Genomic DNA, 224,961 nt, shown 5'->3' on the forward strand with positions numbered 1-224,961 from the left:
CGCTGATCTCCCGGCTGTCGGGATCATTGAATCAGCGGTTTAGTCCCTCGGCAAGGGGAGTTTTTCAACAGAATACAGCCCAAAAACGGACACTCGCGGCGCTGATACCCGACCCACTGGCAGACCGACCGCGTTGCCAAGAATCTGACTCAAAGCGCATAAGCCGTCACGAAGGGTGGCGAATGTTTGGGAATTGTGCGCAGCCAGCAGCCTTTTTGCATTCGATGATGCCCCTTTGAGAAAGCTGCAAAGCGGACTGAATTGCTGCGTATTTGGGCGAGGAAGGATTGGGCGAAGCAAGCCTGGGCGTCGAGGAACGCCTTCCGACCCTATCAAACGAGGAGCGACGGCGCCTCCTCGGAAAATTACGAGACTTGGTGGCTGCCTAGTCCGGGTGGTTGGCAGAGATCCTGGACAATCCGAAGGCTTTACAAACTCCGGCCTGACTTTCAGCTTTCTGCGAGCAGACACCGCGTGGGCGGCTTGCACAATTTCCGCCTTCCCTTATTGGATCAATCATCCGCTGGCCCGCCATTTTCCTCCCAATCCTGCCGCCCGCCGGCTGTTCCGCGGCGAATACAAACCCACGCCCAAGCTTAGATCCGGTATCCTTAACTTTTGAGAATTGTGTTGCGAGCCGGCCGCCATCATCGTGCTCGCATCCCTTTGGATGGGATGCCCCCTAACAGTGGCCCCGCCTTTCATCGAGTGAGGTGGGGCCTGGGGCTAGAGGGACGGAGCGATGAAGCCTCACCTCCCCGACTCCGGTCAGCTTGCAATTGTGCTTCTTGTGCTCATTGCCATCGTGCCGGTGGGCTATTGGTTGCTTCAGATTGTGCGTGAGCTGATCGATCGCCTGTTGTGAGGCCGGCAGTGATGGGGACCGACAGCCGTTACACTGCGCTGACGGGGCCCAACCGGCTCAGGCTTCCCCGTCCCCAACCGAAGAGGTGGCCAACTTAGCAAACACAGGCGACACGACCCGCCGTTTGGACCCGGCGACTCGTGTCTGGGACCGGTTCTACCGAAAATCTGAGCCACGGGTAAGTTGACCGAAGTTAGGAATGCGACCGCGCACGGCAGGACCGTTAGTGGAAGGTGCCAAGTCGCTCGGCCCCCCGGGTCGCTTATCGCTCCTAACTCATTCATTCCTCGCAGGATTGGATAAACGCGCCAAAGTTACCCACAACCAACCAACTGCGAACTCCTTGTCCCGGATTGAGGCAATGAAGTTTTCGCCTAGACTTTGCGAAAGCCGAGCGTCCTTCGGGTTCGCGGGAGGGATGAACGGCTCGGCGGGCCCTGCAAGCGCAGAAGCAGGGCCAACAATTTCACCCGAAGGCCTGATCCCGCCCGCCTTACTTTTGAAGCCGATCAGGCCGGAGCAAATGCGCGCTTTGAGCGTTCTTGGTGTGTTCCCTTTGTAAGAGGAGAACCATCATGAAACAGACAACACGCGAGCGGATGCAGGAAACTGCAGGCCACCCGTTGATCTTGTCGAGCCGCGTCGTGGGGACTGCAGTATATAACCGGGAAGGTGATCGCATCGGTGAGGTTGACGACATCTCAATCGAGAAGGAGGGCGGACGAGCCATCTACGCCATCATGTCGTTCGGCGGGTTTCTCGGCATAGGCGAGAAGTTTCATCCGATCCCGTGGTCGCTTCTCGAATACGACGTCGAGCAGGACGGCTTTGTGGTGCCCCTGAAGAGGGCTACACTCGAGGGGGCGCCGCATTACGATGCGGCCGAGATACGCGAACTGGGTGGACCAAAGCACCGCACCTACGGCGACACGATCTTCGGCTATTACGGAAGCTATGGCGTGGCCCCCTACTGGTGATAAGCGGAGCCTCGGCTAGGGTTCGATCCGCCCTAGCCACGACGATAATGCTCTCCCCGATTCGGGTCGTCATGTATCGCTTAGACCGACTCGGGCACTGGCCTTCGGGCGAGCTCGCTTCGCTTGCGACGGAAAAATCTCCCCAATCGCAAGTTGACATTTGGGCTGACTTGTCAAAATTCTAGCTCTTCTTGGGTGGCTTTTTCCGCCGGGGGGCCGGTGATTTCTTGCATATTGCGCTGGACTGCGACGCTGGTGCTAGCTTTGTCGACAGTCAGTCTAACGGCTGCAATCCCCACCGTATCGCTGACGCCGGGCCAGAGCATCTCCTCGCTCCGCGCTGCGGTTCGTTATAAAACCGTCGCCCCTGAGACAGCGCCTGGCGTAAAGGCACTGACCGACGTGCAGCCAGTTCGGCATAGTTCGACACAATTTGGACAATCGGGCGACACGATTCTTGGCGTGCTGCGATTCAAGAACGCTGGCAAGCAGCCAGGCACTTGGATCTTATCAACCGGGCGTGGCACCGTGGACCAGTTCGAGCTCTACAGGGTGACCTCTGGCGGCATCGACCCGTTGCTCGATTACGCCAATACCGCCCAACTCGGCCGCACGCTCGACAGCTACCAGGCAATCGCGACCGAGGTAAACCTCGCGCCGGGACAGACGATTACCTACTTGTTCAAGTTCCAGGACCGTGCGTCGTCATGGATGCCGCTGTCGATCCAGTCCTATGCCGATTTCTTTCGCGAACGCCGGGCCAACATTGCGTTGATCGCCGGGGTGGTGATGGGAAGCATCATTCTGCTGCTGCTCAACGGACTTGTGTTCGCGGTCACCGGGCGGCGTGAGTTCTTGTGGCTCGGAGCGGCCGAGCTGGCGTTCGCCGCCAACACTTTCAACGCCGAAGGCTATTCAACCATCTTTTTCTTTTATCCCTGGCCCGAGGTGGCTGGGATGCTGGGCCAGATCCTGCGCACGCTCTTCGCGCTCCTGATGATGCAGTTCGGCCGCGCGATGCTTGACACCCGCCGAACATTGCCGCGGTTTGATCGGTTCCTGCGCGCGATGGTCTGGTTTGGGGGGGCGCTGCTTGCCGCCGCGCTGGCCATGCTAGTCATCGGAGGCATTCCGGTCATGGCCCTTCACGGCTTCGGTTGGCTTTACGTCGTCGCTGGAGCGCTGGTCATGCCGGTGATCGGCTGGTTCGGCATCCGCCGCAGCCGCATCTACTGGCCGCTGTTTATCGCCTGGTTCAGCATGGCGATCTACATTGCCTATTCGGCGGTCGCGATCTCGGGCCTGGTCCCACAGTTGACAGTCAACTGGCACTGGGTCGGTCCGATTGGGCTATTCGAGTGCATGATGGCCACTCTGACCCTCGTGCTGCACTTGCGCCAGCTCTATACCGACCGCGTCGCCGCCGAGCGCGATACCCGCGCCGCATTGCTGGAGAAACTCGCTTTGAGCGAGGAGACCGCCCGTCTGGCCGACGACCGCGCCCGCGCGCTCGCCGACGTGCACGCGCGCGATCGTCTGCTCGAAGGCTCGGCCCACGACACCCGCCATGTGCTTCACGCGCTCAACAGCGCGGTCCATTTCAGCAAAGCGGCAGGGGGGACGGGCTCGCCTCCATCCGATCTCATCACCCTGCTCGAGGCATCGGCTCATCACCTCGAGGATATCATCGCATCGAGTGTATCGATCGGCAATCGCGACGGTCGTTTCCTTGCGCTCGGCGTGAGCGATCCCGGGGCGACGATCGAGGGGCTGGCGGACATCTACGCCCCGATTGCCCAGCGCGACCGCATCGTGCTGACAGTCGAGAGCAGCTGCGCGGGCAAGGCGATTCTGGACGAGGCGCTCTTTGCCCGGCTGATCTCGAACCTTCTCAACAACGCGATCAAGTTTACCGAATCCGGAACGGTTGCGCTCGAATGCACTAATGATGACGGGCTCCTGAGGCTGACCCTGCGCGACAGCGGGCCGGGTATGTCTGCGCAGTTGGCGGCCTGGCTTAACGAGCACGCCGGCGACACCATCGCGCCAGACCTCGCGATGCGGGTTGGCACCGGATGGCGAGCGATCCGCGAAATTGTCGCGCTGATGCAGGGCAGCTACATGGTCGAGACTGATGCCTCGGGCACCGCGGTGACGGTCGTGCTGCCCAATCCGGCGTCCCACGGTGTCCACACGCTCTCGCTCGAGGAACTTGCCGGCGCAGAACCAGGCCTGCGACTGTGCGAGATTGGCGCGCTGCAGCGCGGGGCCGGCGCGGCCGATGGAAGGGTGACGGTGGTCATCGCCAACGACGCGCGGGCAGAAACGCGCGTGGCGAGCGCGGCGCAGTCGCAATTGCTGCTGGTCCGGCCGCTGTGCCGTGAAATGCTCCACCACCCCTACGTCAGGGGGCTGGCCAATATTCCTGCGGTACGCGCTTTTTCCACGACCTGACGGCTGTTGTCGGCGTCGAGCTTGCGGCGAATCTCGGCAAGGTGGAACGATACCGTCGGTGCGCTGATCGAGAGGCGATAGCCGATTTCCTTGTTGCTGCATCCGCTGGCCAACAACTGCAGGATCGCCTGTTGCCGTTCGGACAGCGTCACCGGCGGCACGGATGCGCGCGCCAGTAGCTCGGCCGCGCAGCGCGAGACGAACGTGTCGCCCTTGGATACCACGCGCAGTGCCTGATGCGCTTCCTCGATCGGATCGCCCTTGCACACAAGTCCGCGCGCGCCGAGTTCGACCGCACGGCAAAGCATCGAGGGCCGGGTCACCCCGGTCATCACCACCACGTCGCCAATCCCGCGCGCGACGATTTCACCGAGCGCCGAGAGGCCCTCGATGTCTGGTAACTCCAAGTCGAGCAGGATCAGCGGACGTTCGCTCCGCGCGGCGAAATCGATCCCCTCGCGCGCGGTGCAGAAGCACCCGGCGACGCAGAACTCGTCGCTGTGCGAGAGCAACAGGCGGATGCCCGAGTGTGCCAGCTCGTGATCGTCGATGACGATGATCGGCCGCATGCCCCGTACGCCAAGCCCCTTCCAAAGATCGGCCGATAGCCCCGAGGCCCCGCGGGCTCCACCTAAAGTTTGTTGGGGTATCGACCCTCGATCCACCGGCATACCCTGCAACCCGCGACCGAAGAGGCTGGCGGGATTCGGTCAGGGGTCGGTCGCAAATAGGGGGTTACTGATGCGAAAGACCGTTTTCGCGCGCGCTGTTTCGGGTGCGTGTCTCGCTGCAATGGCTACTCATGGTTGGGCCGCCACGCCCTCCCAGGAGCGCCATATCATCGCAATCCCGGCGATCCCCGGCGAGAGCTACCTGATCGATCTCGATTCGGCGCAGGGGTACGTCGCCGACCCCAAGACCGGCGCCAAACACGCCGCGCAATCGTTTTCTTTCGATCTCATGGAGAAGGAAAACGTCGTTTGCCGTTATACCACCGACATTGACCTGGTGCAGATGGGTGAGTTCGAGCAGGCCGACCGCGTCAACGGTCCGCGCCCCGGTTGGAAGCCGCTCAGCGGATGGGCCGGCAAGGGCGGGCCGAAAGTCCAGCCCTGCGGGTTTGGGTCTGGCGTGTCCAAGGCCGGCAAGTACGAACTGACCTTCTATGCGAAGAAATCCGATGTCGCCGGCAAGGTCCGGGTCTACTTCTACAACGCGCTCGAAGCGCCCGACGATGAGATGATCAAAGCGTTGGTCGCCAACGCCAAGCCGGTCAGGGCGACCGATCTGGCCGGCAAACCGGCGATGTCGCGCGGACGGCCGATTTTCGCTGCCGATTTGCCTCCGGGCGGGCGTGAATGGGTCGATGCCAAGCCGGAGGCGCTGCGCCCGTTTTACTCCGCCCTGCTGCGGGATGGTGAATACAACGCGGTCGGCAACTTCTCCAAGCTTGGCGTCGCTGCGATCGCCAGCGGCGAATACGACACCGCCAAGTGGGCGCTGGATCAGGCGCTTGACCGGATCGAGGCCATCTACGCCAACGACGCGGCTGCCAAGGCGGCGCGCAGCAAGTTCTCGCTGGAAAGCATAAAGGACTTCAAGGGCGATCCCTACGAACGGGCGATGGCCTACTACTACCGCGGTCTGTTGTTCCTGCGCGAGGGAGACTATGGCAACGCGCGCGCCAGCTTCGTGTCCGCCGAATACCAGGACACGGTGTCCGAGAGCGAGGAGTTCCAGTCGGACTTCGCGCTGATGAACTACCTCGCCGGGTGGTCGGCACAGTGTATGGGCAACACCGCGCTGGCCAGAGATTCATTCGCCGCCGCAGCCAACATCGACGCCAGGCTCGCCGCCCCCGCGCCCAAGGCAAAGACGCTCGTGATCGCCGAATCGGGGCAAGGCCCGGTCAAGCTGCGCCGCGGCAAGAGCGCCCAGCTTGTCACGCTGGCGCCGTCGATGGACTACGCGCCGACCACCGCGCCCGCGCCGACACTCGCCAACGCGTCGCTCACCCGCGCGGGAGACATGACCTTTCAAGCGACCACGCGAGGGGGGCGCGCGTTCGACGCGATCATGAATGGCAAGGTCGCCTACAAGGACACGATGAACACCATCAGCGATGTCGCCTCGGTCGCATCGGGCCTCCTGGCGGACAAGATACCAGGGCTTGGCATGTTGAGCATGTTCGGCGGCCTCGGGGCCGGAGCCCTCGCCGATGCGACCAAGACCCAGGCCGACGTGCGCTATTGGGACACGTTGCCCGACGCAGTCTTCGTAACCGCGGTGCCCGTCGCAGGGGGGGTGCCCACCTTCGGTTCAGGGGCTCCGGCCGCGACGATGACGCAAGTCGGCAAGCAGGCTTGCAATCTCACATGGGCGACCGACCGTTCGGCGGCGGCGGCCAAGGCCGGCATCCCCGGTACCCCCAAACTTGCCCCCGAATGGCGGGCCAAGAAGCCCGAGGCAGCCAAGCGCGACGCAGATTTCCGTGCAGCCCTGCTTGCAGGGACAATCTGACATGGACCCCTTCGATGGACGGAGACTTATCGTGCGCAACTCAAAAACCCGCGGGCTGATGCGCGGCGCAATGACCGCTTTGCTGGTCGCAGGACTCGCCGCTACCCCAGCCCATGCCCAGAAGCGGCGCAAGTCGGCCGATCTGGACGCGGGCATGGCGGGGCCTGTGCAGGGTGTGGGCATCGAAAGTCGCGATCTGCTGTCGATGGCCGATCAGATGGTCCGCGATATCTTGGCGCAACCGGTGATTGCCGCCCGCGCCACCGCACCGCGTGTAATCGTCGACAGCCGCTATTTCACCAATGAAAGTTCGCAGCGGATCAATGCCAATCTGATTACCGACCGCCTGCGCACCAGTCTCAACCGCGCGAGCGACGGGCGCCTGGTGTTCCTGGCACGGCAGAACGCGGCGATGATCGAGGAAGAGCGTGCGCTCAAGCGTGAGGGGGTCACCGACAGTGGCACCGCAGGCATGACCCAGGCGCAGTTTGGCGGCGACTTCCGGCTGACCGGCAACATCGCCTCGCAGGACGCGCGCAGTTCGCGAACTGGCACGATCCAGCGCTTCACGCAGATCACCTTCGAACTCGTTGATCTGGAGAGCGGGGCAATTGTCTGGTCGAACGGCTACGACATCTCGCGCGCTGCCACCGACGACGTCGTCTACCGCTAACAGGAGGGAAGTTCCATGAAGGCCATGACCCGCAAAATTGTTGTGCTCGCCGCTGCGCTCGGCCTCGCCGCCTGCGCCACGGTCGGCGGCACGATGGCGCTTGATCCCGAAGCGCAAGTGCCCGAAGCCGGGGAAGACGTAAGGTGAGCCGGTTGCTGCTTGGCGGCGCGTGTGGCTCCGTGGCCTGCCTCGCCGCCGCAACAGCATTGTCGCTCGCATTCCCCGCGAGCGACGCGGCAGCACGAGAGAACCGGGTGCTCAAGTGCAAGACCGGCAAGGCGCGCAAGGCGCCGCCATATGCCGGGGCAGCGTTGGTCGCGAACGTCGCGCGGGCGATGACACCGATCGATCTGAACGCGGTCCAGTTCACTGACAAGGCGCTCACCCGCGAGGTGTTGGTCGAAGCGCTGTTCGCGCGGCGGACCGAGACCGACACGGTCGAGGTCAGCGCGCGCTTCGTCAATTGCACTGGGCGACCCTTGGGCATCCGCGCCCGCTCCAGCTTTATGGACGACGTACAGTATCCGGTCGAGCCTGCCTCGGCATGGCAGCGCGTTATCATCCAGCCCTATGCTACTGGTGTGTACCGCGAGCGCTCGATGAAGCGCGACGAGGTCAAGTACTACCTGATCGAGATCGCGGGGGAATGACCATGCGCGTTGTCATCGCCAGGCTGGCCATCGCGGCCGGCGTGTTGAGCCTGACGGCACCCGCGGCGGCCCAGGCCGGTCCAGGATTCCGCTCCGGCACGCCACCGGTGCTCACGCCACCGCCACGCGCGGTCGATACGCGAGGATTTGACGAGGCACGGTCCGCCGCCGAATACCGTCGCGTGGGCTCACCGCGCATCGTGGTGTTCTGGAACCGCGAGCTGAGCGACCGGATCGCCAACGATTATGACGCCGTCATGCTTGAACGCGGCGAGGCGGCTTCGGGCGCGGCGTCAGCGGTATCGCGCAACGGGCGCTATGCCGAAGGCGCGCAAGTCTCTGCCTACGAGCGCGAAACGCGCATTGGCAAGCGCGAGGTGACGGACGATTCGCGCGGCAGCCTGCTGGACGAAGACGAGGAATGGAGCTTCCTCGAGGCGTTCCAGGGCCGCCTTCAATCGGCAGGAGTACGTCTGGTCGATCGCAACCTGGCGATGCGCTCGATCGCCGCGCAGCCCGGCGGACCGCTCGACAAGCAGAGCGCCGAGATGAGCGGTATTACGCGACTCGCCGATCTTATGCTGGCGATCGTCCAGACGCCCGCCGACGGTACTCCACTGGGCGTTCGCTTCAAGGTCACGGTTACGGACCTACGAACCGGTACCATTCTGGCCACTCTGGTCGATGACGGCGACAGCCGCGCGATTGTGCCGGGCCGTTTTGTCGCGGGTGCTACCGGCTTCGAACGCGAACACGCTGCGGGTGTCGACGCAGGTCGAGCTGGGTCAAATCTTGCAAGCACTCTACTCGCCCGGATGGCTGGAGCCTGGCTTTAGCACCACATGTTCGTGAGCCTCACGGGGCGTTACCTTGGGTCGTGTGCGTGTTTCCCATCTTCTTCGCGCGGGACATCGGCAAGGTCCGGGTTGCGGTCCCGAACATCGGCCTCGCTACCGCCGCTCACCTGGGGTTCTGGGCGAACATTTACGCCCTACCCGCGGACCTGTTACCGTGCGGCGCGGTAGGTGGCGTTATCGGGCGAGGGGGGGTAGGTTCGGGGGGCAGCAGGCAAAAGTCGCATTCAACCCCATGCACAGACCCAGAAAGCCTGTCGCGCCGCGAACGATCTTGCGGTATCCCCTCCGAAGCGAGGCCACGCGGCGAGAGCGCCCGGCGGACCGTCACGCGCCGTGCCAGTTGCTGCCAGTGACCGACGAGGTCGTCGCAGGATCACGCCAAGTCCTGGGGATCAGCGCATTGGGCACGGTCGACCCATCTTGGGCTGACGGCGCGCGGCGGATCGGGCCCCAGGGACGCGGAGCGACCGAACGCCAACCCCGATCCCGGCCGCTGAGGCCGCGCGTCTGCCCGCGGACAGGCGACCGCCAGCCATCGCGTCGATCGGCCGAGGAGCCGATCAGCCGGCCACCCGCGGCGAATGCCCGGCCGCGTGCCGGCGGCGCCATCGGTCGCTGGCGCAATCGAACCAACCGGCGCCGATCTATTCGCAGAGACCCGCGGCGCGCATCGCGATGCCTTTCAGCCCCTTGCACTTCGGCTTGGCCGCGGGCGCGGCCTCGGCACCGCGTGGCGCGCCTGCCTCCGCGTCGTCGAGACCTGGCATGCCGATCAGCAGCGCGGTGTTCGACCGAAACCGAACCCGCGCGATCCATTCGGGCCGCCAGGCGGCGTTCGTGTTTGCCGGCCGCGCGGGATAGGCAAAATCGGCCTGGGGCCCGTATGCGAACAACTGGGTCATCAGCATTTCGCCGCCGGCGGCCGTGACCTCGGCGGGGATCGTGCAACGCGTCTGCGCCGGGGGCATGACCGTCTTCGCCGCCACAAGCCTGGCGACCGCCGCCGGCGACAGCCACCCGGCGAGCGGCCCGCCGAACTGCTGGCTACCCGCCGAGCTCCACCACACCATGTCGCGATCGTCGCCGCCGCCGTTCTTCGCACCCATCGCCCAGGCATAGTATCCGGTCGCCCTGGGCAGCGCGTTCCAGTCGAGCCGCGTGGCACCCGTCGGCGTGCCGGCCGAGCGCGCCACGAGCGGCGGCATGAAGTCGTCGGCGAGCGTGAAGCTGATCTCGGGCGCATAAGTGCTGGTGACGCGATGCGGGCCGAGCAGCGAGGCGTTGGCCTTGACCGCCTTGCTGTCGCGCCCATTGGGCCATTCGCCATAGCTCGCGCTGTTCGAGACGAGGACCTCCCAGTCGTCGGGCAGGTTCATCGCTTGCGCGAACAAGCCGGGCGGCACCTGGCCGCTGGCGATTTTGGAAAAATCGATCACCACCGGCTGGCCCGCCGGGGCGCGTTCGCCGCAACCCCAGAACAGGAGCAGCCGGCCCCGGGGCACCTGTCCCTGGGGAAACGAGCCGGGGCTGACCCCGCCGCCCTGGCCTCGTTCGGGGCTGACCAATGGCACCGATACGCCGAGCTGCGCGGCCGGCGGCATGAAGTGGTCAGCCCTGGGCACGCCGGTTGCCGCGCGGCTCGATCCGAGGCGCAGGGTGAGCGCGTGCACCATCTGCCCGCTGCCGCCGCGCATCATGCGCATCGCCGCGCCGAGGCCGCCGCCGGCGCCCATTCCCGCGATGCCCGTGGTCGTGCCGGCGTCGACCGCGTAGCGAGCGACGGTGGGGGTGTCCCCCTTGGACAGGGCTGGCGCGGCGAGCATCGCGGCCGCGGTGGAGCAAACGATCGCTGCGCACGCGAGAAGTCGGTACCTCATGGGATGACTCCCGGACTGGGCGACCGCTTCGATCATAGCGGCAGATCTCGCCCGCGCGAAGGGGGGACCGAAGCGATTCGTGAGCCGGCCGGATCCGCGTCGCGCCCACGTTCGCGTCGGCGTGATGACCGCGAGGCCGCCCACGGTCGCGACGAACGGTCGGTGGCCTGCATTCGACGATTGCTCGCGCGGCGCCCGGTCGCGGACGTCTTCGCGTGCCGGCCTCTGCGGCCGTTGCCGATGTTGGCAACGCTCGGCAGGGGCGGGCACGGAGCCGCAGGGCGCAGCGTCCGCGGGCATTATCGCGGATGGGGAGGGGCGGAGTTCGCGTGCCAGCGGCACGAAAATTGAACCCGGGTGCAATCGGACCGCGCCCGGCCGGCATATCGGAGGCCCCGTGGAAATCAGGGGGTTCGCACGCGCGGTGGTCCAACGGTAGAATCGCGCCGTGGAGGAAAAGCGAAGAAGAAGGAAATTACCAATGAAACACCTTACAGAAACCACTGACAACCCGCCGGCAGAACACCGCGGCCGCCCGTTGCGCAGTTTCAAGGACGACCCGCTGCGCGGCGCCGCGGCGGTCGGATCGCGTTCGCCAGCCTTCGGGATGACGATGCTGCGGCAGGCACATGCTGCCCTGGCCCAAGTGCCGGGGACGTCCGCGGATCAGAGGTGGGCCCAGTTCGATGCGCTGTTCGATTTTCTCGAGAGCGTCGCACCGCGCGACGAGCGCGAGGGCATGCTCGCGGTCCAGATGTTCGCCACCCACAACGCGGTGATGGATTGCTACCGGCGGGCCGCGACGCCAGGGCAAACCTGCGACATGCTCGATCTCCACTACAAGTACGCCGTGAAGCTGGGGACGTTATCGCTGCAGCAGCACGCCGCGCTCGACAGGCACCGCGGCGGAGGCCAGCAGAAGATCACCGTCGAGCACGTGACGGTCGAGGCCGGCGGACAGGCGATCGTCGGCGATGTCAGCCTGGCAAAGGGCAACGGTGGTCCCGGCGGCGATGGTCAACGCGGCGACGCGGGCGCGGGCGCGTCGGAGCGCTCGCCGGCCCAGCAGGTCCGGGTGCGCCAGCGGACCCGAAACCGCCGATGATCACCGCGAACCTGGCGCGCTTCGCGGCATCATACTCGCACGCCAAGGCCGGGCTCGGTGACGCGCTCGGCCTCAGCGATGACCTGCTCCACGTCCACACGGGACTCGCGCTTTTCGTGGCCGCCGCACTGCTCACGCGCCGCCGGATGCGTTCGTGGTGGCCGCTCGGCGTCGTGGCGGTGTTCGCCGTGGCCAACGAGATCGTCGACTCGTTCGGGCCCGATCCCGCCGACGGGTTCTCGGCGCTCGACCTCGCCAACACCCTCGTCTGGCCGGCAGTGCTGTTCCTGCTCGCGCGGCGCGGCAAAGCGGGTTCCGCCAAGGTATGACACGCGCGCTGGATGACGACGAACGGGCGATCGACCCGCAACCCGACACCGGGCCGATGATGGCTGCGCCGCGGTGCGGGGCGCGAACCCGGAACGGTACGTCGTGCCGCGCCCCCGCGGTCGCGGGAAAGCGGCGCTGCCGGATGCACGGGGGCGCGATCGGATCGGGCGCGCCGAGGGGCAACCAGAACGCGCTCAGGAGCGGTCGCTACACCCGCGAGGCGATCGCGGCGCGCCGCGAGATGAACCGGCTGCTCCGCGAGGCGTACGCGACCCTGCGCGCGATCTCGGAATTTTAGGGGCGCCGCAGGCGGACGCCGGGCGAGGCGAGCGGGTCGCCGATGAACTCGATCCCGGCGGCCTCGAGCGCAGCCTGGACCTTGGCGAGCGTGCCTCCCCGGGACGGGGGAATACCCTGGGCGGTTTCAAATCGCTGGATCGTCCGCAAGGGCAGGCCCGCCCGGACCCCCAGCTCGGCCGCCGATATCCCGATCAAGGCGCGTGACGCGCGGATTTGCGCCGCGCTGATCAAGACTTGTCTAATGTCGTATTTTGCGTCATACAGATCGCCGTGTTTGGTCCTTCAGCAAGCCGGTGTCACCTCGACGCGATACTCGCTCGCTGTGACGGAGCATATTCTCCGACCACGCTGCGTGGCTACCGAAATGATCTCCTCGTGTTCATGAGGTGGTGCGCTCGGAGTGGCCGAAATTGGCTGCCCGCCTCGCCGGCGGCGGTCGCCCGCTTCATCGACGAGGAAGCGCGTTCGATATCGATCGCCACCATCAGGCGGCGGGTGTGCGCGATCCAGTTCGCGCACCGGATCTCGGACCTGCCCTCGCCGGTCCGCCACAGCGACGTATACCTTGCGCTGCGGCGGGCAACGCGCGCGAAGCGGCGTCGCCCGCGGCAGGCGCTCGGTCTTACCGCCGGGATGCTCGAGAGGATCGCGGCAGCCTGTCCCGACACGCTGTCGGGTGCGCGTGACGCAGCGCTGTTCAGCGTGGGATACGACACGCTGTGCCGCAGTGCCGAACTGGCCGCCATGCGTGTCGAGCATGTCTCTGCGGACCTCGGCAGTCTCGTGGTGCCGCGTTCGAAGTCCGATCCGTTCGGTGACGGGCGGGTGGCATACCTCTCGGCGGCGAGTGCTGCCCGCTTGCGGCGATGGCTCGACCTCGCGGGGATAGCGTGGGGCCCCCTGTTTCGCGGTCTCCACACCGGCGCGGTCTCGCCCACGGCGCTCGACACCTCTTCGATCCGCCGCCGGATCAAGGTCGTCGCACGGCGCGCAGGCCTGTCCGCCGAGCAGGTCCGTCATCTCTCGGGACACTCGATGCGGGTGGGGGCGGCGCAAGACATGCTGGTCGCTGGCGTCGACACGCTTGGCATCATGCAGGCGGGCGGTTGGCGCAGCCACGCGGTGCTCGCGCGATACGTCGAGAACGCCGTCGTGAGCGCGATGCATCACCGGCGCTGGTCAAGACTGCAATCGCAACGGGAGTGTTCGGGTTGCCACCGTCCAGGAATGGCCTGCGTGTAAGGAAGGCGACCGGTAAGCCATTGACAACGTGGGCGTCGCAATCGTTGCACGCGTCCCCGGTCGCACAAGGATGACCGGCGGTTCAACGTCAGCCGAGGGCTCAGATGAATATTGCGATGGCAAGCTCAGGCTATGTCGGGCTGGTTTCTGGTGCGTGCTTCGCCGACTTCGGTCACGAAGTCGTATGCATCGACAAGGACCAGTCGAAGATCGACCGGCTGCGCGGTGGCGTGATGCCGATCTACGAGCCTGGCCTCGCGCGGGGCGGTACGCGGACGTTCATTGCGTCGGGGTGGGGTGCGGCGCGATCCAGGGCAGGCACGCTCGGGACCTTGCGACCGCGTGCCGGGCGCTTGCTTGGCTTGTGAATTCGCGGCGCGGGGTCTACGATCGGAACCCGGCTCGTTGCATGGCGTGCAATCGGCTCCGCAATTGCGACATGCACGTGAACCGGGTGTTCGATCGCCCGAACGCAGGGCCACCAATGCGCGCTCAGGATCGGTGCTCGAATGGGGCCGGGAGCCGGCAACGGAGGACGCCAATGAGCAAGTGGACCGTTTTCTCGCTCGTAGGAGTGGGGTTGTCGTTCACCATCCTGCCGGGCGGTTTGCGCGCGCAGGACGCGGCGGAGACGGCGATCATCCTCGGAGGGACGGGTGCCGCGCAGGGCCGTGCACAGAAATCGCTGGGTTCGGCAATTTCGCGGAGCATGGGGAACGCGGCAAACGTATTGGCGACGCAGCGCCGTGCCCGGCAGGGTGCGCCGCACCGGGCGAGCCCGCGGCCGCGCCGGCACGCGGGTGCGAACTTCGCGATCGCGCTGCCGGGCGACGTCGATCCGCTCGCCGAGACCGACGCACCTCGGTACGATCTTGCCAACGGCGCCTCGATACGAGTGAGTGGGGGGTTGCGCCGCCCGCTCGCGCGCGCCGAGACCGAGTCGCCGCCGGACCCTCGGTAGCCGCCGGGAATACCGGGCGTCGTTCGTTGCACGAAACGGCCATGGCACGCTCCGCAAATCGGGCGACGGCGCTCCGCGGCTTTCGGAGGTATATCGATATCGAATGACAGATGAGCCCCTGCCCGAACACTGCTTCGTTCTGAGGGCCGAGGACATTCCCGCGCTCAACCACCTGAAGAGGGGATATCCGCGGCCGGTTTCCCTCGCGTGGATCAATCGCGGTACGGACCAAGACCTTCGCCCGACGACCGTCGAGATGCTGCTACGGACACTTTTTACAGGGTCTCATTCACCGAGCGTCTCGAGGTTGCACCAGACGTCGGGGTTGCGCGTGGTGTTCGAGAATTCCGAGGATCGCGCGCGATTCTCCGAGCTTTATGAAGACGCGCTGCGCGCGTTTCGGCAGAGGCAACGAAGCGAACTCACGGCGGTGTTCGACGGTCCGATTCCCGCTGAGGAGGCCTACAGGGAGCTGATGGAGGTGGGGGTGCGACAGGACGCGATCTCGCTCTTGTGGCGCGCCGGTCAATTCCTGGAATCGAACCATGGTCATCCTCCCGGGCATTCGCGGCTCAGCGTTGCAACCGCGAGCACGGCGGCGGGGCTGGCCGGGGCGATCTTCGGAATCGTGTTGTTGGCCGTTCCCGGGCTCGGCCTGGTGGCAGCGAGTGGTGCCATCGCTGCAAACGCGCTCGGCACCATGGGAGCGGTCGGCGGAGCGTTGGGGGCATCGGGCGGTGGGATCGCGCGGATGCTGACCGACCTCGATGTTGACGATCGCGAAATCCCCTATTTCGCGATGCGGATTGCGCACGGGAAGATCTTCCTGTCGGTTGACCCGGTGGAATGTGAGTGTTCGCTCGAACTGGTACGGGCCACCCTCGTTCGGCACGGCGGGCAGTTCGCGATTGCGGCGAGCGGATGACATGCCCGTATCGTGTTTCCTGGCGAGACAACCCCGGCAAATGATCTTGAGCCGGCATGACGGAACCGCCCAACCGACCGACATGAGGGCTTGACGCGAGCGAGGCGGTCCCGAACGCTGTCATTTTCGCGGTGCACAGGGGCCGTCGAATTCCTTTGGGGGCAAAAGTATGGACGACGATGCGATCGGCCGGGTGGCGGGAACCGATGGAACGAAGGCGGTCTGTTTCGTCGAAATTGATCGCCTGAGCCGCCGACGCTCGGCGGAGGCCACGCAATCCGGCAACGCGTCGATCGGTGCGTTCGTCCGCGTCTCGGTAGCCGGCGCCAGCGTGTTCTGCGTGCTCGTCGAACTGGCGCGCGATCCCGACAACGAAGGCCGCACCATCGCCGAACTCGAATATGTGGGAGAAGGCATTCATGATCGCGAGGGGCGGCTGACCCGCTTCCGGCGCGGCGTAACGTCCTTCCCCCAGCCAGGCGATCCCCTTCACTTCGCGACGGAAGGCGAACTGGCGATCATGTTTGCGCCGCCTGACGCTCCGCATATCCAGATCGGCACCGTCTACCCCACGCGGCAAGTGCGTGCGCCGGTGCTGTTCGACATGCTGATGGGCCGCCATTTCGCGGTGGTCGGATCGAGCGGCGCCGGCAAGTCGACCACGGTCACCCTCATGCTCGACCGGATCGTGTCGCAGGCGAACCACGGCCACGTCGTCATCTTCGATCCGCACGGAGAGTACGCCCACGCGTTCGGCGATGCCGCGCAGGTGTGGGACGTGTCTAACCTGCAACTGCCGTACTGGGCGCTCAACCTCGACGAACACTGCGACGCTTTCATCGCCAACACGGGGGAGGAGCGCACGGTCGATGCCAACATCATGGCCAAGGTCCTGCTGCGCGCGCGCCAGCGCAACATCCACGCCGAGATGCCGGGGCGGATCACCGCCGATACGCCGGTCTCCTACCAGTTCAAGGACCTGACCGATGCGCTCGAAGAAGAGGCGGGGCGGCTGGAAAAGCTCGCCGATGCGCATCGCTACACCCACTTGCGGCTGACAATCGAGCAGTTCTTTCACGATCGCCGGTTCAATTTCATCTTCAACGCCGATCTCGCCAGCGCTTCGCTGCAGGAACTGCTGGGCCAGATCCTGCGCATTCCCAACAATGGCAAGCCGATCTCGATCGTCGACCTGGCGGGCGTCCCGACCGAGATCGTCAACGTGGTGGTGGCGACGCTCGCCCGGCTGATCCTCGATTACGCAATCTGGGCCCCGCGCGAGAGCCGCGCGCCGATCCTGCTGGTCTGCGAGGAGGCGCACCGGTACCTGCCCCGCAAGAAGAGCGAGGCAACCCGCTCGGTCGAAAAGCAGCTTGAGCGGATCGCACGCGAGGGGCGCAAGTACGGAGTATGCCTCGGCATGGTGAGCCAGCGTCCGTCCGAACTGTCTGAAACCGCGCTGTCGCAGTGCGGCACCATCATGTCGCTGCGATTGAACAACCAGTCGGATCAGGCAGACCTCGTCGCCGCGTTGACCGAAGGCGCGCGCAGCATCGCGGGCACCGTCGGCGCGCTGCGCAACCGCGAATGCATCGTCAGCGGCGAAGGCGTGCCGATCCCCATGCGCGTGCTGATCGACGAACTGGAAGCGCACAAGCGCCCGGCCTCCGACGACGCCGTATTTTCCGAAAGCTGGTCGCATGACCACGCCGATGCAGCACTGCTGAAGGAAACGGTGCGCCGCTGGCGAACAGAGCGCTAGGAAAGCCGCCCTTCCGAAACGGGTCACAAATCGCGTGACAATCCGCGCCGTTCGCAGATCAGTGTGGTAAACGAATACTCGCCCCGTTCACTCCTCGTGCGGCCCTTCCTCGCGAGTCCGATGACGAAACGTCACGTTCACGCGCTCCGACAGGATCAGATACGGCAACCAGACGAAGGCACTTATCAGCACCTTCACGATATTGCCGTTGAGCAGTTCGCCAAGAGGCGCTGCGACGTAGGTCGGCACGCCCGGCATCGTGCCGATCCGCTGGGCAATGAGGAGCTGGATCAGGATGTCGAGCAGCCATGCGAAGCCGAGCGTTCGCGGGAACAGCGTGACGCTGTGGAGCGCGAAGGCAAAGGCGATCATGTAGAAAAACGACATCACGCCGACGTCTGCCGCCAGGAGAAGGAACAGCTCGCGGCCCCAGGCCGGGGCCTGCGTACTCAGCGCCGGCATCGCCAGCAGAAATTCGAAGCTGCGCAGCACGACGTTGAGCAGCAGGCCGATCAGGAGCGAGGCCATGAAGCCCGCGGGGCCGAACAGCGGATGGAGCCGGGCCTGGCCGATCCTGAGCCTGCGCCATCGGCCCCATTGCACCAGGCTTGTCCCGCGGGGCGCAGTTCGCCGCGTCGGCGGGAAGCTCGCTTCGGCAAGCGTGAACCCGGCGAGCGGCGCCAGCGCGATGGCTGCATAGGGACCGAGCAGTTCGAGCCAGCCCGCAACGCCGGGTTCGACGCGCGGCGAGGCCAGTATGCGGAAGGAGGCGGCAAGCAAGAATACCCCGGCCCAGGCGATCGCAAGCGACACGGTCATGTGCCGAAGCTTGCGAGGAATCACCTCGCTCCGCCGCGAAAGTCGCTTACGGTATGACGACAGCGCGCTCCGGACCGTAAAGTCAGCCAAGTACGTGATATCCTTCCGAACTCGGATTGTGGGTTGCCCAGCTGGCGCGAATCGCGCGAATCACGGCATCAACCCTAGTGAAGGAAACTGGTCCTAGGTGTCACCCGTTTACCACTTCCGTTAAGGGCCGAGAGAATTAACTTTCTGTAAATCCTTGTTAATCTCCTGCTAACGAAATATATTTGACGGTCGGACCGTGATAGGAGATTTTAGTAGCGGTTTCGAAGCGTTGATGGTCGAAGCGAGCAGGTAAGTCTCGGTTTCGATATCAGAAACATAACAGGGTCGCTTCGGTCATCATCACTGCGAGCTAGGCTAGCCGGAAATAGACGCCGGGGCCTCTGGACGACGACTTGCGGCGCGCACCATCCGGCGCGTCCGCAGTTAACGGGGAATATGACTATGAAGACCTTCATCAAGAACTTTATCGCTGACGAATCGGGCGCCTCTGCGGCCGAATACGCGCTGATCATCGCCATTGTCGGCGTCGGCGTCGGTGCCGCCGCGCTGGCGCTGGGTGCCAATGTCGAAGCCGCCATCGGCAATGCGGCCAACGAGGTGGACAAGTGTAACAACGCCGCTGGTCCCGCCCCTGGCCAATACACTGTGGCTGGCGCGAACAAGTGCTGAATAGACGGGGGCCGGCCTTCGGGACTGGCCCCCACCTTCCGAATTGTCTAGCTCTTCTTTCTGACAATTTGAAAGTGAAGTCTGACGGCCCGAGGGGGGGCGCAAGATGCAGGGACGAAATTTAGTCCTAGTTGGATTCGCGGTGGTGCTCGGCCTTATCGCAGTAGTCATCGCCAATGCCTATTTCACAGGTGTCGAGCAGAAGCAGGCTGCCGTAGCTGAGCAACAAAAGCTGGTTCGCATAGTCGTCGCCACCAAACCCCTCGAATACGGTGAACCGGTCACCGAGCAGACGGTCCGCCTGCAGAACTTCCCGGCCAACTCGGTCCCGCAAGGGGCCTTTACCTCGATTCCGGAGGTGCTGAAGGACAATCGCGTGGCCTTGCGCCCGATCGTCATCGGCGAACCCATTCTTCGCAGCAAGGTAAGCGGCACCGACGGCCGCGCCACGCTCGCCGCGCTGTTGCCCGACGGCTTTCGCGCCGTCTCGATTCCCGTCAATAACGTCAACGGCGTCGCCGGCTTCGTGCTGCCCGGCCTGATGGTCGACGTGCTGCTGCTGCGCCAGATCGAAGGCGACGGCGCTGACCAGCAGGACCAGCGCGCCGATGTCGTGCTCGAAGGCGCCCAGGTGCTCGCGGTCGACCAGCTCGCCGACGAGAAGACCGGTCAGCCCAAGGTCAGCCGCACCGTCACCCTCGCGGTAACGCCGCAGGATGCCTCGCGCCTCGCGGTCGCCAACCGGATGGGCACGCTCCAGCTCACGCTTCGCAAGATGGAGCCGATGTTCGCCGTCGACCGCGAAGGCGACCAGCCACGGCTCGCGCGCACCGTGACCAGCCGCAACCTTGGCCTGCCGCGCCTCGTCATCGGCGGCAAGAACCGCGGCGGAGGCGGAGGCGGCGGATACAGCCCGCCGCCCGCGCCCCAGCTTGCGAGCATCAACCCTCCTTCAATGGTGAATGCCGTTTCCGTTCCAATGGGCCCCGCGATGACCGTCGTGCGCGGCACCGAACCGACCAGCTACCAGGTCGGCACCCTGGGGAGCCGTTGATGAAAACCGCATCCAGGATCTTCGCGGCCTTCGTCCTCGCCACGAGCGCCATCGCGGTCGCCCCCGCGGCGGCGCAGGAATACGGCCTCCATGCCGGCACGATCGAAGTGCCGGTGAACAAGAGCCAGGTCGTCTCCGCCGACCGCGCGATAGCCCGCGCGATGATCGGCAATGCCGAGGTGGCGGACGTCGTGCCGATCTCGGAACGATCGATCTACGTGCTCGGCAAGGCATTCGGCACCACCAGCCTCACCCTTTACGACCGCGGCAACCGCGTGATCGCGGTGATGGACGTGGAAGTGGGCCCCGACGTGGAAGGGTTGCGCGCGCAGATGGCCGATCTCGTGCCCGGCCAGCCGATCGACGCGCGCATTTCCGCCGGCAAGCTGCTGCTGACCGGCATGGTCAACGATCCCGGAGCCGCCGGTCGTGCGGCGCAGCTGGCCAAGGCCTATGCGGGCGATAACGTAATCAACCTGATTACCGTGGGCGGCAGCCAGCAGGTGATGCTCGAGGTCAAATTTGCCGAGATCAATCGCACCATCGGTGAGCGACTGGGCATCGATCATGCCTTCGGCGGAAGTCGCTTCTCGGGCGTGATCGGCAGCGGCGCTGGCCTAGTGGGGGCCGGGCCTGCGACACTCGGCGCGATCGTCGATTCCTTCGGCATTTTCGGTACCTCGTACAACATCGGAACGCTGGGCATCGACAGCACCTTGAACGCACTCGAGAATAAGGGGCTCGCGAAACTGCTGGCCAATCCGACGCTCGTCGCGCTGTCCGGCGAGCGCGCTTCCTTCCTTGCCGGGGGAGAATTCCCGATCCCGGTTTCCCAGGGAACGGGGGGCGGCGCGACCGGAGGCGGCGGCAATGCGATTACGATCGAGTACAAGCCGTTCGGCGTCAGCCTCGGTTTCACGCCCACGGTGCTCGGTGACAAGGTCATCAGCCTGATCGTCGAGCCCGAGGTAAGCTCGATCGATCCGTCGGCCTCCGTCACGGTCAACGGGCTCACCGTTCCCGGCCTGCAAACCCGGCGCGCGAGCACCACCGTCGAGCTGCGCGACGGGGAAAGCTTCGCCATCGCCGGCCTGCTGCGGAATGATTTCCAGAGCACGGTCAAGCAGCTGCCCCTGCTGGGCAACATCCCGATCCTGGGCGCTCTTTTCCGCTCCACCAATTTCCAGAAGGGCGAGACCGAGCTGCTCATCGTGGTCACTCCGCGCCTCGTCGCGCCGATCCGGCCCGATCAGGTCCGGCTGCCGACGGACCGCATCGCCGACCCCCAGCCGATCGACGTGTTGACCACTGGAAACAGCTACAGGCCAGTGCCGCTGGCGCCTGTCGCGGGCGCGCTGCCAGCTGAAGCGGCCGCCGGTGCAGCGCCGACCAGCGCAGCACCTTCGCAGATTGCACTTCCCAACGCCGCGACCGCGGCGACCAAGGATGGAGACGGATATGACTATTGATGCCCGTCGCCTGGCGCTCGTCGCACTACTTCCCGCGCTCGCAGGCTGCGAGACGATCTACGAGCCGCAAGCCTCTCACTTCGGCGACGCGAACCGGATGACGATGGCCGCGCAGGTCGTCGATCCCGATCCGCAATATGATACGCTCAATCCGCCGACCAGCGGCGAACACGCGGGCCAGGCCGCCGAGCGCTATCGCACCGACAAGGTGAAGCGCCCCGCCGCGGTATCCAGCACCCAGATTAGCGGCGGCGGTGGCGGCGGCGGCGGTGGCGGCTCCTGATTGGCGATGATCCATGAAACGGCCACGCAATAGCTTCTGGCTTGATAGCGGCGGCGCAGTCGCCGTTACGTATGCGATTGCCGTGCTGCCTCTCATCGTGGTGGCTGGTGTAGCTTACGACTACAGCCGAATGGCTTCTCTCGACAGCGAACTGCAGAACGCGGCCGACCAAGCTGCACTTGCGGGGGTCACCCAGCTCGACCACGAACCCGATGCGTGTGCGCGAGCGTCGCAGGCAGCCGTTGGCCTGCTGCGGAACCTGACGCTGCTTTCGAACGACGGTAGCGGTAATCAGGTTACTGTCACCGGAGAAGAGGCCTGCGATGCAGTCGGTCGCATCCGGTTCTATCAGGACAAGCAAAAGACCACAGCGGCGGATTCGTACGAGAACGCGAACTACGTCGAAGTGCACGTCGACCCGCGAGAGGCGTTCTATGCCCTGACGCCGGTGATGGCGACATTCCGGGGGTCGGGCGACATGCACGCGGCCGCGTTCGCCGGCCTAAACGCTGCGATCTGCCGGGTGCCGCCCCTCATGATCTGCAATCCGGTCGAGCCAGCGAACAATGTAGACACGATGCTCGATTTTCCGGCCGAAGACCATCTTGGCGATGGCATCAAGCTCGTCGCGAACGATAGCTATACCCCCGGAGCGTTCGGCTTCCTTCAGACCGAATTCGGCACCGGCGCCAACGGACTGCTCGCCGCGCTCGGCTGGGATGTTCGGGGCGGCGATTGTGAATCTGTGACCGGGGTCGAAATCAAGAATGGGATGAACGCCAGCGTGCTGGATGGGCTAAACGCTCGTTTTGATGTGACAGGCAGCGGCCAGTATTGCCCTTCGATCAATGGTGTTGCGGGAAAGTGTTCCCCTTCGGTCAGTGTGCGCAAGGACCTGACGCGACAGCAGAACAACAGCAACTGGTCGGTGTACGAGGGCAATAGCGGCAATTTCGATATCGCGGCCTACAGACCCACGTCCGCCTCCCTTTACCCGAATACGAAGACGCCCCTCGTCATGGGGCTACCGCGGGATCTGTGCCACGCGTGGAGCAATGACGGGAATTGCTCCTTGTACAACGGCGGTCAGAATGCGCGCGTGGGCAATGGCGCGTGGGACATCGATGCATACTGGCGTTCGGCTTTCGGTTCGAACTATGGCGGGCAAGTTTCGGCAACGGATTACGGGCCTTTTCCGCCGGGACAATCCTATCCCACTCGGTATCAGGTCTATCGCTGGGAAGCCGACCAGATCGTCGCGGGCACGATGACTGGAAGCAGCATCGCCAAGTCCGTAGGGGGTAACAGCTACGCTTACGCGCAGCCACAGCCTGGCAGGTCGCTAGCACTCGCGAATTCACCGTACGGTCTCGTTCCCGGGGTCGATCTCGATCGCCGCCGGATCAGTGTGGCCGTGCTCAACTGCAACGCTCTCCAGGCGAAATACGGAAATAGCATCAACAACAAGGAACTGGAGGTCCCGACGTGGATCGATGTCTTCCTAGTCGAGCCATCCAAGAGTCGCAGGAAGTGCGCCAGTGGGAGTGGATGCAACACCGTATATACTGAGCCATTTGACGTGTATGTCGAACTGATCGACCGCACCGATATTGGCGGAGATAACGGCTCGGTCACCCAGACGGTACGGCGTGATGTGCCGTATTTGATTGAATGATGTGTGCGCTATCCTTCATCCGCGAACGCAGCGGTACCGCAGCAGCTGAGTTGGCGCTGTGCCTGCCCATGATGATGGCTCTCATTTTTGGCAGCATGGAGGGCGGGAACTACCTGCTTACCGAGCACAAGGTTATCAAGGGAGTGCGTGACGGTGCACGCTATGCGGGGCGCCTATCGTTTAGTAACTACGACTGCGCGTCCGGAACTGTTGTCGACAGCACCGCCAGAGACAATATCATCGCAGTTACCCGTACCGGCCAGATCGGCACGGGCGGAGCCGTACGCGTGAGCGGCTGGGACGCAAGCGAGGTTTCTGTCACGGTCAGCTGCGACGATACATACGCGAACGGTCTCTACCGGACATACGGTACCGCACCGCGCGTGCTGGTTTCGACGGTCGTCCCTTATCCTTCGCTGCTGGGACTACTCGGCTTCGATACTCGTGGAGCGGTCGTCCGCGCACAGGCGCAAGCTGCAGTTATGGGACTATGAAATTGCCTCGCGTCCTTGTTGGCTTGTTGCCGGACGAGCAAGGGGCATCCGCCGCCGAGTTTGCGCTCGTGCTACCCCCTTTTTTGCTCTTTCTTCTGGGGACGTTGGACGTTGGCCGCTTCATCTGGTTTGTGAACGAGAACGAAAAGGCGGCCCAGATCGGCGCTCGTTGGGCAGTTGCGACCGATTTTATTTGCGACGGTCTTGAAGGCTGGAGCTTTGCTGTCAACCAGAGCCCCCCGATCCTCCAAGGCGATCCGGTCCCGAAATCGGCTTTCCCGGGCGTGTCGTTTGCCGGTGGTAACGCCACGTCATGCACATGTGCTTCGGGCGACACCTGTTCGTTTCCGTTGACCGCGAATACGGCGGCCTATGGGCGGCTCGTTGCGCGCATGCAGCAGATCCAACCACGATTGGGTGCGCAAGATGTTTCAATCGAATACGCGTGGTCTGGTCTTGGTTATTCGGGCGATCCCAACGGGCCCGACGTGTCCCCGATCGTGACGGTGAAGATCGACAATCTCGGATTCCGGCCCCTGTTTTTGGCAGGCCTTATGAGCATTGGAATACCTGGCGCTTCGTACTCCCTCACGATGGAAGACGGGCAAGGAAGCTATTCGAACTAGGTATGACCATGCGCCCCCCGTTCCCCCACCTCGCGCTAGGCCTGGCTTTCGCAATTGCTGAACCTCGCCGCTCGCAATCGCTCGCTCGCGCACGCGGGCGGCTGCAGAACTTTTCAGTATTGAGATCAACATGACGAAGACTGCCAACCCTTTCCAGATGATCGAGAAGATGAACGCCAAGCTGTCCGGTCGATCACTGATCGTCGCATCAGGACGGTATCTCGACACGCTTCGCGAGAGCGACGAGCCTATCCGGTGGCAAGAGAGCACGACACTTCTGGCGCTTCCGGCCGACGGCGAACTATCGTCGGGCATGCTCTCGGACGTTCGGGTCTTGGTGCTAGAAGTCGATCCGGGGAGCGAAGGCTCGCTGCGGCGGCTCGCCACGGTACGTGCGCTCTTTCCCTCGGTTTCGATCATCGTCGCGCTGCTCAACGCCAATGTTTCGCTCGTCCGAACCTTGATCCGCCAAGGCGTTACCGATGTAGCGGAACTGCCGTTTGCCCCAGACAATCTGGCGGCCCAGATCCTCGACGCGCTCTCAAGTCAGCATGAGATCGCGGAGAACGGCAATCTGGCTTCCGTAACTGCAATCGTGCAGGCGCATGGCGGCAGCGGCGCAACGACGGTACTCACCCACCTCGCGCAAGCGATCGCGAACCGGACGCCGGGATCACACAGCGTCTGCCTAATGGATTTCGACCTGCAGGGGGGGGATGCCGCTTCGTATCTTGGCGTGTCCCCGAAAGTCGCGATGGATGCACTGATCGATGCCGGTTCGCGGCTCGACGCCGACCTATTCCGAAGCGCCGTTACCGAAACGCGCTATGGGTTCTCTCTGGTTGCCGCGCCGGAAGTCATCCGGCCAATCGATAAGCTCGACACCGACCACCTTCTTGCCAGTCTCCGGCTTGCTCGATCGATGTTCGAGTACGTGCTTGTGGATCTGCCCCCCGTTTGGAGCGATTGGTCGCTTTCGCTGCTACGCGAATCCGATCGTGTCATCCTGATTAGCGACCTTTCCATCGCGGCCTTGCGACAAACCAAGCGCAAGCTGGCGCTTTTCGACGAGATCGACATACCTCGTTCGCGAGTGGATATCGTCCTCAACCGTATGGAGCGGAAACTTTTCCGATCGGTCAGCGAGAGCGATGTCGCCGACACGCTGGGCCGGCCGATCACGAAAACGCTTTCGGAAGAAAAGGCACAGATCGGGGCATCTCAGGACGAAGGCCGGCTCGTGACTGAAAGCGGATCCAGGTCGCGCTTCGTATCGGACATCGACGCGCTAGCGAAGGACTTGTTGAGGGGGGGGGCGTAGGATGAGCACATGGTCCCTCAAGTCGGCGGTGTCCGTCACGGCCCCTGACCCTCGCGTCGAAACCGCCAGTGAGCTCGCGCCGATCGCGAGCGAGGACGAGCACCGACTGGGGCTGAAGGTCTCGATACACCGGGCCCTGCTCGAAAAGATCAATCTCGCTGCGTTGGACCAGCTACCACGTGCGCAGATCGAGTCGGAAATCCGGGAAATCGTGCAAGAACTGCTGCAGGAACGCAGCGAAGTTTTGAATGCGCAGGAGCGACAGGAACTGGTCGTCGAGGTCCTCGACGAACTGCTCGGATTGGGGCCGCTCGAACCCTTGCTCAAGGACGAGTCGATTACCGACATCCTCGTCAATGGCTACAAGACGGTCTTCGTTGAACGCCTCGGATTGCTCGAAAAGGTCGCCACTCGCTTTCAGGACGAGAAGCACCTCATCCGGATAATCCAGAAAATCGTCAGCGCGGTGGGCCGCCGGATCGACGAATCCTCGCCGTTCGTTGACGCACGCCTGGCGGACGGCTCGCGGGTCAACGCCATCATCGCGCCGCTTGCGATCGACGGATCGCTGCTCTCGATCCGCAAGTTCGCCAAGAAACGGATCGGAATCGAGAAGCTGATCGAATTCGGCAGCGTGCCCGACCAGATGGCGCAGGTGATGCGAGCGGCAGTTGGTTCGCGCAAGAACATCCTGATCTCGGGTGGTACCGGGTCGGGCAAGACCACGCTCCTCAACGCCATGTCTTCCTTTATCGATCACCGCGAGCGTATCGTCACGATCGAGGACTCGGCAGAACTGCAACTCCAGCAGGAGCACGTGGCGAGGCTCGAGACGCGTCCGGCGAACATCGAGGGGCGCGGCGAGGTTTCCCAGCGCGACCTCGTAAAGAACGCGCTTCGCATGCGGCCGGATCGGATAATCATTGGCGAGGTTCGCGCTGGCGAGGCCTTCGACATGCTCCAGGCGATGAACACCGGGCACGACGGGTCGATGACCACTGTGCACGCGAACACGCCTCGCGACGCCCTCTCGCGGATCGAGCAGATGATCGGCATGAGCGGGATCGAGATCTCGCCCGCATCGGCTCGCGCCCAGATCGCCTCGGCAATCGAGATCGTCGTCCAGGTTGCCCGCCTCGCGGATGGCAAACGCAAGGTCGTGAGCCTCGCCGAGGTCACCGGCATGGAGAGCAGCACGATCACCATGCAGGAGATCTTCCGCTTCAAGACCACGGGGCGGAGCGATTCCGGCGAGGTCATCGGGCACTTCGAAGCAACTGGCATTCGTCCGAAGCTTCTCGCCGACGCTGCGGCGGCGGGTATCGACCTGCCGGCCGAGCTGTTCCGGCCCGAGCTGAAGTTCGGCTGATATGCTCGACACGGCCCTCCGCCTCGGGATCCTTCTCGCGATCTTCGCGTCGGTCTTCGTTCTGTCACAGGTCGTGTTGGGGGCGGCATGGCGCAACCGGTCCCGGTTTGCTGCGGTTAATCGCCGGCTGGAATTGATCAAGAGCGGGTCGGATCGAGCCGCGATCGCTGCCCAGCTCCGCAAGAATGCGCCAAGCGAGTTCGCCCAGTATCCCTCGGTGATCGCCCGTCCCCTGCGCAGTCTCCAAAGCGCGCTGTTCGCCTCGGCCGTGAGCTTCACCCTCGGACAGATGCTGTTCTGGATGGGATTCGCATTTGTGCTGGTGAGCGTAGGGCTGCTCCTCCTGATGTCACTTTCGGGGATTGTAGTCACAGCGGGGGTGGTCATTCTCGCTGTCGCCCTCGCGGCGAGCATCTCGGCCGGGTTGCCGATTGTCATCATCAACATCTTCGCGCAGCGCCGGCGGAAGAAGATGGAGCAACAGTTTCCCGTTGCGCTCGATATTTTCGTGCGTGCGCTGCGGTCGGGGCACCCGGTCGCAGGCGCGATCAACCTGCTCACCAACGAAATGGAAGATCCCATCGGCAGCGAGTTCGGGATCGTCGGCGACGAGATCGCCTACGGCGCCGAGCTGACCGACTCGCTCGAGGCTATGGCCGACCGGTGGGACATGGAAGACATCCGCATGTTCGTGGTCTCGCTTGCCGTCCAGGCCGAGACGGGCGGCAATCTTGCAGAGATTCTCGAGAATCTGTCCGGCGTGATCCGGGCCCGGGCCAGCTTGTTCATGAAGGTGCGAGCGCTCAGCTCGGAGGGCCGGATGACTGGCTGGATTCTTACCGTCCTGCCCATCATCACATTCGTGAGCATGTTCGCGATCAACCCGCGTTTCTACACAGACGTCTCGCGGGATTCCATTTTCATCATCGGATTTCCCTCGCTGATCATCTGGTATTTCATCGGCGTTTTCTGGATCCGCAAACTCGTCGACATCAAGGTCTGACATGATCGAACTGGCCGCACAGAACAGCACCGTCCGCATCCTGATCCTGTTGATCATCTTCGGGATCGTCGCAGCGGGTTCGCTCTTTCTCCTTGCCGCGGCCAACAGGCGCGTCGCCGTCCGGGCCCAGCTCGAAAAGCTGGAAGCGATGGACCTGGTGATAGCGAACCAGGGACAGAGCCTGCGATCCCGCGATACGGCCAATGCCTGGGCGCGGATCGCCGAAATGGTCGAGAAGGCGGGGCTCAATCTCACCGATACGAAGAGCGAGCGCCTGACCAAGTTGCTGCGCCAGGCCGGTTACACCTCTTCCGCTGCGCCCCGCGTCTACACCCTCGTGCGGTTGGGCCTGATTTTTGTTCTTCCGCTCGCTTATGTCGCGTTGGCATTCTCGGGCGACGATCCGCCTTCGTTCCTGAAAGTCTACCTGGTCGGTTCGATCCTGGCGCTGGTCGGTCTCTATGTGCCCAACCTCTACGTACGCGCAAAGGCTGACCGGCGGCGCGAGGCGATCATCAACGGATTTCCCGACTGCCTCGACCTGCTGCTCGTGTGCGTAGAATCCGGCCTCGGCCTCGAGGCGGCGATGGATCGTGTTGGCCGCGAAATGGCGATATCGCACCCGCTCGTGGCGGAACTCCTCTCGATCACCACCCTGCAGCTTCGCGCGGGATCTTCGCGCGACGAGGCATTCCGGAAGATGGCCGATGCATCGGAGATCGACGAGATCCGATCGTTCTCGACGCTCATCATCCAGTCCGACAAGCTGGGAACGAGTATCGCGACGACGCTGCGGGTCTACGCTGCCGAGATGCGCGAACGGCGCCAGATGCGCGCCGAGGAAAAAGCCCACCGGCTGCCTGTCCTCATCTCGATCCCGCTCGTCGCGTGCATGCTTCCGACGATGATCGGGACGCTCATGCTGCCGGCGGCAGTGCTGATGGTTCGCAAGATTTTCCCTTTGATGACCGGAGGAGGCTAGAATGATCCAAGCCAACAAGCGGCAGGTGGCGGCGGTATCCGCAGCAGCGATGGCACTGGTGCTCGGGGGCTGCCAGGCACTCGGGATTGGGGGGCACGGTATCGCGCGTGCTGGCCTGGAGGCAGAAAGGTCGGCGATTGCCGACTTTGGTGCCGGACAGCTCGAGGAGGGCCGCAAGGCGCTGAAGGAAGGCCGGACCGCCGATGCGATCGATGCCTTCATGCTCGCAAAGTCGTTCGCGGAAGAGGCGCCGGCCGCCTACAACGGGCTTGCGGTTGCCTACAGCCGCCTGGGCCGCGAAGATCTCACCGAGCGTTTCTTCCGGGTTGCCATCGCGCTTGCGCCGGAAGACACGCGCTATCGTTCCAACCTGGCCTTGTTCTACGCGAACAACGGGATGCCGAGGAGTGCCGGGCCCTCACTCGCCTTTGAGCAGGCAAGACCACTCGTCGATGTAGCCACGCCCGATGTGCAGCTTGGAAATGCCCAGGTGCCTGTCGAGCCGGTCACCCGCTCGCTCGGAGCGGGTATTTCGGTACGATCGCCGGTTTCTCGCCTGCAGCGGGTCTCGTCGTCGGAAGTGACGATTGTCAGCGGCCAGGCAAGCGCCCGGACGGTAGCGGGAGCAAGCGGGCATCGGGCGGTCATCGAAGTCGGAAGAAGCGCGAGCCCTTCCGCTTCGCCCGCCGCCCGGGTTGCACTGGCCAGCGCGCGCGCGGTGGTAGCTCCGCAGAAGGATCGCGCCTACCCGATCCGTATTCGCCTGGAAGACTGATCGGGTGCTGTCCGGCGACTATCTTCCCGTGGCGGTTGCTCTGTTCGCTACGTTGATCGCGGTCGTCGTCACGGCCTCGTGGACCGACATCCGCGCTCGGCGGATACCGAATTGGCTTTGCGGCCTGAACGTGGTGCTGGGGCTGACGTTCGCCTGGATCGTCCATGGGGGGTGGTCTGCGGTCGGGATGGCCGCGCTCCATGTCGCCGTGGCCTTGCTGGTAACGATTGGCCTGTTTGCCCTGGGCGCTATCGGGGCCGGTGATGCGAAGTTCTACGCCTCGATGGCTGCCTGGCTGCCGATCAAGTACGGCCTCGTCCTGCTCGTTGCAGTGTCGCTGAGTGGCTTGGTGCTCCTGTTCCTTTTCCTGGCATTTCGCTCGTCTGGTCGCTCGCGGCGAGGTCCGCAAAGGGCCACCGATTTCGACAAGCTTCCTTATGGTATCGCGATCGGCGTGGGCGGCATTGCGGCGGTCATGTGGTCATGAGAAATATCGCGTCTGGCATCCAGTCGGCGGAGCCACGGCCCAGGCGCGGAAGGCAATTTCTCCTGGCTGCGTTCGCCCTGACAACTGCGTCCGCGGCATTGGCTGACGAAGTGCATCCCCAAGCCGCGGTCATCTCGATCGGATCTGGAGGCGGGGCCGCCTCGATCACGGTGAGCAAGGCAAGCGACGCGCTCGGTGCACCGATCGCCCTGCGCCGTCATGCAAAGGGGGTCGACGGCGCTGCTGATCTCGAGGGCACGAGGCTTCCCTCCGGCTTGCCGGTCAGCTCGCGTGCCGTGACTAGTCGGTTCGGGTTCCGGCAGCATCCCGTGCTTCGCGGCGTGAGGATGCATTCGGGAGTCGACCTCGCAGCGCCAATGGGATCGCCGGTCGTCTCGGCTGCCGATGGGGTGGTGGCCTTTGCAAGCTGGAACGGATCGTATGGTCTGCTGGTGAAGGTGGAGCACGGTGGAGGGTACGAATCCCGATTTGCGCACTTGTCCCGGATCCTCGTCTCACCCGGACAGAGGGTCTCTAGGGGTCAGCTCGTCGGATTGGTGGGCTCAACTGGCCGATCAACGGGTGCCCACCTGCATTACGAGGTTCGAAAAAACGGTCTCGCGATCGATCCGCTGAAGGGGCGCTGAGCCGAACATATCACGAGGACAAGAGTGAATTTCAACGTGCCTTGTCGTCGGGCAGCACGACGCAAGTGCTGGGCCAGGTGAGCAGGTAGGACAGAAACCGGCCCGGACGCACTCCAGATGTGAAAGACGTATGCACGACACCCCATCCTTCACTGACCATTACGGTGCGCTCCAGGTCGATTTTGAATGCGATGCCCGTCGCCTCGAGCTGGCCTATCACTATTTCGCGAAGCTTTATCATCCCGATAGCGGCGCAACTGCGAATATCGAGAAATTCAGCGAGGTCGTCAGCGCTTACAAGGTCCTCCGCGATCCGGTGGCGCGCGCAGAGTACGACGAGATCTACGTCGCTACGCTGGGTAGGCCACGACCTGCCGCTAACGCCGATCTTGGCCAGGGCCTGAACGGGTCAGTCGCGCTAAACGACGCCGAGACCCATGATCGGATCCTTTCGCAACTCTACAAGAGACGCCGGGAAAACGCGCTCAGCCCGGGGATCGTGGGCTGGCTTCTCGAGGAGAGCCTCGGCTGTACCGAGAGCCAATTCGAGTTCCACGCATGGTATCTCAAATCGAAGGGGCTGATGGAGATTACCGAGGACGGTACGTTCGCGATAACCGTCGAGGGCGTGGACTACGTGATCGCGCGCCTGCGAAAAGAGGAAGAGAAGAAGCTATTGGCGGCCCCAGCTGCTTATGAGGGCAACGGAGCCCGGGGAGAGGCGCGGGAGCAGGACTGAGACATCTGCCGCGTCTGCGGCTCGCGCTGCGGCTGTGCAAACGCGTGTTGCCATCGGATCGCTGGCTTCTTGACTGTGTGACGTCGCCGCCTTGCCTTGGATGAGCGGCTGCCGAGAAGGTGTCGATTTTCGATCCGGATGACGCGCGCCGTTCGATCATCGGCTCGCGCGGGTTAACCCTATCTCAACCGCGAACACCTAGGCCGAACTCATGACGAGTTCGCTGGCTTTCTTTTTGAACGGGTTCATAAAGGTCGGAGCGTTCGCACTCGTGATGAACGAAGTGCGCGGCCTTATCCTGGCTGGCCCGGTCATTTACGCTATTTACCAGTCGGGAGGCACCCTGACGGCCATCTGGCTGGGTGTTTCCTCGCTTGGTGGTATCGCCTTGTCGGTGATCGTGCCTGTCGTCGCAGCCGGCAAGCTGAAGAAATTGGTCAACACGCGCCTGGCGAGGAAACCGGGCTTGGCCTGATATGAGCGGATGACGGGGGACTCAGTCGACGTCCCTGATGCCGCCCGATCCGGAAGGCCCGGCTTTCCGGTGCTGAAAAGAACGCTCGAGCCGGATGCAATCGAAGATTTTCGCGCCCGCGAGGAACACCGACCCGGTGGCGGCGACAAACAGCATTTTCCCGCTCCAGCCAGGAAACTGGACCACGTAATGGACCCCGCGTTCACACGCTCCCAGCGCGAGGGCGTATATTATCAGGCAGGCCTCGACCCGTGTCTTTATGACGAATAGCCGGCCAATCTTTCTCAACATGGCCGAGTAGGGAAGCCGAGGACGTCGCGCCTGGTTCGCTCGAGCTGTACCGGTTCGGGGCGCGGTTCGCGCCTCATGCCGGCAGCAATCCCTGTTCGGGGGCGGTTGAGAGTTGCCAGGCAAACGTGGGAAGGGAGGCCCACCCGGAAGGGGTGCCGAGCCTGTTCGCTGGTGAGGACAAGAGCGCGTCGCATGCGGATCGTCTAGATTATCAGAATGGATCGTTCTCGGGCTTATTCAGAGAGGTCGCACAACGGGACAGGACCAGGGTGTTTCGTTTACGGAGGGGACATCCGTGCTTGACGTTGGCGTCGGGCCGGCCAGCCATCGGAGGGAGGGCTAGGAAAACAACTTGCTCGTGCTTCTGTCGAGAGCCGGCAGATCGCGGATCCCTGCGGTGTGTCGGTTGGAGCGCCATATTTCAGGGTGGCGTATCCATACAATCTCGTGTGGATCGGATGGGATAGTGGCACTCACCGCGAAGGAGCGAGCGACGCGTGTCCTTCGTGCGGCCCCGCCCCTTTCTCGTCAGCGGGGCCGCTTTTCTTCTGGGTCACCGAGCTGCGCAGCGCGGGGCCAGCCCCGTGCTTTCAGCGGTCTGGGAGGGCTCACAGATACGAGCGGCTGCCGGGCCTTACATGCTCCGGCTCCGCCCCTGGCCATTGGCGGTTCTCCGTGGGGAAACAGAAGCAAGCCGCTCCTCATGCCTCCCCGATGTGTTCGCCGCCGGTCCCGCCGGGGTACGGTCAGCGGGGAAGAGTGCCAAATCGACGGAAGGTCTCGTCCTCCGCCGCGCCGGAGCGAGCAATTGCGACACGAGAAGGCGCTTTCCGCCCAACGCCGCTTGCGGGTCCAGTGCCGCGAGCCTTGCTCCATTGGCAGTGCGCTTCCGCGATCTGCCATGCCTACTGCACTCGAGCATGCTAGCCGAATGACAGCGCGTCTCATCGGGTTGTTATGATCGAGGGTCACCAGTCAGGTATCGACGTCGGAAACACGATATCTTGTCGACCCCGACAACACGCCAGCACGTCCGGCAGTTGCCGTCAGGCGGAAGGAGAGGGGCCTTGCCAGCGTTTTTCTGGCGCAAGATTCAATGGCTTGTTCCACCCGACCTAGCCGTAGATATACGTGATACGGCGTTGACAGGCCTGTGCTTGGGCCATAACACAATGCCTGACTGCGGCCTCGGGGCGCAAAAATAATCCGCAGTCGAATCCAATTTCTGGGGGTCTCCATGGATTCTGCTCCATCGCGCTCGCGCGCGGGTACTGTCGGCGTGGTCGTCGCGGCCAGTTTCGTTTTCGCATCGCCATCGATCGCGCAGACGACTGGCCCGACGCGCGAAGAACTCGAGCTTCCGCAACCGACTGTTGCGCCGCTGCCTCCCAAGGTCAGGTACGACCGCGATGCGAGCTTCCGGCAGAATTGTCCGTTCGATAACAGCGCCCTGACGACCGACTTGCGTGAGGTCGTGTTCATGGATGTTGCGGGGAGGGGCGAACTCGCGTCCCCGCTGGCAAAGTCGCTGGCAAACGTGCCAGTGCCGCAGGGGACGCAGCCGCTGTCGGTCGTGTGTGATGTACGCGATGCCGCCAACGCGGCGTTACGTCGAGACGGTTGGATCGCGACAGTCCAGATTCCACAACAGGAGCTCAACGGGACGCTGCGACTCGATGTGGTCTCTGCGCGTATTTCCGAGCTCCGGATCACCGGCGAGCCCGGCCCTTATCGCGACCAGATCACGCGCCAACTCGTGCCGCTACAGGCGCTTGATCCGCTCAACGAACGCGATGCCGAGGCGATTTTGCTTCGAGCCAACGACATACCGGGCCTTAGCCTGCGCTTGACGCTCGCGCCGGGAGGTGGCGAGCCAGGCGAGGTCATTGGCAATGTGGCCGTGGTTTATCAGCCCTTTGCGGTGCTTCTCAACGCGCGAAACTACAACTCAAAGCGCATTGGGCGCGAGACGCTGTTTGGCCGTTTCGAATACTACGGGCTGACCGGGCTCGCAGACCAGACCTTCATCGGGGCGCAATCGACCCTCGATTTCGAGGAGCAGCAGATCGTCCAGGCTGGCCACGAGTTCGGGGTCGGTCGCAACAACATCCGCATCGGCGGCACGCTGACCTATGCCTGGTCGAAGCCCGACATTGCCAATCTCGACCTGTCGACCAAGACGCTGATCGCGAACCTCGAAACGCGTTATCCGATCCTTCGGACGGTCGACACCTTTGCCGACCTGGCGCTAGGCTTCGATTACGTCGACCAGAATTCCGACGTAGCCGGCTTTCCGCTTAGCAAGGACGCGCTCCGCACGCTGTACGTGCGCGGCGACCTGGTTGGCCAGAAGCGCCGCATCGACGGTTCGACGCTGTTGTCGTTCGATACCTACCTCGAGGCTCGGCGCGGACTGGACATCTTCGGCGCAACCGAATTCGGCGCCTCCGGTTTTGCCCAGACCGACGGCATTTCCGCATCGCGGCCATTCGGCGATTCGCAGGCGCTGGTGGTGAGAGGAGGCGCCGACATCTCGGCATCGCTCGGGAGTTTCTTTGGCGTCCGCGCGCGAGGCGAGGGCCAGTGGACCAATCATCCACTGCTCAACTACGACGAGTTCTCGATAGGCAACCTGACGATCGGACGGGGCTACGATCCCGGCGCCAACAGCGGTGACCGGGCGATTGGTGGCTCGCTCGAGGTGAGCATGAGCCCACCGGCGCTGGCCGACCTTCAGCCCCAGGTGTTCGGCTTCTATGACATCGTGAAGATCGAAAACCTCGACTTCGGAACGCCCGATCCGACCCGCACTCTTAAATCAGTGGGCGGGGGCTTGCGGTTGGTGCTGGGCAAAGGTCTGCGGGCCGAATTCACCTATGCCAAGCCGCTCGACAAGGCACTGTTCAACGATGCAGCGAGGCCGCCCGAGCGGCTGCTGTTCTCGATCACGACCAGGATTCCGGCCCTGTTCCAGTAGGTTTCTGTCCGGCCCATGTCGCAGGGGGCCAAGGAGATGACGACATGACTGCCAAGCACCGTTCACTCCGCTTGAGGATGCTCGCCACGACAGCCACGGTTGCGCTCCTCGCCCTTCCGGGCGCGGCGTACGCGCAACTCGTGTCATCGGGCGACCTGGTCACGGCCGAAGACAGTGCGGGCAATCCGAACCAGATCACGATCACCAACCCGGACGCCAGCACCGCGAACATCAGCGTGCTTGCACCCGTGGTGGTGGCCAACTGGAACCAGTTCAATGTTCCGACGGGAACTACGCTGAATGTGGCGAACGCGTCGGCGGCGGCACAGGCTTCGCTGCTTAACCGCGTCATCGGCGGCGGTTTTTCCGACATCGGCGGGACCATCAACGCCGCGGGCGTGAACTTCTGGCTCGTCAACCAGAACGGTATCCTGTTCGGCGACACGGCTACGGTCAACGCCTCGAGCTTCTACGCCTCGACGCTCGATCTCAGCGACGCGGATTTCTTCGACTTCTACGAAGGCACCGACAACGCCGGCAACGGGGCCGGGACGATCAGCTTCGTGACCAATCCGTTTGCCACGACCTTCATCTCTGCCTTCTCGGGCATGGGCACGGCTCCGACGTTCGTGACCAACGGGACCCTGATGTTCGTTTCCCCGGCGCTCAACCTCACTGCCGGGACCTACGACGCGGGATCGGGCACGGCGAACTTCGTCGCCGCCACCGCGATCGACGTCACGTTCAATGCCGGAAGCCCGGTGGCGTTCACCATTCCCGCGGGCACCACGGTCGCCAGCCAGGAGGTGTCTGGCAACATTACGGGCGATTCGGCGCGTTTCGTCTTCCAGACCGCCGCCGGCGTCATGAACGCGTTGCTGACGGTCAATGCCAACGTTGCTACCAGCGCGGTTCCCACGGGCACCGGGATCTTTCTCTACACCGGTGGCGCTAGCCAGGCATCGGTCACCGTCGGCGGAGCCTGGTCATCAAGCGGCGGGGTTGATGCGGACGTCAATGGCGACCTGACCTTCAGCCAGGATTTGAGCGGTAGCTACGCGAGCGTTCAGGCAGCGGGAGACCTGACCGCGCAAGCTATCACCGCGACCGCGGGGATGATCGACATCGACGCCGGTTCGGTGGCGGCGGGTGCGCTCAAGGCGACCGGCGACGTGCGGGCACGACGATCGCGCTCGACACGACGGGTGCGGTGACCGCGGGCGGGACGACCGCTGGCGGCGCGCTGACGGTGGGTGCGGTGGCGCCTGTTGCAAGCGCTACCTTTACCGGCAACTTGACCGCTGCCAGCGTGCGGATCAAGTCGAAAGGGCAGATCTCGCTCAAGGACGCGACCGCCACCACTGCATTGATCGATCTCGGTTCGGGCAGCCTTATCACCACCGGCACCTTACTTGCGAAGACCAACGCTATACTGACTGCGTCGGAGAGCGTAACGGCGGCATCGATCACCGCAAGCCTGGGCAGTGTCGATGTCGATGCAGGCGACGCCATCAGCGCTGGTGCGATTACGGCCGGAACCGACGCGTTCATCACCGCAGGTCGGAGTATTACGACCGCCAGCAAGGTTTCAGCAGGTGGCACGATCGACATTGACAGCACTTCGGGTGGTTCGGTCACGCTCGGACAAGCCCTGACGGGGGCCGGTGCTGCGCTTCAGGCAGGTACGTCCATCACGATCGACACCACCGGCGCCGTGATCGCAGGGGGTACGACGGCCACGAGCGGCGTTCTCGCTGTCGGAACGGTTGCAATGCCAGCCTCGGTGACTTTTACCGGTCCGGTCTCGTCAAAGGGTCTGACCGCAAATACGACTGGGACCTTTACCACGCGAGCGGCGGTCGATGCCGGGAGCAGTGCGTCGGTAAGCGCGCGCGATGTCGAGATAAATGCCGGCTTCAAGGCGACGGACCTGACGCTCAAAGCAGGGGCCACCGGTGGCGTGGCGCTCGGGTCGGGAGTCGCAACATTTTCGCTCAGCGATGCTGAGCTCGACCGGATTACGGCGACGACCCTCACCGTCGACGCTGGCGCCAACTCGGTCACGATAAGCGATGTCAGCCTAACCACGGCAGCGGGCTCGAACCGGGTCGATGTGGCGACTACGGGTGCAGTCAACTTCGTGGGTGACCTCACAGCCGACGGAGCAGGACGCACAATCCGCATCGGCGGCCGGGTGGGTGCCGGGAGCGCGGCATCAACGGGGGTCGCAGGCACCATTACCGGCGATATCGAAGCGGTCACGATCAATGTCGGCCAAGCGAAGCTTGATCTTCGCGGCAATGATATTGCTTTCGGCACCACCCCGTTCCTCAACGAAGTTGCCGGTCGCACGAGCCAGGATCTTGCGCGTCAAGTCGTGGGGAATGCGACATCGAAACTTTACAATGCGGCATTGCCCGATCCTCTCGGCGGCGATCGGGCGAACGACCCGGTCTACCTTCGCGCCGGGACCCTTGCCGTCGCTTACGGTAACTCGGCGCTGTTCCAGAATACCGGGACCCTGGGCACCGGAGCGACCACGACCAACGGCGTGGTGATTGGGTCGACAGGTGGGGGTGGGGCTCTCGTCATCGACACGCTCGATGCGACCAACGCATTCGCGCTATTTGGCCAGATCAACAATCTGGTCGGACCCGCAGCCGCGATCGCGCCCGGCTCTGTCGTCGTGATCGACGACACGCTTCAATCCCCCTATTCACGCATCAACGGATGTCTCATCAGGAGTGGCGCAGACTGCGTCAATACCATAATCGGAACCACAATTATCTCGCTGCCGCGCGAGAATACACGACTGCTTTCAAGTGACACCGGGCTGCTTGTCCCGTTCGATCCGCTGGTTGGCACCAACAATGAAGGCCTGTTCTCGGACGCGGCGTCAGACGATCAGAATCTCGACTGCCCGCGCGACGAAAAGGGCGTATGTGTTGATCGGTAGGAGACAACCGAGATGGAAATCGTACGACCGCATTACCCCGTTCTCTTGTCGGCCGTTTCCGCTCTAGCGCTCGCCGGATGCGCAACCGTGCCACCTGCCAGCGAGAGAGGGCAGTTCAGCCTGGGACGGAACGCTGCGGGGGATCCCTGCGCAGCCGCTTTCAACTGGACCGACCCAAGCTTCGGTGGTCGCGAAACCAAGTTTGGGGGTACCTACTCGGTCAACTGTCGAGGAGGGACCGCCGGAACGCTCGCGCGCCTTCGCACGTTCGCAAGCGTGCGCGAGCGAGAGGCGTTTTCGTCAGCCCTCGCCTGCGGTTCGGAGCGGGTGGTCACGCTGCAAGATTTCGAGCGTGCAGTCGCTCGTCGCTGTGTCGACCCGGGCCTGGGCTATGTTGCGGTTATCATCGATGCCGAGCGCGGGCGCGGAGCGTACCAGTTGGCCGCTGCGCCCAATGCGGTCGGGGCGGCCTACCAGGCTCTGCGTATCGTGACCGGCCTGGACCTGCCCGAGAATGCGACTTCCGATCGTCGACCAATCGACGTATCGTCGCTCGAGGCCCCGGAAGAAAGCTTGGCGAGGGTCAACGCGGAAGCCGGGGCCGAGAGCCTTGACGCCATACTCGGTCGCGGCACCGCGCTCAACTTTCGCGGGCTGAGTGCAGATGCGTCCCGCTATCTGATAACCACGCTCGGTCGACTTGATGATCAGGCATCACCGATTACCCGTGCGTCGCTCATGCTCGAGGCAGGTCTCGCCGATTCAAATATCCAGTTCTTCAGCAGTGCGGACAAACTCTTCGCCGACGCCGGCGCGCTCATCGCGACGCTTGATTCCGACAATCAGCGCATCTTGCGGGCAAAGCTGCAAAGCTATCTGGGTTTGCATGCGCTGAACCAGAGAGATTTCGAGACCGCTCGACGCATCTTGCGCCCGCTGGTCAACGGAACCACGAGTTCTGGCGGCGCCCTGTCGGATCCGAACACGCTTGTGCAACTGAACGCGGTAACAGCGAGTTCGGACGATATTCGCTCGGTTATCTCGCTCGGGAACGAGCAGGACAAGCGCGACGCGTTTCTGAGCGTGCAGGCGGCCTGGGCGCTTAGCGTGGCCGAGCTTTCGCTGGGCAACGCGCAGTCCGCGCAAGCGGCACTCGATCGCGCGCAGGAGAAATTCAGTCAACTTCGTGCCGTGTTGAAGGCCGAGCGGATTCGCGACGACGGCATAATGTGGATGAGCGCGCGGCTCTTCAGGCAGGACGGCCGCATTGCGGCAGCACGTGGCAATTACGACGCGGCATTCCAGTCGTTCGATCGGGCGATTGCTGATCTGACGCGCGGCGCGTTGGCCCGAGCGGGGACGGGGACGGAGCCGGCCATAGCCGAGTTTCAGCTTGAACGTGCAGCTTTGGTGGCCCGCGCGGGTCGTCCCCAAGAGGAGATCGATGCCGCGTATGAGAAGGCGGTGGATGCGTTGTTGCTTGCCCGTGAGGAAAGTGCCGCGTTCGCGACCAGCGCTCTCATTCCGTATCTTGATCGACTGGCTGAACAGGCAGAGGCGGGCAACACGGATGCGGCGGCAGAGTATTTCCAGGCGCTTCAGGTCAGCGGCGAGCCGGGGGCTGCCCGCCAGATAAGTCAGTTGCAGACCATCGTCGCGGCCGATGGTATTACCGGCAGCCTGCTTCGTGACCTGGAAGAATTACAGCGATCCCTGACTGAGACCGACCTGCTGCTTGCCGAGGCGCGTGCAGCGGGCCAACCGACCGACGCTCTTGAGCAGCGACGGTCCGATGTCCAGGCGCAATACTTCGAGCTGGATGCTAGGGTGCAGGCTGACGCCCGGCTGAGTCCGGTCACTAACCGGCCCGCCAGCCTCGCGGAAGTCAAGTCCGTACTCCGGGATGGCGAGGCGTACGTCCGCTTCAACGTCATCGGTGACCGCATCTTCGGGATACTGATCGACACGGCGAAGTCGCACACGATCAGACCGGCGCAGGATGTTGATGACGTTTTGATCGTCAGCAAGCGCCTGCGCGATTCAATAGATGGTGGGATCGCCTACGGACGCGTCCCCGAGTTTTCCGTGACTAACGCCGTCGTGCTGTACCGAATCCTGTTCGGCGAGGTCGACGCGCACATCGAGACGAAGTCGGACCTAGTGGTCGATGGAGGTCAAGTGCTCAACGGGCTTTCTCCCGCCGTGCTGGTGACTGATCCGACGGCAGTTCTCCAGTTTACAAGGCAGGCGGACAAGCTCGACTACACAAACGTCGCGTTTCTCGCGAAGCGATTAACCACCAGTGTCGCTATTTCACCGCGCAGCTTCGTGGCATCGCGCACTCTATCGCCTTCGCGCGCGGCGCTGCCGCTTATCGGTTTTGCGTCGCCCGATCCCCTGCCACCGGGGGCGGCGACGCAGGATTTGATCCGGGTCGGACCGTGCCTCCTAACCCCGGCTACGATTGGCGAGCTTACCAACCGATTTGCGCCGATCCCCGCCCGCGAGATCCAACTGGCAGCAACTGCCCTCCAGGTTGGCCGCGCGCCCGTGGTTTCTAACACCTCGTTCACCGATACCGCGGTCCTGAAGATGGGCGCATCGGGAGGCGACCTGTCCAACTACAAAGTCCTGCATTTTGCCACCCACGGACTTACCGAGGGACAGTTTGGCTGCCCCGACGCGCCTGCAGCGCTATTGACGTCGCTCGGCGCCGGTGGCTCGGACATGCTGCTCAGCTTTGACGAAGTCGCGCGGCTGCGACTCGACGCCAATCTCGTGGTGTTGTCTGCCTGCGAGACTGCGTCCGCGATCGGTGAGCGCGCATTGCAACTTTCTGGAGAAGCGCAGCCAGGAGCCACCCTCGAAGGCTTGGTACGGGCGTTCTTCAGCGCAAACGCCCGCGCGGTGATGGCGACCTATTGGGAATCGTCGAACCGGGGGGACAGCGAGGTGTTTATGCAGCGCTTCTACGCCAGCGGTCGAACCAACAATATCGCGACCGCGCTCAACACCGCGCAACGTGAATTGATGTCGGTCCAGAGCAGTTCGCATCCATTCTTCTGGGGCGGGTTTTTCGTGGTGGGCGACACCGACAACTCGATGTTAGCAGGGGCACCGATTGACGTCGCGGTGGCAGCTGGAGGATAGGTCGCCGATGCCGGCCTGCGCGCGTCGCAGCGACGCGTGCGCCACACCGACTGCGGTGCCATGGCCGTCGGTGAGCGAACAGTGCAGGATTGATCGCGACATCTCGTGCGCTGGCAAAATGCTGGCAGAACTTGATTCCTGTTTGGTCCTGCCCGAAAGTCTGGCACGCGACGAGCGAGAGGAACCTTCAATCATATCAATCCGGGAAGGTCAGTCCCGGCCCGCCCGCGGCGATTTACCTGCCATCGGAATGGAGGCGCAGTGCCTTTCATGACGGACAACGACAAGAGCAATGACGGGCATCGTGCCAGCTTCGGGCCAACCCGCGGCGAAGATGGATCGAAGAATGGTGGCCCCGCTTCGCGTGCGTCGCCGAAGGGCAACCTAGGGGAGGCAGCTGCGCCACAATGGTCTCAACCGGCTCCGCCATCCCGAGCAGGTCCCGGCGAGATCGGTGTTGGAGAGACCCTCATCGGTCGATTCCGTCTCTCCAAGCTGATGGCACGTGGGCGGACGGGGGAAGTGTTTGAAGCAGAGGATATCGAAGCCTCTGGGCAACGGGTCGCTATCAAGGTCTTCTCGTCCGATCTTGCCCGAGACGATTCCGTCCGAACGCAGATAGCGAACGCAACCTCAACGCTCACGCGTATAGAGCACGAGGCAATCGTGGCTTACCGCGAGGCTGCATTTGACCCGTGGGGGCGCCCATTTGTCGTCATGGAATTCATCGACGGGCCGAGCGTCGAGGAGCGCCTCGGCAATATCTGGCTGAGCGATGAGCAGTTCAGCGCGATGGCTATTCACCTCGCGAGCGGACTGGGGGTCGCGCACCGGCTCGGCATGGTCCATCGCGGCATAGCACCCGACAGTATCCTTCTGGCGGGCGGCGATCCGATGCGGTGCAAGATCATCGATTTCGCTATCGCAGCAGCAGAGCCTGAAGATGGCTTCGTGGGCAAGTTCAAATACGTCGCCCCCGAGCAACTCGGCGAATACGATGGGCAGATCGGTCCCTGGACGGACCTGTACAGCCTCGCGCTCACGCTACTCGCGATTGCCAGTGGACGCGATGTCGACATGGGCGACTCGATAGCAGAAGCGGTGCGCAAGCGTTTGTGGCTGCCTGACCTAGCGGCGATTCCCTCCAGGTATCGATTGGCCTTCGAGCGTGCACTCCATCCGGAACCCGCGATGCGCCCACGCTCCATGGACGATTTTATCAACCTCCTGAAAGAGGTGAGGACCAGGGGTGGAACAAGTTCCGCTTCGACCGATGCGCATGAGTTGCCTGCTCAGTCTCCGCTACCGTCCGCCGGGACGGGCGCTTCGAGTGGCGCTGTGTCGCAAGCACCTCTGACGGGGCGCCGCATCCCCAAGTGGGCTCTGATTGGATCGGCAGCGGCGATATTCCTGGTCGCGACCGTCTTGGTCGTCATGCTTGCAACGGGAGGGGATGTGGGCCTGCGCAAGGGTGACAAATCGGGTATTGATAGCGCGACGCCCGAGATTGCGGCGTTGGCAACGTCTCTCGCCAACAGGCAGCCGTGTGCCTGGCTCACTTTCGAACCGGCAACTGGAAAAGGCCCGCAATTTGTCGGAGGTGCAGGAAACCGATCAGACGCGCAGAGCGCAATCATGCTGGGACTGGCCGACGCGCAGGCCGGCGGCGGCTCTGTTGGTTGGGACGAGGTCGTGTCGTTCGATCAATCCCTGTGCGGGGCGATCGACGCGCTGCGCCAATTCCGGGCGAACGACGATCTCGTGACATCTCCCAAGAGGACCTACGTGGCCGCGGAAAAGGACATGATCCTCTCGGATGAATATTCGCTTGGGCAGGGTATGTGGACGCAACCCTTGCTTCGGGTTGGGGGTCTGCAGCCCGACGAAGACCTGATCCTTCTCGTGATCGAGGCCGGATCCAAGATGCAGCCCCTGTTCAGCGGCCGCGAGGCCGGGGAGGGGGTGGTCCAGTTGCTGTCCGGAACCGTGACTCAGGATGGATTCGAGGTGCCCTACCCCGCGAAACTCGAACAGCCGCCGAAGGAAGGCTACGGGATCGCCGTCGTCGCTGGGAAGGGACCATTCCCCGTCGATTTGTTCGGTGATGCCAACGATTCGTCTCCCCGTGTGCCACTCGATGCTGGATGGCCTGATCGGTTCGGCCGCGCGGCGCGAGCCCACGGGTGGAGAACCGATATTTTCTGGTTTTCGGTCACCGATGGATCGACCGGCTAGGGATCGGTTCCTTCGCTAGAAAGCCGAAACCGAGCTCCTTCTCTTGTTTGAGCTCGGATGGATGTCCTGATCGAGCGGGGTTGACCTTCGTCGAAACCAGACCATCGGTAATTCGAGATCGGTCGTCGTGCGCACGTCGAAGGATGCGCGGCGAAGCGTGGCGGGCTCTTTTCGCCACTGGCCGAACATGGGGGCGTCCTTGTCTTTCGATAATCTGGGTGGTATGGTGCACCAGGAATGAGGCTAAAGCCTTCCCAAGACATTCAGGTCGCGTCCAAGGGCGGTTTAGGCGGGGGGGCCGCTAGCGCATATTCGTCCTGCTTCGGAGGTGACGATGAAAGCCTGGTACTTAGTTCTGTCCCTTGTCAGTGGCGTCCCGGTCGCTGCCGCCGCCCAGACAAGCTCGGAAGATGTTCGGGCCGCGGAACTGGCCTGCCAACTGGCGGGTCTGTGCGGCGAACTCGCGCAGCAGGAAGCCGATCGCGACAAGCAGGAAATCGAGGGCGTCGAGACCCGCGGCTTGCCCTCGATCGGTGCGCTCAAGGCCGCCAGCAAGGGCGCGCCGAGCGCGCGTCCCAAGACCTCGTCGTCCCGCTCGACGGCTTCGCAGATTAGCGAAGCGTCGAGGGCCAGGGCCACGCGCACGGCACGGCGGAACATACCCGCCGCGAGCGTTGGGCGTGCTCCACCGCTGGCAAGGACGCCGGTCGCCGCGCTTGGCTCGACCGCGGCTGACATTCCCGAGTCGCTCGCCCGTCGTGCGCCGCTGTTCATTACCTTCGATGTCAACTCGGCTCGGCTGACGAAGGAATCTGTCACCGAGGTCAAGAGCTTTGCCAAGGCGCTGGCCAATATCCAGGCGTCGGGCATGGACAAGCGCTACCGGATCGAGGGCCATACAGATTCGACGGGGAATGCCGACTTCAACCGGAAGCTGTCGCTGGATCGTGCCGAAGCGGTACGCGAAGCGCTGATTGCGGAGGGTGTCGAGGCGTCCCGCATCGAGGTGGCAGGTTATGGACCCGATCAACCGATCGAGGGCTACGACAATACGGATCCGGTCAACCGCCGCGTCGAGGCGGTCGAGATCAAGTAGTCGGTCCGTCAGGACTCTGGCAGACGCGAGGTCCTCGGGGCTGAGCCGGGATCTGGTGTCGTATGGTGCTGGTCGGCTTCGGGGGTGTCGTTGAAGCGTCTGCCTCCCGTACCCCGGGCACGGCTCCCGTGCATTTCCCTGATCGGGTTGCTATGAGATGCGGCATGACCTTGTTTGTTCACCCACTTCGTGGCGGTGAACTTGCCTCGTGCTTCTGCCCTTCGCTGGCCGCAAGCGGCTTTGTCGCCGAGCGCCCGGTCCAGATCCCGATCGACAAGACCCATTGGTTGCAGCTGATAGCGCGCCTAGGCGGGGACGAAGTCTGCCCGCATCGCCACTTCCCCATCACAGCGCACCGCTTCCACCACATTCACGCCTGCTCCTCGCAGGTAGATTGGCTGGGACAGGAACAATGGCGCCCTGGCCTGGAAGGAAAACTGGGCGAGCGATCCTGCCTGCATGGCGAATGCGGCAAGCCGCGAAGCCGTGAACGGACCTTGCACCACCAGCGCCGGATAGCCTTCGGCTTCGCGCGCGTAGGGCAGGTCGTAATGAATGCGGTGGCCGTTGAAGGTCGCCGCTGAGAAACGGAAGAGGTTTACCTCGTCGGGTTGCCAGATCTCGCCCGCGGGGCGGTGGGAGGCGCACACGGGCATTTCGATCGGCGGCCCGTTCGCTCGGTAGAGATAGCGCTGGCGCTCGCGAATGCAGGCGCGACCAGCTTGTTCGATCGTTCGATCGACCTCGACGAGGACCAGGTCACCGCTGCGGCCCCGTTTGTGGCTCACTCCTGCGATGCGTGAGACCTGGTCCGCTTCGCTTCCCAGAATCAGCGGGCTGTCAAACCGGATCGTCCCGCCAGCGAACATGCGGCGAGGCAGGCTAACCGACGGCAGGAAATCGCCGCGCCGCGGATGGCCGTCGGGGCCGATCTCGCTGTCCCTGGCGTGGGGCGGGAAAAAAGCCCAGTGCCCGAGCGGGGGCGACCGGTGCTCGACGTCGTCCGGGGCCCCGGTCGCGAGGGCAAAGCGTCGCAGCGGCTCCGCGCCAAGCACCTCGGTTCGGGTTTCCGTTCGACCGATGGTCTTTTGCCACTCCGCCAGATCTGATGCGGAGACAAAAGGCGCTACAGAGGCATTCACAGGCATGTTCCGGTTCATCAACTGTCGCGGAAATCGATAGGGGGGAGGCTCGATTGGTCCAATCGGAAATTTGGTTTCCAGGTCTGCGCGCAGGCGCTCAAGCAACGATCTAGAGATCAACGTTCGTGCGCGGACGGGCTGGGGGAGGTCGCAGCAAGCAGAGCGTGAGCGCGTCGCCGGCATCAGCACCAGCGAACACATCGTGTACAAATCAAGAATTGGCTTCATCAAGGTTGATGAGAAAATGGTTGCGGGGTGTATTTCCGGGTACAGATTAGGAACTAGCTCGGTGACGGGCACACAAGGCGCCTCGTTCTGAAACCCGCTTGAGAGGGCAAGGATATTGTGACTGGCGCGCGATGCAGCTTACGCAAAACTCCGTATCTCGATCTACACTGGCCCTAAGGGGCGCCGTCCTATCGTCGCTCTGACGCCAGCAAGAACCCCTAACAGTCTTGGCGAGCGTTCACCGAGAGGCTGCCCGGCCAACATCGGGCCGCCAAATTCGGTGCTCATGGGAAAATCGGGGACGGCTTTTTCGCGTGAGCCGCCCCGAACCCCAGGTCGCCCGCAGTGCCGGCCTTCCATCGCCAAGAGCGCGCGTGAGGCGGCCGTTCTCGTCTTCGAGCGGGAGTGGAAGTTTTTTGCCTCCGGCACCGCCACCCGCCATGCTTTCGCTGCCCGCGCAAAGTTCCTGGCATCCTGCACACTCCGTTCCAGCCTGACACACTCGATGTCCGGCTTTAAAGCTATCGTGCAAGGTGGTCTTACCGACGCCTCCCGGGATGAATTTGCACTCGCGTGCTGCGTCGTGCATGCGCGCGGTCGTTGATCGGCGAAGGACAGACACGCGCGATGAAGATCATGGTGACCGGCGCCGCGGGCCAACTCGGCCGCGCCCTTATCGCGAGTGCGCCGCCATCGGCCAACATTATCCCCACGACCCGCGATTCCCTCGATCTCGCGGACCCTTCCGCGGTATCCCGTGCGGTGTCCGAGATCCGGCCGGATATCGTGGTGAACGCGGGCGCCTACGTCGCGGTGGATCGCGCCGAGAGCGAGGAATCCCTAGCGTACGCGATCAATGCCGGTGCAGTGGAGGTCCTGGCCGGCATACTTCGGGAAACGGGCGGTCGCCTCGTACAAGTGTCGACCGACTTCGTGTTCAGCGGCGACAGTCCGCGTGCATGGCAGCCTGGCGACTTGCGCGCCCCACTTTCCGCCTACGGCAGGTCGAAGGCTGCTGGAGAGGATGCCGCTGGCGAGGACGCGATCATCATGCGCACTGCATGGGTCCACGGCGCGGGTGGGGCGAACTTCGTGACCACCATGCTGCGCTTGATGCGCGAGCGCGACGAAGTGCGGGTCGTTTGCGATCAGATCGGCGCCCCGACATGGACCGGCACTCTTGCGCGCGCGATCTGGGGCCTCGTGGAACGCGACGCGGTCGGCACCTGGCACTGGAGCGACGCGGGAGTTGCCAGCTGGTACGATTTCGCGCTCGCGATCCAGGAGGAGGCGCTGGTGCTCGGACTGCTCGATCGCGCGGTCCCGGTGGTCCCGATCCAGACCAGCGAGTATCCCACTCCAGCGACCCGTCCGGCGTTCTCCTTGCTCGATTCGAGCGCGACGCGCCAAGCGCTGGGCTTTCGGGCGATCCACTGGCGCGAGACCCTTCGCCAGCATCTTCGCGAAGTGACCGCCTGATCCGACGGGATACCGCGCGTGCGATCGCGCTTCTTTCTCCCGGCCGCCAAGTCCGCACTTTACACGCGCGGTGTGGCACGTTGGCGCGAGAGCGTGCGGCCCATGTGCGAGGCGGGGGACGCGCGGGAGAGACGAGGAACGCGGCGGGCCGCGCACATCGCGAAGGTGGCCGCCGGGTCAGTGCAGCGCGGTGACCGAGACCGCACAGGTCGTGCTGTCGATGGTCGCCTGCGCCTGGGTCAGCCACCGTCTTCCCGCCGGGCCGACCGACCAGTAGGCGATGGCGAGGCGCAACCGTTCGCGGTGATGCGGATCCTGGCCAAGCAGGTCGACCGTGTAAGTATGCGGTGCTGCCATCGCATGACCGAGCGCGTCATCGATCGGCCCCTACGGCCCGGACAGCGCGGCGAGGCAATGGTGGCTCGTCAGATCGGGTCGGCCCAGCTGCGGTGACGGATGGATCGCAGCGAGCGCTTCGGTGGTTACTGGCGCGGGCTGCAGCGCCAGCGGAGCGGCACCGATCGTGCTCGACGAGACAATAGCCAAACTCGCTGCGCGCAGCCTGGCAGCAAGTCGGTTGCGCGCCCCGCGGCGGCGGAGGATGTGGCTCCGCGTTCGATGTGGTCGGGCGTGCATCTTCGAAATCCCCCCGGTCCCATCAGTACCCTGACATGGTTAATGGATGGGAAATCGCTATCTGCGCTTTGCGCGACAGGCGATCCGGACGGCCGGTCCAGGCACGCGGCGGCCGTCTATCGAGGGCGTCGTGTAGGAAAGGTCCGGACGATCTGCATGTGACCAAATGCCAGCTTGGTGGGCAGGCAAGGGCCGAGCCGAGCCGGGAATCGCCTGAACGCCCCGGACGCCTTTCGGGGCTTACCGTCTGTCGGAGGTTGCGTCCTGCCTTGTCCGCGAGCAAGGTAGCGCCAGGTGCGGCGCTGAGCCCTCTTGAGATCATCGCTGGGCGCGGGGCGGACAATTGAAGGAAGAATGTGCCTTTTTTGTCGCGCGTGCAGGTGCAATCTGGGCGTGCTTTCTCGACGGCCGGCCCGCGGTCAAGCTCGGCGGCGAAGACGAGTTCTGGCAGGCGGTGAGTCTGTTTTACGACGAGCGGAACCCCCATTCAGAGACCGTTTCCGCGACCCATACGCCGCCACCGCCACCGCCAACCCCGGCACCGGAGCCGGAGTCGGCCGAGCCAGATCCTGACGAGCCGGGCCAACCCCGTACCGTCAACGAGCGGTCGGCCGAGCGGCACGCCGTGTCGATCGTGGGCCGGATCTTCACGTCGGGCGGCAGCAGGGAAGCAATCGTCGGGGACCTCTCGTCGACGGGTTGCCGGTTCGAGGATTACTCGGACCGCAGGATCGAGAAGGGCGCGCACTTGACGGTCAAGATCGGGACGGTAGGGCCGATCCCGGCGACGGTGCGGTGGAATCGCAGTCCCATTGTCGGGGTCCAGTTCGACGCACCGCTGCATCCTTCGGTGCTCGAGCACATCCGCCTCCAGTTTGGCCGAGCGAAGTAAGCGAGGGGCATGGCTTCCAGCCGAGTTCACTCCCGAAGGCTTCACCGTCTGCTCGACCGATCATGGCGCAGAGGGCTTGGACCTCGGCCAGATCTACGAAAACGACATTATCCTGCTCGACCTGGACCCGCCCGACATGCTGCGCGATCCGGGCAAAAGGGCATGGGCCGCATGACCAGCGCGTACATGTATGGGCGCGCCAAGAGCATCGATGCCGCCGGGCATTCGGCAAACTCTCGTCAGCGAGGGACCCGGTGCGGCGCGATTGCACCCGAGTACGACTGCTCGCGCCCGAGCGCCGTGGGTCATCATGAGCGATGAAGCGGCGCGCCGCGATGGGCGGAGGCGTGCAGGCCTAGTCCGACCGCTCCACCGGAACTACATTGTAACGCCTTAGCTCGTCCTGGCTGAGACAATACCGGGTCGCGGGATGCGCTGCAGATTGAACCGCGCTCTGCTTGTACATGACCTCGGTGAGCAGCTTCCGGCTCACCCCCATGCGGATCAGGAAGTCGTTGTCATCGCTTGCGAGCTTGGCACTGGCCTGCTCGATTTCACCGATCAGTTCCGCCGCTGCACTGGTTCCTTCAGCAATGGTCTCCTGGATGACATCGCGCTGGTTGGTGTGGGTGAACATGTGAACCACGAAATGTCCGCCGGGTTCGACAATCCGCCGGTCGCCGCCCATGAACACGAAGTTGCAGGCCGAGAAACAGGCCCACCCCGACGGGATCCGTGCCAGCATCCCCGGAAACGACCGAATGACCTTCCCGGCCGCGTTTCCCGCCGCGGCATCACCCCCTCCCGAGCGTAACCAGATTTCGGCAAGTTCGTTATCTGCTTCGATCGCGGCGCGAAGCCGCGTCGGAAGCGAGGCGTCGATGCGGCCTTCCGCAAGCAGGACCCTAGCCCCGTTCCGCGTAGCCGGTGTCAGCGTCATTGCGGAGGCAGGACCGAAGTCGAAGTCGGCCGGGCATGTCGGATTGACCGGGTCATTGGCTGCCGCCAGAAGACCGGCCGCCGCGACAAGTCCAAGCGCACCGGACAGCCGCATCATGCGATCAGTGCATAGCGCGCTGCGGGGGGCTTGCGACACATCCGCTTGTCGGCGCGCGTCTCTTCTCCGCGGACGATGATGACATCGGACACGACGAGACATTGCAACCCGTCGTCGTCCTGGTCATTCCGGGCGACGACAGTCGACGTGCCGGACACGTTCGACCGGGTGTTCGAGGTCCATGCTGAGGAAGATCCGACAGCTACATCGGCTTCGACGCCTTCTCCACGCGTTGCTTCGAGCGTTGCGAGTGCGGCTTGCTTCTGCTCCTCCGGATCGAGCTTGCAGGCGATCGCTGCGGTTAGCTGGTCGGTCAGGCCAGGAATGGGTATCCAGCCCGAAAGACCAGAACGCGATGCTGCCGATCCTGCCAGCGAGCCGAGGATGGAGCCCAAGGCCTGGGACCCTGCGCTGCGCGACTTGCCCTTCGGGCATCCATCGGGTGTGGACTCGGTAGGTGGTTTAAATGCTCGCGAATACCGTCCAGCACACCCTGGATGATCTTGCCGATTGCCTGGTCGTTATCCGCATCCTTCAGGCGCAGCAACTCGGTCAGCGCGACATGAGTATTGCGGTGAGGCATCAAGCAACTCTCTTGGTGACCCATTCAAAGAGATATCCATAAGACACGAAGTTTACGATAATTTGAACCCCCCTCTGGGGCAGGTGAGGAAGCCGTGTCCAGCGACACGGCAGACCCGCTCCTGTGACGAGTGGATTTTACTTCACAATGCGTCCAACGCCGGGCGGCCCTTCGGGATCGCGTGAGGGCTGGAAGGCCTGGGGGGGCCTGCCATCGCAGAGGCAGGGCTACCCACGTAACGGCGATGCCAGATGGGTTCTGCCTGGCCGATCCCGTAGGGCTGTCAGAACCGAATGCTGAACGAGCGGTGCGCTGTTTACACAAAGCTCGGGAACTATTGCAGTGGAGTTTCCCGATAGATCAGGCTGCCATGGCTTCTTCTTGTGGATCATTGAGGACATATCCGCGACCCCAGATCGTTTGGATGTAGTTCTCGCCCCCGCAGGCGTGGCTCAGCTTCTTACGCAGCTTGCAGATGAACACGTCGATGATCTTGAGCTCGGGTTCGTCCATGCCGCCGTAGAGGTGGTTGAGGAACATGTCCTTTGTGAGTGTCGTACCCTTGCGGAGGCTGAGGAGCTCGATAATGGCATATTCCTTGCCGGTCAGGTGGACCCGCGCGCCGTCGACTTCGACGGTCTTAGCGTCGAGGTTTACCGCCAGCTTGCCGGTGCGGATGACCGACTGCGAATGGCCCTTCGAGCGGCGGACGACCGCATGGATGCGTGCCACCAGTTCCTCGCGGTGGAACGGCTTGGTCACGTAGTCGTCGGCACCGAAGCCGAAACTGCGGATTTTCCAGTCCATGTCCGCCAATCCCGACAGGATCAGCACCGGCGTCTGCACCTTCGCGACGCGCAGCTTCTTGAGCACGTCGTGTCCGTGCATGTCCGGCAGGTTCAGATCGAGCAGGATGATGTCATAGTCGTAGAGTTTGCCAAGATCGCAGCCCTCCTCGCCGAGATCGGTCGAGTAGACGTTGAAGCCCTCGGTAGTGAGCATGAGCTCGATCGCCCTTGCCGTCGCCGGCTCGTCCTCGATCAGCAGAACTCGCATGACATGTCCCCTCGCGAAACGAATGACGCTGATCTGAAGGAAATTGGTTAACAAGGTACTAAGGCGCCGAAAGATCTCGCCGAGCAGGTCAGGCTGGGTCGCTATCCCATTTGAAGCGGGGTAGGCACAGGCAAGCCCACCAAAGCAACCAGCAGTCTTTCGGCACCCGCGAAATCCCCCAAAGTCCCCGCCTATGCGAAAACTTAACCTTTATTCGCAATAGATGGGCATTCGAGGGGCCGAATGCACAATCGAACTCTGACTTTCCTGCTGACAAGTGCAACCGCGGCGATGATCGCGCTGACGGCCTGCGCGCTCTATCTGATCGATCGCGGGACGATCGCCTTGGCCACAGGTGGCTCGAAGATCTGGCCAATGGTCCTGACATCGAGTTGCGCCACCCTCCTGGTAATGGCCCTGCTGCAGGACGAGCTACGGAAAATGTACAGGGAACTTGCTGATCGCGAGGAGCAGGCGCGACTGGACGCACATACAGATCCGCTTACCGGGCTGGGCAACCGGAAGTTCCTGTTCAACGAATTGGAGAGGCTAATCCCTGATTCAGGAACTCAGACCATCGCGCTGGTCCTGATCGACCTCGACAACTTCAAGCGCGTCAACGACACGCGAGGTCATCTTGTCGGCGACGGCCTTATCAAGGCTGTGGCAGCTCGTCTTTGCGTGATACATCCCGATGCGGTTCTCATACGTCTCGGCGGAGACGAATTTGCCCTCTTGGTCCAGACCCAGCATGAAAAGGGCCTCGACGAGGCCTGCCAGAGACTCGTCGAGGCTTTCGATGAGCCGTTCCTCGCAGATGGCGAAGAGTGCATGGCGAGCGGAAGCCTGGGCGCTGCGCTGCTGCGCCCGGACCTTTGTCCTTCCGAACTCCTGCGCAGGGCCGATATTGCCATGTACTGTGCGAAGCGGGAGCGGTGTGGCTTCAGGCTGTTCGATGAGGAAATGTCTCAAGTCGCTGCCCGTAAAGCTTCGCTTGCGACTGACTTGCGATATGTAATCCGCTCCGGACAGGGTCTCACGACCAGCTTTCAGGGTATCTATTCCCCGAGCGGGGATCTTCTGGCCATCGAAGCCCTGCTGCGCTGGCGGCACTCCACGCATGGGCATGTTCCTCCGCCCGAGATCATTGCGGTCGCAGAAGAGATCCGGCTCATCAACGATCTTGCGCTTGTGGTCGCGAAGCAATCCTGCCGCGCCGCGCAAGCCTGCAGGGGGATTTCGGTCGCCATGAACGTCAGTCCCATGCAGCTCCTCGATTGTCGGTTCCGCGAGGAACTCGAAAGGATCGTGGAGGAGAGCAACATCTCCGCCCAGCGAATCCAGCTCGAAATCCGGGAAGCCGACTTCGTCGATCGAGGGGGCGGAATGCGGGAAGCGCTGGCAGGCCTCAAACGTGCAGGGTTCAAGATCGCGGTCGATGACTTTGGCGCGAGCACGTCATCTCTAGCGCACCTGCAAACGCTCGGGGTCACCATCCTGAAGTTGGATCCAATGGTCCTCCGCAGCTCGCGCGAAGTTGGGAGCATTGCAGTAATGCGAGCAAAGGTGCAGCTGGCACAAGCGCTGGGGATGAAGGTCGTGTGCGAAGGCGTCGCCGATGAAGCCGACCGCACCGCCGCGCTGCTCTCGGGCTGCGACATGTTGCAAGGTTACCTCTTCGAAGAACCACGTGAGCTCGCTGCGTTCGTTCTCGCCATATCCAAACAGGCGGCGGCCTGAGACAGCGCGCCGACAGATATCGGTGATATTGCTGCCGATCGGCCGGTCTGCCTCGCAGCGGAACTAAGCCTTGTGGATAGGACAGCCGGCAGCTCCCCATCAAGGCGGGATGGCTGCTTCGGTGGCCGGGATGCGACGGAGCTTCATGTCAGATTCGGGCCAAGAGGCTGGGTGTGCCTGGCCCGTTCCCTGGCTGGCCAATCTTGTCCGAGGAGTAGAACGAAACCTACTTCCCATTAGGCCTGCGATGCAGATCCACGTAACAGGAAACGTTGCGAGAACGTTGAAACGAAGCGGTAGCGAGCCTGGGAAGCAGATTTGGGCGACCCGCTTTCGTCTTGGTCGCGCCGGCCGGTGCGACTGGTTACTACCTCTTCTCGAGCCGAGGCGACCATCCCGGTCATATCAATAAGTTGCGGCTGCGGAATGACGTCGTGACGTCTCGCGCCACAGATGACGTCCGGGCTTCCCCCGGGTCTTCCCGGTCATACACAGGTTGGGGCCCCGGTTCGCTGTCTTTACGTCGACGTCGAAGACACCTGGTAACGAGCGGCGCCGCCACGAATATCCGCAGCACGCGGTCGGCTTGCTGATTGCGCGACGTCTTGGCGTCGCGTCGGTCGGGCCCTCGGTGAGCAGGATGACACTGAAACGGGGGCCTTGGCGCCGGCCAGAGCGAGCTTCGGGCTCCAGGCGGGTGTCGGACGCCTGCCATCAAGCGTCGAAGACGGAAAGCAACCGCTCGGTGAGCGCGAACCCCTTCGCACCCTTCCACAGTGCCAAGGTTTAATCGAATCGCAGGGGATGGACTATATCCTGGGCACAGAACATCGGTCGCGAACGTCCCCACTCATGGAGATTTCCGGTGTCGGAAGAAGACAGCTTCATCGAGCGCCGGAGGCATCCGCGCATGTCGACAGCCATTGGCGGCCTGGTTCGCACGAGCCTCGGCGCCAGGGCGCCTGTCGAGATTTGTGAGCTTTCGGAAAGCGGATTCAGCGTGACAACCGACCGTGGTCCCGTACCGCGAGCCTCGGGCTACAGCGTAAAAATCGACGGTCTCGAGACGCTCGAGACCACGTTGCGATGGAGAGGCAATGACGAAGCGGGCTTCGAGTTCGCCCGCCCGCTCCACCCGGCTGTCGTTGATCACCTGGCTGCCAAGCATCCACCAAAGCGAGGCTAAAGATGATCAGGGTCATTAGCCTAACCTCCTTGACGGCCTGCGCGCTCTATTTCGCGGGAGTAACACCTGATCGCATCAAGCAGTCGCTCGAGAACGCATCGAGAGAGCACGCGACCGTAAGCGCTCTCGACCGCGATTCCGATTGGTATTGAGCGGACTCGGCCGCGCTCTCAGGCGTCGGCACTCATGAGCCCTGCGGGCAATGCGCCCATCTCATTCGCAGTTCCTTCATATCGCCCTTTGGCCCGCCAGCAGCGCAAGGATGGGCAATGACGTGTCCGACAAATCAAACAGCTCCGAATTGAACCCGATGCTCGTGGAGCATGTCGCTGCGCCCGCAAACAGCGTGGACTAGGTCTCGTCGCCACGCGCGAGGCTGGGCGTCTTGCCTGACGTGCAGACGGACACGTCGACAGGTTTCAGTCCGGGTTCGGCCGCCGATGGTCGTCCCCGCGGCAGGCTGTCGGTCAACCTCGATGGCTAGAGCGTAAACCAAATCTCACAACCTTTGGCCTAATGGGGGGCGTGGACATGACCAGCGCTCCTAAGATAACGCGTAGCAACGACCTTCGGCTGAACGCCGAGGAGGGTGCGGCCGGCATTTCTGTCGGTCGTATCGACTCCCCCCGGAGAAAGACCGGGCTCTATCTGCCACTTCGGGTGAAGTTCACCGCCGCTTGCTTGATCGCGATCCTCTGGACAGCTTTCAGTATAGCGCTGTCGCTGCCATGGTTGCGTGACTTGTCGGCCATAGTCGGTGTGACGATAGCCGCAGTGATCATCGCGTTCATTGCCTACATCCCGGGTTTCATGAACGCCTTCCTGTTGTCGACACTTCTTTTTGATCGAAATCCCCCGCGTCGGCGAGTTAACAGCTATCCCGGCACAACGATCTTGGTTGCCGCATACAACGAGGCATCAGCGATTTACGATACGCTCGCTAGCCTCGCCGGTCAGGACTATCCGGGCAAGGTCCAGATCCTCGTTCTCAACGACGGTTCTAGCGACAATACCGTCGCACTGGCCAAAGAGGCTATCGCGGAGCTTCGCTTCCCCCGCAACATTCGCGCGCGCGTCCTCGATTTCCCGACTAATCGGGGTAAATCGGCGGTGCTCAACGACGGACTCGCCAAGGCGAGGCATGACCTGGTCGTGACAATCGATGGGGACTCATGGGTCAAGCGCGATGGCCTGCGTAAGCTTGTCGAAAGATTTCTTTCCGATCCGCCTGACACCAGGGCGGTCGCGGGGGCGGTCATGGTTCGCAATTCCCGCGCAAACTTCCTGGCGCGTGCGCAGGAGTGGGATTACTTTCACGGTATCGCATCTGTGAAGCGTATGCAGGGGATGTATCACGGCACCCTCGTCGCCCAAGGTGCCTTCTCGATCTATCGCCGTGATGCCTTGCGCGAGGTCGGCGGCTGGCCCGAATGCGTTGGCGAGGACATTGTCCTCTCATGGGCACTGCTCGCCCGGGACTATCGCATCGGCTACGCCGATGACGCACTGGCCTTCACCAATGTGCCAACCACGCTTCGTCAGTTTGCCTTACAGCGAAAGCGCTGGTCCCGGGGATTGATGGAGGCCTTCAAGGCGCACTCGCCGCTGCTTTTCAAGCGGCGTATGTCGACATTGTTCGTCTGGTGGAACGTGTGCTTCCTCCCTCTCGACCTGGTCTACACTCTCGTCTTCATCCCGGGCCTGGTTCTCGCTTGCTTCGGCTATTTCTACATTGCCGGGCCGCTGACCATCGCGGTGCTTCCGCTGACCATACTGTGGAATGGGATCATCTTCCGGATCCAATCACGTGTTTACGAGCGCGAAGGCCTAATCGTTCGACGTAACATTCGCGGCTTCTTCTTCTATGCGCTCGCATACAGCATACTCCTGCAACCTGTTTGCGTGTGGGGATACCTCGCTGAACTCCTTGGACTTCGAAAGAGATGGGACACCAAATGAAACTGGGAACAGCCAGGGGACCGGCGGTCGTGGCGATTGCCGCGCTTGTCACTTCAATCGCCGCAGGTGCCCGCGCTGAGGACATCAGTACGACTCCAGAGAGTGTTGCAGCCGGTACCGAAGTTTGGGCCAGCACCGATTCAGATGGAAGCGATGTTCTCAAACTTCTCGTCCGCGGGCTCTGGCGATACGACGACCGCGAGAAATATACCGGACTTGCTGTCGAGCAAGTCTGGTTCAACCCTTCGGTCGGTGCCGACGAGCAGGACCAGCGGATTTATCTCGACGCGGCCGACAAGCTCGGACCGGAATGGCGCTGGAGGGCGCGCATCGGAACCGACGGCGACACACTCGTAGGCAGTGCGGAGATTCGCCGTGCCGACTGGGCGCAGAGCGTATTCGTCGAACGCGAGATCGTCGAAACCGATCAGGGCTTGCGTCGCGGCATCTACTACACGTTCGCGGGAGCAAGCGCCGATCTAGGAATCGATGAAAACAATACACTAGCGCTGTCGACTGGTCTCCAGGCGTTTTCAGGTCGGAACGAGCGGCTACACTTTCGGGCGCGCTTCGTGCACGCTGTTCGCGCTGTCCCAGGGCTTAGTGCGCACCTCGATACCCGCTATTATCATTCGACCCACCCAGGAGGGTTCGACTACTTCTCACCCCGCAATTTCGTCAGGGTTGTCCCCCTCGCTCAATTTCGCCGATTCACCGGAGCGGGCTGGATGTTCCTTGCCGCGGGTGGTCTCGGCGGTCAGCGCAACACAGGCACCGAATGGTCGATTGCGCGCTTCGGACAGCTCCGTGCCGAGAGCCCGAGAAATGCCCGGGCATTCGATGCCTTTGCCGAGGTCATCTACACAAATGATTCTCTCTCGGGTGGAACAAAGTATGATTACTTGATGGGACGCGCGGGGGTCACCGTGCGCTTTTAATGGTCTTTGTCTCTTTTGTTTACCCTGCTGACGCTGGCCGAGCTCGATCGTGCTAAACTCATCTTGCTGTCAGAACGCGGATGCGCACTCTTATCTCCGGGAAACTGGCCGTTTCCTTGGACGAGGCTGTGCGGCTCAGGGCGTCGATCAAACGCGATCGACGCTCCGCAGACAGCTGACGCTACCCGGCTCGGAGCCCAGGTTCGCGTTGACCATGAAGGTTTAGCAAGTCGTCTCCGTATTCCGTTTTCAGGTTCAAGAGACAGGTTGTCCAGGCGTTTAGAATTGCTGAGGCTTCAGTCTGCCCGCTCCCGGAGATCGCGCGCCCCAGGATCGAACAACCAATCGTCGCGCGATAGCTGGCTCTCTCTCCCTGGGCCTCGATCGACAAGGCGGTTGGTTGCCCAACAAGGTAGCGCGCCGCAGCGTCAAACGCGCCTGCGTCTAGCAAGCCTTCAAACTTGGTTTCGTCGCATCCCAGTCTGACCACGTCGCGAAAGGGGGATGGGGTAAGCTGGAGAAGGTGGGCGGCGTGGCGAAGCGCGTTTTCGATGCTCCCCAGTTGCCCGCTGGCGATTTTCGCGATCCGCTCGAACCAAAGAGACGGGATCAGCGCCTCAGTTGCGGTTGTCATCATCGCCCTCCCAAGCAACGCTCCACCGAAAAGCGGCTCGAGAGCGATCACTCGCCAAGCGAGTATCGCGACAAGCCCCGGCCTTCATCCGGTTCGACTAAACGCGTTAAGTTAACGTGTCCACCTTGATTTTCAGGCGAGACAAATTCGTCTAGGGCTGAGCTCGTCAGGAGAGCCGGCTTGCCCAAGAAACCAAAGACCCCCGCCGAGCAGGCGCAAACGCGCGCTCGCATTCTTCAGGTGGCTCGCAAGGTGTATGCCGAAGAAGGCTACACTGCGGTCACGATGCGGAACATCGCTCGTCAGAGCGGATACTCGCCAGCAGCCTTGTACCGGTATTTCAGCAACCATCTCGAGCTCGTGCGCAGCATATGGCAGGATGCTGTCGATCGGATGCGAGACGACGCCTTGGCGGCTTTCGCTGCCCACGAGGACCCGATGGATCGGGTGGTGGCGGTTTTGAGGTCTTACGCAACTTTTGCGACGGCCGAGTCGACAGCCTTTCGCTTGACCTTCCTCCAGGCCAAGGTTCCTGGCGAAGACGCCGAACTGTTCAAGCGGGAGGGCCCCCTTCCAAACCTCGACCCCCGCGAGGGAACGTCATACCGCCTGCTCAAGGAGGCAATCTTGCAAGCGATCGCGGCGGGGCGAATGACGCCCGTGGACGTGGACATAGCCGCTCAAACCCTATGGGGGGCGATCCATGGCATCGTGGCACTGCCGTTCAATTTCCCGAGATTTCCGTTGGCGAAAGATAACGAGCGCCTCGAATTCGCGCTGCGCATGATGGTCAGAGGGATGGAAACAGGAGGTTCATCACCGCCTCTCGCAGAAAACGTCAGCCAGAGCCCGTGAGGCCCGGACAACCCGGCACGGCCCGCGTCGCACCAATGTCGACGATGCGGCCGTCTTTTCGGCTGGGCCTGTTTGCGGCGGACTGTTGCCAAGGTGGCTAATGCCAACCGCCCTCGACGGCCGTGTTCGAGGACGGTCGAAAGACGGGGGCACTGGGTGAGAGACCAAGGGCCCCGCCGAGCTTGAGGTTGAGCGGGTCACGGGATGGCACTGCATGCGTGGCGTGGGTTCTTCTACGGCAAACCCAAAGTCCATTCCCACCTTTAGGGGCAAGTGATCGCCCGGCCTCTGGGGCGATAGGGACTTCCAAGCCACCGTTCTTCGGTGTGCGTTCGCGAGGCCGACCTGGCATTTCTCGGGTCCCGGACGATGCTGCATCGGAACCGAGCTTGGACACATGCCTCGCACTCGAGCCGGGGGAAGACAGGTGCCGACCATAAGGAGGTGCGATCCAACGCAATCACTCAAAAGGCTCCTGGGATTCTGATTTCTTTCGCCGATCTGCGCAACCTCTCGAAAAGTTGCCGCCCGCACGATACGAAGCGGTCTCACGGGGCCACGCTGCAGCGCAGCCGCACCCCCGGCGAGGTGAGCGGGTCGCCAACGAATTCGACACCCTCGGTCTCAAGCGTTGCCTTGACCCTTGCGAGCGTGCCACGCCTGAAAGGTGGAACGCCATCGGATGTTTCTAACCGCTGGATGGTAGCCCACCCCACGCCCGATTGCTCGGCCAAATCCTCAGCTGTCCATCCAATCAGAGCTCGCGCCGCTCTAATCTGTCTCGCAGATATTATTCTTCATCCTCCCATTGCGATGTGAGATAAGCCATATACTTGGTTGGCCTTCGAACAGAAGTCTCCCGACGCGGCGTCTTTTTCGCCGGTCCCGATACCGCTACGGCCTATCACGCCCGTCTTGTCGCCGGGCCTCGGGATCGATTGGATAGTCCTTTTTTCGAGCCCGATCCGCGGGGCTTCGCGCCTGTGTACCATCAACGGACAATCGTGCACGGCCTGCCATTGGCGGCGCGCAGCGTACGGCCGCCTTGCTGTCTGCGCCAGCGCAATCGCGGTTGGCGCTCCGTGACATTTACGCGTGGCGGATTTGAAGGATACACGAACGGCCCAGGCACAGCCAGGCGATCCCGCGCGATCGCACGAAAACTGCCCCACGATTCAACTAAGCGCCCATCCGGGGTACACGCCTTGAAGTACTTTCTATTGCCTCGAATGCTTTTTGCCTGCACCATTTATCGCGATGTTCCGCCACGCGCACCGGTTCATCTAAAGGGAGGCGGAGATTCGTGGAGTGGATGTAAAAAGCGTACTCGTTCTAGGAGTTCTAGGAGATCAGGGATTTGATAAAAAATAATACCATTGTAATGATCTCCAGCAAACTGCACGTGATCGATTCCGATCCGCGCCGTCGGGCGAAGGCGGCATTTGATTTTTCGAAACACGTGCCTTCCCAAGTCTATGAGAGCGTCAAGGAATTTATCGAGTTTGGGCCGCGCGAAGGTATCGTCTTCGTCAACGACGACTGTGATGGTGATCCTCTCAGCCAACTCCATGCGCATTTCACGAGGATGGGCAAAGCGTTACCGGTAGCGCTGTATGCGCGAACACCGCAAACGTCACGGGTCGTCGAGGCGGTTCTCTCGGGTGCAGTCGATTATCTTACTTGGCCGATTGACGAGGAATCCATACACACCGTGCTCGAGCAAATTGTCGAGCGCTTTGCGTCGTTGGACGTCGCGCAAGGGCGGCGCATCGACGCGCGCAAAAAGGTGGCGCTTCTGTCGACGCGCGAGCGCCATACGCTCCAACTGCTGGTCGAGGGCAATTCTACCAAGGACACTGCCCAGATACTCGGAATCAGTCCGCGAACCGTCGAGATCCATCGGGGAAACGTGCTCAGGAAGCTCGGGGCGGGCTCGAGCGCCGATGCGGTTCGCATCGGCCTCTACGCGGGCATCGAGGACGAAGAGCTGGCATTTCGTTGAATCGACCGGGGCCTCCACGAGACCTGCCTGGGATGCCAGATGCAGAGCTTCCCTGCGAAAACAAGTGCGCGGATGGTAAGATCAGGTCACCCTCTTCAGGACGGATGCGGCCTAACTTGCGCGTTAGTTGCCCAGCAACGCGCGTATGCCAGCGAGGTAGGCGGCAATCAGGACACTGGTAATCACCCAAGCTTCCCAGGTCAGCCGGCTGTCGGAGCGAGGCGGCGGGAAGGGTCGGGCCTGAAGCGTTGGTGATCAGTGTTCACGCGCACGCATTTGTCCCCTTCGATCCTCGCGTCAAGAGATTTGGTCTGCCGCTCCCCGTGGCAGGCCGTCTATCCCGTCCAAGGCAACGTCGTGGATGCGATCGGGCGGGGGCGAGCAAATATTCCCGCATACTCGAGCCATGGCAATCATGCTGAACTTCGACAGCTCTCCGTCGTCGAGTTGCAACGTTCGCGCTAGGGGAGAGATATTCCGGCTGGACAAACAGCTGTGCTTGCCATTTCAAGCTGCTTGACCAAGGCGTCCTGACACCTTCTCGGGATGTCATTGAGCGTTACCTCCAGAGCGACCGAAGGGTTCATTAACCGGGCGAGCGCGCCGTCGGTGAGCCATCTGTCCCCGTGGACGAAGATGTCCATGCTGTCGTCGGTGGGGGTGAAAGGCGGCAAGGTGCAGAGCGTCAGGAGGGCCAAAATAGTCGGTGCGGTGAAAGGACCCTCGACCTTGCTGCTGACCCGGTACTGCGACAGGTCACCCGATGGCGCCCGATTGCAGAGGCGCGCTTCAAAATGAAACGCGCGAGGTCCGTCGATCAAGGCAGACGCCTCGATCCACTGGCCCGGAGTATGGTCAGGCAGCACGCCCAAGTGAAAGTCGATAAAGCACAGCGGCATGGCAGTCTCCTTGGTTGGAGGCTCACGCTTGCGATTTCCGAAGCCCGCGCGTTGCCGTGTCGGCCACATCCCGTGAGAACGGAAACCACCTTATCCGGGCGGACAGGTTGGCGAGGCGTAAGCCTGCTCTTGATGATGGAGCGAGTATACCACGACAAGGCTCCGGACGCTACGCTTTGGGTAATTGAGGCTATCGTGCCCCGATCTCGACCAATCGGACGATCAAAGTGCAGCCCCAAGGGCAGCTCTCTGCTTCGGGTGCCGTCATTGCGCCGCGCCGAGACCTCTTCGGTGGCTTGCCGCAGCCCTCGCGCTCACCACTTTGAGTCTGGGAGAACAGCACAGCGCCAGCCGTGCAATTGCACGGCTGTACAGGCTGTCTGCCGTGGAGTGGGTACATAGGATCTTTCAGCGCGCGTCGACTTGAGGTCCAGAAGTCTTCACGGTCCTTGTGGTCACTGCTTCTGGTGTTCCGTATGGGCAATCTCGTGCATGCATTCGGCGCGGCTGGGAGCCATTTTTGCGACCACTTGTCGAGCATCAGCGGCGCCACGCGTTTGAGCTCGGCGTATTTTTGTCGGTTGCTATGCCGGCGACGGGCTGGACCTGGTCACTAATGGGATCGAAATGGCAGATCGAATTGAAGATGCCGTGGTGGTGGTACCAGCATATCAATTCACTGGGCCACGACATGCGCCTCGGCGGACAGCAACTCGCCGTCTCTACCGACCTTGAAGCCGAGGTGCTCGACTCACTTGGGGGGCGTCGCAGCCCATATCTTTCCGGTTGGGCTGCTCAAAGTCAGCCTGCTACGCGCAGTTTCGGCGGGCCGACGGCACTTTCGGTGTCGGTCCAAATGCCCCGGGTATCATAGATCACCGCGCCCGAGCGCTGCTCGCCTGGCACGACACGGAAGAGCTTGTGGTCGACCAGCACGATCAGCACGCCGCAGGTCTCGAGTACGGTGTCGAGATCGACGAGGGTCGCGCCTGTCCCAGCGAACTCGGCCGGTAGATCGCCCGCAAAGGGTTCGACGATGCGGATTCGTTCGCCGAACCGTCGCGCCAGGGTTACGGCGATAAACCGCGCCGGGCTTTCGCGGAAGTCGTCGATGTCAGCCTTGAAGGCGAGACCGAGGCAGGCGACCAGCAAGCCTGGGTTGGCCTCGATCAGCGCGGTGGCCCGGGCGAGGACGTGCCGCATCTTGGCGTCGTTGACTTCGCGAGCGGTGCGAATCAACCGCGACTCCTCCGGCGCGCCGTGAATGATGAACCATGGGTCGACGGCTATGCAATGTCCCCCGACGCCCGGACCGGGCTGAAGGATGTTCACCCGCGGGTGGCGGTTGGCGAGACGAATGACCTCCCACACGTCGAGGCCCATGCGATCAGCGATCATCGAAAGCTCGTTGGCGAACGCGATGTTCACGTCGCGATAGGCGTTCTCAACGAGCTTGGTCATCTCGGCGCTCCTGGCGTCGGTGGTGACGCAGGTGCCGCGCACGAACAACTTGTAGAACGCCAGGGCCTCGCGTGCGCAACGGGGGGTGATCCCCCCGATCGAGCGGTCGTTGTTTGTCAGCTCCTCCAGGATACGGCCGGGCAGCACCCGTTCGGGGCAGTAGGCGATCGCCACGTCGGGCGTGCCTCCGCCGAGGCCCGGCATCGCAAGGTCGGGCCGCAGGTCCGCAAGCCGGTCGCGCAGCGCCTCGGTGGTTCCGACCGGCGAGGTCGACTCGAGGATCACGCAGTCTCCCTTCTTGAGGACGGCCGCGAGCGAGGTCGCCGCCGCGATCACGGAGGAGATGTCGGGTGTGTGGTTGCCGTCCTTCTCGAACGGGGTGGGTACCGCGATCACGAAGACGTCGGCCGGCGCGATCTCGATCGACGCGCGCAGCAGTCCGCGTTGGACGACACCGCGCACCAGCCCGTCGAGATCGACTTCCTCGATATGAATCTCGCCGCGATTGATCGTGTCTACCACCTGCTGGCTCACGTCGATCCCGGTCACCCGGCAGCCGCTGCGGGCGATCACCGCGGCGGTGGGCAGGCCGATGTAGCCGAGCCCGATGACGCATACTTCCGGATTGGCCTCGCCGCGCATGGTTTTCCTGCAATTGCCTCGGCGTCGAGGTCTAGGCGGAAGGGGTAAATTTAGCGGAAACGTGTTTAGTTCGCCGCCAGCAGTTCGACGATCCGCGCGGTCGCCTTCCCGTCGCCGAACGGATTGTGCGCGCGGGCCATCGCGTTATACGCCGCCGGGTCGTCGAGCAGGCGCGTCGCCTCTTCGACGATGCGATCGGCATCGGTGCCGACCAGTTTCGCAGTGCCCGCCTCGACACCCTCGGGCCGCTCGGTCGTCTCACGCATGACGAGCACCGGCTTGCCGAGCGCGGGCGCCTCTTCCTGCACGCCGCCGCTGTCGCTGAGCATCAGCGTGCTTATGTCGAGCAGGCGGGCGAAGTGCGGGTAGTCTAGCGGCTCGATCAAGGCGACATTGCCCAGACCCGCCAGCGCGTGGTTCATCACCGCGCGCACGTTGGGATTGAGATGGACCGGGAAGATCACCGCGACGTCGTCGCGCATCGCCAGGCGCCGGGCCGCGTGCGCGATCGCTTCCATCCCCTCGCCGAAGTTCTCGCGCCGGTGGGTGGTCATGCCGATGATCCGCTTGCCCGCGAAGCGTTCCTCAAGCGCCGCAAGACCCGCCGCCAGTCCAGGCTCTGACGCGATCTTCGCGGTCACCCAGTGCAGCGCGTCGATCACCGTGTTGCCGGTGACGTGGATCGTGGCCGGATCGACGTTCTCGCGCCGCAGCGCCGCCGCCGCGGTCTCGGTCGGCGCGAGGTGCAGCGCGGCGAACGCGCCGACGATCTTGCGGTTGACCTCCTCGGGCCAGGGGTGGTGGATGTTGCCGCTCCTGAGGCCTGCCTCGACGTGGGCGACGGGAATCTTGCGGTAATAGGCGGCGAGCGCGCCGGCCATCGCGGTCGCGGTATCGCCCTGGACGACCACCCAGTCGGGCTTCTCCGCGTCGAGCACCCGGCCGATCCCGGTCAAGAGGTTCGCCGTCAGCGCATCGAGCGTCTGGTCGGGCTGCATCAGGTCGAGGTCGTGGTCGGACTCTACCCCCGCGATCTCGAGCACCTGGTCGAGCATCCCCCGGTGCTGGCCGGACACGCAGACGCGCCCCTCGAAGCGCGAATCTACCTCGAGCGCGTGCACCAGCGGAAACAGCTTGATCGCCTCGGGACGCGTCCCGAACACGGTGAGGACCTTGATCGTCCGGGGGGCGGCGCCAGTCATGGCGCGCGCCTTAGACGACAAAGGTTACGGTTTGCCAGACGCGTGTTCCTTGCGCGCGATCTCGTGCAGCCAGTCCGCGTGGCGCGGCGCCTTCTTCGTCTGCGACCATTCGTCGAGCATCATCGGGGCGACGCGCTTGAGTTCGGCGTACTGTTCGTCGGTACCGATGTCGGCGGCAAGCTCGACCCGGTGGCCGTTGGGATCGAAGAAGTAGATCGACTTGAAGATCCCGTGATGAGTGGGGCCGAGCACGTCGATGCCCTGGGCCTCGACGTGTGCCTTGGCCGCGAGCAGTTCCTCCTCGCTCCCCATCTTGAATGCGAGGTGCTGGACCCACGCCGGGGTATTCTCGTCGCGGCCCATGTCCTTCTGGTTGGGCAATTCGAAGAAGGCGAGGACGTTGCCGTTACCCGCATCGAGGAACACGTGCATGTACGGGTCATACTCGCCGGTCGAGGGCACGTGATCCTCGGCAAAGGCGGTGGTGTAATCCATGCCGAGGACGCGGCCGTACCACTCGACGGTTTCCTTGGCGTCCCTGCAGCGGTAGGCGGCGTGGTGAATGCCGCCCAGGCTGATCGGTTTCTCGGTCATTTCGTCGCATCCTTCCAGCCCAGCCGGGCCTTGAGTTCGGTCTCGCTCATCACCGTCTTGTCGCCGCCCCAGCATCCCAGTGGCATGGAAAGCTTTTGCCTGAGTATCTCGCGTGCCCGGGCGGCCCGTTCTTCGCTAATGAGCGGCATCGCTTTCTACTCCGCGGGTTCCTCGATCTTGAGCGCGCCGCGCTGGATCTGGTCGCGCTCCATGCTTTCGAACAGCGCCTTGAAGTTGCCCTCGCCGAAGCCCTCGTCGCCCTTGCGCTGAATGAACTCGAAGAACACCGGGCCGACCTGCGCCTGCGCGAAGATCTGCAGCAGGAGGCGGGGCTGGCCCCCATCGGTGGTCCCGTCGAGGAGGATGCCGCGCATCCTGAGCGCCTCGGCGTCCTCGCCGTGGCCCGGCAGTCGTTCGTCGAGCATCTCGTAATAGGTGGCCGGCGGCGCGGTCATGAACGGCACGCCGAACTGCTTGAGCTTGTCCCACGCGGCGACGAGATCGTCGCAGATAAGGGCGATGTGCTGGATGCCCTCGCCGTTGAATTCGCGCAGGAATTCCTCGATCTGGCCGCCGCCGCTCTTGCCTTCCTCGTTCAGGGGAATGCGGATCTTGCCGTCGGGCGCGGTGAGCGCCTTGCTGGTGAGGCCGGTGTATTCACCCTTGATGTCGAAATAGCGGATCTCGCGGAAGTTGAAGAGCGTCTCGTAGTAATCGGCCCAGTATTTCATCCGGCCGCCGTAGACGTTGTGCGTCAGGTGATCGATGCGCTGGAAGCCGGCACCCTCGGGGTGCTTGTCGACGCCGGGCAGGTATTCGAAATCGATGTCGTAGATCGACAGGCCCTCGCCCTGCTCGTCCTCGTACCGGTCGACGAGATAGAGGATCGCGCCCCCGATGCCGCGGATGGCGGGAATGTGCAGTTCCATCGGCCCGGTCTGCACGGCGACCGGCTCTGCGCCCTTCGCGAGCAGGTGGTCATACGCCAGCCTCGCGTCGCGCACGCGGAACGCCATGCCGCAGGCCGAAGGTCCGTGCTCGCGGGCGAAGTACCAGGCGGCGCTTTTCGGCTCGTAGTTGGCGATCAGGTTGATGCCGCCCTGCCGCCAGAGGTGCACGTCCTTCGACCGGTGCTGCGCCACGCGGGTGAAGCCCATCGCCTCGAACACCGGCTCCAGAACGCCCTTTTCGGGGGCGCAGAACTCGACGAACTCGAATCCGTCGAGGCCGGCGGGGTTTTCGAACAGGTCGGGCATGAGCAGTCTCCGGTGATTAGTTTCTTGTGAAACTATCTAGCAAGCGGCGGGTCATTTGTCAAAGCCCGCCCCCCGATGCCCGACCCGCCTCAGTCGACGAAGTCGTCGACCCGTTCGACGATGATCGCCGGGGCCATGCCGCCCGCGGCGCACATCGTGACGAGGCCGTAACGGCCGCCCGTGCGCTCGAGCTCGTCGACGATGGTGCCGATGAGGATCGAGCCGGTGGCACCGATCGGGTGGCCCAGCGCCATCGCGCCGCCGTTCACGTTGACCTTGTCCTCGGGCAGGTCGAGGTCGCGGATGAACTTCGCCGCGACCACCGAGAACGCCTCGTTGATCTCGAACAGGTCGATGTCGTCCTTGGTGAGGCCCGCCTTCTGGAGCACCTTCTTCGCCGCCGGGACGGGGGCGTTGAGCATCAGCGTCGGGTCGTCACCCTGGTTCGCGGTGGCGACGATGCGGGCGCGCGGCTTCATCCCGTGCGCCTTCGCGTAGTCCTTGCTCGCGATGAGGATCGCCGCCGCCCCGTCGACCACGCCCGAGCTGTTGCCCGCGTGGTGAAAATGCCTGATCTCGAGGTCCGGATACTTCTGGTTGATCAGCTTGCGGAAGGTCGTGCCTTTTTCGTCGAGCGGGGCGTCGGCGACTTTCTCGAAGCTGGGCTTGAGCTCGGCGAGGCCCTCGGCGGTCGTCTCCGGACGGGGGAATTCCTCGCGGTCGAGCACCAGCGTCCCGCTCTCATCGTAGACCGGCACGACCGACTTCGCGAAGCGCCCTTCCTTGATTGCCCGGTCGGCGTTGCGTTGGCTGCGCAGCGCGAGCGCGTCGAGCTCCTCGCGGGTAAACCCTTCCATGCTCGCGATCGCGTCGCCGCACACCCCCTGGTGGCTCTGCGGGTGAACGCCGCGCAGGCGCTCGTTGCCCGCGCCCATCCCGAGCGGGCGGATGCCGGCCTGCATCTCCTCCTGCATCGCGGAGGAGGTGTAGCTCATCATCTCGGTCCCGCCGGCGACGACGAGATCGGCCATCCCGCTCATCACCTGCGCCGCGGCGAGGTTCACCGAGGTGATGCCGCCGCCGCAGAACCGGTCGAGCGTCATGCCCGAACTGGTGACGTCGTAGCCGGCGTCGAGCGCGGCCATCCGGCCAAGATCGCCGCCCTGCTTGCCTTTCTGCGAGGAGGTCGACCAGATCACGTCGTCCACGTCCTTCGTGTCGAGGTCGTTTCGCTCGGCGATCGCCTTGAGCACCGTCGCGGCCAGGTGCTGCGGGTGCATGTGCGCCAGCGCGCCCTTGCCGACCTTGCCCACGCCCCGGGGGGTGCGCACCGCGTCGATGATGTAGGCCTCGGCCATCAGTCGTATCCTCTCACGTTTCTGGAATCAGGTTGACGCAAGCGTAAACCTTGCCGACAACTCGCACAAGACGAGTTGCAAAGAGAAATGGGAGAGCGCCGTGGCAGAGACCGCAAGCGATGAATTGCTGACCGAGGTGCGCGACGGGGTCCTGATCGTCACGATCAACCGTCCCGAGGCGAAGAACGCGATGAACAAGGCGGCCGCCGAGGGGATCGCGGCAGCGATGGACCGGCTCGACGCCGACGACGACCTGCGTGTCGGCGTGCTGACCGGGGCGGGCGGTACGTTCTGCTCGGGCATGGACCTCAAGGGCTTCCTGCGCGGCGAGTCGCCCTCGGTCGAGGGGCGCGGGTTCGGCGGGGTGGTGCAGGCGCCGCCGAAGAAACCGCTGATCGCCGCGGTCGAGGGCTACGCGCTCGCCGGCGGGCTCGAGCTGATGATCGCGTGCGACCTCGTCGTCGCGAGCGCGGGGGCGAAGTTCGGCATACCCGAGGTCAAGCGCGGGCTCGTCGCGGCGGCGGGCGGGGTGATGATGCTGCCCGACCAGATCCCCGAGCGGATCGCGATGGAACTGGCGCTGACCGGTGAATTCATCGACGCGGACCGGGCCTACGAGCTGGGGCTGATCAACAAGGTGGTCGAGGGTTCGGCGCTCGAGGGAGCGCTCGATCTGGCGGCGAAGATCGTCGCCAACGGACCGCTCGCGGTGCGGGTGTCGAAGGCCATCGTAAAGGAATCGCGCGGCTGGCCGATGGACGAGCGGTACGACCGGCAGGCACAACTGATCGCTCCGGTCTTCACGTCGGAGGACGCGCGCGAAGGCGCCGCCGCTTTCGCCGAGAAGCGCAGCCCCAACTGGAAGGGCCGCTGATGCCGGGACCGCTCGAAGGGATTCGCATCGTCGAGTTTGCGGGGATCGGGCCCGGGCCGTTCTGCGGGATGATGCTCGCCGACCACGGGGCCGAGGTTATCCGCATCGACCGCGCAAGCGGCTCGCGCGGGGGCTCGCAGCCGGTGACGACCAAGGACGTGCTCGCGCGGGGGCGCAAGTCGATCGCGATAAACCTCAAGACCGCCGAAGGCGTCGCGCTCGCCCGGCGGCTTTGCGCGAGTGCCGACGGGATCGTCGAGGGCTTCCGTCCCGGGGTGATGGAGCGGCTCGGGCTGGGGCCGGAGGAGTTGCTCGCCGATAACCCGAAGCTCGTCTACGGCCGGATGACCGGCTGGGGCCAGACGGGGCCCTATGCAGCCTATGCCGGGCACGACATCAACTACATCGCGCTCGCCGGCGCGCTGGCGCACTTCGGCCGCGCGGGCGGCAAGCCGACCCCGCCGATCAACATGGTCGGGGACTTCGGCGGCGGCGGGATGATGCTTGCGTTCGGCATGGTCGCCGCGCTGCTCAACGTCGCGCGAGGAGGGCAGGGCCAGGTGATCGACGCCGCGATGACCGACGGCACCGCGGTGCTGATGAGCATGATGCACGGGATGCGCGCGATGGGCGTGTGGTCTGAGGACCTGGGCGTCAACCTGCTCGACACCGGCGCGCACTTCTATGACACTTACGAAACGGCCGACGGCAAGTACGTATCGATCGGCAGCATCGAGCCGCAGTTCTACGCCGAGCTGCGCCGGCTGGCGGGCCTCGCCGACGATCCCGAATTCGATGCCCAGCACGACCGCAAGGCGTGGCCCGCGCTCAAGGACAGGCTCGCCGCGTTGTTCAGAACGAAGACCCGCGCCGAGTGGGACGCGCTGATGGAGCACACGGACGTCTGCTACGCCCCCGTCCTCACCATGAGCGAGGCCTACGAACACCCGCACAACCGGGCTCGCGGGACTTTCGTGGATGTCGGCGGCGCGATGCAGCCCGCACCCTCGCCGCGCTTCTCTGGCACCGCGACCGCCGCGCCGCGTCCCGCACCGATGCCTGGCGATCAGACCGACGACATTCTCCGGACCCTGGGAATCGACGGGGACGAGGCAGCCGCGCTCAAGGCCGCCGGAACGGTGGCCGGCTAGAACCGGCGGCGGGCACCGATCCGGCCCCGACGGCGCAGCCTCGCCGTTCGCCTATCCGCCCGACTTTCCGGCTTCTTCCGCGACGATGTAGAGATAGTCGACGAACGCCATCGTGGCTTCGTCGAGTCCGTTGACCTTCGGGTTGTTGCTTTCGATCAGGAACCATTCGTCGGGAGCGTGTGCGCCGCCGCCGCGCGCGACCCCGAACTGCGATGCCGGCAGGTTGAGCGGCGCGCCGTTGAAGATGACGCCGGGCCAGCTCCCTGCGTTGCGCGGCGTGATCGAATAGGGGACGCCGCTACGCTCGAAGAGGATCTTCTGGGCCCTGATCAACGCGCTGTCCTCGTCAGTTTCGTTCGGCCCGTATCCGCCCGAAACGGTCACCCGCACGTCGTCGAAACCGCGCTTGGCAAGGTGCGCCTTCAGCTTTCCGACGGCCTCGTCCTTGGTCATCGCGGGGACCAGCCGGAACTCGAGCTTCGCCTCTGCCCGGCCCGGAAGCACTGTCTTGCCGCCGGGTCCGGTGTAGCCGCTGACCAGGCCCTGGATGTTGACCGTCGGCTGCGACACGAGCCGTTCGAGGCTGGTCACGTAGGGTTCGTCGTCGATCCACCGCCCAACCCCGAGCAGCTTCTTCGCTTCGGACTCGGGGTTCTGCGCGGCCCCTTGCGCGATCAGTTCCTTCTGCCGCGGGGAGAGCGGGCGAACGTTCTCGAACCAGCCGTCGATCGCAGGGGTATGTCCGTCGTCGGCGACCAGCGTGTTCAGCGCCTTGACCAGCCGCCACGCCGGGCTTTCGATCCGCGCGTGGTTCGATGAATGGATGTCGGTCCTGGGATAGGCATCGGACGTTTCGCCCCCGACGACAAGCTGGAACTCGACCGCTCCTTTCGCGCCGAGGGTGATGGTGACATTGCCTTCGCTGCCCTGTGCGGCGGCCGGAATGAACACGCCGATGCTCTTGGCCAGCGCATCGCGCACTTCGGGTACGACGACGACCTGATGGAAGTTGGTCGAGGCCACCTCCTCCTCCCCTTCGGCCACCAGCACGAGGTTCACCGGAAGCCGCCGCCCGCTTGCCTGGATGGCCTTGATCGCCGCGAGAAAGGCGGTTTCCGGACCCTTCTGGTTGACCGCGCCGCGGCCGACAAGGGTCTTGCCCTCGCCCGGGCGGTCGACGAGCGCGCCTTCGAGTGGCGGCGACGACCATTCCGCCGGATCGAACTGCTTCACGTCGTACATGAAATAGATGCCCAGGGTCGTGTCCGCACCCGCATCGAGCGTGGCGAAGACGCCAGGGACACCATCGGTGGGAATCACCTTGGCCTGCTGGAAGCCCGCATCGAGCGCAAGCTGGCGCATGTACTCGGCGCCTTCGGCGGTGTTGCGGCGCTCGGCCGCGATCGTCGGCAGGGCGATCCAGTTTCTCAGCGCCTCGACCGTCGCGTCGTGCCGCGCCGAGACGATCTGCGCGATCTCCTCTCGCCGGGGGGTTTCCGCCGAAAGGGGGACGGCCGCCGCCAGCATGACCACCGCCGCAATCCCGCACCCTAGACCCAGCTTCCGCATTCACCCGCTCCCTTGATGTTAAGCGCCGGGAATTGAAACTATTTCTTCCCGTTCGTCCAGAACCTATCCGATTGGCAGGTCGGCCGCCGCACGGGCGACCTTCAAGCCGCTCAGCCGATAAAGGCCGCAACCTCCGCCACGAAATCCTCGAAACGGTCGTGATGCACCCAGTGTCCGGCGCGTTCGTATTCGCTCACCTTCACATTGAGCCCGAAGTGCGCGAGCCGCCCGTCCTTCTCCGGGTTGCTGGCCCAGGAATCGGCGCCGTAGATCATCAGCGTCGGACAGGTGATCGCGGCCCACAGCGCGTGCTGTCCCCTCGTGGGCACGTCGTCGGGCGGCCAGGCGTGCAGATGGGGGTCGAACTTCCAGCTGAAGGTGCCGTCCTCGTTGCGCATCACCGCGTGCAGGGTGAGGTGGCGCGCCTGTTCGGCAGAGAGGTAACTATTCGCCTCGCGCATCCGCTTCAGGCAATCCTCGAAGGTGTCATACTTGCGCACCTGTCGTGCGCTCGCCTCGCGCTTCTTGTTGATCCAGCCGGTCCACAGGTCGCCGTAGGGGCGTTCGCGGCGCTCCTTGATGATCCTGGGGCTGGGGCCGAGGCCCTCGATCGCGACGAGCCGCCGTACCTTATCGGGATAGAGCCCGGTGTACCGGGTCGCGATGTTGCCGCCCAGCGAATGCGCGACGATCGTCACCGGCTCGAGGCCCAGCTGGTGGACGAGCTGGGCGAGGTCGTAGACATAGCCCATCGTCGTATAGACGCCGTTGTTGTTCCATTCGCTGTCGCCGTGGCCGCGCAGGTCGGGGCAGATCACGTGCCAGTCGTCGCGGAAGCGCTCGGCGGTCCAGTCCCAGTTGCGGCAGTGGTCGCGCCCGCCGTGGAGCAGGATAAGCGGCGGTGCATCGGGGTTTCCCCAGTCCGCGTAATGCAGCTTGGTGCGCTGGCTGATATAGCTTTGCGAGGTGGGGCCACTCTCGATCATGCCTGCCCTTTACGTAAGCGGAAAATTCCGTTGCGGATCGCTACCCGCCTGATACGCTCCCGCCAAGACAAGAATCAAACGAGAGGACCCACGCCCATGCCCGTCGTCGACGTGCCCGATCCCGAGTTCATGGCCGACGAGGAGATCGCGATCTTCCGCGACGCGGTCGGCAAGTTCTACGAACAGCACGCGCCGCCAAAGCGCGTCGAGAAATGGCGCGAGGACGGGCAGGTCGAGGCTGAGTTCTGGCGCGAGGCCGGGGCGGCCGGCCTTCTCGGCATGACGGTGCCCGAAGAATACGGCGGCCACGGCGGCGATTTCCGACACGATCTGGTGGTGCTCGAACAACAGGCGGAAAAGGGCGTCGACGGGTTCGCCGCGTCCTTACACAACGTGATCATCCTGCCCTACATCGTCCGCCACGGGACCGAGGAGCAGAAAAAGAAGTGGCTGCCCAAGCTCGTCTCCGGCGAGCTGATCAGCGCCATCGCGATGACCGAGCCGGGTGCCGGTTCCGACCTGCAGAGCATCACCACGACCGCGATCAAGGACGGCAACGGCTATCGCCTCAACGGGGCCAAGACCTTCATCTCGAGCGGCCAGCTCGCGAACCTGATCATCGTCGTCGCCAAGACCGATCCCAAGGAAGGCGCCAAGGGCATCAGCCTGATGGTGCTCGAAACCGAAGGGGCCGAAGGTTTCCGTCGCGGCAAGAAGCTCGACAAGATCGGGCAGGACGCTGCCGATACCAGCGAACTGTTCTTCGACGATGTCTACCTCCCGTCGGACAGCGTGCTCGGCGGGGTCGAGGGGCGCGGGTTCTACCAACTGATGGGCGAGCTGCCGCAGGAGCGCCTGGTGATCGCCGTGGGCGCGATGTCGACGATCGAGAAGGCGCTCGACACGACGGTCGAATACGTCAAGCAGCGCAAGGCGTTCGGCAAGACGATCTGGGACTTCCAGAACACCCAGTTCGTGCTCGCCGACCTCAAGGCCCGGGCGACCGCCGCCAAGGTGTTCCTCAACGACTGCATCGCCAAGGTGCTGAAGGGCGAGCTCGACGTCACCACCGCCTCGATTGCCAAGTACTGGCTGACCGAGCTCCAGGGCGAGGTGGTCGACAAGTGCCTCCAGTTCCACGGCGGTTGGGGCTACATCAACGAATACGCGATCGCGAAGATGTACCGCGACAGCCGGATCACCCGCATCTTCGGCGGATCGAACGAGATCATGAAGATGCTGATCGCGAGGTCGATGTGAGCGGCGGGGCCTCGGCGTTCCGCGACGGCCTGCTCGAGGGCAAGGTCGCCTTCGTCGCCGGCGGGACGAGCGGGATCAACCTCGGCATCGCGAAACGCTTCGCCGCGCTCGGCGCGAAGGTCGCGGTCTGCGGGCGCGACCCCGAAAAGGCCGCGCGCGCGGCGGGGGAAATCGGGTCCGACGCACTGGGGCTTTCCGCCGACGTGCGCGATTTCGGCGCGATCCGCGGCGCGCTCGAACAGGCGAGTGGCGACTTCGGCCCGCTCGACATCGTGGTCGCGGGCGCGGCGGGCAATTTCCTCGCTCCCGCGCTCGGCATGTCGGCCAACGCTTTCAAGACGGTCGTCGACATCGACCTGCTGGGTACGTTCAACACGTTCCGCGCGTGTCACGACCTGCTGGCGAAACCCGCCTCGCTGATCGCCATCACCGCGGGCCAGGCCGAACAGGCGATGGCCTTGCAGGTCCACGCCTGCGCCGCGAAGGCAGGGGTCAACCAGGTCATCCGCACGCTCGCGATCGAGTGGGGGCCGGACGTGCGCGTCAACGGCATCTCGCCCGGACCCATCGCGGGCACCGAGGGCATGGCGCGCCTTGCCCCGAACCCTGCGCTCAAGGAAGCGAGCGAGAACCGCATCCCCCTGAAGCGTTGGGGCGAAATCGACGAAATCGCCGAGGCGGCGGTGTTCCTGAGCTCGCCGTCTGCCACCTACATCACCGGCGCGATCCTCGACGTCGACGGCGGCAGCAGCGTGGGCGACGCGGGGCGGATGGATATCGCCAAGGGCCTCTCCTAGCCCTGGTGCGCTAGATTTCGGGCAGCGACTGTTCGGCAAAGCCCCAGCCGGCCAGTCCCTTGCCCTTCGCGCGGGTCATCAGCGTCTTCGCGTCCGAGATCGAATACGGGTGGGCGTTCTCGAAGTCCTTGAGCTCGCCCCAGGCAATCGGGAGCGCGACCGGCGCGCCTTCGCGGGCGCGGGCAGAGTAGGGAAGCACCGCGGTGCTGCCGCGCTGGTTGCGCAGGTAGTCGATGAAGATCTTTCCCTTGCGCTTGGCCTTGCTCATGTTGGCGACGAACCGGTCGGGCTCGGCCATGCTCAGCGCCTCGGCGAAACGTTTCGAGAAGTCCTTGTGCGCGTCCCACGAATGGCCGGGGGTCAGCGGGACCACGACGTGCACGCCCTTTCCCCCCGACAACATGGCGTAACTGGCCAGCCCGATGTCGGCGAGCCGGGCATGGATGTCCTTCGCCGCCGACTTGACGTCCTCGAAGTCGAGCCCCTCGTCGGGGTCGAGGTCAAAGATCATGCGGTCGGGCTTCTCGACGTCCCACGAGCGCGAGCCCCAGCCGTGGAACTCGATCGTGCCCATCTGCACGCAGGCGACCAGGCCCGCGGCGTCCTCGACGTAGAGATAGTCCTCCGTTCCGCCGTCCTTCTCGACGATCGGCACGTGGCGAACGTGCGGCCCGAACGATCCGCTGTCGTGCTTTTGGAAGAAACACTTCTTGCCGCGCCCTTGCGGACAGCGGACGAGACTGATCGGACGCTGCGCCGCCCACGGCAGCATCAGCGGGGCGATCGCCGCATAGTAATCGGCAAGCTCGCCCTTGGTCTGGCCGCTTTCGGGAAAGATCACCCGGTCGCGGCTCGATACCTTCACCTCGACCTCGTCGCGCACGACCGCCTCGGGCGTTTCGGGCGTCACCGCTTCGGCGTCCTTGTCGCCGCGCAGGCCCAGGAAGCTGCCGTGGCGCACGTTGCCCTCGGCGGTGAATTCGGAAAAGGCGATCTCGGCGACCAGCCTGGGCGTGACCCATGTCACCCCGCGCGCGGACGCCTTGTCGACATCTGCCGGCGGCGTCTTGCGCTCGATCCGGGCGAACCGTGCCGCCAGGTCCTCCATGGTTTCGGCCGAGAAGCCCGTCCCGACGTTGCCCTTGTAGACCAGCCCGTCGCCCTCGTGCTGGGCGAGCAGCAGCGAAGCGAACGGCCGCCCCTTCGCGCTCGACTTCTTCCAGCCGATGATGACGAATTCCTGCCGGCGGGTGCACTTGACCTTCACCCAGCTCTTCGACCGGCTGCCACGGTACGGCGCGTCGATCGCCTTGGAAATGATCCCCTCCTGTCCCGCCGCGCACATCGCGTTGTAGAGCTTCTCCCCGGCGCCGAGCACGTGGTCGGCGACATGGATCGGCGGGGCGGCGGTGGCGAGAAGCGCCTCGAGCCGTTCCTTGCGTTCGATATTGGGCAGCCTGGTCAGGTCTTCGCCGTTCGCCTCGAGCAGGTCGAACGCGTGAAAGCTGAGATTGTCCTTTTCGCCCTGCGAGCCGTGCCCGCGCTTGAGCACCGCCTGGAGCGAGGAAAAGTCCGGGTTGCCGTCCTTGCCATAGGCGACGATCTCGCCGTCGATCAGGCACGGCGGCAGGTCGAGCGCCGCGACTGCATCGGCGAGCGGCTGGAACTTTTCGGTCCAGTCCTTGCCGCTGCGCGTCCACACGGTGACCTCGTCCCCGGCAGCGGCGATGAGCGCGCGGTAGCCGTCGAACTTGATCTCGTGCATCCAGCGATTGCCCGAGGGCACGCTGTCGACGAGCGTGGCGAGCTGCGGCTTGCGGAACTTCGGCGGCTTGCCGTTCGAAGCCTTCCTGCCGGGCCTGGCCTTTTTCGCATTGTGCCGGGCCGCCTTTGCCATTTCGGCCGCGAAGGCCGCGCCCTTCTTGCCCTTGAGCGAATGCTTTCCCCCGGCGTCGGCGGCGATTTCGGCCATCGAGCGGCCGGTGAGCACGCTCGTCAGCGCGTGTTCGACGAGCGGGTCCCCCTCCTCGGCATATGCGTCGTCGATCTTGCGCAGCAGCCAGTTCTCGCGCTTTTCGTTGCCGCGGGGTTTGAGGCGGATCAGGATCCACTCGCCCTTCATCCGTTCTCCGTGCAGCGTGAAGTGGAGGTGGCCCTTGTCGATGTCCTTCCAGCTCTTGCCTTCGACCGGCTCCCAGGTTCCCTTGTCCCACAGCATCACCGTGCCGCCGCCGTATTCCCCCTCGGGTATCGAGCCTTCGAACTCGGCGTAGGACATGGGGTGGTCCTCGGTCCGCACCGCGAGGCGCTTGATCTCGGGATCGGGCGAGGGACCCTTGGTGACCGCCCAGCTCTTGAGCACGCCATCCGCCTCCAGGCGGAAGTCCCAGTGAAGCCGGGTCGCCTCGTGCTTCTGCACGATGAACAGGTTGCCGCTCTTGCTGCTCGCGCGCTTGCCCGCCGGTTCGGCGGTCTTCTTGAAGTCGCGTTTCCGGTTGTATTCGGCAAGCGGATCACGGGCGGTCATGCGGTGGAATCCTCGTCCGGGAAGAATCGGCGCTCGATCACGCGCAGCAATGTCAGCATGACCACCGAAATCGCCGCGCCCATCGCGACGAGCGGCCACTGACCAGCACCGCAGGCGAGGCCGATCACCGCCGTGAGCCACAAGTGCGCGGCTGTGGTGAGGTTCTTGACCGACCCCTTGCTGAACACGATCAGCCCCGCGCCGACGATTCCGATGAAGGCGCCCGTCGCCTCGAACACGCGCAGCGGGTCGAGGCGGGTGTTCGGCTGGCCGCCGTCGAGCGCGTGGTAGAGCGCGATGACCGAGACCGTCATCGCCGCCGCCGAAAAGCAGATCAGCCCATGCGTGCGCATCCCCGCCGCAAGACCGCGCAGTTCGCGGTCGAGGCCGAGAAGCAGGCCGATGACCGCCGCGATGCCAAGGCGCATCAGCAGATCGGCGTCGAACCAGTGGACCAGAATGGGGTCGTTCAGTTCCATCAGGCGCGTTTCTTCGTCTTCGCAGCCGAGGAGGTCTTCTTGGCCGAAGCCTTCTTCGCTGCCGGCTTGTCTTCCTTCACCGACTTCTTGAGCGCGGCCATCAGGTCGATGACGTTGGATCCGCCCGAAGCGCTCGGTTCCTCGACGTCCTCGAGGATCTTTTTGCCCTTCGCCTTCGACTTCTTCTCGATCAGTTTGTGCAACGCCTCGACGTAGCGGTCGTGGAACTCGCCCGGATCGAAGGAAGCGGTCTTCTTCTCGATCAGCGCCTCGGCAAGCTCGAGCATTTCCTTTTCGGGCTTGGCGTCGGGAATGTCCTTGAAATAGCTTTGCGCGCGGCGAACCTCGTCCTCATAGCGCAGGGTTTCCATCACGATGCCCTTGCCGCACGGCTTCAGGCTGACGAGGTATTCGCGGCCCCGCAGGGCCAGCTGGCCGAGCGCGACCTTGTTCGTCTTGCGAAGCGCCTCGCGCAGGACGACGAACGCCTCCTCGGCCAGTTCGTCCTGCGGCACGACGTAGAAGGGCTTTTCGAAGTAGAACACGTCGATCTCGCCCTGGTCGACGAACTGGACGAGCTCGAGCGTGCGCTTGCTCTCGATCTTCACCGCTTCGATCTCGTCGTCCTCCAGCAGGACGTAGTTGCCTTTCGAGATCTCGTAGCCCTTGACGATTTCGTCGCGATCGACCGGTCCGATGCCCTGGACGACCTTTTCATAGTTGATCCGCTTGCCGCTGGGCTCGTGGATCTGGCGGAAGCTGATCGACGCGCCGCTCTTGGTCGCCGAGTAGACCTCGACCGGGATCGAAACCAGCGCAAGGCGGATCTGCCCCGACCAGTACGCGCGTGCCGCCATCGTGAAATCCCCTTGTCTTTACGGAGGATTCGACTCAGCAGCCGCGGTTTGGTTTCCATTCCGTCCGCGACACCCTATTTCGCGCGCCATGATTGCGCAGACCATCCAGCTCGCGCTCGCTCCGGTCTTTGTGCTGGTGGCGATCGGGAACATCATGAACCTGCTCTCGACCCGCCTCGGCCGCGTGGTCGACCGCAGCCGCGCCCTGCAGGGCCGCTATCGCGAGACGACCGGGGACGAACACGACATGGTCGTGCGCGAGATGCGGGTGGTCGACCGCCGCATCCGCCTCGTCGGTGCCGCCCTGCGCCTGCTCGTCACCAGCGGCCTCGCGATCGGGCTGACGGTGGCGCTGCTGTTCCTGGAAGACGTGCTGCGGTACGATCTGCAACGCTTCGCGGCCGCGACTTTCATTGCCGCAGTCGGATTGCTGATGTGGGCGCTGGTGCTCATCCTGCGCGAAACGCAGGCCGCCTCGGCCGCGCTGCGCATCCCCGAGGCGTATCTCGAACGCGAGCGGCGGCTTTAGCGCCGCGCCCGCCTAATCCTTCGGCGGGGCGAGCAGCCTGTCGCCCTGGCTGCGGATGGCGCCCGCGATCATCGGTTCGACGAATGCCAGCGCGGGCGGCAGGTCTACGCTGAGTACGACCTGGTTCGCCTCGACGTCGACGTTTGCGCGCAGGCTCTGGCCCATCGCGCTGATGTCCATCGTCATGCGGTCCTCGCTCGGCCAGGCGGTGCTGACACCGGCGCCACCGGGGATGTGATCGCCGACCGATTCGGTGTTCGCCTTGAGCCGGCGGCGCACTTCGTCCTTCTCGAGCTGGTGCGGAATGGCGACGCGCATCAGGCGTGGTCTCCCATCGTGTCTCGGGTCCTCATGTCTTCGAGGGCAACATCGCGATCCTCGAGTTCGCCGCCGTACTTGTAGTCGAGATAGCGGGTCTTCACCGCGAGATCGTCGAGCGATCCCTCGGCAAGTTGCCGCGTCACGCGGTCAATCTCTTCGCTGATCTTGCCGAGGCCGCCGGTCAGCTGCTCGTCCGGCGTGGCGCCGCCGGCGCGCTCCTCGGCGCGCAGGTGCTGCGGAATCCGGCGATAGCTGTCGACCATCTCGGGCAGCGTCTCGCCGACGAGGCTGCGGACCTCGCGCGCGGCGGGGTGATTGGGGTCGATCCCCTCCAGCTGCAGCCCGAGCGCGTCGAGTTGCACCCCGATGCGGCCGACCATGTCGGCGGCGGGCGCGGGCAGGGCGGGGCGCTGCGCCTCGAGCCAGAGTTCGGTGCGGCCGACGAGCTGGCGCGCATCGGTGGCGCGGGTCAGGTCGGAGCGCCGGGGCACTGCCATCTTCGGATATTTGCCGAGCACGACGATCGCCGCGGCGATCGCCAGCGCGGTGATCATCACGCCGGTGAAGCCGATCCCGTCGATGATCAGGCCGGCGACCATCGCGGCGACCACGATGCCCGCGATCGCCAGAACGATCCGCTGGAGCTTGTTGCTGAGGTGTTTCGACTTCATCCGCCGCGATTCGCGGCCGATCGAGCGGCCGAGTTCGCGCCGGTGCCGGCCGCCCGCGCGGTTGTCGTCGCGCACCCGCCGCGCTTCGGACAGGACCCTGTCGGATTCTCGAGTGAGGTCGCTCACCCGGTCACTCCGCCGTCAGCAGGTTCGATTCGGTGATCGACGCGGCGGCCTTGGCCTGCCCCTCGGCGCGGGCGATGTAGCCTTTCGACTTCTCGACCTCGGACGACAGCGCGTCGACCGTCTGCTTCATCGAATCGAGCGCGCGGAGCTTGAACTGGTCGACCTCGTCCATCGTGTCGTAGATATTCTGGAACGCGCGCTGGAGCGTTTCCATCGGGATGGTCGAACTTGCCGCCTGCTCGTGGATCTTGCCAGTCTGCTCGCGCAGCAGGGTCGACGTGCTGTCGATGATGTTCGCGGTCGTGGTGTTGAGCGCGGTGATCTGGTTCAGCACCAGCCGCTGGTTGGTCATCGCCTCTGCCACGGTCACCGCAGTGCGCAGCGCGCCGACGGTCGTGGTGCTTGCGCGGTCGACGCCCTTCACCAGTTCGACGTTGTTCTTCTTCACGAGGTCGAGGCTCAGATAACCCTGCACGCTGACCGCCATCTGGGTCAGCAGGTCCTGGGTCCGCTGGCGGACGTAGAACAGCGCGGTTTCGCGCAGCGCCTTGGCCTTGGCGGGATCGGTCGCGTCGAGTTCGGCCGCCTTGTCCTCGAGCTTTTCGTCGAGCACCTTGGAGATGTGGATCATCTGCTCGAGGTTGCCCATCGCTTCCCACAGCTTCTGCCGCTCGACGTCGATCGCAGCGTTGTCCATCAGCAGCTCGTCTTTGCCACTGGCGAGGTTGCCGAGGATCGACTGGATGTGCGTCTGCGCGCTCTGGTAGCTGCGGAAATAGTTCGTCAGCTTGTTGCCGAACGGGATTATGCCGAGGAACTTGCGGGTGCCGCTCTTGGCGCCGCGCTTGCCGGGATCGAGATCCTCGACCACGCGGCGCAGCTCGGCGAGGTTGGCACCGACGCCCTCGTCCTTGTCCATCGCGCGCACCGGCCGGTCGAGAAAGCGGTTCGACATCCCCGCGGCGGCCATGATCTCCTTGCGGCCCATGTTGGTGATCGCGTCGACCTTCTTGCCGAACTCCGGCGAGTTGGCGTCCTGCGCGACGAGGTCAGCGACGAAGGCGTCGGCCTTTTCCTCCAGCTTCGACTTCTTCTCGTCCGACACAGGCACGAGCCCTGCCGCCTTTTCGGCCGAAACGACCGGCACCGGGTCGGGCGGGGTCAGCTCCAGCTCGGTCGCGGTCGCCGTCTTGGTTTGCGTCTGGGTCTGCGTCTCGGCCATGGGTTCCTCTGGCATGGTGTGTTATCTAATTAGGACAGTCGCGCGGGAGCACAAGGGTTTTTCGCCGCACATCACGATAGCAGGTTCTTGCAGGCGTGCACGCGGGACGCGCCGCCGATCGCCAAACGCACTTCCGCCGCCCAGCGCGATTGGCTAGATCAGGCGCGGAAAGGTCGGGGGGGCATGAACGCAGCGGAACAATCGGGCGGACGGCCCGCGGATGCCGGCAGGCCATCGGCTGCCGATCCGCACCTGGCGGGCTTTACCAGCGTTCTGCGCGCGCTGCGCCGGTGGTGGCGGCAGGTCATCGTCGAAATCGATCAGGCCGGGGTCATCGCCGCGCGGCGCGAGGAAGCCTACCTCTCGGGCCGGTACATGTTCATGACCGCGATGAGCGGGGGGATCGCGATCCTCGGCCTGCTGCTGTCGAGCCCGGCGGTGGTGATCGGGGCAATGTTGCTCTCGCCGCTGATGGGACCGATCATCGGGTTGGGCTTCGCGCTCGCGATCGGCGACTACGCCTGGCTGCGCAAGTCCGCCAAGGCGCTGCTCGGCGGCAGCCTGATGGCGATCCTGCTGTGCGCGCTGATCGTGTTCCTTTCGCCGATCCAGACGGTCACGAGCGAGATCGCCGCGCGCACCCGGCCCAACCTGTTCGATCTCCTGGTCGCGCTGTTCTCGGCGCTCGCGGGGGCTTACGCGATGATCCGGGGCCGGGAAGGCACGATCGTCGGGGTGGCGATCGCCACCGCCCTGATGCCCCCGCTTGCGGTCGTCGGCTACGGGATGGCGACGGTCAACGGGACGGTCTTCGGGGGCGCGCTGCTGCTGTTCGTCACCAACGCGATCACCATCGCGCTGACCGCGATGCTGATGGCACGGCTTTATGGTTTCCGCGCGGCGCTGACCGAGCGGCAGACGATGCTGCAGAACCTGGCGGTGACCGCCGTGTTCATCGGCCTTGCCGTCCCGCTCGGCTATTCGCTGGTCCAGATCGCCCGCGAGGCGAATGGCGCGCGCGTGGTGAACAGCGGAATCCAGAGCCTGTTCAATCCGCAGTCCCGGCTGAGCCAGGTCGACATCGACTGGCGCGCGGAACCAGTTCGGATCGAGGCGACCGTTCTCACACCGCGGATCGAGGCCGAGGCCGAAGCGCGCGGGCAGCGGTCGCTTGCCGCCATGCTCGGCAAGCCGGTGGAACTCCGAATCAATCAGTACATGGTCGGGACGGGCGCCAAGGCGGCGGAAGCGGCCCAGCTCGCCCGGGCGCAGGAACAGCGCGAGGCGGCCGAAAGTGCCCAGGCGGCGGAGATCTCGCGCGAGCTGGCGCTGGTTGCCGGGGTCAGCGAGGGCGAGGTGACGCTCGATCGCGGCAAGCGCCGCGCGGTCGTCCGCGCGCGGCCGCTGCCCGGCGCGCAGCTCGCCGCCTACCGGGCGCTCGAGCGCCGCATCGCCGCCGACGCGACAGACTGGACGGTTGCGCTCCAGCCGCCCCCCGGCCCCTTGCCGACGATCCCCTTCGCCGATGGGGAGCCGAACGCCGCGGGTCTTGCCGCACTGGAACTGATCGCCTGGGCGGCCGAACGGACTGGCCAGCGCGTCGAGATCGCCGGACCCGCCCAGGACGCGCAGGCCGCGCGGCAGTGGCTGCTGGAACAGGGCGTCGATGCGGTGACGGCCGAAGGTCCGGCGCCCGTCCGCGCGCGCTGGCGAATCGCGACGAACGAAGAGGACTGAAATCGATGCACAAAGGACTGGCCATCGCCGCGCTGGGAATCGCCTTGCCGGGCGCTGCGCAGGCGCAGATTGCCGATCCGCTCGCGGCCCGGGTCGAGCTCGACGATGCGCGGCGTTTCGCCGAGCTCTATCGCGAGACCTGGGGCACGCCGACTGCGGCGCAATTGCAGGAACGATACATCGAACCCGGTAGCGACGCAGTCGCCATCTTCACGCCGGGCCGGATCGTCGACGGCGCGAATCTCGCGGCGACGGTCGCGGCCAATCCCGCCGCCTACACCAAGGCCATCGACCGTTGCCTGCCATGGGCAGAGCAATCGAGCGGCGAACTGAAGGCCACCTATCTTGCGCTTCACGGCCTCCTGCCCGAGCGGTTGCTGCCGCGAATCGCCGTGCTGTTCGGTGCGGGCAACTCGGGCGGTACCGCGGGCGCCGGGATGCAGGTTCTCGGGCTCGAGGTGCTCTGTGCGGGCGCCCCCGACGAGGCCGCGTTCCGCACGGCTCTGCGCGGCTTCTTCGCGCACGAGACGATCCATACGCTGCAGCGCATCGACCCCGGCGCGCGCGATATCGACCTGATGCTCGCGACCGCCATCGCCGAAGGAAGCGCCGATTACGTGGCGACGCTGGTGACCGGGCAGGTCGGCAACGTGCCGCGTGCCGAATGGGCGGCTTGGCGGCGGTCGTGGGTGTTTGCCGAATTCGCGAAGGATCGCGCCGCGATGGCGGCCAAGGGCGTGACCGGCGAAGAACGCCAGGCCAGGTTCCGTCGCTGGTTCGCGAATGCCGGCAGCGCGCCCGAAGGCTGGCCGAGCGAGCTGGGCTATTGGGTGGGAAGCGAGATCGCCGCCGGCTACGTCGCCGGTGCGAACGACCCGCACGCGGCGATCCGCGACTTGCTGTCCTTCCGCGATCCGCGCGCGATAGTCCGCCAGAGCGGGCTCGCGGCGGTGGTCGCGCCCGAGCTGGACTAGGTCAGGCCGCCTCGAGCAGCTTGATCGGCTCGATCTCGCCGGCGAGGTAGAGCCGCTTGGCCTTGGCGCGCGAGAGCTTGCCCGAGCTGGTGCGCGGAAGCGTGCGCGGCGGGACCAGTTCGACCACGCAGTTCATGCCCGTGATCGAGCGAACCTTGTCGCGGATCTGTTCGTGCAGCCGCAGCCGTTCCTCGGGATCGGAAACCCGGCAATGGACCAGCACGGCGGGGGCTTCCTCGCCGTTGTCCATCTCGAAACTGAACGCGGCGACGTCGCCGTGGTTGAAACCGGGCAACTGTTCGACCGCCCACTCGATGTCCTGCGGCCAGTGGTTCTTGCCGTTGATGATGATCATGTCCTTCGCCCGGCCGACGATGAACAGGTAGCCGTCGCCCAGGTACCCCATGTCGCCGGTGTCGAGCCAGACCTCGCCTTTCTCGTTGGCGACGAGACAGTCGTTGGTCGCCTCCTCGTTGCGGAAATAGGAATGCATCACCGATTCGCCGCGGCACCACACCTTGCCGATCTGGTGATCGCCCTTGATCTCGCCGTGCTCACCGCGAATCTCGACCTCCATGCCCGGCAGCGGCTTGCCGCAATTGACGATCGCACGGTAGCGGGCCGGGCGTGACAGGTCGCGAGTCGCGCCCGACAAACGCTCCTCCTCGACCAGCTCGACCCGGATGCCTTCACCCGGCGGCATCACGGTTACCGCCAGCGTTGCCTCGGCCAGGCCATAGCTGGGCGTGAACGCGCTGGCCCTGAATCCGGCTTCGGCGAAGGCGTTGACGAAGTTCTGCATCACGTCGGGCCGGATCATGTCCGCGCCGTTCCCCGCGGTGCGCCAGCGGGACAGGTCGAACCGCTCCGAAACGTGGCTTTGCGACGAGATGCGCCGGGCGCAGATGTCGTAGCCGAAGGTCGGCGAATAGCTGAGGGTGTTGCCCTGGTTGCGGCTGATGAGGTCGAGCCATGCCAGCGGGCGGCGGGCGAAGTGTTCTGTCTTGAGGTAGTCGCAGCTCGCCTGGTTGGCGATCGGCGAGAGGAAGCAGCCGACGAGGCCCATGTCGTGATACCACGGCAGCCAGCTGACCACGCGGTCGTTCTCTCCCAGGTCGACACCGGTCGCGTGGCCGTAAAGGTTGTGCAGCAGCGCGCGGTGCGTGACGGCCACGCCGGTCGGAAACCGGGTCGAGCCGCTCGAATACTGCAGGTAGCAGATGTCGTCGGGCGAGAGGTCGGGCAGCTCGGCCTCGGGCGAATCGCCTTGCGCGAAATCCTCCCAGCTCACGCCCTCGCAGCCCTGCCGCTCGGCTGCGGCCTGCGCCATCTCGGCGATCTCGCGGGGGTAGATGAGGACCTTGGGATTCGCGCTCGAAAGCTGAACGGCGAGCTGGTCGATGTAGCTGTCCTTGCCGCCGAAGGTCGTCGGAAGGGGCAGCGGCACGGGCCAGGCACCGGCGTAGATGCAGCCGCAGAACAGCGCGGCGAATTCCGGGCTGGTCTCGGCGATCAGCGCCACGCGGTCCTCGCGGCCGATGCCCGCGGCGATAAGCCGGTAGGCCATCTTGAGCCCGTCCTCGCGCATCTCGGAGAACGGGTAGGCGCGCTCGAGATCGCCGCGCATGTCGTGAAAGTTGAGCCCCTTCTTGCTCATCGCGGCGTAGTCGATCGCTTCGGCGAACGTGGCGAAGTCCGAACGGCGCCGCGGAAGCGCGCAGTCATTCGGCGTCGGCGTCTGATTCGAATCGGTCATGTAAGAAGCGAAACCCGTTGTCTGCGCGCCCATTCGGCGCTTCCCGTGTGCAGTTTGCAGCGCCCTATACTCCCAGAACACCGGGCGCGCGAGGTTCAAGGTTTCCCATTCGTTACACAGTGTGGCACGAATATGGCGAACGATGTCCCGCCGTCCTGCCCGAGAGCGCCGTCCGCCGCCCCCGCTGACACCGGAGAAGCTTGAGGAAGCCGCACTCGCCTACGTTGCGCGCTTTGCAACCAGCGCCGCGAAAGTCGAGCAATATCTTGCCCGCAAGCTGCGCGAGCGCGGATGGGATGGAGCGCGTCCGGCCGAACCGAAGGCGATCGTCGAGCGATTCGTCGAACTGGGCTACATAGACGACGAGGCGTGGGCGCGGGCACGGGGCAGCAGCCTGTTACGGCGCGGGTACGGGGCGCGCCGGGTCGATCAGGCGCTCGGTGCGGCGGGGATCGACGAGGCGCTGCGCGACGCGGTCCGCGCGGACGAGTCCGACCTGCGCCGCGCGGCTATCGCTCTCGCGCAGCGCCGCCGGCTGGGCCCGTGGGGCGCAGAACTGCCGGACCGCGCCGCGCGGGAAAGGCAAATCGCCGCGATGCTGCGTGCCGGGCATGGATTCGACGCGGCGCGCGCGGTAATCGATGCGGCGACGGTCGCCGAAGCGGAAGCCTGGGCGAGCGAGGCCGAGGAGAATCCATGAACCGTATCTTTCGTCGTACGCTTGCCCTGGCATTGTTCGCCTCGCTGGCCGCCTGCTCGCCCCAGCACGCGGCCGAGGCCGCCCCTGCCGCGCCGGCGCCCGAAACCCACCCGGTCTCCGGATTGCCGGTTGTCCCGCTCACGGTGAAGACCGGGACGGGGACCCACGCCCTGCGGGTCGAGGTCGCCGCGACCGCCGCCCAGCAGGCCCAGGGGCTGATGTTCCGCACCGCGATGGGGCCGGACGAGGGCATGATCTTTCCGCGCAACCCGCCCGACGTGGCGAGCTTCTGGATGAAGAACACCCCGCTGCCGCTCGACATCATCTTCATCGGTACCGATCGCAAGGTCATCAACGTCGCGGCGAACACGGTGCCCTATTCGCTTGCCCCGGTCGGCTCGGCGGGCGTCGCCGCGGCCGTTCTCGAACTCAACGCGGGCCGGGCCGCCGAGCTCGGCATCGCGCCGGGTACGCAAGTCGCATGGTAGGCGTCACGCAGCCGCATCGCGATCGGGGCGAACCCACCGGGGCGGCGCTTCCTCATGGCGGAGCCATCCCGGCAGGGCGAAATAGGCGATGAACGGGATCAGAATCAGCGGGCCGAAGAAATAAGCCGGAAAGGTCGCCTCCCCGAAAACGGGCGGCGCGAACGTGATCAGCGGCGCGCGAACGATCTCGGTGGCGGCCAAGGCGAAGCGTACCGCGTGCCGGCGGAGGCGGCGGGTCCGTGCCACCGCTCCCTGTCGCAGGAACTGCCAGTCTCCTAGCGCCAGCGCGCCGTAGAGCATCCCGAGCACTGCCAATCCGAGGGCGAAGGGCACGAAGGCGCCCGGGCTCCCGGCACCTGCGCCCTGAACCAGCCCCATCACCAGCGAACCGACCGCGAACAAAGACAACAGGGCCGCCAGTGCGGCCAGAATCCACGACAGCGCGCGCAGCAAACCGGTCCTGCGGCGCACGGTAAGAATACCCATGCCGATGCCGTAGAGCGCGGTCAGCCCGGATACGGCAGTGGCGATCTCGCCCAGTTGAAGCGCGAAGATGCAGGCGGTAGCGGCGGCAAATCCCATGCTTGCCGCGAACAACTGGCCGCTCCGGCGATGCAATGGGCCTCCCTTGCGCGCCGCGATCGCCACGATCGCAAGGAGAACCGACGCCAAACCCAGGACGACGTGCATCCAGTAGATTGCCGGGTCGAGATCACCGGGCTCGAACATGCCTCCCCCCATTCGCTCGCCGTTCTGGCGGAAAACTATGCCGGCCTCGGGTCGACCACAATCCCGAAGCGGCGAGTGGCGTCGAGGCCGCTTGTATTGCACTGGCCATTGGCGCTAACGCGCGGCCCATGGGAATCCTCTCGAAGATCTTCACCTGGTGGGACGGCGCGACCATCGGCACGTCGCTCTGGACCTCGCTTAACGGCGAGCACGTCGGGACCGATTTCGCCGGCAACAAGTACTACCGCTCGAAGAAGCGGGTGCCCGCAGGGCAGCCGTTCGCGGGCAGCGAACGCCGGTGGGTCATCTATGCCGGCTCGAACGACGCGAGCAACGTGCCGGCCGAGTGGCACGGCTGGCTGCACGGCTCGCTCGACGGCGTGCCCGAAAGCCACCTGCCGCCGGCGCGGATCTGGGAAGCCGATTACAGCCCCAACGCGACCGGGACGCCCGGCGCCTATCGCCCTGCGGGCGCGCTCGAGCGCGGCGGCAGGCGGGCGGCGGCGACCGGCGATTACGAGGCGTGGAGCCCGGACGCCTGATCGTGCGCCCGACCCTCGCCCGGTCTTCCCTCGCCTTGCTCGCGATCGGCGCGCTTGCGGCGTGCTCGCAGGAGCCGCCGGACCCGCGCCCCGTCGAGACCGAAGTGCCCGAGGAACTGCGCGCGCCGCGCATGGTTCAGCCGGTCGAGAAGTCGACCGGAACCCCGATGAAGGACCGGGTCGCGGTGATCGGCGTCCTCAACAAGCGCAACAACCTGTCTCAGACGTTCGAGATGAAGCCGGGCGAGGCGAGGCGGTGGGGCAACGTGATCGTCCGGCTTGCCGCGTGCGAGCAGACCGCGCCGTGGGAGTTCCCCCGCCAGACCGGCGCGTTCGCCCAGGTGTTCGTGCAGAAGGCGGGCAGCGACACGGCCGACTGGGACAAGGTGTTCTCGGGCTGGCTGTTCCGCGAATCGCCGAGCCTCAACGTGGTCGAGCACCCGATCTACGACGTCTGGGTCAAGGACTGCAGGATGAGTTTCGACGGTTCGAGGCCGGCCCCGGCCGCCTCGCCCACGAGCGCGCCGAACGCCTCGGGCAGCGGCGCGGCCCCGGACGCCGCCGCCTCGCCCAGCAACGCGACATAACGGGCCTGGGCGATCTCCACCGCGCCCAGCGAGGCGAGGTGATCGGTCATGAACTGGCAATCGAGCAGCGCGGCCCCGGCCCGGCGCATCAGCGCGACGAGCCAGGCAAGCGCGACCTTGCTCGCGTCGGTGGCCCGGCTGAACATCGATTCGCCGCAGAACACGCCGCCGAAGTTCACACCGTAGAGGCCCCCGACCAGCGCTTCTCCGTCCGGCCCCGCGCGCCAGCATTCGATGGAATGCGCATGGCCCTCTGCGTGGAGCGCGCGGTAGCTCGCCACGATCCGGGCGCTGATCCAGCTTTCCGGATGGCCCGGGCGGGGCTCGGCGCAGGCGGCGATCACCGTGTCGAAGGCGGCGTTGCAGGTCACCCGGAACCGGTCCTTGCGAATCGTCCTGGCGAGCGACTTCGACATCCGGAAGCCGTCCAGCGGAAGGATCGCCCGGCGTCGCGGCTCGACCCAGAAGACGTCCGGGTCGTCGCGGGCGTCGGCCATCGGGAAAATGCCGTTGCGATAGGCCAGCAGGAGCAGGTCGCTCGGGATCAGGGGCGGGGCGGGCGCGTGCATTGGCGGGGTGAAACGATACCTAGCAGGGTTTGATCGCTTGCGATGCAATTCGTTTGCACCTAAAGCGCGCGTCCCTGCGCAGGGGTGTAGCTCAGCTGGTAGAGCATCGGTCTCCAAAACCGAGGGCCACGGGTTCGAATCCTGTCACCCCTGCCAATTTTCCCTCGTCAACCGGGTTAGCCCGGCCTCAGCCGTCCGCGATCCGCGGCGGCTTTTTTTGCCTCGGGCTCCGCGGGACGCGCATTGTTATCGGGCGGTTAGAGGACGGTTAGCCGGGAACCGGCAGGACGAGCCGAGGGTTCTCAGAGACAGGCGGAGGGGCATTTCGGTTCACGGAGATCGCCATGTCAGGATTGTCGTTTCGCAGCAGCCGGCCCGATTCGTGGGTCCAGCCACGCCCGTTCAGCGATGCCTCGCAGCGGTACATGATGTACGGCCCGATCCGGCCGATGAAGGAACCCGGCTTCCTCGCCCGGCTGCTGGGTCTGCGCTAGTCGACCCGCCGCATCGGCAAGGAATCGGGGCCGGTTGCCTGAGGGGGCAGCCGGCCCCGCTTGATTTCGCGCCCGGCCGGGTCTAGGGCGGCACCGCTTTTTCCGACAGATGAGCGATGGTAAGGCCCTCCCGGTACTTGAACCGGGGCGGCGCTGACCCCATCCCGGAAGGAGCGTTCAATCTACGGGGGGCGAAAGCTTCATCATCATGGCCAAGACCAGTCCTGCGGAATTCATCAACCAGGTTCGCGCCGAAGGGCGCAAGGTCGTCTGGCCGAGCCGCGAGGAAACGGTCCGCACCGCGATCTTCGTGGGCATCATGATGCTGATCCTGTCGCTCTTTTTCCTCGGGATCGACACGTTGTTCGGCGCCGTGATGCGCTGGCTGCTGTCGCTCGCCTGATTCCTCACGGACGAGACACGCATACCCCATGGCACGCTGGTACATCATCCACGCCTATTCCGGCTTCGAGAACAAGGTCCGCGATTCGATCATCGCCGAGGCCGAGCGACTTGGCCTGTCCGAGGCCGTCGAGGCGGTCGAGGTTCCGACCGAGACCGTCACCGAGGTCAAGCGCGGCAAGAAGGTGCAGGTCGAACGCAAGTTCATGCCCGGCTACGTGCTCGCCAAGCTGACGATGACAGACGACGTCTACCACCTCGTCAAGAACACCCCGAAGGTGACCGGCTTCCTCGGCTCGGGCAACAAGCCCCAGCCGATCTCCGAGCGCGAGGCCGCCCGCTATTTCGGCGGCGTGGAAGAGGCCAAGGCCGCGCCCAAGAAGCACGTCAACGTCGATTACGAGATCGGCGACCAGGTCAAGGTGCTCGACGGGCCCTTCGCCAGCTTCAACGGACTGGTCGAGGAACTCGATTTCGACAAGCAGAAGGTCAAGGTCTCGGTCTCGATCTTCGGACGCGCCACGCCGGTCGAGCTCGATTTCGAACAGGTCGAGCTGGTCAAGTAAGCCGGCTTGAATACCGGCGCCTCTTGGACTAGAGGCGCCGCTTCCCGCGCTCCGGCGCGGGATTTCGCGCGGGAGGGCCTCTCCGGACGGCCCGCTTGACCGCTTACCATGAGCCTTGCTCCGCAAGCGGCAGGGCAACAGTGAGAAAGGAGGCCATCCGTGGCCAAGAAGATCGACGGCTATATCAAGCTGCAGGTGCCCGCAGGCACCGCCAACCCGTCGCCCCCGATCGGCCCCGCGCTGGGCCAGCGCGGCGTCAACATCATGGAATTCTGCAAGGCCTTCAATGCTGCCACCGACAGCATGGAAAAGGGCATGCCGATCCCCACGGTGATCACGGTCTACGCCGACCGCAGCTTCACCTTCGTCACGAAGACGCCCCCGGCGAGCTTCCTGATCAAGAAGGCGGCGAACCTGAAGTCGGGTTCGAAGGAGCCCGGCAAGGTGACCGCGGGCACGATCAAGCGGTCGAAGCTCTCGGAAATCGCCGAGATGAAGATGAAGGACCTGAACGCCAACGACATCGAGATGGCGACCCGCATCATCGAGGGCTCCGCGCGCTCGATGGGCCTCGAAGTGGTGGAGGGCTGATCCGATGGCCAAGCAGACGAAGAAGAGCAAGGTTCTCGCCCAGATCGACCGCGACGCGTTCTACAGCTTCGGCGACGCGCTGAAGACCCTGCGCGAGCACGCCAGCAAGAAGTTCGACGAGACTCTCGAGGTCGCGATGAACCTCGGCGTTGATCCGCGCCACGCCGACCAGATGGTCCGCGGCATGGTCTCGCTGCCCTCGGGCACCGGCAAGGACGTGCGCGTCGCCGTGTTCGCCCGCGGCGACAACGCCGACAAGGCGCTCGCCGCCGGTGCGGACAAGGTCGGTGCCGAAGACCTGATGGAAGACATGCAGGCCGGCAACCTCGACTACGACCGCGTGATCGCCACCCCCGACATGATGGGCGTGGTCGGCCGGCTCGGCAAGGTACTGGGTCCCAAGGGCCTGATGCCGAACCCGAAGCTGGGCACCGTCACCCCGAACGTCGAGCAGGCCGTGAAGGATGCCAAGGGCGGCCAGGTCGAGTTCCGCGTCGAGAAGCAGGGCATCATCCACTCGGGCCTCGGCAAGCTGTCGTTCTCGGACGAGGCGTTGAAGAAGAACTTCGACGCGCTGACCGAGGCGGTGGTCAAGGCCAAGCCCGCCGGCGCCAAGGGCAAGTACGTGCGCAAGGTCTCGCTGACCACCACGATGGGCCCCGGCATCAAGGTCGACCTCGCCGAGGTCGAGGGAGCCTGATTCCCCGACGCCAGTTGCGCCCGCGGTTCCGTCCGGCCCCTGGCCGGTGCGCGCGACCAGCAAGGCCTCCATGCGACAGTTGAGGGGCCGGCGGAGCGATCCGCCGGCCCCGTTGCCGTGTCGCCCGGCTACAAGACAGCGCGGACCGCTTTGCGTATTGGCTTGACCCTGTCTTAGGTTATGGTCTTTCAGGGCGGGCAACACGAAAGCAGGGGATCGTGTGAGCGAAGAGCCACGGATTGCCGTGATAATGGCGCTCGACGTGGTGGGCTTTTCCAAGTCCATGCACGCCGACCTCGAGGGGACGGTGACCCATGTCACCGGTCTGCGCGACGGGCTGTGGGCGGACACCATGGCGGCGCACGGCGGGCGCATATTCAAGCACACCGGCGACGGCTTTCTCGCGCGGTTCACCGGCGCACGGTCGGCGTTCGCGGCCGCGGTAGAGCTGCTCCAGGGCAATACGGACGAGAGGTTCCCGGTCCGGATCGGGATCCATCTGGGCGACGTCTTCGAGAAGCACGACGACCTCTACGGCGACGCGGTCAACATCGCCTGTCGCATCGAATCCGTTTCTCCCACGAATTCGGTCTGCGTTTCGGAGCGGGTGTGGCTCGATCTCGACAATCGCGAATCGGATTTCGTGCCGCTGCGCAAGATCAAGCTCAAGAACATCTCGACCGACATCAAGATCTACCAGTTCCAGCCCTCGCAGACCAAGTTCGCCTACTGGATGTCGCGCGCGAAGCGGAAGCTGTCGATCCCCGCGATCGTCCTCACGCTCACCGCGATCCTGGCGGTCGGGGCGGTCGCGACGTCGCTCTACCGGCCTGAGCCGGTTCAGGAGGTGACCACCAAGGATCGCCTGGTCCAGCTCATCGACACGCTGCCCTGTTCCTGGCTGCGCGTGTCCGACGTCGAGCAGTCGGGAACCCGGCAGAAGGTCGTGCTCAAAGGATACTCGCAGCTCGAAACCGACCGGCTCCGCAGGCTGATCGAGACGCGGATCGACCCGGACGGGCAGCGAAACCTCCAGCTCGACCTCGGTGGTACCGCGCGGCCGCCGGCCTATGCCTGCTCGTTCCTCGAGACCGCCAACCGGTTCCGCTACAAGGGCCTGGCGCGCGTCTCGCTGCTGAGTGTCGAACCGGCGGACGCGTTCGATACCTCGCTCACGTTCAAGTCGGGCATCGACCTCAGCACCGTCATGCAGAATTCCGAATTCGGCGAATACGTCATGCTGATCGAGGTGTTCGGCAACGATTTCAGCAAGGGGGCGGAGTTCTTCACCATCGAGCCTGACGGATCGGTCAAGGCGCTGGGCAACCTGCACCAGATGGCCGACCTGCTTCAGGTCAACGAGCTGTCGGACAAGGAAAAGCTCGTCCTCGCGTGGCCCGCCTCCACGCGCGACAACCTGCTTTTCATCATCGATTCCAAGGAGCCGTTCGACGCGGGCACCGTCGAAAAGATCGTCGACAAGGACTGGACCCAGTTCAACAAGCTGGCGGCCGAAAAGGGCTTCTCGATCGAAATGGCGGTGGTCCCCGAAGCGAAGGGTCCGGCGCAGCCGACCAACGCCACCTGATATCCTGCGCCGCTTGCGCGGGTCAGGCGACGAACAGCGACGCCATCAGCGCGGCGCTGCGGGCCCCGGTGCCAAGCCCCCGGCTGTACAGCGTGTTCGACAAGACCTGCTCCGCGATCCGCGCGGCCCCGCGCAGCGGAGCGTGCGGCAGCGGCGACCACCGGCTGGCCTGCGCGGCCACCCCCGGCGGATCGTCCGCGTACGTGCCGCTCGACACTCCTTCCAACGCGCCGAGTTCGCGGCAGATATCGTGAAACCGGCGCGCGACCAGGCGATTGATCCGCCGCCTGTCGCGACTGAGCAGTTCGAAGCTGTGAGAAACCAGCGTCACGCCCGCGCGCCCCTCGGCGCAGGCGTGGCGGATCACGGCGCGCATCTCGCGCAGCGAAAGCGCGGTGACCTGTCCGTGCCGCAGCCTGCCCCCGAAACTCTGGATGCAGGCGACCGGCACCTCGACGACCCCGCCGTGAAGAACGGGACTGAGGGTGTCGGCCCCGAGCGCGATCGCGCAATCGCCCGATCCCGCGAGGGCCGGGGAATACGAGCTGTCGTAGCCGATGCCGAGCCGCGCGAGCGCGAGCAGGGTGTCGTCATTGGCGCCGTAGTTTCCGGCGCGGAAGGCGACCGGGGCCGGCGCCCCCGCCGCGACAAGCGTATCCCGCGCCCAGCCGAGGATGCGATACTGGTCCTCGAGCGCAAAGTCGGCGAGGTTGCGCCCGGTCCGGCCACCGGCGAGACGGCCGTCGCGGTCGTATTCGAGCCATTCGGTGTGACAGTGCAACTGCACGTCGTGTCCACGCGAGACGATCGGCGCGACGATATCGGCGATCGCCTCCACCCCCCACAGCAGCGCGGGCATCGGGTCGACGAAGAAGATGCCCTTCAGTCCGTTCGCCTCGAGCAGGTCCATCTGGTGGAAAATGCCCACCGAACCCTTCGGAGTGTCGCAGGCGATCGAGCGGGCGAAGTTCTCGGCGCGCGTTCCCGGCCCCGTCCCGCCGGGCAGGCGGAAGGCATACTCGGTATCGATCGTGAGATAGACGACCGTCATCGGACCGGCGTAGCTCCCTCGGGCGCGGGTTCAGGCGGCCGAAGGTAGCGCGATACCGTTAACCGGGCGTAACGGGTCAGATCTCCCCGCGGCTGACCGCGTGGCCCGCCGCCTCAAGCGCGGAGGCGAGTTCCTCGACGCAGCGCGCGAGGAGCGCCGGATCGGTCGAACGGACGACGAAATTCGCGCCCACCCGTCCCTCGCGGAAGAAAGGATAGCTGCCGATCTGGATGCCTCCGGGCGCGTCCGCGTGGTCCGCTTCGACCCGGCGCAGGATGTCGGCAACCTCGCTTTCGGCGGTCCAGCAGCCGATCGTCTCGTTGACCAGCGGCGCGCCGCCTTCGAGCGTGCCGGTGAGCGCATCGAGCATCCCCGCAGTGATGTGCGGGACGCCCGCCATCAGGAACATGTTGCCGATGCGGATCCCCGGCGCCCCGGACATCCGGTTGGGGATCAGTTCGGCCCCTTCGGGAGTGCGCGCCATGCGCAGCCGCGCCTCGGTCAGCGGCTGGCCGCGCCCGGTATAGTATTTCTCGAGCATGGCACGCGCATCGGGGTGGACGATCACCGGAACGCCCAGCGCCTTGGCGACCGCGTCCACCGTGATGTCGTCGTGCGTCGGCCCGATGCCGCCGGTCGTGAAGAGGTAATCGTTGCGCGTGCGAAGCGCATTCACGGCCTCGACGATCCGTTCCTCGACATCGGGGACCACGCGGACCTCGGCAAGCCGGATGCCCTGGACCTGCAGCCAGCTGGCGACCTGGGCGATGTTCCGGTCGTGCGTGCGGCCCGACAGGATCTCGTCGCCGATGACGACGAGCGCGGCGGTCCAGATGCGGTCGGTGGCGGCCATGATCGTGCGTTAGGCGAGAGCGCGCTGCGACGGAAGCCGCCTATTCGGCAGCTTCGAGCTGCTCGTCCGCCGCGCGTGCGTTTGCGCCGGCCCTGCCGAAGCGCAGCAGGCCGTCGTCGATCGGCGCGCGGCGCATGTACTTGCGATCGTGCAGGTAGTCGTGGTTGAGCCGCCAGGGATCGTGATCGGTGCTCTGCGGCAGTGCATCGGGCGAACGTTTGACGTAGCCCGCTTCGACCGCGAACGAATCCACCGGATTGAGGGTTTCGCCTTCGGGAATGGTCGGCACCGCGATCGTCGTCCCGGTGCGCGCCATGTGCGCGAGCACGCGGCAGACGTATTCCGAAACGAGATCGAAGCGCAGGGTCGATCCGGTGTTGGTGTAGGGCACCGGGTGGGCGAGGTTGGGCACCCCCGAAATCATGCAGTTCTTGTAGTAGAAATGCTCGCCGGGCACGATGCGGGTTCCGTCGACGGTCAGCGCGACTCCGCCGCCCATCTGCATCTGCAGCCCCGTCGCCTTGACGATGATGTCGGCCTCGATCGTGCGCCCGTCGGTAAGGACGATGCCCTCCGGCGAGAAACGTTCGATGTGACCGGTCGCTATGTCGACCTTGCCGGCGTTGATCGCTTCGAACAGGTCGGCATCAGGGACGAAGCACATCCGCTGGTCCCACGGGGCATAGGGCGGCGTGAAGTCTTCCGCCCGGTAGTTCGCACCGAGCAGCCCGCGGGTCTGCTCTTCCAGCGAGGCGCGCACGTCGTCGGGCTTTTCGCGCGCGGTGCGATACATCTTGTCGGCTCCGACCACGTGGAGCCAACGGGTGATGCGAAAAGCGGTCTTCACCGGCAGAAAGCGGCGCAGGAAGTGCCCGATCCGGTCATGCCCCGGGATCGACCGGATGTAGGTGGGCGTCCGCTGCACCATCGTCACCTTGGCGGCACGATCGGCCATCGTGGGTACGACCGTGATCGCTGTCGCCCCGGAGCCGATCACGGCGACGCGCTTGCCGGTGTAATCGAGGTCCTCGGGCCAGTGCTGGGGATGCACCACCCGCCCGGAAAACTCCCCCTCGCCGGGAAAGCGGGGGTCGTAGGGGTGATCGTAATCGTAGTACCCGGCCGCGAGGTACAGCCAGTTGGCGGTCATTTCGCGCCAGCCCTGCTCGTCCTCGATCGTAACCGTCCAGCATCCCGACGCGGTGCTGAACTGCGCCGACACCACCTTCTGTCCGTAGCGGATGTGCCGGTCGATCCCGTACTTGGCGGCGACGCCCGTGAGGTAGTCCCGGATACGCTCTCCGCTGGCAAGCGTCTCGCGGCCGGTCCACGGTTCGAACGCGTAGCTGAGGGTGTGCATGTCGCTGTCCGAGCGGATGCCCGGATAGCGGAACAGGTCCCAGGTGCCGCCAAGCCCGGCCCGCCGCTCCAGCAGGACGTAACTGCGTCCCGATCCCGTGCGTTCGAGGTGCGCCGCCATGCCGATGCCGGATATGCCGGCACCCACGATCAGTACGTCGATATCGCAACCCGTCCGGCTCATCGCGCCTCTCTTTATTCGCCGGCCGCGATGGTAGGCGCGAAGCGTTGCCGAATGCAACTGTCCCGGGCGATCACCCCCCCTTGCGGCTGGCCTCGGCGGCTGCGGCCACCGCGGCGGGCCAGGTGACCTGGGTCTGCGTCTGCGGATTGAAGACGCCGCCCGCGTATTCGGCGGCTTCGGCGCCCGCGATTTCCTCGGCGGTCAGGAATGCGCTCGGGGTCAGGGCGAAGACGTCGAGCCCGCGGCTGATCTCGGTGGCGTAGATGCGGCCCTTGTACCAGTAGGCCGACCAGTATCCGCCGGTGACCAGCTGGTCCTTGTCGATCGGGCCACGGTCGAAATAGGCGATCTCGTGGACGTTATCGGGATCGGTGAAATCGATCACGCTGACCCCGCCCTGGTACCACGCCTGCACGAAGATATCGCGTCCCGGCACCGGGATGATCGACCCGTTGTGGGCGACGCAGTTCTCCTTGTCGCTCTGCGGGGCGGGCAGCTTGTAGTGGCCCCTTTGTACGAGCTTGCCGTTCTCGATCCCGTAGAAGGCATCGGCCCCCCAGTTGGCGGGGTCGCCCGCCTGGCAGCGCGGCCGGCCGCCGCCGCCCCACTCGTCGGTGAACAGCACCTTGGTGCCGTCGTTGTTGAAGGTCGCCGAATGCCAGTAGGCGAAACCCTTGTCGGTTACATCGTCGATCCGCCTGGGCTTGAGCGGGTCGGACACGTCGAGGATGATGCCGTTGCCCGAGCACGCGCCCGCGGCAAGGTTCTTGGCCGGGAACACGGTGATGTCGTGGCACTGGTTGGTGTCGGAGGTTTCCTGCGTCCCTTCGCCGTGGTCGCCGCCCCGCCAGAGGCCGGCGATCTGGCCGTTCGCCGCGAACACCCGCGGCCGGTCGACGATGCGCGCCCGCTCCGGGTGGGCGACCGGGATCTCGACGACGTCGATCGAGAACAATGCCGTGCGATCGTCGCCCTGCGTGTTGATGCAGCCGGCGAGCTCCTTTTCGTCGCGCACGTAGCTGGTGCCCGAATTGTACACGATGATCCGGTCCGCGTCCGCCGAGACCACCGAATGGGTGTGGCTGCCGCGGCAGGTCTGGACCTGGCCCACCTGCCGGGGTTGCGCGAGGTCGGAGATGTCGAAGATGCGCAAGCCGCGGAACCGCTGCTCGCTGACCTTCTCGCTCACGCCCTGCAACCCGCAGTCGACGCGCGCGCGGCGATCCTGCACGCTCATGATGAGGAGGTCGCCCACCACCGACACGTCGCCCTGGCCCCCGGGGCACACGGTCGAGCTGACCAGCGCCGGGACGCCGTCCGCGCCCAGCCGGTAGATGTTGAACCCATGATAGCTGCCGGCGATCAGCAGGTCGTCCTTGAAGGCCATGTCGGTCGCGGCGAAATCGAGCAGCGATCCGCGCTCGGCGAACTTTGGCTTGTCCTGCGCCTCGCCGTCCCGCGGCTTGTCCGCCTTCGCCCCGTCCTTCTTCGGCAGCTTGGGCTGGAGCTGGGCGGGGTTGGCCGGGTCGAAGAAGCCGGCCGGCTTGGGCAGCGCGACCACCTTGCGCAAGTTGAGGATTGCCTCGCCAGCGTCGCGAAACCCTGCCGCGAGCGTCGCGCGCGGGTCCTGCGACAGCTCTGCGGCGACCGCGTTCATGCGGTCGATTTCCGCCTTCTGGTCGGTCACTACTTCGTTGGTGAATTCGAACATGACCGGGTCGTATGCGGTGCCCGGCTGCTTGTGCAGTTCGTCCACCATATCCACCGCACCACGGTGGTGAGCGATCATCAACTGAAGGAACAGGCGGTCGAACGCGGTGCCTTCCGCCGCGGCGAGCGCGGCCATCTGTTCGGGGCTGGCCATTCCCTTCATTGGCCCGTGGTCGTGTGCCGCGTGGCCCATGCCGGGCATCGCGACCTCTTCGTTGCGGTCGGTCAGCCAGCCGGTCATGAACTTCATCTCGTCCTGCTGGCCCGCCGCAATGCGATCGGCGGTCTTGAGGATCGCTGGATTGTTGGTCCGCCCCTTGACCAGCGAAGCCATCTCGACCGCCTGCCGGTGGTGGACGATCATCGCCTGCATGAACGCGACGTCGCCGGGCGCATATTCCGTCTTTGCCAGCCTGGTCGCCTGGTAGGCGGTGAGGACGCGGCTCGGCTCGCCAGGGGCGCCGGGCTGGACGATCGGCGGTGCGGCGAGGGCGGTGGCTGGAAGCGCCAGCGCGGCGGACGCCATCAGAAAGCCCCGAAGAATCGAGCGACCCCGCGTAATCATCGTATCTTGCTCCGCAACCCAGGCGGCGCTTTTGGTTCGTTGATTACGGCGCGTCAAGCCGGCCCGCCGCGACGTACGGGGGCAGCCCGTTAGCTGGCGCGAACGTGCCGGAGAAAGCCATCCACCTGGCTGCGAAGGTTGGCGGCCTGTCCCTTGAGATCGCTCGCCGAACTCAGGACCTGGCTGGCCGTGGCTCCGGTCGCCAGGGCGGTTTCGCGCACCTGGACCACGTTGGCGGTGACATCGCCCGAGCTGCGCGCGGCGGTGTCGATGTTACGCGCCAGCTCCTGCCCGGCGACCGACTGCTGGTCGACCGCAGAAGCGATCGACACCGCGGTCGCCTCGAGCTGCTGGACCTGCCCCGAGATCGCCTTCAGCGCGCCCACGCTGGCGCCGGTCGATTCCTGCATCGCGCGGATCTGTGCGGCCACCTCGTCGGTCGCCTTGCTGGTCTGCGCGGCCAGTTCCTTCACTTCGCTGGCAACGACCGCGAAGCCGCGACCGGCCTCGCCGCTCCGGGCCGCCTCGATCGATGCGTTGAGCGCGAGCAGGTTGGTCCGCCGCGCGATCGAGCTGATCAGCTCCACGATCTCCCCGATCTCGTCAGCCGATACGGCCAGCGCCTTGACGGTGGTGTCGGCCTGGTCGGCCGCCGTGGTGGCATCGCGGGCGAGTTCGGCCGAATGGGCCGCCTGGCGGCTGATCTCGCCGATCGACATCGCGAACTCGTCGCTTGCCGCTGCCGCCGCCGCGACGCCGGCCGACGCGTCGTTCATCGCGCGCGAAACCGCGTCGACCTGGTTGGCAGACTGGTCGGCCGCCGCGGCCATCGAGCTGGCTGCGTGCTCGAGCTGGTCGGCCGCGGCCACGACGGCGGTCATCACCTGACCCACCTCGCGCTCGAACGCGCCCGCCAGCTGGAGCAGCATCCGCTGCTGTTCGCGGCGGGTAATCTTGCGCTGTTCGAACATCTCGTCGAGCTTGTGACCGGACCGCACGAAGACCTCGAACGCGCGGGCCATCTCGCCGATCTCGTCCGCCCGGTGAAGATGGTCGAGCGTGAACGAGCGATCGCCCTGGCCCAGGCGGACCATGTCGCCCGCCAGCTTGCGCAGCGGCACGGCGGTGTCCTTGATGATCCGGCGAAGGGCGATGCCGCCCAGCCCGAAGCCGAGCAGCCAGCTTACTGCGATGATGACGGTGGCCGCCTCGACCGGCAGGACGCTCCAGAAAGCGGCGATCGCCACGAGCGTCGTCAGGGTCAGCCCGAACAGCAGCCCGCCCACCAGCAGCGCCAGCTTGCGCGCGAGCGGAAGATCGTTGAACCAGCGCGCCGCGACCCAGCGATAGCGGGCTTCCGCGATCGTGCTGTCGCCCAGCGTGGCGGCGGCGATTTCCCGGTTCAGGTCCTCGGCCTCGATTGCGGTGATTGCGTTCATGCTGCCCTCGTCGCTCCGCGGCCCTTGCGGCTCGCGGTTTCCTTGAGCCGTGCCGACAGTTCGCCGGCCGGCATCGCCTTGTAATAGAGCCAGCCCTGGATCTGGTCGCACCCAGCGGCGCGGACGAGATCGGCCTGCTCCTCGGTTTCGACGCCCTCTGCGGTAATGTCCATGTTCATCGCCCGCGCGACGGATATGCTCGACAGCATCATCGCGCGGCTTCCGTTGTCGCGTTGCGCCTCGACCACCAGCGACCGGTCGAGCTTGAGCTTCTCGAAACGGAACTGGCGCAGGAACCCGATCGACGCATAGCCGGTACCGAAGTCGTCGAGCGCGACATTGACCCCGAACTTCCGGATCAGGTCGAGGCTGCGTTCGGCCACCACCGGATCCAGCACCAGGCAGGTTTCGGTGATCTCGAGCTCGAGGCGCTCGGGCGGAAACCCGGTCTCGTCGAGGATCTGTCCCAGCTGGATCGGAAACTCCGGATTTCGCAGCTGGGCCGCCGAAACGTTGACCGACAGCTTGATCCCGTCCCACCCCAGCGCGTCGCGGCACGCGCGCTCGAGGACCCACAGGCCGATCGCGTTGATGAGGCCCGATTCCTCGGCGACCGGGATGAACACGTTGGGGCCGATCCGCTTGCCGTCGGGCCGCTCCCAGCGAACCAGCGATTCGACGGCGACGATGACCCCGGTTCGGGCATCGACGAGCGGCTGGTAGGCGACCGCGAACTGGCCTCGGGCGAGCGCGGTCCGCAATTCGCCGTCGAGGATGTGCGCAGCCTCGCGGCTCTGGTCGAAATCGTCGCGGAACCAGGTACAGCGCATCTTGCCGCCGCGCTTGGAGGCATACATCGCGACATCGGCGCGGCGCAGCAGCTCGGACGATCCGAGTCCGTCGCTGCCGGTCGAGCGGGACAGTCCGACGCTCGCCCCGACCGGGATGCGGCGGTCCTCCACCGGAATCGGCGAGCCCATCCGCTCGAGTAGAGCGCGGCAGATGCCCTCGAGGATGGTCCCGGCCAGAGGCCCCGCCTTGAGTATGGCGAACTCGTCGCCGCCGAGGCGATAGGGCCGCGCTTCCGCCCCGCAGATGTCCAGCAGCACGGCGGCGCACTCCCGCAGGACCTGATCGCCCACGACGTGCCCGTAATGATCGTTGACGAGCTTGAACCCGTCGAGGTCGATCAGGGCGACCGCGACCTCGTCGCCGGGCTTCGCCCAGCGGGCCGCGTCCTCGTGAAGGGCGCGACGGTTGGGCAGGCCGCTGAGGCTGTCGGTACGGCTCAGCCCCTCGAGCCGATGGACCTGCCGCAGGCCGAACCGGCCGAGCATGGCGACGACGGCCGCGTAGCAGACGACGCCGACGGCGATGATCGTGATGCCGGAAAACTGGGTCAGGTGGGCGCCGGCCGCGAACAGCGCCGTGAAGGCGCCGAACAGTCCGGACAGGATCGCGAGCGGCCCGAAGACGAGCACTCTTGAACCGATCGTTTCCTGGACTGCCCCCGAATGCACGCGGTTCCCCTTTTCGCGCGGCGCAAGACGCCGGCCGAGGCGATAGACCGCACTACCTAAGGAAGCATTAAATGGTTGTTTAGAGAGCATTTCAGCGCGCCGCACCGATGCTCTGCGCGGCCATCGACGTTGCGCGCCGATAAAGGCCGCTGGTGTCGCCCGCGGGCGCGAACGCGTTGGTGAGGCCCTGGGCGCTCTCGCCTGCGCCGATCATGAGCCAGCCGTCGTGCGCGACGGCCTCGGCCAGGCGGTCGAGCGCGCGCCCGCGATAGGCCCGGTCGAAATAGAGCAGCACGTTGCGGCACAGCACGAGGTCGAAGCGCCCTGGTTCGGGCGGGCTGTCGAGCACGTTGCGGCGCTCGAACCGCACCCGCCGGGCAAGTTCGTGGCGGGGGCGCCAGCCGTCCGCGCTCTCGTCGAACCAGCGCAGCATCTGCGCGACGCCGAGACCCCGCTGGATCTCGAACTGGGTGTAGCAGGCGCGGCGCGCGGCCTGAATCGCCTTGCCCGATATGTCGGTGCCGAGGATGTCGATGCGCCAACCCTCCCACGCTTTCGGGTCGTCGGCGAAGAGGATGGCGAGCGACAGCGCCTCCTGGCCGGTCGAGCACCCCCCGGACCAGATCGTCAGCCGGCGGCTGGCGGCGCGTTTCGCGGCGAGATCGGGCAGCACCTCCCTTGCTAGCAGGTCGAACATCAGCCGGTCTCGAAAGAAGTAGGTCTCGTTGTTGAGCAGCGCCTCGACGACGTCCTGTGCCAGCCCCTCCTCGCGCGGGTCGGCCAGCAGGCAGACGAGCTGGTCGAGGTTCGAGATGCCACGCTCGCGGAACAGCCCGGCGAGCGCCGTCTGGATGCGCCACCGGCGGTTCTCGGCAAGCTGCTGCCCCGTGCGCGAGAACAGCAGGTCGGCGACGATGCGCTGGGAAATCTCGCTCATGCGCGGATCGCCCGCGCGCCGAGTGCCGGGCCGCGCCGATCGGTTGCGGCCAGGGCGGCGATCCTTTGCGCGATCGCTTCGGGACTGCCGACCATTGCCGCCAGCCCTGCCTCGACGACGGCGCGCGGCATCCCCCAGACGGCCGAGGTCGCGGCGTCCTGCGCCAGCAGGGTTCCGCCTGCGCGAAACAGCCGATCGGCGCCGATCACGCCGTCGCGGCCCATCCCCGAAAGCACCACGCCCAGCGCCCGGCCACCGGTCGCATCGGCCAGCGTTTCGAAGAGCGGGTCGACGGACGGGGTGCAGCCGCTCGGCACGACGTGATGCGCGATGCCGGTGACGAGCCGCCCCGCCGCCAGCCGCACGATCATGTGGCCGCTCCCCGGAGCGACCAGGATCTCACCGGGCACGAGCGGCGTCTCGCCTTCCGCCACGGAGGCCGGGCGTCCCGATGCGGCGGCGAGTTGCCGGGCGAGAGTGGACATGAAGCTCGCCGGCAGGTGCTGGACGACCAGGATCGGCAGCGTGAAGCTGCGCGGCAGGGCGCCGAGCAGCAGGCAGAGCGCGTGAATGCCGCCGGTCGAGGCGCCGATCGCGAGCGCCAGCGGCTCGACGCCCGGCCGCTGGGGCGGTTGCGCCGGCGCGGACTGGCGGACGGCCGGCGCAGCGTGCGCGATCACCGGCCGCGCGGCGAGCGCGCGGATCTTGTTCACCAGCGTGCGCGCGTAGACCGCGTCGAATTCGCCCGAGCGCGGCTTGAGAAGGGTGTCGGCAGCCCCGATCGCCAACGCCGAGAGCGTCGCTTGCGCGCCCCGCTCGGTCAGCGACGAGACGACCAGGACCTTGGCCTCGCGCGCCAGCTCGAGAATGCGGGGCAGGGCGCCCAGTCCGCCCATTCCCGGCATCTCGAGGTCGAGCAGGACCACGTCGACGGGCGTTTCCGACAGGCGCTGGATCGCCATTTCGCCGGTGGTTGCCTTGGCGACGATCCTGAAGTCGGGCTCGGCTTCGACGATGCGCGACAGGACGGTGCGCGCGACGAGCGAATCGTCGACCACCATGACGCGCACCGGTGGGCACGCGTTTCGGCCCTTGGCCGCGCCGCCGACGGTGGTGGCACACCGGTCCATCGGCCCGCTCAGGCGAAGCCGACGAGCTGGAGCTTGATCTGCAGCGTCTCGTGGTCGAACGGCTTCATCACGTATTCGTCGGCCCCGGCGCTGATCGCCTCGCGGATGTGGGCGACGTCGTTCTCGGTCGTGCAGAACACGACCTTCGGCTTGTCGCCCCCCTCGCGCTGGCGCAGCTGCACGATGAATTCGATTCCGCTCATCACCGGCATGTTCCAGTCGAGCAGGACGACATCGGGCATCGACTGGGCGCAACGCTCCAGCCCTTCGCGTCCGTTTTCCGCCTCGTCGACGGTGAAATCCAGCGATTCGAGGATGTGGCGCGACACCTTGCGGATAACGCGCGAATCATCGACGACGAGGCAGTGTTTCATGGGTTGGTGCGATCCGTTTGCTGATTTTTTCGCCGCAGGTGGTAGGCCCGGTCGAGTAAGCATCTCGTTAAGCCGCGATAGCGTCCGGCCCGGAGAGAACGGCCGCGAGAGTTAGGAGCAGCGCGGGCCCGCGGGCGGTCTCGACGAGCCCTTCGCTGACCCTCTGCCAGCCTGGCCCCGCTTCGCCTGGGACCGGCGCGGGCCGCGAGTGCAGTTCGGCGACGTCGTCGATGTCATCGACGACGAGCGCGAAGCGGTGGCCTTCGTGATCGACGATGGCGGCCCGCGCTCCGCGCTCCGGCATCGCCGGCGGGGCAACGCCGATCGCTGCCGCGGCGTCGACCACCGTGATGGTGATCGAGCGCAGCGCACTGAGTCCGAGCACGTATCCGGGTGCGCCCGGGATCGGTGTCACGCCGTCGATCTCGACCACCGAATAGACGTCGGCGGTGCGCAGCGCCACGCGGCGCCCGGCGATGGTGAATACGAGGACGAGTTCGTTCATGCCGCCCTCCCGGCGCGCAGCGCGGCAAGCCGGGCCAGCAGCGCCGCACGGTCGTAGCGATAGAGCCGCGCCCCATCGGGGGTTGCATTGTCCGGGTCGGCGCTGAGCGTGATCAGGGTCCCGCCCGCTCCGTCGCCAAGCGGCGCGTCGTCGGTCGCGATCGCGACGTCTGCCTGGCCCGCGAAGCCGTCCCCGACCACTGCATATCCCGCACTCTCGACGAGCGGGGCAAGGATCGCCTGGGCCCACGGGTCGCCCGCAGGGATGCGGCAGGTCGGACGGTGCGCTTCGCGTACCGGTGCGGCATGGGTCGCGAACAGCCAGTGCGCGTCGAGCAGTTCGGCCGCTTCGCCGCCGATCAGGACGGTCCCTTCAACCGGACCCGGCCGGCCGCTCGGCACAATCTCGTCCGGCAGTTCGACAGTGTCGAGGATGCGGTCGAAGGCGTAGGCGATCTCGCTCTCCCCGTCGCCGAGGCGCAGGACGGAGACCTGTCCGTCCGGGTGGTTGCCACTATCGATGCCGGTGAGCGAGAGGATGCGGTCGCCGATGACGATCTGCGGGCGCTCGCCGCCGAGGTCGATCGAACCGGAAGGCACGCGTTCGAACCGGCGGATAAGCGACAGGCGCACCGCGCGCCGGCGACCGTCGAGGCCGATGAACAGCATGGCGGGAACCCCCGCACGGTCGGATTCGACTGCGTCCCTGGCCGCCGCCGTGCGAACCCGGCCGCGGACGTCGCCGACGAGGCCGGCTTGGCGCGCAATGCCGGCGACGTCGAGCATCAGCACAGGCTTGCCGTCGTCGAGCAGGGTGCTGCCCGCGTAGAGCCCCGACGCCATGACGGCCGGAGCGAGCGGCTTGATCACCAGTTCGTGGTGGTCAAGCACACGGTCGCACGCGATCGCGAACAGGTCGCCCCCGGCAAGCCGGATGAGGACGAGCGTGGCGGCCTGCGGATCGCACGCGTCCTCGAGGCCCAGCGCGCCAGCGAGCGGGACGCAGGCGATGCGCCTGTCGCGCACGGTGACGAGCATCGCATCGCCTGCGCGGGCGACCTCGATGTGGCCTGCGCGGCCGTGCACGATTTCTTCGACATAGGATTGCGGCAACGCGAACAGGTGCCCCCCGGCGCTCACCGTGAGCGAGGGGACGATGCTGAGGGTGAGCGGCAGGCTGAGCAGGATGCGGGTGCCGGCGCCGGGCGTGCTCGTCACCTCGATCGTGCCGCCGACGCGCTCGATGTTGGCGCGCACCGCGTCCATCCCGACCCCCCGGCCGGACACCGAGGTCACCTGGTCCGCCGTGGACAGGCCGGGCTCGAAGATCAGCGCCTGCCGGTCCGCGGCGGCCATCGCCTCGGCTTCAGAAGCGGTGAGCACGCCGGCCGCCACCGCCTTTGCGACCAGCCGATCGCCGTCGATCCCGCGCCCGTCGTCGGACACCGCGAGCAGGATGCGGTTGCCGCTCTGGCGCGCCGAAATGACGAGCGTGCCGATCTCGCGCTTGCCGCTGGCGAGGCGGGCCGAGGGCGTCTCGATCCCGTGGTCGATGGCGTTGCGGATAATGTGGGCAAGCGAATCGCGGATCATCTCGATCATCTCGCGGTCGAGTTCGACCTCGCCGCCTTCGAGGTCGATCATGACCTGCTTGCCGAGTTCTGCCGCGAGATCGCGCACGAGCCGCGGCAGCGCGGCATAGAGATGGTCGATCCGCTGCATCCGCAGCCGGGTGACCGCCTGGCGCACCTCGTTGAGGATACCGTTGAGGCGCTCGAACGGCGCGTAGACGGGCGAGTCGCTGCCCGCCTCGCGCACGCGCAGCGCCAGGTGGTTGCGTGCCAGCACAAGGTCGGAAACGCTTGCCATGACGTCGTCGAGCAGGCTCACGGGCAGGCGGATCGTGCGCTGGCCGGCGCCTGCGCGCGCCGACCGGGTGTCGCCCGGATCATGCGAAAGAACGCCGTCATCGTCATCGTCGCCTGCCGAAAGCGCGCCGATCAGCGGATCGTCGGAACCGGCGGGCATCTCGCCGCCGTCCTCGATCGCGGCGACCATCGCGCCGATCCGGTCGACGATCGCCAGCACCGCGGTCACCAGCCGGGGGCTGGCGCGGCGCTGGCCGGCGCGCACTTCGGCGAGGGCATCCTCGGCGGCGTGGCTCAGCGCCTCGAGCCGGGGAAAGTCGAAGAACCCGCAATTGCCCTTGACCGTGTGGAAGAAGCGGAAGATCGCATCGAGCCGCGCGCGGTCGGACGGATCTGCTTCCCACGCGACGAGTTCGCCCCCCACGGCTTCCATCATCTCGCGTGTCTCGGCCAGGAATTCGGCCAGCAGGTCGTCCATCGATTGCCCCCAGGTGCCCCTCGGAAAAAGGCTATGGCGGACGATGGTTAACGATGGGTTTGCGCGGGCGGCCGTTTGTCGCGCACCCCGGTCATGCGGCATAGCGGGGCGATGGCCGATTCCCCCTGCTGGCAATTCTGGATCGACCGCGGCGGCACGTTCACCGACGTCGTCGCGCTCAGCCCCGAAGGCACGCTCACGTCTGCCAAGCTCCTGTCCGAAGACCCGGCGCATTACGACGATGCGGCGATCGAGGCGATGCGGCGGCTGACCGGTTGTCGGGATGGCCCCCTGCCGCCAGCCGACGTGCGCATCGGCACCACGATCGCGACCAACGCCCTACTCGAGCGCAAGGGCGAGCCGGTGCTGCTGGCGGTCACGAAGGGTTTCGGAGACCTGCTGGCGATCGGCACGCAGGAGCGGCCTGACATCTTCGCGCTCGACATCCGGAAGTCCCCCCCGCTTCCCGGCGACGTGATCGAGATCGACGAGCGGGTGACGCACGAAGGCGAGGTCCTGCGCGAACTCGACCGGGCCGAAGCGCTGGCCGGCCTCAGGGCTGCGCGCGCGCGCGGCTTCCGGGCTGTCGCCATCGCGCTGATGCACGGCTACCGGCACCCTGCGCACGAGGAGGCGCTGGCCGACCTCGCCGCCGACGCGGGGTTCGACGAGATTGCCGTGAGCCACCGCGTCTCGCCGCTCCAGAAGCTCGTCGGCCGGGCCGACACGACCTGCGCCGACGCGTACCTGTCGCCCGTCCTGCGGCGCTACGTCGAGGGGTTCACCGCCGCCCTCGGGGCAGAGCACGACCCGCTGTTCATGCAATCGGGCGGCGGGCTCGCCGCGGGGCGGGCGCTGCGGGGCAAGGACGCGATCCTTTCCGGCCCGGCAGGGGGCATCGTCGGCATGGCGGAAACCGCGAAGGCCGCGGGGCACGGGCGCGTCATCGGGTTCGACATGGGCGGCACCTCAACCGACGTCTCGCTCTTTGCGGGGGCCTACGAACGCGACAGCGAGAACCGGGTAGCGGGCGTGCGGATCCGCGCGCCGATGCTCCGCATCCACACGGTCGCGGCAGGCGGCGGCTCGGTGTGCCGGTTCGACGGCGCGCGATTCCTTGCCGGACCCGAGAGCGCGGGCGCGCAACCGGGCCCTGCCTGCTACCGCCAGGGCGGGCCGCTGACGGTGACCGACTGCAACCTGGTCCTCGGCAAGCTCCAGCCCGATTTCTTCCCGCCGGTGTTCGGGCCGGGAGCGGACCAGCCGCTCGATCCCGCCGCCGCGGCGGCGCGGATCGACGCGGTGCTGGCCGAGGTCGAGGCGGCGACCGGCCGGGTCATGACCCGCGAGGAAGCGGCCGAGGGGTTCGTGGCTGTCGCGGTGGCCCAGATGGCGCAGGCGATCCGCGCGATCTCGGTCGCCAAGGGGCACGACGTCGCCGGCTTCGCGCTCAGCTGCTTCGGCGGAGCGGGCGGCCAGCACGCCTGCCTCGTCGCCGATGCTCTGGGGATCGACACGGTGCTGGTCCATCCGCTCGCGGGCGTCCTTTCCGCCTATGGCACGGGCCTCGCCGATCGGCGCGCGGTGCGGGAGGAAACGCTTGGCGTGCCGCTCGACGGGTGCGGCGCGGTGCTGGCTCAAACGGCGGCGCGCATCGCGGGGGAAGCCCGCGCCGACCTCGTGGAACAGGGTGTCGATTCCGCCTGCGTCGAGATCGAAGGGGAAGCGCATATCCGGCTCGCGGCGGGCGACAGCGCGGTGGCCGTGCCGCTCGGCGAGGAAGCGGCGATGCGCGCGGCCTTCGCCGCGGTCCACCGCGCGCGCTTCGGATACGACACCGACGCCCCGCTCACGCTCGACATGGTGCGGATCGAGGCGGTCGCGCCGAGCGGTCACCATCCCCAGGCAGACTTCGCCGCCCCGTCCGGGGCCGGCGATCCACTGGCCGAGGTCCGCTGCACGATGGCGGGCAAGGCGCAGGCGACCCCGGTGTACGAGCGCAACGGACTGGGGGCGGGGCGGACGATCGACGGCCCGGCGCTGGTTATCGACCCGGTCTCGACGCTGGTGGTCGAGCCGGGCTGGTCGGCCACGCTCGGGAGCGACGGCGCGCTGACCCTTTCGCGCACCCGCGCCCCGCGCAGCAGGGCTGCCGGGGCCGACGTCGATCCCGTGCGGCTGGAGATCTTCGGCGGCCTGTTCATGGGGATCGCCGAGGAGATGGGCGCCGCGCTCCAGCATTCGGCAAGCTCGGTCAACATCCGCGAACGGCTCGATTTCTCGTGCGCGGTGTTCGACCGAAACGGCAATCTCGTTGCCAACGCGCCGCACATCCCGGTGCATCTCGGCTCGATGGGCGACAGCGTGCGCACTGTCATCGCCAACCGCGCGGGTGCGATGAAGCCGGGCGATGCCTATGCGCTCAACGCGCCCTACGCGGGCGGCACCCACCTGCCCGACATCACCGTCATCGCACCGGTCTTCGTCGATGGCGGGACGGAACCCGCGTTCTTCGTCGCCGCGCGGGGCCACCACGCCGACATCGGCGGGATTTCGCCCGGCTCGATGCCCTCGAACTCGACGCGGATCGAGGAGGAGGGCGTGGTGCTGAACGATGTCCTGATCGCCCGGGACGGGCGTTTCCTGGCGGCGGACCTGCACGCCCTGCTGTCGGGCGGGCCGCATCCGGCGCGCAACATCGACCAGAACCTCGCCGATCTCGCCGCGCAGGTAGCGGCGTGCCGCCGCGGCAGCGAGCGATTGCTCGAACTGGTGGCGGCCCACGGCGAGATGACCGTCGCCGCCTACATGGGCCACCTGCTCGATTTCGCGGACCGCGCGGTGCGCGACCTGCTCGGCCGGCTGACGGGCGGGGCGCACGCGGTCGAGATGGACAACGGCGCCACGATCCGCGTCGCGGTGCGCGTCGATCGCACGGCCGGCCGCGCCACGATCGACTTCGCCGGGACAAGCGGGCAGTTGGCCGACAACTTCAACGCGCCGCGCCCGGTGGTTCGCGCGGCCTGCCTCTATGCCGTGCGGACGCTGCTCGACACCGCGATACCGCTGAACGACGGGTTCCTGCGCCCCATCGAGCTGCGCGTACCCGATCGATCGATGCTCGCGCCCGAATGGCCGGCGGCGGTCGTCGCCGGGAATGTCGAGACGAGCCAGGCGATTACCGACGCGCTGCTCGGCGCGTTCGGGGCCGAGGCAGGCAGCCAGGGGACCATGAACAACTTCACTTTCGGCGATGCCTCCCGGCAGTACTACGAGACGATCGCCGGAGGTTCGGGCGCGGGGCCTTGCTTCGACGGGGCCGACGTGGTGCAAACCCACATGACCAACAGCAGGCTGACCGACCCTGAGGTGCTCGAGGCGCGCTTCCCGGTGCTGGTCGACTCGTTTTCCATCCGCAAGGGATCGGGCGGCGCGGGCGCGCATCGCGGCGGCGACGGCGCCACGCGGCGGATCCGGTTCCGCAGCGCGATGCGCGCGAACATCCTGTCGAACCGCCGCCGCGTGCCGCCCGCCGGGCTCGCGGGCGGGGAAGACGGCGCCCCCGGCGTCAACCGGATCGAGCGCGCCGACGGCAGCGTCGAGCGGCTCGACGCGACCGCCTCGGCCGATCTTGCTGCGGGCGACGTGTTCGTGATCGAGACGCCGGGCGGCGGCGGCTGGGGCGCGCCATGACGCTCTCGCAGGACCAGGCCCGCGCGTTCGCGCAGCTCACGTTGCCCAACCTCACCCGGCGCTGGCCGTTCAAGCTCGACCAGGTCCTCGGCGGGCAGGAAGACCTCGTCGCCCCTGCCGAACTGCACCCGGTGTTCCACGGCAGCTTCGACTGGCATTCGTGCGTCCACGGCTACTGGCAGGTCCTGCGCCTCGCGCGGATGTTCCCCGAGATGCCCGAGGCGAGGGATATCCGCGTGCTCGCCGACGCGATGCTGGTCCCCGGGAAAATTGCCGGCGAGATCGCGCGGTTCGATCGCCCGGACGGGCGCGGGGCGCACCGGCCCTACGGCTGGGCGTGGCTCCTTGCGCTCCACGACGAGGCGGCGCGCCACGATGCGCCGTGGGCAGCCGCGCTCGAACCGCTGGCGGCCAGGCTCGCGGAGATGATGGCCGATTATCTCGACCGGCTGACGTACCCGATCGTGACCGGCACCCACGGGAACAGCGCGTTTGCCATGCTGCTCGCTTTCGACTGGGCGCAATCGCGCGATCCCGACCTTGTGGCCCGCATACGCGAGCGCGCGCTCGAGTGGTTCGGCGGGAGGACGGCTCACTGCGGGTGGGAACCGGGGGGCGACGAGTTCCTCTCGCCCGCGCTGACCGTGGCCCTCTTGATGGGCCGCGTGCTCGATCCTGCGGCCTACGCCGCCTGGTTCGCCAACTTCCTGCCCCGCGCCGCGCACGAGGAACCGGCACCGCTGTTCGTGCCCGTCCGGGTGTCGGACAGGACCGACGGCAAGATCGCCCATCTCGATGGGCTCAACCTGTCGCGGGCGTGGTGCTGGCAGGGGGTGGGTGCGGCGCTCGGCGAGCCGGGCCGTTTCGCCGAGGTCGCCGAGCGGCACGTCGCCGCCAGCCTGCCGCACATCGGCGACGACTACATGGGCTCGCACTGGCTCGCGAGTTTCGCGCTGCTCGCGCTCACCGGCGGGACAGCATTCGCCAGGCGATGAACGCGGCGAGCGCGCCGCCGACCACGTTGGCCGCCAGTTCGCCCGTGTAGATCGCGGACGATCCCCACGCGGGGCGCAGCACCCATGCGACCGGCAGCATCACGAGGAAGACCCGCGCAAAGCTCTGCCCGAGCGACCAGTTGGCCTTGCCGATCGCGTTCAGCGCGCCGTTGGCGACGATCAGCAGGCCGAACCCGGCATAGCCCCACGCGGCGATGCGCATGTAGCGGGCGAATTCGCCGATCACCCCGGGGTCATCGGTGAAAAAGCCGGCGAACCATTCGCCGGCGGCGAACATCACGGCCGCCAGCGCCAGCCCGTAGGCGGCACAGAACGCTCCCGCTTCGAAAAATGCTCTGCGTGCCCGGTCGTGCTGCCCGGCACCCCAGTTCTGCCCGACGATGGCACCGATCGAGGCCGACAGCGCCAGCAGCGGCACGGTCGCGAAGCTCTGCAGCCTCCCGGCCGCGCCATACCCGGCGACGGCCTCCTGGCCCTGGCTCGCCAGGAGCGCGGTCAGCACGGACAGGCCGATCGGGTTGATCGCGTTCGAGAACGCGGCCGGTCCGGCCACGCTCACGATGTTGCGCACCGCCTTGCCGAGCCGCGCCTTTCGCACGAGGGCCGGGTTCAGCGGCAGGTGGGTGCCGCGCACCAGCCAGGCCGCCAGCATGACCGCGAGGAGATAGCCGATCGTGGTCGCCCAGGCGGCGCCCGCGACCCCGAGCGCCGGGACGCCGAGGCCCCCGGTGATGAGCAGCGGATCGAGCACCCAGTTCGCCGCCGCATAGGTCACCGCGACGGCGGAGGTACGCTTCGCCTCTCCCTGCGCCCGCAGCACGCCGTTGAGGCCCATCTGCAGCAGCAGCACGGGCAGTCCGAGCGCGAAGGGACCCATGTAGCGCGCAATCAGCGGCATCAGGCTGGCGGGCGCCTGGAGCAGGCGGAAGAGGGGATCGGTGAGCAGCCAGAGCGCGAGGCCCATGAACGCTCCCAATGCGAGCGCGAACGCCACCCCGACGTTCGCCTGCCGTGCCGCCCGGGCCGTGTCCCCTGCACCGATCGCCCGCGCAACGACCGAGTTGACCCCGACCATCACGCCCACCCCAAGGCTCGCGAGCGAGATGGTCACGGGAAAGATGAACGACATCGCCGCCAGTTCCGCGCTGCCGAGCTGCCCGACGAAGTATGCATCGACGAGCCCGACCGACATCAGCGCGGCCGAGGCGACGACCATCGGCAGCGTCTGGGTTACGAGATGGCCGCGGATGCTTCCGCACGTCAGTCTGGCCGCCTCGCTCATCGCGGCAGCGCGGTAGCGCGGTAGCGCGGTGCGGCCAAGCCGCTTGTGCGCGCGCGGGGAGCCATGCGATAGATGGCAAAACGCAATCGGAGGAGAGGCGCGATGGCCACCCAGCTCAAACCCCGCATCGAATGCAGCGACGCCGAGTGGGAGGCCCGGCAGGACCTTGCCGCCTGTTATCGGATATTCGACCTGATGGGCTGGTCGGAATCGATCTACAACCACATCAGCCTGAAGGTGCCGGGAGAGGACAACGCGTTCCTGATCAATCCGTTCGGGCTGCTCTACGAGGAAGTGACCGCGTCGAACCTCGTCAAGATCGACATCGACGGCAACGTGCTGGCCGGCAACTACCCGGTGAACAAGGCCGGGTTCACCCAGCACGCCTATTTCCATCGCCACCTCGATTGGGCGCACGCGATCTGCCACACCCACACGACCGAAGCGATGGCCGTGTCCAGCCACAAGGGCGGGCTGCTGCCGATCAGCTTCTACGCCTGCAACTTCCAGGGCCAGATCGGCTATCACGATTTCGAGGGCGTGACCGTCCGCGAGGAGGAGGGCGAGCGGCTGCTCGCCAATCTCGGCAGGAACCGCATCCTCATGCTGCGCAACCACGGGCCGGTCGTCCTGGGCCGCACGATCCGCGAGATGTTCGTCCAGGCCTGGGCGCTGCAACGTGCCTGCGAGATCCAGGTCGCGACGCTGAGCCAGGGCGATCCGATCATGGTCCCGCAGGATGTGATCGATGTGCACCAGCGCGACATCGGCCAGGCGCAGGCTCCGGGCGGCCCGGGCTACGCCGATTTCGAGGCGTGGAAGCGCAAGGTCGACCGGATCGACCGTTCGTGGCGCGACTGATCCGCTAGCGTTCCGTGACCGCGCTCACCGTCAACGGGCGGCCCGTCCGCTTCGACATCGATCCCGATACCCCGCTGCTCCACGCTTTGCGCGAGGCGGCGAACCTGACCGGGACGAAATACGGCTGCGGGACGGGCGATTGCCATGCCTGCACCGTGATCGTCGACGGCGAGGCGCTGCGCAGTTGCCTCGTCACGATCGCCGAGGCCGAGGGACGCTACGTCACCACGATCGAGGGCCTCAGCCGCGATCGCAGCCACCCCGTGCAGCAGGCGCTGGTCGCGGAAGCGGCGATCCAGTGCGGGTTCTGCACGCCGGGCATCGCCATGGCGGCCGCCGCGTTGCTCGCCAAGAACGCCGACCCGTCCGAGGCCGAGATCAAGGCGGCGTTGCCGCACTTGTGCCGCTGCGGGGTCTATCCGCGGCTCGTCCGCGCGGTCCAGCGGGCGGGGCGGGTGGCCCGGCGCGCGGAGACGATCAGTGCCGCCCCCGCGCCCGGGATCAGTGCCGACGACGCCGCGCGCGCCGTCCCGGCCATGGACCCGGACGGCTGACGCGGATTCCTAGAGCTTCACCTTCACGCCCAGCCGCACGCTGAACGGCTCGCCCGGCTGGATGTTGTTGTCGCCGTGCGCGCTCGGATAGTAGTTCGCGTCGAACAGGTTCTCGACGTTGAGCTGAAGCGCGAATCGGTCCGACAGGTCGAGGAAGGCAGCCGCGTCGACGCGCACCCAGTCCGGCAGGACCACGGCGTTGCTGATCGAGGCGAACTGCTTGGCCTGGTAGACGGCGCCGAGCCCGAATCCGAGCCGGTCGGTCACGTCGTAACGGGTCCACGCGCTGGCCTGGTGGCGCGGGAGCTGTTGCAGCCGGCGGCCCGCCGGGGCGGACGTCGTCGCCGAGCGGATCTCGCCGTCTAGGTAGGTGTAGCCGAGGCTGGCCTGCCAGTCGGGCAGCAGGCGACCGACGAGGCTGGCCTCGAAGCCTTCCACCCGGCTCGAACCGGTCAGGACGGTGAAGCCCGGGTTGAGCGGATCCGCCGCCCGGGTGTTCGACCGGTCGACCCGGAACAGCGCCGCGGTGGCGAAGAGGTCGGGCGTGACGGCGTACTTGGCGCCCAGCTCCAGGTTCTCGAACTTTTCGGGCTTGAGGCTCGCGGTAGTGGTGTCGAGGACGGTGAACTGGTCACCCGACTGCGGCAGGAAGCTGGTCGCGTAGCTCGCGTAGAGCGACAGTGATTCCTGCGGCTTGATCACGACGCCGAGGCGCGGGCTCCACTTGCGGTCGGTGCGCGAAAGCGGAAGGTTGCTCATCAGATTGACGCTGTCGAGCGCGAATTCGTCGTACCGGACGCCGCCGATCAGCTGCACCATGCCGAGGTCGATCTGGTCCTGGACGTAGCCCGACACGAAGTCGAGCTGCGAGGTCGACGATCGCACGAGCGGCCCGGCCATCGCCGAAGGGACCGCCAGCCGCCGCGCGAGATCGACCGTCACGGTCGTGGCGCCGCCGCCGAAGTCGATGTCGGTGCGCCGGGCGTCGGTATCCTGCCGCCCCGCTTCGAATCCGACGAGCAAGGTATGCGCAGCGGGTCCCGTTTCACCCTGCCACACGAGATTGCCCTGCACGATGCGGTTCTGTCGATCGGTCCCGCTGGTGTAGCCCCCGAGCCGCGCGGTCGTCGCGGTGGTTCCCGAGCTCGGCACGACGTTCGCGTAGAAGAGCGCGTAATCGGCGAACTGCCCCGTCAGGTTGAAGGACAGCGAATCGGAGAAGTCGTGATCGAGCCGGAGGCGGGCGATGTGGATCGCGTTGGTCGCCAGGTTGAAGTCGGGGTCGCCGAAGAAGGTCCGGTCGTACCCGTAGAGCGGCTCGCCGTTCAGCGAAGGATTGCCGCGATCGGTGACGCGGCGGTCGTCGTTGTAGGTGTAGAACGCGCTGAGCCGGGTATTTTCCCCGAGCGCGGCCGAGACGGTGGGGGAAACGCCGATGAGGCGTCCTTCCGAAAAGTCGCGGGCGTTGTCGAACTCCTCGTAAGTCGCGTTGATCCGCGCCGCCGCCTCGGGGCCGATGGGCTGGTTGAGGTCAGTCGCGAGCGCGAAGGCGCCGAAGGTGTCTGCACTGGCGTCAAATCCCACGAACTGGCTCGCGGGATCGGCGACCTTGCTCACCCGGTTGACCACGCCGCCGCCGCCGCCGCGGCCGAAGATCAGCGCGTTGGCGCCCTTGAGCACCTCGATCCGCGAAACGTTGTAGAGCGAGCGGTAGTACTGCGCGTCGTCGCGCAATCCGTCGAGATAGAAGTCGGCGGTCGTCGCCTGACCGCGGATGAAGATCTGGTCGCGATGCCCTTCGCCGGTGTCGAGGGTGACGCCGGGAACGTAGCGCAGGGCGTCGGACAGCTGGGTGATCGCCTGGTCGTCGAGCTGGTCCTCGGTAATCACGGCGACCGTCTGCGGCACGTCGATCAGCGGGGTGGGGGTCTTCGTCCCGGTCGAGCCGTCCTCGCTCGCATAGCCGTCGCGCTGGCCCACGACGAGGATGTCGCCCGGCAAGTAGTCCCCGGGGGCCGAATCGGCGGCAAGTGCGGGAGCGGACAGGGACGATGCGCAGGCGAGCGCGGCGCGCAAGATGGTCGACCTCATGAACAATTCCTTATTGCGATTCATTCTCGATTGCAGGGGCCTCTATTGAGAATAATTCGCATTCACAACCCCTATCCTGCGTTGGCGGAAGGTTTTTTGCGCGCTAGCGGGGAAGCCGAAGGAGAATGACCGATGAAAGCGACGATCTGGCACAACCCGCAATGCGGCAAGTCGCGGGCCACCCTGGCGATTCTCCAGGCCCGCGACGACGTCGACCTGACGGTAGTCGAGTATCTCAAGAACCCGCCCAGCCGGGAAAAGCTGGCCCAGCTTTACCGCGACGCGGGGATCGCGCCGCGCGAGGGGGTTCGGACGTTCAAGACAGATGCCGAGGAGCGCGGCCTGACCCGTGCCGACGACGCGACCGTGCTCGACGCGATGGAAGCCGATCCCCGGCTGATCGAACGGCCGCTGGTCGAAACGCCCCTGGGCGTAAGGCTATGCCGGCCCCCGGAAAAGGTCGCCGAGATACTCCCCTGACCCCGCGTCAGCCTGCGCGCGGGCTCTCGATCACGGCGTCCGGGTCAAGCGCGCGCCAGCCGTGAACGAAGACCGCGGCGCAGAGCGCTGCGATCGTCGCGAAGCCGATCGTTTCGTGGTGCCCGTAGAGCCACACGCCCAGCGCCGGGGCGACGATGTAGGCCGCCCCGTTGAGCGAGGCGACGATGCCGCCGACCTGGCCCTGTTCCGCCCGGCTTACCGCCAGCGACGCACCCGCGGTGAATCCCGGCCGGTAGAGGCCGAACCCCATCGAGGCGATCGCCATGCCGAGCGCGATCGCGTGAAGCGAATGGGACAGGGAAAAAAACACCACGCCCACGAGTGCCATCGCCATGCCCCACATCGTCGAGGAGCGGGGGCCGAGCTTCAGCATCGGGATCAGGCCCCATTGCGACAGCAGGGTCGCGATCGCGCCGCACATGAGCACGAGGCCGATGGGCCCGGTGCCCGCCTGGGGATCGGCGCGCAGCCCCAGCCGGTCGAGCACGAAGAACCCGGCGATGCCCAGGAACGCAGCCTGGGCATGGCCGCCGACGAGGCCCGCCACGAGCCACGGGCGCAGGCGCCTGTCGCGCCACGAGAGGTCGGGAATGTCGCCTCCGACCCCATCGGCGGGTCCTTCGTCCCGGTCTTGCACCCGCGGGTTGGAATTGGCGCTGAACGGCGCGGTCACCACGTCGCCCCGCGCGGCGAACTGGGGATCGTCGTTGGGCAGGCTCGCCCGCAGCGCGATCAGCACGACGACGCCGAGAACTGCGAAGGCGAAGAAGGGGCCGACGAGGCCGGTCGCCGGGAACACCAGCAGCGGCGCCACGGCGGGGCCGATCACCGTGCCGAGGCCGAAGCTCGACGCGATCAGCGCCATCGCCTGGGTCCGCTCGGCGCGGGGCGTGCGGCTGGCGACATAGGCCTGCACCGCGGGGGGCGCGGCAGATCCGAACCCGCCGTAGAGGCTGCGCGATGCCGCGAACAGCAACAGGGTCCACAGCGCCGGCAACCAGCCGTTGAGGCCCAGCCACAGCATCAGCCCGCACAGCGCGAAGCTGGAGATGAACCCGAAAAGGCCCAGCGCCATCATCGCCTTGCGCCCACGCTTGTCTGAGCGGCGCGCCCAGATCGGCGCGCAGGTCACCCACAATAGCGCCGACCAGGTGTAGGCGAGACTGATCCAGACGTCGGCGACGCCGAGCTCGGTGCCGATCGACGGCATCACCGACTGCATCGCGGTATTGCCGGCCGCGGTGACCAGCATGACGACGAAGAGCAGCGCCATCCGCTCGTGCGAGATCGGCTTGCGCGGCGCCTCGACGGGCGGAACGGGGGCATCGGCTTCGGCCATTTCCGACCGGCTAGCCGCGTGGGTCCAAGCTTGCAATCAGGCAGCGAAGCTGCCAGTTCCTGCGGCCGTTGATGGCCCTGTCTCACGGGGTGCCGGACAGGGCGCGTTGCTTGAACAATTCCAGTGATTTCGCGATTCGCCGGGGCGAGACCGCAGGCAGTCGCCTCGCGCGCTTCTTCGGCCAGTGGGGCGTCTTTTTCCGCGGTTTCGTCGAACATCCCAAGATGGTCGGCTCGATCATCCCGTCGTCGCGCTTCACCATCGCCAAGATGCTCGGGCCGGTTAAGTGGGACGAGTGCAAGCTCTTCGTCGAGTACGGTCCGGGGGTCGGCACCTTCTGCCGGCCGGTCCTCGAACGACTGCGCCGCGACGGGTCGCTGATCGTCATCGATACCAACCCGCTCTACATCGACTACCTGAAGAAGACGATTTCCGACGGCCGCTTCCACGCGGTGCTCGGCAGCGCGGCTGACGTCGAGGAGATCGTCCGGGCGCACGGCTTCGACCACGCCGATTACGTGCTGTCGGGCCTGCCGTTCTCGACCCTGCCGGACGGGGTCGGGCCGGAAATCGCCGCTGCCACGCACCGCGTGCTGCGATCGGGCGGCGCGTTCCTGGTCTACCAGTTCAGCGCGGCCGCGCGTGATTTCATGGCCAAGCACTTCGCCCGCATCGACAGCGGGTTCGAGGCGCTGAACGTGCTTCCCTGCCGCCTGTTCTGGGGCTGGAAGGACTGACGCCTAGCTGAAGGTCTCGCTTACGGTTTCCGGCGCAGCGCCGGTGAGCTGGCGGTGCACCGCGGCCAGCACGGCGAGGAAGACGGTGTAGAAGGCCGCATTGACCAGGCCCGAGACGAGCGCGTTGCCGACCAGCGCGACTTCGGGTCCGGCAAGCGCCAGTGCCAGCCCGATCACCATGCCAAGGACCCCTCCGACCACGACGACGGCGACGAACAGGAGGAAGACGAACAGGAACAGCCTGATCGAATTGCCCTTCGTCAGGCGCCAGGACCGCCCCATCGCCGCCAGCGGATTGACTACCCGCTCGATGGCGATGACCGGGGGCACCATCAGGAACTTCGTGAACAGGTAGATGAACGCCACCAGCGCCACGATGCCGAGCAGGGCGCCCGCGGCGACCGAAACGCCCACCCCGACCGCGATCGGGACGAGCAGAAGCAGCCCGTAAAGGCAGCTCATCAGCAGCTGGGCGCCGAAATAGGGCAGGAGCATCTTCAGGCCGATTGCCAGCGCTTCCCCCACCGTCGGCCGGGTGCGGTCGGACAGCAACGCCAGCAGGCCCAGCACGCCGATCGTCTGCAGCACGACCATGATGAGCAGCAGCCACCAGAACTGGCCGTAGAGGCCGATCATCGCCTGGCCCATCGCCTTGGGATCAGGGTTGCTGGCCTGGGCCGCTTCGAGCGCGGTCATCTCGTTCGAGAAGACGAGCGTGAACGCGACATAGGGCAGGAAGAAGAATACCCCGGCCACGATCAGCAGCACCTGGCGGTTCGCCGCCAGCAGGCGCACCGCCTCGTTCCACGCCGCGCCCATGTCGAATTTCATCCCTTTGTCCCCTCGCATCAACTTACCGTCTTGATAACCGCGCGAAGCGGCTCCACGCAATCGGCGATGTCGACAAAGCTTCCGCAAGGGATCGAACTGCGCGTTTCGGACGAGCGGGTGCCCTACCGGGCCGCGCTCGCGGAGATGGAGGCGCGCAACCGCGCGATCGCCGCGGGCGAGGCGGAGGAGCTCGTCTGGCTGCTCGAGCATCCGCCGGTCTACACCGCCGGCACCAGCGCGGCGGCCGACGAGATGCTCGACCCGCGGTTCGAGGTGGTCGAGGCCGGCCGCGGCGGGCGCTACACCTATCACGGGCCGGGCCAGCGGATCGGCTATGTGCTGATCGACCTGTCGAAGCGCGGCAAGGACGTGCGCAATTTCGTCCACTCGCTCGAGGGGTGGGTGATCGCGGCGCTCGGCGATCTTGGGGTGGAATGCTGGCGGGCGCCGGGCCGCATCGGGATCTGGACCCGCGACGTCGACGGTGCGGAAGCGAAAATCGGCGCTATCGGGGTCCGCGTGCGCCGCTGGGTCACGATGCACGGCTTTTCGGTGAACCTGTCGCCCGACCTTGCCCACTTCGCCGGTATCGTGCCCTGCGGGATCGCCGAATACGGGGTCACCAGCATGGAGAAGCTCGGCAAGCCGCTTGCAACGAGCGCATTCGATGCGGCATTGCTGGCGCGTGCCGGCGAATTTCTCGCCGCGCTCAAGCCCTGCGAGACCGCGTGACCAAGACCCGCCGCCTGATTGCCCTGCCGCTCGTCCTTGCCATCGCGGCCTGCGGCGGGAACGACGCCGGGGCCGAAGGCGAACGCAAGACCGCCGCGGGCGAGGTGCTCGGCGGCTCGATCAGCGACGACATGCTGCCGCTCGACACGCTGACTTCGCAAAGCCCGCCGCTGCGCGAGAAGGCTGATGCGGAAACCAGGAAATCGCCGTCCGCCGAAGCGGCGGACGCCCCGGCGGAGGCGAGTGATCCATCCGCGGCCCCTGCTGAGGCCGCGGAGCCGCCACCCGGCGAATAGCCGCTACTCAGCGGCGACCCGCTCCTCGTCCATCGTCGGGTAGTCGACGTAGCCCGCGGGGCCGGGCAGGTACCAGCTCTTGGGCACGTTCACATTGGGTGCCCACTCGGCGCCCACGCGAATGCGCTCGGGCAGGTCGGGGTTCGAGATGAACGGCCGGCCAAAGCTGACCGCGTCGCAGCGACCGCATTCGATGTCGGCAGCGGCCTGTTCGGCCGTATAGTCGCTGTTGAGGACGAGCGGACCGGTGTAGATCCCCCGGATAACGCCGTCCTGCTGGGGCGTCTCGGTCTGGCCGAAGGTGCCGTCCGGCCCCGGTTGACGCAGTTCGACGAAGCCCAGCTTCAAGTCCTCGCACACCTGTGCCGCCGCGCCGAAGGTGGCGGCCGGATTGCTGTCGTCGCACCCTTGCGTTTCGCCGTTGGGTGACAGGCGCACCGAAACGCGGGGCGCGCCCCAGACCTCCACCAGCGCGGTCAGCACCTCGCGCAGGAAGCGCGCGCGGTTTTCCGGCGGGCCGCCGTATTCGTCGGTCCGCAGGTTGGTCGAATCGCGCAGGAACTGGTCGACGAGGTAGCCATTGGCGCCGTGCAGCTGGACCCCGTCGAACCCGGCCGCCTTCGCGTTCTCGGCGGCCTTGCGGTAGTCCGCGACGACCCGCGCGATATCCTCGACCGACAGCGCGCGTGCCTGTTCGTGGTCCTGCCGCCCGGTCGGCGTATGCGCGTGACCGGGCGCCTTGGTGGCGCTCGCCGATACCGGGGGATTTCCTTCCAGCATGCTCGGGTGGACGAGCCGTCCCATGTGCCACAGCTGCAGCACGATCGCGCCGCCTTCGGCATGGACCGCGTCGGTCACCTTTTTCCATCCGGCGACGTGGGCATCGGTCCAGATGCCCGGCCCGTTGGGCCAGCCGCGCCCTTCGGGGCTGATCGCGGTCGCTTCCGAGATGATGAGTCCGGCGCCGGCGCGCTGGCGGTAGTATTCCACCATCAGGTCGCTGGGGTCTGCATCGGGATAGTTCGACCGGCCGCGGGTCAGCGGCGCCATGAGGATACGGTTCTTCGCGTGGATCGCGCCGAGGTCGATCGGCTGGAACAGGGCTTCGTGCATGGGCAGTGTTTTCCTGCTGGTTTCGATTGGCAACCCAGCTAGGTGCGACTCATGACCGGCACAACCGCGCGAGCGGACAAGAATAGCTTCTCGGGGGGCGCGTGGCACTTGGCCGCGCTGCTCGGCGGGAACGTTGCGCTGGCGCTCGGCCCGTGGCTGGTCCGCCTGACCGACACGGGGCCGGTCGCTGCCGGATTCTGGCGTATGCTGTTGCCGCTGCCGCTGTTCGCCTGGCTCGCATGGCGCGAACGCGGGCCGGTCCGGCCCCCGCGCAGGGCGGTGCTGGTGCTGCTGGCCGCGGGCGCCTTCTTCGCCGCCGACCTCGCCTGCTGGCACGTCGGGATCGAGCGCACGCGCCTCGGCAATGCCACGCTGTTCGGTAACTCGGGCAGCGTCTTGCTGATGCTGTGGGGTATCGTCGCATTGCGCCGGGCGCCGCGCCGGGCGGAGTGGACGGCGATCGCGGCGGCGCTGGCGGGGGCGGCGATCCTGATGGGACGCAGCCTCGAGATCTCGACCGCGACCCTGGTGGGCGACCTGTTCTGCCTGGCGGCCGGCGTGTTCTACGTCTTCTACCTGATTCCCGCACAGGCGGCGCGCGCAACGATGGGGCAGTGGAGCGTGCTCGGCCTCGTCTGCGCCGCCGCCGCGCCCGCGCTGCTGGCAATCGCGCTCGCGCTCGGCGAGCCGGTCTGGCCGGGCGACGCGGGCTGGCTGCCGGTGATCGGCCTCGCACTGTCGAGCCAGGTCGTCGGGCAGGGCCTGCTGGTCTATTCGATGAAGCACTTCCCGGCGCTGATCGTGGGCATGGCGCTGCTGACCCAGCCCGCGATCGCGGCGGCGGTGGGCTGGCTGGCTTTCGGAGAGACCCTCGGCGGTCCCGATCTTGCCGGGATGGCCCTGGTCAGCGCGGCGCTGGTGCTGGCTCGCACGCGGGCACCGGTGGGGCCGCGGGTGAGGGCCTAGCCTTCGCTCGCGCCCCGTGCCGCGCGGCAGGCGTCACGCGGCAGCAAACGACCTGGCAAAGGCGGCGTGGCGGGCCTCGACCTCGCGGATCTCGGGGCCCGAGAGGTGTATGCGCGCCTGTTCGAGCAGGAGGTCGCCCTGCCGCTCGAGGTCCTTGCGTCGGCTTTCGTCGTCGAGAGTCGAGCCGGCATCGCGCAGCGCGTCGAGCATGACCAGCGCGGCGATCCGGTTCGTCGCCACCCCGCTGCGAATGGCTCCGAACCCGCGGGCGAGGAAGTGCGCATAATCGTCGTTCATCGGGATCACCAGGTCCTCGCCCTCGTCGTCGGCGGCGTTGATCCGCATCCGCAGGTCGCGCGCGCCGATCCGCGCGGTTGCCGCGCCGAGCCAGTGAATGGCGGTGATCGCGGTGAACGGATCGTTGATGCCCGGCGACAATGCTCGCAGGCCGATCTCGACGAGTTCGTCGATCAGGAACTGGAGGTCCTGGTAGGGTGTCCGGGCGCTGCCGAGGGACAGGCAATCGCGTATGTCCTCGTGGGGCGGGTCGTGGCTTTCCCCATCCTCGCCAGGGCACCAGTAGGCGATCGTTACCAGGGGATGGATAAAGTCGCCCGCGCGCACGTCGAGCAGAACCTTGCCCCGATGATCTTCGGCGACGGCGTGCAGCCGCTTGAAGTCGAGCACCTGGACATAGCCGGTGCGCTCGGCGCGCACGGGGACGCCCCCGTTCTTCGACGTGATGCGGTCACCGGTATTGGCGTCGGGGTAGATCTCGTCGATCTCCTTGAGCAGGCGCCGCCCGATCCCGCTGAGGACCGTGTTGATGCGGATCGACGAAGGAACGTGGTTCAGGAAATAGACCAGCACCGCCACCGCAATCGCCATGAGCAGGTAGGCGACCAGCAGCGACAGCTGGGGCACGAATCCGGGCAGCGAATCCTCGCCCGGCGCGAGGAGGGTGGACTCGTCCTCGCGCCGCACGCTGCGCAGCACGGTGATGGCGTAGACGAAGGTCCCGATGAAGGTCGCCAGGCTGATCTGGTTGCCGCGATCCTCCATGAAGTTGTTGAGCAGGCGCGGCCCGTAGTTGCCGCTCGCATAGGCGACCGCCGCGATCGTGATGGAAAACACGGTCGAGGCTACCCCGATCATCGAGCCGGCGATGATGTTGAGCATCGTGCTCGCGCTCTGCGGGCGCGCGGGCTGGATCGCCGATACCTCGCCAAGCCAGCTGGCAAAACCGTTGCGGTCGAGCCAGAGGGTGCAGATAGCCAGCGCCAGCGAGCCCAGCGCGAACAGCGAGGGATAGAACCAGTAACTGGCGTTGACCCGGTGCCAGAATGCCCCGAGTTGCGTCAGCACGCGCCGGCTCCGGACTTCGCCGACCCCATCACACCTTGCCCAGGTCGCCCTTGCCGATCGTGCCGCTCGCCATCTCGAGCATCCGGTCGAGGCTCTGCTTGGCCTTGAGACGCAGGCCTTCCTCGATCTCGATCCGCGGTTCGAGATCGCGCAGGGCGACGTAGAGCTTCTCCATCGTGTTGAGCGCCATGTAGGGGCAGATGTTGCAGCTGCAGTTACCGTCCGCCCCGGGCGCGCCGATGAAGGTCTTCTCGGGCAGCGCCAGCTCCATCTGGTGCATGATGTGCGGTTCGGTCGCGACGATCAGGGTGTCGCCCTCGAAGGTCTTGGCGAACTGGAGGATGCCGCTGGTCGATCCGACGTAATCGGCGTGATCGATAATCGAGGGCGGGCATTCCGGGTGCGCGGCGACCGGCACGCCGGGATGCTGTGCCTTGAGCTTGAGCAGCTCGGTTTCCGAAAACGCCTCGTGCACGATGCACACGCCCGGCCACAGCAGCATCTCGCGATCGAACTTGCGGCTGAGGTAGCCACCCAGGTGTCGGTCGGGGCCGAAGATGATCTTCTGGTCCTTGGGGATCTGGGCGAGGATCGTCTCGGCCGAGGAGCTGGTGACGATCACGTCCGACAGCGCCTTCACCTCGGTCGAGCAGTTGATGTAGGTCAGCGCGATGTGGTCGGGGTGCGCCTCGCGGAACGCCCTGAACTTGTCGGGCGGGCAGGAATCCTCGAGGCTGCATCCGGCATCCATGTCGGGCAGCACGACGATCTTCTCGGGCGAGAGGATCTTGGCCGTGTCGGCCATGAACTTGACCCCGCAGAAGGCGATCACGTCGGCATCGGTGTCTGCCGCCTTGCGGGAAAGCTCGAGGCTGTCGCCGACGAAGTCCGCGATGTCCTGGATCTGGGGTGTCTGGTAATAGTGCGCCAGGATCACCGCGTTGCGCTCCTTGCGCAGGCGGTTGATCTCGGCGAGCAGGTCGTCGCCGGTCGGTACTCTGGTCTCGACGCTCATGTCGGCTCCCGTGGCTGGGTTCGATGATCCCTATACCCGCAACGGGCGAGAGCGCGAGCGCGTTCCGCTACATCTCGAAACCGGGCGGCACGTATGGCTCCAGAGGGCGCTCCGCACCGGGTGTGCCGGCGACCACCCACTCGGTGAACGCGATCCCCGGGGCGCTGTAGGCGAGCAGCATCGAAACCGCGAAGGTCGCGATGTAGATGCCCGTGCCCCACCAGTAGGCGGGGTGGACGCGGCCATGGCGGCGCTTGTCGGCGACAATGGCGATCGCCGGGAAGATCAGCGTCACCAGGAAGGTCACAGTCCACGCCTGCGGGACGAGGGGGAGCGGCATCAGGCGGCCGAGGCCGGGTCCGGTCAGGACCGACATTGCGACCAGCATCAGCCGCCGGTGCCAGCCAGAGTGCCGCGGCCGCAGCAACGCCCACAGGGCAAGCCCCCCGAAACAGGCCAGCAGCATGACGTTGCTGATCAGGAATTCATTGAGCGCGAAGAAGAACGGACCGCCGTGTCGCCGCGCCGCCACGGTCATGATGGTGACCCCGGCCGCGAGCATTGCCGGTATCCAGAGAAATGCGAGCTTGCCCAGCGTGCGGTGCAGGGCGCGCCGCCCCGTCGCGATCGTGAATGCCTGAGTCAGGTAGAGCGCGATCCAGCCCATGAAGATCACGGCATGGACGTGATAGGCGAGCGGCACCGCGAAGGTCGAACGCCCCGTCGCGAGGTTGAGCGAGAAACCGGCGACGATCGTCGCCGCCATCGCGGTCGCCATGATCAAGAAAAACCGGCGTTCGCTGCGCTCGAGCGCCAGCGGCGGCGGCATGTCGGATGCCAGTGTGGCCATGTCCGCGATCCCCCAAATCGACAGACGGCGAACTAGCAGATCGCCTGATCGGCGCCTTGTAGATTTTTACCTGTGCGCGGGGGTCAGTTGGCGGGTGCCTTTTCGCCGTCGAACCGCACGATCACCTTCACGTCGCCGTAGCCCGCGACCTGCAGCGGGATCGCCAGGTTCTGGCGCACCGCCTCCTTTGCCGCCTGCCGCGCCATCGACAGGACCTGCGGGTTCTTGGCGAACTCGGCAGCCTTTTTCTCGGCCTGGAGCGAGTTGTTGCGGGAAAGGTCCTCCGATGCCTCGCGGGTCACCCAGTTGCCTTCGGTAAAGACCTTCTGTTGCGCCTCGTCGAGATTGGGCCTCGAGATCCGCAGCGGGGGCAGGACGACCGAAAGCGTGTCGGTGGCGTCGTCCCAGTCGAACCGGTCGCGGTCCATGCTGCCGAGGTCGAGGCGGTATTCGACCGTTGCCGGAATGATCGAGGCCTGGCGGCTCTTGAGCAGGTCGAGCCCGAGCACGCCGCGGCTGTCGGTGCTTTCGGCGCCGACTTCGAACCGGCTCGAAAACACGGTCAGCGAGTTCTGCTTCTCGAACGCGAGCATCGCGCTGCCGACCGGATCGCCTTCCTCCTGGTAGAAGAACGCGCGCCAGCCAAGCCAGGCAACCGCTGCGAGCAGGACGATGACGAGCAGCCATGGGGTCGCCTGGACCCGGGCACGCGGGCGCTCGTCGACGACGGGCCCGTCACGAGAGAGGCCGGGGTCGGCGCGGGTCTGGTCTAGTGTACTGTCCATGTGTCTCCTGAACGGGCGATCATCCCCCGGCGTTCCAGATCGACCAGGTGCGCGGTGACGCTCATCTCCGCCGCGCCGGTCAGGCCGGGGTCGAGGCCCTTGTACATCCGCGGCACGAACTCGGCGGCCGCATGGGGACCCTCGTTCAATATGCGCAGGATCTGGTTCTCGCGCTGGCGGCGGTGGCCGATCATCCCGCGCACCAGCTGGCGCGGGTTGTCGATCTGCGGCCCGTGCGCGGGATAATAGACCCGGTCCTCCCGGGCGTAGAGCTTGTCGAGGCTCGCCATGTAGGCACCCATGTCGCCGTCGGGCGGAACGACCACGCTGGTCGACCAGCCCATCACGTGGTCGCCGGTGAACAGCGCCCCGCTTTCCTCGAGCGCGAAACACAGGTGGTTCGAGGTGTGTCCCGGCGTCGCGACCGCGCGCAGCGTCCATCCCGGGCCGGTCATCGCCTCGCCGTCGGCCAGGACCCGGTCCGGCGCGTAGGTCCGGTCGAAGGCTGCGTCGGCGCGCGGGCCGCTGTCGTCGAGCACCAGCGGCGCGCAACCGACGATCGGCGCGCCGGTCCTTTCCGTCAGTGGCGCGGCAGCGGGAGAATGGTCGCGGTGGGTATGCGTGCACATGATCGCGGCGATCCTGGCGTCTCCAACCGCGTCGAGGATCGCTTCGATGTGGCGCGGATCGTCGGGTCCGGGGTCAATCACGGCCACGCGATCGCCGGCGCCGACCACGTAGGTCTCGGTGCCGGTGTAGGTGTAGGGCGAGGGGTTGGGCGCGAGCACGCGCTGTACGAGCGGCTCGAGCCGCTCGGCCTTGCCGGTGGGCCATGGTTTCGGAGGAGGACCTGCCATGCCTCCTACTTGGGGGCGGGCGTCGGCGAAGTCGAGGGGGCGGCCTGGCCCTGCGCGCGGCTCAGGCCCCGCCGTACTCGCGGCCGAGCCGTTCGCGCAGGCGGTGGATGGCGGCGGGGCGGACCGCGAAACGGTCTCGCCAGGCCGCATCCAGCCGCGCGATCCGGCCGTGGAAAGCCTCGGTCTCCGCGATCAGAGCGCAGGTTTCCGGTTCGAGCAGGGCGAGCTGTTCGGGATCGGCCGGGCGATCGGGCGGCAGTTCGCCGTGACGGCGCAGCTGGTATTCGCTGAGTTCCCCGCTGAAATAGGCGCGGTGATTGAGCAGCCAGGCGAGCACGTGCATCATCCGCGTGGTCGTGCGCAGTCCTTCGACCGACAGCGCGATGCGGACCAGGTCCTCGTCCCCCGCGCGCGCGGGGGCGAGGTCGAACGCCGAGCGCACCTCGTCGGCGAGCACGAGCGCCTCGCAATAGAGCGCCTCGATGATCGGTTGGTTGATGTCGGTCGGGTTGTTCATCCGGCCTTTACCGCTATCGGCCCGCGAGTCGCGCCGCCACCGGCTTAACCGAACAATCCTGCGGCTTTTTCAAGGCGTCCCGTAGTGGAACGGTTTTACGCGATGATATCGGGCAGCAGCTGGTCCTCGACGATCGCGATCTGGTCGCGCAGGCGCAGCTTGCGTTTCTTCAGCCGGGCGATCTGCAACTGGTCCGTCGAACCGCTGGCGGTCAGGGCGTCGATCGCCGCGTCGAGATCGCGATGCTCGGTACGCAGCATGGCCAGCAGCTTCTTGAGTTCCTGCTCGGTCACCGCCGGTTGGCCTCCCCTGCGACAAGGTCCACAATCGCCTCGTCGCGCGTTTCTATGCAGCCCGTCGATTAGGCATTCGTGAGGGGTTCGCAAGGCATGATCGATGTGGTTCTATAGTCCCATCGGCGGCCTCGTGCCCCCATACGGCACGAGTCGCCTCCGGGTCGCCACCTGAAAGGAGACGCAGATGCTGTCATCGTCCCACGCCAATGCTCTGGAATCCAAGCACGCCAGCCTCGAGGCGCGCCTGCACGAAGAGATGAACCGGCCTCAGCCGGATGCGGCGACGGTCCAGCAACTCAAGCGCGCCAAGCTCAAGATCAAGGAAGAGCTGAACGCGATTTGATCGCCCGAACAGGATTGCTTCGCTTGCCCTAGGGAGGGTGGCGCGCACTGGTCGCCCAGGCGGGTCGACCGTGCGCATCATAGCATCCGGGGGCCGGGTGGCCGGACCGTCCGGCCCATTTTCGGCTGGGCCATTGCCAGTTCACGGCGCTCACCCTACTCGGTTCAAAGCATGACTGCCGCCGCCGCCGCCCGCACGATCCTCACCCGCCTGCACGAGGTGATGGCATCGCGGCTCCATCCGCAGGGCAAGCTCGACCAGGTCGTCCAGATCATCGGCGAGAGCCTCGATAGCGAGGTCTGCTCGATCTATCTCCTGCGCGAAGGGATGCTCGAGCTTTTCGCCACCCGCGGGCTGGAACAGAGCGCGGTCCACGTCACCCGTCTCGCAATAGGCGAGGGCCTAAACGGCATCATCGCCGAGCATATCGAGACGCTGAACCTGGCCGAGGCGGCCGCGCACCCCGACTTTGCCTATCGCCCCGAAACGGGCGAAGAGAAGTTCCACTCGTTCGCCGGGGTGCCGATCGTCTACCGCGAGCGTGCCGTGGGTACCCTGTGCGTCCAGCACGCCGATCCGCGGCGTTACGAGGACGTCGAGATCGAGGCGCTGCAGACCGTCGCGATGGTCCTCAGCGAACTGATTGCGCACGCCGGCCTGGTCGACGAGGAATCGAGCACGCTGGGCGAGGCGCTGACCGGTCCGCAGGTGGTGACCGGGCTCACCCTGGTGAAGGGGATCGCCGGCGGCATCGCTACCTTCCACCAGCCACGGGTGCACATCGACCATGTCGTCGCGGAGGACACCGAGGCCGAGCGCCAGCGGGTCTACCGTGCCTTCGACAAGATGCGCGACCAGATCGAGGCGATGGCGAGCCAGGCGGAGTTCGGAACCGGCGGCGAGCACGACGACATCCTCGAGACGTACAAGATGTTCGCCTACGACGAGGGGTGGGGGCGACGGATCAACGAGGCGATCGATTCCGGCCTCACCGCCGAAGCGGCGATCGAGCGCGTCCAGCAGCGCACCCGGATGCGGATGCGCGAGATCGACGACCCGCTGCTCGCCGACCGGATGCACGACCTGGAAGACCTGTCGAACCGCCTCCTGCGGATCGTTTCGGGCCAGCTCGGCACCGCGGCGACCCAGGGCCTCAAGCGCGACACGATCCTGATCGCCCGCAATCTCGGCCCCGCCGAGCTGCTCGAATACGACCGCCGCCGGCTGAAGGGCGTGCTGCTCGAGGAAGGCTCGCTCACCGCGCACGTCGTGATCGTGGCGCGGGCGATGGGCGTGCCGGTGCTGGGACGCGCGCAGGGCCTGCGCGGCGTGGTGCGCGAGGGAGACGAGATCCTGCTCGATGCCGACAAGGGCATCGCGCACGTCCGCCCGAACCAGCAGACGCAGGACCTGTTCGCCGAACGCTTCGCGCAGACGCGGCAGAAGCAGGCCGCCTACGCCGAACTGCGCGATGTCGAGCCGTTCACCCGCTGCGGCACCCGCATCCAGGTCATGATCAACGCGGGCCTGCGCGACGACATCGCCGCGCTCAGCCTCGTCGGCGCCGATGGCATCGGGCTGTTCCGGACCGAGTTCCAGTTCCTTGTTTCGGCGACCCTGCCGCAGCGCGAGCGGCAGACCCGCCTGTACAAGGACGTGCTCGAGGCTGCCGGCGACAAGCCGGTGATCTTCCGAACGGTCGATATCGGCGGCGACAAGGCGGTGCCCTATCTCGATTCCGAATCGGCCGACGGTGACGAGAACCCGGCGATGGGCTGGCGCGCGCTGCGCCTGGGGCTCGAACGCGAAGGGCTGATGAAGGCGCAGGCGCGCGCACTGCTTGAAGCGGCGGCGGGCAAGCCGCTCTACGTGATGTTCCCGATGGTGTCCGAACCCTGGGAGTTCGATGCCGCGAAGGAGGTGTTCGACCAGCAGCTCGTCTGGCTGAAAGGCCAGAAGAAGCTGTTGCCCGACCAGATCCGCTACGGCGCGATGCTCGAGGTGCCGGCGCTTGCCGAGGCGCTCGACCTGCTGTTGCCGCGGGTCAGTTTCATCTCGGTCGGAACCAACGACCTCACCCAGTTCCTGTTCGCTGCCGACCGCGCGAATCCCAAGCTTGCCGAGCGATACGACTGGCTGAGTCCGGCGATCCTGCGGTTCTTGCGGCGGATCGTGCAGGGGACCGTGGGATCGGGCGTCGAGCTCGGGATATGCGGCGAGATGGGCGGGCGCCGGCTCGAGGCCCTGGCGCTGCTGGGGATCGGCTTCCGCCGTCTTTCGATCACCCCCGTCGCGGTCGGCCCGATCAAGGATCTCGTGCGCAAGGTCGACCTTGCCGAGATCACCGCCGCGATGACCGCCTGGCTGTCATCCCCCCCGCTCTCGCTGCGCGACGAACTGTCGGCCTGGGCCGAGGCCCGCGGCATCGAGGTGGACTGATTTCACCGGGCTGATTTCGTCGTGCGCGGGGCGCGCTTCATCGCTGGCCCGCGGACGCTTTCGCGTCGGAAAGCTTGACAGTTGTCCGGCACGTCTCTTGAGTCGCCCGCGGGGGCGGTAGGAACTAATTCGGGACGCCGCATGGAAATGGAAACGGGTTCGCTCGACGAACAGCTGCCGCTGCACGGCGTCGGCGACAAGCTGCGCATGGCGCGCGAGGAAGCCGGGATGACGCTCGCGCAGCTCGCGGCCGAAACGCGCATCCCGCAGCGCCATCTCGAGGTGATCGAAGCGGGCGACTGGAACGAGCTTCCGGCGCGCACCTACGCCACCGGCTTCGCGCGCACATATGCCAAGGCGGTCGGGCTCGACCCGCGCAAGACGGTCGACGAGGTCCGCGCCGAGCTTGCCGCGAGCGAGCCGGGCGACAGGATGCGGGGCAGCGGGTTCGAACCCGGGGATCCCGCGCGGGTGCCGTCGCGGGGACTGGCGCTGTTCAGCCTCTTCGCGGTGATCGTCCTGCTGGTCGGAGGGTTCATGTTCTATACCCGGGTCCTGGCGCCCGGCGCCGGGCCCGGTTCGCTGCTCGACCAGCAGCGCGCGGCCGAGCGCCAGGCCGCGGCGGCCGTGCCGGCCGCATCGGCACCCCCGGTTGCCGCGCCGACAGGCGGCCCGGTAATCTTCACCGCGCTCGAGGAGGGGGTCTGGGTCAAGTTCTACGATGCCAGCGGGAGCCAGCTGATGCAGAAGCAGATGGCAAAGGGCGAAACCTACACCGTCCCCGCCGACGCGGACGGGCCTCAGGTCTGGACCGGACGGCCCGACGCCTTCGCGATCACCGTCGGCGGCCGCCCGGTCCCCAAGCTTGCCGATACCGACACGGTGATGAAGGACGTGCCGGTGACCGCCGAGGCGCTGCTGGCGCGCACGTCGGATGCCGCGCCGCGCGCGAGCGGGCCGGTGACGAGCGCGACGGCGAGCGCCACGGCGGGAGCGCAGGACACGGCGGGGACCTGATCGCTGTCCCCACCTTTGCGGCGGCGCTCGCTCGACAAGGCGGAGCGCGCGGAATTAACCTTGCGGCCACGTTCATCGGCGGTTCGACCGCCGCGGGCGAGATGGCCTGAAGACGACATGCAGACGACGGGAACAGGTTTGATGGGGAACACGACGCTTCGCGCTCTGGCCGCGCCGCTGGCGCTTCTGGCGATGGCCGGAGGCGCCGCCGCTCCGGCGTTCGCGCAGGACGCAAATACCGAAGCGCGGCTGAAGAAGGCCGAGGCCGAAATCCGCGCATTGCAGCGCAAGGTTTTCCCGGGCGGTGACGGCAAGTATTTCGAGCCGCAGATTTCGCCCGCGCAGCCGACCGGCACGACGGCCACCGGCGCGCCGTCGACCACCGCGGTGACCGACATCCTCGCCCGGCTGGATGCGATGGAATCGCAGATCGCCCGGCTCACCTCGCAGACCGAGGAGAACACCAACGCCATCCGCCAGATGGGCACGCGGCTGGCCGCGCTCGAGGTCACGGCCGGCGCGGCGGCGTCCGCGGACAGGCCCGCGGCGGCCGACGCCAATCTGTCGGCGATGACCGGCGGTGCCTCGCGCCCGACCCCCGCGCCGGCGGCAAGCAAGCCCGCGCCCACCCCCTCTCCTCCGGCGGCGCGTCCGGCGGGGCCGACCGCCGAGCGGCTGGCCGCGGTGCAGGCGATCGCCAAGCCGCAGACCGACGATCCGGGCGACGACGAATACAGCTACGGCTTCCGGCTGTGGGACGCGGGGTTCTTCCCCGAGGCGCAGCAGCAGCTGTCGCTGTTCGTCGAGAAATACCCGCGCCATTCGCGGATCAGCTATGGCCGCAATCTCCTGGGACGCGCCTACCTCGACGACGGCAAGGCCAAGGAAGCCGCGCCCTGGTTCCTCAAGAACTACCAGACCGACAAGCAGGGTGCCCGCGCGCCCGACAGCCTGCTCTATCTGGCCGAGACGATGATGGCGATGAAGGATACCAAGCGCGCCTGCATCGCGCTTGCCGAGTTCGCCGAGACCTATCCGGCGATCGCGTCGGGCCGCCTCAGGAGCCAGTACGAAGCCGACCGGGCGAAGGTGAAGTGCAATTGATACGGACGTCGCTCCCGAACTGACTGCACGCTTTCTCGCCGATCTCGCGCGGCTCTGGCCCGGGATCGGCGGCGGCGGACGCATCGGCGCCGCGGTGTCGGGCGGACCCGACAGTCTCGCGCTGCTCCTGCTTGCGAACGCAGTGCTGCCCGGCCGGGTGATCGCCGCGACGATCGACCACGGACTGCGCCCGGAAAGCGCGCAGGAAGCGGCGTTCGCAAGTGCCGTATGCGGGCGGCTCGGGATCGATCACGAGGTCGTGCGGGTGGCGGTGACGCCGGGCAACGTCCAGGACCGTGCCCGGGCGGCGCGGTATGACGCGCTGTTCCGCTCGTTCGGCAGCCGTGGCTGCGATGTCGTGGCGACCGCCCACCACGCCGACGACCAGGCAGAAACCGTGCTGATGCGCCTCGCGCGGGGCAGCGGCCTTGCCGGCCTTGCCGGCATTCGCGAACGGCGCGTCGAGATCGCCGGAGAACCCCCCGGCGAATTCCTGTTGCTGCGGCCGCTCCTGCATTGGCGGCGGGCCGAACTGGCCGATGTCATCGCGCGGGCCGGGATCGATCCGGTGCGCGATCCCTCGAACGCGGACGCGCGGTTCGATCGCGTCCGCATCCGCGCACAGCTTGCCGCGCTCCCTGACCTCGACCCGCTGGCGATCGCCCGCAGCGCCGACCTGCTGCAGCAGGCCGAGGCGGTCGTCGAGACAGCCGTCGCCCGCGCGATCGAAGCCAGCGTCCATCGCGAGGGCGGGCGGACCTGGTTCCACTTCGGCCATCCGCGCATGATCGAAGTCGAGGCGGTGACCGCGATCCTGCGGGATCTCGGCGCCGATGCGCCCCGCTCGGCGGTCGCGAGGCTGATCGACCAGCTCAACGGCGACGGTCACGCGACACTGGCGGGGATCATGGTCCGGCGCGCGTGGCACCGGACAGGAGAGCGAAGCGAAGTCGACGCGTGGCTGTTCGAGCGCGAACCGCCGCGCCGCGGCTGATGCCGGATCGCCCGGATTTCAGACGATCTTGTCGCCCATCCCGATCGTTTCGCCGCGGGTGATCACCACCCGGTCGCCCGGCTTGGCGATCGCGAAGATCTTCGACACGAACGCGTCGGGTCCGGAAATGCAGCCGTGGCTTGCATAGCCGTTCTCGACCACGCTGCCGCCGTGGATGGCGACCCCGTCGCGGGTCAGGAACATCGACCAGGGCATCGGTGCGTTGTCGTACTTTTCCGAAACGTTGTGGCGCTGCTTGAACAGGATCGGGAACGTGCCGAGCGGGGTCGGATACTCGTCGGTCCCGATGAGCACGGCCGCCGCGCCGATTTCGTAGCCGCCCTTGAACACCGACAGGACCCGCGCGTCGAGGTCGACGGTCATGACGAGCGGTCCGTCGGGTACGCCCTTGTCGTCCCAGTGCCATTCGCCGTACTTGATCGGCCCGTCGATCGGCAGGATGCGCTTGACGGTGAAGCGGGTGTCGGCCGCGGCCGTAGGGGGCGCCTTGCCCGCCTCCGCAGCAGGTCCCGCCGCAGCCTTGGACTTTGCGGCCGGTACGACCTTTGCGGACGCGGAGCGGTCGGTTGCACTGCGCCCGACGGCGCCTGTCGCAAGTGCAGCCCCGCCGAGGCCGAGCAGCACCGCGGCCACCCCTCCGCCCAGCCATTTCAGTATCGAATCCATCGCCCGTTCATGCCGCCAACCGGCGCCGGGTTCCACCCCTGTCGGCCCCGCGTCCCCCCGCGGGACGCAGCCGCGGGAAAGATTAACCCGCGCGGGTGACGGTCACCGACTTGTCGCCGAAATGCGAGGGGCCGAAGCTGGTGAGGAAGCTGACGTCGGCTGCGTCGCGGCCGACCCCGATCTTCACCGTCTCACCCGGCGTCGCCATGCCGGTCGCATCGACGATGTACCACGCGCCGCCTCCAGGCGTGGTGCGGTCGGCAAGGAAAACCTCGGCCACGGCATGGAAATCGGGCGGTTCGACGCCCGGCGCGAAGCACGAGACGTAGCGCGCCGGAATCGTCGACGCGCGCGCCAGGGTAATAAGGACGTGCGCATAGTCGCGGCAGATGCCGCGCCGCTCGACGAAGCTGTCGAGCGCGGTCGTGGTCGGCGTGCTGCTGCCCGGCTCGTAAGTGAAGTGCTGCGCGATCCAGTCGTGGATCGCGACGATCCGGTCGCCGCCGCTGGTGCCGCCGAATTCGTCCTCGGCGAACGATTGCAGCCGGTCGGCCGGGCAATAGCGCGAATCGAGCAGGTATTCGAGCGGATCGCCGGGCAGGTCGTGCGGGGCGAGCTGCTCGAGGCCAGCGAGCTCGGGCGCGAGCCGGTTCACGTCGACCGTGGCTTCGTAGGCCACCTCGAAGCGGCCCTCCGCATGCACCAGGATGCGCTCTCCGATCGCCTCGTGCGCGGGCACGCGGACGCAATCGTCGCCGCAGGTCATGCTCGTGCGGGCGGATCGGATCGCCTGTTCGGGTATGGCCGCCGCCTCGAACTGGAGGATCAGGTCGGTCGGCGCGTCGAGCCGGAAATCGAATCGCGTGGAGATGGATATGGTCATGGTGTGGCCCGAACGGTTCGCGGTCGCGACGGTTTCAGCCGCGCCCCCTGTCATTTGAAGGTTCGCCGCGCTAGTCGCTTGCGCGACAGAGGAGAAGCCTATGCCGGGCCTGTGGTTCGATGAATTATCCGTGGGGCAGACTTTCGATCACCCGATCCGCCGGACGGTGACCGAAACCGACAACCTGCTGTTCACGACGCTGAGCCACAACCCCGCCGCGCTGCACCTCGATGCCGAGGCGATGAAGGACAGCGAATATGGCCGGATCCTCGTCAATTCGTGCTTCACGCTGTCGCTGATGGTCGGCGTATCGGTCGGCGACACGACGCTGGGCACCGCGATCGCCAACCTTGGCTGGGACGAGGTGCGTTTTCCGGCGCCCGTGTTCGTGGGCGACACGCTGCGGATCGAGACCGAGGTGATCGACCTGCGCGAGAGCAAGTCGCGACCCAATGCCGGGATCGTGACCTTCGCCCACCGCGCCTACAACCAGGACGGGAAACTCGTCGCCCAGTGCAAGCGCAGCGGGCTCCAGCGGAAGAAACCGGCATGACCCTGCGCAGCCTTCTCTTCATCCCCGGCGACAGCGACAAGAAGCTGGCAAAGGTGGCCGGATGCGGCGCCGACGCGGTGATCCTCGACCTCGAAGATTCGGTCGCGCCCGCGGCCAAGCCGGCGGCGCGCGACAAGGTCGCCGAGTTCCTCCACGGCTTCGACCGGGATGCGCAGGGCGCACCGGCGCTGTGGGTGCGGATCAACCCGCTGGACAGCGGGCTTGCGGAAACCGACCTCGCCGCCGTCGTCCCGGTGCGGCCGGACGGGATCATGCTGCCCAAGCCCGACGGGCCGGCCGACTGCGCGAAACTGTCGGACCTGCTCGATCACATGGAACTCGCCCACGGCGTCACGCCCGGATCGATTGGTGTGATCCCTGTAGCGAGCGAGACCGCGATCGCGCCGTTCCGGCTGGGCGAATACGCCACCGCCGACCTGCCGCGGCTGCGCGGGATCACCTGGGGGGCGGAGGATCTGGCCGCCGCGCTGGGGGCGACCGGAAATCGCGGGCCGGACGGTGAGTTCCTGTTCACATTCCGCTTGGTCCGCTCGCTCGCGCTGATGGCGGCGCACGCGGCGGGCGTCCCCGCGATCGAGACGCTCCACGCTGACTTCCGCGACGAAGCGGGACTCGCCGCGAGCAGCCGTCAGGCGTTTTCCGAGGGCTTTTCGGGCCGGCTCGCGATCCATCCCGCCCAGGTCGCACCGATCAACGCGGCGTTCACGCCAAGCGCCGAGGAAGTCGCCTTCGCCCGCCGCGTGGTCGCCGCCTTCGCGGCTGAGCCCGGTGCCGGGGTCGTCGGCCTCGACGGCAGGATGCTCGACATCCCGCATCTCAAGGCTGCCAAGCGGACGCTTTCGCTCGTCGGCGAAGAATGAGGGTCGAACACGGCCAGCTGGCGATCGAGACCCCGGGCGCGGGCCTCACCGACATCACCGCGCAGGCCGCCTCGTGGCTCGCCGCGACGCGGCTCGTCGCCGGCACCCTGACGCTGTTCTGCCGCCACACGAGCGCCGGACTGCTGATCAGCGAGAACGCCGACCCCGCCGTCCGGCGCGATCTCCTGCGGTGGCTGGGCCGCATCGCGCCCGAAGGTGACCATTACGAACACGATTGCGAAGGGCCAGACGACATGCCCGCGCATATCAAGGCGATGCTGACCGGAAGCGCGCTGACAGTCCCCTTTGCCGGCGGTCGGATGCTGCTCGGCACCTGGCAGGCGATCTACCTTGCCGAGCACCGGGCGCGGAACCATCGGCGGGAGATCGCCGTAACCGCCATGGGCGCATGAATAAGTATGCCCGCGCTATCCTCGCCGCCGCCGCATCGCTAGGCAAAACCCACGAACTTTCGTCGATCGCCCCTGGAGCGCAATGACCGAAGCCCGAACCAGCGCCGACTTTACCGCCGACAGGCTGCTCCTGTTCGGCGCGACCGGCGATCTTGCCCAGCGAATGCTGCTGCCGTCGCTGTGCGGGCTTGCGCACGACGGACTGCTGGCGCCCGACCTGCGGATCGTCGGGACCGCCCGCAGCGAGATGAGCGACGCCGAATTCCGCGATTTCGCGCGCAAGGCACTCGAGACATACCTGCCCCCCAACCGCCGGGGCGGGATCGCGGAATTCCTCAACCGGCTGACATACCAGGCGCTCGACGCTTCGACTGTCGAGGGCTTCGATGCGCTGGCCGCGAAGGTCGGCAAGCCCGACAGGGGGCTGGCGATCTTCCTGTCGACCGCGCCGAGCCTGTTCGAGCCGACGATCGCCGGCCTCCAGGCGGCGGGACTGACCGGGCCCGAGGTGCGGATCGGCCTTGAGAAACCGCTCGGCACTGACCTCGAATCGAGCTGCGAGATCAACGACGCGGTCGCCGCCGCGTTCAGCGAGGACCGGATCTTCCGGATCGATCACTACCTCGGCAAGGAGACGGTGCAGAACCTCCTCGCGCTGCGTTTTGCCAACGTGATGTTCGAGCCGATCTGGAACGCCAACTACATCGACCACGTCCAGATCACGGTGGCCGAGACGGTCGGCCTCGAAAGCCGGGTCGCCTACTACGACGACAGCGGCGCGCTGCGCGACATGGTGCAGAACCACATGCTCCAGCTGCTCGCGCTCACCTGCATGGAGCCGCCGACGAGCTTCGACGCCACCGCGGTGCGCGACGAGAAGGTCAAGGTGCTGCGCTCGCTGCGCCCGGTCGGTGACGGCGAGACGGTGACGGGCCAGTATCGCGCCGGCGCCGTCGACGGTAAGGCCGTGCCCGGTTACGACGAGGAACTGGGCAAGGATTCGGACACCGAAACCTTCGTCGCGATCAAGGCCCACGTCGACAACTGGCGCTGGAAGGGCGTGCCGTTCTACCTGAGGACGGGCAAGCGCCTGCCCGAACGGGTGACGGAGATCGTCGTCCAGTTTCGCTGCATTCCGTTCTCGATCTTCGAGGGGAGGGGCGCGAAGACCGTCCCCAATCGGCTCGTCATCGGCATCCAGCCCGAAGAGAACATCTCGCTTCGCCTGATGGCCAAGGTGCCCGGCCTCGACCGCGAGGGGCTGCGCCTGCGCCCGGTGCCGCTCGACATCTCGATGCCCGACGCCTTCGCCGGTGCGGTCAAGCGGATCGCCTACGAGCGGCTGCTGCTCGACCTCGTCGAAGGCGACCAGACGCTGTTCGTCCGCCGCGACGAGGTCGAGGCGCAGTGGGAATGGGTCGACGCGATCCGCGCCGGGTGGACCGAAGCCGGCGTGCAGCCGCGCACCTATACCGCCGGGTCGTGGGGGCCGAGCGCGGCGATCGCCCTCGCCGAACGCGATGGGGTAAGCTGGCATGAGTAACCTTCACGACACCATTCACCGCGTCACCCAGCGGATCGTCGCCAACAGCCGCGACAGCCGACGGCGCTATCTCGACCTGATGGACCGCGAGCGCGATCGCGCGCCCGACCGCAATTCGCTGGGCTGCTCGAATCTCGCGCACGGATTCGCCGCCGCGCTCGAGGACCAGCCCGCGATCAAGAGCGGGCGCGGGCCGAACCTCGCGATCGTCACCGCCTACAACGACATGCTCTCGGCGCATCAGCCCTATGGCGCCTACCCGCCGCAGATGAAGGTCTGGGCGCGCGAGGTCGGGGCGACCTGCCAGGTCGCCGGCGGCACCCCGGCGATGTGCGACGGGGTGACGCAGGGGCAGGACGGCATGGAGCTGTCGCTGTTCAGCCGCGACGCGATCGCGCTCGCGACGGCGATCGCGATGAGCCACGCGATGTACGACGGCATGGCGCTGCTCGGCATCTGCGACAAGATCGTGCCCGGCCTCGTCATGGGGGCCTTGCGCTTCGGCCACCTGCCGGGCGTGTTCGTCCCCAGCGGCCCGATGCCGACCGGGATCGCCAACAAGCAGAAGCAGAAGGTCCGCCAGCTATATGCCGAGGGCAAGGCGACCCGCGCCGAGTTGCTCGAAAGCGAGAGCGCGAGCTATCATTCGCCGGGCACCTGCACCTTCTACGGCACCGCAAACTCCAACCAGATGATGATGGAGATGATGGGGCTCCACGTCCCCGGCGCCGCCTTCGTGCCGCCCGGCACGCCGCTGCGGCAGGCACTGACTCGCGCGGCGGTGCACCGGCTGGCCGAGGTCGCCGACGATCCCGCATTCGCGATGGCGAAGACCTGCGACGAGAAGGCCTTCGTCAACGCCGTCGTCGGCCTGCTCGCGACGGGCGGCTCGACCAACCACGCGATTCACCTGCCGGCGATGGCCCGGGCGGCGGGAATCGCGATCGACTGGAACGACATGTCGGAGTTGAGCGGCGCGGTCCCGCTGATCGCGCGGGTCTATCCCAACGGGTCGGGCGACGTGAACCACTTCCAGGCCGCCGGCGGCATGGGGTACGTCATCGGCGAACTGCTCGAGGCGGGCCTCGGCCACCGCGACATCCGCACGATCTGGGGCGGCGACCTTTCCGACTACGCGAAGGAGCCCTGGCTCGACGGCGAGACGCTCGCCTGGCGCGAGGTCGGGGCGAGCGGAGACGACACGATGCTGCGCCCGGCCAGCGCGCCCTTTCAGCCCGACGGCGGGATGCGGCTGGTGGAGGGCAACCTGGGCCGCGCCTGCTTCAAGACGAGCGCGGTCGAGGAGGAGCGCTGGACGATCGAGGCCCCGTGCCGCGTGTTCGACAGCCAGCGCGCCGTCGCCGAGGCCTTTGCCCAGGGCGAGCTCGACCGCGACGTGGTGGTCGTGGTGCGGTTCCAGGGGCCGCGCGCGAACGGGATGCCCGAACTCCACAAGCTGACCCCGCCGCTGGGCGTGCTGCAGGACCGCGGGTACAAGGTCGCACTGGTGACCGACGGGCGGATGAGCGGCGCGAGCGGCAAGGTGCCCGCGGCGATCCACTGCACCCCCGAGGCGCTCGGCGGAGGCCCGCTCGCCCGCCTGCGCGACGGCGACGTGGTAAAGCTCTGCGCGAACACCGGCGCGCTCTCGACAGATGCCGACCTGTCGGCCCGCGCGCCGGCAGCGATGGGCGAGGACGAGCACGGCATGGGCCGCGAACTCTACGCCATGTTCCGCTTGGGCGCCGACAGCGCCGAGCGCGGCGCGAGCGCGATGCTGGCAGCGGGAGGACTCTGATGGCGAAGAAGGCGAGCGAACTCGTCGCGGTCGACATCGGCGGCACCCACGCCCGGTTCGCGATCGCCACGATGGCGAAGGACGGTTCGATCACGCTCGGCGAACCCGAGACACTCCACACCGAGGACCACGCGAGCTTCCAGACCGCATGGGAGGATTTCCGCGAGCGGCAGGGCGGCACCTTGCCCGGTGCCGTCAGCATGGCGATCGCGGGTCCGGTGGGGGGCGAGGTGATCCGCTTCACCAACAACCCGTGGATCATCCGCCCCGCGCTCGTGCGCGAAAAGCTCGGCGTCGAACGCTATACCATCGTCAACGACTTCGAGGCGGTGGCGCACGCCGTCGCCCGCGCGCCGGACGAGCAGTTCGTGCATCTGACCGGGCCCGAGGGTCCGCTGCCCGCGACCGGCCGGCTGACGGTGCTGGGACCCGGTACGGGGCTTGGCGTCGCGCACCTCTACCGCGAGCCCGACGGCACCTACCGCGTCTCCGCGACCGAGGGCGGGCACGTCGACTTCGCCCCGCTCGACCAGATCGAGGACGCGATCCTCGCCCGGCTGCGCAAGCGCCACACCCGCGTGTCGGCCGAGCGCGTGGTCTCGGGTCCGGCAATCTCGGACATCTACCAGACGCTCGCCGCGCTCGAGGGGCGGGCGGTCCACGAGGAGGACGACATCGCGATCTGGACCCGGGGAATGGACGGGTCCGACAGCCTGGCGGCCGCAGCGGTTGACCGGTTCTGCATGTCGCTCGGCTCGGTGGCGGGCGACATGGCGCTCGCCCACGGGGCCAAGGGCGTCGTCATCGCCGGGGGATTGGGATACCGCATCCGCGACACGCTGCTGAAGTCCGCCTTTGCCGAGCGGTTCCGCGCCAAGGGCCGCTTTGCCGAGATGATGGCGGGCATTCCCGTCAAGCTGATCGTTCACCCCCAGCCCGGCCTGTTCGGGGCCGCAGCCGCATTCACCTCAGAGTATCCGGGGAAGCGCAAGTGAGAGACATTGCAGCCATCATGCGCGCCGCGCCGGTGATCCCGGTGATCGTGATCGACGACCTCGCGCACGCCGTCCCGCTGGCCGAGTCGCTCGTCGCCGGCGGCCTGCCGGTCCTCGAAGTGACGATGCGCACCCCCGCCGCGCTCGACGCGATCCGGGCGATGAAGGCGGTCGAAGGCGCGATCGTCGGCGCGGGAACGGTGACCAATCCCGACCAGCTTGCGCAGGCGCTCGACGCGGGCAGCGAGTTCGTCGTCTCCCCGGGACTGACCGAGCGGCTCGGCCGCGCCGCGATCGACAGCGGCGTCCCTTTCCTGCCCGGAATCGCCAACGCGGGCGACATCATGCGCGGGCTCGATCTCGGGCTCACGCACTTCAAGTTCTTCCCGGCGATGGCGGCCGGCGGGTTGCCCGCGCTGAAGGCGCTCGCCGCGCCGTTCGGCCAGTGCCGCTTCTGCCCCACCGGGGGCATCGGGCTCGACACCGCGCCCGCGTGGCTGGCGTTCGATCCCGTCCTCTGCGTCGGCGGAAGCTGGGTGTCGCCAAAGGGAGCGCCCGATCGCGCACAGGTGGAGGCGCTGGCGCGCGAAGCCGCGGCGCTCAGGTCGTGAGGACCGTCGCCGACCTCGTCGAGCGACTGCGCGTCCACCATCGGCAGACCGCCAACACCCCGCTGTTCAATCCGGTGTTCCAGCTCTCGCTCGACCTCTCGCGCGAGCTCGAGTCGGGCGATCTCGACCTGGCTGGCCTCGGCGCGATGATCGCCGAACTCGAATGCTCGGGCCTCAAGAGCCGCGCGGAGCGGCTGCGCCGGCTGGTCGATCCGGCAAGCGCGGCTGCCCGGCTCGCCAGGATCGTCGACGAGGAGGACGATTTCGACGCGTTCGCGGCGCGCTGGTCGCATCCGCAGCTCCACGCGGTGTTCACCGCGCATCCCACCTTCCTGCTGCCGCCCGCGCAGTCGGACGCGGTGGCCGCGGCTGCCAGCGGACCCGACGGCATCGACGAAGGCGTCTGCGTCGTCGCAGGCGAACGCCCGGCGATCACGCTCGACTACGAACATGGCCGGGCGATGCGGGCCATCGGCCACGCCCAGGACGCGCGCGACCGCATCGTTCACGACCTTCTCGCCGCGGCGAGGGACCGCTGGCCCGACCGCTGGACCGAGGTCGATCCGCTGCCCTTCCGCTTCGCCACCTGGGTCGGCTACGACATGGATGGCCGCACCGACATCAAGTGGCACACCTCGATCGCCTATCGCCTCGCCGAAAAGGCGATGCGGCTCGCGCGATATGCGGGCACGCTCGAGGAAATCGCGCCGGACCACGAGCTTGTCGGCGTCCTGCGCCGCGCGGGCGATCATGCAGCCCGGCACGCCGAGGCGTTCTCGCATGACCTGGCGGACCCCGCCGCGCTGTCCGCAGCCGCCAACCACCTGACGGCCGACGATCCCGACAAGCTGCTTTCGCTCGCCCCCGTGATCGAGCGGCTCGAACGCGAAGCGACCGGCAGTGACGCGGTTGCGCTGCGCACGCTCGCCGCCGCGATGCGGGCAGACGGGCTGGGCATGGGCTGGATTCATTTCCGGGTGAATGCCAGCCAGCTCCACAACGCGATCCGCCGCCGGCTGCCCGAGGGGCAGGAGATCGACATCGGAAGCCGCGGCGCGCTCGCGACGCTGCGCGCGATGCTTGCCGAGACCGAGCCGCTCAAGGCGAACTTCGCCGCGCTCGCGGTCGAGAGCTCGACCGCGATCCGGCAGTTCCTGGCGATGGCGCAGATCATCCACCACGTCGACGCCGACGCGCCGATCCGGATGCTCATCGCCGAGTGCGAGCAGCCCGCGACGGTGCTGGCAGCGCTCTACTTCGCCCAGCTGTTCGGGATCGCCGACAAGGTCGACGTATCGCCGCTGTTCGAGACCGAGAGCGCGCTGGAACACGGCGGGCGCCTGCTCGATGCGCTGCTCGCCGAGCCGGCGTACCAGGACTATGCCCGCAACCGCGGGCGGGTCGCGGTCCAGACCGGTTTTTCCGACGCGGGTCGGTTCGTCGGGCAGATCCCCGCGAGCCTTGCCATCGAGCGCCTTCAGGGCCGCCTTGCCGCCGCGATGGAGGCGAATGGCCTGACCGACGTGGCCGCGCTGATCTTCGACACCCACGGCGAGAGCATGGGCCGCGGGGCGCACCCCTCGGGCTTCGCCGACCGGCTCGAATGGCCGCTTTCGCCGTGGGCGCGGCGGCGGTTCGTCCGGGCCGGGATCACGCTCGAACCCGAAGTCAGCTTCCAGGGCGGCGACGGCTACCTGTTCTTCTTCACGCCCGAACTGGCGCTCGCCACGCTCACCGAGATCGCCTCGTTGCGCCCGGCCGACGCCGATCCGGATGCGCCGACCGATCCCTTCTACCGACGCACCGACCTCAGCCTCGACTTCTACCGCGCGGTCAAGGAGCACCAGCGCGATCATCTCGAGAGCCGGACCTACAGCCGCGCGATCACCGCGTTCGGGCTCGGGATGCTGGTGTCGACCGGCAGCCGCGTGTCGCGCCGCCAGTCGGACCTGTCGGCGGACCGGGAGATGAGCCTGCGGCAGATCCGCGCGATCCCGCACAACGCGATCCTGCAGCAACTCGGCTACCCGGTGAACGTGATCGCCGGGGTCGGCAGCGCGGCCGACGGCAACCTCGACGACATGGCCGCGCTCTTGCGCGAAAGCCCGCGCGGGCGCCAGATCGTGCGCCTCGTGCGCGCGGCGAACGCGCTCGCCAGCATCAAGACGGTCGCCGCCTATGGCGAGCTGTTCAACTCGGCCTACTGGGCAAGCCGGACCTATCGCGGCACCGAGGAGCATCTTGCGCCCGCCTGCGCGGCGCTCGCCGAATACCTCACCAAGGACGATCGCAACGGCGTGTTCCGCCGCCTCGCCTCGCGCCTGCGGGTCGATGCGCTAAAACTGCACCGGCTGCTCGACCTGGTCCCCGACGACAGCCCGCTCGCCACGCGCGAGCAGGTCCGCCGCGAGATCGGGGTGCTGCAGGCGCTACGCCTCGCGCTGCTGCAGCACATGTTCCTGAAGGCGGTGAGCATTCCCGCATTCGCCCGCGCCAACGACATCAGCCGCGACGACGTGCTCGAAATGGTCTTCACGCTGCGGATCGACGATGCGCTGGCGCAGCTGCGGCGCGCCTATCCGGCGCAGGTCAGCCGGGCGAGCGACTACGCGGTCGACGAACCCGGCTCCTATCCCGATGGCGAGGGCGAGGGCTACGCGGCGATCCACCGCGACTACATCGAACCGATCGAGGACGCCTACGATCTCTCGCTGCGGGTGTCGGTTGCGATCGCCAACCTGTTCGGCGCGCACGGCTGAGCAACGCGGGCCAGTCCGTCAATCCATGTCGTCGAGTTCGTCCGCGACGTAGAGCGGTCCGTGGCCGTAGAGATAGCTGGGGTCGAAGTCGCCGTGGCGCTCGAGCTTGGCCCGGTCACGCACGATCACGAGCCCGCGGCGAAACTCGGCGATGTCCTCGCGCCTCAGCTCGGACAGCGCGCGGTTCATGTGGATCGCGGTCGTCCCGCACATGTCGGCAAGGTCCGACTGGGTGAGCGGGGAGCGAAACCCGTTGCTCCGCCCCAGGCCCACCATCTCGAGCCGGCGCCAGATCTCAGAAAGCCTGTGCGAGACGCGGCGGCTGGCCTTGAGCTGCTCGAGCTTGAGCGTCCATTGCCGGTGGATCGCCGCGTCGAGCAGGGTGGAAAACCAGAACAGCCGCGACAGGTGCGGTTCGTGCGCATGGATGTGGCCGATCCGGTCGTGCGAAATCTGGCCGACCCGCGTCGGCCCCAGCGTGACGACGTCGTGATCGAGGCGCTTGAGCGCATAGGCGTGCAGGTCCACGAAATCGCCCGGCACCTGGATGCCGACGATATAGCGGCGCTCATGCTCGGTGATCGTGCGCAGGATGAACCCGTCGATCAGCATGGTCGAACGATCGGTCGGCTGGCCGCGGGCCAAAATGCAGGTCTGGGTGTCGTAACGGATCACCTGCTCGATCGACTGCTCGAGCAGATCCTTTTCCCGCTCTTCCATCGCGTGGCGCGACCGTCCCATGAGGAAGCGGCCCGTCAGCGGGTATCGTTCGGCATCGTCCACCACGTCGATCACCTATCGAATGGGAGGGGGATTCGGTTCCGCCGCGGCTTGAAAAAAGCCTCGCTTGGGTGGACGCTGCCAGGCGATGATGGAACTCGTCGTTCTGGCCCTGATGGGGGCGGTGGCTTTCGTCTGGCGGCGGGTCGACGGGCTTGAGCGGGAACTGGCGGCGCTGCGCGGCCGGTTGCAGATGGGCGATCTGTCTCGCGCCGAGCCGGTTGCTGCGACAGCCGCGGCGCCTCCCGCTGCCGTCCAACTCGGCGCGGAAGATACGGGCCCGCAGGGGCTTGAGATCGCGCCGGCTTCCGGCCCGACAGAACTCTATCAGGAATCGGGGCGGCCCCGGCGATCGCTGCCCCGGTTCGATTTCGAGGACCTGTTCGGCCGGTTGCTGCCGATCTGGGCGGGCGGGGTCACGCTGGCAGCGGCCGGGTTCTTCCTCGTGCGGTGGTCGATCGATGCCGGCCTGCTCACCCCGGTGGTGCGGGTGCTGCTGGCGGGCCTGTTCGGGATCGCGCTGGTTGCCGGCGCGGAAGCGGCGTTCCGCTGGCGCGAACTGGTGGCCGACCCGCGGGTGGCACAGGCGCTTGCCGGGGCAGGGCTCGCGACGCTCTACGCCGCGTTCTACCTCGCCGGGAGCGCCTATGGCCTGATCGGCTCGGGCTTCGCGTTCCTTGGCCTCGCCGCGGTGACCGCGGGAGCGATCGGGCTGTCGTTCCGCTTCGGCCTGCCGAGCGCGGTGCTCGCACTTGTCGGCGGATTCGCCGCCCCCGCGCTGGTCGGCGGCGAGGACGCGAACCTCCCGCTCCTCACGCTTTATCTCGCCCTCGTCACGACCGGCCTCGCGGTAACCGGGCGGCGCCAGGATCGCGCGTGGATGGGTGTCGCGGCGCTGGCGGGCGGGATCGGATGGGGCGCCTTGCTGATCGCGGGCGGAACCACCGACGTGCCCGATGTCGCCGTGCTCGGTGCCTACCTCGTACTGCTCGGGGCGGTCGTGCCCGCGCTGTCCGGCGGCGGCGGCCGGCCGCATTGGCTGGTCCGGGTCAGTGCCGCGGGCCTCGCCGCGCTGCAGCTGGCGGCGCTCGTCCAGCAGGGCGGCTTCGGCACGCTCGAATGGGGGCTGTACCTCATGCTCGGCGTGGCGCTGGCGTGGTTCGGATGGCGCGAGCCGGCAATGCGCGAGGCCAATGCGGTGGCTGCCGCGGTGGGGGTGGCGCTGCTGGCGTTGTGGCCGCAGGCGGGGGCGCAACCGTTCGCGGTCGTCGCGGCCGGCATCGCGGCGATCTTCGCGCTGGTCCCGCTTGGCCAGCTGTGGCGCGGGCACGGGCGGGCGGTCGACGTCGCGCAGGCGTCCGGCGTGAGCCTCGGCCTTGCGGCAGCGACGCACCTTCGGTTCATCGACGGGTTGGCCGACGTTCCGTCTCCGGCCGCCGCGCTGGCCCTCGCCGCAGCGGCGGCGCTCGCCGCCTGTGCCGCCGCGCTCGCCCAGCGGGCAATGGGCGCCGACCGGCGATGGGCGTGGGCCGCGCAGGCGGCTGCGGCGCTGGTGGCCTATGATGCGCTTGCGCAAGTGCTCCCCGAAAGCGTGCTGCCCTGGGCGGTCGCGATCGCCGCGGCTGCCCTGGCGTGGCGCATGGGACAGGTCATTGGCGCGATCGCCACGTTGTGGGCGATTGCGGCGCTGTGGGCGCTCGATCCGCTTGGCCACTGGGCGGGGGCCGGGCTCGATGGACTCGTCGGCCAGCCGATCATGCGCGCCGATCTGCCATCGCTGCGCGCGCTGGCATTGTACCTGCTGCCGTTTGCCGCGGCTTCGGCGGCCTGGCGGGGGGCGGGGGTTTCGGCCGTGTCGTTCCGGCGGATCCTCGAGACAGCTTCGCTCGCCGGTTTCCTGGTGATCGTCCACGTGACCTACCGAGCGGCATTTGCGGGTGCGGCGGGAAGCGACTTCGTTCGCACCGGGGTTGTCGAGCGCGCCGGGTGGGAGGCGCTGCTTTTCGCCGGGGCATGGCTCGCCCGGGGTCGAGGCTGGACCCGCGCGGCGCTCGTGCTTGCGATTGGGGCGCTGGCGCACTTCGTCTGGTTCGCGTTCGCACTCCACAACCCCTTGTGGAGCGCGCAGGCCGTGGGGCCGCTGCCGCTCGCGAACGCTCTCGCGGCGATGTACGCGGCGGGCATCGCCGCGCTCGTGCTGGTGCGCCGACTGCTGCCGGATGATCCGCCCTGGCTGCGCTGGGCGGTCGATGGGGCCACGATGGTGGTCCTGGCCTTCCTCGCGGTCTCGGAACTGCGACAGGCCTTCGCCGGATCGCTCCTCGCCGGTCAGCCGGTAACCCCGGCGGAGGCGCTGCTGCGCTCGCTCACCGGCATCGTCCTCGCGGTCGGCTTCCTGCTGTGGGGATCGCGGGGGCGCGGAGGACGGGCCTGGCGGGTCGGTTCGCTCGTCGCGATGCTCTTCGCCGTGCTCAAGGTGTTCCTCGTCGACGCGGCCGGGCTCGCGGGCCTGGGCCGGGTGGCCTCGTTCATGGCGCTCGGGTTCAGCCTGATCGGCATCGGGTGGTTCTACAACCGCCAGTTGTGGGGGCGAAGCGAGGCAACAGCCCTGCCGTAACACTAGTCACGTGCGCGTCACATGGCGCCGCCATCTCGGGATGACATTTCCCGGGGGCACGAATGGACGTGGTCAACATATTCCTCACCGATCCAGCAGCCGACAAGATGGACGACTTTGTCCACGCGGGGCGGCGGTACACGTTCGCGCGCATTTCACGCGAGGGACCGCAACGGCTTGTCGAGGGTCCGGTCTGGGCCTTCGTCGACTGGGTGCTCGACGATCTCGCCGGCCTCGAAATGTGCCGCCGCCTGCGCTCCGACCCGCGCACGAGCGAGGCGCACATCACGATGGTGCTCGAGGAAGACGATCTCGAGGATCGCCGCCGCGCATTGAAGGCGGGCGCGGACGATTACATGCTCGGTCCGGTCGATCGCACCGCAGTTCTAGACCGGGTGATGGCGGTCGATCCGCAGCAGCGCCAGCGCGCGGTCGGCCAGCGGTTCGAGATCGGTCCGCTGACGATCGACATGGCCGCATTGCAGGCGCGCTGGGCGGGCAAGCCGGTCGTCCTGCCGCCCAACGAGTTTCGCCTGATGCTCTATTTCGCGGAAAATCCCAATCGGGTGCTGACCCGCGAACAACTGATCGCCGGCCTGGGCAAGCGAGAGCCCCAAATCGACGCCCGCACGGTCGACGTCTGGATCGGTCGCTTGCGCCGGGCGCTCAAGTCTGCCGGCGCGGGCAATCCGCTGCGGACAGTCCGAACGCTCGGCTACGTTCTCGATATTCCCTGAGCTGCGAAGAAGCCTTCACAAAAGAGAGTCAGGGCTGCTTCCCTTCGGACGGCAACCCTGTCCTCTGTGAAGTGCAGGGTGGCGGGTCTAGATTTTCACCGACAGCGAAAGCGCCAGCGAGGTGCCGAGGTCATAGCTGTTCACGTCGATCCGGTTGCCTTCGTACTGCTGGAACTCCTGGTGACGCGTTCCAAGGATGTTACGCGCCTCGAATTTCGCTTCCATCTCCTTGCCAAGCAGGTTGAACCCCTCGCGCCAGACGAAGTCGAGGTTGAGGCCGGGTTTCTCGATCACGTCGGGCTGAGGCGGCGTCCCGTTGAGGCCGCGGCTGACCACCCGCTCGCTGGCATAGGCGAGCAGGAGGGTCTGCTGCGACAGCCGGTCGGTGTTCTCGAGGCCCAGCTGCAGGTTGACGATATGGTCCGACTGCCCGGTCAGCGGTGAGCCGTCGATGAAGTAGTCGGTCGCCAATCCCGTCTGCTGGTCGATCATCGTGGTATCGCCCGCGGCGACCGACAGCTTGGAACGGGTGAAAGTGTAGTTGGCGATCGTCACCACGCGGCGCGGGGCGAAGAACCCCCCGCCGAGGTCGCTCAGCGGCCAGTACTTCACCGCCTCGAACTCCGCGCCATAGAGGCTCGCTTCGGGGGCGTTGGCGTAGGAGGTAACGAAGTCTCCGCCGAAGTTGCGGACATAGGCCTCGATCGGGTTCTCGATCCGCTTGTAGAAACCGGCGAGCGAGATGCGCTGTTGGGGAGCGAAGTAGTATTCGACCCGCGCCTCGGCATTGTACAGCTGGCTGTCGACCAGCCCGCTGTTGCCCCGGTACGAACGGTTGTCGTCCGGGTCGTAGTAGGGTTGCGCGATGAGTTCGCGAAACTGCGGGCGGGCGATCGTCTTCGAAGCGTTGAGCCTCAGCTGCAGGCCGTTCTGGACCTCGAAGGTCAGCGTGGCCGCCGGTAGCCAGTAGCTGCGATCCAGCTTGGTCGGCGAAACGGAAGGCGGGACAGAAAGGAAGGTGACCTGCGGCGTCGTCGATTCGACCGCGTCCTCGTAGCGCACGCCCGCATCGACCGACACCGGGCCGAGCGCCCAGTTGCCCTTGAGGTAGCCCGCCTTGATCTCGAGTTCCGCGTCGAATGCGGGGGTGCCTGGATCGCTTTCGATCAACTGCAGGCCGCCCGCGCCGGGCGAGTTGGCGGCGACGAACGCAGGGTCGGTCAGCGTGGCCACGAGGTTGTCGATCCGCTGCAGCCCAAGCGCAGTGATGACGTCGCTGTTACCCTGAAAGTTGTTCGGCGCGGCAAACAGGAAGTTGCGGCGGGTGCTCGAACGCAGCGTGTCCGAATAGGCGCCGCCGACGGTGAACGCGAGATTGGGCAGGGCGCGCCAGGTCAGGTCCGCGCCCCCGGCGAACAGGTCCTCGTCGAGGTACGAATAGGTCACGTCGCCGTCGCCGAGCGCCCCGTTGTTCAACCGGTTGAAGAACTGGCCGCCGAATGGCCCGGAATCGGTGCGGACGTATTCGAAGAACAGGTCGGATGGCGCGTTGCGCTGGGTGTTCGCATAGCTCATCCGTGCTTCGAGCGAGATCGTGTCGCTCATCTTCATCTCGCCGACGATCTGGCTGTCGATCAGCTGGCGTTCGAACCAGGACGTGCGCTGGCGCAGGAAATCGGTCCCCGCTCCGCTCTGTGCTGGCTTCGTGCCGATCCCCAGGGAAGCCTTCTTCACCGTGTCGTGGATGTAGAGGTTGGTCCAGCGCAGCTTGCCGTTGCTGCCTTCCAGCCCGAGGCCGAGCAGCCCGTTCACGAGGATTCGCTGGTCGGTGTTCACCGTGCGGAAATCGCGCTCGACCGAGGTCAGGTCGAATCCCGATGCGTTCTGCTGGGTAATGTCCTTGGTGAGCCACTTGTTGCTGTAGCCGGCGGCCGCGATCACGCCGAAGTCGAGATCGCCGAGCGGGAAGGTCTTGCCGGCGGAAAGCGATCCCGAGAAGTTCGGCTGAATGTGATAATCGCGCTGCACCACCGCATTGCGCGCACCAACGAGCTGGCGTGCGATGGGCGTGGTGTCGACATTGTCGGTACCGATCAGCTGCTTGCTGTCGAAATACTGTTGCAGCAGGGGCGGGACGTCGCGATTTCCGTTGTCGTAGCCGGTCCAGTCGGTGCCGCTACCGCAGTAGGTGAAGCCGAGGTTGTTGGTCGTCTCGGTATCGCCCGAAACCCCGAAGCCGATCGAGACGAACGCGTCGTCGGGCGTGGTCCGGGTGGTCAGGTTGATCACGCCGCCGCCGAATTCACCCGGGTAGTTTGCTGCGTAGCTCTTCTGAACGAGCGAGGATGCGACGACGCCGGTCGGGAACAGGTCGAGCGGCACGACGCGCTTGAGCGGCTCGGGGCTGGGGAGCGGTGAGCCGTTGAGCAGCGCGAGGCTGTAGCGATCGCCGAGTCCGCGGACGTAGACGAACCCGTTGCCCACGACACTCAAGCCGGTCACGCGTGCCAGCGCACCGGCGATGTTGCCTTCGCCGGTGCGGGCGATCTCGGCGGTGCTCAGGACGGAAACGACTTGCGCGGAGGCGCGCTCGACGTTGCGCTCGCGGCGGCCGGTGACGATGATCTCGCCCGCACCGCCGGGGACCGAAATCTCCACGCGTTCCTGCGGTGGCTGTTCCGGCCCTGGCTCGTTGGCCGGGGGGCTTTCCGGCAGGGGATCAGCCACCTCTTCGCCGCTTGTCGGCATGGCGGCCGGCGGTGCCGCAGTGGTCTGCGCGTGGGCGATGCCGGGTGCAGTAAGCGCACTGGTGATCAGCAAGGCGCCGGCAAGCCGCGATTGAGTGGACATCCGATGTTCCCTCTGGGGTAATTCTCTTGGGAGAAGGGGGCCGGCCCCTGTTCGACGGCCGGCCCCCTTCGGTCAGTTCGATGCCGTTCAGGTCGTCGGCAGCGAAGTGCAGGCGCTGCCGCCCGAAAGGTTCGCGAAGGAACTGTTGCAGGTCCAACCAGCGTACCAGGCGGTGTTGCCCGCCCACGCCGCGCCGATCCGGTAAGGGGTGGGGCTGGCGGTGAAGAATCCGGCGGCAATGACCGATCCGGTCGCAAGACTGCCCGGGTCGGTGGGATTGACCGCGTTCTCGTTTGCCCCGTTCACGAAGGTCATCGTCAGCGTGTTGACGAAGCTTTCGTTGTTCGACGCGTCGCCGGTGATGAAACCGCGCACCTGCGCCGCGGTGAACGGTGCCGAGCCCGAACCGTCACCGATATACTTGGCATCACCGGTGCCCGAGCACTGCAGCACGACCGACTTTGCTGTCAGCGTCGCCCGGTTCGCCGCATCGGTGTTCGATGTCATCCGGATGCACTCGTTGTTCGGCGAGATGATCATGCCGTTGTACAGGGTCGTGTCCGAATTCCCGCGAAACAGCGTCGAGGCCTTGTCGCCGGTCGAATTGTTCTGGTTGCTTGCGAGCGGCTGGATCGCGGTGAAGTTGACTACCTTCAAGTCGGTTCGCGGAGTGTTGGACTCGTTCCCGTTGGAGTCGATCTCCATCAGCGCGTCCCCTTCACCCGGACGCTGGATCAGAAGAGCATATTGCACGCTCATCCGCGCGCCCGTGTCGACATCGAGGCTGTCGTCGTCGGCGCCGGTGGAGATGTAGTATTTCATCTTTGGTGCGCCGCCGAACCATTCGGACCCGTCGTCCGAACTGTTGTGCGACTGGATATGGTCCAACTGCGTGCCCGTTCCGATGGCCTCGCCGGTAAGCGCCTGTAATTCCTTGTCGGCGCTGAGCACGAAGCCCGAGTAGCGGATCTGCACGTAGCTCATCCGGCCGGCGTTGTAGCTGTCGTCGTTGCCCCCGAAGTAGGCCTTGTTGACCGCGCCTTCGGTGTCGCGCTCGCACGTGCCCGCAGCCACGGAGCCCAATACGCAGTCGGTGACCTTGCCACGACCGAGCAGCACGACGCCGCCCCACTGGCCGATCGAGTTGTCGGTGTTGAGGCCGGCGACGTTGTCCTGGCTGGTGAATATGATCGGCGCGCTGGCTGTGCCGACGGCGTTGATCTTGTTGCCGCGGTTGACCGCCAGCCACGACTGGCCGGTCCGGGCATAGAGGATCACGCCCGCGTCGATGTTGAGCGTGACGTTCGTGTCAGCGGTCAGCGTGCCGCAGCCGACCGTGGTCGAGGCATGGGGCGCGCCGGTGGTCGGGGCCGAGAAACCGCCGTCGCAACCGACGTCGACGCGACCATTCATCGCGTAAAGGAGACCGGTGATCTTGGGCAGGGTAACGGTCTTGGCAATGAGGCTCGGCAACTCGCAGATGCGGTAGCTGCCCGTCGGGCCGCTGATCGTGCCGCGGTCGGTAAGCGTCACGCTGCCGTCGTTGGTCAGCGTCGGGCAGGCGCCCGCGGCCACGACAGTCGGGGTGCCGGTTGGGGTCGGGGTCGGCGCGGGCGCGGGGTTGTTGATGGTGATGTCGACACCGGTGCCCGGCGAAGCGATGTCGTCGGCGCCGCAGGCTGACAGGGTCGCCAGGCTCGCGCCCAGCGCGAGAATGCGCTTGAAAGTGGTGGTCACGGAAACGGTCCCCTCATGGTCCGATTGAGTCGGAAAGAAAGCGTTGCGAACGCTCGTCGCGACTCGCCGAGTAGGACCGGCGCATGACAGTTTATTGGCAAGATTGCGGCTTTGAGAAAGCAACTAAAATATGACGGATAAATGAATTTTTCGTCGCACAGCGAAGCGGCGCCAAGGGCCAATGTTACGGAAAAGCGACAGTGTTACGGATTTGTTGCGGCAAGCCGTTCGATGGGCAATGCTGGCGACATTAAAGACAGTTCGAGTGGGAGAATTCGCCATGTCCATCGCCCTTTTCGCCCTGGCGGCGCTCGCACAGGCCCCGGCGGGCACGTCGGTCGACGTCGCCTACGAAGCGCTGGCGGCGGGTGACGACGCGGCTGCTGTCGCGCAGCTCGAGCCGAACTTTCGGGCGAGCGATCCCGCAGCGCTGATCAACCTCGGCGTGGCCTATGCCCGCCAGGGGAATACGGCGCGCGCCCGCGCGATGTTCGAACGGGTGATCGGGGCAAGCGACCGGTACGACCTCGAAACAGCCGCGGGTGCCTGGGTCGACAGCCGCGCTCTCGCCTTCAAGGCACTTGCCGCGCTCGATCGCGGAGCACTTGCGCCGACCACCACGACTCGCACCGCGCTGCGCTGACTCTTCCTAAGTCGCGGAGATTTCAGCCCGTCGGGTCGCTCCGGCGGGCTGATCTTTACGTGATGATTTGCCGATCTCGGTTCAGGAATCTGTCACCCCCGTGTCATTTAGTGTAGGCACGGGGACCTGGATGGAGGGTTGTGCGATGATTCTGTCCCGGATGGGCGGACTTGCGGTGCTGGCGCTGACGTGCGCCGCCGTGCCCGCGCACGCCGACGTGATGGAGATCGGTCCGCAAGGGCCGCGCTGGATTTCCGGCGCGCTCGCGGCCGCTCCCGCCGCTGATCCCGCCGCGACGTCCGCCGTGGTCGAACTTTCCGCCGATTTCGCCGTCCCGCCGCAGGCGATCGCCGACGCGGCCGCGCAGGCGGGCGTCGTTCCCGCGCTCTACGCCGCCAAGGTGCAGGAACTCGCCCGGCGGTTCGACCTTTCGCCCACCCTGATCGAGGCGGTGGTCTGGCAGGAAAGCCGCTGGAATGCCGCCGCCCGCTCGCCGGTCGGCGCGCGTGGGCTGGCCCAGCTGATGCCGGGCACAGCCAGCTATCTCGGAGTCGATGCTGACGATCCCTTCGCCAATCTCGAGGGCGGCGCGCGCTACCTGCGCGAGCAGATGGACCGTTTCGACGGCGATATCGAAAAGGCGCTCGCCGCCTACAACGCCGGCCCCGGGCGCGTGATCGCGGCCGGCGGCATCCCGCGCATACGCGAAACCCAGGGGTACGTGGCCGCCATCATGGGCCGCCTCTCCGATCACTCACGAAAGCCGAACTGACCCGTATGATCCGCTTCACTCGCTTCCTTCCTCTGTCCCTGGCCGCCGTCTCCAGCGCCGCTTTCGCGCAGGATCCGCAAGGGTCGGGTCCGATCGTCGCCGCGCTTTCGTGGCTGCAGGGCACGCTGCTCGGCAACGTCGCCACCGCGGTCGCGGTGATGGCGGTCGCGGCGGTCGGGTTCATGATGCTCACCGGCCGGCTCAACTGGCGCTTCGGCGCGACCGTGATCATCGGCGTGTTCATCCTGTTCGGTTCGGCGAGCATCGTCGCCGGCATCCAGGGCGCCGCGGCGGCGAGCTGAGCGATGGAACTCGCCCGTCATCCCGTCCATCGCGCGCTCACCCGCCCGCAGATGTTCGCGGGCGTGACGTACAACTATTTCATCATCAACTTCGCGCTCACGACCGAGCTGTTCCTGATCACCGGCAGCTGGTGGGCGCTGCCCGCCGCGGCGGTGTTCCACCTCGTCGGCTATTTCGCCTGCCTGCGCGAACCGCGCATCTTCGACCTCTGGCTGACCAAGGTCAGCAAGTGTCCCCGCGTTCCGAACTGGAAACGATGGGGCTGCAACAGTTACGCCGCCTGACGGAAGGATTGGCGAGTATGAGTAAATGGATCGGTGCCGCCGCCTGGAGCGCGAAGGAAGCCCGCGCGGGTGACCGGCTGCCCTATGCGCGCCTGATCGACGGCAGCACCCTGCTGCTGCGCGACGGCAGCGTGATGACCGCGCTGCAGGTCCCCGGCCTGCTGTTCGAGACCGAGGATTCGGACGCGCTCAACCACCACGCGGCGACCCGCGAGGTCATGCTGCGCTCGACGCTCGACGCGCGCTTCGTGCTCTACCACCACGTGATCCGCCGCCGGGTCGAGATCGAACTCGAGGCCGCGTTTCCCGATCCGCTGACCGCGCACATCGATCGCCGCTGGAAGGAGCGGCTCGCGGGCGGATCGCTGTTCGTCAACGACCAGTTCGTCACGCTCATCCGCCGTCCTGCGCGGGGCAAGGCGGGGCTGGCCGAACGGGCGAGCAAGATGTGGTCGCGCAAGGGCCGCAGGGAGATCGAGGCCGATCCGCGGGACGTGCGTTCGCTCAAGGCCGCCGCCACCGGGCTGGTGGCGTCGCTCCAGGCCTACGGCGCGGCGCTGCTCGATGACTACCAGGGGCCGAGCGGGGCGACCAACAACGAGATCCTCGAGCTGCTCTCCGCGCTATACAATGGCGAGATGCGCCCGGTGCGCCGTCCGGCCGAGGACACCGACATCGGCCAGATGCTGCCCTATCGCCGGGCGAGCTTCGGGCTCGACGCGATGGAACTGCGCGGCTCGGGCGAGCCGGACTTCGCCGCGATCCTGTCGCTCAAGGACTATCCCGAGGCGACCAGCCCGGGCCTGCTCGACGCGCTGCTGCGCCAGCCGTTCGAGATGATCGTGTCGGAAAGCTACGCGCCGTCGGAACGGACTACCGCACGCGAGCGGATGGACCTCGCGATCCGCCGCCTCAAGTCGGCCGACGAGGAAGCGATGGCCGAGCGCGCCGACATGCTCGCCGCGCGCGACGCGCTGGGCAACGGGGCGGTCGGCTTCGGCGACCATCACCTGACGGTGCTGGTGCGCGAGGCGACCCTGCCCGAGCTCGACGAGGCGACCGCCGCCTGTGCCGCGGCGCTTGCCGATACCGGCGCGATCGTCGTGCGCGAGGATACCAACCTTGAGCCGGCGTTCTGGGGCCAGTTCCCGGGCAACGAAAGCTATATTGCCCGCCGCGCGATGATCTCGAGCGCCAACATGGCGAGCTTCGGTTCCCTGCACGGCATGGCGCTCGGCCAGGCTGAAGGTAATCACTGGGGCGAGGCGGTCACGCTGCTCCAGACGACGAGCCGCACGCCGTTCTTCGTCAACTTCCACACCGGCGACCTCGGCAACTTCACCGTCATCGGCCCCTCGGGCTCGGGCAAGACGGTGGTGATGAACTTCCTTGCCGCGCAGGCGCAGAAGTTCAGCCCCCGCACGATCCTGTTCGACAAGGACCGCGGTGCCGAACTGTTCATTCGCGGCATCGGTGGGCGCTACGACCGCATCGCCAGCGGCGAGCCGACCGGGTTCAACCCGCTCGCGCTGCCGGACACGCCGACCAACCGGGCGTTCCTGCGCGACTGGCTGGCGGTGCTGCTCAAGGCCGACGGTCCGGAGGAGCTGGCGACGATCGCCGGCGCGGTCGATGCGGCCTATGCCAACGACGCCTCGCTGCGGCGCCTGCGGCATTTCCGCGAGCTGCTGTCGGGCGCCAGGCGTCCGCAGCCAGGTGATCTCGCCGACCGGCTCTCGGCGTGGATCGCCGGCGGCGAGCACGCGTGGCTGTTCGACAACGAACGCGACGAGCTCGACCTCGGAGCCCGCGTGCTCGGCTTCGACATGACCGCGCTGCTCGAGAACCCGCGGCTGCGCACGCCGACGATGATGTACCTGTTCCACCGGATCGAGGAGCGGCTCGACGGCAAGCCGACGATGATCCTGATCGACGAGGGGTGGAAGGCGCTCGACGACGAGGTATTTGCCGCGCGCATCCGCGACTGGCTCAAGACGCTGCGCAAACGCAACGCACTGGTCGGGTTCGCGACCCAGTCGGCCCGCGACGCGCTCGAGAGCCGGATCGCCACCGCGCTGGTCGAACAGACCGCGACGATGATCTTCATGCCCAATGCCCGCGCCCGGGCCGAGGACTATTGCGACGGGTTCGGGCTGACCAACCACGAGCTGGCTCTGATCCGCAGCCTGCCCGCGCACAGCCGCGCGTTCCTGATCCGCCAGCCCGATGCGAGCGTCGTCGTACGGCTCGACCTCTCGGGCGCGCCCGAGGTGCTGGCGGTCCTGTCAGGCCGCGAAAGCTCGGTGCGGCGGCTCGATCTCTTGCGCGAGGCGGTCGGCGACAACCCGGCCGACTGGTTCCCCGCGCTCACCGGCCATGCCTGGCCCGGCGGTTCGGGAATCGAACAGGAAGGCGGCGACCATCCATCGTTCCGCCTCGCGGCCGAATGAGCGCGGCCTGCGACCGGGCGGCCGAGGGCGTCGGCAACGGCGTCGCCGCGGCGCTGCAAGCGGTCGATTGCGTCGCCGGCGAGACGATGGCGTCGGCGTTCGGGCGCCTGTTCGCGCCGGGCGGGGCGATGGTCACCACGCTGACCATCCTGCTCGGGCTGTTCGTCGCGTGGTTCGGGATCAACCTGCTGCTCGGCCGCGCCAATCTCTCGGTCCGCTCGCTCACCCCGCGGATGATGACCATCGGCGCGGTGCTGACGGTGGTGACGAGCTGGGTCGCCTACAGCACGCTCGTGCTCAACTTCACCGTCGCGGGGCCTGACTGGGTCGCAGGGGTCATCACCGGAAGCCGCGAGAGCGCGACGCAGGTCTTCGCGCAGAAGATCGACGTGGTGTTCCAGGCGCTCCAGCAGGCGAGCCCCGGCCAGGCCGAGGGGAAGGACATTTCCGCCTTTTCGCCCGAGGGCATGATGTGGCTGGGCGCGATGCTGTTCCTGCTCGGCACGGTGGGCGTGCTCGTCACTGCGCGCATCGCGCTCGCGGTGCTGGTGGCAGCGGGGCCGATCTTCGTGGTCATGGCGCTGTTCGGCAGCACCCGAGGGCTATTCACCGGGTGGCTCAAGGGGCTCGTGATGCTCGCCCTGGTGCCGCTGTTCGCGGTTCTCGGGGGCAGCGTCATGCTCGAACTCGCGGTGCCGATCCTCGCCGTTCTGGTGCAGACTCCGGGACAGATAGACCCGCAGGCGGCGATGGCGTTCTTCCTCGTCGGCGCGGTCCACATGGCGTTGATGGCGATGGTGCTGAAGGTCGCTGCCACGATGGTCGGCGGCTGGCGCGTGTTCGGGCTTGCGAGCGACCGGAATGAGCGGAGTGAGGGCGTCTCGACCGCGGCCGCGCCCACTGTCGTACCAGCCGCGGCGACCGCCGCCTCGTCCGCAGCCGCGCAGCCCTCCGCGGGCGGTGAACGACGCATTCCCGTGACCGCCTTCGCCACCGCGCCCGCCGCGAACGACGTGGGGGCGGGATCGGCGTCAGGCGGACTGCGCGACACCCGCGTCGTCACTGCCACCGCCGCTTCAGCCCCCGGTCAGGTGGGGTCGCCGATGATCGGGTCGACGCGCGCCAGGGGTATCGGCAGCCGCTACAAGTCGCCGCCGCCCCGTCTTCAGGCGCGCCAATCGGAGAAAGTGACATGATCCGCGCAAGCCTTGCGCTCACCCTGCTGGCCGCCTCGACCGCTGCGTTCGCCGACGATTCGCGGATCGTCGAGAGGATCTACGATGCGGGCAAGGTCGTCCGCATCGAGGGGCGGACCAAGGTCCAGGCGACGATCCAGTTCGGCGAGGACGAGCATATCGAGAACGTCGCGATCGGCGACAGCGAGGCATGGCAGGTCACGCCGAACAAGCGGGCGAACCTGCTGTTCGTGAAGCCGCTGAGCCCGGGCGCGGCCACCAACATGACGGTAGTGACCGACCGGCACACCTACCTGTTCGATCTCGTCGCCTCGGCGAGGGCCAACCCGCTGTACGTGTTGCGCTTCACCTATCCGAACGAACCGAAGCCGTCGCCGCAGCTGGCGACCACTGACGGGCCGACCGAAGAGGAGTTCGCCGCGATCACCGACCCGCGGGCGGTCACCGACCCGGCCGAGCTCAACTTCGCCTGGGAGGGCAAGGGCGATCGCAAGCTCCTCCCCGCGCGGACGTACGACGATGGCGCCGCGACCTTCCTCGCGTGGCCGGCGGACAGCCCGGTGCCGGCGATCCTCGTCAAGGACGCCAAGGGCATGGAAGGGCCGGTCAACTTCACCGTTCGCGGCGACGTGATCGTGGTCGACGGGGTCCCGCGCGAGATCGTGCTGCGCTCGGGCAAGGATGCGGCCACAATCGTCAACAACGGACCCGTGCGTGCCGCCCCGGCCCTGGCCGCGCCGCAGGCCGCGCTCGCCCGTACGGACACCCAGATCAAGGAAGGGAACCGCTGATGCGACTCGCCATGCGCCTGCCGGCGAAGAAGGCCGGAGAACCCGCCTCGGGCGATCTTGACCCGCGCGAGGGCGAGAGCGCTGAGATCATCGATCTTGCCAGCCGCAACGCCTTTCCGGCGGTCACCCAGCGCAAGGGCAAGTCCGACGGGCTTGGTCTTGCCGCCGGCGTGGCGGTGATCGGGCTGCTCGGCGCGGTCACGCTGTGGAGCATGAACGCCGCGCGGACCGAGAAGGCGGACGGCGCGACCCCGCAGGCGGGCGTGCAGCAGGCGCCGGCGGTACCGTCGCAGGCGGTGACCGAAGTCGCGACGCCGGCTCCCGGGGCCGCCATGGCGCCGCGACCCGACCCCGCTCCGCAGCCGGTCTATGCGCAGCCGGTCCAGCCGGTACAGGGCGTGCGGGCCAATCCCTATGCGAACCCGACGGTTGTGTTCGACGCCAGCAACCTGCCGGGCGGCGGCCTGGGCGAAGCCGCCCCGGGACCTGCGGGCGAGGCGGGCGGTACGACCGGTACCGCGAACGATTTCGCCAGCAAGATCGGCGGCGTCGGCGGCGCACCGGCGCAGGCGCGCGCGATGGTCAACCCGCAGACGACGGTGACGCAAGGCACGCTGATCCCGGCCGTGCTCGAAACGGCGATCAACACCGACGTGCCCGGCTACGTGCGCGCGGTGGTGAGCCAGGACGTGCGCAGCTTCGACGGCACCCGCGTCCTCGTGCCGCGCTCCAGCCGGTTGATCGGCCAGTACCAGTCGGGCCTGCAGGGCGGGCAGAAGCGCGCCTACGTGATCTGGACCCGGCTGATCCGGCCCGACGGCGCGTCGGTCAACCTCGCCTCGCCCGCGGTCGGATTCGACGGAACCACGGGGCTCGAGGGCAAGGTCAACAGCCACTTCTTCCGGCGGTTCGGATCGTCGATGCTGCTGTCGGTGATCGGCGGCCTCGCGACCGGCGGCGCCTCGGTGATCCTCGGCGGCGGGTCGAGCGCGGCGCAGACCGCGGCGCAGCAGGACGGCCAGATCCCGCCGACCGTGCGGGTCCGGGCGGGCGAGCCGATCCGCGTGTTCACTGCCCGCGACCTCGACTTCTCGACGGTCAAGTAGGCCGCCGTGGCCGACGTGCATCCCCTTCCCACGAGCGGTGGCGCGGCCGAACGCAGCGTCTATCTCGACGCCTACCTCGCGCCTTTCCAGCGCTGGCTCGACGTCGACACGGTTACCGAGATCCTCGTGAACCGGCCGGGCGAAGTATGGATCGAGGATGCCGCGCAAGGGGGCATGGTCCGGGTCGATGCACCTGAGATCGACGACCGGCTCGTCCAGCGCCTCGCCGAACAGGTCGCCCGCGTCAGTCACCAGGGGATCAACCGCGAGCACCCGCTGCTCGGCGCGACGCTGCCCGACGGCGCGCGGGTGCAGTTCTGCGGCCCGCCCGCGGCGCGCCGGCACTGGGCGATGGCGATCCGCCGCCATCGCCGGCTCGACCTGCCGCTCGACGCCTACGACACCGGGCCGCTCGGCGGCGAGCAGCGCCCCCCGATGCCCGATGCGCAAGGCCAGCCGATCGCATTCCTCCGCGAGGCGATCCGCCAGCGCCGCACGATCCTGATCTCCGGCGGCACCAGCACCGGCAAGACGACCTTCCTCAACGCCATGCTGGGCGAAATCCCGAAGGGCGAGCGGGTGATCCTCGTCGAGGACACCCCCGAGCTGCGCCTGCCGGGCGAAAACGGCGTCGGTCTTGTCGCCGTGAAGGGCGAGCTGGGCGAAGCGAAAGTGACCGCGAACGAGCTGCTCCAGGCGGCGCTGCGGCTGCGGCCGGACCGCATCGTGCTGGGCGAACTGCGCGGGGCGGAGAGCGTCAGCTTCCTGCGCGCGATCAATACCGGCCACCCGGGCAGCTTCTCGACCATCCACGCCAACTCGCTGACAGGCGCGCTCGAACAGCTCGCGCTGATGGTCATGCAGACCGGCATTGGCCTCTCCCGCAGCGACACGATCGCCTATGCCGCTGGCGTGATCGACGTGATCGTCCAACTGGGTCGCGACGGCGAAGGCAAGCGCGGGATCACCGCGATTGCCGAGAGCGCCGCGCTCGTCTGATCAGGACGCGCGGCCGAACGGCGAGAAGTCCGTTCCGCGGTCGAACACCTCGACCCCCTCGCGCCGCTTCAGGAAGCCGACCACGGCGTAGGTCACCGGCGTCAGCAGGGCTTCCCACGCGGTCTTGATCGCCCATTGCGAGATCACCACCATCGCAAGCTGCTCGATCGGCCAGCCCGCGAGGCCGTAGAATGCGAGCGGGTAGAAGATCAGGCTGTCGAGGCCCTGCCCGACGAAGGTGGAGCCGATCGTCCGCATCCACAGATGGCGACCCTCGGTCATCAGCTTCATCTTGGCGAGCACGAAGCTGTTGGCGAACTCGCCCACCCAGAACGCGGTGATCGAGGCGAGCACGATCCGCCACGAATTGCCGAAGACGAACTCGTACGCCTCCTGGCCCGGCCATCCGGCGGCAGGCGGCAGAGCCACCACCACCCAGGCCATGAACGCCATGAAGGCGAGCGCCGCGAAACCCGCCCAGATCACCCGCCGGGCGCGGGCATAACCATAGACCTCGGTCAGCACGTCGCCGATCACGTAGCTCAGGGGGAAGAACAGCACGCCCGCGCCGAACGCCCACTGGGTCCCGCCCGGCAGCACGACGTAGCTCGGCTTCGATGCGCCGATCACGTTCGACAGCAGCAGGATGGCCACGAAGGCCGCCATGATGAGGTCGTAATAGCGGAAGTGCCGCGGCGCGGCGGCTCCCCCCTCGATCGCTGCCACCTGCTCGCTCATGGACGATCCGATATCCCGATTTGTGCCCCGCGAAAAGCACGCTATGCGCGTTGCCGCAGCGCGCCCGTAGTTCAACTGGATAGAGCACGAGCCTTCTAAGCTTGGAGTTGCAGGTTCGAGTCCTGCCGGGCGCGCCACTAAATCAGAACTTTAGGCGTTACCTCTGCGGTTGTCAGGTAACGCATAGGTAACGCGCGGGGAATGGGCATGGACCTCAAGAGCTTCGTCTCAGAGACACTCACTCAAATTGTTACCGGAGTTGAGGATGCGCGAAACAGGCTCAAGGAGATCAATCCGGGCGCGAGAATAAACCCTGAGTGGACAACTTCAGAGAACCCGGACCACCGACACGCAAGTCCTACCCCAGTTGAGTTTGACGTAGCTGTCGTGGTGGTCGACGAAAGGGGCAACACTAGCGGAGAGAAGTTGTCCGCAAGTGCCGGCATCCTATCGGTGGTGACAGCGAAGATGTCAGCGGAAGCCCAAAGCGGGGCGACCGGCTCTCAAAGAAACGAAACGGTGAGCAGGGTTAAGTTCTCTGTGAATGTCGCGCAGCCCGCCGACCTCAAGCATTCACCTCCGAGCTACTGATCGGTTGCTCTGCTGACAGTGCCAGCACAATCTCCGGGCACATATTCCGCAGTTCCAGCAACGCCAGATAGGCATCACCGCGCACCATGAAGAACGCGCCCTGCTTGCCCGCTTCGGGGAACGCCTTGCAGCGATCGAAGGCAACATGGGCACTTTACCGGGATTCACGAAAGCGCCGCGGTTCGCCATCTGCCCGCGAGGGCAAGCGGCAGGAAGGAACCGGCGACCGTTGCGCGGCAGGGCTGGTCAGCCGCCGCCGGCGGGCAGGTCGCTGTTGAAGATGTCCGCCGCTGCCTTCCATTCGCCGCCGACGTTGCGCCAGACGACCACGTATTTCCCCGTGTCGGTGACCGGGGTGCCGTCGGGCGCAACCGTCAGCCGGTAGGTCCCCCGGTCCAGCGCGAGGTCGCCCGAGGCTGCAACGAGGATTTCCTCGGGCTCGAAGGTCAGCGCGAAGCCAGGCGTCTGCATCATCGCTGCCCAGGTTTCTTTGATGGCTGCGCGCCCTTTGCCGATCGGCGCATTGGGCGGCATCACCGCGCCGTCTTCGGTGTAGAGGCCGGCGATGGTTTCGGCATCCTTGGCTTCGACGAGCTGGAGCCAGCGGTCGACCTGCTGGCGGATGGCTTGCTCTTCCGCTCCGGTGTCGGCCGTGGCGGCCGCACTCGCGCCGGCCGGATCGTCGGCCGGCGTTTCGCTCGCCTGGCACGCGGTGAGCAGTGCCGGCACAGTCAGCAGCAACAACGATTTCCTCATCGCTCCCTCCTTCTCTAGCGGCGCGGTTCTTACCACCGCAGGCCGCTCCCGCGAAGCGAAAGCGTGCGTCCTTCGAACCGAACGCATTGGCCGCCCGCCCGGGGGGCGAGGGCCTCACGCGAGGGTCATCCCCGCGCCGCTGTCGTGAGCGGTTCTCCAGCTACCGGGTATCCGGCATCGTCGGGTATCCGCAGCCAGCGTACGCCGCCGCGTTCCTCCATCCACGGAGTGATGGTTCTGACCGGGGTCGCTTCGGCGTGGGCGCGCGCTTCCGCGAACGAACCGAACTGCGCAAGGCGTTCGAGGTTGCGGCGGGTCGGGAAGATCACCGAAAGGTCGCCCCGAGAGGCCATGTCGAGCGCGCCGGACGCGCTGGTCCAGAACAGGTGCGTGTTCTCGCTGCCGTCTATCTCGAGCTCGACGGCCCCGGTGCCGAGATCGGCAAGGTAGAAGCGCGTGTCGAAGATCCGCGGAATGCGCTCGTTCTTGGGGTGCCAGCGCGCGAAAGGGACCACCGAGCCGAGGTCGAGCGACCAGTCCATCGCAGCCAGCACCGGAGCGAGCGCGCCTTCCCGTTCGAGCAAGGCGCGTGCCTCGCGCGCGGTGTCGGCCGACACGTCGCCGACAAGCCCGATTGCGAGGCCGGTTTCCTCCAGCGTCTCGCGCACCGCGGCGATCCTGTGCGCGGCTTCGTCGCTGTCGAACTCGGTGTCGAGCGTGGCGGCCAGCGCATGATCCTCCGGGTCCACGCGCCCGCCGGGAAACACCGCCATGCCGCCGGCAAAGGTCATCGCGTTGTGGCGGGTGACCATCAGGATTTGCGGCGACCCGCCGGCCGGATCGTTGCGGAACACGATTACCGTCGCGGCGGGGATCGAGGGTCGATCGGATGTCTCGGTCATTGCGGCGACTGTGGCGCGCAAGGGGTTGCATGCCAAGACCGATTATCGCCGCCGAGGCTGTCGGTTTTCCTTACAACCGCGCGGAGGGGTTAAGGGTGTTAACCATCGCAATCCGCGCGAATCCGCGGTCGCTGCGACTTGGCACGTTCCGTGCAATGTCGCGGACACCCCAACGGTCTTCCAACGAGGCGGGACCACCGGTCTCCCGGTTCTGCCTCCCCGACCCGAGAACCCATGAAGAAACAACCCGTCCGGCCTACCCAGCCGGACGGGATTTCTTTTTGCCGAACGGACCGGACTTGCGCCTCAATCGGCGGTGGCCACGCCCTTCTCGTTCATGAGGGTCTGCAGTTCGCCGGCCTCGAACATCTCCATCATGATGTCGCTGCCGCCGACGAACTCGCCCTTGACGTAGAGCTGGGGGATCGTCGGCCAGTCGCTGTACGACTTGATGCCCTGGCGGATCTCCATGTCCTGCAGCACGTCGACGCTCTCGTAGGAGACGCCGCAGTGGTCGAGGATCGAGACCGCGCGGTTGGAAAAGCCGCACTGCGGGAAAAGCGGGGTGCCCTTCATGAAGAGCACGACATCGTTCTGCTCGACGATGTCGGCGATGCGTTGTTTGACGTCGGACATGGCCGGACCTTGCTTGTTATCGGGGCTTTGTACCAGGCGTTCGCCCGGTTGCGTGGGGATTCAGTTGGGGACGGCGGTGGTCAGTTGCAAGGCGTGCAGTTCCCCGCCCATCCGGTCCCCCAGGGCATCGTAGACCCGCTTGTGCTGCCGCACCCGGGGAAGTCCGGCGAACGATGCGCTGACCACGTGGGCCGCGTAATGATCGCCGTCGCCGGCGAGGTCGCGGATCTCGACCTCGGCATCGGGAATCGCGGCGCGGATCAGCGCCTCGATCTCGTTCGCCTGCATCGGCATTCGATCAGCTTTCGCTCATGAGCTGGCGGCGCGCCTCGACGGCCTTTTCCTCGAGCGCGGCGCGCACCTCGGCCTCGCTGACGTCGCAGCCAGCCTGGGTGAGATCGCCCAGCACCTTGCGGATCACGTCCTCGTCGCCGGCTTCCTCGAAGTCGGCCTGGACCACCGCCTTGGCATAGGCATCGGTTTCCTCGGGGGTCAGGCCCATCTTGTCGGCCGCCCAGTGGCCGAGCAGCCGGTTGCGCCGCGCGGCAACGCGAAAGGCTGCGTCCTCGTCCATCACGAACTTGCGTTCCTCGCCGCGCTCGCGATCCTTGAAATCGGTCATGTCGTGTCTGCCTGCCTATTGAGCTGGTATGTATCGTGGCACGCTTTGCACGCGGCCTTCGTGCTGGCAAGGGCGGCCTCGATCGCGGCGGTATCATCGGACGTGACCGCGGCGAGGAGGCGCTCGGTCGCCGCGCCGTACTGGTCGACGCGCGCGGCGAAACCGGCCGGATCGCTCCAGATCGCGGGCGAAGCCTTGGACATCGCGTCCCCCTGCGTGCGCGGATCGAACAGCGCGGGCAGCGACTGCGCGAAATGCGCAAGGCCATCTGCCGGCAGGCGATACGACTTCGTCGGGGCCTTGCTCGCGAGGCCGTTCGAAATGGCGCCGAGCGCCGCCACCGACATCGCCATGCCGCCTTTGCGCGCATCCACCAGCTTGTGCGCATCGATCGTGGAAGGTGGCGGCGGGGCGTGGTTTTCCACGTTGACGGCGCAGGCGGCAAGCGCCGCACTCGTCGCGGCGGCCAGGACAACGGCATTCTTGCGCATAGGGTTCACTCCATCGTGACGACCAGCTTGCCCACGGCTTCGCGATTTTCCAGCTTGGCGATCGCGTCGCCCCCGCGTTCGAGCGGGAAGGTTTCCGAGATCAGCGGGTCGATCTTGCCCGCCTTCATGAGGTCGAACAGCTCGGCCGCCTGGGCGCGGAACTTCTCCGGTTCGCGCGCGGTGAAGGCCCCCCAGAACACGCCGCAGATGTCGCAGCTCTTCAGAAGCGTCAGGTTGAGCGGCATTTTCGCGATCCCTGCCGGGAAGCCGACCACCAGGAAGCGGCCTTCCCACGCGATCGCGCGCAAGGCCGGCTCCGAATACTGGCCGCCTACGATGTCATAGACGATGTTCGCGCCCTCGGGCCCGCAGGCCGCCTTGAACCTGTTCGCCAGATCCTTGCTTTCGTCCTTCGACATCTCCCCCTTGGGGTAGATCACGACGTCGTCGGCACCGGCCCGCCGCGCCACTTCGCCCTTCGCCTCGCTCGACACGGCGGCGATCACCTTCGCCCCGAACGCCTTGCCGAGTTCGACCGCCGAGAGGCCCACGCCGCCGGCCGCGCCGAGGACCAGCATCACGTCGCCGGCCTTGATGTGGCCGCGATCCTTGAGGCCGTGGATTGTCGTGCCGTACGTCATCATCAGCGACGCGGCCTTTTCGAACGGCACCCCTTCGGGCACCGGGAAAAGCCGCCGCGCGTCGACCGCGACCTTTTCGACCAGGCCGCCGTTGCCGATCCCGCCGAACACCCGGTCGCCGACCTTGAACTGGTCGACGCCCTCGCCGACCGCCTCGACCACGCCGGCGATCTCGCCGCCGGGCGCATAGGGACGCTCGGGCTTGAACTGGTAGAGATCGCGGATCATCAGCGTGTCGGGAAAATTGATCGCGCAGGCCTTTACCGCGACGACGACCTGTCCCTTTCCGGGGACGGGATCGTCCACTTCGTCGAGGGTCAGGGTGTCGGGTCCGCCGACGGCGTGGGTGCGTAGGGCTTTCATCGGGTAGGGGCCTTCATGCAGCTATTTCGGTTCCGTGTGCCAGCCATGGCATGTCGCGTGCCTGCCGGTCTTCGTACGTGGCGATCGCTTCGTCGCGCGCGAGCGTGAGCCCGATCTCGTCCAGTCCTTCCATCAGGCACGCCTTGCGAAACGGGTCGATGTCGAACCCGAAGCGGTCCTGGAAAGGGGTGGTCACGACCTGGTGTTCGAGGTCGATCGCGATGGGATCGGTCTGCGCCACCGCAAGCAGGCGGTCGACCTGTTCCTGCGGCAGCGCGACGGTGAGGATGCCGTTCTTGAACGCGTTGCCGGCGAATATGTCGGAAAAGCTCGGCGCGATGACCGCCCGAACGCCAAGGTCGAGCAGCGCCCAGGCGGCGTGCTCGCGGCTCGACCCGCAGCCGAAATTGTCGCCCGCGATCAGGATCGGGGCGCCCGCGTATGCGGGATCGTCGAACACGTTGCCGGGCTGCGCGCGCACCGTTTCAAAGGCGCCGCGGCCGAGTCCTTCGCGGGTCACCGTCTTGAGCCAGTGGGCGGGGATGATCACGTCGGTGTCGACGTTCTTCGCGCCGAACGGGATCGCCCGCCCCTCTACCTCGCGGATCGGCTCCATCAGTCGGTTTCGGGCGCTTCGCCCGACGGGATCGGCGGCAGCTGTTCGGGCTTGTGCTTGTCCTTGCGCTTGGTCGCGTAGAGGAGCGCAGCGGCGATGGCCGCCGAGCCGATCGCCGCGCCGGCGGCCACGGCCTTGCCAGTAAGCTTTTTCGTCATGTGCCCATCCATGCGGCGGGGCGCGGTGCCGCGCAAGGGGTCAGCTCAGGAAATCGGCTAGCCCGGCCCAAAGGCGCTCTTTGTCGGCCAGCGGCATCGCCGCGAAGGCAGGAGACGACGAGGGCAGGTCGACCAGCGCGAGGTTGCTCTGGGCCAGTTGCGGCCGCCCGATGGCGCTCGCCTTGCGCCCGTTGAAGGCGACCGCCCGAAGCGCGGGTAGGGTGGCGACGAGGTCTGCCAGCGGGGCGTGCTCGGCCTCGCGGATCGCCGAATCGAGGCTGCCCGCGCGGCGCGCCGAGGCGACCGTGTCCCACAGTGCGATGCGCGCCTTCTGGAGAGCCGCCAGACGCGCTTCGTATTCGAGCGCGGACAAGTCACGGCCGATCGCGCCGCCGACGAGATGCCAGAACCGGTTCTGCGGATGGGCATAATAGCGCCGCGCCGCGAGCGAGGCCTCGCCGGGCAGGCTGCCGAGGATCAGGACCCGCGCGTCCGCGGCGGCGACGGGCGCGAAGGCGGTCTTGCGGCCGGTCAGCTCACCAGCTCGCGAACATCGGTGAGCTTGCCGGTCACCGCCGCAGCCGCAGCCATCGCCGGGCTGACGAGATGCGTGCGCGCGCCGGGACCCTGGCGGCCGACGAAGTTGCGGTTGCTCGTGCTCGCGCATCGTTCACCGGGCGGGACCTTGTCGGGGTTCATCGCGAGGCAGGCAGAGCAGCCCGGCTCGCGCCATTCGAGCCCGGCGTCGGTGAACACCCTGTCGAGGCCCTCTTCCTCCGCCTGGCGCTTCACGAGGCCCGAACCGGGCACGACGATCGCCCACTTTACCTGCGGGGACTTGCGGCGGCCGCGCAGCACCTCGGCCGCGGCGCGCAGGTCCTCGATCCGGCTGTTGGTGCAGCTGCCGATAAAGACGTTCTCGATGGCGATTTCGGTCATCGGCTGGCCGGGGCGCAGCCCCATGTAGTCGAGGCTCCGGCGGGCGGCGTCCTGCTTCGAAGGGTCGGCAAAGCTGTCCGGGACGGGCACGCTGCCGCCGATCGGGACGACGTCTTCAGGGCTGGTGCCCCAGCTGACGGTCGGCTCGACGCGGGCCGCGTCGATGACGACCGACTTGTCGAAGGCCGCTCCCGCGTCGGTGGCCAGCGAGCGCCACCAGGCGACAGCGCGGTCCCACTCCGCGCCGCGCGGGGCGAAGGGACGTCCCTCGAGATAGGCGAACGTCGTTTCGTCCGGCGCGATCAGGCCCGCGCGGGCGCCCGCCTCGATGCTCATGTTGCAGACGGTCAGCCGGCCCTCGACGCTCATCGCCTCGAACACGGGGCCGCGGTACTCGATCACGTGGCCGGTGCCGCCCGCGGTGCCGACGACGCCGATGATGTGGAGGATGAGGTCCTTCGCGGTGACGCCGGGGCCGAGTTCGCCCTCGACCCGTATTTCCATCGTCCTCGACTTGCGCAGCAGCAGGGTCTGCGTGGCGAGCACGTGCTCGACCTCGCTCGTGCCGATCCCGAACGCAAGCGCGCCGATCCCGCCGTGCGCGGCGGTGTGGCTGTCGCCGCAAACGATCGTCGCGCCCGGCAGCGAGAAGCCCTGCTCGGGGCCGACGACGTGGACGATGCCCTGCTCGCGGTCGGTCGCGCCGATGTAGCGGATGCCGAAAGCAGGGGCATTCGCCTCGAGCGCGGCGAGCTGGGCGGCGCTTTCGGGGTCGTCGATGGGAAGCTGGCTGCCGTCTGGCGCACGGCGCGCCGTGGTCGGCAGGTTGTGATCGGGAACCGCCAGCGTCAGGTCAGGACGCCGCACGGTGCGGCCCGCGGCCCTGAGCGCCTCGAACGCCTGCGGACTGGTCACTTCGTGAACGAGGTGGCGGTCGATGTAGAGCAGCGCCGTCCCGTCGTCGCGGGTCTCGACGACGTGGGCGTCCCAGATCTTCTCGTACAAGGTGCGCGGGCGGCTGGCCATGGGGCGGGGCTAGGCGCGCGGCCCCATGGGGGACAAGATGGATAATCTTGTCCGTGGTCTGGCTGCGCGTTTAGCGGTGCCGGCAGGTGTCAGGGGCGCGGCCGAAAATAAACCCGGCGGCGGTCATGGAAATGCAAGGGTCCATGCACTAACTGACAGGCATGTCAGCAGCGGCTCCCTTCCACTTTCCGATTCGCATCATGCCCAGCGACATCGACTTCATGGGCCACGTGAACAATGCGCGGTACTTGGGCTGGGTGCAGGATGCCGTTCTTGCGCACTGGAACAAGCTCGCCCCCGCGGACGCGGTGGCCGAGCGGCTGTGGGTCGCGCTCAAGCACGAGATCACCTATCGGCGTCCCGCGTTTCTCGAGGACGACGTGATCGCCAAGACCGTGCTCGAGAAGATCCACGGGGCGCGGGCGTTCTACCGCACGGTGATCCAGCGCGGCGAAGACGTGCTCGCCGAGGTCAGTTCGAGCTGGTGCTGCGTGGATGCGACCAGCCTGCGCCCGGCGCGCATCGGCGAAGAGATCTCGCGGTTCTTTTTCCCCGGCGACTGACCTATATTGGCCGTCGATGGACTGGCTCTTGCCCTCGCTGATCGTGCTTGCGACCGTGCTCGCGATGGAAGGCGTTGCGTGGTCGAGCCACAAGTACATCATGCACGGTTTCGGATGGGCCTGGCACCGCGACCATCACGAACCGCACGACGGTTTCCTGGAAAGGAACGACCTCTACGCGCTCGTCGGCGCGGCACTCAGCATATCGATGTTCGCGATCGGCAGCCCGATGATCATGGGCGACGGCGCGTGGTGGCCGGGAACCTGGATCGGCCTCGGCGTGCTTGCCTACGGGGTCATCTACACGCTCGTTCACGACGGGCTGGTCCATCAGCGCTGGTTCCGCTGGGTGCCCAAGCGTGGCTACGCCAAGCGTCTGGTGCAGGCGCACAAGCTCCACCACGCGACGATCGGCAAGGAGGGCGGCGTCAGCTTCGGCTTTGTTTTCGCGCGCGATCCGGCGAAGCTCAAGGCCGAGCTGAAGCGCCAGCGCGAAGCCGGCATCGCCGTCGTGCGCGAGAGCGCCGGGGCCTGATCCTTCGACGACGCTGGACTTGATTGCCGCAATCGGGAAAACAGCCGGCAGATGGGTCGCGATCAGTCCGATGTCAGCCAGAACGCGGTGCCTGACCAGGCCCGGCTGACCCGCGCCGACCTCCTGCGCATGGAACTCATCGCACCGCCGGACGAAGCGGCGGGACTTGCCACGACCTTCTACCGGGTGCGGTGCGATGAAGCCCACATCCGCGACGTCCAGCCCTCCTCGATCGGGATACTCATCCTGCTCGGCAAGGGCACGGGCACCCTGCGGTTCCTCGACGACCGGGTCGAGCGCGGACCCGGGTTCACCCTCGTCACGCCGACCTCGGCGGCGACGACTCTCGAGATGGAAGGGCCGTGGGATGCTTTCGGCGCGATGCTGAGCCCGGTCGGCTGGGCGAGCCTGACGGGCCTTTCAGCCGCGGAACACGGCAACCGCGTGCGGGCCGCGGCGGAGGTCGTCCGCGCCCCGCTGGCCGACGCCGGGGAGGCGATCCTGCGCGACTACGATTCGCTGTCCGACGGCGACAAGGCCGCAATCCTCGCGCGCGGCATGGCCGCCGCGGCGAGGCCTTTGCCGCCGCGCCACGTCGCGTTCATTCGCACCGTTGCCGAGTGGCTCGCGCGCTCACTGTCGCCCCCGCTCGCCGACCTCTACGACAGTTCCGGGTACGGACCGCGCCAGGTGCAGCGCCTGACCGAGCGATACTTCGGACTCGCCCCGGCCACGCTCGTGCGCAAGTACCGCGCCCTGCGCGCGGCGGTGCTGCTTGCGAAGCCCGGCCTTTCCGACGAGGACCTGGGCGCGATCCAGGACCACTTCTACGACCAGTCGCACATGATCCGCGAAATCCGCATGTTCGCCGGGCGCACGCCCGCGCGAATCGCCGACCCGGACATGCCGTTCCTTTCGCGCTTCCTCGACCTGCGCAATTTTCGCCAGGCAGGACCGCGTCTGGCCCCGATTCCGGCCGACCTGCGGGCCTAGCGGCGTCCGCCTGCGATCCGCGTGGCGTGCTCCTGCACCAGCGCGATCATGTTCGGCACGCCCTGCGTGCGGTTGCTGCTGAGCTGGTTCCTGAGGTCGAACGGGGCGAGCGCCGCGGCCACGTCCATCCCGGCGACCTCGGCCGCCGGGCGGTCCTGCACGGCCGCGATGACGAGCGCGACGATCCCCTTGGTGATCGCGGCGTTGCTGTCGGCCAGGAAGTGCAGCCGGTCGGCGTCGCCCGTCGGATAGACCCATACCGCCGCCGAGCATCCGCGCACCAGCGTGGCGTCGGTCTTGAGCGCCTGGGGCATTTCCTCGAGCTCGCGGCCGAGCTCGATCAGCAGGCGGTAGCGATCGTCGGGTTCGAGGAACGAGTATTCCTCGGCAATGTCTTGCAGGCTCCGCATGGCGCGCGCCCTTAGCGCGCAGCGGCCTATCCTGCCAGCCCGCCCGGGCGCGTCAGCGCGTAGTACAGGACATAGAACCAGCCGAAGAAGCCCTGGATCGCGGCCCAGAGGATCGACTTGTGGAGCGACCAGCTGATCGCCACGGCGATCGCGCTGCCAAGGCCGATGCCGGCCTTGGTGGCCTCGACGCGGACAGCAGCCATCTAGAGATCGACTCCGCTGGCGATCGCTTCAAGCCGGCGAATGCGTTCCTTGAGGTCTGAAAGCTCGATCCGCGCCGCGCCGAGTGCGCTGCCGGTGTCGGTTTCGCGCGCGGATTCGCCCCGACTAAGGGTCGCGCCCCCGGCCGTCCGCTCGAGTTCGCGCTCCTTCAGGGTGAGCCAGCCCTGCCAGCCGCGCAACATGGCGAAAGCCACGATGGCGATGGCCGTGAGCGAGGCGGCGGCGGTGACGATCTGGTCGCTCGGCATTGCAGGATCTCCCAGTGCTGAAGGAGGTCAGGAGTCTTCGCGGGTGCGCAGCGCCTCGATCTCGGCCGCGACGCGGCGCGATTCGATTGCTTCGCTGGTGTTGCTGTCGGTCGTGATGCGTTCGAGCACCTTGATGCGTTCACGCAGGTCCTCGACCTCGCGGCGCAGCGCGGTCGTCTCGCCGTCCTGCGGCGGGGCGGCGAGGTTACGCCCGTGCCCTTGCGTGTTGTACTTGACGATCCGCAGGACCATGAACGCGATGATCGCGATCGTCGCGACGATGGCGGTGCCCACGCTCACTGCACCTTCTCCCTGCCATCGCGCAGCCGCTCGATCTCGTGCGTCAGCCGATAGCCGCTGTCGGTCACGATCCGCTCGACCGTTTCGAGCCGTTCGCGCATGGCGCCCATCTCCGCCTTGAGCTGGGCGTTCTCCTGGGTCAGCAGCTTGAGCCGTTCCTTCGCCTCGGCATCGGTCTTGGGATAGACCGCCTGGCCCCACGCCCCGTCGAGCGGGTAGCCGTTCTTGATCCGCAGCCAGGTAGTCGTGACCCAGCCGAGGCTGATGGCCACCACGCCCACCGCGATCATCGGTGCGAGCGCTTCGAACATCGCGATCTTTTCCATCATGCACGCTCCTTGCGCAGGCTCTCGATCGACACGCCGCTATCGGTATCGTCGACCCGGCGCTGGTCGCGCAGCGCCTCGATCTGGGTCGCCACGTCGTAGCCCTTGTCGGTGACGATCCGCTCGAGCACCCGGACGCGGTCTTCGAGCGCCTGGACCTGGCTCGAATACTGGGCGGCCTTTTCGGCAGTCGCGTCGGCGGTGGCGCTGATCTGCATTCTCGCCACGTCGCGCTGGTGCTTGGTCCAGATGCGCACGATCGGGATCGACAGCGCGATGATCGGGATCAGAAGGGCGAGCGTTCCATTGTCCATCGATTTATTCCCCCTCGGTTCAGCGGATCAGCGCAGCCGCTCGATCTCGGCGTTGAGGCGCGGGTTGCTGGTGACGTAGTAGGTCTCGACCTCGGCGAGCCGGCGATCGATCTCGCGGAACTTGCCGCGGATCTCGCGCGCGGTGCGCTTGGGGCTTTGCCGAACGCGCTGCCAGTACTTCGATTCCTCCTGGTCGACGTAGAGGTGCGGCGGCTTCTTGTTGAGAAGCAGTCCGGCAATGAAATAGGCCGGCAGCAGGATCGGCGCGATCGTCAGCAAGAGGACGATGAAGCCGAGCCGTATCCAAAGCGCGTTCACCCCGGTGTAGTCGGCGATCCCGGCGCAAACGCCCATCAGCTTGGCGTTCTGCTTGTCGCGGTAAAGCGTGGTGCGCGGGCTGTTCACTTCGAGGCTCCCTTCTTCTCGGCAATCATGCGGTCGAGTTCGCGCAGCGATTCGGTGTCCTCCTCGCTGTCGTGCACGAGGCGGGCAGGGCGGAAGCTCGGATCGTCGCTGGCGACCAGGCGCTCGACGGTCTCCATCCGCGTGTCGAGGCGCTTGGCAAGGTGGTAGAGCTCATCGAGCAGCGACTCGTCGTCATTCGTGATCGACGAGGCGGTCTTCCACTTCGTGACGTAATGCATGATCAGCCACGGCAGGGCGATGAACAGGATGGGGACGATGATGATTTCGCTTGGAAAGTCGGACACGGTTTATTCCCCCTTGGTCTTGTCTGCATCTTCGTCGGTTATCCCGAGCGCGCGTTTCATCTCGGCGAGTTCCTCGTCGATCTTGTCCGCACCGGCGAGGGCGGCGATCTCGTCGGCGAGGGTCGGCTTGCCGGTCCCGTCGGCGATGCTCAGCGCGTCGGCCCTGCCTTCGGCATAGTCGACCCGGCGCTCGAGCTGGTCGAACCGGGCGAGCGCCTCGTCGGCGCGCTCGTTGGTCATCAGGCTGCGCAGCTTCACGCGGTTCTCCGCGCTCTCGAGCCGCGCGGCGATCGCCGTCTGGCGGCTGCGCGCCTCGCGCAGGCGGACCTGGAGCTTTTCGATGTCCTGCTCGTAGGCGCGCAGGGCGTCGTCGAGCACGGCGATCTCCTGTCGCAGCTGCTCGGCCATGTCGCCGGCCTTCTTCTTCTCGACCAGCGCGGCGCGGGCCAGGTCCTCGCGGTCCTTGCTCAGCGCCAGCTGCGCCTTCTCGGACCAGTCGGACTGGAGCCGCTCGAGCTTGACCGTGTGGCGGTGCATCTCCTTCTGGTCGGCGATCGTGCGCGCGGCGCTTGCACGGACCTCTACGAGGGTTTCCTCCATCTCGAGGATGATCATTCGGATCATCTTCGACGGGTCGTCCGCCTTGTCGAGCATGTCGTTGAAGTTCGCCGCGATGATGTCCCGGGTGCGGCTGAAGATTCCCATGAAGGCGACTCCGTAGTTGGCGATGTCCCGCTGGGCGGCGGACTGGGTGGGCGTGGGGCTGCGGCGCAGACGCTCGACTTCCTCGTCGAGCCGGCTGGCGCGCGCGAACGACTGGGGGTGGGCCGGAGCGTCTGACGCGCGGGGGGACTGGGTCCCGCGCGAGGGGGACTCATCGCGCTCCGGCCCTAGGGGGTCGTTGGAAGTGGGCTTGTTCATGCCAGCTCCACGGTGGCGACCGCGCCGCTGGCGGCAAAGGCCGGGGTGGCCTGGATCTGCGCGCTCAATGCGACGAACAGCGCCATCGCAGCGACACTCGCCATCGCGGCGTGGCCGAGGCGGGTCTGCAGGAAACGACGGTCGAACATGGATACCTCCCGGTGAATGACATTCACCACACAGCAAGGTGCGTGCCAATTGCCGATTTACGGATGGCTGGCGCTTTTCGACGAACGGCATTGTGGTTTCTGTTGCCGAGAGTTGGTGATTTTCGCTATTCGTTGGGCATGGAGCGGGAAAACCAGTTCATCGGCCAGTCCGATGCCTTCCTCGACGCGGTCGACCGCGCCAGCCAGGCCGCCCCGATGCACCGACCCGTGCTCGTGATCGGTGAGCGCGGCACCGGCAAGGAACTGATCGCCGAGCGCCTCCATCGCCTGTCCACCCGGTGGGACGAGCCGCTGGTCACGATGAACTGCGCGGCGCTGCCCGAGACGCTGGTCGAAGCCGAGCTGTTCGGGCACGAAGCGGGGGCGTTCACCGGCGCGACCCGCGCGCGCGCCGGGCGGTTCGAGGAGGCTGACCGCGGCACCCTGTTCCTCGACGAGCTCGCCACGCTTTCGATGCAGGCGCAGGAACGGCTGCTGCGCGCGGTCGAATACGGCGAGGTCACGCGGATCGGCTCGAACCGCCCGATCCGCGTCGATGTTCGCATCGTCGCGGCGACGAACGAGGACTTGCCGCAGCTCGCCGAACAGGGTCGCTTCCGCGCCGACCTGCTCGACCGGCTCAGCTTCGAGGTGATCACGCTGCCACCGCTGCGCGTGCGCGAGGGCGACGTCATCGTGCTGGCCGAGTTCTTCGGCCGGCGCATGGCGAGCGAACTCGGCTGGGAAAAGTGGCCGGGGTTCGCCGACCACGTCCGCGAGCAGTTCGAAAAGTATCTCTGGCCGGGCAACGTGCGCGAGCTGCGCAACGTCGTCGAGCGCGCGGTCTATCGCTGGGGCGATTCGGAACAGCCGATCGCGCACGTCGTGTTCGACCCTTTCGACAGCCCGTGGAAGCCGACCGCCGCCCCCGCTCCCGCCGCGCCCGAGACCGCGAGTGCGCGCCCGGCGGCACCCGCGACGCCCGATTTCGATTCGATCGACGACCTGCGCGCCGCGGTCGATTCGCACGAGCGTGCGATCGTCGAGCACGCGCTCGGGCGCAATCGCTGGAACCAGCGCCAGACCGCCAAGGCGCTGGGCCTAACCTACGATCAGCTGCGGCATTGCATCAAGAAGCACGGCCTCGCTGAAAGCGAGTAAGCGGCTTGCTTTTGAGGGCGCGCGCGCCTATCTGGCCCTTCATCCCGACATCGCGAGACTGGAGGGGCTGGCGCCGCGAGGGGCCGGCACCACCGGCGCATGGCGGATGAAACGGAGACCGAATGGCCGATATCGCGCGCCTTAGAGAACTGATCGAACCCGAAGCCGCCGCGCTCGGGCTCGACCTCGTGCGCGTGAAGATGATGCCGTCCGAAGCCGGCGACGGGGGCGAGGCGCTGCAGGTCATGGCCGAGGATCCCGCGACCGGCCAGCTGATCATCGATCAGTGCGCCGCGCTGTCGCGCCGCATTTCGGACATGATGGACGCGCGCGAGGAAGCCGGCGAGGTGCTGATTGCCGGCGCCTATCACCTCGAGGTGTCCAGCCCCGGCATCGACCGCCCGCTCACCCGCGAAAGGGACTTCGCGAACTGGGCCGGGCACGAGGCGCGGATCGTGATGGACAAGGCCTATGACGGCCAGCGCGTGCTCAAGGGCGAGCTCAGGGGCATCGAAAACGGCCAGGTCACCATCGCCGATCGCAAGGCGGGCGATGTTACTGTCCCGCGCGACCAGATTCATTCGGCGCAGCTCGTCCTGACCGACGCGCTGATCGCCGCGACCAGACCGCTCGACATGACCGGCGCCGAAGAGGTGTCGGGGGGTGCCGGGGAAGAATCTCTCGAGACAGAGGAAGAGTAAGGACCAATGGCCAGTTCGATTTCCGCCAACAAGGCAGAACTGCTCGCGATCGCCAATTCGGTCGCTTCGGAGAAGATGATCGACAAGGCGATCGTCATCGAGGCGATGGAAGAAGCGATCCAGAAGGCCGCCCGCGCGCGCTACGGCAACGAGAACGACATCCGCGCCAAGCTCGACCCGCAGACCGGCGACCTGCGCCTGTGGCGCGTCGTCGAGGTGGTCGAGGAAGTCGACGACTACTTCAAGCAGGTCAACCTCGAGCAGGCAAAGAAGCTGCAGGCCGACGCCAAGGTGGGCGACTACATCGTCGACCCGCTGCCGCCGGTCGATCTCGGCCGGATCGACGCGCAGTCGGCGAAGCAGGTGATCTTCCAGAAGGTTCGCGACGCCGAGCGCGAGCGCCAGTTCGAGGAGTTCAAGGACCGCGCGGGCGAGGTCATCACCGGCGTGATCAAGTCGGTCGAATTCGGCCACGTGATCGTCAACCTCGGCCGCGCCGAGGGCGTCATCCGCCGCGACCAGCAGATCCCGCGCGAGGCCGCCCGCCCGGGCGAGCGCATCCGTGCGCTGATCACCAAGGTCGAACGCAACAACCGCGGGCCGCAGATCTTCCTCAGCCGCGCGCACCCCGACTTCATGAAGAAGCTGTTCGCGCAGGAAGTGCCCGAGATCTACGACGGCATCATCACGATCCAGGCTGCCGCCCGCGACCCGGGCAGCCGTGCCAAGATCGGCGTGATCAGCCGCGACAGCAGCATCGATCCCGTCGGCGCCTGCGTCGGCATGAAGGGCAGCCGCGTCCAGGCGGTCGTGCAGGAACTGCAGGGCGAGAAGATCGACATCATCCCGTGGAGCGAGGACACCGCCACCTTCGTCGTCAACGCGCTCCAGCCCGCCACGGTCAGCCGCGTCGTGCTCGACGAGGACGACGGCCGGATCGAGGTGGTGGTGCCCGACGACCAGCTCAGCCTCGCGATCGGCCGCCGCGGCCAGAACGTGCGCCTGGCGAGCCAGCTGACCGGCCACCAGATCGACATCATGACCGAGGAGGAAGCCTCGGAAAAGCGCACCAAGGAATTCGCCGAGCGCTCCAAGATGTTCGAAGAGGAACTCGACGTCGACGAGACGCTGTCGCAGCTGCTCGTGGCCGAGGGCTTCGCGGAACTCGAGGAAGTGGCCTACGTCGAGCTTGCCGAACTGGCGACGATCGAGGGCTTCGACGAGGAACTGGCCGAGGAGCTGCAGAGCCGCGCGATCGAGGCGCTCGAGCGCCGCGACGCCGCCTATCGCGCCGAGCGCCAGGCGCTGGGCGTCGAGGACGCGCTGGCGGAGATCCCGCACCTCACCGAAGCGATGCTGGTCACGCTCGGCAAGGCGGGGATCACCACGCTCGACGACCTCGCCGACCTTGCGACCGACGAGCTGATCGCCAAGAAGCGCGAGGCGCCGCGCCGGCGCCAGGCGCCGACCGACGGGCCGCGGCTGCGCTCGGATCGCCCCAAGCCCGAGGACAAGGGCGGCGTGCTCGGCGAGTACGGCCTGACCGAAGAGCAGGGCAACGAGATCATCATGGCCGCGCGCGCTCACTGGTTCGAGGACGAAGAACCCGCATCCGAGGAGGCCGCGCATGCGGACTCCGAACAATGAGCGCCTGACGCCCGACATCGCTGAAGCGCCCAAGGCTCCCCGCAAGGCGGAGCCGGAGCGCAGGTGCATCCTCTCCGGGGAGCATGGCGGGCGCGCCACGCTCGTCCGGCTGGCGGTATCGCCCGACGGCGACGTGCTGCCCGACGTCCACGCCAAGGCGCCCGGCCGCGGCGCATGGATCGGCGTTTCGCGCGCCGCGCTGGAGGAGGCGATGGCCAAGGGCCGACTGAAGGGCGCGCTCGCGCGGGCCTTCAAGGGAGCCCCGCTTTCGGTGCCGGGCGACCTGCCGCAGCGGATCGAGGATGGCCTCTCGCGGGCGCTGCTCGATCGGCTGGGACTCGAACTGCGCGCCGGGCACCTTATCTTGGGATCCGACAGGATCGCCGAACACGCCCGCGGCGGGGCGGTGGACCTGCTGCTCCATGCCGCAGATGCGAGTGCGGACGGCGCCCGCAAGCTCGACCAGGCGTGGCGCGTCGGGCGCGATGCCGAAGGTTCGGGCGAGACCGGCACGCGCTTGCCACTGGACCGGGCGGCTCTGTCTGTGGCAATGGGCCGCGACAACGTCGTCCATATGGCGCTGGCCGACCCGGCAGCAGCCGAGCGTGTATCGCTCGCGCTCGAGCGCCTGATGCATTTCCTGGGGCCGCAATCGGCGGCTGAGACTGGCGGTGGGATCGAACCCGCCGTGCTGGACGACTGATCGAAGGACGAAGACGAGTTTTATGAGCGACAGCACCGACACTCCGCGCGAACGCAAGCCGCTTGGCCTCAAGCGGTCGATCGACGCCGGCGAGGTCAAGCAGACCTTCAGCCACGGCCGCACCAACAAGGTCGCGGTCGAGGTCAAGCGGCGCCGCAAGCTCGTCAAGTCGGGCGAGGAAGCCGCCGCACCGCCGCCGCCGCCCCCGCCGCCCCCGCCGCCGCCGCCGGCTGCTGCGCCCGCGCCGAAGAAGAAGGCCGCGCCCTCGGGCGAGACGCCGCAGGAGCGCGTTGCCCGGCTCCAGCGCGAGGCCGAGGAAGAGCGGCTCCGGCTCGCCGAGGAAGCCCGCGTGCGCGAGGAGGCCGAAAAGGCCGCCGCGCTCGAGGAAGAAAAGCGCCGCGCCGAGGCCAACCGCGAAGCCGAGGAAGAAGCCGCGAAGCGCGCCGCAGAGGAACCCGCGGCCCCGGCCGCTGACCCCGCCAGCGACGAGCAGGGCGCTGAGGCCGACGCCGCCGGAAGCGCCGAACCGGACGCCGGCACGCCTGCGCCCGCGCCGCGGCGGTTCACCCCGGTCGCCCGGCCCGAGCCCAAGAAGCCCGAGCCGAAGAAGAAGGACGACAAGCGCGGTGCCCCCGCGCCCGAACGCGGCGGCGACCGCCGCTCGGGCAAGCTGACCGTCACCCGCGCGCTCAACGAGGACGAGGGCCGCCGCGCCCGCAGCCTCGCCGCGCTCAAGCGGGCGCGCGAGAAGGAGCGCCGCCTCCACGGCGGTCCGGCGCAGAAGCGCGAGAAGCAGGTGCGCGACGTTGTCGTGCCCGAGGCGATCACGGTCCAGGAACTCGCCAACCGCATGGCCGAGAAGGGCGCCGACCTGGTGAAGGCGCTGTTCAACATGGGCATGATGGTCACCGTCAACCAGACGATCGACCAGGACACCGCCGAGCTGCTGGTCGAGGAATTCGGCCACAACATCCAGCGCGTGTCCGAGGCCGACGTCGACATCGACCGGACCGAGGACAAGGACCCCGAGGACACGCTGAAGCCGCGCCCGCCGGTCGTGACGATCATGGGCCACGTCGACCACGGCAAGACCAGCCTGCTCGACGCGCTGCGCGGGACCGACGTGGTGAAGGGCGAGGCCGGCGGCATCACCCAGCACATCGGCGCCTACCAGATCCAGACCAAGGGGGGCGACAAGGTCACCTTCCTCGACACCCCGGGCCACGCCGCGTTCACCGAGATGCGCGCGCGCGGCGCGAACGTCACCGACATCGTGATCCTGGTGGTCGCGGGCGACGACGGGATCATGCCGCAGACGATCGAGGCCATCAATCACACCAAGGCCGCGGGCGTGCCGATGATCGTCGCGATCACCAAGTCCGACCGCGACGAATACAACGCACAGAAGATCCGCGAGCGCCTGCTCGAGCACGAAGTCATCGTCGAGGCCATGAGCGGGGACGTGCAGGACGTCGAGGTGTCGGCCAAGACCAAGGCCGGTCTTGACGAGCTGATCGACAAGATCCTGCTCCAGGCCGAGCTGCTCGAGCTCAAGGCCAACCCCGACCGCGACGCCGACGCGATCGTCGTCGAGGCGCAGCTCGACAAGGGCCGCGGCCCGGTCGCGACGGTGCTCGTCACCCGCGGCACGCTGAAGCGCGGCGACACCTTCGTGGTCGGCACCGAGAGCGGCCGCGTGCGCGCGCTGGTCGACGACAAGGGCAAGCAGGTGAAGGAAGCCGGTCCGTCGGTCCCGGTCGAGGTCCTCGGCCTCGGCGGCGTGCCGATGGCGGGCGACCAGCTCACCGTGGTCGAGAACGAGCAGCGTGCACGCGAAGTCGCCCAGTACCGCCAGGAAAAGGCGACCGAGAAGCGCACCGCGCTGGCGCCGACGAACTTCGACACGATGTTCGCCGGCCTCCAGTCGAATGTCGTCGAGTTCCCGGTGCTGGTGAAGGCAGACGTGCAGGGTTCGGTCGAGGCGATCGTCACCGCGCTGCACAACCTGTCGAACGACGACATCAAGGTGCGCGTGCTTCATGCAGGCGTGGGGGCGATCACCGAAAGCGACGTCACGCTGGCGGCGGCGTCGAACGCGCCGATCATCGGCTTCAACGTGCGCCCGAACCCGAAGGCCCGCGATCTCGTTAAGCGCGACAACGTCGAGATGAAGTACTTCGACGTGATCTATCACCTGACCGAGGAGATCGGGAAGGAGATGGCCGGCGTGCTCGGCCCGCTCAAGATCGAGAACGTGCTCGGCCGCGCCGAGGTCAAGCAGGTCTTCCCTGCGGGCAAGAAGGACAAGGCCGCCGGCCTGCTGGTGGTCGAGGGCACGATCCGCAAGGGCCTCCACGCCCGCCTCACCCGCGAGGACGTCATCGTCTCGGCCACGACGATCCAGTCGCTGCGCCGCTTCAAGGACGACGTCGACGAGGTCCGCGCAGGGCTCGAGTGCGGCGTCGTGCTCGCCGACACCAACGACATCAAGCCGGGCGACCAGCTCGAGGTGTTCGAGGTCGAGGAGCGCGAGCGGACCCTCTAGCGAATGCCGCGCTGCGCCGCGTTTCTCGGCTCGATCAACGTCGGGGGAAACCGGCTGGCGATGGCCGATCTGCGCGCGGCGCTCGTGGGCGCGGGTTTCGCGGGCGTCGAGACGGTTGCCGCAAGCGGCAACGTGCTGCTCGATCTTGACGACGCGGACCGCGCCGGCGCCGCGGGCGAAATCGCCCGTGTCGTGAAGGCGGAGTTCGGCATCGACAGCCTGGTCGTCGTGCGCAACCGGGCCTCGGTCTGGTCCGCAATCGAGGACAACCCGTTCCACGGCGACGGGCAGGACAGGTTCGTCCATTCGATCTTTCTCGACCGCCTGCCGCCGGCGGAAAGGTTCGAGGCCCTGCTCGCCGAACACCGCAGCAGGGGCGGCGAACGGCTGGCGCTGGGGCCGGGCGTCCTCTACCTCGACTACGTGCACGGGGTGGGGGTATCGAGCCTGACCGGCGCCTTCCTGCAGCGCCGCCTCGGCGTGCGCGGAACGGCGCGCAACATGACCTCGTTGAAGCGTATTCTTGCGAAAATGGATTTCTGATGGCCCGCAACCAGTCCACTCCCGAACAGCAGTCGGTCCGCGTGCTCAAGGTGGGCGAGCGGGTGCGGCACATCCTGTCCGAACTGCTCGCGCGTGGCGAGGTGCACGACGAGGTGCTGACCGCGCATTCGGTCTCGGTGACCGAGGTGCGGATGACCCCCGACCTCAGGAACGCCAACGCCTACGTCAAGCCGTTGCTCGGCGAGGACGAGGCGGTGGTCCTGAAGGCGCTGCGCACCAACACCGCGTTCTTCCAACGTGAGGTGGCGAAACGCCTCGGCCTCAAGTTCGCGCCGAAACTCCAGTTCAAGTTCGACGAGAGCTTCGACGAGGCCGCGCGGATCGAGCGGCTGCTCAACGATCCCAAGGTCGTGCGCGACCTCGGGGAGGAGGAATAGCGGGTCCTAGCCCGGAGCGGCTGGCGCGAGAGGTGCGACCGTCGCGCCGGGTTCGATGAATACGCCTGCTCCCGGCCCCAGGGGCAGGTCCAGCACCACCCACCCGATCGTCAGCGCGGTCGCCGCGACCAGGATCGCGCCCGCGTAGGGCAGCATGATCGCGACGAAACTACCGAACCCGTAGTCGTGCACCCAGCGGCGGCAGAAGATCAGCATGATCGGCAGGTAACCGACCGGCGTGATCATGTTGGTGGCGCTGTCGCCGGCGCGATAGGCAGCCGTGGACATCTCGGGTGAAATCCCCAGCAGCATCAGCATCGGCACCAGCGCCGGCCCGATCACCGCCCACTTCGCCGAGGCCGAGCCGATGATCATGTTGAGCGCGGAGCCGAAAACCACCACCGATCCCACCATCGCCCACGCGGGCAGGCCGCTTTCGCGCAAGGCGTCCGCCCCGTTCACCGCGATCACGATTCCCAAGTTGGACCAGGCGAACATCGCCACGAAATGCGCCGCGACGAAGACGAGGACGAGGTAATAGCCCATGTCCTGCATCGCGCCGGTCAGCATCTTCACCAGGTCGCGGTGGTCGGCAATCGCGCCGGTCGCCTTGCCATAGGTCCAGGCCGGCACGAGGAATATCAGCATGAACAGGGCGAGCAGGCTGTTGTAGAGCGGGCTCAGGCGGCCTTCGCCTGCGGTCTCGTCGATCAGCGGCGTCCCGGGGCCGAAGATGCACAGCAGCCAGGTCGCCAGCACGGCCAGCAGCGCCAGGCCCGCGCGCCGCAACCCCGTTTTCTGCCCGCGTTCGTCCGGTGTCTGATTGAGGGCGGCCACGTCGGAGCTTTCGCGCAGGGCTGGGTCGTATTTGCCCAGCCTCGGTTCGACCACGCGATCGGTGACATACCAGATGATCGGCAGGTAGAGGACCGTCATCGCCGCGATGAAATACCAGTTGCCGGCAATGTTGGCGGTATAGACGTCGCCGAAGGCAGAGGTCACCGCCGCTTCGGTCAGGCCCAGCAACAGGGCATCGAGCTGGCCGGGCAGCAGGTTGGCGGAAAAGCCGCCGGCGATGCTGGCGAAGCTGGCGCCCACGCCAAGCAGGGGATGGCGGCCGGCGGCGTGGTAGATGATCCCGCACAGCGGCACGAACACCACGAAGGCCGCGTCGGCGGCGTGGTTGCCCATCATCGATACCAGCGCGACCGCCGGGGTCATCCAGCGGCGGGGCACGTTGGCCATGCTCAACCGCATCGCGGTCGACAGCAGTCCCACGCGCTCGGCCACGCCGGCGCCGAACATCACCACCAGCACGTAACCGAGCGGCGCGAAGGCGGTGAAGGTGCGCGGGGTCTCGGTCCACAGCAGGCGGATGTTCTCTGCCGAAAGCAGGCTCGCCACCATCACCAGTCGCGGCTGGCCGGTCGCGGCGTCGAGCTCCGTCGGATGCAGCGCGCTCCACCCCGCCAGCGCGCCGAGCACGGACACGATGACCAGCCCCGCGATCAGCCAGACGAAGATGAACACGGGGTCGGGCAGACGATTGCCCACTCGCTCCACCCAGCCGAGAAAGCCGGGTCGCGGTGCCGGCGCTGCAGTCGATGTCCCCATCGCTGTTTCCCCCCTTCCGGGGAGACTTGCACAGTCGGCCGAGGGGGTCCAGCCGGATCGGCAAGGGACGCTCGATGCCTCGCGCGCACCCTAGGCACGCCCGGCGATCCTGCTAGGCGTTGACGGATAAGAACACCGTCATGATCGGGGCCGGGCGGCCCATTTCGCGCACGAGGACCGATGGCCAAGCTCTATTTCTACTACGCCAGCATGAACGCGGGGAAATCCTCGACCCTGCTGCAGGCAGACTTCAACTACCGCGAGCGCGGGATGCGCACGATGCTGTGGACCGCGCAGCTCGACACGCGCAGCGAAGGCATGGTGCGCAGCCGCATCGGGCTCGAGGCGGACGCGCATCGCTACACGCCCGCGACCGACCTGTGGGCCGGGGTGATGGCAGCGCACCGCGCCGAGCCGCTCGACGCGGTGCTCGTCGATGAGGCGCAGTTCCTGACCCGTGACCAGGTCTGGCAGCTTGCGCGGCTGGCGGACGAGGCGGGAATCCCCGTGGTCTGCTACGGCCTGCGCACCGATTTCCAGGGCGAGCTGTTTCCGGGTTCGGCGGCGCTGCTCGGCATCGCCGACAAGCTCGTCGAGCTGAAGGGCGTGTGCCACTGCGGCCGCAAGGCGACGATGAACCTGCGCGTCGATTCGACCGGCGCGGCGGTGAAGGAAGGCGCGCAGACCGAAGTCGGCGGCAATGACCGCTATGTCGCGCTATGTCGCAAGCATTTCAGCGAGGCGTTGGCGGGTTAGGGCGGGCGCCCTACATAAGCCTGTATCATGTCAGACACCCTGCAGCTTGCGCTGGTCCTCGTTCCCTGCCTGATCGTCGCGATCGTGTTTCACGAGGTCGCGCACGGGTGGACCGCGCTTGCACTCGGCGATCCCACCGCGAAGGAGCAGCGGCGACTCAGCCTCAACCCGATCCGCCACGTCGATCCCGTGGGCACCCTGCTGGTGCCCGGGGCGCTCGCGCTGTTCGGCGGGCCGATCTTCGGCTGGGCAAAGCCGGTGCCGGTCAATTTCCGCCGGCTCGACAACCCGCGCACCGGAATGATGCTCGTCGGCGCGGCGGGGCCGGCGATGAACTTCCTGCTGGCGGCGCTCGCCGCGGTGACCCTTGGCCTGACGCTCACGGCCGGATCGGCGCTCGGCTTTGCCGCCAGCGGCCTGCCGACGATCGTCGACGCCGACGGGGTCACCTCGCTGCTCGGCACGGGCCTGCTGGTATTCATCCTGATCAACACCTTCCTCGCGCTGTTCAACCTGCTGCCGATCCCGCCGTTCGACGGATCGCATATCGTCGAGGGCCTCCTGCCGCGCTCGATGGCGCGCCACTACGCCAAGCTGCGCAATGTCGGGATGCTGCTGTTCATCGCCCTGATCGCGGCGACCTGGGCCTTTCCCGAAGCCGGCATCCTGAGCCGGGTGATCGGTCCGCCGGTGGAATGGGTGCTCGACCGCTATCTCGCGCTGGCGACGCTGGTCGCGGGCGGATGAGCGGGCCTGCCGCGTCTCCCCACGGCTGGCTGATCCTCGACAAGCCGCGCGGCTTCGGCTCGACCCAGGCGGTGAGCGCGGTCAAGCGCGTGCTGCGCGAGGCCGGGTACGGTAAGGTCAAGGTGGGCCACGGCGGCACGCTCGATCCGCTGGCCGAAGGCGTCCTGCCGATCGCGCTGGGCGAGGCGACCAAGCTCGCCGGGCGGATGCTCGACGCGAGCAAGGTCTATCATTTCACGATCGCATTCGGCGAGGAGACGGCAACGCTCGACACCGAGGGCGAGGTCGTGGCGACGTCGGACCGGCGCCCGCCGCTGGCCGCGGTCGCGGCGATCCTGCCGCACTTCACCGGCGCGATCGAGCAGGTCCCGCCGGCCTATTCGGCGCTCAAGGTCGATGGCCGGCGCGCCTACGACCGCGCGCGGGAGGGGGAGACGGTCGAGCTGGCCTCGCGCACCGTCACCGTCCACGACCTGCGCATGGCAAGCGGCCGGGAGCCGGTCCAGGTCGAATCCGCCTTTGCCACCACCGCCGGGCGGCCCGACCCGTTCGATCCCGCGGCGCCCCTCGAGCTGGCCGACAGCGTCACGCTTGTCGCGCACGTCTCGAAGGGGACATACGTCCGGTCCCTGGCACGGGACATCGCACACGCGCTTGGAACCGTCGGGCACGTTACCTATCTGCGGAGGGTCAAGGCGGGCCCGTTCCGCGAAGATCAGGCGATTTCGCTGGACTTGCTGAACGAAATCGGTAAGGGCGCGCCGCTTGAAGACCACCTCCTGCCGCTCGAGGCGGGGCTGGACGGTATCCCGGCCCACGATCTCGACCGGACAAGCGCGCAGGCGGCCCGACAGGGCCGGGTCGTGTCCGGAAATGCCCTTCCCGACGGGCTCTTTCTTGCGATGGCGGACGGTGTCCCTGTCGCGCTGATGGAATCCGACGGGGCGACCGCGAAAGTGGTCAGGGGCTTCAACCTCCCCGATACCGCGAAGAAAGACGAAGACACATGACCGTTACTGCCGAAAAGAAGCAGGAAATCATCAAGGACAACGCCCAGGCCAAGGGCGATACCGGTTCCCCCGAAGTGCAAGTCGCGATCCTCACCGAGCGCATCCGCAACCTCACCGAGCACTTCAAGGACCATCACAAGGACAACCACTCGCGCCGCGGCCTGCTGATGATGGTCAACAAGCGTCGCAGCCTGCTCGCGTACCTCAAGAAGAAGGACGTGGAGCGGTACAACGCGCTGATCGCGAAGCTCGGGCTTCGCAAGTAACCAGTTTCTCGGAGGGGCGGCTTCGGTCGCCCCTTCGTTTATCCGGCCGGTCGCATGGGGCGATCCAGGCCATGGGGCGCGAATAGCCCCGCACCGGACCGGGACGGAATCCCCGGCAGCAAACCCCGCCGATGCAATAGGGCCGGCGGGCGAAGGAAAAATCGAATGTTCGACACCAAGACAGTATCGCTGGAGTGGGGCGGCAAGACCCTCACTCTGGAAACCGGGCGCATTGCCCGCCAGGCCGACGGCGCGGTTCTCGCGACCTACGGCGAAACCGTGGTCCTCTGCGCCGTCACCGCGGCCAAGACCGTCAAGGAAGGGCAGGACTTCTTCCCCCTTACCGTCCACTACCAGGAAAAGTTCTCGTCGGCCGGGCGTATCCCGGGCGGCTTCTTCAAGCGCGAGCGCGGTGCGACCGAAAAGGAAACGCTGACCAGCCGCCTCATCGACCGTCCGGTGCGTCCGTTGTTCCCCGAAGGGTTCTACAACGAGATCAACGTGATCGCGCAGGTCTTCAGCTATGACGGCGAGTGCGAGCCCGACGTGCTGGCGATGATCGCCGCGTCGGCGGCCCTCACCATCTCGGGCGTTCCGTTCATGGGCCCGATCGGCGCGTGCCGGGTCGGCTTCAAGGACGGCGAGTACATCCTCAATCCCAAGCAGGCCACCGCGCTCGAAGACGGCGGCCGCCTCGACCTCGTCGTCGCCGCCACCCATGACGCGGTGATGATGGTGGAATCGGAAGCAAAGGAACTGAACGAGACCGAAATGCTCGGTGCGGTGGCCTTCGCCCACGACAGCATCCGCCCGGTCGTCAAGGCGATCGTCGAGCTGGCCGAAAAGGCCGCCAAGGAGCCTTGGGAAGTCGCCTCGCAGGACGGCAACGCCGACATGAAGGCGGCGATCAAGGCGATGATCGGCGACGACATCGCCAAGGCCTACAAGACGACCAGCAAGTCCGACCGTTCGGACATGCTCAACGCCGCCCGCGACAAGGTGAAGGCGCACTACGCCTCGGACGAGTTCGACGGCCAGCAGCGGATGACCGCGATCAAGCTGACCAAGAAGATCGAGGCCGAGATCGTGCGCGGCGCGATCCTCAAGGACGGTACCCGGATCGACGGCCGCAAGCTCGACCAGGTCCGCCCGATCGAGGCGACGGTGGGCGTGCTACCGCGCGCGCACGGTTCGTCGCTGTTCACCCGCGGCGAGACGCAGGCGCTGTGTTCGACCACGCTCGGGACCAAGGAGTCCGAGCAGATGATCGACGGGCTCGAGGGCCTGACCTACGAGCGGTTCATGCTGCACTACAACTTCCCGCCCTACTCGGTCGGCGAAGTGGGCCGCTTCGGCGCCCCGTCGCGGCGCGACACCGGCCACGGCAAGCTGGCCTGGCGCGCGCTGCACAACGTGCTGCCGAGCCATGACGAGTTCCCGTACACGATCCGTGTCCTGTCGGACATCACCGAGTCGAACGGCTCGAGCTCGATGGCGACCGTCTGTGGCGGCTGCCTTGCGATGATGGACGCCGGCGTTCCGATCGAACGCCCGGTCAGCGGCATCGCGATGGGCCTGATCCTCGAAGGCGACGACTTCGCGGTCCTGTCCGACATCCTCGGCGACGAGGATCACCTTGGCGACATGGACTTCAAGGTGGCGGGCACCGAGGCCGGCATCACCACGATGCAGATGGACATCAAGGTCGCCGGCATCACGCAGGAGATCATGCAGCGGGCGCTCGAGCAGGCGAAGGCCGGCCGCGCGCACATCCTCGGCGAGATGCAGAAGGCGCTCGGCTCGGCACGGACCGAACTCTCGGCCCACGCGCCGCGTATCGAGACGATGCAGATCGACAAGTCGAAGATCCGTGATGTCATCGGCACCGGCGGCAAGGTGATCCGCGAGATCGTGGCCGAAACCGGCGCCAAGGTCGACATCGACGACGAGGGCGTGATCAAGATCTCGTCTTCGGACCTCAGCCAGATCGAGGCCGCGCGCCAGTGGATCCAGGGCATCGTCGAGGAACCCGAAGTCGGCAAGATCTACAACGGCAAGGTCGTCAACATCGTCGACTTCGGCGCCTTCGTGAACTTCATGGGCGGCAAGGACGGCCTCGTCCACGTGTCCGAGATGAAGAACGAGCGCGTCGAGAAGCCGACCGACGTCGTGTCGGAAGGCCAGGAGGTGAAGGTCAAGGTCCTCGAGATCGACAACCGCGGCAAGGTCCGCCTGTCGATGCGCGTGGTCGACCAGGAAACCGGCGAGGAGCTCGAGGACACCCGTCCGCCGCGCGAACCGCGCGGTGACCGTGGCGACCGCGGCGACCGTCGGGGACCCCGCGGCGACCGCGGTGGCCGCGGCGGCGACCGTGGTGGCCGCGACCGCGGACCGCGTCGCGACCGCGACGACCGTCCCCGCGAAGGCGGTGGCGAGGCCCATATCCCGGACTTCCTGAAGGACTGAGCCGGCCGAACAGCATGAAGGGGCCGTCGGAGCGATCCGGCGGCCTTTTTGCTTGCCGGCCCGTCCAAGTTCGCCCATCCTTGCTGTCCAGGGGGTGAGGGGCGATGCGAGAAAGTCTGCTGACCATTCATGTCCTCGCGATCGCGGTCTGGATTGGGGCAGGCTTCTACGAGCTGTGGTTGGGCCGATTGTTCCTGCGCAGCGATGGCTCGGCGGCCGAGGCGCCGTTGATCCGGGCGATCTATCGCTCCGACCTCGCGGTATTCGGCGCGACGCTGATCGCTTTCGTCGCCGGGATCGCGTTGGCGCTGACGCAGGGGTGGGGCTTCTTCAACGATCTCTGGCTCGGCATCAAGCAGGCGATCATGTTCGGCGTACTTGCCGTCGTCGCGATGATCTTTCCGCGCGCGATCCGGCTGGGCAAGGCGATCGACGCGCTTCCGCACGGCGACGGCCCGGTGCCCCGCGCACTCAAGGCGCAATATGCTGCGCTCGAACCGTGGTACGCGCTCATGCGGATCGCCGCGGTGCTGGCGGTGGGACTGGCGGTCTTCAAGCCGGTCTGAAGCGGCAGGCCCTTTCCTTTCGCGTTCCCGCCTGCAAAGCGAGCCGAATGATACCCCGCGAAACGCTCGCCACCGCCACGATACCGGGCGGCGAAACCTTGACCCTGGTGCGACACGGCACCGACCACGTCGTCATGCTGGGCCGCGACGAACTGATGGGCACGCGGATGCGGTTCTCCGAGGAACAGCTGGCCGAGCTCACCCTTGCCGAGCTGGAAACCGATGCGCCGAGGCTGCTCGTCGGTGGCTACGGCATGGGTTTCACCCTGCGCGCGGCGCTCGCGAAGCTGGGTCCAAAGGGGCGGGTGACGGTCGCCGAGATCGTTCCGGAGATCATCGAATGGGCGCAGGGGCCACTCGCGCACCTTACCGGTAACGCGCTCGACGATCCGCGTGCAACGGTCGAGCTATGCGACGTCGCGGCGCTGATCGATGACGCGCTCGATGGCACCACCCCGAAATGGGACGCGATCCTGCTCGATGTCGACAACGGACCCGACGGGATCGTGCGCACCGGCAATGAGAGGCTCTACACCCGCACCGGCCTCGCCCGCGCGCGCGATGCGCTGAGCCTGGGCGGGGTGCTGGCGGTCTGGTCTGCCGCGCCCGATCCGAAGTTCGCGCGGCGGCTGAAGGACGCAGGCTTCACGGTCGACGAGCGCACGGTGCGGGCGCGGCCGAACAACAAGGGCCCGCGCCATACGATCTGGTTCGCGCGCCGCCCCTGAACGCGGGGCGTCAGCCCCTGGCCAGTCGCAACTGGCCCAAGAAGTCGCGCTTGCCGAGCGGAATGCCCTTCATCCGCAGGATGTCGTAGGCGGTCGCCGCATGAAAATAGAAGTTCGGCTGGCTGAAGCTGAGCAGGAAGTCTTCGGCGGTGAACGGCATCTGGAACTCGCGGAAGACGAACTTCATCGGCCGGCCGATCCATTCTTCCATCTCCGCCTCGTCCAGGGCCTCGAGCGCCGCGACGGATTCGTCGAGCTGGCTGCGCATGGCATCGAACGTCGCGGGCGGCTCGCTCATGTCGGGCGAGAACGTGCCTGCGCGGATGCCTTCGATCGCGCCCTTGGTATGGGTGGACACGCTCTTCACCTGATAGTCGAAGGCCAGCATGTCGTCGATCAGGCGGGTGGCGATCAGCGAGTGGTGCTTGTGGCCCTGCTCGGCGCACCAGTCGTCGGCCTTGTCGACCAGACCGCGGGTGGAATGCAGCATCTGGAGGGCGCTGGGCACGAAGGCGGCGTGAAGCGAAAGCGGCATTGTTTCTCTCCTCGATATGAAAAGGCCCGGCAGTCTCGCGACGGCCGGGCCCCTTGGTGATGTCTGTCCTGAGCGGCCCCTCAGCGAACGCGCGGACCGCCGAACGGCAGCGGCGGAGGGGGACGGCGCGCGCCGCGGGGCAGCTGGGCCTGGTAGGCCCGGCCGCAATGCTCCACGCAGTAAGGAAAGCCGGGGTTCACCGCCTCCCCGCAGAAATGGAAATCCGGCTCGCCCGGGTGCCCCATCGGCCAGCGGCAGACCTTTTCGCTGAGGTCGAGCAGGCTGGTCTTGTCGGCGATCTCGGGGCTGGGCTTGGCAGGCACAAGGCGGCGCGGCGGTGCGGGCGGGATCGGCGCCTGCTGGTCGCCGGGACCCTGGCGCAGAAAGCCGCCCGGGCCGACCGAGACGATCTTCGGCAGGTCGGGCGTCGGATTTGGGATCGGCTGGCTCGGCGTATCGGCGCGCGGTGCCGGGCGCGGCTCGGCGGCAGGCGCGGGGGCGGCCGCCGCGGGGCGCGGGGGGCTCGCCTGCGGAGCGGCCCTCCTGGGAGCCGGCTTGGGTGCGGGCGCGGCGGCCTTCTTGGGTTCGGGCTTCTCGTCGTTCGCCTTGACGGGGGACGGGCGCGACTTGAGGCCGAGGCGATGCGCCTTGCCGATCACCGCGTTGCGGCTGACCCCGCCGAGCTCGTCGGCGATCTGGCTGGCGGTCGCGCCGCCTTCCCACATCTTCTTCAGCGTCGCGATGCGTTCGTCGGTCCAGCTCATCGAGGGATATCTTTTCCTGTCGTCTCCGGCCTCATCGCCCGGGATACTTGCCTGTGACGGCGCTTGGCCCTAGTCGCCGCGCCATGGCCGATCAAGCCCAGCCCATCGAGACCACCGCTGCCACCCCCGCGTCGTTTCGTCCGCGCGGGGAGCCGGTGATCCATGGCATAAACCGGATCGGTGTGTGGAGCCTCTATATTAAGGAGGTTCGGCGGTTTCTCAAGGTGCAGACCCAGACTGTCTGGGCTCCCGCGGTCACGACGCTGCTGTTTCTGGTGATTTTCACCGTCGCCATGGGGCGGAGCGGCCGGATGGTCCTCGGCGTTCCCTTCGCGACGTTCGTCGCGCCGGGGCTCATCGTCATGGGAATGATGCAGAACGCCTTCGCCAATTCGAGCTTCAGTTTCCTGTCCGGCAAGATCCAGGGAACGATCATCGACCTGCTGATGCCGCCGCTGTCGCATGGCGAGCTGATGACGGGCATTGTCGGCGCGGCGGTGACGCGATCGGTCATGGTGGGCACGACGGTGGCGCTAGCGATGCTGCTCTACCCCGGCGTAAGCCTTGCGGTGGCGCATCCGTGGGCGGTGATCTGGTTCGGCCTCATGGGTGCGATCATGCTCGCGTTGCTCGGCCTGCTGACATCGATCTGGGCCGAGAAATTCGATCATGCCGCGGCGGTGACCAACTTCGTTGTTGCCCCGCTCAGCCTGCTGTCGGGCACGTTCTACGTGATCCACAACCTCGCACCGGCGTTCCAGGCGATCAGCCGCGCCAATCCGTTCTTCTACGTGATCTCGGGCTTCCGGTTCGGGTTTCTCGGCGAAAGCGACATCGGCAGCACGAACCAGGCGGTGGTTTGGAGCGCGGTCGGCCTCGGGCTGTTCAACGCGGCGCTCGGCGCGGTGACCTATGCAATCCTGCGCAGCGGCTGGAAGCTGAAGAGCTAGTGCGTGAGCCCGCGGCGCAGCTTGTAGCGGCCGTCGGCGAAGTCATCGAACAGTTCGGCGACCTGTGGATGGTCGACCGGGCCGTTCTCAGCGTCCGCGAGCAGGTTCTGCTGGCTGACATAGGCGACGTACGAGGAATCACCGTTCTCGGCGAGAAGGTGATAGAACGGCTGGTCCTTGTGCGGGCGCACGGCCTGGGGGATCGACTCGTACCACTCGTCGCTGTTGGCGAAGACCGGGTCGATGTCGAACACGACTCCGCGGAAATCGAAGATCCGGTGGCGCACGACCTCGCCGATCGCGAATCGCGACCGCGCGTGGCGCGGCGCCTCGATCGTGCGGCCTGCGGTGGCAGAGAAGAAGTGCGCGCGGTCCATGACAACGCGAATATAGGCTTTCGCAAGTGCGAGACAAGGCGCGCGCGGGGCTCGTCCCCGGTCGACTGCGCAAGAGGTCTTGGCAAGCGCGAAACGCTCGGCTAGGCGGCGCGCTCGCTTCGGCCGGCTCCCTGCGGGAGCCCAGCGCACGAACCTCGCGGAGAGGTGGCAGAGTGGTCGAATGCGCCGCACTCGAAATGCGGTGTACGGGCAACCGTACCGTGGGTTCGAATCCCACCCTCTCCGCCAGCCACCCCCAGCACCAGTCTCCGTTTACAGGGTACTCGGGCAACGCCGCGGAACAGGCGGGCTTGCGCGCCCTATTCGGTAACGGCCGCACCATTCGCTGGCCGTCTCCGCCGATATCAGGGTCGTTTCATCGCGCCGGTCTCCGCGCCGATCGCCATCGGTACGGTTTCCCTGCAAAACAGGGAAGAACAGGGAAAAATGCAAATTTTGACGCGAAAACAGGCCAATTGCGCCCGATTCCGCGATCTCTCGCCTCAGAAAATGCCGTAATTATCGTAACTTGCGAGGCCGAAAGTGTCCTTTCCCTGTTATTCGCCGGAACAGGGTATTTTATCGCCCGTAACAGGGAGCATATTCGCCCTTAACAGGCTATTTGATCGCGAGGTCTTGTCAAAGCAAATGCACCTGCTGGGATTGCGGGACGTTTGGGGTAGGGCGAGAGCATGCCTCGGCCTCGAAAACCAGCCAGTCCATTCCGCTATTTCAACTCGTCACCGGAGATCATCCGCCTCGCGGTGCTGATGTATGTCCGATTTCCGCTGTCGCTGCGAAACGTTGAGGACCTTCTCTTCGAACGCGGGATCGACATCTGCCACGAGACGGTACGGCTTTGGTGGAACAGGTTCGGTCCGATGTTCGCAGCCGACATCCGGCGTCAGCGGGTAAGCCGGATGAAGGGCTTTCGCCAATGGCGCTGGCACCTTGACGAGGTGATCGTAAAGGTCAACGGCGGGCGCCACTACCTGTGGCGGGCTGTCGATCACGAAGGCGAAATCCTCGAGAGCTTCGTCACCAGGAAACGGGACAAAGCTGCTGCTTTGCGTTTTTTGAAGAGAGCGCTGAAGCGACATGGCAAGGCCGAAGCAGTGGTCACTGATGGCTTGAAATCATATCCAGCAGCGATGCGAGATCTGGGCAATCTGGAACGCCGGGAGATGGGGCGCTGGCTGAACAATCGAGCCGAGAATTCGCACCTGCCGTTCCGACGACGAGAAAGAGCAATGCTGCGATTTCGACAAATGAAATCGCTCCAGAAATTCGCGTCGGTACACGCCTCGTTTCACAACCACTTTAACCAGGAACGTCATCTCGTCGACAGAGACACATTCAAAGCTCGCCGCTCGGCCGCGCTGGCCGAGTGGCAATCCCTCATGGCCTGAACAAACGCTAGGGAAGGGCGAACTCTGCCAACCGGAGACGAGTTGCGGTTAGACTGACAGCACCGTTCAGCGGAATACTGCCCGAGAACCGCAAGCACCACTTGCAACCCGACGTGGGACATTACGGGGTATTTTCGGGCTCGAAGTTTTATGAAGCGATTTACCCTGCAATTCGCGCCTTCATCGAAAACGGCAAGGTTAGCCGCAGGTCGGTCGTTGCAGGGTCTGCTTGATCGATGGGCATATTGGCGACCTCAACGCACCGGCCAGCGTCGCCATAGGCCTAGGGCCTCGGATAGTCGCTTATTCGGGCAGGGCGGAGTCCCTGCGCGGCAAGGGCTGCCGCGGCCAGGAGGCCCATGCTGACAAGCAGTGCGACATCGTAGTCACCGAACCTGTCGCGGCTCAGGCCGATCAGGAAGGGGCTGAGGCCAAACCCGAGCGAATACATGCTGTAAAGCCAGCCGTAGATCGCGCCGAAAGCTTTCTGGCCGAAGCGTCGCGAAGCGAGATAGGCGAGCAGATCGAGTTCGGCCCCAAGAAGAAGGCCGATGAGGGCCACCGCGAGCGCCCCCGTGGCCATTCCGCCAAGCCCCAATAGTGCCACCCCGAAGGCGCCGAGCGCAAGGACCAGCGTGGTGACAAGTCGCGCGGGAAACCGGTCGAGCGCGAGGCCGATCACCAGGCGACCGACGGCGCTGGCCACGCCGATGACCGAAGCGAAGCGGGCCGCAGTACGAGCGTCGGCACCGAGATCTTTGAACAGCGGAATCAGGTGGACGATCAGCCCGCCGATCCCAAGTGCCATGCAGAACGCCAGCGTCGTGGCCAGCCAGAATGCGGGCGTGCGGCGAGCCTCAAAAAAGGTGAGGCCCGGTTCGTCCGATGCTTTCGTCCCGCTCGCCTTGAACCGCCGCTCATTGGGACCGAATCCGAACCACACGACCGGAGCGGCTCCGATGGCGCAGGCTGAGATTACCCAGTAACCCGCCTGCCACCCGAAGGCGGCGGTAGCCTCGGTAACGGCAATCGGCACCCAGGTTCCAGCAAGGCCTGCGCCGGTGAGAGCAATCCCGAGCGCTATGCCCCGTCTCACGTCGAAGCCGGCGGTGATCGGCCGAAGGAGAACGATCGGGGTGGAGCCGACGCCGGCCAAGGCAATGAGAAAGTAGGCGACGAGGAACGAGGCGAAACTGACCAGCGTCAGGCTCATCGTGAGGACGATGAGACCGTACGCCAGCAAGCTGAGCGCGCCGACGGCGGCCGCCCCGAACCGGTCGGCCAGCCTGCCGACGATCGGGCCGCCGAGGAACACGCCCAGGGTCAATACCGAAACGGCGAGGGAGATGCTGCTGCGGTCCCAGCCGAATTGCTCGTTGAGCGGATCGATGAACGAGCCGAGGCTGTAGATCATCACCGCGTTCATGCTGGTGGTCAGCCCGATGAACGCGCTCACCAGCAGCAGCTTGTTGTTGGCGAATTCGCTCCAGCCCGCCCTGCCAGTCCTCCCTGCGAACGGCTCGCTCACCTCCCTAGGCCCCGGTTCCGCAGGCGGATCGTCCGGCAGACAGGCCGCCCGTGCTGGTCAAAAGCGCACCTGGGCCTGCACCGCGACCTCGCGGCCACGGGCGACCACCGCCCGCTGCTCGCCCTGGGTCAGGGGAACGCTCGTTCCACCCGTACGATCGCCGGCGAACAGGAGGTAATACTCGTTGGTAAGGTTTCGGCCGATCAGGGACACCTTCCAGCCGCCGTCGCTCGCGCCGATCCCGACGCTGGCGTTGAGCCGCCAGAAAGCGTCCTGCCTGCTCGCCGGAGCGAGCGTGTCCCCTGCGAAATAGGAGCCGCTGTAGATCGCATCGCCGGTTACGGTGAACGCAAGATCGTCGCCTGCCGCGCCGGTGTAGTCGAAGCCCGCGTTGGCCGCCCAGTCGGGAGAGCGGGCCGGCGCACGGCCGTCGAATACCTGCTGAAGGATCGCACCGCCGGCTGCAGTGCGCGCGCGCGAACCGTCGGGATTCAGCACGAACGAGCATCCCGGCGGGGCACTGGCGGTCAGAGCCTGGCTTACCGGAATGGAGTATCCGTAGCACTGGCCGGTGTAATCGCGAAACCGGTTGTGGACATAGGCGAGGGCGCTGCGGAGTCGCAGGCTGCTGCTAGCCTCGAGATCAGCCTCGATCTCGAACCCGCGCTGGCGGACCTTGCCCGCGTTGTTGATCTGGAAACGGATCGCGGCCGCATCGTATGTCGTGACCTGGAGGTCCTTGAAGTCGAACGCGAACGCCGTCGCCTGCAGGGTGAGGCGGTCGATCACTTCCCCTTTCGCGCCCATTTCGAAGCCCTTCACCGTTTCCGATGTGAAGTCGATGTCCGAAAGGGTCGTGCTCGTCTGGATCGGGCTGGTGATGCCGAAACCGCCCGACTTGAACCCCGTCTTATAGGCGACGTAGATCGTCGAATTCGGGACCGGGTGATACGAAAGCGTGACTTCAGGCGAGATGTTTTCGTCCTTGAAGCGTCCGGCGAGGACGCCCGGTGTCTTGTCGATCGAACTTGCGTACACGGTGTTCAGCGTGTCGAAGCGGCCAAGCGCCGTGTTCACGCCGTAGATGTTGCGATTGAAGGTCGTCTTGCGTTCCGAAGTCCAGCGCGCGCCGGCCGACAGCTCGAGCTCGTCGGTTATGTCCCACAACAGCTGGCCGAATGCCGAATAGGCTCGGCCCTTCAGGTTGGCCTCCTTGACGTACGTGACCAGCTGATCTGTGGCGGGATTGTAGCTGATGTCCGCCCGGAAGTTCGTGTGGTTATACAACTGGTCCTTCGAATCCTGGAAATATACGCCGGCCTGGAAGTTGATAGGTCCGTCGAAGTCGCTCTGGGCGCGGATTTCCTGGCTGAAGCTGCGGTAGCGCGTGTCCTCGAAGGTCGTCAGCGCGTTGTCGACCGTGTGGGTCAGCCCGGAAATGCTGCGGTAACGGTTGTACAGCGTGCCCGTGATCGACGTGAGCGAGATGGCTCCCAGGTCCAGCTTCATGTTGAGCGAAGTGGTGAATGCCCGCTGCCGTCCGCGCGACCGATTGTCGCCGTCGAGCTGCGGGATGCGATTGGCGATCGCCGGCACGATGTTGCTGAAACTGGTCTGGTTGTCGGCCCGGCAATCGCCGAACGGATCCGGCACCGCGAAAGAGCGCGGCCGACCGTCGGAACACGGCCCGATGTTTTGGGAATAGCTGCCGCCGCCCTGGTCGATCCCGTGGAGAGCGAAGGCCTTGGCCGTCGCGGTGAAGTTGCCCGTAGGGCGGAATTCAAGAGTGGCCCGGCCCATGACCTCGTAATCGCCCACCCGATCGTCGGGCGGGCCGGGCAGGCGCCCCTCGGCCGCCGGCAGGGCCGCCGGGAAGAATGGGTTCGCGGCCGGTTGCGCGTTGTTGTAGAGCCAGCCCTTCATGTCGCGGTACTTGACCGCGATCCGCCCGCCCAGGGTTTCGGACAGCGGCCCCGCGACGAATCCTTCGGTCGTCACCTCGTCGCCGACGAACTCGTAAGCGGCACGCAGGCCAGCCGAGAGATCGGTGGTCGGTCCAGCCGAGGTCACCGAGATGACGCCCGCCGGGCTGTTCTTGCCGAAGAACAGCGCTTGGGGACCCTTGAGGATCTCGACCTGCTGGAGGTCGAAGAAACCCAGCGTGGCGACGCGTCCGGATGATGTCTGCACGCCATCGAGCGCGACCGACACGGGTTGTTCGTAGCCCACCTGCGTCGGCGGGGAACTGATGCCGCGAATGGACAGCGAGCCGCCGCCGATGGTCCGATAGTTGCTGATGATCACGGTGGGCGTCATCTCGCCGATCTTGGTGAGATCGCCCGCGTTGTAGCGGTTGATGTCTTCAGCCGACAGTGCCGAGACCGCCACCGGGACCTCGAGCAGTCCTTCGCTGCGGAGTCGGGCGGTAACGATGATCTCGGAGCCGTCGGCAGGGTCCTGACCACTCGCTCCGGCGGCATTCTCGGGACCGTCGGATGTCTCTGCCTGTGCGAGTGCCGGCGAGGCAATCGCCGCGAGCGCAAGCACACTCGAGGAGCACAGAATTCTAACGGGGTTTACCTTCCTTCGATCCATCCCATCCTCCTATCGCTTGTCCACGCAGGCGTTGAGTTATCACGAAGTACATCGAACCTTTCCTTTGTCAACAGATTCGTTGAATCACGGCAGGCGTCGCGTCAGCGACGATCTAGGATCCTTATAAAAGGCTTATATAACAATATATAAGAAGAGGGCACTCCTCCTCGATCCGCCCGGCTGGAACCTGCGATTGACAAACGGGCACAATTCCACAAGAGTGTTGAATATAGCTCAAGGGAGCCCAAGGAAGTGGAGACTCGGGTGCTTAGCCTCGAAACGCTGCCGACTGCCGTCGGCCATGCAAATGTTCCGACCCTGGCCTGCGTCCTGGTGCATCTCACGGGGGATGCCAGGTGGATCAGGCCGCCCTTCCGCTACGGTCGGGTGCGCGGGATGGACGACAACGAAACGGGTGACCTGCCGCCGGACCTGCAAGAGGAGATCCGGGCCGCCGCGATCGAAGCAATAGCCGCCCACTTGGGTGGTGCACCCATGAAACTGGCGGACCCAGGCGATGACCTGCTGCTCGAGATGATGTCGGCCATGCTCGGCGAAAGCATTCCGTCGGCCTATGTGCCCATGATCCGTCATGAACTCGATCTGCCGTCTTATCGAGGTGCACAGGATTCCGAAGGGCCGGTCGAAGTGCCGCCGGGGTTCAACGCGCTGATCATCGGCGCCGGAATTTCAGGCATCTGTGCGGCGGTGGAGTTCGCCAAGGCCGGCATTCCGTACACGATCATCGAGCGCAGCGAGGCGGTCGGCGGCGTGTGGTTCGAGAACCGCTACCCGGGCGCCGCCTGCGACGTTCCAAGTCATCTCTATTCGTTTTCCTTCGCTCCGGGCCGCTGGTCGCGTCACTTCGCGGGAAGCCGGGAGATCCACCGTTACCTGCAGGACGTTGCGCAGGAGTGGGACATCCTCCCGCACATCCAGTTCGGCATCGAGGCGCTCGGAGCGCGCTACGACGAAGAGCGGCAGATGTGGGAAGCCGAGGTGATTGCTGCCGATGGGACCAGACGCACGCTCAACGCGAACATTCTCGTCAGCGGCGTCGGCGCGTTCAACAAGCCCCGGTTGCCCGACGTTCCCGGAATGGACAAATTTGCCGGGGCGAGCGTTCATACCGCTCGCTACCCCGATGAAGGCCTGGACCTCGCCGGGAAGCGGGTCGTGCTTGTCGGCAATGGCGCCAGCGCGATGCAGGTGGCCCCGGCGATCGCGGACGAAGTGGCGCACCTGACCATCATCCAGCGCAGTCCCCAGTGGGCGGCACCGTTCAACAAGTTCAAGCAGCCCATTCCCGAGCCGTTGCAGGACCTGCTCGACGGACTGCCGATCTATCGCCTCTGGTACCGCTTGCGGTTGAGCTGGGCTTTCAACGACAAGCTCTACGAGGCCCTCCAGAACGACCCCGAGTGGTCAGGCGAAGGGGCGATCAATGCCATCAACGACGCCCATCGCCGGCATCTCACCCAGTATATCGAGAGCGAGCTGGGCGCGCGTGCCGATCTCCTGCCCGCGGTCCTTCCGCCTTTTCCCCCTTTCGCCAAGCGGATGCTGCTCGACAATGGCTGGTTCCGGACGCTCGCCCGCGATCACGTGAAGCTGGTAGGATCGCCCGTGACGGAAGTGCGCGAGGACGGAGTGGTGACGGCCGACGGGGTTCTCCACGAGGCAGACGCCATCATATGGGCCACCGGTTTCGACGTCGTGAACCTTCTCGCTCCGTTGCGGATCGAGGGGCGAGGCGGCAAGCAATTGCACGATGAGTGGCATGGCGACGACGCCCGCGCCTACCTTGGCACCGTGGTACCGGGATTTCCCAATTTCTTCTGCCTGTACGGACCGAACACCCAGTTCGGCCATGGCGGCAGCCTGATCACCATCCTCGAGCGGCAGACGCATTACCTGATGTCGCTCTTGAAACAGATGTTTGCGAGCGATTGCGCGGTCGTCGAGATACGACGGGACACCTACGACCGCTACAACGACGAAGTCGACGCAACCCACGCGCGGATGATCTGGCAGGTCTCCGGGGTTCGCAGCTACTTTCTCAACAGCAAGGGCCGCAATGTCGTCAACAATCCATTCCGGATCGTGCGGTTCTGGGAAATGACCGAACGGGCCGACCTTGCGGAATACGCCTGCGAGAAAGCCGCCTAGACGGCTCTTCGGGCAGTCCGTGCGGTCGCTTAGGGTGTTCCGACCGTGCCGCTCGCCAGCCTTAGGATCGGTTCAGTCTCGCTCGCTGCCGGCGACCGGCATGTCGTTCTGGAGCATCCGCAACACGTTCCCTTCGTCCTCGAGAGGAGGGATCGGCCTACGCCCCACGATCGACAGTCCATAGCCCTCGAGCGCGACGAGCGTCTGAGAGGTATTGGTCAGCAGGATCATGTCGTGGACCCCGATGTCCGCCAGGATCTGGGCGCCGATGCCGTAAGTACGATCGTCCATGGGCGGCCGAGTCGGGGTGACCATGTTCTCGAGATCGCCCGGTTGCTGCGCAGTCAGCAGAACCAGCACGCCGGCGCCCTCCCTGCCAATTTCGGCCATCGCGCGCTGGAGCAGGCGCTTGCGCGGGCCCGGTTTGCCGAGCATGTCATGGAACAGCGATGCGGCGTGCATCCTGACCAGCGTCGGGCGATCGCGCTCGATGGTGCCCTTCTGCAGGACGACCGCTTCGTTGGAATCGACCTTGTTGCGGTAGATCATGACCTTCCACTCGCCACCGTAATCGGAGGTCAGCGTATTCGTGGTGGCCCGCTCGACCAGGTGATCGTGATTGCGGCGATACGCGATGAGGTCGCGGATGGTGCCGATCTTGAGACCGTGAGTCGCTGCGAAGATCTTGAGATCGGGCATGCGAGCCATCGATCCGTCGTCGTTCATAATCTCGCAGATCACCCCAGCCGGGATGAGACCGGCAAGGCGCGCCACGTCGACCGCCGCCTCGGTGTGTCCTGCGCGCACGAGGACCCCGCCATCGCGCGCGGTAAGGGGAAAGACGTGGCCCGGGGAGACGATCTCCGATCGCGTCGCGTTCGGCCGGATCGCGACCGAGATCGTCCGCGCCCGGTCTGCAGCGGAAATGCCGGTGCTCACCCCGTCGCGCGCCTCGATCGACACGGTAAAGGCGGTCGAATGGCGCATTCCGTTGTCGCCGCTCATAGGACTGAGGCCGAGATTGGTCACCTGCTCGCCGGTCATCGCGAGGCAGATGAGGCCACGGCCGTGCTTGGCCATGAAATTGACCGCATCCGGAGTGGCCATCTGGGCGGGGATCACGAGATCACCCTCGTTCTCGCGATCTTCGTCGTCGACGAGGATGAACATCCTGCCGTTGCGGGCCTCCTCGATGATCTCAAGGGCGGATGCCAGATCGATGTCAGCCATTACGAACTCCCGGGGTGGTCCTGCCATGACGCACGGACCTGCTGTGCGAGCCAGTAGATCTGTTGCGCCTGCGCGGTGCAACTCGCGCGTACCGACGGATCCTTCACGGTCCCGTCGACATCGAACACGGCTTGTTCAACGGTGTTCACGGTCACGCCGATCGGGGTGGGCCAGCCGCGCATGGCATGAACGATACCCCGCAATGCTTGCAAGGTGATTCCGCACGCCTGCCAACCTGCTGCGACGACGACGAGGCCGACCGGTCGTTCGCTGAAGTAGACCCGCCGGTCGTCGCGCAGGTCCTCGAGTAGGTCGAGGGCGTTCTTGACCAGCCCGGACACACCCCCGTGGTAACCGGGCGAGCCAATGACGAGGCCATCGGCCTGGCGCACCGCATCGACGAAATCGCTCTGGGCGTCGCTTCGGGCAGGATCTTCGGGGCAGAAATGGGGGAGCGCCGCCAGCTCGGGACCACCGAACATGCGCGTGGTCGCGCCGAGCGCCTCGGTCTCTTCAAGCACGCATCGCACGATGCGTTCGCCGGAGGAACCGGCGCGGGTCGAGCCGCCGATGCCGACGATGAAGGGCGGGGCTGCGCTCATCGGTCGAATATCGCGACCGCGCGGGTCCAGCCTGCAGAGGCTGCCCGGATCTTCATCGGAAAGCAGGCGATCGTAAACCCGGTTGGCGGCAAGGCCTCGAGGTTGTGCAGTTTCTCTAGGTGACAGTAACCGATGTCGCGCCCGGCCTTGTGGCCTTCCCAGATCAGGCTGGGATCGCCGGTCTGTTCGTAACGTTCGCGTGTCCGCTCGAAGGGAGCGTCCCAGCTCCATCCATCCGTGCCGGTGACGCGCACACCCCGCTCGAGCAGGTACATCGTCGCTTCGTATCCCATCCCGCATCCCGCGCTGACGTAGTCGTCGTGACCGTAGCGCTGTCCCGCCGCCGTGTTGACCACGACGATCTCGAGCGGCGAAAGCGCGTGACCGATGCGTTCGAGCTCATCCGCGACATCCTTGTCGGTGACTACGTAGCCGCTGGGGAAATGTCGGAAATCGAGCTTCACGCCCGGCTGGAAACACCAGTCGAGCGGCACCTCGTCGATGGTGATCGCGCGTTCACCGCCGTTCATCGTGGAAGCGTAGTGATAGGGTGCGTCGAGGTGGGTCCCGTTGTGGGTGATCAACTCGACCCGCTCGATCGCCCACGCCTCGCCATCGGGCAGGTCTTCGGGCGCCAGGCCGGGAAAGAATCCCACCAGTTCGGGCACCGACATCCGGTGATCGATGTATTCGATCTTCGGCCGGTACGCCGGGGGATCGGAAATTACGTCGTTTTCGAGAAAGATCGACAGGTCGACGATGGTGCGCGCCATGCTCAGAACTCCACCCGGTCGCTGCCCTTGAGGCCGAGCATTTCGCGCGCCTCGGTCGGGGTGGCCGGTTCTCGCCCCATCTCGCACAGGATGCGGACAATCTTCTCGACCTGCTCGGCATTGGAGGCGGCGAGCACTCCGCGCTCGATGAACAGGCTGTCCTCGAGGCCGACGCGGACGTGACCGCCCATCAGCCCAGCCTGGGTCAGGAACGGCATCTGGTGCTTGCCCGCCGCAAGGACCGACCACTGGTAGCTTCCGGCACCAAACAGCCGGTCGGCGGTCGTCTTCATAAACATCAAGTTCTCCAGATCGGGACCGATCCCGCCGAGAATCCCGAAGATCATCTGGATGAAGAAAGGCGGCTTGACCGCGCCGGCGTCGACGAAGTGAGCGAGGTTATAGAGGTGGCCGACATCGTAGCATTCATGCTCGAACCGGGTGCCTGCTTCGCCCATCGTCCGCAGGATGGTGGCAATGTCCCGAAACGTGTTGCGGAAGATGAAGTCGTCCGAATTGACGATGTAATCACGTTCCCAGAGATGTTTCCACTGATCGATCCGCCGGGCGGCGGGGAACATCGCGAAATTGATCGTTCCCATGTTGAGCGAGCACATCTCGGGCTGGAACGTGGTGGCGGCCTTCAGCCTTTCGTCGAGCGGCATGGTGGCCGACCCGCCGGTGGTGATGTTTATGATCGCGTCGGTACGCTGCTTGATGACTGGCAGAAACTGGCGATAGACTTCCGGATCGCCGGTCGGCCGCCCGTCTTCAGGCACCCGGGCGTGCAGGTGCAGGATCGCGGCACCTGCCTCTACCGCGGCGATGCCCTGTTCGGCGATCTCCTCGGGCGTAACCGGAAGGGCGGGCGACATCGTGGGGGTGTGCGCACCGCCGGTCACCGCGCAAGTGATGATTGCCTTGTTCATCCCGCGCTCCGCTGACGGTCGAGAAGATTCCTGTGCAGGCCGAGGCGGTCGGCCGACAGCTGGGCCCGCGTCACGCGGCCGTCGGCGACGTCGAGCATTCCCGCCACGCGAAATTCGACCGGCGTGCCGACCAGTTCTGCCCCGATGTCGTCGAAGCCGCCGGCATAGGAGCCTCTGAAGACGAGGTGCAGCGCGGCGCGGTCGCCTGCGGTGAAGAGGTGGGAAACCGTCACTTCGGCAGGGGTGATGCAATCCTCGAAGCGCGGTCCGCCGCTAGCTATCTGGTCGACCTCCGGCCGCTCGAGCAATCCGGTATCCCCGGTCCATGACCGCACCGTGCGCTCGGTTTCCTCCGATGGGGGCAGGGGGGGCGCATCCCAGGGACAAGGGTGGGGCGGCAGAATGGCGTCGCATTCGCGCGATTTGATCTGCCGTTTGCGCGCGAGATAGTCTTCCTCGGCCCAGCCGTGCGACAGCCGCCCTCCAGCCATCTGGAACAGCGTGACGCCGCCCCAGGTCGATGGGACTCCGTCGCGCAACGATACCCCGTGTTCGGTGAAGCGCATGGCCACGCCCGCAGTGCCGATAATCGTGTCATGTACCGTGACGCAGAGCCCCGGAAACTGGTCGAGCTGCGCGGCGGTTGCCGGAAGATAGCTGTCGTCGCGCCCATCCAGCAGGAAGCCGCCGATCGAAAGGCGATAGCCCGGGTCCATGACCCATTCGACCGCCGCGACATCGTGCGAGGTCAGGAAATCGACTGCAAAGCCGCGCAGGAGCCGGGCTTCCTCGCAGATCATCGCGAGCCTGCCGTGTCGAGCTCGCGCAATTCGCGCTTGAGAATCTTGCCTGACGCGTTGCGCGGCAATTCCTTCACGAAGCGGATCGACGTCGGGCACTTGTAATGCGCCAGTCGGTCGCGGGTGAACGCAATCAGGTCGGCTGCGCTCGCCTCGCCTCCCTCGCGCAGGATGACGTAGGCACACGGAGTCTCTCCCCACTTGGGGTGAGGAACTCCGATCACCGCGACTTCGGCGACTGCCGGGTGGTGCAGCAGCACGTTGTCGATCTCGCTCGGGTAGATGTTCTCGCCCCCCGAGACGATCATGTCCTTGTAACGGTCCTGGATGAACAGGTAGCCCTCCTCGTCTGCGTAGGCGGCGTCGCCAGAGCAGAGCCAACCATCGGGCGTTACCGCCCGCGCGGTCTCCTCGGGCTTGTGCCAGTAGCCAAGCATGATCGCCGGTGACCGCATGCGGATTTCACCGGTCTGCCCCGCATCAACCTTTCGCCCGGTAGCAGGATCGACCAGTTCGAGTTCGACCCACGGCATAGGTCGGCCGCATGAGCGGAGGCGCTCGCCTTCATGCTCATGGGGCAGCAAGGTGACGGTCGTTCCCGCAGTCTCGGTCATCCCGTAGACGTGGACGAAACCACAACGGAAGGTCGTGCGAGCGCGTTCCAGAAGCTCCTCGCCGATGGGAGCGGCGCCGTAGAAGATCGTCCCGATCGGCGGCGGGGGGGCGCCGGTTTCGGTCACGTGGTCGACCAGTCGCTGCACGACGGTCGGCACGAAGAACCCGTGGGTGACACCATGGCGGCGCATCGTATCGATGACGGAAGACGGATCGGCACCCGGAAGGAGGACCGTTTCGCCGCCCTGGCTCAGCGCGAGCAGCGCGTAACCGATGCCGCCGATATGGAACAGCGGCATCGCGACGAGGTTCACGCTTTCCGAGGTGAACCCCCACAACTCGCCTGCCATCCGCCCGAGGTACGACAGGTTGCGCTGCGACAGCATCGCTCCCTTGGGCAAGCCGGTCGTGCCCGAGGTGTAGAGAATCAGGACCGGAATGTCCGCCTCGATCATCGCGGCTGGATCAGTATCGGCTGCCGCATCACGCAGCGCGGGGTAATCTTCGAGCGCCAGCCGATCGCGCCCGACGACCTCGTCGAGCAGCGGCGACAGGCTCGCATCGAGCACGATGAGGGAAGGGTCGCTGTCTTCGATGATCTGCGCGATTTCGCGCGGCGAGAGACGCCAGTTCAGGGGCACGAGGATCGCGCCGATCTTGGCACAGGCAAACAGAAGTTCGAACACGCTGGGGCTGGTCGGGCACAACAGCGCGACCCTGTCGCCGCAAGCTATCCCGCGCGCGGACAAGAGGTTGGCCGCCGCGTTGCTGCGCCGTTCGAGCGCACCGAAATCAAGCGTCTCGTCGCCGTTGGTCAGGCATCGCGCGTCCGGGCGCACTGCCGCATGGCGCCGCAGCATCGAGACGATATCGATCGGGGCCGCTTCATTCATCAGTAGCTCTTCGGCAGCCCCAGACTGTGCTGTGCGATGTGGTTGAGGACCATTTCGCGGCTGACTGGTGCGGTCTTGTGCAGGCGGGTGACGAACCACAGGTCGGCAAGACCATATTCGTAGGACAAGCCGTTGCCCCCGTGCGTCTGCATGGCTTGGTCGAGTGCCTTGAGCGATGTCTCGGCCGCAAGGAACTTGGCCATGTTGGCGGCTTCTGCCGCGTCTTCTCCGGCATCGTAAAGCTGCGCTGCCCTGGCCGCCATTAGTCGGGCCGACTGGACGCCGACATAGGCCTCGGCCAGCGGATGGGAGACGCCCTGATGAGCCGCGATCGGAACCTTCCAGACCGATCGGTCGCAGGCGTACTGGACCGCCTGGGCGATCGCGAAGCGCGCAATTCCGTTGTTGATCGCGGCGGCGGCGACGCGTTCCGGGTTGAGGCCGACGAAGACCTGGCGCAACCCGGCGCCGGCCTCGCCGATCAGCGCCTCGCGCGGCAGCTCGATGCCGTCGTAGAACACCGTGAACTGCTTTTCGGGAACGCTGAGCGCCGAATCGATCGGGTGCCAGCTCAGGCCCTTGGCATCGGTGGGGACGATGAAGAGCGAAAGCGCCGAGCGTTCGGGGGTCGAGCGGGCCTCGTCGCGGGCGACGACCAGCACGGCGTCGGATTCGTCGATCGCCGAGGTCCAGTATTTCGAACCCTGCAACAGCCAGCCATGAGCGGTTTCGCGAACGGTGGTGCTGATGTTGTGGGTGTTCGACCCCGCGTTGGGCTCGGTGATGCTGAAGGCCATCCGCTTCCGCCCGCTGGCGAGCCCGGGCAGCCATTCCTTCCGCAGTTCCTCCGAACCGAACGCGGCAATGATCGGCGCGCAGATCGAATTGATCACCAGGGCGAGCAGGGGGCTCCCGTGTGCGGCGACTTCCTCGATGACCACGTAGTAGTCGGCGAGACCGCCACCGCCGCCGCCGTGTTCTTCGGGAATGTGGACGCCCAGGAAACCCGCATCGCCGAGGGCGGCCCACAACTCGTCCGGTCGCTCGCCGCGCTTGACGACGCCCTGGAAATAGGACCGGCCGTAGTTGCTCATCAGCTTGGCGACGCTTTCGCGCAATGCGGCGTGATGATCCGACAAGTCGATTAGTGGGCCGTGGTAGAGACTGGCGCTCATTCGTTCCTCTTCAGGCTTCAGGCTTCCGGCCAGGTAAAGAACCCTTGGCCGCTCTTGGCCCCGAGTTTCCCTTCGGAGACCATTTTCTCGAGTATCGCGGGTGGAGCGAACCGGGCGCCGTGTGCCGCTTCGAGGGTTCGCGCGATGTCCAGACGCACGTCCAGGCCGACGATGTCGCTTAGGCGCAGCGGTCCCACCGGATGGCGATAAGCAAGCACCGCCGCCCGATCGATGTCCTCGGCGCTCGCCACGCCGCTCTCGAGCATCCGCATGGCTTCTAGCGAGGCGATGAGGTCGAGGCGGCTGGTGGCGAAGCCAGGAACGTCGCGGACGAGCAGCGCCTCCTTTCCCATCCAGGCGGCAATCGTGCGAGCGGCGGCGATCGTCGCGTCCGACGTCGCGTTACCCTGGACCAGCTCCACCAGCTTGAGCGACCAGACGGGGTTGAAGAAGTGCATGCCGATGAACCGGTCGGGAGCGGGCAGGCCGTCGGCCAAGCGGTCGATCGACATCGCGCTGGTGTTGGTCGCCAGCACCGCCGGGTTCCGCTCCGCCGCGGAGTCGAGCACCGCGCGCTTGAGATCGAACCGCTCCGGAACGGACTCGACGATCAGGTCCAGCCCGTCTGCCAAGGCATCAACGGCCGTGACGCGGGTCACGCGTGCCGTGAGGTCGGCTGCCTGGTCGGCGGACATCTTGCCCCGCCTTACGGCGCCGTCAGCCGCGTCCCCGATCGCCTTCCACATCTGGTTGGCACGGCCTTCGTCGGGTTCGACGACACAGACCTCTGCTCCGGCCTGCGCCATGACGTAGGCGATGCCGAGGCCCATGGTTCCCCCACCGATGACTGCGCCGCGGTTCATCGCCCGGCCCATTCAGGGATGCGCTTTTCGGCGAAGGCCCGCGCGCCTTCCCGGGCGTCCTCCGAGCCGATGACCGCTTCTGCGAGCGGCCGCTGGCGGTCCCAGATCTCGTTTTCCGGCCAGCCTGGCGCCTCGCGCACGATCCGCTTGCTCATCATCACCGAGAGCGGCGCGTTGGCCGCAATCTCTTCGGCTAGCGCCAGAGCGGCCTCGAGCGCACCGCCGGACGAGGCAAGCCGGTTGACCAGCCCCCAGTGATGCGCGACCGGCGCGGTCATCCGCGCACCAGTAAGGACGTATTCCAGCGCAATGGCCTGCGGTATGCGGCGCGGCAGGCGCACGAGCCCCCCCGAACCCGCGACCAGCCCGCGAGCGACCTCAGGCAATCCGAAAACGGCATCCTCCGCGGCGACGATCAGGTCGCAGGCCAGCGCCAGCTCGCAGCCTCCCGCCAGCGCGAAGCCTTCCACCGCCGCGATAAGCGGCTTTGCCGGCGGACTCTCGGTAACCCCCGCGAACCCGCGACCGGGCAATTCCGGGCGGTCGCCCTCGAGAAACGCCTTGAGGTCCATCCCTGAGCAGAACGATCCGCCCCGGCCGGTGATGACCGCCACGCGAAGGGCGGGATCGGCATCGAGATCGTCCAGAGCGCCGGCAATGGCGCAGGAAACGGCCGCATCGACCGCATTGCGCCGCTCGGGCCGGTTGATGGCGATCACGAGGACCGCACCGCGCCGCTCGATCGCGACGGGCTGCTCACCCGCAGACATCGTCAGTCCTTCGATTGGCCGTGCTTGGCGGCGAATTCGCCGATTGCCGCCTGCTGCTGGGCGGCCAGCTTGTCACGCACCGCGCGGGTGGCGATCTCGCTCTGCTTGAGCCGGTGGTTGGTCTTCTTGAAGTGCGGGATGACGTAGTCGCCGAAGATCTCGTAGTGATGCTTCTTGGCGGCCCACGGGGCCCAGTTGTGATCGAACAGCAGGAAACAGCCGAACCCGCCATTGGACAGTTCCTGCAGGTTCTCGATCTGCTCGACCGCTTCCTGCCAGGTGCCGATCACGGCCGCGCCGGTGGACATGGCCCACTCGATGTATTCGCCGATGCTGTTACCCGTCGGGGTAAGCTGCGGGGTGGAGGCGGTGTGCTGCAGGTAGTCGCAGAACTCGCGCAGCCCGTATTCTACGTCCTTGATCGCCTGATCTTTGGTGTCGGCGAGGTGCATCAGCCCGACGAGCCGCCAGTTCTTGCGGTCGACCGTCTTCCCGCACTCCTTGGCGCGTTGCTCGGCGACGTCCCAGTGCATCGCGAGCACGTCGACGCCGGCCTTCATCGTCGCGCCGATCGAGAGCAGGCCGGCACCGTGCGTGCCTGCCAGCCGGGGTCCGGACGGGGACACGATAGCCGCGGCGGCCACTTCGGGATGCGGATCCTGGTAGAAGTCGAGCTGAAGGCGCGCATCAACGAGCTTGTACCGGTCGGTTTCGATCGAAATCGGCTCGTTGCTGGTCATCAGGTGCATCAGCACCGCGGTGTCCTCCTCGAGTGCGTCACGCTGCTGCGAGGGATGGATGCCTATCATTCCGGCATCGGTCGCCAGCGCGCCGGGCCCGAGGCCGAGCATGACCCTGCCGCGCGTGAGATGGTCGAGCATCGCGAGACGGTCGGCCACCCACAGGGGATTGTGATAGGGAAGGGATACGACGCCAGTCCCGAGGCGAATGTATTTGGTCTGCGCGGCGACGTGCGCGATGAACAGCATCGGGTCGCCGATGGGCTCTGCACCGCCCGAGTGGTGTTCGCCGAACCAGGCCTCGTCGAAGCCGATAGTGTCCATCAGCTGGACGATTTCGACATCACGCTGGAGTGCATAGGTCGGATTGTAGTTCACCGGGAGGTGATGCGGGGGAAGGAAGCTTCCGAAGCGCAAACGGTCAGACACTGTGCGTTCCTTTTTCGATTGTGGCCAATGGTGCGAAGTCAGAAGTTGAAGCGTGCTTCGGCAAGGACCGTCCGAGGCTCGCCAGGAACGGCGGTATTGACCGCGAAGAGACTGCTGAAGGCAACGCCGCCCACGTAGTAGACTTCATTGAAGGCGTTCTTTAGGTTTACCGCCAGCGACCAGCCGGCGGTTTCGTCTGCGATGCCCAAGCGGAAATTGGCGATCGAGTAGCCGGGGAACCGGGACAGTGGGTTGAGGTTGGTACCGGTCGAGCTGAACCAGGTTCCGGTCTGGGCATAGAGGTCGCCGCGCAGCGATCCCGTCAGCCTGTCGGTTACCGGCACCGAGAGGTCGGCGTAGATGGCGCCCGACCATTTCGGGGTGTCAGGATAGGTTTCGAAAGCGACTGACGGGTTGCCGAGGACAGCCACGACATTGTCGGTGAAGCGGGCGTCGGTGTAGTTGAGGTTGCCGCCGATCGAGAGGCCGCTGACCGGGCTGATCGACGCGTCCATCTCGAAACCGGTGATCTCGGCCTTGGGTACGTTGACGGTGATCCCCGCGAGGCTGCCGAAGATCGAGACGTAATTCGACCGCTGGATGTTCTCCACCCACATGTTGTAGGCGGCCAGGTTGAATCGAACGGGCACACCTACGTCGCCCTTGTACTTGAGCCCCAGTTCCACGTCGGTGGCGACTTCGGGACGGTACTCGCCGCCCGCCTCGTTTCCGAAGCCGGGCACCGGCGGCGCGAAATAGTTGAAGCCGCCACTCCGGTTGCTGCGGCGGGAAGCCGCGTAGAGAAGGAGGTCCGAGTTGGCCTGGTACTGCAAGCCGAGCGTCCAGCTCGTGCTGTCGAAGGTGTCGCGCTGCGGATTGATGAACGCGGGGTTCGGATTGGTGATGAAGAAGTCGTCGGGCTTGCGGAAGAATTCCACCTTCTCCGACGAGATGCGCGCACCGGCGGTAAAACCGAGTCCCTCGATCCCCACGATGTCACTGAGATCGAGCGTGCCCTGGGCATAGCCGGCAATCGTCTCGTTGCGCGTGATGCCGTTGTTGATCTGGATCGTCTCGGGGATGAAGGGCTCGAACTCGAAGATGTGACTGGACGAACGCGTGTCGTCCTTTTCCTTCGAATAGTAGATGCCGGCGACATAATCGAGCCGACCCCCGAAGAGCTTGCCGAGAAGCTGCAGTTCCTCGGAAAACTGGCGCAGCACGCCGCCGCGACCGAAGGTGCCATTGTCGTCGGCCGGGAATACGGTGCCGTCGAACTCGCCGGCATCCTGCTGCCGTCTGCGGACGTAACCAATCACGTTCTTGATCGTCGTGTCAGGCCCGATCTCGAACTTGGTGATGTTCGAAGCGACGAATACTTTGGACCGATGAAAGTTCGGCGCGTCGAGGTTCACGAGGAAGGGCCCGCGCTTCTGCTGGGCTGCGATCTCGGCGTCGAATCCGAGGGGATTTACCCCCGGGTGCACAGCCAGGAACGCGTCCCAGGTTCCCGGGCCGAATACGCTGTCGACGGCGGGCGAATAGAACAGGCCGGTCGGAACGAAGGCCGGGGAAGCGCTGGCGGGTCGGCCCGAATAGGCGACCGACGACAGGCTGTTGCCGCCCGTGTGCGCATAGTCGATGACCAGGTCGTTGACGATCGAGGCCGCCGGCTTGAGCGTAAGGGAAGCCCGGACGTTTTCGCGGCGGATGTTCCCCAGGCGCTCACCGTTGAAAAGGTTGAACTGGAAGCCATCCCGGCGCTGGAAGAAGCCGGCCACGCGCAGCAACACGCTGTCGTCGACCAGCGGCACGTTGAGGGCACCCTCAGCCTGGAAATGATCGTAGTTGCCGGCCCGGCCGAGAACGTATCCTTCGAACTGGTTGGTGGGCTTGGCGGTGGTGAACAGGACCGCGCCGCCGGTCGAGTTACGGCCGAACAGCGTGCCCTGGGGGCCCTTGAGTACCTGGATCGAGCCGAGGTCGAAGAAGGCGGTGGATCCTGCTCCGCCGACCTGCACTTCGTTTACATAGGGCAGGACGCTTGGTCGCGAACTGCTGAATGCGTCGACGGTCTGGCCTCTCAGGGAGTAGTTGAGCTGGTTGCTCGTCTGCCCGACGCGGACCGTAAGGCCCGGCACTGTCGACTGGAGATCGCTTTCGGTGACGATCGCGCGTTCGGACAGTGCGTCGCCGCTGAGGGCGGAGACGGCGACCGGCGTGCGCTCGAGCGTCTCTTCGCGCCGCTGGGCGGTGACGATGATCTGGTCACCGACGTTGGCATCCTGGGCCGCGGTGGGCGCGGCCGGGACCGCCTCCTGCGCGAATGCCGGCGCCGCCTGAAGCGCCAGGGCCATCGAAGTCGATAAGATCAGATCGCGTCCACGAAATGCCATGGCAATTTCTCCCGTTCTGGGCGGCTGGCGCCACCGATAATGCCCTGCGACTCTCTGATCGCATCGGCTTTCCTGGGGCGGGCGTCGAGGCGAGGCCGCTTCGCTTGCCGCAGGCTCGACTCAGGAATTACACACTAGTGTTGAAACCGTCAACACATCTATTGACTAGGGATGCGGGCGGGTGGCAATCCACGGCCCTTCGACGAACGTGGGGAAACCCATTGCCTCTGGTTTCGAAGGGTAAGGCGTGGCAAATCAGGTTATGAACGATTCCCAGCCGCCCAAGCGGCGCTCGGTTCCCGCTGCCGATCGAAGCGCCTCCTTCGAGGCCAAGAGGCGCGAAATTGCCGAAGCAGCCGTCAGGGTATTCGACCGCGTGGGCTTTCAGCGCGCCACAATGGCCGCGCTCGCCGACGAGATGGGGGTCGATCGGTCCTCGCTCTACTATTACATAACCTCAAAGGAAGAACTGCTCGACGAGGTCCTGCGGACCGTGGTCGAGCGAAACTTCATGCTTGCCGAGAAGATCCGGCACAGCAACGTCAGCCCCCGCCGGAAGCTGCGCGATTTCATCATCATGTTGATGACGTCCTACGGCGAGCATTACCCCTTGTTCTACATATACATTCGGGAGAACCTCAGCCACGTGAGCGGCCCCCGTTCCGAGTGGTCGGTCAAGATGCGCGACATGAACCGGCAGACGACCGAATCGCTGGTCGCGATCATCGAGGAAGGGTTTGCCGACGGGAGCTTTCGCCCGATCGGTAAGGCGCACGTGATCGCTTACGGGATCTTCGGAGTGGTAGGCTGGACCAGTCGCTGGTTCAAGCCCGACCGCAGTGACGCCTCCGCGGAGGAGATAGGCGCAACTTACGCCGAAATGGTCCTGTCCGGCCTCGAATCCCCCTACTGAATGGTCATGCCCGCGTCGATCACGTGCTCGGCACCGGTGATGTAGGATGATTCGTCGGACGCCAGGAAAATCGCCAGATTGGTGACCTCTTCGTCGGTGCCGATGCGCCCGAGGGGTATCATGCTCGTCGCGTCGCCGCCCTCTTCGCCCGCGGCCTCGACCATCATGGGGGTGTATATGAAGCCGGGATGCACCGAGTTCACCCGGATGTTGTACCGCCCGTATTCAACCGCTGCCGCCTTTGTCAGGCCACGCACCGCGAACTTGCTTGCGACGTAGGCCGCGTTCGGAAAGCCGTAGTTCGCGACGATTCCGGAAATCGAGGACACGTTCACGATCGAGCCGCGCTGTTCGGCCACCATGCTGGGAAGCACGGCTTTCATTCCAAGGAATATCCCGTGCTGGTTGACCGCGCAGACCCGAGCATATTCGGCTTCTTCGAGTTCGGCGAGGGGCGCGGTGGGGCCGAGAATCCCGGCGTTGTTGACCAGGATGTCGATCTTGGAGAAGCAGGAGATTGCTTCGCGGGTGACGTCCTGCCAGCCGGACCAGCTGGCGACATCGTGTTCCATCGCAAGGGCAGCGCTCCCGAGTTCCTCTGCAAGGGCGCCAACCAGGTCGGCGCGTTGATCGGTCAGAACGACTCGAGCGCCTTCGCGGACGAATCCGCGCGCGTGCGCCGCTCCCATCCCTCGCGCTGCTCCGGTAATGATGGCGGTCTTCCCCTCGAGGCGGCCCATGACAGTTCTCCCAAAACAGCGGCGGTCTCGCGCGCTTGATCCAAAATGGCCGCGCATTCGGCAAAATGTCAACATTAGTGTTGACTCGCGAGGGGCGTGAAGTTCAACATTCTTGTTGAAGAGCGCTGCGGTCAGCTTTCGCAACGGCGTGGCGCGCATTTGGGCAGTCCGGACATAAGACGGAGAGGATCGGCAATGGGGCGACTGGCGGGCAAGGTGGCGGTGGTTACCGGTGCCGGATCGGGCATGGGTGCGGCGACCGTGGAGCGATTCTGCGCCGAGGGGGCCAAGGTCGTGGCCGTCGACTGGTCGGGCAACGAAGAGGACGTCGCTCGGCACTGCGGCGCTTCATGCGTCCCGATGCGTGGTGACGTGTCGCAGGCGGAATCGGTCGAGCAGATGGTGGCACTCGCTATCGAGCGCTTCGGTGGTCTGGACATCCTCTACAACAATGCCGGCATCCAGGGTCCGATCGTCGACACGGCCGAATACGACGAAGACGATTTCGACAAGGTCATCGCGGTCAACCTGAAGGGGGTCTTCCTGGGGATGAAATACGCGATCCCCGCGATGCTGGAGCGCGGGGGCGGCTCGATCATCAATACATCATCGATGGCATCGCTGGTGTCGTTCCCCGGCATGTCCGGGTACTGCGCCTCAAAGGGCGGCGTCTCGATGCTGACCAAGCTCACGGCGGCGGAATATGCGGCCCGCGGCATTCGCGTGAACGCAATCCTGCCCGGCGCGATCGACACGGGCATGACCCAGTCGATGCCAAAGGATTACATCGACGGTGCGGTCGCGGCCACCTTGATGGGGCGGATCGGACGGCCTGACGAGATCGCCAGCCTCGCGCTGTTTCTCGCAAGCGATGAATCCTCGTTCATTACCGGCACCCTGACACCGGTCGACGGCGGGTACACGATCGTATGACCGGGCAGGGTGGATACCGGCTGATCAATGCCCGGCCGAGCCCGTTCGGGCGCAGGGTGGCGATCGCGCTGATCGAGAAGGGCGTGGACTTCGAAGTCACCTACGATGTTCCCTGGGGGCCGGAAACCTGCACCCCGGAATACAGCCCGTTCCAGCAGCTGCCGATCCTCGTCACGCCGGAGGGCGAGACGCTCTACGAGTCAGGCTTCATTCTCGAATGGCTTGAAACGAAGATTCCCTCGCCGCCACTGCTTCCCGCGGACCCCGATCGGCGGCTCGAGGCAAGGCACCGGCAAATGCTCGGCGAACGCCTGATGGATTTCGCCCAGGCGCTCGTGTTCGAATACAATCGGCCCGAACCCAGCCAGCACTGGATCGAACGCCAGAGCCGCAAGGTCTTCGGCGGGGTGCAGGCGCTCGAGAAAGCCTACAGCGAGGGCGGGCGTGTCGCGGGAGATCCGCTCGACACGGGCGACATCGCGGCGGCCACGACGCTGCTCCTGTTCGATTTCATCGCGCCGGCGGGTCTCGGCCCGGACCTACCCGAATTTCGCTGGCGCGGCGCGGCGCCCGCGTTGACCGAAGCGGTCGAGCGGCTCGATCAACGACCTTCATTCGTTGCCACCCGGCCGCAGCCGATGGATGTCGACCTGAAAGCCACGGTCCGCACCTGAGCTGACCTCTGGCAATCCGGCCGGCGCCTCAGTCGGGGTGGAGCGATTCCATCTCCCGCACCCGAGCGGCGCGCAAGGCCCTGGCTTCGGGAGCGATGTCGTTCGGTGACCAGTCGAGCCCGTTGTCCGCGTGCAGCTCGACCGATGTCACTCCCGGCAAGCCACCCACGAGCCGCATCGCTTCCGCCTTGAAGAACCCGATCATGTGACAGAACGGTGAGGTCAGGCGCAGGTCGATCCGCACCTCGCCCGCCGGTCCGACGGCTACGTCCTTGACGAGCCCCATTTCGGAAAGGCCGAGCGGCGTCCCCGCCGCCAGGCTGCACGGGTCCTTGATCTCGTCGAGCGTGGTGCGAATGGCCTGGGCCAGATCAGGCATAGAGCGTATGCTCCGTGTTCGATTGGCCTAGCGTAGAGAACGGCGGCTTGACCGGCTCTCCGGGCGCCCGTGCGAACTCGTCGCCTTCGATCCCGCGCTTGAGCGCGGGAATGTCAAGGTCGTGTAGCCGCGCGAACGTACCGGCGAGGATGTTCGCCTTGTCCTGTTCGGTGATCTGCCGGATCGGCTTGAACAGGCCGGCCGAGTCGAGCAGGTCTTCGGGAAACTCGAACGCTTCGAACGCCTCGAGCGCGGGCTGGTTGTGCACGAGCGTGCCGCCCGTGCCCCAGTACATCCGCTCCAGCATGTCTGCGCCGCCGACGCGGCACAATCCCAGGAGCACCTCGGCGAATGCGCGTGGGCGTCGCTCGACTAGGATGTTCTGGATTTCCATGTTGATCGCTATGTTTCCGAACCGCGCTAGCAGCCAGGCGGTTTCCTCCATGAACGCGAGGCCGCCGTGGACGATCTCGAAATTGATGTCTGGAAAGTCGTTCGCCGCGTTCTCGATGTCGTTCGGATTGTACGCATCGCCCACCGCAAACGGACCGATGGGGACCGCCTTGTGCACCGCCACCGTGTTGATGCCGAGCTTCTGGGCCTTTTCGTAAAGCGGATAGATCAGCTTGGGATCGTCCATCCGCCAGCTCACCGGTCCCTTGCCATCCCAGCTGGTGGGATAGAGCTTGAGTCCGAGCGGCTTGTAGGCGGCGGCCTGTTCCTCCATGTCGCGCAATGCATCGGCGCCGCGCAGCGGATCGACGCACGCATAGGCGCCGATGAACCGGTTCGGCCACTTCGAGGTTCCCTCGATAGCCTTGGCGACTGACGAGTAGCCATCCTTGAATGCCGCGATCGCGAGCGGATGGATGATCGCCACGTCGATGTCGCTTTCATGGAACATGAAATTGGCGACATCGTCCATCTGCCAGTCGATCAGGTAATCTTCCCGGCTCATCGCGTAACGCGGGTCTGGCGGGTCGGCTGCAAGGTGGTAGGCCAGTTCCACCATCGCGTGGCCCAGAACCGGGTCTTCCCAGTTCGAGGGAAGATGGTTGTAGGCGTGCGCCACCGCGTCGATCACGAATTTGCCGCCGATCATAATTCTCTCCCGATGCGACCGCGCTCATTCCGAGGCCGGCCAAGTGGCGCAGGCAGAAAGTCCAGACGTTTTCGTAAGGCCCGTTCGATTAGCTCGGTCCGTGCCCTGCAGAAAACTGCTCTCTTCGCAGACACGAAGGTTACCGCGCCTCCAGAATATCTGTCAACGGTATCGTGGAAAAAAATTCAATACGGCGATTCCAGGCCCGCCAGCGCGAGTTCGGCAAAGGTCCGGCCCGCTTCCTCGGCGGATTCGCCCTTGCCGGGACGATACCAGCGATGCGACCAGTTCAGCATTCCGAGGATCCCGTATGCGACCATCCGCGCCGACCCAATGCGGCGAAGGCTGCGATCCTCGTATCCCTGTTCGATGATCTCGATGAAGGCGTTCTCGATCTGGCGATTGAGGCCACGCATGTGCTTCGACCAGTCCGAGCGGCTGTCGGCCACCTGGCGCAGGTCTTCGCGAATGTAGATGTAGAGCAGCGGATAGTTCTCGCCGTACGATACCATCATCGCCGCCACGAGCTCGCGCAGCTTTCGGCGGGGGCTGATCGGGCTGTCTGCGATACGGCGCGCCAGCGCGGCGTTTTCCTCAAGCACCGATGTCGTGATGGCATCGAACAGCTCGTCCTTCGACGAGAAATAGTAATAGAGCGAAGCCCGGTCGATCCCGAGTTCGGCTGCGACGGCGCTGAGGCTTGCGCCAGAGAAACCCTGGCGATGGAAGACCTGGATCGCAGCTTCGCAGATCTCCTTTCGCCGGGCCTGATAGGAAGCGCTCGAATCCTCGCTCGCAGCCTTCCGCCGCTGTCCGATAACGCTTGCCTTCTTGGTCATCGCGGTTCCTTTTCGATCGATTGTCCGGGCCCTAGCCGCGAGGGGCGCCTGCGACATAGAGAATTTGTCCGGTGACGAAAGAGGCGCGTTCGTCGGCAAAAAACGCGACCGCGTTGGCGATGTCGTCTGGCTCCCCCGCGCGGCCGACGGGGATCGAGCGAAGCTGATCGGCGACCATGTCTTCGAACGACATGCCGACCCGGCGGGCCACCTCTCGCGTCATTTCCGTAACGACGAATCCGGGGGCAACGGCATTCACGGTGATGCCGAAACTGCCGAGTTCCAGGGCCAGGGTCCGGGTAAGGCCCTGAACCCCGGCCTTGGCGGCCGCGTAGTTCGCCTCTCCAAAGGCGCCGAGCGCGGCGACGCTCGACAGATTTATGATGCGGCCCCAGCCCGCGGCCCGCATGGCAGGAGCGAATGCCCGGCACGTCAGGAACACCGACTGCAGGTTGACCTCGATCACGCGGGTCCAGTCGGAGAGTTCCATCTTGAGCATCGTCTTGTCGCGAAGAATGCCGGCATTGTTCACCAGCACGCTGGCCTCGCCCAATTGTTCTCTCACTATTTCGGCCGCCCGGGCCACGGCGCCTTCGTCGGCGACGTCGGCGCCGATCGCACATGCGCGGCGGCCCGCTGCCGTCACTGTCGCCACGGTATCCGCGCACGCGGTCGCGTCGAGATCGATCGCGGCGATATCATGGCCGTCGGCGGCCAGCCGGCAGGCTATCGCCGCGCCGATGCCGCGCGCGGCGCCAGTGACGACCGCTATGCGGGGGTCGGGAGGAGCCCCGGTCATCCTTGACCGACCATCTGCGTCGCCAGATCGACCAGCAGGAACTTGCGCGCGCGACCTGAAGCCGTGGTCGGGATGTCGTCCTGCAAGATCGGAATCACACGTGAGGGCACTTTGAACCGGGCAAGTCGCGCGGCGACAAAATCCCTGAGCTCTCGTGGATCGAGCGTTGCGCCGGCGCTCGCAACGACGAAGGCGACGCCGATTTCGCCCATGCGCTCGTCGGCCACCGGGACGACGTGCGCCTGGGCCACGTCGGCGCGACTGGTCAGCAGGTCCTCGACCTCGCTCGGCAGCACTTGCTCGCCTCCGCAGCGATACGATTCCTTGGTCCGCCCGAGCAGGACGAGATATCCGTCCGCATCGATCCGGCCGAGATCCCCGGTCCTGAGCCAGCCGTCGTGGGTGAACGCGGCGGCCGTTTCAGCAGGCTTGTTGTAGTAGCCGCGAGTCACGCCCGGTCCCCTTGCAACGAGTTCTCCCGTTTCTCCCGGCGGGAGTAACGCTCCATCGGCGGGGTCGATGACCCGGTAATCGACGAGCCTGTCCCCCATGTCCGGATCTCCGGCCGGCCCGACATCGCGCAGCCGGCCATTGGTGGTGAGCAGCCGCTCGATCGGATCGTTGGGCCGGGTTACGGTCGTCGATGCGGTCGTCTCGGTCATCCCGTATCCGGTCGTGACTTCCTCCAGCCCGAGAACCGAGAACAGGTCGGCCCATAAACGTTCGGGTGCGCGTCCCCCCGACGCAAGCGCGCTCCGCCAGCTGGACAGGTCGTAGTCACGCTCGCGCGCGGCATCGACGATGGCGAGCGACATGGCCGGGATCAGCAGCGCGTCAGTGGCGGCCAGGCGCTCGATCGCGGAGAGCGTCGTGTGGGCATCGAACCGCAGTTGGGGGATGATCGCGCCGCCAACGAACGGCACCGAGAGCATCCCCTCGACGTAGCCAAAGACGTGGTAGAGCGGGAGAGAGAAGACGATCCGCCGACCGGCCTCGAAGGCGCGAGCGTAGGCGCTTCCGAACGCGGTGCGGGTCAACATGTCGTGGGCCAGTTGCACGCCCTTTGGACTGCCGGTCGTGCCCGAGGTGTAAAGGATGTCGCAGTCCCAGTCGGGCTGTACCGCGACGTCGCGGAATTCGGATTCGTCCCGGTCCAGCGCGGCGAAGGGGGTGGCATGGGGGCGAGGCGCGGCTTCGCCCTCGGCACTGAAGACAACCACGCGGTCGAGTTTCGGAAGCGTCTCGCCGCCCCCCACGGTTTCCCAGCCCGGCGCGATCGCGTCAAGCATCCGGAGGTAGTCGGATCCGCGAAACGCGTCCATCGTCACCAGCA

The 224,961-nt window shown here is 66.2% G+C and carries 222 protein-coding genes, 3 tRNA genes, 3 pseudogenes and 1 riboswitch (1 of these 229 only partly in view); of the genes and pseudogenes, 124 read left to right on the forward strand and 104 right to left on the reverse strand.

Annotation, left to right across the window (positions count from 1 at the left end):
• Positions 1-742 precede the first annotated feature (742 nt).
• From N0B51_RS10250 to N0B51_RS10260, 3 genes are all read left to right on the forward strand, one after another.
• Positions 743-865, forward strand: coding sequence for a hypothetical protein (locus tag N0B51_RS10250; RefSeq protein WP_259962246.1), 123 nt, complete (start codon positions 743-745; stop codon positions 863-865).
• A gap of 575 nt (positions 866-1,440) precedes the next feature.
• On the forward strand, positions 1,441-1,842 hold the full coding sequence (locus N0B51_RS10255; protein WP_259962247.1) for a PRC-barrel domain-containing protein: 402 nt from the start codon (positions 1,441-1,443) through the stop codon (positions 1,840-1,842).
• Between the two features lie 153 nt (positions 1,843-1,995).
• The gene (locus tag N0B51_RS10260) at positions 1,996-4,296 is read left to right on the forward strand and encodes a sensor histidine kinase (protein WP_259962248.1); all 2,301 of its coding nucleotides are present in this window, start codon (positions 1,996-1,998) and stop codon (positions 4,294-4,296) included.
• Here the strand turns inward: N0B51_RS10260 and N0B51_RS10265 are convergent.
• Positions 4,242-4,865 carry a LuxR C-terminal-related transcriptional regulator gene (locus tag N0B51_RS10265; protein ID WP_259962249.1) on the reverse strand — a complete coding sequence of 208 codons (624 nt, stop codon included), beginning with the start codon at positions 4,863-4,865 and terminating at the stop codon, positions 4,242-4,244. The two genes, N0B51_RS10260 and N0B51_RS10265, sit on opposite strands and share 55 nt — an antisense overlap.
• Between N0B51_RS10265 and N0B51_RS10270 the strand changes: the two genes are divergently transcribed.
• The 5 genes from N0B51_RS10270 to N0B51_RS10290 are packed head-to-tail and all read left to right on the forward strand — an operon-like array spanning position 4,846 to position 8,975.
• On the forward strand, positions 4,846-6,816 hold the full coding sequence (locus tag N0B51_RS10270) for a hypothetical protein (RefSeq protein ID WP_259962251.1): 1,971 nt from the start codon (positions 4,846-4,848) through the stop codon (positions 6,814-6,816). The two genes, N0B51_RS10265 and N0B51_RS10270, sit on opposite strands and share 20 nt — an antisense overlap.
• Position 6,817: 1 nt before the next feature.
• Entirely contained in the window at positions 6,818-7,489 is a 672-nt protein-coding gene (locus N0B51_RS10275) for an LpoB-related protein (protein WP_259962252.1), read from the forward strand.
• 15 nt (positions 7,490-7,504) lie between these two features.
• On the forward strand, positions 7,505-7,636 hold the full coding sequence (locus tag N0B51_RS10280; protein WP_259962253.1) for a hypothetical protein: 132 nt from the start codon (positions 7,505-7,507) through the stop codon (positions 7,634-7,636).
• Entirely contained in the window at positions 7,633-8,139 is a 507-nt protein-coding gene (locus tag N0B51_RS10285) for a putative periplasmic lipoprotein (RefSeq protein WP_259962254.1), read from the forward strand. The genes N0B51_RS10280 and N0B51_RS10285 overlap by 4 nt, the downstream gene beginning before the upstream one ends.
• Positions 8,136-8,975 (forward strand): hypothetical protein, encoded by an 840-nt coding sequence (locus tag N0B51_RS10290; RefSeq protein WP_259962255.1) that lies wholly within the window; start codon positions 8,136-8,138, stop codon positions 8,973-8,975. Before N0B51_RS10285 ends, N0B51_RS10290 begins: the two co-directional genes overlap by 4 nt.
• A gap of 665 nt (positions 8,976-9,640) precedes the next feature.
• Here N0B51_RS10290 and N0B51_RS10295 read toward each other — a convergent pair.
• Complete coding sequence (locus N0B51_RS10295; RefSeq protein ID WP_259962256.1) at positions 9,641-10,873, reverse strand: hypothetical protein; 1,233 nt, start codon at positions 10,871-10,873, stop codon at positions 9,641-9,643.
• 481 nt (positions 10,874-11,354) lie between these two features.
• Between N0B51_RS10295 and N0B51_RS10300 the strand changes: the two genes are divergently transcribed.
• From N0B51_RS10300 to N0B51_RS10310, 3 genes are read left to right on the forward strand one after another with little or no spacing between them, the layout of a single operon-like run.
• Positions 11,355-11,978, forward strand: coding sequence for a hypothetical protein (locus N0B51_RS10300; protein ID WP_259962257.1), 624 nt, complete (start codon positions 11,355-11,357; stop codon positions 11,976-11,978).
• On the forward strand, positions 11,975-12,307 hold the full coding sequence (locus N0B51_RS10305) for a hypothetical protein (RefSeq protein ID WP_259962258.1): 333 nt from the start codon (positions 11,975-11,977) through the stop codon (positions 12,305-12,307). The genes N0B51_RS10300 and N0B51_RS10305 overlap by 4 nt, the downstream gene beginning before the upstream one ends.
• Positions 12,304-12,606 (forward strand): HGGxSTG domain-containing protein, encoded by a 303-nt coding sequence (locus tag N0B51_RS10310; RefSeq protein WP_259962259.1) that lies wholly within the window; start codon positions 12,304-12,306, stop codon positions 12,604-12,606. Before N0B51_RS10305 ends, N0B51_RS10310 begins: the two co-directional genes overlap by 4 nt.
• Here the strand turns inward: N0B51_RS10310 and N0B51_RS10315 are convergent.
• Positions 12,603-12,803 carry a transcriptional regulator gene (locus N0B51_RS10315; RefSeq protein ID WP_259962260.1) on the reverse strand — a complete coding sequence of 67 codons (201 nt, stop codon included), beginning with the start codon at positions 12,801-12,803 and terminating at the stop codon, positions 12,603-12,605. The genes N0B51_RS10310 and N0B51_RS10315 overlap by 4 nt on opposite strands.
• A gap of 75 nt (positions 12,804-12,878) precedes the next feature.
• Between N0B51_RS10315 and N0B51_RS10320 the strand changes: the two genes are divergently transcribed.
• The 5 genes and pseudogenes from N0B51_RS10320 (at position 12,879) to N0B51_RS10340 (ending at position 17,498) form a co-directional block, all read left to right on the forward strand.
• On the forward strand, positions 12,879-13,850 hold the full coding sequence (locus N0B51_RS10320) for a tyrosine-type recombinase/integrase (RefSeq protein ID WP_259962261.1): 972 nt from the start codon (positions 12,879-12,881) through the stop codon (positions 13,848-13,850).
• Positions 13,851-13,954: 104 nt separating this feature from the next.
• A pseudogene (locus N0B51_RS10325) lies at positions 13,955-14,107 on the forward strand (UDP-glucose 6-dehydrogenase); the annotation flags it as partial.
• Between the two features lie 284 nt (positions 14,108-14,391).
• Complete coding sequence (locus N0B51_RS10330; protein ID WP_259962262.1) at positions 14,392-14,811, forward strand: hypothetical protein; 420 nt, start codon at positions 14,392-14,394, stop codon at positions 14,809-14,811.
• Positions 14,812-15,118: 307 nt separating this feature from the next.
• Entirely contained in the window at positions 15,119-15,736 is a 618-nt protein-coding gene (locus tag N0B51_RS10335) for a hypothetical protein (protein ID WP_259962263.1), read from the forward strand.
• 169 nt (positions 15,737-15,905) lie between these two features.
• A complete protein-coding gene (locus N0B51_RS10340) occupies positions 15,906-17,498 on the forward strand; it encodes an ATP-binding protein (RefSeq protein WP_259962264.1) in 1,593 nt (530 codons plus the stop codon).
• Between the two features lie 87 nt (positions 17,499-17,585).
• Here N0B51_RS10340 and N0B51_RS10345 read toward each other — a convergent pair whose 3' ends face one another.
• Positions 17,586-18,317: a DUF2569 domain-containing protein gene (locus N0B51_RS10345; protein WP_259962266.1), complete on the reverse strand. Its 732-nt coding sequence runs from the start codon at positions 18,315-18,317 to the stop codon at positions 17,586-17,588.
• Between the two features lie 492 nt (positions 18,318-18,809).
• Between N0B51_RS10345 and N0B51_RS10350 the strand changes: the two genes are divergently transcribed.
• The 16 genes from N0B51_RS10350 (at position 18,810) to N0B51_RS10425 (ending at position 32,436) form a co-directional block, all read left to right on the forward strand.
• Entirely contained in the window at positions 18,810-19,037 is a 228-nt protein-coding gene (locus N0B51_RS10350) for a Flp family type IVb pilin (protein WP_259962267.1), read from the forward strand.
• Between the two features lie 106 nt (positions 19,038-19,143).
• Positions 19,144-20,091, forward strand: a complete 948-nt coding sequence (gene cpaB / locus N0B51_RS10355; RefSeq protein ID WP_259962272.1) for a Flp pilus assembly protein CpaB — start codon at positions 19,144-19,146, stop codon at positions 20,089-20,091.
• A complete protein-coding gene (locus N0B51_RS10360) occupies positions 20,091-21,560 on the forward strand; it encodes a type II and III secretion system protein family protein (protein ID WP_259962273.1) in 1,470 nt (489 codons plus the stop codon). Before cpaB ends, N0B51_RS10360 begins: the two co-directional genes overlap by 1 nt.
• A complete protein-coding gene (locus N0B51_RS10365) occupies positions 21,550-21,843 on the forward strand; it encodes a hypothetical protein (RefSeq protein ID WP_259962274.1) in 294 nt (97 codons plus the stop codon). Before N0B51_RS10360 ends, N0B51_RS10365 begins: the two co-directional genes overlap by 11 nt.
• A 13-nt stretch (positions 21,844-21,856) precedes the next feature.
• Positions 21,857-23,518, forward strand: coding sequence for a Tad domain-containing protein (locus N0B51_RS10370; protein ID WP_259962276.1), 1,662 nt, complete (start codon positions 21,857-21,859; stop codon positions 23,516-23,518).
• Positions 23,518-24,012 (forward strand): TadE/TadG family type IV pilus assembly protein, encoded by a 495-nt coding sequence (locus tag N0B51_RS10375; RefSeq protein WP_259962605.1) that lies wholly within the window; start codon positions 23,518-23,520, stop codon positions 24,010-24,012. The genes N0B51_RS10370 and N0B51_RS10375 overlap by 1 nt, the downstream gene beginning before the upstream one ends.
• On the forward strand, positions 24,009-24,638 hold the full coding sequence (locus tag N0B51_RS10380; protein WP_259962277.1) for a TadE/TadG family type IV pilus assembly protein: 630 nt from the start codon (positions 24,009-24,011) through the stop codon (positions 24,636-24,638). The genes N0B51_RS10375 and N0B51_RS10380 overlap by 4 nt, the downstream gene beginning before the upstream one ends.
• 130 nt (positions 24,639-24,768) lie before the next feature.
• Entirely contained in the window at positions 24,769-25,959 is a 1,191-nt protein-coding gene (locus N0B51_RS10385; RefSeq protein WP_259962279.1) for a CpaE/TadZ family protein, read from the forward strand.
• A gap of 1 nt (position 25,960) precedes the next feature.
• Complete coding sequence (locus N0B51_RS10390; protein WP_259962280.1) at positions 25,961-27,328, forward strand: TadA family conjugal transfer-associated ATPase; 1,368 nt, start codon at positions 25,961-25,963, stop codon at positions 27,326-27,328.
• A gap of 1 nt (position 27,329) precedes the next feature.
• Positions 27,330-28,331 (forward strand): type II secretion system F family protein, encoded by a 1,002-nt coding sequence (locus N0B51_RS10395; protein ID WP_259962281.1) that lies wholly within the window; start codon positions 27,330-27,332, stop codon positions 28,329-28,331.
• A 1-nt stretch (position 28,332) separates the two neighbouring features.
• Positions 28,333-29,313, forward strand: coding sequence for a type II secretion system F family protein (locus N0B51_RS10400; protein WP_259962282.1), 981 nt, complete (start codon positions 28,333-28,335; stop codon positions 29,311-29,313).
• Between the two features lies 1 nt (position 29,314).
• A complete protein-coding gene (locus N0B51_RS10405; RefSeq protein WP_259962283.1) occupies positions 29,315-30,088 on the forward strand; it encodes a hypothetical protein in 774 nt (257 codons plus the stop codon).
• Positions 30,089-30,092: 4 nt separating this feature from the next.
• A complete protein-coding gene (locus N0B51_RS10410; RefSeq protein WP_259962284.1) occupies positions 30,093-30,575 on the forward strand; it encodes an A24 family peptidase in 483 nt (160 codons plus the stop codon).
• A gap of 98 nt (positions 30,576-30,673) precedes the next feature.
• A complete protein-coding gene (locus tag N0B51_RS10415; protein WP_259962285.1) occupies positions 30,674-31,222 on the forward strand; it encodes a M23 family metallopeptidase in 549 nt (182 codons plus the stop codon).
• A gap of 130 nt (positions 31,223-31,352) precedes the next feature.
• On the forward strand, positions 31,353-31,961 hold the full coding sequence (locus N0B51_RS10420) for a J domain-containing protein (protein ID WP_259962286.1): 609 nt from the start codon (positions 31,353-31,355) through the stop codon (positions 31,959-31,961).
• Positions 31,962-32,172: 211 nt separating this feature from the next.
• A complete protein-coding gene (locus N0B51_RS10425; RefSeq protein ID WP_259962287.1) occupies positions 32,173-32,436 on the forward strand; it encodes a hypothetical protein in 264 nt (87 codons plus the stop codon).
• A gap of 21 nt (positions 32,437-32,457) precedes the next feature.
• Here N0B51_RS10425 and N0B51_RS10430 read toward each other — a convergent pair whose 3' ends face one another.
• Positions 32,458-32,727 carry a hypothetical protein gene (locus N0B51_RS10430; protein ID WP_259962289.1) on the reverse strand — a complete coding sequence of 90 codons (270 nt, stop codon included), beginning with the start codon at positions 32,725-32,727 and terminating at the stop codon, positions 32,458-32,460.
• A gap of 1,279 nt (positions 32,728-34,006) precedes the next feature.
• On the opposite strand from N0B51_RS10430, the gene N0B51_RS10435 reads away from it, so the two are divergent.
• The 5 genes from N0B51_RS10435 (at position 34,007) to N0B51_RS10455 (ending at position 44,045) form a co-directional block, all read left to right on the forward strand.
• Positions 34,007-35,704, forward strand: coding sequence for a ShlB/FhaC/HecB family hemolysin secretion/activation protein (locus N0B51_RS10435; protein ID WP_259962290.1), 1,698 nt, complete (start codon positions 34,007-34,009; stop codon positions 35,702-35,704).
• A 44-nt stretch (positions 35,705-35,748) separates the two neighbouring features.
• Positions 35,749-36,918 (forward strand): two-partner secretion domain-containing protein, encoded by a 1,170-nt coding sequence (locus tag N0B51_RS10440; protein ID WP_259962291.1) that lies wholly within the window; start codon positions 35,749-35,751, stop codon positions 36,916-36,918.
• Positions 36,915-38,660, forward strand: coding sequence for a beta strand repeat-containing protein (locus N0B51_RS10445; protein ID WP_259962292.1), 1,746 nt, complete (start codon positions 36,915-36,917; stop codon positions 38,658-38,660). The genes N0B51_RS10440 and N0B51_RS10445 overlap by 4 nt, the downstream gene beginning before the upstream one ends.
• 327 nt (positions 38,661-38,987) lie before the next feature.
• Positions 38,988-41,810 carry a CHAT domain-containing protein gene (locus N0B51_RS10450; protein WP_259962293.1) on the forward strand — a complete coding sequence of 941 codons (2,823 nt, stop codon included), beginning with the start codon at positions 38,988-38,990 and terminating at the stop codon, positions 41,808-41,810.
• Between the two features lie 270 nt (positions 41,811-42,080).
• Positions 42,081-44,045, forward strand: a complete 1,965-nt coding sequence (locus tag N0B51_RS10455; protein WP_259962294.1) for a serine/threonine-protein kinase — start codon at positions 42,081-42,083, stop codon at positions 44,043-44,045.
• 15 nt (positions 44,046-44,060) lie between these two features.
• Here the strand turns inward: N0B51_RS10455 and N0B51_RS10460 are convergent, their stop codons facing one another.
• A complete protein-coding gene (locus N0B51_RS10460; RefSeq protein ID WP_259962295.1) occupies positions 44,061-44,234 on the reverse strand; it encodes a hypothetical protein in 174 nt (57 codons plus the stop codon).
• Between the two features lie 145 nt (positions 44,235-44,379).
• On the opposite strand from N0B51_RS10460, the gene N0B51_RS10465 reads away from it, so the two are divergent.
• Positions 44,380-45,141, forward strand: coding sequence for an OmpA family protein (locus N0B51_RS10465; RefSeq protein ID WP_259962296.1), 762 nt, complete (start codon positions 44,380-44,382; stop codon positions 45,139-45,141).
• A 305-nt stretch (positions 45,142-45,446) separates the two neighbouring features.
• On the opposite strand, the gene N0B51_RS10470 is transcribed toward N0B51_RS10465, so the two are convergent.
• Positions 45,447-46,301 (reverse strand): HTD2 family dehydratase, encoded by an 855-nt coding sequence (locus tag N0B51_RS10470; protein ID WP_259962297.1) that lies wholly within the window; start codon positions 46,299-46,301, stop codon positions 45,447-45,449.
• An 810-nt stretch (positions 46,302-47,111) separates the two neighbouring features.
• Here N0B51_RS10470 and rfbD point away from each other — a divergent pair.
• Complete coding sequence (gene rfbD, locus N0B51_RS10475; protein WP_311201839.1) at positions 47,112-47,990, forward strand: dTDP-4-dehydrorhamnose reductase; 879 nt, start codon at positions 47,112-47,114, stop codon at positions 47,988-47,990.
• A gap of 177 nt (positions 47,991-48,167) precedes the next feature.
• Here the strand turns inward: rfbD and N0B51_RS10480 are convergent, their stop codons facing one another.
• Both N0B51_RS10480 and N0B51_RS10485 read right to left on the reverse strand, forming a co-directional pair.
• A complete protein-coding gene (locus tag N0B51_RS10480; protein ID WP_259962298.1) occupies positions 48,168-48,347 on the reverse strand; it encodes a hypothetical protein in 180 nt (59 codons plus the stop codon).
• Between the two features lie 30 nt (positions 48,348-48,377).
• Positions 48,378-48,536, reverse strand: a complete 159-nt coding sequence (locus N0B51_RS10485; protein WP_259962299.1) for a hypothetical protein — start codon at positions 48,534-48,536, stop codon at positions 48,378-48,380.
• A 433-nt stretch (positions 48,537-48,969) separates the two neighbouring features.
• Between N0B51_RS10485 and N0B51_RS10490 the strand changes: the two genes are divergently transcribed.
• On the forward strand, positions 48,970-49,518 hold the full coding sequence (locus N0B51_RS10490) for a PilZ domain-containing protein (RefSeq protein ID WP_259962300.1): 549 nt from the start codon (positions 48,970-48,972) through the stop codon (positions 49,516-49,518).
• Between the two features lie 355 nt (positions 49,519-49,873).
• On the opposite strand, the gene N0B51_RS10495 is transcribed toward N0B51_RS10490, so the two are convergent.
• The 3 genes from N0B51_RS10495 to ctrA all read right to left on the reverse strand — a co-directional run bounded on the left by N0B51_RS10495 (position 49,874) and on the right by ctrA (position 52,214).
• Entirely contained in the window at positions 49,874-50,575 is a 702-nt protein-coding gene (locus N0B51_RS10495; RefSeq protein ID WP_259962301.1) for a hypothetical protein, read from the reverse strand.
• Complete coding sequence (locus tag N0B51_RS10500; RefSeq protein WP_259962302.1) at positions 50,572-50,970, reverse strand: hypothetical protein; 399 nt, start codon at positions 50,968-50,970, stop codon at positions 50,572-50,574. The genes N0B51_RS10495 and N0B51_RS10500 overlap by 4 nt, the downstream gene beginning before the upstream one ends.
• Before the next feature lie 548 nt (positions 50,971-51,518).
• Entirely contained in the window at positions 51,519-52,214 is a 696-nt protein-coding gene (gene ctrA / locus N0B51_RS10505) for a response regulator transcription factor CtrA (protein ID WP_259962303.1), read from the reverse strand.
• A gap of 243 nt (positions 52,215-52,457) precedes the next feature.
• Between ctrA and N0B51_RS10510 the strand changes: the two genes are divergently transcribed.
• From N0B51_RS10510 to N0B51_RS10525, 4 genes are all read left to right on the forward strand, one after another.
• Positions 52,458-53,954 (forward strand): putative bifunctional diguanylate cyclase/phosphodiesterase, encoded by a 1,497-nt coding sequence (locus tag N0B51_RS10510; RefSeq protein WP_259962304.1) that lies wholly within the window; start codon positions 52,458-52,460, stop codon positions 53,952-53,954.
• 865 nt (positions 53,955-54,819) lie between these two features.
• Complete coding sequence (locus N0B51_RS10515) at positions 54,820-55,140, forward strand: PilZ domain-containing protein (protein WP_259962305.1); 321 nt, start codon at positions 54,820-54,822, stop codon at positions 55,138-55,140.
• Positions 55,141-55,671: 531 nt separating this feature from the next.
• Complete coding sequence (locus N0B51_RS10520; RefSeq protein ID WP_259962306.1) at positions 55,672-57,099, forward strand: glycosyltransferase family 2 protein; 1,428 nt, start codon at positions 55,672-55,674, stop codon at positions 57,097-57,099.
• Positions 57,096-58,037, forward strand: a complete 942-nt coding sequence (locus tag N0B51_RS10525; RefSeq protein ID WP_259962307.1) for a hypothetical protein — start codon at positions 57,096-57,098, stop codon at positions 58,035-58,037. The genes N0B51_RS10520 and N0B51_RS10525 overlap by 4 nt, the downstream gene beginning before the upstream one ends.
• A 181-nt stretch (positions 58,038-58,218) precedes the next feature.
• Here N0B51_RS10525 and N0B51_RS10530 read toward each other — a convergent pair whose 3' ends face one another.
• Positions 58,219-58,722, reverse strand: a complete 504-nt coding sequence (locus tag N0B51_RS10530) for a hypothetical protein (RefSeq protein ID WP_259962308.1) — start codon at positions 58,720-58,722, stop codon at positions 58,219-58,221.
• Positions 58,723-58,851: 129 nt separating this feature from the next.
• Between N0B51_RS10530 and N0B51_RS10535 the strand changes: the two genes are divergently transcribed.
• Together N0B51_RS10535 and N0B51_RS10545 are read left to right on the forward strand one after the other, a co-directional pair.
• Positions 58,852-59,526: a TetR/AcrR family transcriptional regulator gene (locus N0B51_RS10535; protein ID WP_259962309.1), complete on the forward strand. Its 675-nt coding sequence runs from the start codon at positions 58,852-58,854 to the stop codon at positions 59,524-59,526.
• A gap of 1,402 nt (positions 59,527-60,928) precedes the next feature.
• Positions 60,929-61,528, forward strand: a complete 600-nt coding sequence (locus tag N0B51_RS10545; RefSeq protein WP_259962310.1) for a response regulator transcription factor — start codon at positions 60,929-60,931, stop codon at positions 61,526-61,528.
• A 461-nt stretch (positions 61,529-61,989) separates the two neighbouring features.
• On the opposite strand, the gene N0B51_RS10550 is transcribed toward N0B51_RS10545, so the two are convergent.
• The 7 genes from N0B51_RS10550 to N0B51_RS10580 all read right to left on the reverse strand — a co-directional run bounded on the left by N0B51_RS10550 (position 61,990) and on the right by N0B51_RS10580 (position 68,940).
• Entirely contained in the window at positions 61,990-62,427 is a 438-nt protein-coding gene (locus tag N0B51_RS10550; RefSeq protein ID WP_259962311.1) for a hypothetical protein, read from the reverse strand.
• Between the two features lie 37 nt (positions 62,428-62,464).
• Positions 62,465-62,568: riboswitch (SAM-I-IV-variant riboswitch) on the reverse strand.
• 660 nt (positions 62,569-63,228) lie between these two features.
• Positions 63,229-64,530 carry a UDP-N-acetyl-D-mannosamine dehydrogenase gene (gene wecC, locus N0B51_RS10555; protein WP_259962312.1) on the reverse strand — a complete coding sequence of 434 codons (1,302 nt, stop codon included), beginning with the start codon at positions 64,528-64,530 and terminating at the stop codon, positions 63,229-63,231.
• A gap of 65 nt (positions 64,531-64,595) precedes the next feature.
• On the reverse strand, positions 64,596-65,732 hold the full coding sequence (gene wecB / locus N0B51_RS10560) for a non-hydrolyzing UDP-N-acetylglucosamine 2-epimerase (protein ID WP_259962313.1): 1,137 nt from the start codon (positions 65,730-65,732) through the stop codon (positions 64,596-64,598).
• A gap of 24 nt (positions 65,733-65,756) precedes the next feature.
• On the reverse strand, positions 65,757-66,326 hold the full coding sequence (locus N0B51_RS10565; protein WP_259962314.1) for a VOC family protein: 570 nt from the start codon (positions 66,324-66,326) through the stop codon (positions 65,757-65,759).
• A complete protein-coding gene (locus tag N0B51_RS10570) occupies positions 66,323-66,475 on the reverse strand; it encodes a hypothetical protein (protein ID WP_259962315.1) in 153 nt (50 codons plus the stop codon). The genes N0B51_RS10565 and N0B51_RS10570 overlap by 4 nt, the downstream gene beginning before the upstream one ends.
• A gap of 6 nt (positions 66,476-66,481) precedes the next feature.
• Entirely contained in the window at positions 66,482-67,582 is a 1,101-nt protein-coding gene (hppD, locus tag N0B51_RS10575; protein ID WP_259962316.1) for a 4-hydroxyphenylpyruvate dioxygenase, read from the reverse strand.
• Between the two features lie 89 nt (positions 67,583-67,671).
• Positions 67,672-68,940 carry an acetyl-CoA C-acetyltransferase gene (locus N0B51_RS10580; protein ID WP_259962317.1) on the reverse strand — a complete coding sequence of 423 codons (1,269 nt, stop codon included), beginning with the start codon at positions 68,938-68,940 and terminating at the stop codon, positions 67,672-67,674.
• Between the two features lie 100 nt (positions 68,941-69,040).
• Between N0B51_RS10580 and N0B51_RS10585 the strand changes: the two genes are divergently transcribed.
• The gene (locus tag N0B51_RS10585; RefSeq protein ID WP_259962318.1) at positions 69,041-69,814 is read left to right on the forward strand and encodes a crotonase/enoyl-CoA hydratase family protein; all 774 of its coding nucleotides are present in this window, start codon (positions 69,041-69,043) and stop codon (positions 69,812-69,814) included.
• Positions 69,814-70,965, forward strand: coding sequence for a CaiB/BaiF CoA transferase family protein (locus tag N0B51_RS10590; protein ID WP_259962319.1), 1,152 nt, complete (start codon positions 69,814-69,816; stop codon positions 70,963-70,965). Before N0B51_RS10585 ends, N0B51_RS10590 begins: the two co-directional genes overlap by 1 nt.
• Before the next feature lie 51 nt (positions 70,966-71,016).
• On the opposite strand, the gene N0B51_RS10595 is transcribed toward N0B51_RS10590, so the two are convergent.
• Entirely contained in the window at positions 71,017-72,534 is a 1,518-nt protein-coding gene (locus tag N0B51_RS10595; protein WP_259962320.1) for a M20/M25/M40 family metallo-hydrolase, read from the reverse strand.
• A 110-nt stretch (positions 72,535-72,644) separates the two neighbouring features.
• Complete coding sequence (locus N0B51_RS10600) at positions 72,645-73,520, reverse strand: alpha/beta fold hydrolase (RefSeq protein WP_259962321.1); 876 nt, start codon at positions 73,518-73,520, stop codon at positions 72,645-72,647.
• A 96-nt stretch (positions 73,521-73,616) separates the two neighbouring features.
• On the opposite strand from N0B51_RS10600, the gene N0B51_RS10605 reads away from it, so the two are divergent.
• A complete protein-coding gene (locus N0B51_RS10605; RefSeq protein ID WP_259962322.1) occupies positions 73,617-74,780 on the forward strand; it encodes an acyl-CoA dehydrogenase family protein in 1,164 nt (387 codons plus the stop codon).
• The gene (locus N0B51_RS10610) at positions 74,777-75,577 is read left to right on the forward strand and encodes an SDR family oxidoreductase (RefSeq protein WP_259962324.1); all 801 of its coding nucleotides are present in this window, start codon (positions 74,777-74,779) and stop codon (positions 75,575-75,577) included. Before N0B51_RS10605 ends, N0B51_RS10610 begins: the two co-directional genes overlap by 4 nt.
• Before the next feature lie 10 nt (positions 75,578-75,587).
• Here N0B51_RS10610 and ligD read toward each other — a convergent pair whose 3' ends face one another.
• The 3 genes from ligD to ku are packed head-to-tail and all read right to left on the reverse strand — an operon-like array spanning position 75,588 to position 79,440.
• Entirely contained in the window at positions 75,588-78,104 is a 2,517-nt protein-coding gene (gene ligD, locus N0B51_RS10615; RefSeq protein ID WP_259962325.1) for a DNA ligase D, read from the reverse strand.
• A complete protein-coding gene (locus N0B51_RS10620; RefSeq protein WP_259962326.1) occupies positions 78,101-78,583 on the reverse strand; it encodes an MgtC/SapB family protein in 483 nt (160 codons plus the stop codon). Before N0B51_RS10620 ends, ligD begins: the two co-directional genes overlap by 4 nt.
• On the reverse strand, positions 78,583-79,440 hold the full coding sequence (gene ku / locus N0B51_RS10625; RefSeq protein ID WP_259962328.1) for a non-homologous end joining protein Ku: 858 nt from the start codon (positions 79,438-79,440) through the stop codon (positions 78,583-78,585). The genes N0B51_RS10620 and ku overlap by 1 nt, the downstream gene beginning before the upstream one ends.
• A gap of 88 nt (positions 79,441-79,528) precedes the next feature.
• Between ku and N0B51_RS10630 the strand changes: the two genes are divergently transcribed.
• The gene (locus tag N0B51_RS10630; protein ID WP_259962329.1) at positions 79,529-79,969 is read left to right on the forward strand and encodes a DUF2721 domain-containing protein; all 441 of its coding nucleotides are present in this window, start codon (positions 79,529-79,531) and stop codon (positions 79,967-79,969) included.
• Between the two features lie 12 nt (positions 79,970-79,981).
• Here the strand turns inward: N0B51_RS10630 and N0B51_RS10635 are convergent, their stop codons facing one another.
• The 3 genes from N0B51_RS10635 to N0B51_RS10645 are packed head-to-tail and all read right to left on the reverse strand — an operon-like array spanning position 79,982 to position 82,309.
• Positions 79,982-80,287 (reverse strand): polyhydroxyalkanoic acid system family protein, encoded by a 306-nt coding sequence (locus N0B51_RS10635; protein WP_259962330.1) that lies wholly within the window; start codon positions 80,285-80,287, stop codon positions 79,982-79,984.
• Complete coding sequence (locus N0B51_RS10640) at positions 80,287-81,087, reverse strand: hypothetical protein (RefSeq protein WP_259962331.1); 801 nt, start codon at positions 81,085-81,087, stop codon at positions 80,287-80,289. Before N0B51_RS10640 ends, N0B51_RS10635 begins: the two co-directional genes overlap by 1 nt.
• 4 nt (positions 81,088-81,091) lie before the next feature.
• The gene (locus N0B51_RS10645; protein WP_259962332.1) at positions 81,092-82,309 is read right to left on the reverse strand and encodes a toxic anion resistance protein; all 1,218 of its coding nucleotides are present in this window, start codon (positions 82,307-82,309) and stop codon (positions 81,092-81,094) included.
• Between the two features lie 183 nt (positions 82,310-82,492).
• Here N0B51_RS10645 and N0B51_RS10650 point away from each other — a divergent pair, with 183 nt between their 5' ends.
• Entirely contained in the window at positions 82,493-84,046 is a 1,554-nt protein-coding gene (locus N0B51_RS10650) for a DUF389 domain-containing protein (RefSeq protein WP_259962333.1), read from the forward strand.
• A gap of 5 nt (positions 84,047-84,051) precedes the next feature.
• On the forward strand, positions 84,052-85,020 hold the full coding sequence (locus tag N0B51_RS10655; protein ID WP_259962334.1) for a DUF2268 domain-containing putative Zn-dependent protease: 969 nt from the start codon (positions 84,052-84,054) through the stop codon (positions 85,018-85,020).
• A 1-nt stretch (position 85,021) separates the two neighbouring features.
• Here the strand turns inward: N0B51_RS10655 and N0B51_RS10660 are convergent, their stop codons facing one another.
• A complete protein-coding gene (locus N0B51_RS10660) occupies positions 85,022-86,776 on the reverse strand; it encodes a fatty acyl-AMP ligase (RefSeq protein ID WP_259962335.1) in 1,755 nt (584 codons plus the stop codon).
• A gap of 142 nt (positions 86,777-86,918) precedes the next feature.
• On the opposite strand from N0B51_RS10660, the gene N0B51_RS10665 reads away from it, so the two are divergent.
• The gene (locus tag N0B51_RS10665) at positions 86,919-87,476 is read left to right on the forward strand and encodes a regulatory protein RecX (protein ID WP_259962336.1); all 558 of its coding nucleotides are present in this window, start codon (positions 86,919-86,921) and stop codon (positions 87,474-87,476) included.
• Positions 87,473-87,964 carry a DUF192 domain-containing protein gene (locus tag N0B51_RS10670; RefSeq protein ID WP_259962337.1) on the forward strand — a complete coding sequence of 164 codons (492 nt, stop codon included), beginning with the start codon at positions 87,473-87,475 and terminating at the stop codon, positions 87,962-87,964. Before N0B51_RS10665 ends, N0B51_RS10670 begins: the two co-directional genes overlap by 4 nt.
• Before the next feature lie 3 nt (positions 87,965-87,967).
• Here N0B51_RS10670 and N0B51_RS10675 read toward each other — a convergent pair whose 3' ends face one another.
• Positions 87,968-88,612, reverse strand: coding sequence for a hypothetical protein (locus tag N0B51_RS10675; RefSeq protein ID WP_259962338.1), 645 nt, complete (start codon positions 88,610-88,612; stop codon positions 87,968-87,970).
• A gap of 209 nt (positions 88,613-88,821) precedes the next feature.
• Between N0B51_RS10675 and N0B51_RS10680 the strand changes: the two genes are divergently transcribed.
• Both N0B51_RS10680 and N0B51_RS10685 read left to right on the forward strand, forming a co-directional pair.
• On the forward strand, positions 88,822-89,235 hold the full coding sequence (locus N0B51_RS10680; RefSeq protein ID WP_259962339.1) for an NADH:ubiquinone oxidoreductase subunit NDUFA12: 414 nt from the start codon (positions 88,822-88,824) through the stop codon (positions 89,233-89,235).
• Between the two features lie 233 nt (positions 89,236-89,468).
• Positions 89,469-89,645 (forward strand): annotated as a pseudogene (locus N0B51_RS10685) (DUF2155 domain-containing protein); the annotation flags it as partial.
• 35 nt (positions 89,646-89,680) lie between these two features.
• Here N0B51_RS10685 and aat read toward each other — a convergent pair.
• On the reverse strand, positions 89,681-90,391 hold the full coding sequence (aat, locus tag N0B51_RS10690; protein WP_259962341.1) for a leucyl/phenylalanyl-tRNA--protein transferase: 711 nt from the start codon (positions 90,389-90,391) through the stop codon (positions 89,681-89,683).
• Between the two features lie 80 nt (positions 90,392-90,471).
• Between aat and N0B51_RS10695 the strand changes: the two genes are divergently transcribed.
• The 7 genes from N0B51_RS10695 to N0B51_RS10725 all read left to right on the forward strand — a co-directional run bounded on the left by N0B51_RS10695 (position 90,472) and on the right by N0B51_RS10725 (position 94,732).
• A tRNA-Trp gene (locus N0B51_RS10695) sits at positions 90,472-90,547 on the forward strand.
• Between the two features lie 188 nt (positions 90,548-90,735).
• Positions 90,736-90,885 carry a hypothetical protein gene (locus N0B51_RS10700; RefSeq protein ID WP_259962343.1) on the forward strand — a complete coding sequence of 50 codons (150 nt, stop codon included), beginning with the start codon at positions 90,736-90,738 and terminating at the stop codon, positions 90,883-90,885.
• A gap of 208 nt (positions 90,886-91,093) precedes the next feature.
• Complete coding sequence (gene secE, locus N0B51_RS10705; protein ID WP_259962344.1) at positions 91,094-91,288, forward strand: preprotein translocase subunit SecE; 195 nt, start codon at positions 91,094-91,096, stop codon at positions 91,286-91,288.
• A gap of 28 nt (positions 91,289-91,316) precedes the next feature.
• Positions 91,317-91,853: a transcription termination/antitermination protein NusG gene (gene nusG / locus N0B51_RS10710; RefSeq protein ID WP_259962345.1), complete on the forward strand. Its 537-nt coding sequence runs from the start codon at positions 91,317-91,319 to the stop codon at positions 91,851-91,853.
• A gap of 159 nt (positions 91,854-92,012) precedes the next feature.
• Positions 92,013-92,444 (forward strand): 50S ribosomal protein L11, encoded by a 432-nt coding sequence (rplK, locus tag N0B51_RS10715; protein WP_259962346.1) that lies wholly within the window; start codon positions 92,013-92,015, stop codon positions 92,442-92,444.
• 4 nt (positions 92,445-92,448) lie between these two features.
• On the forward strand, positions 92,449-93,144 hold the full coding sequence (rplA, locus tag N0B51_RS10720) for a 50S ribosomal protein L1 (RefSeq protein WP_259962347.1): 696 nt from the start codon (positions 92,449-92,451) through the stop codon (positions 93,142-93,144).
• A gap of 220 nt (positions 93,145-93,364) precedes the next feature.
• Positions 93,365-94,732, forward strand: coding sequence for an adenylate/guanylate cyclase domain-containing protein (locus N0B51_RS10725; protein WP_259962348.1), 1,368 nt, complete (start codon positions 93,365-93,367; stop codon positions 94,730-94,732).
• A 22-nt stretch (positions 94,733-94,754) separates the two neighbouring features.
• Here the strand turns inward: N0B51_RS10725 and N0B51_RS10730 are convergent, their stop codons facing one another.
• The 11 genes from N0B51_RS10730 to N0B51_RS10780 form a co-directional block, all read right to left on the reverse strand.
• Positions 94,755-95,783, reverse strand: coding sequence for a polysaccharide deacetylase family protein (locus N0B51_RS10730; protein ID WP_259962349.1), 1,029 nt, complete (start codon positions 95,781-95,783; stop codon positions 94,755-94,757).
• A gap of 76 nt (positions 95,784-95,859) precedes the next feature.
• Positions 95,860-96,636 carry a competence/damage-inducible protein A gene (locus N0B51_RS10735; RefSeq protein WP_259962350.1) on the reverse strand — a complete coding sequence of 259 codons (777 nt, stop codon included), beginning with the start codon at positions 96,634-96,636 and terminating at the stop codon, positions 95,860-95,862.
• Between the two features lie 40 nt (positions 96,637-96,676).
• A complete protein-coding gene (locus N0B51_RS10740; RefSeq protein ID WP_259962351.1) occupies positions 96,677-98,179 on the reverse strand; it encodes a flavin-containing monooxygenase in 1,503 nt (500 codons plus the stop codon).
• 70 nt (positions 98,180-98,249) lie between these two features.
• Positions 98,250-100,415: a DUF305 domain-containing protein gene (locus N0B51_RS10745; RefSeq protein WP_259962352.1), complete on the reverse strand. Its 2,166-nt coding sequence runs from the start codon at positions 100,413-100,415 to the stop codon at positions 98,250-98,252.
• A gap of 128 nt (positions 100,416-100,543) precedes the next feature.
• The gene (locus N0B51_RS10750; RefSeq protein WP_259962353.1) at positions 100,544-101,893 is read right to left on the reverse strand and encodes a methyl-accepting chemotaxis protein; all 1,350 of its coding nucleotides are present in this window, start codon (positions 101,891-101,893) and stop codon (positions 100,544-100,546) included.
• Entirely contained in the window at positions 101,890-103,413 is a 1,524-nt protein-coding gene (locus N0B51_RS10755) for a putative bifunctional diguanylate cyclase/phosphodiesterase (protein ID WP_259962354.1), read from the reverse strand. Before N0B51_RS10755 ends, N0B51_RS10750 begins: the two co-directional genes overlap by 4 nt.
• 91 nt (positions 103,414-103,504) lie before the next feature.
• Complete coding sequence (locus N0B51_RS10760) at positions 103,505-104,350, reverse strand: CheR family methyltransferase (RefSeq protein WP_259962355.1); 846 nt, start codon at positions 104,348-104,350, stop codon at positions 103,505-103,507.
• Positions 104,347-105,480, reverse strand: coding sequence for a chemotaxis-specific protein-glutamate methyltransferase CheB (gene cheB, locus N0B51_RS10765; RefSeq protein ID WP_259962356.1), 1,134 nt, complete (start codon positions 105,478-105,480; stop codon positions 104,347-104,349). Before cheB ends, N0B51_RS10760 begins: the two co-directional genes overlap by 4 nt.
• Positions 105,481-105,488: 8 nt before the next feature.
• Complete coding sequence (locus tag N0B51_RS10770; protein WP_259962357.1) at positions 105,489-105,854, reverse strand: response regulator; 366 nt, start codon at positions 105,852-105,854, stop codon at positions 105,489-105,491.
• 67 nt (positions 105,855-105,921) lie between these two features.
• Positions 105,922-106,359, reverse strand: coding sequence for a chemotaxis protein CheW (locus N0B51_RS10775; protein ID WP_259962358.1), 438 nt, complete (start codon positions 106,357-106,359; stop codon positions 105,922-105,924).
• Complete coding sequence (locus tag N0B51_RS10780; protein ID WP_259962359.1) at positions 106,356-108,704, reverse strand: chemotaxis protein CheA; 2,349 nt, start codon at positions 108,702-108,704, stop codon at positions 106,356-106,358. Before N0B51_RS10780 ends, N0B51_RS10775 begins: the two co-directional genes overlap by 4 nt.
• Positions 108,705-108,815: 111 nt before the next feature.
• On the opposite strand from N0B51_RS10780, the gene N0B51_RS10785 reads away from it, so the two are divergent.
• Positions 108,816-112,397 (forward strand): hydantoinase B/oxoprolinase family protein, encoded by a 3,582-nt coding sequence (locus N0B51_RS10785; protein ID WP_259962360.1) that lies wholly within the window; start codon positions 108,816-108,818, stop codon positions 112,395-112,397.
• A complete protein-coding gene (locus tag N0B51_RS10790; RefSeq protein ID WP_259962361.1) occupies positions 112,394-113,392 on the forward strand; it encodes a DUF2891 domain-containing protein in 999 nt (332 codons plus the stop codon). Before N0B51_RS10785 ends, N0B51_RS10790 begins: the two co-directional genes overlap by 4 nt.
• On the opposite strand, the gene N0B51_RS10795 is transcribed toward N0B51_RS10790, so the two are convergent.
• Positions 113,361-114,695, reverse strand: a complete 1,335-nt coding sequence (locus N0B51_RS10795; RefSeq protein ID WP_259962362.1) for an MATE family efflux transporter — start codon at positions 114,693-114,695, stop codon at positions 113,361-113,363. The two genes, N0B51_RS10790 and N0B51_RS10795, sit on opposite strands and share 32 nt — an antisense overlap.
• A gap of 102 nt (positions 114,696-114,797) precedes the next feature.
• Between N0B51_RS10795 and N0B51_RS10800 the strand changes: the two genes are divergently transcribed.
• Complete coding sequence (locus N0B51_RS10800; protein ID WP_259962363.1) at positions 114,798-115,556, forward strand: class II aldolase/adducin family protein; 759 nt, start codon at positions 114,798-114,800, stop codon at positions 115,554-115,556.
• A gap of 14 nt (positions 115,557-115,570) precedes the next feature.
• The gene (locus N0B51_RS10805) at positions 115,571-116,110 is read left to right on the forward strand and encodes a (2Fe-2S)-binding protein (RefSeq protein ID WP_259962364.1); all 540 of its coding nucleotides are present in this window, start codon (positions 115,571-115,573) and stop codon (positions 116,108-116,110) included.
• Positions 116,111-116,119: 9 nt separating this feature from the next.
• Here the strand turns inward: N0B51_RS10805 and N0B51_RS10810 are convergent, their stop codons facing one another.
• A complete protein-coding gene (locus N0B51_RS10810) occupies positions 116,120-118,201 on the reverse strand; it encodes a TonB-dependent receptor (RefSeq protein WP_259962365.1) in 2,082 nt (693 codons plus the stop codon).
• Positions 118,202-118,333: 132 nt separating this feature from the next.
• On the opposite strand from N0B51_RS10810, the gene N0B51_RS10815 reads away from it, so the two are divergent.
• Entirely contained in the window at positions 118,334-118,681 is a 348-nt protein-coding gene (locus tag N0B51_RS10815; RefSeq protein ID WP_259962366.1) for an arsenate reductase family protein, read from the forward strand.
• Between the two features lie 7 nt (positions 118,682-118,688).
• Here the strand turns inward: N0B51_RS10815 and N0B51_RS10820 are convergent, their stop codons facing one another.
• Positions 118,689-120,041, reverse strand: a complete 1,353-nt coding sequence (locus tag N0B51_RS10820) for an MFS transporter (RefSeq protein ID WP_259962367.1) — start codon at positions 120,039-120,041, stop codon at positions 118,689-118,691.
• A gap of 134 nt (positions 120,042-120,175) precedes the next feature.
• Here N0B51_RS10820 and N0B51_RS10825 point away from each other — a divergent pair, with 134 nt between their 5' ends.
• A complete protein-coding gene (locus tag N0B51_RS10825) occupies positions 120,176-120,778 on the forward strand; it encodes a class I SAM-dependent methyltransferase (RefSeq protein WP_259962608.1) in 603 nt (200 codons plus the stop codon).
• A 3-nt stretch (positions 120,779-120,781) separates the two neighbouring features.
• Here the strand turns inward: N0B51_RS10825 and N0B51_RS10830 are convergent, their stop codons facing one another.
• Positions 120,782-121,609: a glycerophosphoryl diester phosphodiesterase membrane domain-containing protein gene (locus N0B51_RS10830; RefSeq protein ID WP_259962368.1), complete on the reverse strand. Its 828-nt coding sequence runs from the start codon at positions 121,607-121,609 to the stop codon at positions 120,782-120,784.
• Between the two features lie 66 nt (positions 121,610-121,675).
• Here N0B51_RS10830 and lipB point away from each other — a divergent pair, with 66 nt between their 5' ends.
• Together lipB and N0B51_RS10840 are read left to right on the forward strand one after the other, a co-directional pair.
• Positions 121,676-122,341: a lipoyl(octanoyl) transferase LipB gene (gene lipB, locus N0B51_RS10835; protein WP_259962369.1), complete on the forward strand. Its 666-nt coding sequence runs from the start codon at positions 121,676-121,678 to the stop codon at positions 122,339-122,341.
• On the forward strand, positions 122,338-122,637 hold the full coding sequence (locus N0B51_RS10840; RefSeq protein ID WP_259962370.1) for a hypothetical protein: 300 nt from the start codon (positions 122,338-122,340) through the stop codon (positions 122,635-122,637). Before lipB ends, N0B51_RS10840 begins: the two co-directional genes overlap by 4 nt.
• A gap of 3 nt (positions 122,638-122,640) precedes the next feature.
• On the opposite strand, the gene N0B51_RS10845 is transcribed toward N0B51_RS10840, so the two are convergent.
• Positions 122,641-123,750: an alkene reductase gene (locus tag N0B51_RS10845; RefSeq protein ID WP_259962371.1), complete on the reverse strand. Its 1,110-nt coding sequence runs from the start codon at positions 123,748-123,750 to the stop codon at positions 122,641-122,643.
• A gap of 51 nt (positions 123,751-123,801) precedes the next feature.
• Between N0B51_RS10845 and N0B51_RS10850 the strand changes: the two genes are divergently transcribed.
• Positions 123,802-124,716, forward strand: coding sequence for a DMT family transporter (locus tag N0B51_RS10850; RefSeq protein ID WP_259962373.1), 915 nt, complete (start codon positions 123,802-123,804; stop codon positions 124,714-124,716).
• Between the two features lie 33 nt (positions 124,717-124,749).
• Here the strand turns inward: N0B51_RS10850 and N0B51_RS10855 are convergent, their stop codons facing one another.
• The 7 genes from N0B51_RS10855 to N0B51_RS10885 form a co-directional block, all read right to left on the reverse strand.
• Positions 124,750-126,081 (reverse strand): DUF2254 domain-containing protein, encoded by a 1,332-nt coding sequence (locus N0B51_RS10855; RefSeq protein ID WP_259962374.1) that lies wholly within the window; start codon positions 126,079-126,081, stop codon positions 124,750-124,752.
• A gap of 28 nt (positions 126,082-126,109) precedes the next feature.
• Positions 126,110-127,096 (reverse strand): quinolinate synthase NadA, encoded by a 987-nt coding sequence (nadA, locus tag N0B51_RS10860; RefSeq protein WP_259962375.1) that lies wholly within the window; start codon positions 127,094-127,096, stop codon positions 126,110-126,112.
• Positions 127,097-127,163: 67 nt separating this feature from the next.
• Positions 127,164-127,946, reverse strand: coding sequence for a hypothetical protein (locus N0B51_RS10865; protein ID WP_259962376.1), 783 nt, complete (start codon positions 127,944-127,946; stop codon positions 127,164-127,166).
• Positions 127,947-128,029: 83 nt separating this feature from the next.
• Positions 128,030-128,731 carry a DUF4230 domain-containing protein gene (locus tag N0B51_RS10870; protein WP_259962377.1) on the reverse strand — a complete coding sequence of 234 codons (702 nt, stop codon included), beginning with the start codon at positions 128,729-128,731 and terminating at the stop codon, positions 128,030-128,032.
• Entirely contained in the window at positions 128,716-129,588 is an 873-nt protein-coding gene (locus N0B51_RS10875) for an MBL fold metallo-hydrolase (protein WP_259962378.1), read from the reverse strand. The genes N0B51_RS10870 and N0B51_RS10875 overlap by 16 nt, the downstream gene beginning before the upstream one ends.
• A 61-nt stretch (positions 129,589-129,649) precedes the next feature.
• Positions 129,650-130,105 carry a DUF1465 family protein gene (locus N0B51_RS10880; protein WP_259962379.1) on the reverse strand — a complete coding sequence of 152 codons (456 nt, stop codon included), beginning with the start codon at positions 130,103-130,105 and terminating at the stop codon, positions 129,650-129,652.
• Positions 130,106-130,200: 95 nt separating this feature from the next.
• Positions 130,201-130,398 carry a YdcH family protein gene (locus N0B51_RS10885; protein ID WP_259962380.1) on the reverse strand — a complete coding sequence of 66 codons (198 nt, stop codon included), beginning with the start codon at positions 130,396-130,398 and terminating at the stop codon, positions 130,201-130,203.
• Positions 130,399-130,585: 187 nt separating this feature from the next.
• Between N0B51_RS10885 and N0B51_RS10890 the strand changes: the two genes are divergently transcribed.
• The 5 genes from N0B51_RS10890 to tilS all read left to right on the forward strand — a co-directional run bounded on the left by N0B51_RS10890 (position 130,586) and on the right by tilS (position 136,298).
• Positions 130,586-130,744: a YdcH family protein gene (locus N0B51_RS10890; RefSeq protein ID WP_311201840.1), complete on the forward strand. Its 159-nt coding sequence runs from the start codon at positions 130,586-130,588 to the stop codon at positions 130,742-130,744.
• Positions 130,745-130,915: 171 nt separating this feature from the next.
• Positions 130,916-133,183: a phosphoenolpyruvate--protein phosphotransferase gene (ptsP, locus tag N0B51_RS10895; RefSeq protein ID WP_259962381.1), complete on the forward strand. Its 2,268-nt coding sequence runs from the start codon at positions 130,916-130,918 to the stop codon at positions 133,181-133,183.
• A 141-nt stretch (positions 133,184-133,324) separates the two neighbouring features.
• On the forward strand, positions 133,325-134,200 hold the full coding sequence (locus N0B51_RS10900) for a helix-turn-helix domain-containing protein (RefSeq protein ID WP_259962382.1): 876 nt from the start codon (positions 133,325-133,327) through the stop codon (positions 134,198-134,200).
• Positions 134,201-134,341: 141 nt separating this feature from the next.
• Positions 134,342-135,304, forward strand: coding sequence for a tetratricopeptide repeat protein (locus N0B51_RS10905; RefSeq protein ID WP_259962383.1), 963 nt, complete (start codon positions 134,342-134,344; stop codon positions 135,302-135,304).
• Positions 135,305-135,386: 82 nt separating this feature from the next.
• Entirely contained in the window at positions 135,387-136,298 is a 912-nt protein-coding gene (gene tilS, locus N0B51_RS10910) for a tRNA lysidine(34) synthetase TilS (protein WP_259962610.1), read from the forward strand.
• An 18-nt stretch (positions 136,299-136,316) separates the two neighbouring features.
• Here tilS and N0B51_RS10915 read toward each other — a convergent pair whose 3' ends face one another.
• Together N0B51_RS10915 and N0B51_RS10920 are read right to left on the reverse strand one after the other, a co-directional pair.
• Positions 136,317-136,985 (reverse strand): L,D-transpeptidase family protein, encoded by a 669-nt coding sequence (locus N0B51_RS10915; RefSeq protein ID WP_259962384.1) that lies wholly within the window; start codon positions 136,983-136,985, stop codon positions 136,317-136,319.
• Between the two features lie 82 nt (positions 136,986-137,067).
• On the reverse strand, positions 137,068-137,868 hold the full coding sequence (locus N0B51_RS10920; RefSeq protein WP_259962386.1) for a transglutaminase-like domain-containing protein: 801 nt from the start codon (positions 137,866-137,868) through the stop codon (positions 137,068-137,070).
• Positions 137,869-137,959: 91 nt separating this feature from the next.
• Here N0B51_RS10920 and N0B51_RS10925 point away from each other — a divergent pair.
• From N0B51_RS10925 to N0B51_RS10960, 8 genes and pseudogenes are all read left to right on the forward strand, one after another.
• Positions 137,960-138,421: pseudogene (locus N0B51_RS10925) on the forward strand (MaoC family dehydratase); the annotation flags it as partial.
• Positions 138,418-139,302, forward strand: a complete 885-nt coding sequence (locus tag N0B51_RS10930; RefSeq protein WP_259962388.1) for an HpcH/HpaI aldolase/citrate lyase family protein — start codon at positions 138,418-138,420, stop codon at positions 139,300-139,302. The pseudogene N0B51_RS10925 and the gene N0B51_RS10930, both read left to right, overlap by 4 nt.
• Positions 139,299-139,715, forward strand: coding sequence for a secondary thiamine-phosphate synthase enzyme YjbQ (locus tag N0B51_RS10935; RefSeq protein WP_259962390.1), 417 nt, complete (start codon positions 139,299-139,301; stop codon positions 139,713-139,715). The genes N0B51_RS10930 and N0B51_RS10935 overlap by 4 nt, the downstream gene beginning before the upstream one ends.
• 82 nt (positions 139,716-139,797) lie before the next feature.
• Positions 139,798-141,258 (forward strand): glucose-6-phosphate dehydrogenase, encoded by a 1,461-nt coding sequence (gene zwf, locus N0B51_RS10940; protein ID WP_259962391.1) that lies wholly within the window; start codon positions 139,798-139,800, stop codon positions 141,256-141,258.
• On the forward strand, positions 141,251-143,056 hold the full coding sequence (edd, locus tag N0B51_RS10945; RefSeq protein ID WP_259962393.1) for a phosphogluconate dehydratase: 1,806 nt from the start codon (positions 141,251-141,253) through the stop codon (positions 143,054-143,056). Before zwf ends, edd begins: the two co-directional genes overlap by 8 nt.
• The gene (gene glk, locus N0B51_RS10950) at positions 143,056-144,051 is read left to right on the forward strand and encodes a glucokinase (protein WP_259962395.1); all 996 of its coding nucleotides are present in this window, start codon (positions 143,056-143,058) and stop codon (positions 144,049-144,051) included. Before edd ends, glk begins: the two co-directional genes overlap by 1 nt.
• A 17-nt stretch (positions 144,052-144,068) precedes the next feature.
• Positions 144,069-144,662 (forward strand): bifunctional 4-hydroxy-2-oxoglutarate aldolase/2-dehydro-3-deoxy-phosphogluconate aldolase, encoded by a 594-nt coding sequence (eda, locus tag N0B51_RS10955; protein ID WP_375545958.1) that lies wholly within the window; start codon positions 144,069-144,071, stop codon positions 144,660-144,662.
• The gene (locus N0B51_RS10960; protein WP_259962397.1) at positions 144,659-147,421 is read left to right on the forward strand and encodes a phosphoenolpyruvate carboxylase; all 2,763 of its coding nucleotides are present in this window, start codon (positions 144,659-144,661) and stop codon (positions 147,419-147,421) included. The genes eda and N0B51_RS10960 overlap by 4 nt, the downstream gene beginning before the upstream one ends.
• An 18-nt stretch (positions 147,422-147,439) precedes the next feature.
• Here the strand turns inward: N0B51_RS10960 and N0B51_RS10965 are convergent, their stop codons facing one another.
• Positions 147,440-148,216, reverse strand: a complete 777-nt coding sequence (locus N0B51_RS10965) for a Crp/Fnr family transcriptional regulator (RefSeq protein WP_259962398.1) — start codon at positions 148,214-148,216, stop codon at positions 147,440-147,442.
• Between the two features lie 73 nt (positions 148,217-148,289).
• Between N0B51_RS10965 and N0B51_RS10970 the strand changes: the two genes are divergently transcribed.
• A complete protein-coding gene (locus N0B51_RS10970) occupies positions 148,290-150,818 on the forward strand; it encodes a DUF2339 domain-containing protein (RefSeq protein WP_259962400.1) in 2,529 nt (842 codons plus the stop codon).
• 62 nt (positions 150,819-150,880) lie between these two features.
• On the forward strand, positions 150,881-151,555 hold the full coding sequence (locus N0B51_RS10975; RefSeq protein ID WP_259962401.1) for a response regulator transcription factor: 675 nt from the start codon (positions 150,881-150,883) through the stop codon (positions 151,553-151,555).
• A gap of 87 nt (positions 151,556-151,642) precedes the next feature.
• On the opposite strand, the gene N0B51_RS10980 is transcribed toward N0B51_RS10975, so the two are convergent.
• Positions 151,643-154,405, reverse strand: coding sequence for a TonB-dependent receptor domain-containing protein (locus N0B51_RS10980; RefSeq protein ID WP_259962402.1), 2,763 nt, complete (start codon positions 154,403-154,405; stop codon positions 151,643-151,645).
• Positions 154,406-154,492: 87 nt separating this feature from the next.
• Complete coding sequence (locus N0B51_RS10985) at positions 154,493-156,142, reverse strand: beta-helix domain-containing protein (protein WP_259962403.1); 1,650 nt, start codon at positions 156,140-156,142, stop codon at positions 154,493-154,495.
• A gap of 280 nt (positions 156,143-156,422) precedes the next feature.
• Here N0B51_RS10985 and N0B51_RS10990 point away from each other — a divergent pair, with 280 nt between their 5' ends.
• From N0B51_RS10990 to virB11, 9 genes are all read left to right on the forward strand, one after another.
• A complete protein-coding gene (locus N0B51_RS10990; protein ID WP_259962404.1) occupies positions 156,423-156,785 on the forward strand; it encodes a tetratricopeptide repeat protein in 363 nt (120 codons plus the stop codon).
• 145 nt (positions 156,786-156,930) lie between these two features.
• Positions 156,931-157,557 carry a lytic transglycosylase domain-containing protein gene (locus N0B51_RS10995; RefSeq protein WP_259962405.1) on the forward strand — a complete coding sequence of 209 codons (627 nt, stop codon included), beginning with the start codon at positions 156,931-156,933 and terminating at the stop codon, positions 157,555-157,557.
• Between the two features lie 5 nt (positions 157,558-157,562).
• Complete coding sequence (locus N0B51_RS11000; RefSeq protein WP_259962406.1) at positions 157,563-157,859, forward strand: TrbC/VirB2 family protein; 297 nt, start codon at positions 157,563-157,565, stop codon at positions 157,857-157,859.
• Positions 157,860-157,862: 3 nt separating this feature from the next.
• Complete coding sequence (locus N0B51_RS11005) at positions 157,863-158,144, forward strand: VirB3 family type IV secretion system protein (RefSeq protein ID WP_259962407.1); 282 nt, start codon at positions 157,863-157,865, stop codon at positions 158,142-158,144.
• Between the two features lie 17 nt (positions 158,145-158,161).
• On the forward strand, positions 158,162-160,594 hold the full coding sequence (locus N0B51_RS11010; RefSeq protein WP_259962408.1) for a VirB4 family type IV secretion/conjugal transfer ATPase: 2,433 nt from the start codon (positions 158,162-158,164) through the stop codon (positions 160,592-160,594).
• Entirely contained in the window at positions 160,591-161,790 is a 1,200-nt protein-coding gene (locus tag N0B51_RS11015) for a TrbL/VirB6 family protein (protein WP_259962409.1), read from the forward strand. The genes N0B51_RS11010 and N0B51_RS11015 overlap by 4 nt, the downstream gene beginning before the upstream one ends.
• Entirely contained in the window at positions 161,787-162,581 is a 795-nt protein-coding gene (locus N0B51_RS11020; RefSeq protein ID WP_259962410.1) for a TrbG/VirB9 family P-type conjugative transfer protein, read from the forward strand. Before N0B51_RS11015 ends, N0B51_RS11020 begins: the two co-directional genes overlap by 4 nt.
• Positions 162,581-163,687: a TrbI/VirB10 family protein gene (locus N0B51_RS11025; protein ID WP_259962411.1), complete on the forward strand. Its 1,107-nt coding sequence runs from the start codon at positions 162,581-162,583 to the stop codon at positions 163,685-163,687. Before N0B51_RS11020 ends, N0B51_RS11025 begins: the two co-directional genes overlap by 1 nt.
• Positions 163,688-163,693: 6 nt before the next feature.
• Complete coding sequence (gene virB11 / locus N0B51_RS11030; RefSeq protein WP_375545956.1) at positions 163,694-164,686, forward strand: P-type DNA transfer ATPase VirB11; 993 nt, start codon at positions 163,694-163,696, stop codon at positions 164,684-164,686.
• Here the strand turns inward: virB11 and N0B51_RS11035 are convergent, their stop codons facing one another.
• A complete protein-coding gene (locus tag N0B51_RS11035; protein ID WP_259962413.1) occupies positions 164,687-165,424 on the reverse strand; it encodes a queuosine precursor transporter in 738 nt (245 codons plus the stop codon).
• A 60-nt stretch (positions 165,425-165,484) separates the two neighbouring features.
• Here N0B51_RS11035 and N0B51_RS11040 point away from each other — a divergent pair.
• A tRNA-Arg gene (locus N0B51_RS11040) sits at positions 165,485-165,561 on the forward strand.
• Between the two features lie 70 nt (positions 165,562-165,631).
• Positions 165,632-166,015, forward strand: coding sequence for a hypothetical protein (locus N0B51_RS11045; RefSeq protein ID WP_259962414.1), 384 nt, complete (start codon positions 165,632-165,634; stop codon positions 166,013-166,015).
• A 246-nt stretch (positions 166,016-166,261) separates the two neighbouring features.
• On the opposite strand, the gene N0B51_RS11050 is transcribed toward N0B51_RS11045, so the two are convergent.
• The 11 genes from N0B51_RS11050 to leuC all read right to left on the reverse strand — a co-directional run bounded on the left by N0B51_RS11050 (position 166,262) and on the right by leuC (position 173,165).
• Positions 166,262-166,771, reverse strand: coding sequence for a YybH family protein (locus N0B51_RS11050; protein WP_259962415.1), 510 nt, complete (start codon positions 166,769-166,771; stop codon positions 166,262-166,264).
• Between the two features lie 125 nt (positions 166,772-166,896).
• Positions 166,897-167,673, reverse strand: coding sequence for an NUDIX hydrolase (locus tag N0B51_RS11055; RefSeq protein WP_259962416.1), 777 nt, complete (start codon positions 167,671-167,673; stop codon positions 166,897-166,899).
• Positions 167,674-167,979: 306 nt separating this feature from the next.
• Positions 167,980-168,309, reverse strand: coding sequence for a Grx4 family monothiol glutaredoxin (grxD, locus tag N0B51_RS11060; RefSeq protein WP_259962417.1), 330 nt, complete (start codon positions 168,307-168,309; stop codon positions 167,980-167,982).
• A 60-nt stretch (positions 168,310-168,369) separates the two neighbouring features.
• Positions 168,370-168,603, reverse strand: coding sequence for a BolA family protein (locus tag N0B51_RS11065; RefSeq protein ID WP_259962418.1), 234 nt, complete (start codon positions 168,601-168,603; stop codon positions 168,370-168,372).
• Between the two features lie 4 nt (positions 168,604-168,607).
• A complete protein-coding gene (locus N0B51_RS11070; protein ID WP_259962419.1) occupies positions 168,608-168,931 on the reverse strand; it encodes a DUF1476 domain-containing protein in 324 nt (107 codons plus the stop codon).
• The gene (locus N0B51_RS11075) at positions 168,928-169,422 is read right to left on the reverse strand and encodes a cytochrome c (RefSeq protein WP_259962420.1); all 495 of its coding nucleotides are present in this window, start codon (positions 169,420-169,422) and stop codon (positions 168,928-168,930) included. The genes N0B51_RS11070 and N0B51_RS11075 overlap by 4 nt, the downstream gene beginning before the upstream one ends.
• 5 nt (positions 169,423-169,427) lie before the next feature.
• The gene (locus N0B51_RS11080) at positions 169,428-170,426 is read right to left on the reverse strand and encodes an NADPH:quinone oxidoreductase family protein (RefSeq protein WP_259962421.1); all 999 of its coding nucleotides are present in this window, start codon (positions 170,424-170,426) and stop codon (positions 169,428-169,430) included.
• Positions 170,427-170,439: 13 nt separating this feature from the next.
• Positions 170,440-171,042 carry a 3-isopropylmalate dehydratase small subunit gene (gene leuD, locus N0B51_RS11085; protein WP_259962422.1) on the reverse strand — a complete coding sequence of 201 codons (603 nt, stop codon included), beginning with the start codon at positions 171,040-171,042 and terminating at the stop codon, positions 170,440-170,442.
• Positions 171,042-171,200: an isopropylmalate isomerase gene (locus N0B51_RS11090; RefSeq protein ID WP_259962423.1), complete on the reverse strand. Its 159-nt coding sequence runs from the start codon at positions 171,198-171,200 to the stop codon at positions 171,042-171,044. The genes leuD and N0B51_RS11090 overlap by 1 nt, the downstream gene beginning before the upstream one ends.
• Positions 171,201-171,240: 40 nt before the next feature.
• Positions 171,241-171,735, reverse strand: a complete 495-nt coding sequence (locus N0B51_RS11095; protein ID WP_259962611.1) for a DNA-deoxyinosine glycosylase — start codon at positions 171,733-171,735, stop codon at positions 171,241-171,243.
• Entirely contained in the window at positions 171,732-173,165 is a 1,434-nt protein-coding gene (gene leuC, locus N0B51_RS11100; RefSeq protein WP_259962424.1) for a 3-isopropylmalate dehydratase large subunit, read from the reverse strand. The genes N0B51_RS11095 and leuC overlap by 4 nt, the downstream gene beginning before the upstream one ends.
• 161 nt (positions 173,166-173,326) lie before the next feature.
• On the opposite strand from leuC, the gene N0B51_RS11105 reads away from it, so the two are divergent.
• The 3 genes from N0B51_RS11105 to N0B51_RS11115 are packed head-to-tail and all read left to right on the forward strand — an operon-like array spanning position 173,327 to position 175,256.
• Entirely contained in the window at positions 173,327-173,728 is a 402-nt protein-coding gene (locus N0B51_RS11105) for an acyl-CoA thioesterase (RefSeq protein ID WP_259962425.1), read from the forward strand.
• 16 nt (positions 173,729-173,744) lie between these two features.
• Positions 173,745-174,263 carry a sterol desaturase family protein gene (locus N0B51_RS11110; protein ID WP_259962426.1) on the forward strand — a complete coding sequence of 173 codons (519 nt, stop codon included), beginning with the start codon at positions 173,745-173,747 and terminating at the stop codon, positions 174,261-174,263.
• 51 nt (positions 174,264-174,314) lie between these two features.
• Positions 174,315-175,256: a helix-turn-helix transcriptional regulator gene (locus N0B51_RS11115; RefSeq protein WP_259962427.1), complete on the forward strand. Its 942-nt coding sequence runs from the start codon at positions 174,315-174,317 to the stop codon at positions 175,254-175,256.
• Here N0B51_RS11115 and N0B51_RS11120 read toward each other — a convergent pair.
• From N0B51_RS11120 to N0B51_RS11165, 10 genes are read right to left on the reverse strand one after another with little or no spacing between them, the layout of a single operon-like run.
• Positions 175,253-175,666, reverse strand: a complete 414-nt coding sequence (locus tag N0B51_RS11120) for a SufE family protein (RefSeq protein WP_259962428.1) — start codon at positions 175,664-175,666, stop codon at positions 175,253-175,255. The genes N0B51_RS11115 and N0B51_RS11120 overlap by 4 nt on opposite strands.
• 26 nt (positions 175,667-175,692) lie before the next feature.
• The gene (locus N0B51_RS11125) at positions 175,693-175,869 is read right to left on the reverse strand and encodes a hypothetical protein (protein WP_259962429.1); all 177 of its coding nucleotides are present in this window, start codon (positions 175,867-175,869) and stop codon (positions 175,693-175,695) included.
• Complete coding sequence (locus tag N0B51_RS11130; protein WP_259962430.1) at positions 175,870-176,136, reverse strand: hypothetical protein; 267 nt, start codon at positions 176,134-176,136, stop codon at positions 175,870-175,872.
• Positions 176,137-176,163: 27 nt separating this feature from the next.
• A complete protein-coding gene (locus N0B51_RS11135; protein ID WP_259962432.1) occupies positions 176,164-176,436 on the reverse strand; it encodes a hypothetical protein in 273 nt (90 codons plus the stop codon).
• A complete protein-coding gene (locus tag N0B51_RS11140; protein ID WP_259962612.1) occupies positions 176,433-176,762 on the reverse strand; it encodes a hypothetical protein in 330 nt (109 codons plus the stop codon). Before N0B51_RS11140 ends, N0B51_RS11135 begins: the two co-directional genes overlap by 4 nt.
• The gene (locus N0B51_RS11145) at positions 176,762-177,076 is read right to left on the reverse strand and encodes a hypothetical protein (RefSeq protein WP_259962433.1); all 315 of its coding nucleotides are present in this window, start codon (positions 177,074-177,076) and stop codon (positions 176,762-176,764) included. The genes N0B51_RS11140 and N0B51_RS11145 overlap by 1 nt, the downstream gene beginning before the upstream one ends.
• A gap of 27 nt (positions 177,077-177,103) precedes the next feature.
• The gene (gene pspC, locus N0B51_RS11150) at positions 177,104-177,481 is read right to left on the reverse strand and encodes an envelope stress response membrane protein PspC (protein ID WP_259962434.1); all 378 of its coding nucleotides are present in this window, start codon (positions 177,479-177,481) and stop codon (positions 177,104-177,106) included.
• The gene (pspB, locus tag N0B51_RS11155; protein ID WP_259962435.1) at positions 177,478-177,786 is read right to left on the reverse strand and encodes an envelope stress response membrane protein PspB; all 309 of its coding nucleotides are present in this window, start codon (positions 177,784-177,786) and stop codon (positions 177,478-177,480) included. Before pspB ends, pspC begins: the two co-directional genes overlap by 4 nt.
• 3 nt (positions 177,787-177,789) lie before the next feature.
• Positions 177,790-178,707, reverse strand: coding sequence for a phage shock protein PspA (gene pspA, locus N0B51_RS11160; RefSeq protein WP_375545957.1), 918 nt, complete (start codon positions 178,705-178,707; stop codon positions 177,790-177,792).
• On the reverse strand, positions 178,704-178,856 hold the full coding sequence (locus N0B51_RS11165; RefSeq protein WP_259962437.1) for a hypothetical protein: 153 nt from the start codon (positions 178,854-178,856) through the stop codon (positions 178,704-178,706). Before N0B51_RS11165 ends, pspA begins: the two co-directional genes overlap by 4 nt.
• Positions 178,857-178,994: 138 nt before the next feature.
• On the opposite strand from N0B51_RS11165, the gene pspF reads away from it, so the two are divergent.
• From pspF to rbfA, 7 genes are all read left to right on the forward strand, one after another.
• Complete coding sequence (pspF, locus tag N0B51_RS11170; protein WP_259962438.1) at positions 178,995-180,017, forward strand: phage shock protein operon transcriptional activator; 1,023 nt, start codon at positions 178,995-178,997, stop codon at positions 180,015-180,017.
• Between the two features lie 122 nt (positions 180,018-180,139).
• Complete coding sequence (rimP, locus tag N0B51_RS11175) at positions 180,140-180,718, forward strand: ribosome maturation protein RimP (RefSeq protein ID WP_259962439.1); 579 nt, start codon at positions 180,140-180,142, stop codon at positions 180,716-180,718.
• A 6-nt stretch (positions 180,719-180,724) separates the two neighbouring features.
• Positions 180,725-182,365, forward strand: coding sequence for a transcription termination factor NusA (nusA, locus tag N0B51_RS11180; protein ID WP_259962440.1), 1,641 nt, complete (start codon positions 180,725-180,727; stop codon positions 182,363-182,365).
• Positions 182,346-183,068, forward strand: a complete 723-nt coding sequence (locus N0B51_RS11185) for a DUF448 domain-containing protein (RefSeq protein WP_259962441.1) — start codon at positions 182,346-182,348, stop codon at positions 183,066-183,068. Before nusA ends, N0B51_RS11185 begins: the two co-directional genes overlap by 20 nt.
• A gap of 22 nt (positions 183,069-183,090) precedes the next feature.
• A complete protein-coding gene (gene infB, locus N0B51_RS11190) occupies positions 183,091-185,613 on the forward strand; it encodes a translation initiation factor IF-2 (protein ID WP_259962442.1) in 2,523 nt (840 codons plus the stop codon).
• 3 nt (positions 185,614-185,616) lie between these two features.
• A complete protein-coding gene (locus N0B51_RS11195) occupies positions 185,617-186,156 on the forward strand; it encodes a DUF1697 domain-containing protein (protein ID WP_259962443.1) in 540 nt (179 codons plus the stop codon).
• Positions 186,156-186,554 (forward strand): 30S ribosome-binding factor RbfA, encoded by a 399-nt coding sequence (gene rbfA / locus N0B51_RS11200; RefSeq protein ID WP_259962444.1) that lies wholly within the window; start codon positions 186,156-186,158, stop codon positions 186,552-186,554. Before N0B51_RS11195 ends, rbfA begins: the two co-directional genes overlap by 1 nt.
• Positions 186,555-186,560: 6 nt before the next feature.
• Here the strand turns inward: rbfA and N0B51_RS11205 are convergent, their stop codons facing one another.
• Positions 186,561-188,168, reverse strand: coding sequence for an AbgT family transporter (locus N0B51_RS11205; protein WP_259962447.1), 1,608 nt, complete (start codon positions 188,166-188,168; stop codon positions 186,561-186,563).
• 180 nt (positions 188,169-188,348) lie between these two features.
• Between N0B51_RS11205 and N0B51_RS11210 the strand changes: the two genes are divergently transcribed.
• The 7 genes from N0B51_RS11210 (at position 188,349) to N0B51_RS11240 (ending at position 194,707) form a co-directional block, all read left to right on the forward strand.
• The gene (locus tag N0B51_RS11210; RefSeq protein WP_259962448.1) at positions 188,349-188,924 is read left to right on the forward strand and encodes a thymidine kinase; all 576 of its coding nucleotides are present in this window, start codon (positions 188,349-188,351) and stop codon (positions 188,922-188,924) included.
• A 27-nt stretch (positions 188,925-188,951) separates the two neighbouring features.
• Positions 188,952-189,671 carry a site-2 protease family protein gene (locus tag N0B51_RS11215; RefSeq protein ID WP_259962450.1) on the forward strand — a complete coding sequence of 240 codons (720 nt, stop codon included), beginning with the start codon at positions 188,952-188,954 and terminating at the stop codon, positions 189,669-189,671.
• Entirely contained in the window at positions 189,668-190,681 is a 1,014-nt protein-coding gene (gene truB, locus N0B51_RS11220) for a tRNA pseudouridine(55) synthase TruB (protein WP_259962451.1), read from the forward strand. The genes N0B51_RS11215 and truB overlap by 4 nt, the downstream gene beginning before the upstream one ends.
• The gene (gene rpsO, locus N0B51_RS11225; protein ID WP_259962453.1) at positions 190,678-190,947 is read left to right on the forward strand and encodes a 30S ribosomal protein S15; all 270 of its coding nucleotides are present in this window, start codon (positions 190,678-190,680) and stop codon (positions 190,945-190,947) included. Before truB ends, rpsO begins: the two co-directional genes overlap by 4 nt.
• Positions 190,948-191,112: 165 nt before the next feature.
• A complete protein-coding gene (gene pnp, locus N0B51_RS11230; protein ID WP_259962454.1) occupies positions 191,113-193,413 on the forward strand; it encodes a polyribonucleotide nucleotidyltransferase in 2,301 nt (766 codons plus the stop codon).
• Between the two features lie 104 nt (positions 193,414-193,517).
• The gene (locus N0B51_RS11235) at positions 193,518-193,979 is read left to right on the forward strand and encodes a hypothetical protein (protein WP_259962455.1); all 462 of its coding nucleotides are present in this window, start codon (positions 193,518-193,520) and stop codon (positions 193,977-193,979) included.
• A 47-nt stretch (positions 193,980-194,026) separates the two neighbouring features.
• Entirely contained in the window at positions 194,027-194,707 is a 681-nt protein-coding gene (locus N0B51_RS11240) for a spermidine synthase family protein (protein WP_259962456.1), read from the forward strand.
• A 10-nt stretch (positions 194,708-194,717) separates the two neighbouring features.
• Here N0B51_RS11240 and N0B51_RS11245 read toward each other — a convergent pair whose 3' ends face one another.
• Together N0B51_RS11245 and N0B51_RS11250 are read right to left on the reverse strand one after the other, a co-directional pair.
• Positions 194,718-195,242: a DUF1993 domain-containing protein gene (locus N0B51_RS11245; protein WP_259962457.1), complete on the reverse strand. Its 525-nt coding sequence runs from the start codon at positions 195,240-195,242 to the stop codon at positions 194,718-194,720.
• A gap of 80 nt (positions 195,243-195,322) precedes the next feature.
• A complete protein-coding gene (locus tag N0B51_RS11250; RefSeq protein ID WP_259962458.1) occupies positions 195,323-196,006 on the reverse strand; it encodes a GcrA family cell cycle regulator in 684 nt (227 codons plus the stop codon).
• An 83-nt stretch (positions 196,007-196,089) separates the two neighbouring features.
• On the opposite strand from N0B51_RS11250, the gene N0B51_RS11255 reads away from it, so the two are divergent.
• On the forward strand, positions 196,090-196,956 hold the full coding sequence (locus N0B51_RS11255) for an ABC transporter permease (RefSeq protein ID WP_259962460.1): 867 nt from the start codon (positions 196,090-196,092) through the stop codon (positions 196,954-196,956).
• On the opposite strand, the gene hspQ is transcribed toward N0B51_RS11255, so the two are convergent.
• Positions 196,953-197,333 (reverse strand): heat shock protein HspQ, encoded by a 381-nt coding sequence (hspQ, locus tag N0B51_RS11260; protein ID WP_259962461.1) that lies wholly within the window; start codon positions 197,331-197,333, stop codon positions 196,953-196,955. The genes N0B51_RS11255 and hspQ overlap by 4 nt on opposite strands.
• A gap of 159 nt (positions 197,334-197,492) precedes the next feature.
• On the opposite strand from hspQ, the gene N0B51_RS11265 reads away from it, so the two are divergent.
• The 3 genes from N0B51_RS11265 (at position 197,493) to N0B51_RS14895 (ending at position 198,975) form a co-directional block, all read left to right on the forward strand.
• Positions 197,493-197,582 (forward strand) — tRNA-Ser (locus tag N0B51_RS11265).
• 443 nt (positions 197,583-198,025) lie between these two features.
• The gene (locus tag N0B51_RS11270) at positions 198,026-198,742 is read left to right on the forward strand and encodes an IS6 family transposase (RefSeq protein WP_259962463.1); all 717 of its coding nucleotides are present in this window, start codon (positions 198,026-198,028) and stop codon (positions 198,740-198,742) included.
• Positions 198,743-198,819: 77 nt separating this feature from the next.
• Positions 198,820-198,975, forward strand: a complete 156-nt coding sequence (locus tag N0B51_RS14895) for a hypothetical protein (protein ID WP_375545959.1) — start codon at positions 198,820-198,822, stop codon at positions 198,973-198,975.
• A gap of 50 nt (positions 198,976-199,025) precedes the next feature.
• Here the strand turns inward: N0B51_RS14895 and N0B51_RS11275 are convergent, their stop codons facing one another.
• Together N0B51_RS11275 and N0B51_RS11280 are read right to left on the reverse strand one after the other, a co-directional pair.
• Positions 199,026-200,270, reverse strand: a complete 1,245-nt coding sequence (locus N0B51_RS11275; protein WP_259962464.1) for an MFS transporter — start codon at positions 200,268-200,270, stop codon at positions 199,026-199,028.
• A 57-nt stretch (positions 200,271-200,327) separates the two neighbouring features.
• Positions 200,328-202,817 carry a TonB-dependent receptor gene (locus N0B51_RS11280; RefSeq protein ID WP_259962465.1) on the reverse strand — a complete coding sequence of 830 codons (2,490 nt, stop codon included), beginning with the start codon at positions 202,815-202,817 and terminating at the stop codon, positions 200,328-200,330.
• Positions 202,818-203,360: 543 nt separating this feature from the next.
• Here N0B51_RS11280 and N0B51_RS11285 point away from each other — a divergent pair.
• On the forward strand, positions 203,361-205,034 hold the full coding sequence (locus N0B51_RS11285) for a flavin-containing monooxygenase (RefSeq protein ID WP_259962467.1): 1,674 nt from the start codon (positions 203,361-203,363) through the stop codon (positions 205,032-205,034).
• Positions 205,035-205,106: 72 nt separating this feature from the next.
• On the opposite strand, the gene ribB is transcribed toward N0B51_RS11285, so the two are convergent.
• Genes ribB through N0B51_RS11340 form a run of 11 tightly spaced genes read right to left on the reverse strand, consistent with a single transcriptional unit; the run spans position 205,107 to position 217,210 of the window.
• The gene (gene ribB, locus N0B51_RS11290) at positions 205,107-206,264 is read right to left on the reverse strand and encodes a 3,4-dihydroxy-2-butanone-4-phosphate synthase (RefSeq protein ID WP_259962468.1); all 1,158 of its coding nucleotides are present in this window, start codon (positions 206,262-206,264) and stop codon (positions 205,107-205,109) included.
• Positions 206,264-206,866: an NADPH-dependent FMN reductase gene (locus N0B51_RS11295; protein ID WP_259962469.1), complete on the reverse strand. Its 603-nt coding sequence runs from the start codon at positions 206,864-206,866 to the stop codon at positions 206,264-206,266. Before N0B51_RS11295 ends, ribB begins: the two co-directional genes overlap by 1 nt.
• Positions 206,863-207,639, reverse strand: a complete 777-nt coding sequence (locus N0B51_RS11300; protein WP_259962470.1) for a cyclase family protein — start codon at positions 207,637-207,639, stop codon at positions 206,863-206,865. The genes N0B51_RS11295 and N0B51_RS11300 overlap by 4 nt, the downstream gene beginning before the upstream one ends.
• A gap of 2 nt (positions 207,640-207,641) precedes the next feature.
• Positions 207,642-208,568 carry a 3,5-dioxohexanoate:acetyl-CoA acetone transferase gene (gene kce / locus N0B51_RS11305; RefSeq protein ID WP_259962471.1) on the reverse strand — a complete coding sequence of 309 codons (927 nt, stop codon included), beginning with the start codon at positions 208,566-208,568 and terminating at the stop codon, positions 207,642-207,644.
• Positions 208,565-209,368: an ester cyclase gene (locus N0B51_RS11310; RefSeq protein ID WP_259962472.1), complete on the reverse strand. Its 804-nt coding sequence runs from the start codon at positions 209,366-209,368 to the stop codon at positions 208,565-208,567. The genes kce and N0B51_RS11310 overlap by 4 nt, the downstream gene beginning before the upstream one ends.
• Positions 209,365-210,876 carry a class I adenylate-forming enzyme family protein gene (locus N0B51_RS11315; RefSeq protein WP_259962473.1) on the reverse strand — a complete coding sequence of 504 codons (1,512 nt, stop codon included), beginning with the start codon at positions 210,874-210,876 and terminating at the stop codon, positions 209,365-209,367. The genes N0B51_RS11310 and N0B51_RS11315 overlap by 4 nt, the downstream gene beginning before the upstream one ends.
• On the reverse strand, positions 210,876-212,051 hold the full coding sequence (locus N0B51_RS11320; RefSeq protein WP_259962474.1) for an acyl-CoA dehydrogenase family protein: 1,176 nt from the start codon (positions 212,049-212,051) through the stop codon (positions 210,876-210,878). The genes N0B51_RS11315 and N0B51_RS11320 overlap by 1 nt, the downstream gene beginning before the upstream one ends.
• Positions 212,052-212,068: 17 nt before the next feature.
• Positions 212,069-212,914 (reverse strand): 3-hydroxyacyl-CoA dehydrogenase family protein, encoded by an 846-nt coding sequence (locus N0B51_RS11325; RefSeq protein WP_259962475.1) that lies wholly within the window; start codon positions 212,912-212,914, stop codon positions 212,069-212,071.
• Positions 212,911-213,684, reverse strand: coding sequence for a crotonase/enoyl-CoA hydratase family protein (locus tag N0B51_RS11330; protein WP_259962476.1), 774 nt, complete (start codon positions 213,682-213,684; stop codon positions 212,911-212,913). Before N0B51_RS11330 ends, N0B51_RS11325 begins: the two co-directional genes overlap by 4 nt.
• 2 nt (positions 213,685-213,686) lie before the next feature.
• Positions 213,687-214,853 carry an LLM class flavin-dependent oxidoreductase gene (locus N0B51_RS11335; RefSeq protein WP_259962477.1) on the reverse strand — a complete coding sequence of 389 codons (1,167 nt, stop codon included), beginning with the start codon at positions 214,851-214,853 and terminating at the stop codon, positions 213,687-213,689.
• A 38-nt stretch (positions 214,854-214,891) separates the two neighbouring features.
• Positions 214,892-217,210 (reverse strand): TonB-dependent receptor, encoded by a 2,319-nt coding sequence (locus N0B51_RS11340; RefSeq protein ID WP_259962479.1) that lies wholly within the window; start codon positions 217,208-217,210, stop codon positions 214,892-214,894.
• Between the two features lie 301 nt (positions 217,211-217,511).
• On the opposite strand from N0B51_RS11340, the gene N0B51_RS11345 reads away from it, so the two are divergent.
• Positions 217,512-218,162 (forward strand): TetR/AcrR family transcriptional regulator, encoded by a 651-nt coding sequence (locus N0B51_RS11345; RefSeq protein ID WP_259962480.1) that lies wholly within the window; start codon positions 217,512-217,514, stop codon positions 218,160-218,162.
• Here N0B51_RS11345 and N0B51_RS11350 read toward each other — a convergent pair.
• Positions 218,156-218,902, reverse strand: coding sequence for an SDR family NAD(P)-dependent oxidoreductase (locus N0B51_RS11350; protein ID WP_259962614.1), 747 nt, complete (start codon positions 218,900-218,902; stop codon positions 218,156-218,158). The two genes, N0B51_RS11345 and N0B51_RS11350, sit on opposite strands and share 7 nt — an antisense overlap.
• Positions 218,903-219,097: 195 nt before the next feature.
• Here N0B51_RS11350 and N0B51_RS11355 point away from each other — a divergent pair, with 195 nt between their 5' ends.
• Both N0B51_RS11355 and N0B51_RS11360 read left to right on the forward strand, forming a co-directional pair.
• A complete protein-coding gene (locus N0B51_RS11355) occupies positions 219,098-219,835 on the forward strand; it encodes an SDR family NAD(P)-dependent oxidoreductase (RefSeq protein ID WP_259962481.1) in 738 nt (245 codons plus the stop codon).
• Positions 219,832-220,509, forward strand: coding sequence for a glutathione S-transferase N-terminal domain-containing protein (locus tag N0B51_RS11360; RefSeq protein WP_259962482.1), 678 nt, complete (start codon positions 219,832-219,834; stop codon positions 220,507-220,509). The genes N0B51_RS11355 and N0B51_RS11360 overlap by 4 nt, the downstream gene beginning before the upstream one ends.
• A 28-nt stretch (positions 220,510-220,537) precedes the next feature.
• Here N0B51_RS11360 and N0B51_RS11365 read toward each other — a convergent pair whose 3' ends face one another.
• The 5 genes from N0B51_RS11365 to N0B51_RS11385 all read right to left on the reverse strand — a co-directional run.
• Positions 220,538-220,888, reverse strand: coding sequence for a metal-sulfur cluster assembly factor (locus N0B51_RS11365; RefSeq protein ID WP_259962483.1), 351 nt, complete (start codon positions 220,886-220,888; stop codon positions 220,538-220,540).
• On the reverse strand, positions 220,881-221,990 hold the full coding sequence (locus N0B51_RS11370; RefSeq protein WP_259962484.1) for an amidohydrolase family protein: 1,110 nt from the start codon (positions 221,988-221,990) through the stop codon (positions 220,881-220,883). Before N0B51_RS11370 ends, N0B51_RS11365 begins: the two co-directional genes overlap by 8 nt.
• Positions 221,991-222,175: 185 nt before the next feature.
• On the reverse strand, positions 222,176-222,829 hold the full coding sequence (locus N0B51_RS11375) for a TetR/AcrR family transcriptional regulator (protein ID WP_259962485.1): 654 nt from the start codon (positions 222,827-222,829) through the stop codon (positions 222,176-222,178).
• Between the two features lie 31 nt (positions 222,830-222,860).
• Positions 222,861-223,628: a 3-oxoacyl-ACP reductase FabG gene (gene fabG / locus N0B51_RS11380; protein ID WP_259962486.1), complete on the reverse strand. Its 768-nt coding sequence runs from the start codon at positions 223,626-223,628 to the stop codon at positions 222,861-222,863.
• A protein-coding gene (locus N0B51_RS11385) for an AMP-binding protein (protein WP_259962487.1) crosses the window boundary here: on the reverse strand, positions 223,625-224,961 show its 3' portion. The gene runs 364 nt beyond the window's last position; 1,337 of the gene's 1,701 nt are visible here — the last part of the coding sequence; its start codon lies beyond the right edge, outside the window; the stop codon is at positions 223,625-223,627. Before N0B51_RS11385 ends, fabG begins: the two co-directional genes overlap by 4 nt.

This window comes from Tsuneonella litorea (assembly GCF_025154015.1).
Taxonomy (GTDB): domain Bacteria; phylum Pseudomonadota; class Alphaproteobacteria; order Sphingomonadales; family Sphingomonadaceae; genus Tsuneonella; species Tsuneonella litorea.

Bases quoted from the DNA above. Each gene is read 5' to 3' on its own strand.
- N0B51_RS10250 (WP_259962246.1), top strand. From the start codon at position 743: ATGAAGCCTCACCTCCCCGACTCCGGTCAGCTTGCAATTGTGCTTCTT.
- N0B51_RS10255 (WP_259962247.1), top strand. From the start codon at position 1,441: ATGAAACAGACAACACGCGAGCGGATGCAGGAAACTGCAGGCCACCCG.
- N0B51_RS10270 (WP_259962251.1), top strand. From the start codon at position 4,846: ATGACGATGATCGGCCGCATGCCCCGTACGCCAAGCCCCTTCCAAAGA.
- N0B51_RS10265 (WP_259962249.1), bottom strand. From the start codon at position 4,865: ATGCGGCCGATCATCGTCATCGACGATCACGAGCTGGCACACTCGGGC.
- N0B51_RS10275 (WP_259962252.1), top strand. From the start codon at position 6,818: ATGGACCCCTTCGATGGACGGAGACTTATCGTGCGCAACTCAAAAACC.
- N0B51_RS10280 (WP_259962253.1), top strand. From the start codon at position 7,505: ATGAAGGCCATGACCCGCAAAATTGTTGTGCTCGCCGCTGCGCTCGGC.
- N0B51_RS10290 (WP_259962255.1), top strand. From the start codon at position 8,136: ATGACCATGCGCGTTGTCATCGCCAGGCTGGCCATCGCGGCCGGCGTG.
- N0B51_RS10295 (WP_259962256.1), bottom strand. From the start codon at position 10,873: ATGAGGTACCGACTTCTCGCGTGCGCAGCGATCGTTTGCTCCACCGCG.
- N0B51_RS10300 (WP_259962257.1), top strand. From the start codon at position 11,355: ATGAAACACCTTACAGAAACCACTGACAACCCGCCGGCAGAACACCGC.
- N0B51_RS10305 (WP_259962258.1), top strand. From the start codon at position 11,975: ATGATCACCGCGAACCTGGCGCGCTTCGCGGCATCATACTCGCACGCC.
- N0B51_RS10310 (WP_259962259.1), top strand. From the start codon at position 12,304: ATGACACGCGCGCTGGATGACGACGAACGGGCGATCGACCCGCAACCC.
- N0B51_RS10330 (WP_259962262.1), top strand. From the start codon at position 14,392: ATGAGCAAGTGGACCGTTTTCTCGCTCGTAGGAGTGGGGTTGTCGTTC.
- N0B51_RS10340 (WP_259962264.1), top strand. From the start codon at position 15,906: ATGGACGACGATGCGATCGGCCGGGTGGCGGGAACCGATGGAACGAAG.
- N0B51_RS10345 (WP_259962266.1), bottom strand. From the start codon at position 18,317: ATGACCGTGTCGCTTGCGATCGCCTGGGCCGGGGTATTCTTGCTTGCC.
- N0B51_RS10350 (WP_259962267.1), top strand. From the start codon at position 18,810: ATGAAGACCTTCATCAAGAACTTTATCGCTGACGAATCGGGCGCCTCT.
- cpaB (WP_259962272.1), top strand. From the start codon at position 19,144: ATGCAGGGACGAAATTTAGTCCTAGTTGGATTCGCGGTGGTGCTCGGC.
- N0B51_RS10360 (WP_259962273.1), top strand. From the start codon at position 20,091: ATGAAAACCGCATCCAGGATCTTCGCGGCCTTCGTCCTCGCCACGAGC.
- N0B51_RS10365 (WP_259962274.1), top strand. From the start codon at position 21,550: ATGACTATTGATGCCCGTCGCCTGGCGCTCGTCGCACTACTTCCCGCG.
- N0B51_RS10370 (WP_259962276.1), top strand. From the start codon at position 21,857: ATGAAACGGCCACGCAATAGCTTCTGGCTTGATAGCGGCGGCGCAGTC.
- N0B51_RS10375 (WP_259962605.1), top strand. From the start codon at position 23,518: ATGTGTGCGCTATCCTTCATCCGCGAACGCAGCGGTACCGCAGCAGCT.
- N0B51_RS10380 (WP_259962277.1), top strand. From the start codon at position 24,009: ATGAAATTGCCTCGCGTCCTTGTTGGCTTGTTGCCGGACGAGCAAGGG.
- N0B51_RS10385 (WP_259962279.1), top strand. From the start codon at position 24,769: ATGACGAAGACTGCCAACCCTTTCCAGATGATCGAGAAGATGAACGCC.
- N0B51_RS10390 (WP_259962280.1), top strand. From the start codon at position 25,961: ATGAGCACATGGTCCCTCAAGTCGGCGGTGTCCGTCACGGCCCCTGAC.
- N0B51_RS10395 (WP_259962281.1), top strand. From the start codon at position 27,330: ATGCTCGACACGGCCCTCCGCCTCGGGATCCTTCTCGCGATCTTCGCG.
- N0B51_RS10400 (WP_259962282.1), top strand. From the start codon at position 28,333: ATGATCGAACTGGCCGCACAGAACAGCACCGTCCGCATCCTGATCCTG.
- N0B51_RS10405 (WP_259962283.1), top strand. From the start codon at position 29,315: ATGATCCAAGCCAACAAGCGGCAGGTGGCGGCGGTATCCGCAGCAGCG.
- N0B51_RS10420 (WP_259962286.1), top strand. From the start codon at position 31,353: ATGCACGACACCCCATCCTTCACTGACCATTACGGTGCGCTCCAGGTC.
- N0B51_RS10425 (WP_259962287.1), top strand. From the start codon at position 32,173: ATGACGAGTTCGCTGGCTTTCTTTTTGAACGGGTTCATAAAGGTCGGA.
- N0B51_RS10430 (WP_259962289.1), bottom strand. From the start codon at position 32,727: ATGTTGAGAAAGATTGGCCGGCTATTCGTCATAAAGACACGGGTCGAG.
- N0B51_RS10440 (WP_259962291.1), top strand. From the start codon at position 35,749: ATGACTGCCAAGCACCGTTCACTCCGCTTGAGGATGCTCGCCACGACA.
- N0B51_RS10455 (WP_259962294.1), top strand. From the start codon at position 42,081: ATGACGGACAACGACAAGAGCAATGACGGGCATCGTGCCAGCTTCGGG.
- N0B51_RS10460 (WP_259962295.1), bottom strand. From the start codon at position 44,234: ATGTTCGGCCAGTGGCGAAAAGAGCCCGCCACGCTTCGCCGCGCATCC.
- N0B51_RS10465 (WP_259962296.1), top strand. From the start codon at position 44,380: ATGAAAGCCTGGTACTTAGTTCTGTCCCTTGTCAGTGGCGTCCCGGTC.
- N0B51_RS10470 (WP_259962297.1), bottom strand. From the start codon at position 46,301: ATGAACCGGAACATGCCTGTGAATGCCTCTGTAGCGCCTTTTGTCTCC.
- N0B51_RS10480 (WP_259962298.1), bottom strand. From the start codon at position 48,347: ATGGCAGCACCGCATACTTACACGGTCGACCTGCTTGGCCAGGATCCG.
- N0B51_RS10495 (WP_259962301.1), bottom strand. From the start codon at position 50,575: ATGATGCGGCTGTCCGGTGCGCTTGGACTTGTCGCGGCGGCCGGTCTT.
- ctrA (WP_259962303.1), bottom strand. From the start codon at position 52,214: ATGCGAGTTCTGCTGATCGAGGACGAGCCGGCGACGGCAAGGGCGATC.
- N0B51_RS10510 (WP_259962304.1), top strand. From the start codon at position 52,458: ATGCACAATCGAACTCTGACTTTCCTGCTGACAAGTGCAACCGCGGCG.
- N0B51_RS10520 (WP_259962306.1), top strand. From the start codon at position 55,672: ATGACCAGCGCTCCTAAGATAACGCGTAGCAACGACCTTCGGCTGAAC.
- N0B51_RS10525 (WP_259962307.1), top strand. From the start codon at position 57,096: ATGAAACTGGGAACAGCCAGGGGACCGGCGGTCGTGGCGATTGCCGCG.
- N0B51_RS10550 (WP_259962311.1), bottom strand. From the start codon at position 62,427: ATGCCGCTGTGCTTTATCGACTTTCACTTGGGCGTGCTGCCTGACCAT.
- wecC (WP_259962312.1), bottom strand. From the start codon at position 64,530: ATGCGCGGCGAGGCCAATCCGGAAGTATGCGTCATCGGGCTCGGCTAC.
- wecB (WP_259962313.1), bottom strand. From the start codon at position 65,732: ATGACTGGCGCCGCCCCCCGGACGATCAAGGTCCTCACCGTGTTCGGG.
- N0B51_RS10565 (WP_259962314.1), bottom strand. From the start codon at position 66,326: ATGACCGAGAAACCGATCAGCCTGGGCGGCATTCACCACGCCGCCTAC.
- N0B51_RS10570 (WP_259962315.1), bottom strand. From the start codon at position 66,475: ATGCCGCTCATTAGCGAAGAACGGGCCGCCCGGGCACGCGAGATACTC.
- hppD (WP_259962316.1), bottom strand. From the start codon at position 67,582: ATGCCCGACCTGTTCGAAAACCCCGCCGGCCTCGACGGATTCGAGTTC.
- N0B51_RS10580 (WP_259962317.1), bottom strand. From the start codon at position 68,940: ATGGCCGAGGCCTACATCATCGACGCGGTGCGCACCCCCCGGGGCGTG.
- N0B51_RS10590 (WP_259962319.1), top strand. From the start codon at position 69,814: ATGCCGGGACCGCTCGAAGGGATTCGCATCGTCGAGTTTGCGGGGATC.
- N0B51_RS10595 (WP_259962320.1), bottom strand. From the start codon at position 72,534: ATGCGGAAGCTGGGTCTAGGGTGCGGGATTGCGGCGGTGGTCATGCTG.
- N0B51_RS10600 (WP_259962321.1), bottom strand. From the start codon at position 73,520: ATGATCGAGAGTGGCCCCACCTCGCAAAGCTATATCAGCCAGCGCACC.
- N0B51_RS10605 (WP_259962322.1), top strand. From the start codon at position 73,617: ATGCCCGTCGTCGACGTGCCCGATCCCGAGTTCATGGCCGACGAGGAG.
- ligD (WP_259962325.1), bottom strand. From the start codon at position 78,104: ATGACCGCCCGTGATCCGCTTGCCGAATACAACCGGAAACGCGACTTC.
- N0B51_RS10620 (WP_259962326.1), bottom strand. From the start codon at position 78,583: ATGGAACTGAACGACCCCATTCTGGTCCACTGGTTCGACGCCGATCTG.
- ku (WP_259962328.1), bottom strand. From the start codon at position 79,440: ATGGCGGCACGCGCGTACTGGTCGGGGCAGATCCGCCTTGCGCTGGTT.
- N0B51_RS10630 (WP_259962329.1), top strand. From the start codon at position 79,529: ATGATTGCGCAGACCATCCAGCTCGCGCTCGCTCCGGTCTTTGTGCTG.
- N0B51_RS10635 (WP_259962330.1), bottom strand. From the start codon at position 80,287: ATGCGCGTCGCCATTCCGCACCAGCTCGAGAAGGACGAAGTGCGCCGC.
- N0B51_RS10645 (WP_259962332.1), bottom strand. From the start codon at position 82,309: ATGGCCGAGACGCAGACCCAGACGCAAACCAAGACGGCGACCGCGACC.
- N0B51_RS10650 (WP_259962333.1), top strand. From the start codon at position 82,493: ATGAACGCAGCGGAACAATCGGGCGGACGGCCCGCGGATGCCGGCAGG.
- N0B51_RS10655 (WP_259962334.1), top strand. From the start codon at position 84,052: ATGCACAAAGGACTGGCCATCGCCGCGCTGGGAATCGCCTTGCCGGGC.
- N0B51_RS10660 (WP_259962335.1), bottom strand. From the start codon at position 86,776: ATGACCGATTCGAATCAGACGCCGACGCCGAATGACTGCGCGCTTCCG.
- N0B51_RS10665 (WP_259962336.1), top strand. From the start codon at position 86,919: ATGTCCCGCCGTCCTGCCCGAGAGCGCCGTCCGCCGCCCCCGCTGACA.
- N0B51_RS10670 (WP_259962337.1), top strand. From the start codon at position 87,473: ATGAACCGTATCTTTCGTCGTACGCTTGCCCTGGCATTGTTCGCCTCG.
- N0B51_RS10680 (WP_259962339.1), top strand. From the start codon at position 88,822: ATGGGAATCCTCTCGAAGATCTTCACCTGGTGGGACGGCGCGACCATC.
- aat (WP_259962341.1), bottom strand. From the start codon at position 90,391: ATGCACGCGCCCGCCCCGCCCCTGATCCCGAGCGACCTGCTCCTGCTG.
- N0B51_RS10700 (WP_259962343.1), top strand. From the start codon at position 90,736: ATGTCAGGATTGTCGTTTCGCAGCAGCCGGCCCGATTCGTGGGTCCAG.
- secE (WP_259962344.1), top strand. From the start codon at position 91,094: ATGGCCAAGACCAGTCCTGCGGAATTCATCAACCAGGTTCGCGCCGAA.
- nusG (WP_259962345.1), top strand. From the start codon at position 91,317: ATGGCACGCTGGTACATCATCCACGCCTATTCCGGCTTCGAGAACAAG.
- rplA (WP_259962347.1), top strand. From the start codon at position 92,449: ATGGCCAAGCAGACGAAGAAGAGCAAGGTTCTCGCCCAGATCGACCGC.
- N0B51_RS10730 (WP_259962349.1), bottom strand. From the start codon at position 95,783: ATGACGGTCGTCTATCTCACGATCGATACCGAGTATGCCTTCCGCCTG.
- N0B51_RS10735 (WP_259962350.1), bottom strand. From the start codon at position 96,636: ATGGCCGCCACCGACCGCATCTGGACCGCCGCGCTCGTCGTCATCGGC.
- N0B51_RS10740 (WP_259962351.1), bottom strand. From the start codon at position 98,179: ATGAGCCGGACGGGTTGCGATATCGACGTACTGATCGTGGGTGCCGGC.
- N0B51_RS10745 (WP_259962352.1), bottom strand. From the start codon at position 100,415: ATGGCGTCCGCCGCGCTGGCGCTTCCAGCCACCGCCCTCGCCGCACCG.
- N0B51_RS10750 (WP_259962353.1), bottom strand. From the start codon at position 101,893: ATGAACGCAATCACCGCAATCGAGGCCGAGGACCTGAACCGGGAAATC.
- N0B51_RS10760 (WP_259962355.1), bottom strand. From the start codon at position 104,350: ATGAGCGAGATTTCCCAGCGCATCGTCGCCGACCTGCTGTTCTCGCGC.
- cheB (WP_259962356.1), bottom strand. From the start codon at position 105,480: ATGGACCGGTGTGCCACCACCGTCGGCGGCGCGGCCAAGGGCCGAAAC.
- N0B51_RS10770 (WP_259962357.1), bottom strand. From the start codon at position 105,854: ATGAAACACTGCCTCGTCGTCGATGATTCGCGCGTTATCCGCAAGGTG.
- N0B51_RS10775 (WP_259962358.1), bottom strand. From the start codon at position 106,359: ATGAACGAACTCGTCCTCGTATTCACCATCGCCGGGCGCCGCGTGGCG.
- N0B51_RS10780 (WP_259962359.1), bottom strand. From the start codon at position 108,704: ATGGACGACCTGCTGGCCGAATTCCTGGCCGAGACACGCGAGATGATG.
- N0B51_RS10785 (WP_259962360.1), top strand. From the start codon at position 108,816: ATGGCCGATTCCCCCTGCTGGCAATTCTGGATCGACCGCGGCGGCACG.
- N0B51_RS10790 (WP_259962361.1), top strand. From the start codon at position 112,394: ATGACGCTCTCGCAGGACCAGGCCCGCGCGTTCGCGCAGCTCACGTTG.
- N0B51_RS10795 (WP_259962362.1), bottom strand. From the start codon at position 114,695: ATGAGCGAGGCGGCCAGACTGACGTGCGGAAGCATCCGCGGCCATCTC.
- N0B51_RS10800 (WP_259962363.1), top strand. From the start codon at position 114,798: ATGGCCACCCAGCTCAAACCCCGCATCGAATGCAGCGACGCCGAGTGG.
- N0B51_RS10810 (WP_259962365.1), bottom strand. From the start codon at position 118,201: ATGAGGTCGACCATCTTGCGCGCCGCGCTCGCCTGCGCATCGTCCCTG.
- N0B51_RS10815 (WP_259962366.1), top strand. From the start codon at position 118,334: ATGAAAGCGACGATCTGGCACAACCCGCAATGCGGCAAGTCGCGGGCC.
- N0B51_RS10820 (WP_259962367.1), bottom strand. From the start codon at position 120,041: ATGGCCGAAGCCGATGCCCCCGTTCCGCCCGTCGAGGCGCCGCGCAAG.
- N0B51_RS10830 (WP_259962368.1), bottom strand. From the start codon at position 121,609: ATGAAATTCGACATGGGCGCGGCGTGGAACGAGGCGGTGCGCCTGCTG.
- lipB (WP_259962369.1), top strand. From the start codon at position 121,676: ATGTCGACAAAGCTTCCGCAAGGGATCGAACTGCGCGTTTCGGACGAG.
- N0B51_RS10845 (WP_259962371.1), bottom strand. From the start codon at position 123,750: ATGCACGAAGCCCTGTTCCAGCCGATCGACCTCGGCGCGATCCACGCG.
- N0B51_RS10850 (WP_259962373.1), top strand. From the start codon at position 123,802: ATGACCGGCACAACCGCGCGAGCGGACAAGAATAGCTTCTCGGGGGGC.
- nadA (WP_259962375.1), bottom strand. From the start codon at position 127,096: ATGAGCGTCGAGACCAGAGTACCGACCGGCGACGACCTGCTCGCCGAG.
- N0B51_RS10865 (WP_259962376.1), bottom strand. From the start codon at position 127,946: ATGGCCACACTGGCATCCGACATGCCGCCGCCGCTGGCGCTCGAGCGC.
- N0B51_RS10870 (WP_259962377.1), bottom strand. From the start codon at position 128,731: ATGGACAGTACACTAGACCAGACCCGCGCCGACCCCGGCCTCTCTCGT.
- N0B51_RS10875 (WP_259962378.1), bottom strand. From the start codon at position 129,588: ATGGCAGGTCCTCCTCCGAAACCATGGCCCACCGGCAAGGCCGAGCGG.
- N0B51_RS10880 (WP_259962379.1), bottom strand. From the start codon at position 130,105: ATGAACAACCCGACCGACATCAACCAACCGATCATCGAGGCGCTCTAT.
- N0B51_RS10890 (WP_311201840.1), top strand. From the start codon at position 130,586: ATGCTGTCATCGTCCCACGCCAATGCTCTGGAATCCAAGCACGCCAGC.
- ptsP (WP_259962381.1), top strand. From the start codon at position 130,916: ATGACTGCCGCCGCCGCCGCCCGCACGATCCTCACCCGCCTGCACGAG.
- N0B51_RS10900 (WP_259962382.1), top strand. From the start codon at position 133,325: ATGGAAATGGAAACGGGTTCGCTCGACGAACAGCTGCCGCTGCACGGC.
- N0B51_RS10905 (WP_259962383.1), top strand. From the start codon at position 134,342: ATGGGGAACACGACGCTTCGCGCTCTGGCCGCGCCGCTGGCGCTTCTG.
- N0B51_RS10915 (WP_259962384.1), bottom strand. From the start codon at position 136,985: ATGGATTCGATACTGAAATGGCTGGGCGGAGGGGTGGCCGCGGTGCTG.
- N0B51_RS10920 (WP_259962386.1), bottom strand. From the start codon at position 137,868: ATGACCATATCCATCTCCACGCGATTCGATTTCCGGCTCGACGCGCCG.
- N0B51_RS10930 (WP_259962388.1), top strand. From the start codon at position 138,418: ATGACCCTGCGCAGCCTTCTCTTCATCCCCGGCGACAGCGACAAGAAG.
- N0B51_RS10935 (WP_259962390.1), top strand. From the start codon at position 139,299: ATGAGGGTCGAACACGGCCAGCTGGCGATCGAGACCCCGGGCGCGGGC.
- zwf (WP_259962391.1), top strand. From the start codon at position 139,798: ATGACCGAAGCCCGAACCAGCGCCGACTTTACCGCCGACAGGCTGCTC.
- edd (WP_259962393.1), top strand. From the start codon at position 141,251: ATGAGTAACCTTCACGACACCATTCACCGCGTCACCCAGCGGATCGTC.
- glk (WP_259962395.1), top strand. From the start codon at position 143,056: ATGGCGAAGAAGGCGAGCGAACTCGTCGCGGTCGACATCGGCGGCACC.
- eda (WP_375545958.1), top strand. From the start codon at position 144,069: ATGCGCGCCGCGCCGGTGATCCCGGTGATCGTGATCGACGACCTCGCG.
- N0B51_RS10970 (WP_259962400.1), top strand. From the start codon at position 148,290: ATGATGGAACTCGTCGTTCTGGCCCTGATGGGGGCGGTGGCTTTCGTC.
- N0B51_RS10975 (WP_259962401.1), top strand. From the start codon at position 150,881: ATGGACGTGGTCAACATATTCCTCACCGATCCAGCAGCCGACAAGATG.
- N0B51_RS10980 (WP_259962402.1), bottom strand. From the start codon at position 154,405: ATGTCCACTCAATCGCGGCTTGCCGGCGCCTTGCTGATCACCAGTGCG.
- N0B51_RS10990 (WP_259962404.1), top strand. From the start codon at position 156,423: ATGTCCATCGCCCTTTTCGCCCTGGCGGCGCTCGCACAGGCCCCGGCG.
- N0B51_RS10995 (WP_259962405.1), top strand. From the start codon at position 156,931: ATGATTCTGTCCCGGATGGGCGGACTTGCGGTGCTGGCGCTGACGTGC.
- N0B51_RS11000 (WP_259962406.1), top strand. From the start codon at position 157,563: ATGATCCGCTTCACTCGCTTCCTTCCTCTGTCCCTGGCCGCCGTCTCC.
- N0B51_RS11005 (WP_259962407.1), top strand. From the start codon at position 157,863: ATGGAACTCGCCCGTCATCCCGTCCATCGCGCGCTCACCCGCCCGCAG.
- N0B51_RS11010 (WP_259962408.1), top strand. From the start codon at position 158,162: ATGAGTAAATGGATCGGTGCCGCCGCCTGGAGCGCGAAGGAAGCCCGC.
- N0B51_RS11015 (WP_259962409.1), top strand. From the start codon at position 160,591: ATGAGCGCGGCCTGCGACCGGGCGGCCGAGGGCGTCGGCAACGGCGTC.
- N0B51_RS11020 (WP_259962410.1), top strand. From the start codon at position 161,787: ATGATCCGCGCAAGCCTTGCGCTCACCCTGCTGGCCGCCTCGACCGCT.
- N0B51_RS11025 (WP_259962411.1), top strand. From the start codon at position 162,581: ATGCGACTCGCCATGCGCCTGCCGGCGAAGAAGGCCGGAGAACCCGCC.
- N0B51_RS11035 (WP_259962413.1), bottom strand. From the start codon at position 165,424: ATGAGCGAGCAGGTGGCAGCGATCGAGGGGGGAGCCGCCGCGCCGCGG.
- N0B51_RS11045 (WP_259962414.1), top strand. From the start codon at position 165,632: ATGGACCTCAAGAGCTTCGTCTCAGAGACACTCACTCAAATTGTTACC.
- N0B51_RS11050 (WP_259962415.1), bottom strand. From the start codon at position 166,771: ATGAGGAAATCGTTGTTGCTGCTGACTGTGCCGGCACTGCTCACCGCG.
- N0B51_RS11055 (WP_259962416.1), bottom strand. From the start codon at position 167,673: ATGACCGAGACATCCGATCGACCCTCGATCCCCGCCGCGACGGTAATC.
- grxD (WP_259962417.1), bottom strand. From the start codon at position 168,309: ATGTCCGACGTCAAACAACGCATCGCCGACATCGTCGAGCAGAACGAT.
- N0B51_RS11065 (WP_259962418.1), bottom strand. From the start codon at position 168,603: ATGCCGATGCAGGCGAACGAGATCGAGGCGCTGATCCGCGCCGCGATT.
- N0B51_RS11070 (WP_259962419.1), bottom strand. From the start codon at position 168,931: ATGACCGATTTCAAGGATCGCGAGCGCGGCGAGGAACGCAAGTTCGTG.
- N0B51_RS11075 (WP_259962420.1), bottom strand. From the start codon at position 169,422: ATGCGCAAGAATGCCGTTGTCCTGGCCGCCGCGACGAGTGCGGCGCTT.
- N0B51_RS11080 (WP_259962421.1), bottom strand. From the start codon at position 170,426: ATGAAAGCCCTACGCACCCACGCCGTCGGCGGACCCGACACCCTGACC.
- leuD (WP_259962422.1), bottom strand. From the start codon at position 171,042: ATGGAGCCGATCCGCGAGGTAGAGGGGCGGGCGATCCCGTTCGGCGCG.
- N0B51_RS11090 (WP_259962423.1), bottom strand. From the start codon at position 171,200: ATGACGAAAAAGCTTACTGGCAAGGCCGTGGCCGCCGGCGCGGCGATC.
- leuC (WP_259962424.1), bottom strand. From the start codon at position 173,165: ATGGCCAGCCGCCCGCGCACCTTGTACGAGAAGATCTGGGACGCCCAC.
- N0B51_RS11105 (WP_259962425.1), top strand. From the start codon at position 173,327: ATGTCAGCAGCGGCTCCCTTCCACTTTCCGATTCGCATCATGCCCAGC.
- N0B51_RS11110 (WP_259962426.1), top strand. From the start codon at position 173,745: ATGGACTGGCTCTTGCCCTCGCTGATCGTGCTTGCGACCGTGCTCGCG.
- N0B51_RS11115 (WP_259962427.1), top strand. From the start codon at position 174,315: ATGGGTCGCGATCAGTCCGATGTCAGCCAGAACGCGGTGCCTGACCAG.
- N0B51_RS11120 (WP_259962428.1), bottom strand. From the start codon at position 175,666: ATGCGGAGCCTGCAAGACATTGCCGAGGAATACTCGTTCCTCGAACCC.
- N0B51_RS11125 (WP_259962429.1), bottom strand. From the start codon at position 175,869: ATGGCTGCTGTCCGCGTCGAGGCCACCAAGGCCGGCATCGGCCTTGGC.
- N0B51_RS11130 (WP_259962430.1), bottom strand. From the start codon at position 176,136: ATGCCGAGCGACCAGATCGTCACCGCCGCCGCCTCGCTCACGGCCATC.
- N0B51_RS11140 (WP_259962612.1), bottom strand. From the start codon at position 176,762: ATGGAAAAGATCGCGATGTTCGAAGCGCTCGCACCGATGATCGCGGTG.
- N0B51_RS11145 (WP_259962433.1), bottom strand. From the start codon at position 177,076: ATGGACAATGGAACGCTCGCCCTTCTGATCCCGATCATCGCGCTGTCG.
- pspA (WP_375545957.1), bottom strand. From the start codon at position 178,707: ATGAACAAGCCCACTTCCAACGACCCCCTAGGGCCGGAGCGCGATGAG.
- N0B51_RS11165 (WP_259962437.1), bottom strand. From the start codon at position 178,856: ATGTTCGACCGTCGTTTCCTGCAGACCCGCCTCGGCCACGCCGCGATG.
- pspF (WP_259962438.1), top strand. From the start codon at position 178,995: ATGGAGCGGGAAAACCAGTTCATCGGCCAGTCCGATGCCTTCCTCGAC.
- rimP (WP_259962439.1), top strand. From the start codon at position 180,140: ATGGCCGATATCGCGCGCCTTAGAGAACTGATCGAACCCGAAGCCGCC.
- nusA (WP_259962440.1), top strand. From the start codon at position 180,725: ATGGCCAGTTCGATTTCCGCCAACAAGGCAGAACTGCTCGCGATCGCC.
- N0B51_RS11185 (WP_259962441.1), top strand. From the start codon at position 182,346: ATGCGGACTCCGAACAATGAGCGCCTGACGCCCGACATCGCTGAAGCG.
- infB (WP_259962442.1), top strand. From the start codon at position 183,091: ATGAGCGACAGCACCGACACTCCGCGCGAACGCAAGCCGCTTGGCCTC.
- N0B51_RS11195 (WP_259962443.1), top strand. From the start codon at position 185,617: ATGCCGCGCTGCGCCGCGTTTCTCGGCTCGATCAACGTCGGGGGAAAC.
- rbfA (WP_259962444.1), top strand. From the start codon at position 186,156: ATGGCCCGCAACCAGTCCACTCCCGAACAGCAGTCGGTCCGCGTGCTC.
- N0B51_RS11205 (WP_259962447.1), bottom strand. From the start codon at position 188,168: ATGGGGACATCGACTGCAGCGCCGGCACCGCGACCCGGCTTTCTCGGC.
- N0B51_RS11210 (WP_259962448.1), top strand. From the start codon at position 188,349: ATGGCCAAGCTCTATTTCTACTACGCCAGCATGAACGCGGGGAAATCC.
- N0B51_RS11215 (WP_259962450.1), top strand. From the start codon at position 188,952: ATGTCAGACACCCTGCAGCTTGCGCTGGTCCTCGTTCCCTGCCTGATC.
- truB (WP_259962451.1), top strand. From the start codon at position 189,668: ATGAGCGGGCCTGCCGCGTCTCCCCACGGCTGGCTGATCCTCGACAAG.
- rpsO (WP_259962453.1), top strand. From the start codon at position 190,678: ATGACCGTTACTGCCGAAAAGAAGCAGGAAATCATCAAGGACAACGCC.
- pnp (WP_259962454.1), top strand. From the start codon at position 191,113: ATGTTCGACACCAAGACAGTATCGCTGGAGTGGGGCGGCAAGACCCTC.
- N0B51_RS11235 (WP_259962455.1), top strand. From the start codon at position 193,518: ATGCGAGAAAGTCTGCTGACCATTCATGTCCTCGCGATCGCGGTCTGG.
- N0B51_RS11240 (WP_259962456.1), top strand. From the start codon at position 194,027: ATGATACCCCGCGAAACGCTCGCCACCGCCACGATACCGGGCGGCGAA.
- N0B51_RS11245 (WP_259962457.1), bottom strand. From the start codon at position 195,242: ATGCCGCTTTCGCTTCACGCCGCCTTCGTGCCCAGCGCCCTCCAGATG.
- N0B51_RS11250 (WP_259962458.1), bottom strand. From the start codon at position 196,006: ATGAGCTGGACCGACGAACGCATCGCGACGCTGAAGAAGATGTGGGAA.
- N0B51_RS11255 (WP_259962460.1), top strand. From the start codon at position 196,090: ATGGCCGATCAAGCCCAGCCCATCGAGACCACCGCTGCCACCCCCGCG.
- hspQ (WP_259962461.1), bottom strand. From the start codon at position 197,333: ATGGACCGCGCGCACTTCTTCTCTGCCACCGCAGGCCGCACGATCGAG.
- N0B51_RS11270 (WP_259962463.1), top strand. From the start codon at position 198,026: ATGCCTCGGCCTCGAAAACCAGCCAGTCCATTCCGCTATTTCAACTCG.
- N0B51_RS11285 (WP_259962467.1), top strand. From the start codon at position 203,361: ATGAAACTGGCGGACCCAGGCGATGACCTGCTGCTCGAGATGATGTCG.
- ribB (WP_259962468.1), bottom strand. From the start codon at position 206,264: ATGGCTGACATCGATCTGGCATCCGCCCTTGAGATCATCGAGGAGGCC.
- N0B51_RS11295 (WP_259962469.1), bottom strand. From the start codon at position 206,866: ATGAGCGCAGCCCCGCCCTTCATCGTCGGCATCGGCGGCTCGACCCGC.
- N0B51_RS11300 (WP_259962470.1), bottom strand. From the start codon at position 207,639: ATGGCGCGCACCATCGTCGACCTGTCGATCTTTCTCGAAAACGACGTA.
- kce (WP_259962471.1), bottom strand. From the start codon at position 208,568: ATGAACAAGGCAATCATCACTTGCGCGGTGACCGGCGGTGCGCACACC.
- N0B51_RS11310 (WP_259962472.1), bottom strand. From the start codon at position 209,368: ATGATCTGCGAGGAAGCCCGGCTCCTGCGCGGCTTTGCAGTCGATTTC.
- N0B51_RS11315 (WP_259962473.1), bottom strand. From the start codon at position 210,876: ATGAATGAAGCGGCCCCGATCGATATCGTCTCGATGCTGCGGCGCCAT.
- N0B51_RS11320 (WP_259962474.1), bottom strand. From the start codon at position 212,051: ATGAGCGCCAGTCTCTACCACGGCCCACTAATCGACTTGTCGGATCAT.
- N0B51_RS11325 (WP_259962475.1), bottom strand. From the start codon at position 212,914: ATGAACCGCGGCGCAGTCATCGGTGGGGGAACCATGGGCCTCGGCATC.
- N0B51_RS11330 (WP_259962476.1), bottom strand. From the start codon at position 213,684: ATGTCTGCGGGTGAGCAGCCCGTCGCGATCGAGCGGCGCGGTGCGGTC.
- N0B51_RS11340 (WP_259962479.1), bottom strand. From the start codon at position 217,210: ATGGCCCTGGCGCTTCAGGCGGCGCCGGCATTCGCGCAGGAGGCGGTC.
- N0B51_RS11345 (WP_259962480.1), top strand. From the start codon at position 217,512: ATGAACGATTCCCAGCCGCCCAAGCGGCGCTCGGTTCCCGCTGCCGAT.
- N0B51_RS11350 (WP_259962614.1), bottom strand. From the start codon at position 218,902: ATGGGCCGCCTCGAGGGGAAGACCGCCATCATTACCGGAGCAGCGCGA.
- N0B51_RS11355 (WP_259962481.1), top strand. From the start codon at position 219,098: ATGGGGCGACTGGCGGGCAAGGTGGCGGTGGTTACCGGTGCCGGATCG.
- N0B51_RS11360 (WP_259962482.1), top strand. From the start codon at position 219,832: ATGACCGGGCAGGGTGGATACCGGCTGATCAATGCCCGGCCGAGCCCG.
- N0B51_RS11365 (WP_259962483.1), bottom strand. From the start codon at position 220,888: ATGCCTGATCTGGCCCAGGCCATTCGCACCACGCTCGACGAGATCAAG.
- N0B51_RS11370 (WP_259962484.1), bottom strand. From the start codon at position 221,990: ATGATCGGCGGCAAATTCGTGATCGACGCGGTGGCGCACGCCTACAAC.
- N0B51_RS11375 (WP_259962485.1), bottom strand. From the start codon at position 222,829: ATGACCAAGAAGGCAAGCGTTATCGGACAGCGGCGGAAGGCTGCGAGC.
- fabG (WP_259962486.1), bottom strand. From the start codon at position 223,628: ATGACCGGGGCTCCTCCCGACCCCCGCATAGCGGTCGTCACTGGCGCC.